The organism is uncultured Brevundimonas sp. (assembly GCF_963974615.1).
Lineage (GTDB): Bacteria > Pseudomonadota > Alphaproteobacteria > Caulobacterales > Caulobacteraceae > Brevundimonas.
On the sequence record NZ_CAXBDH010000002.1, the window covers coordinates 1 to 211,542 of the forward strand.

204 protein-coding genes and 1 tRNA gene are annotated in these 211,542 nt (G+C 66.6%); 113 read left to right on the forward strand and 92 right to left on the reverse strand.

Annotated features, from left to right (window positions below; translation table 11 throughout):
* Positions 1 to 55: 55 nt before the first annotated feature.
* The 6 genes from glyS to AAC050_RS01345 all read right to left on the reverse strand — a co-directional run bounded on the left by glyS (position 56) and on the right by AAC050_RS01345 (position 8,348).
* Positions 56 to 2,347: a glycine--tRNA ligase subunit beta gene (glyS, locus tag AAC050_RS01320; protein WP_339913240.1), complete on the reverse strand. Its 2,292-nt coding sequence runs from the start codon at positions 2,345 to 2,347 to the stop codon at positions 56 to 58.
* Positions 2,347 to 2,841 carry an endonuclease domain-containing protein gene (locus tag AAC050_RS01325; protein ID WP_339913241.1) on the reverse strand — a complete coding sequence of 165 codons (495 nt, stop codon included), beginning with the start codon at positions 2,839 to 2,841 and terminating at the stop codon, positions 2,347 to 2,349. Before AAC050_RS01325 ends, glyS begins: the two co-directional genes overlap by 1 nt.
* Positions 2,838 to 3,731, reverse strand: a complete 894-nt coding sequence (locus AAC050_RS01330) for a glycine--tRNA ligase subunit alpha (RefSeq protein WP_339913242.1) — start codon at positions 3,729 to 3,731, stop codon at positions 2,838 to 2,840. Before AAC050_RS01330 ends, AAC050_RS01325 begins: the two co-directional genes overlap by 4 nt.
* A 111-nt stretch (positions 3,732 to 3,842) precedes the next feature.
* Complete coding sequence (locus AAC050_RS01335) at positions 3,843 to 4,730, reverse strand: 4-(cytidine 5'-diphospho)-2-C-methyl-D-erythritol kinase (RefSeq protein ID WP_339913243.1); 888 nt, start codon at positions 4,728 to 4,730, stop codon at positions 3,843 to 3,845.
* Positions 4,731 to 4,734: 4 nt separating this feature from the next.
* On the reverse strand, positions 4,735 to 6,642 hold the full coding sequence (locus AAC050_RS01340; RefSeq protein WP_339913244.1) for a tetratricopeptide repeat protein: 1,908 nt from the start codon (positions 6,640 to 6,642) through the stop codon (positions 4,735 to 4,737).
* A gap of 53 nt (positions 6,643 to 6,695) precedes the next feature.
* Complete coding sequence (locus AAC050_RS01345; protein WP_339913436.1) at positions 6,696 to 8,348, reverse strand: electron transfer flavoprotein-ubiquinone oxidoreductase; 1,653 nt, start codon at positions 8,346 to 8,348, stop codon at positions 6,696 to 6,698.
* Between the two features lie 191 nt (positions 8,349 to 8,539).
* On the opposite strand from AAC050_RS01345, the gene AAC050_RS01350 reads away from it, so the two are divergent.
* Together AAC050_RS01350 and AAC050_RS01355 are read left to right on the forward strand one after the other, a co-directional pair.
* Positions 8,540 to 9,349, forward strand: a complete 810-nt coding sequence (locus AAC050_RS01350) for a uracil-DNA glycosylase (RefSeq protein WP_339913245.1) — start codon at positions 8,540 to 8,542, stop codon at positions 9,347 to 9,349.
* A gap of 139 nt (positions 9,350 to 9,488) precedes the next feature.
* Entirely contained in the window at positions 9,489 to 11,150 is a 1,662-nt protein-coding gene (locus AAC050_RS01355) for a lytic transglycosylase domain-containing protein (RefSeq protein WP_339913246.1), read from the forward strand.
* A gap of 223 nt (positions 11,151 to 11,373) precedes the next feature.
* Here AAC050_RS01355 and AAC050_RS01360 read toward each other — a convergent pair whose 3' ends face one another.
* Positions 11,374 to 12,024, reverse strand: a complete 651-nt coding sequence (locus AAC050_RS01360) for a glutathione S-transferase (protein ID WP_339913247.1) — start codon at positions 12,022 to 12,024, stop codon at positions 11,374 to 11,376.
* A 113-nt stretch (positions 12,025 to 12,137) separates the two neighbouring features.
* On the opposite strand from AAC050_RS01360, the gene purB reads away from it, so the two are divergent.
* From purB to AAC050_RS01375, 3 genes are read left to right on the forward strand one after another with little or no spacing between them, the layout of a single operon-like run.
* Positions 12,138 to 13,439 carry an adenylosuccinate lyase gene (purB, locus tag AAC050_RS01365; protein WP_339913248.1) on the forward strand — a complete coding sequence of 434 codons (1,302 nt, stop codon included), beginning with the start codon at positions 12,138 to 12,140 and terminating at the stop codon, positions 13,437 to 13,439.
* The gene (locus AAC050_RS01370; RefSeq protein ID WP_339913249.1) at positions 13,439 to 14,179 is read left to right on the forward strand and encodes a 2OG-Fe(II) oxygenase family protein; all 741 of its coding nucleotides are present in this window, start codon (positions 13,439 to 13,441) and stop codon (positions 14,177 to 14,179) included. The genes purB and AAC050_RS01370 overlap by 1 nt, the downstream gene beginning before the upstream one ends.
* 7 nt (positions 14,180 to 14,186) lie before the next feature.
* Positions 14,187 to 14,684: a DNA-deoxyinosine glycosylase gene (locus AAC050_RS01375; protein ID WP_339913250.1), complete on the forward strand. Its 498-nt coding sequence runs from the start codon at positions 14,187 to 14,189 to the stop codon at positions 14,682 to 14,684.
* Between the two features lie 64 nt (positions 14,685 to 14,748).
* Here the strand turns inward: AAC050_RS01375 and AAC050_RS01380 are convergent, their stop codons facing one another.
* On the reverse strand, positions 14,749 to 15,072 hold the full coding sequence (locus AAC050_RS01380) for a DUF1476 domain-containing protein (RefSeq protein ID WP_339913251.1): 324 nt from the start codon (positions 15,070 to 15,072) through the stop codon (positions 14,749 to 14,751).
* Between the two features lie 273 nt (positions 15,073 to 15,345).
* Here AAC050_RS01380 and purC point away from each other — a divergent pair, with 273 nt between their 5' ends.
* Both purC and purS read left to right on the forward strand, forming a co-directional pair.
* A complete protein-coding gene (gene purC, locus AAC050_RS01385) occupies positions 15,346 to 16,104 on the forward strand; it encodes a phosphoribosylaminoimidazolesuccinocarboxamide synthase (protein ID WP_339913252.1) in 759 nt (252 codons plus the stop codon).
* Positions 16,104 to 16,340 carry a phosphoribosylformylglycinamidine synthase subunit PurS gene (gene purS, locus AAC050_RS01390; RefSeq protein ID WP_339913253.1) on the forward strand — a complete coding sequence of 79 codons (237 nt, stop codon included), beginning with the start codon at positions 16,104 to 16,106 and terminating at the stop codon, positions 16,338 to 16,340. Before purC ends, purS begins: the two co-directional genes overlap by 1 nt.
* A 4-nt stretch (positions 16,341 to 16,344) precedes the next feature.
* On the opposite strand, the gene AAC050_RS01395 is transcribed toward purS, so the two are convergent.
* Positions 16,345 to 17,505, reverse strand: a complete 1,161-nt coding sequence (locus AAC050_RS01395; RefSeq protein WP_339913254.1) for a cyclopropane-fatty-acyl-phospholipid synthase family protein — start codon at positions 17,503 to 17,505, stop codon at positions 16,345 to 16,347.
* 116 nt (positions 17,506 to 17,621) lie between these two features.
* A complete protein-coding gene (locus tag AAC050_RS01400) occupies positions 17,622 to 18,374 on the reverse strand; it encodes an aspartyl/asparaginyl beta-hydroxylase domain-containing protein (protein WP_339913255.1) in 753 nt (250 codons plus the stop codon).
* A gap of 306 nt (positions 18,375 to 18,680) precedes the next feature.
* On the opposite strand from AAC050_RS01400, the gene AAC050_RS01405 reads away from it, so the two are divergent.
* Positions 18,681 to 19,160 (forward strand): YbhB/YbcL family Raf kinase inhibitor-like protein, encoded by a 480-nt coding sequence (locus AAC050_RS01405; protein ID WP_339913256.1) that lies wholly within the window; start codon positions 18,681 to 18,683, stop codon positions 19,158 to 19,160.
* A gap of 46 nt (positions 19,161 to 19,206) precedes the next feature.
* Positions 19,207 to 19,869, forward strand: coding sequence for a phosphoribosylformylglycinamidine synthase subunit PurQ (purQ, locus tag AAC050_RS01410; RefSeq protein ID WP_339913257.1), 663 nt, complete (start codon positions 19,207 to 19,209; stop codon positions 19,867 to 19,869).
* A gap of 4 nt (positions 19,870 to 19,873) precedes the next feature.
* Here the strand turns inward: purQ and AAC050_RS01415 are convergent, their stop codons facing one another.
* Positions 19,874 to 20,062, reverse strand: a complete 189-nt coding sequence (locus AAC050_RS01415; RefSeq protein ID WP_339913258.1) for a hypothetical protein — start codon at positions 20,060 to 20,062, stop codon at positions 19,874 to 19,876.
* A gap of 142 nt (positions 20,063 to 20,204) precedes the next feature.
* On the opposite strand from AAC050_RS01415, the gene AAC050_RS01420 reads away from it, so the two are divergent.
* Genes AAC050_RS01420 through AAC050_RS01430 form a run of 3 tightly spaced genes read left to right on the forward strand, consistent with a single transcriptional unit; the run spans position 20,205 to position 23,608 of the window.
* Positions 20,205 to 21,035: a hypothetical protein gene (locus AAC050_RS01420; RefSeq protein ID WP_339913259.1), complete on the forward strand. Its 831-nt coding sequence runs from the start codon at positions 20,205 to 20,207 to the stop codon at positions 21,033 to 21,035.
* A gap of 11 nt (positions 21,036 to 21,046) precedes the next feature.
* Positions 21,047 to 23,245, forward strand: a complete 2,199-nt coding sequence (gene purL, locus AAC050_RS01425) for a phosphoribosylformylglycinamidine synthase subunit PurL (RefSeq protein ID WP_339913260.1) — start codon at positions 21,047 to 21,049, stop codon at positions 23,243 to 23,245.
* Between the two features lie 9 nt (positions 23,246 to 23,254).
* On the forward strand, positions 23,255 to 23,608 hold the full coding sequence (locus AAC050_RS01430) for a DUF305 domain-containing protein (protein ID WP_339913261.1): 354 nt from the start codon (positions 23,255 to 23,257) through the stop codon (positions 23,606 to 23,608).
* A gap of 11 nt (positions 23,609 to 23,619) precedes the next feature.
* On the opposite strand, the gene AAC050_RS01435 is transcribed toward AAC050_RS01430, so the two are convergent.
* The 4 genes from AAC050_RS01435 to AAC050_RS01450 all read right to left on the reverse strand — a co-directional run bounded on the left by AAC050_RS01435 (position 23,620) and on the right by AAC050_RS01450 (position 25,882).
* Complete coding sequence (locus AAC050_RS01435) at positions 23,620 to 24,444, reverse strand: TIGR00282 family metallophosphoesterase (protein ID WP_339913262.1); 825 nt, start codon at positions 24,442 to 24,444, stop codon at positions 23,620 to 23,622.
* A 2-nt stretch (positions 24,445 to 24,446) separates the two neighbouring features.
* Positions 24,447 to 25,013, reverse strand: a complete 567-nt coding sequence (locus AAC050_RS01440) for a 5-formyltetrahydrofolate cyclo-ligase (RefSeq protein WP_339913263.1) — start codon at positions 25,011 to 25,013, stop codon at positions 24,447 to 24,449.
* A 276-nt stretch (positions 25,014 to 25,289) separates the two neighbouring features.
* A complete protein-coding gene (locus AAC050_RS01445) occupies positions 25,290 to 25,613 on the reverse strand; it encodes a cell division protein ZapA (protein WP_339913264.1) in 324 nt (107 codons plus the stop codon).
* On the reverse strand, positions 25,613 to 25,882 hold the full coding sequence (locus tag AAC050_RS01450) for a hypothetical protein (protein ID WP_339913265.1): 270 nt from the start codon (positions 25,880 to 25,882) through the stop codon (positions 25,613 to 25,615). Before AAC050_RS01450 ends, AAC050_RS01445 begins: the two co-directional genes overlap by 1 nt.
* 95 nt (positions 25,883 to 25,977) lie before the next feature.
* Between AAC050_RS01450 and tkt the strand changes: the two genes are divergently transcribed.
* The 3 genes from tkt to purT are packed head-to-tail and all read left to right on the forward strand — an operon-like array spanning position 25,978 to position 29,575.
* Positions 25,978 to 27,972: a transketolase gene (gene tkt / locus AAC050_RS01455; protein WP_339913266.1), complete on the forward strand. Its 1,995-nt coding sequence runs from the start codon at positions 25,978 to 25,980 to the stop codon at positions 27,970 to 27,972.
* A 3-nt stretch (positions 27,973 to 27,975) separates the two neighbouring features.
* Positions 27,976 to 28,371, forward strand: a complete 396-nt coding sequence (locus AAC050_RS01460; RefSeq protein WP_339913267.1) for a VOC family protein — start codon at positions 27,976 to 27,978, stop codon at positions 28,369 to 28,371.
* Positions 28,372 to 28,375: 4 nt separating this feature from the next.
* A complete protein-coding gene (purT, locus tag AAC050_RS01465) occupies positions 28,376 to 29,575 on the forward strand; it encodes a formate-dependent phosphoribosylglycinamide formyltransferase (protein WP_339913268.1) in 1,200 nt (399 codons plus the stop codon).
* 100 nt (positions 29,576 to 29,675) lie between these two features.
* Here the strand turns inward: purT and AAC050_RS01470 are convergent, their stop codons facing one another.
* Positions 29,676 to 30,392: an EF-hand domain-containing protein gene (locus AAC050_RS01470; RefSeq protein WP_339913269.1), complete on the reverse strand. Its 717-nt coding sequence runs from the start codon at positions 30,390 to 30,392 to the stop codon at positions 29,676 to 29,678.
* A 94-nt stretch (positions 30,393 to 30,486) separates the two neighbouring features.
* Between AAC050_RS01470 and AAC050_RS01475 the strand changes: the two genes are divergently transcribed.
* From AAC050_RS01475 to fba, 5 genes are all read left to right on the forward strand, one after another.
* On the forward strand, positions 30,487 to 31,230 hold the full coding sequence (locus AAC050_RS01475) for a response regulator (protein WP_339913270.1): 744 nt from the start codon (positions 30,487 to 30,489) through the stop codon (positions 31,228 to 31,230).
* On the forward strand, positions 31,227 to 32,762 hold the full coding sequence (locus tag AAC050_RS01480; protein WP_339913271.1) for an ATP-binding protein: 1,536 nt from the start codon (positions 31,227 to 31,229) through the stop codon (positions 32,760 to 32,762). The genes AAC050_RS01475 and AAC050_RS01480 overlap by 4 nt, the downstream gene beginning before the upstream one ends.
* 105 nt (positions 32,763 to 32,867) lie before the next feature.
* Entirely contained in the window at positions 32,868 to 33,875 is a 1,008-nt protein-coding gene (gap, locus tag AAC050_RS01485; protein WP_339913272.1) for a type I glyceraldehyde-3-phosphate dehydrogenase, read from the forward strand.
* A gap of 171 nt (positions 33,876 to 34,046) precedes the next feature.
* Positions 34,047 to 35,243, forward strand: coding sequence for a phosphoglycerate kinase (locus tag AAC050_RS01490; protein ID WP_339913273.1), 1,197 nt, complete (start codon positions 34,047 to 34,049; stop codon positions 35,241 to 35,243).
* A 99-nt stretch (positions 35,244 to 35,342) separates the two neighbouring features.
* Positions 35,343 to 36,428 carry a class II fructose-bisphosphate aldolase gene (gene fba / locus AAC050_RS01495; protein WP_339913274.1) on the forward strand — a complete coding sequence of 362 codons (1,086 nt, stop codon included), beginning with the start codon at positions 35,343 to 35,345 and terminating at the stop codon, positions 36,426 to 36,428.
* Between the two features lie 33 nt (positions 36,429 to 36,461).
* Here fba and AAC050_RS01500 read toward each other — a convergent pair whose 3' ends face one another.
* On the reverse strand, positions 36,462 to 37,100 hold the full coding sequence (locus AAC050_RS01500) for a DUF2799 domain-containing protein (RefSeq protein ID WP_339913275.1): 639 nt from the start codon (positions 37,098 to 37,100) through the stop codon (positions 36,462 to 36,464).
* 895 nt (positions 37,101 to 37,995) lie between these two features.
* On the opposite strand from AAC050_RS01500, the gene AAC050_RS01505 reads away from it, so the two are divergent.
* From AAC050_RS01505 to rpoH, 3 genes are all read left to right on the forward strand, one after another.
* Positions 37,996 to 39,168, forward strand: coding sequence for a cupin domain-containing protein (locus tag AAC050_RS01505; protein WP_339913276.1), 1,173 nt, complete (start codon positions 37,996 to 37,998; stop codon positions 39,166 to 39,168).
* Between the two features lie 126 nt (positions 39,169 to 39,294).
* Positions 39,295 to 40,260 (forward strand): RluA family pseudouridine synthase, encoded by a 966-nt coding sequence (locus AAC050_RS01510; protein ID WP_339913437.1) that lies wholly within the window; start codon positions 39,295 to 39,297, stop codon positions 40,258 to 40,260.
* A 248-nt stretch (positions 40,261 to 40,508) separates the two neighbouring features.
* Positions 40,509 to 41,396, forward strand: a complete 888-nt coding sequence (gene rpoH, locus AAC050_RS01515; RefSeq protein WP_339913277.1) for an RNA polymerase sigma factor RpoH — start codon at positions 40,509 to 40,511, stop codon at positions 41,394 to 41,396.
* 75 nt (positions 41,397 to 41,471) lie between these two features.
* Here rpoH and AAC050_RS01520 read toward each other — a convergent pair whose 3' ends face one another.
* From AAC050_RS01520 to AAC050_RS01555, 8 genes are all read right to left on the reverse strand, one after another.
* On the reverse strand, positions 41,472 to 42,257 hold the full coding sequence (locus AAC050_RS01520; protein ID WP_339913278.1) for a response regulator: 786 nt from the start codon (positions 42,255 to 42,257) through the stop codon (positions 41,472 to 41,474).
* A 96-nt stretch (positions 42,258 to 42,353) separates the two neighbouring features.
* Positions 42,354 to 43,646 carry an adenylosuccinate synthase gene (locus AAC050_RS01525; protein ID WP_339913279.1) on the reverse strand — a complete coding sequence of 431 codons (1,293 nt, stop codon included), beginning with the start codon at positions 43,644 to 43,646 and terminating at the stop codon, positions 42,354 to 42,356.
* Positions 43,647 to 43,732: 86 nt separating this feature from the next.
* On the reverse strand, positions 43,733 to 44,875 hold the full coding sequence (locus AAC050_RS01530) for a phosphoserine transaminase (protein WP_339913438.1): 1,143 nt from the start codon (positions 44,873 to 44,875) through the stop codon (positions 43,733 to 43,735).
* 19 nt (positions 44,876 to 44,894) lie between these two features.
* Positions 44,895 to 45,791 (reverse strand): DnaJ C-terminal domain-containing protein, encoded by an 897-nt coding sequence (locus tag AAC050_RS01535; protein WP_339913280.1) that lies wholly within the window; start codon positions 45,789 to 45,791, stop codon positions 44,895 to 44,897.
* Between the two features lie 79 nt (positions 45,792 to 45,870).
* Positions 45,871 to 49,602, reverse strand: a complete 3,732-nt coding sequence (locus AAC050_RS01540; RefSeq protein ID WP_339913281.1) for a glycoside hydrolase/phage tail family protein — start codon at positions 49,600 to 49,602, stop codon at positions 45,871 to 45,873.
* Complete coding sequence (locus AAC050_RS01545; protein ID WP_339913282.1) at positions 49,603 to 50,052, reverse strand: NlpC/P60 family protein; 450 nt, start codon at positions 50,050 to 50,052, stop codon at positions 49,603 to 49,605.
* Positions 50,049 to 50,702, reverse strand: coding sequence for a DUF2163 domain-containing protein (locus tag AAC050_RS01550; RefSeq protein ID WP_339913283.1), 654 nt, complete (start codon positions 50,700 to 50,702; stop codon positions 50,049 to 50,051). Before AAC050_RS01550 ends, AAC050_RS01545 begins: the two co-directional genes overlap by 4 nt.
* Before the next feature lie 4 nt (positions 50,703 to 50,706).
* Positions 50,707 to 51,324: a DUF2460 domain-containing protein gene (locus AAC050_RS01555; protein ID WP_339913284.1), complete on the reverse strand. Its 618-nt coding sequence runs from the start codon at positions 51,322 to 51,324 to the stop codon at positions 50,707 to 50,709.
* 77 nt (positions 51,325 to 51,401) lie between these two features.
* Between AAC050_RS01555 and AAC050_RS01560 the strand changes: the two genes are divergently transcribed.
* Complete coding sequence (locus tag AAC050_RS01560; protein WP_339913285.1) at positions 51,402 to 51,887, forward strand: DUF805 domain-containing protein; 486 nt, start codon at positions 51,402 to 51,404, stop codon at positions 51,885 to 51,887.
* A 2-nt stretch (positions 51,888 to 51,889) separates the two neighbouring features.
* Here the strand turns inward: AAC050_RS01560 and AAC050_RS01565 are convergent, their stop codons facing one another.
* The 8 genes from AAC050_RS01565 to AAC050_RS01600 form a co-directional block, all read right to left on the reverse strand.
* Positions 51,890 to 52,420, reverse strand: a complete 531-nt coding sequence (locus AAC050_RS01565; protein WP_339913286.1) for a phage tail tape measure protein — start codon at positions 52,418 to 52,420, stop codon at positions 51,890 to 51,892.
* Positions 52,417 to 52,674 (reverse strand): phage tail assembly chaperone, encoded by a 258-nt coding sequence (locus AAC050_RS01570; protein WP_339913287.1) that lies wholly within the window; start codon positions 52,672 to 52,674, stop codon positions 52,417 to 52,419. Before AAC050_RS01570 ends, AAC050_RS01565 begins: the two co-directional genes overlap by 4 nt.
* Complete coding sequence (locus tag AAC050_RS01575) at positions 52,671 to 52,982, reverse strand: GTA-gp10 family protein (RefSeq protein ID WP_339913288.1); 312 nt, start codon at positions 52,980 to 52,982, stop codon at positions 52,671 to 52,673. The genes AAC050_RS01570 and AAC050_RS01575 overlap by 4 nt, the downstream gene beginning before the upstream one ends.
* Complete coding sequence (locus AAC050_RS01580; RefSeq protein WP_339913289.1) at positions 52,979 to 53,389, reverse strand: phage major tail protein, TP901-1 family; 411 nt, start codon at positions 53,387 to 53,389, stop codon at positions 52,979 to 52,981. The genes AAC050_RS01575 and AAC050_RS01580 overlap by 4 nt, the downstream gene beginning before the upstream one ends.
* A 24-nt stretch (positions 53,390 to 53,413) precedes the next feature.
* On the reverse strand, positions 53,414 to 53,821 hold the full coding sequence (locus AAC050_RS01585; RefSeq protein WP_339913290.1) for a DUF3168 domain-containing protein: 408 nt from the start codon (positions 53,819 to 53,821) through the stop codon (positions 53,414 to 53,416).
* Positions 53,818 to 54,126 (reverse strand): head-tail adaptor protein, encoded by a 309-nt coding sequence (locus AAC050_RS01590; RefSeq protein WP_339913291.1) that lies wholly within the window; start codon positions 54,124 to 54,126, stop codon positions 53,818 to 53,820. Before AAC050_RS01590 ends, AAC050_RS01585 begins: the two co-directional genes overlap by 4 nt.
* The gene (locus AAC050_RS01595) at positions 54,123 to 54,389 is read right to left on the reverse strand and encodes a head-tail connector protein (protein WP_339913292.1); all 267 of its coding nucleotides are present in this window, start codon (positions 54,387 to 54,389) and stop codon (positions 54,123 to 54,125) included. The genes AAC050_RS01590 and AAC050_RS01595 overlap by 4 nt, the downstream gene beginning before the upstream one ends.
* Positions 54,390 to 54,578: 189 nt before the next feature.
* Entirely contained in the window at positions 54,579 to 55,823 is a 1,245-nt protein-coding gene (locus AAC050_RS01600; RefSeq protein WP_339913293.1) for a phage major capsid protein, read from the reverse strand.
* A 197-nt stretch (positions 55,824 to 56,020) separates the two neighbouring features.
* On the opposite strand from AAC050_RS01600, the gene AAC050_RS01605 reads away from it, so the two are divergent.
* Positions 56,021 to 57,409 (forward strand): M20/M25/M40 family metallo-hydrolase, encoded by a 1,389-nt coding sequence (locus AAC050_RS01605; RefSeq protein ID WP_339913294.1) that lies wholly within the window; start codon positions 56,021 to 56,023, stop codon positions 57,407 to 57,409.
* A gap of 3 nt (positions 57,410 to 57,412) precedes the next feature.
* Here the strand turns inward: AAC050_RS01605 and AAC050_RS01610 are convergent, their stop codons facing one another.
* The 7 genes from AAC050_RS01610 to AAC050_RS01640 form a co-directional block, all read right to left on the reverse strand.
* Positions 57,413 to 57,811, reverse strand: coding sequence for an HK97 family phage prohead protease (locus AAC050_RS01610; RefSeq protein ID WP_339913295.1), 399 nt, complete (start codon positions 57,809 to 57,811; stop codon positions 57,413 to 57,415).
* A 95-nt stretch (positions 57,812 to 57,906) separates the two neighbouring features.
* Positions 57,907 to 58,137 (reverse strand): hypothetical protein, encoded by a 231-nt coding sequence (locus AAC050_RS01615; protein WP_339913296.1) that lies wholly within the window; start codon positions 58,135 to 58,137, stop codon positions 57,907 to 57,909.
* A complete protein-coding gene (locus tag AAC050_RS01620; RefSeq protein WP_339913297.1) occupies positions 58,134 to 59,306 on the reverse strand; it encodes a phage portal protein in 1,173 nt (390 codons plus the stop codon). Before AAC050_RS01620 ends, AAC050_RS01615 begins: the two co-directional genes overlap by 4 nt.
* Before the next feature lie 22 nt (positions 59,307 to 59,328).
* Complete coding sequence (locus AAC050_RS01625; protein ID WP_339913298.1) at positions 59,329 to 60,576, reverse strand: terminase family protein; 1,248 nt, start codon at positions 60,574 to 60,576, stop codon at positions 59,329 to 59,331.
* Complete coding sequence (locus AAC050_RS01630) at positions 60,527 to 60,841, reverse strand: hypothetical protein (protein WP_339913299.1); 315 nt, start codon at positions 60,839 to 60,841, stop codon at positions 60,527 to 60,529. Before AAC050_RS01630 ends, AAC050_RS01625 begins: the two co-directional genes overlap by 50 nt.
* Before the next feature lie 122 nt (positions 60,842 to 60,963).
* A complete protein-coding gene (locus tag AAC050_RS01635; protein WP_339913300.1) occupies positions 60,964 to 63,381 on the reverse strand; it encodes a PAS domain-containing protein in 2,418 nt (805 codons plus the stop codon).
* Between the two features lie 81 nt (positions 63,382 to 63,462).
* Entirely contained in the window at positions 63,463 to 63,921 is a 459-nt protein-coding gene (locus tag AAC050_RS01640; RefSeq protein WP_339913301.1) for a YcgN family cysteine cluster protein, read from the reverse strand.
* 73 nt (positions 63,922 to 63,994) lie between these two features.
* Between AAC050_RS01640 and AAC050_RS01645 the strand changes: the two genes are divergently transcribed.
* The 4 genes from AAC050_RS01645 to AAC050_RS01660 all read left to right on the forward strand — a co-directional run bounded on the left by AAC050_RS01645 (position 63,995) and on the right by AAC050_RS01660 (position 69,429).
* Entirely contained in the window at positions 63,995 to 65,830 is a 1,836-nt protein-coding gene (locus tag AAC050_RS01645; RefSeq protein ID WP_339913302.1) for an ABC-F family ATP-binding cassette domain-containing protein, read from the forward strand.
* 615 nt (positions 65,831 to 66,445) lie between these two features.
* Positions 66,446 to 67,477 (forward strand): ABC transporter substrate-binding protein, encoded by a 1,032-nt coding sequence (locus AAC050_RS01650; RefSeq protein WP_339913303.1) that lies wholly within the window; start codon positions 66,446 to 66,448, stop codon positions 67,475 to 67,477.
* Positions 67,478 to 67,948: 471 nt separating this feature from the next.
* Positions 67,949 to 68,338 carry a hypothetical protein gene (locus AAC050_RS01655; RefSeq protein WP_339913304.1) on the forward strand — a complete coding sequence of 130 codons (390 nt, stop codon included), beginning with the start codon at positions 67,949 to 67,951 and terminating at the stop codon, positions 68,336 to 68,338.
* On the forward strand, positions 68,335 to 69,429 hold the full coding sequence (locus AAC050_RS01660) for a DUF2336 domain-containing protein (RefSeq protein WP_339913305.1): 1,095 nt from the start codon (positions 68,335 to 68,337) through the stop codon (positions 69,427 to 69,429). The genes AAC050_RS01655 and AAC050_RS01660 overlap by 4 nt, the downstream gene beginning before the upstream one ends.
* A gap of 75 nt (positions 69,430 to 69,504) precedes the next feature.
* Here the strand turns inward: AAC050_RS01660 and AAC050_RS01665 are convergent, their stop codons facing one another.
* The 3 genes from AAC050_RS01665 to cysK all read right to left on the reverse strand — a co-directional run bounded on the left by AAC050_RS01665 (position 69,505) and on the right by cysK (position 72,332).
* Positions 69,505 to 69,933 (reverse strand): MucR family transcriptional regulator, encoded by a 429-nt coding sequence (locus AAC050_RS01665; protein WP_339913439.1) that lies wholly within the window; start codon positions 69,931 to 69,933, stop codon positions 69,505 to 69,507.
* 156 nt (positions 69,934 to 70,089) lie between these two features.
* Positions 70,090 to 71,307: a DUF2336 domain-containing protein gene (locus tag AAC050_RS01670; RefSeq protein ID WP_339913306.1), complete on the reverse strand. Its 1,218-nt coding sequence runs from the start codon at positions 71,305 to 71,307 to the stop codon at positions 70,090 to 70,092.
* A 44-nt stretch (positions 71,308 to 71,351) separates the two neighbouring features.
* Positions 71,352 to 72,332: a cysteine synthase A gene (gene cysK, locus AAC050_RS01675; RefSeq protein WP_339913307.1), complete on the reverse strand. Its 981-nt coding sequence runs from the start codon at positions 72,330 to 72,332 to the stop codon at positions 71,352 to 71,354.
* A 186-nt stretch (positions 72,333 to 72,518) separates the two neighbouring features.
* Here cysK and fliI point away from each other — a divergent pair, with 186 nt between their 5' ends.
* The 3 genes from fliI to AAC050_RS01690 all read left to right on the forward strand — a co-directional run bounded on the left by fliI (position 72,519) and on the right by AAC050_RS01690 (position 75,364).
* The gene (gene fliI / locus AAC050_RS01680; RefSeq protein WP_339913308.1) at positions 72,519 to 73,859 is read left to right on the forward strand and encodes a flagellar protein export ATPase FliI; all 1,341 of its coding nucleotides are present in this window, start codon (positions 72,519 to 72,521) and stop codon (positions 73,857 to 73,859) included.
* A 13-nt stretch (positions 73,860 to 73,872) separates the two neighbouring features.
* The gene (locus AAC050_RS01685; protein WP_339913309.1) at positions 73,873 to 74,283 is read left to right on the forward strand and encodes a flagellar FliJ family protein; all 411 of its coding nucleotides are present in this window, start codon (positions 73,873 to 73,875) and stop codon (positions 74,281 to 74,283) included.
* 160 nt (positions 74,284 to 74,443) lie between these two features.
* Positions 74,444 to 75,364 (forward strand): endo-1,4-beta-xylanase, encoded by a 921-nt coding sequence (locus AAC050_RS01690; RefSeq protein ID WP_339913310.1) that lies wholly within the window; start codon positions 74,444 to 74,446, stop codon positions 75,362 to 75,364.
* A gap of 62 nt (positions 75,365 to 75,426) precedes the next feature.
* On the opposite strand, the gene AAC050_RS01695 is transcribed toward AAC050_RS01690, so the two are convergent.
* Positions 75,427 to 75,708 carry a hypothetical protein gene (locus AAC050_RS01695; protein ID WP_339913311.1) on the reverse strand — a complete coding sequence of 94 codons (282 nt, stop codon included), beginning with the start codon at positions 75,706 to 75,708 and terminating at the stop codon, positions 75,427 to 75,429.
* Positions 75,709 to 75,925: 217 nt separating this feature from the next.
* Here AAC050_RS01695 and AAC050_RS01700 point away from each other — a divergent pair, with 217 nt between their 5' ends.
* Both AAC050_RS01700 and AAC050_RS01705 read left to right on the forward strand, forming a co-directional pair.
* Complete coding sequence (locus tag AAC050_RS01700; protein ID WP_339913312.1) at positions 75,926 to 76,654, forward strand: response regulator; 729 nt, start codon at positions 75,926 to 75,928, stop codon at positions 76,652 to 76,654.
* A 7-nt stretch (positions 76,655 to 76,661) separates the two neighbouring features.
* Positions 76,662 to 77,999: an ATP-binding protein gene (locus tag AAC050_RS01705; protein ID WP_339913313.1), complete on the forward strand. Its 1,338-nt coding sequence runs from the start codon at positions 76,662 to 76,664 to the stop codon at positions 77,997 to 77,999.
* A 58-nt stretch (positions 78,000 to 78,057) separates the two neighbouring features.
* On the opposite strand, the gene AAC050_RS01710 is transcribed toward AAC050_RS01705, so the two are convergent.
* Positions 78,058 to 78,771 (reverse strand): response regulator transcription factor, encoded by a 714-nt coding sequence (locus AAC050_RS01710; protein WP_339913314.1) that lies wholly within the window; start codon positions 78,769 to 78,771, stop codon positions 78,058 to 78,060.
* A 370-nt stretch (positions 78,772 to 79,141) separates the two neighbouring features.
* On the opposite strand from AAC050_RS01710, the gene AAC050_RS01715 reads away from it, so the two are divergent.
* A complete protein-coding gene (locus AAC050_RS01715; protein WP_339913315.1) occupies positions 79,142 to 79,495 on the forward strand; it encodes a chromosomal replication initiator DnaA in 354 nt (117 codons plus the stop codon).
* Positions 79,492 to 80,202, forward strand: a complete 711-nt coding sequence (locus AAC050_RS01720) for a DUF6456 domain-containing protein (protein WP_339913316.1) — start codon at positions 79,492 to 79,494, stop codon at positions 80,200 to 80,202. The genes AAC050_RS01715 and AAC050_RS01720 overlap by 4 nt, the downstream gene beginning before the upstream one ends.
* Before the next feature lie 31 nt (positions 80,203 to 80,233).
* On the opposite strand, the gene AAC050_RS01725 is transcribed toward AAC050_RS01720, so the two are convergent.
* Complete coding sequence (locus AAC050_RS01725) at positions 80,234 to 80,662, reverse strand: SufE family protein (protein WP_339913317.1); 429 nt, start codon at positions 80,660 to 80,662, stop codon at positions 80,234 to 80,236.
* Positions 80,663 to 80,850: 188 nt separating this feature from the next.
* Here AAC050_RS01725 and AAC050_RS01730 point away from each other — a divergent pair, with 188 nt between their 5' ends.
* Positions 80,851 to 82,566 (forward strand): HAMP domain-containing sensor histidine kinase, encoded by a 1,716-nt coding sequence (locus AAC050_RS01730; protein WP_339913318.1) that lies wholly within the window; start codon positions 80,851 to 80,853, stop codon positions 82,564 to 82,566.
* Positions 82,567 to 82,584: 18 nt separating this feature from the next.
* On the opposite strand, the gene AAC050_RS01735 is transcribed toward AAC050_RS01730, so the two are convergent.
* Positions 82,585 to 83,463: a hypothetical protein gene (locus AAC050_RS01735; RefSeq protein WP_339913319.1), complete on the reverse strand. Its 879-nt coding sequence runs from the start codon at positions 83,461 to 83,463 to the stop codon at positions 82,585 to 82,587.
* Between the two features lie 56 nt (positions 83,464 to 83,519).
* Here AAC050_RS01735 and AAC050_RS01740 point away from each other — a divergent pair, with 56 nt between their 5' ends.
* The 5 genes from AAC050_RS01740 to AAC050_RS01760 all read left to right on the forward strand — a co-directional run bounded on the left by AAC050_RS01740 (position 83,520) and on the right by AAC050_RS01760 (position 89,134).
* A complete protein-coding gene (locus AAC050_RS01740) occupies positions 83,520 to 83,855 on the forward strand; it encodes a DUF1491 family protein (RefSeq protein WP_339913320.1) in 336 nt (111 codons plus the stop codon).
* Positions 83,856 to 83,973: 118 nt separating this feature from the next.
* Complete coding sequence (locus AAC050_RS01745; protein ID WP_339913321.1) at positions 83,974 to 84,354, forward strand: hypothetical protein; 381 nt, start codon at positions 83,974 to 83,976, stop codon at positions 84,352 to 84,354.
* Between the two features lie 85 nt (positions 84,355 to 84,439).
* Positions 84,440 to 86,017, forward strand: coding sequence for a hypothetical protein (locus AAC050_RS01750; protein WP_339913322.1), 1,578 nt, complete (start codon positions 84,440 to 84,442; stop codon positions 86,015 to 86,017).
* Positions 86,018 to 86,050: 33 nt separating this feature from the next.
* Positions 86,051 to 87,700, forward strand: a complete 1,650-nt coding sequence (locus AAC050_RS01755; protein WP_339913323.1) for a peptide chain release factor 3 — start codon at positions 86,051 to 86,053, stop codon at positions 87,698 to 87,700.
* 183 nt (positions 87,701 to 87,883) lie between these two features.
* A complete protein-coding gene (locus AAC050_RS01760) occupies positions 87,884 to 89,134 on the forward strand; it encodes a hypothetical protein (RefSeq protein WP_339913324.1) in 1,251 nt (416 codons plus the stop codon).
* 6 nt (positions 89,135 to 89,140) lie between these two features.
* On the opposite strand, the gene cysQ is transcribed toward AAC050_RS01760, so the two are convergent.
* Positions 89,141 to 89,929 carry a 3'(2'),5'-bisphosphate nucleotidase CysQ gene (gene cysQ, locus AAC050_RS01765; RefSeq protein ID WP_339913325.1) on the reverse strand — a complete coding sequence of 263 codons (789 nt, stop codon included), beginning with the start codon at positions 89,927 to 89,929 and terminating at the stop codon, positions 89,141 to 89,143.
* A 92-nt stretch (positions 89,930 to 90,021) separates the two neighbouring features.
* On the opposite strand from cysQ, the gene AAC050_RS01770 reads away from it, so the two are divergent.
* From AAC050_RS01770 to AAC050_RS01785, 4 genes are all read left to right on the forward strand, one after another.
* Positions 90,022 to 90,681: a histidine phosphotransferase family protein gene (locus AAC050_RS01770; protein WP_339913326.1), complete on the forward strand. Its 660-nt coding sequence runs from the start codon at positions 90,022 to 90,024 to the stop codon at positions 90,679 to 90,681.
* A gap of 118 nt (positions 90,682 to 90,799) precedes the next feature.
* On the forward strand, positions 90,800 to 91,171 hold the full coding sequence (locus tag AAC050_RS01775) for a response regulator (RefSeq protein WP_339913327.1): 372 nt from the start codon (positions 90,800 to 90,802) through the stop codon (positions 91,169 to 91,171).
* Between the two features lie 4 nt (positions 91,172 to 91,175).
* Entirely contained in the window at positions 91,176 to 91,991 is an 816-nt protein-coding gene (locus tag AAC050_RS01780; protein WP_339913328.1) for a protein-glutamate O-methyltransferase CheR, read from the forward strand.
* An 82-nt stretch (positions 91,992 to 92,073) separates the two neighbouring features.
* Positions 92,074 to 93,966: a M20/M25/M40 family metallo-hydrolase gene (locus AAC050_RS01785; RefSeq protein ID WP_339913329.1), complete on the forward strand. Its 1,893-nt coding sequence runs from the start codon at positions 92,074 to 92,076 to the stop codon at positions 93,964 to 93,966.
* 6 nt (positions 93,967 to 93,972) lie between these two features.
* Here the strand turns inward: AAC050_RS01785 and AAC050_RS01790 are convergent, their stop codons facing one another.
* Entirely contained in the window at positions 93,973 to 95,520 is a 1,548-nt protein-coding gene (locus AAC050_RS01790; RefSeq protein WP_339913330.1) for a GNAT family N-acetyltransferase, read from the reverse strand.
* A gap of 284 nt (positions 95,521 to 95,804) precedes the next feature.
* Here AAC050_RS01790 and pip point away from each other — a divergent pair, with 284 nt between their 5' ends.
* The 4 genes from pip to AAC050_RS01810 all read left to right on the forward strand — a co-directional run bounded on the left by pip (position 95,805) and on the right by AAC050_RS01810 (position 100,835).
* A complete protein-coding gene (gene pip / locus AAC050_RS01795) occupies positions 95,805 to 96,896 on the forward strand; it encodes a prolyl aminopeptidase (RefSeq protein WP_339913331.1) in 1,092 nt (363 codons plus the stop codon).
* A gap of 376 nt (positions 96,897 to 97,272) precedes the next feature.
* Positions 97,273 to 98,733, forward strand: a complete 1,461-nt coding sequence (locus AAC050_RS01800) for an amidohydrolase family protein (RefSeq protein ID WP_339913332.1) — start codon at positions 97,273 to 97,275, stop codon at positions 98,731 to 98,733.
* Between the two features lie 602 nt (positions 98,734 to 99,335).
* Positions 99,336 to 100,418: a recombinase RecA gene (recA, locus tag AAC050_RS01805; RefSeq protein ID WP_339913440.1), complete on the forward strand. Its 1,083-nt coding sequence runs from the start codon at positions 99,336 to 99,338 to the stop codon at positions 100,416 to 100,418.
* 207 nt (positions 100,419 to 100,625) lie between these two features.
* Positions 100,626 to 100,835, forward strand: coding sequence for a hypothetical protein (locus AAC050_RS01810; RefSeq protein WP_339913333.1), 210 nt, complete (start codon positions 100,626 to 100,628; stop codon positions 100,833 to 100,835).
* Between the two features lie 191 nt (positions 100,836 to 101,026).
* Here the strand turns inward: AAC050_RS01810 and AAC050_RS01815 are convergent, their stop codons facing one another.
* The 3 genes from AAC050_RS01815 to AAC050_RS01825 all read right to left on the reverse strand — a co-directional run bounded on the left by AAC050_RS01815 (position 101,027) and on the right by AAC050_RS01825 (position 104,753).
* Positions 101,027 to 102,049: an alpha/beta hydrolase gene (locus tag AAC050_RS01815; RefSeq protein WP_339913334.1), complete on the reverse strand. Its 1,023-nt coding sequence runs from the start codon at positions 102,047 to 102,049 to the stop codon at positions 101,027 to 101,029.
* A gap of 1 nt (position 102,050) precedes the next feature.
* Positions 102,051 to 104,240, reverse strand: a complete 2,190-nt coding sequence (locus tag AAC050_RS01820; protein WP_339913335.1) for a TonB-dependent receptor — start codon at positions 104,238 to 104,240, stop codon at positions 102,051 to 102,053.
* A 129-nt stretch (positions 104,241 to 104,369) separates the two neighbouring features.
* Positions 104,370 to 104,753 (reverse strand): hypothetical protein, encoded by a 384-nt coding sequence (locus AAC050_RS01825; RefSeq protein WP_339913336.1) that lies wholly within the window; start codon positions 104,751 to 104,753, stop codon positions 104,370 to 104,372.
* Between the two features lie 135 nt (positions 104,754 to 104,888).
* Here AAC050_RS01825 and alaS point away from each other — a divergent pair, with 135 nt between their 5' ends.
* Entirely contained in the window at positions 104,889 to 107,549 is a 2,661-nt protein-coding gene (gene alaS / locus AAC050_RS01830) for an alanine--tRNA ligase (protein WP_339913337.1), read from the forward strand.
* Here alaS and AAC050_RS01835 read toward each other — a convergent pair.
* The 3 genes from AAC050_RS01835 to AAC050_RS01845 form a co-directional block, all read right to left on the reverse strand.
* Positions 107,546 to 108,121 carry a DUF2939 domain-containing protein gene (locus AAC050_RS01835; RefSeq protein WP_339913338.1) on the reverse strand — a complete coding sequence of 192 codons (576 nt, stop codon included), beginning with the start codon at positions 108,119 to 108,121 and terminating at the stop codon, positions 107,546 to 107,548. The two genes, alaS and AAC050_RS01835, sit on opposite strands and share 4 nt — an antisense overlap.
* Before the next feature lie 73 nt (positions 108,122 to 108,194).
* On the reverse strand, positions 108,195 to 108,761 hold the full coding sequence (locus AAC050_RS01840) for a DUF2939 domain-containing protein (protein ID WP_339913339.1): 567 nt from the start codon (positions 108,759 to 108,761) through the stop codon (positions 108,195 to 108,197).
* 191 nt (positions 108,762 to 108,952) lie between these two features.
* Positions 108,953 to 110,164 carry an NADP-dependent isocitrate dehydrogenase gene (locus tag AAC050_RS01845; RefSeq protein WP_339913340.1) on the reverse strand — a complete coding sequence of 404 codons (1,212 nt, stop codon included), beginning with the start codon at positions 110,162 to 110,164 and terminating at the stop codon, positions 108,953 to 108,955.
* Positions 110,165 to 110,359: 195 nt separating this feature from the next.
* On the opposite strand from AAC050_RS01845, the gene AAC050_RS01850 reads away from it, so the two are divergent.
* The 3 genes from AAC050_RS01850 to AAC050_RS01860 all read left to right on the forward strand — a co-directional run bounded on the left by AAC050_RS01850 (position 110,360) and on the right by AAC050_RS01860 (position 112,656).
* Positions 110,360 to 110,551 carry a hypothetical protein gene (locus AAC050_RS01850; RefSeq protein WP_339913341.1) on the forward strand — a complete coding sequence of 64 codons (192 nt, stop codon included), beginning with the start codon at positions 110,360 to 110,362 and terminating at the stop codon, positions 110,549 to 110,551.
* A complete protein-coding gene (locus AAC050_RS01855) occupies positions 110,548 to 111,456 on the forward strand; it encodes an NAD(P)/FAD-dependent oxidoreductase (protein ID WP_339913342.1) in 909 nt (302 codons plus the stop codon). The genes AAC050_RS01850 and AAC050_RS01855 overlap by 4 nt, the downstream gene beginning before the upstream one ends.
* Before the next feature lie 138 nt (positions 111,457 to 111,594).
* The gene (locus tag AAC050_RS01860) at positions 111,595 to 112,656 is read left to right on the forward strand and encodes a DUF1176 domain-containing protein (RefSeq protein ID WP_339913343.1); all 1,062 of its coding nucleotides are present in this window, start codon (positions 111,595 to 111,597) and stop codon (positions 112,654 to 112,656) included.
* Between the two features lie 10 nt (positions 112,657 to 112,666).
* Here AAC050_RS01860 and AAC050_RS01865 read toward each other — a convergent pair whose 3' ends face one another.
* From AAC050_RS01865 to fliQ, 6 genes are all read right to left on the reverse strand, one after another.
* Positions 112,667 to 114,511 (reverse strand): DUF885 family protein, encoded by a 1,845-nt coding sequence (locus AAC050_RS01865; protein ID WP_339913344.1) that lies wholly within the window; start codon positions 114,509 to 114,511, stop codon positions 112,667 to 112,669.
* A 74-nt stretch (positions 114,512 to 114,585) separates the two neighbouring features.
* Positions 114,586 to 116,427 carry a DUF885 family protein gene (locus AAC050_RS01870; RefSeq protein ID WP_339913345.1) on the reverse strand — a complete coding sequence of 614 codons (1,842 nt, stop codon included), beginning with the start codon at positions 116,425 to 116,427 and terminating at the stop codon, positions 114,586 to 114,588.
* A gap of 100 nt (positions 116,428 to 116,527) precedes the next feature.
* Positions 116,528 to 118,582: an ATP-binding protein gene (locus AAC050_RS01875; protein WP_339913346.1), complete on the reverse strand. Its 2,055-nt coding sequence runs from the start codon at positions 118,580 to 118,582 to the stop codon at positions 116,528 to 116,530.
* Between the two features lie 49 nt (positions 118,583 to 118,631).
* The gene (gene flhB, locus AAC050_RS01880) at positions 118,632 to 119,708 is read right to left on the reverse strand and encodes a flagellar biosynthesis protein FlhB (RefSeq protein ID WP_339913347.1); all 1,077 of its coding nucleotides are present in this window, start codon (positions 119,706 to 119,708) and stop codon (positions 118,632 to 118,634) included.
* Positions 119,701 to 120,471, reverse strand: a complete 771-nt coding sequence (gene fliR / locus AAC050_RS01885; protein WP_339913348.1) for a flagellar biosynthetic protein FliR — start codon at positions 120,469 to 120,471, stop codon at positions 119,701 to 119,703. Before fliR ends, flhB begins: the two co-directional genes overlap by 8 nt.
* A 7-nt stretch (positions 120,472 to 120,478) precedes the next feature.
* The gene (gene fliQ / locus AAC050_RS01890; protein WP_339913349.1) at positions 120,479 to 120,742 is read right to left on the reverse strand and encodes a flagellar biosynthesis protein FliQ; all 264 of its coding nucleotides are present in this window, start codon (positions 120,740 to 120,742) and stop codon (positions 120,479 to 120,481) included.
* A 153-nt stretch (positions 120,743 to 120,895) separates the two neighbouring features.
* Here fliQ and AAC050_RS01895 point away from each other — a divergent pair, with 153 nt between their 5' ends.
* The 3 genes from AAC050_RS01895 (at position 120,896) to AAC050_RS01905 (ending at position 123,864) form a co-directional block, all read left to right on the forward strand.
* On the forward strand, positions 120,896 to 122,005 hold the full coding sequence (locus AAC050_RS01895; protein ID WP_339913350.1) for a 2OG-Fe(II) oxygenase: 1,110 nt from the start codon (positions 120,896 to 120,898) through the stop codon (positions 122,003 to 122,005).
* 46 nt (positions 122,006 to 122,051) lie between these two features.
* Positions 122,052 to 122,639, forward strand: a complete 588-nt coding sequence (folE, locus tag AAC050_RS01900; protein ID WP_339913351.1) for a GTP cyclohydrolase I FolE — start codon at positions 122,052 to 122,054, stop codon at positions 122,637 to 122,639.
* 70 nt (positions 122,640 to 122,709) lie between these two features.
* The gene (locus AAC050_RS01905) at positions 122,710 to 123,864 is read left to right on the forward strand and encodes an acyltransferase (RefSeq protein ID WP_339913352.1); all 1,155 of its coding nucleotides are present in this window, start codon (positions 122,710 to 122,712) and stop codon (positions 123,862 to 123,864) included.
* 24 nt (positions 123,865 to 123,888) lie between these two features.
* Here AAC050_RS01905 and fliE read toward each other — a convergent pair whose 3' ends face one another.
* Genes fliE through flgB form a run of 3 tightly spaced genes read right to left on the reverse strand, consistent with a single transcriptional unit; the run spans position 123,889 to position 125,067 of the window.
* Positions 123,889 to 124,209 carry a flagellar hook-basal body complex protein FliE gene (gene fliE, locus AAC050_RS01910; protein ID WP_339913353.1) on the reverse strand — a complete coding sequence of 107 codons (321 nt, stop codon included), beginning with the start codon at positions 124,207 to 124,209 and terminating at the stop codon, positions 123,889 to 123,891.
* An 8-nt stretch (positions 124,210 to 124,217) separates the two neighbouring features.
* Positions 124,218 to 124,637, reverse strand: a complete 420-nt coding sequence (flgC, locus tag AAC050_RS01915) for a flagellar basal body rod protein FlgC (RefSeq protein WP_339913354.1) — start codon at positions 124,635 to 124,637, stop codon at positions 124,218 to 124,220.
* A gap of 25 nt (positions 124,638 to 124,662) precedes the next feature.
* Complete coding sequence (gene flgB, locus AAC050_RS01920) at positions 124,663 to 125,067, reverse strand: flagellar basal body rod protein FlgB (protein ID WP_339913355.1); 405 nt, start codon at positions 125,065 to 125,067, stop codon at positions 124,663 to 124,665.
* 160 nt (positions 125,068 to 125,227) lie between these two features.
* Here flgB and AAC050_RS01925 point away from each other — a divergent pair, with 160 nt between their 5' ends.
* The 3 genes from AAC050_RS01925 to AAC050_RS01935 all read left to right on the forward strand — a co-directional run bounded on the left by AAC050_RS01925 (position 125,228) and on the right by AAC050_RS01935 (position 126,732).
* On the forward strand, positions 125,228 to 125,518 hold the full coding sequence (locus tag AAC050_RS01925; protein ID WP_339913356.1) for a flagellar biosynthetic protein FliO: 291 nt from the start codon (positions 125,228 to 125,230) through the stop codon (positions 125,516 to 125,518).
* Positions 125,519 to 125,541: 23 nt separating this feature from the next.
* On the forward strand, positions 125,542 to 126,339 hold the full coding sequence (gene fliP / locus AAC050_RS01930) for a flagellar type III secretion system pore protein FliP (protein WP_339913441.1): 798 nt from the start codon (positions 125,542 to 125,544) through the stop codon (positions 126,337 to 126,339).
* 114 nt (positions 126,340 to 126,453) lie between these two features.
* Positions 126,454 to 126,732 carry an HU family DNA-binding protein gene (locus tag AAC050_RS01935; protein ID WP_339913357.1) on the forward strand — a complete coding sequence of 93 codons (279 nt, stop codon included), beginning with the start codon at positions 126,454 to 126,456 and terminating at the stop codon, positions 126,730 to 126,732.
* A 12-nt stretch (positions 126,733 to 126,744) separates the two neighbouring features.
* Here the strand turns inward: AAC050_RS01935 and AAC050_RS01940 are convergent, their stop codons facing one another.
* A complete protein-coding gene (locus tag AAC050_RS01940) occupies positions 126,745 to 129,651 on the reverse strand; it encodes a hypothetical protein (RefSeq protein WP_339913358.1) in 2,907 nt (968 codons plus the stop codon).
* A 129-nt stretch (positions 129,652 to 129,780) separates the two neighbouring features.
* Here AAC050_RS01940 and AAC050_RS01945 point away from each other — a divergent pair, with 129 nt between their 5' ends.
* On the forward strand, positions 129,781 to 130,203 hold the full coding sequence (locus AAC050_RS01945) for a DUF983 domain-containing protein (RefSeq protein WP_339913359.1): 423 nt from the start codon (positions 129,781 to 129,783) through the stop codon (positions 130,201 to 130,203).
* Between the two features lie 18 nt (positions 130,204 to 130,221).
* Here AAC050_RS01945 and AAC050_RS01950 read toward each other — a convergent pair.
* Together AAC050_RS01950 and AAC050_RS01955 are read right to left on the reverse strand one after the other, a co-directional pair.
* Positions 130,222 to 130,298 (reverse strand) — tRNA-Arg (locus AAC050_RS01950).
* Positions 130,299 to 130,351: 53 nt separating this feature from the next.
* Positions 130,352 to 130,720: a helix-turn-helix domain-containing protein gene (locus tag AAC050_RS01955; RefSeq protein ID WP_339913360.1), complete on the reverse strand. Its 369-nt coding sequence runs from the start codon at positions 130,718 to 130,720 to the stop codon at positions 130,352 to 130,354.
* A 139-nt stretch (positions 130,721 to 130,859) separates the two neighbouring features.
* Here AAC050_RS01955 and AAC050_RS01960 point away from each other — a divergent pair, with 139 nt between their 5' ends.
* On the forward strand, positions 130,860 to 131,204 hold the full coding sequence (locus AAC050_RS01960) for a GFA family protein (protein WP_339913361.1): 345 nt from the start codon (positions 130,860 to 130,862) through the stop codon (positions 131,202 to 131,204).
* Between the two features lie 144 nt (positions 131,205 to 131,348).
* Here AAC050_RS01960 and AAC050_RS01965 read toward each other — a convergent pair whose 3' ends face one another.
* Positions 131,349 to 131,837, reverse strand: a complete 489-nt coding sequence (locus AAC050_RS01965) for a hypothetical protein (RefSeq protein WP_339913362.1) — start codon at positions 131,835 to 131,837, stop codon at positions 131,349 to 131,351.
* A 143-nt stretch (positions 131,838 to 131,980) separates the two neighbouring features.
* Between AAC050_RS01965 and AAC050_RS01970 the strand changes: the two genes are divergently transcribed.
* The 4 genes from AAC050_RS01970 (at position 131,981) to AAC050_RS01985 (ending at position 136,043) form a co-directional block, all read left to right on the forward strand.
* Entirely contained in the window at positions 131,981 to 134,467 is a 2,487-nt protein-coding gene (locus AAC050_RS01970) for a helicase-related protein (protein WP_339913363.1), read from the forward strand.
* On the forward strand, positions 134,464 to 134,757 hold the full coding sequence (locus AAC050_RS01975) for a S4 domain-containing protein (RefSeq protein ID WP_339913364.1): 294 nt from the start codon (positions 134,464 to 134,466) through the stop codon (positions 134,755 to 134,757). Before AAC050_RS01970 ends, AAC050_RS01975 begins: the two co-directional genes overlap by 4 nt.
* Positions 134,758 to 134,828: 71 nt before the next feature.
* Positions 134,829 to 135,170 carry a ferredoxin FdxA gene (fdxA, locus tag AAC050_RS01980; protein ID WP_339913365.1) on the forward strand — a complete coding sequence of 114 codons (342 nt, stop codon included), beginning with the start codon at positions 134,829 to 134,831 and terminating at the stop codon, positions 135,168 to 135,170.
* A 300-nt stretch (positions 135,171 to 135,470) separates the two neighbouring features.
* Positions 135,471 to 136,043, forward strand: a complete 573-nt coding sequence (locus AAC050_RS01985) for a CarD family transcriptional regulator (RefSeq protein ID WP_339913366.1) — start codon at positions 135,471 to 135,473, stop codon at positions 136,041 to 136,043.
* 81 nt (positions 136,044 to 136,124) lie between these two features.
* Here AAC050_RS01985 and AAC050_RS01990 read toward each other — a convergent pair whose 3' ends face one another.
* Entirely contained in the window at positions 136,125 to 136,595 is a 471-nt protein-coding gene (locus AAC050_RS01990) for a DUF3617 family protein (protein ID WP_339913367.1), read from the reverse strand.
* 225 nt (positions 136,596 to 136,820) lie between these two features.
* Here AAC050_RS01990 and rpmB point away from each other — a divergent pair, with 225 nt between their 5' ends.
* From rpmB to copD, 4 genes are all read left to right on the forward strand, one after another.
* Positions 136,821 to 137,117, forward strand: coding sequence for a 50S ribosomal protein L28 (gene rpmB / locus AAC050_RS01995; protein ID WP_339913368.1), 297 nt, complete (start codon positions 136,821 to 136,823; stop codon positions 137,115 to 137,117).
* Positions 137,118 to 137,228: 111 nt separating this feature from the next.
* Positions 137,229 to 138,953 carry a M1 family metallopeptidase gene (locus AAC050_RS02000; protein ID WP_339913369.1) on the forward strand — a complete coding sequence of 575 codons (1,725 nt, stop codon included), beginning with the start codon at positions 137,229 to 137,231 and terminating at the stop codon, positions 138,951 to 138,953.
* Between the two features lie 83 nt (positions 138,954 to 139,036).
* Positions 139,037 to 139,399 carry a copper homeostasis periplasmic binding protein CopC gene (gene copC / locus AAC050_RS02005; RefSeq protein WP_339913370.1) on the forward strand — a complete coding sequence of 121 codons (363 nt, stop codon included), beginning with the start codon at positions 139,037 to 139,039 and terminating at the stop codon, positions 139,397 to 139,399.
* Positions 139,400 to 139,402: 3 nt separating this feature from the next.
* Entirely contained in the window at positions 139,403 to 140,317 is a 915-nt protein-coding gene (gene copD / locus AAC050_RS02010; RefSeq protein WP_339913371.1) for a copper homeostasis membrane protein CopD, read from the forward strand.
* Between the two features lie 12 nt (positions 140,318 to 140,329).
* Here the strand turns inward: copD and AAC050_RS02015 are convergent, their stop codons facing one another.
* Positions 140,330 to 140,818: a nuclear transport factor 2 family protein gene (locus AAC050_RS02015; protein WP_339913372.1), complete on the reverse strand. Its 489-nt coding sequence runs from the start codon at positions 140,816 to 140,818 to the stop codon at positions 140,330 to 140,332.
* A 131-nt stretch (positions 140,819 to 140,949) separates the two neighbouring features.
* On the opposite strand from AAC050_RS02015, the gene AAC050_RS02020 reads away from it, so the two are divergent.
* From AAC050_RS02020 to AAC050_RS02045, 6 genes are all read left to right on the forward strand, one after another.
* Positions 140,950 to 141,228, forward strand: coding sequence for a hypothetical protein (locus AAC050_RS02020; RefSeq protein WP_339913373.1), 279 nt, complete (start codon positions 140,950 to 140,952; stop codon positions 141,226 to 141,228).
* Positions 141,225 to 141,665: a periplasmic heavy metal sensor gene (locus AAC050_RS02025; protein WP_339913374.1), complete on the forward strand. Its 441-nt coding sequence runs from the start codon at positions 141,225 to 141,227 to the stop codon at positions 141,663 to 141,665. Before AAC050_RS02020 ends, AAC050_RS02025 begins: the two co-directional genes overlap by 4 nt.
* A gap of 27 nt (positions 141,666 to 141,692) precedes the next feature.
* The gene (locus tag AAC050_RS02030; protein ID WP_339913375.1) at positions 141,693 to 142,244 is read left to right on the forward strand and encodes an RNA polymerase sigma factor; all 552 of its coding nucleotides are present in this window, start codon (positions 141,693 to 141,695) and stop codon (positions 142,242 to 142,244) included.
* A 144-nt stretch (positions 142,245 to 142,388) separates the two neighbouring features.
* Complete coding sequence (locus AAC050_RS02035) at positions 142,389 to 144,182, forward strand: copper resistance system multicopper oxidase (RefSeq protein ID WP_339913376.1); 1,794 nt, start codon at positions 142,389 to 142,391, stop codon at positions 144,180 to 144,182.
* Complete coding sequence (locus AAC050_RS02040) at positions 144,179 to 145,408, forward strand: copper resistance protein B (RefSeq protein WP_339913377.1); 1,230 nt, start codon at positions 144,179 to 144,181, stop codon at positions 145,406 to 145,408. The genes AAC050_RS02035 and AAC050_RS02040 overlap by 4 nt, the downstream gene beginning before the upstream one ends.
* Positions 145,409 to 145,517: 109 nt before the next feature.
* On the forward strand, positions 145,518 to 146,189 hold the full coding sequence (locus AAC050_RS02045) for a CPBP family intramembrane glutamic endopeptidase (RefSeq protein ID WP_339913378.1): 672 nt from the start codon (positions 145,518 to 145,520) through the stop codon (positions 146,187 to 146,189).
* Positions 146,190 to 146,209: 20 nt separating this feature from the next.
* On the opposite strand, the gene AAC050_RS02050 is transcribed toward AAC050_RS02045, so the two are convergent.
* From AAC050_RS02050 to AAC050_RS02060, 3 genes are all read right to left on the reverse strand, one after another.
* On the reverse strand, positions 146,210 to 146,986 hold the full coding sequence (locus AAC050_RS02050; protein ID WP_339913379.1) for a transglutaminase family protein: 777 nt from the start codon (positions 146,984 to 146,986) through the stop codon (positions 146,210 to 146,212).
* A 481-nt stretch (positions 146,987 to 147,467) separates the two neighbouring features.
* The gene (locus tag AAC050_RS02055) at positions 147,468 to 148,622 is read right to left on the reverse strand and encodes an ImmA/IrrE family metallo-endopeptidase (RefSeq protein ID WP_339913380.1); all 1,155 of its coding nucleotides are present in this window, start codon (positions 148,620 to 148,622) and stop codon (positions 147,468 to 147,470) included.
* Positions 148,619 to 148,918 carry a hypothetical protein gene (locus tag AAC050_RS02060; RefSeq protein WP_339913381.1) on the reverse strand — a complete coding sequence of 100 codons (300 nt, stop codon included), beginning with the start codon at positions 148,916 to 148,918 and terminating at the stop codon, positions 148,619 to 148,621. Before AAC050_RS02060 ends, AAC050_RS02055 begins: the two co-directional genes overlap by 4 nt.
* Positions 148,919 to 149,052: 134 nt before the next feature.
* On the opposite strand from AAC050_RS02060, the gene AAC050_RS02065 reads away from it, so the two are divergent.
* From AAC050_RS02065 to AAC050_RS02085, 5 genes are all read left to right on the forward strand, one after another.
* Entirely contained in the window at positions 149,053 to 149,760 is a 708-nt protein-coding gene (locus AAC050_RS02065) for a multiubiquitin domain-containing protein (protein WP_339913382.1), read from the forward strand.
* Positions 149,735 to 150,913 carry a ThiF family adenylyltransferase gene (locus AAC050_RS02070; protein ID WP_339913383.1) on the forward strand — a complete coding sequence of 393 codons (1,179 nt, stop codon included), beginning with the start codon at positions 149,735 to 149,737 and terminating at the stop codon, positions 150,911 to 150,913. Before AAC050_RS02065 ends, AAC050_RS02070 begins: the two co-directional genes overlap by 26 nt.
* Complete coding sequence (locus AAC050_RS02075; protein ID WP_339913384.1) at positions 150,910 to 151,353, forward strand: DUF6527 family protein; 444 nt, start codon at positions 150,910 to 150,912, stop codon at positions 151,351 to 151,353. The genes AAC050_RS02070 and AAC050_RS02075 overlap by 4 nt, the downstream gene beginning before the upstream one ends.
* Positions 151,354 to 151,714: 361 nt before the next feature.
* On the forward strand, positions 151,715 to 154,327 hold the full coding sequence (locus AAC050_RS02080; RefSeq protein WP_339913385.1) for a PD-(D/E)XK nuclease family protein: 2,613 nt from the start codon (positions 151,715 to 151,717) through the stop codon (positions 154,325 to 154,327).
* Complete coding sequence (locus AAC050_RS02085; protein WP_339913386.1) at positions 154,327 to 157,734, forward strand: UvrD-helicase domain-containing protein; 3,408 nt, start codon at positions 154,327 to 154,329, stop codon at positions 157,732 to 157,734. Before AAC050_RS02080 ends, AAC050_RS02085 begins: the two co-directional genes overlap by 1 nt.
* 208 nt (positions 157,735 to 157,942) lie before the next feature.
* On the opposite strand, the gene AAC050_RS02090 is transcribed toward AAC050_RS02085, so the two are convergent.
* A complete protein-coding gene (locus AAC050_RS02090) occupies positions 157,943 to 158,173 on the reverse strand; it encodes a helix-turn-helix transcriptional regulator (protein WP_339913387.1) in 231 nt (76 codons plus the stop codon).
* 135 nt (positions 158,174 to 158,308) lie between these two features.
* Here AAC050_RS02090 and AAC050_RS02095 point away from each other — a divergent pair, with 135 nt between their 5' ends.
* From AAC050_RS02095 to AAC050_RS02105, 3 genes are all read left to right on the forward strand, one after another.
* Positions 158,309 to 158,689, forward strand: coding sequence for a hypothetical protein (locus AAC050_RS02095; RefSeq protein WP_339913388.1), 381 nt, complete (start codon positions 158,309 to 158,311; stop codon positions 158,687 to 158,689).
* A gap of 432 nt (positions 158,690 to 159,121) precedes the next feature.
* Complete coding sequence (locus AAC050_RS02100) at positions 159,122 to 159,457, forward strand: sigma-70 region 4 domain-containing protein (RefSeq protein WP_339913389.1); 336 nt, start codon at positions 159,122 to 159,124, stop codon at positions 159,455 to 159,457.
* A gap of 273 nt (positions 159,458 to 159,730) precedes the next feature.
* Complete coding sequence (locus tag AAC050_RS02105) at positions 159,731 to 160,027, forward strand: hypothetical protein (protein WP_339913390.1); 297 nt, start codon at positions 159,731 to 159,733, stop codon at positions 160,025 to 160,027.
* Positions 160,028 to 160,031: 4 nt separating this feature from the next.
* Here AAC050_RS02105 and AAC050_RS02110 read toward each other — a convergent pair whose 3' ends face one another.
* Complete coding sequence (locus tag AAC050_RS02110; RefSeq protein ID WP_339913442.1) at positions 160,032 to 161,768, reverse strand: DUF3363 domain-containing protein; 1,737 nt, start codon at positions 161,766 to 161,768, stop codon at positions 160,032 to 160,034.
* 442 nt (positions 161,769 to 162,210) lie between these two features.
* On the opposite strand from AAC050_RS02110, the gene AAC050_RS02115 reads away from it, so the two are divergent.
* From AAC050_RS02115 to AAC050_RS02125, 3 genes are all read left to right on the forward strand, one after another.
* Positions 162,211 to 163,401, forward strand: a complete 1,191-nt coding sequence (locus AAC050_RS02115) for a hypothetical protein (RefSeq protein WP_339913391.1) — start codon at positions 162,211 to 162,213, stop codon at positions 163,399 to 163,401.
* Between the two features lie 756 nt (positions 163,402 to 164,157).
* Positions 164,158 to 164,418 carry a helix-turn-helix domain-containing protein gene (locus tag AAC050_RS02120; protein ID WP_339913392.1) on the forward strand — a complete coding sequence of 87 codons (261 nt, stop codon included), beginning with the start codon at positions 164,158 to 164,160 and terminating at the stop codon, positions 164,416 to 164,418.
* The gene (locus AAC050_RS02125) at positions 164,418 to 165,719 is read left to right on the forward strand and encodes a type II toxin-antitoxin system HipA family toxin (protein ID WP_339913393.1); all 1,302 of its coding nucleotides are present in this window, start codon (positions 164,418 to 164,420) and stop codon (positions 165,717 to 165,719) included. The genes AAC050_RS02120 and AAC050_RS02125 overlap by 1 nt, the downstream gene beginning before the upstream one ends.
* Positions 165,720 to 165,956: 237 nt before the next feature.
* On the opposite strand, the gene AAC050_RS02130 is transcribed toward AAC050_RS02125, so the two are convergent.
* From AAC050_RS02130 to AAC050_RS02165, 8 genes are all read right to left on the reverse strand, one after another.
* Positions 165,957 to 168,881: a DNA methyltransferase gene (locus AAC050_RS02130; RefSeq protein ID WP_339913394.1), complete on the reverse strand. Its 2,925-nt coding sequence runs from the start codon at positions 168,879 to 168,881 to the stop codon at positions 165,957 to 165,959.
* 314 nt (positions 168,882 to 169,195) lie between these two features.
* On the reverse strand, positions 169,196 to 169,861 hold the full coding sequence (locus tag AAC050_RS02135; protein ID WP_339913395.1) for a hypothetical protein: 666 nt from the start codon (positions 169,859 to 169,861) through the stop codon (positions 169,196 to 169,198).
* Complete coding sequence (locus tag AAC050_RS02140; protein WP_339913396.1) at positions 169,858 to 172,989, reverse strand: N-6 DNA methylase; 3,132 nt, start codon at positions 172,987 to 172,989, stop codon at positions 169,858 to 169,860. Before AAC050_RS02140 ends, AAC050_RS02135 begins: the two co-directional genes overlap by 4 nt.
* On the reverse strand, positions 172,986 to 173,276 hold the full coding sequence (locus AAC050_RS02145) for an XRE family transcriptional regulator (protein ID WP_339913397.1): 291 nt from the start codon (positions 173,274 to 173,276) through the stop codon (positions 172,986 to 172,988). Before AAC050_RS02145 ends, AAC050_RS02140 begins: the two co-directional genes overlap by 4 nt.
* Before the next feature lie 411 nt (positions 173,277 to 173,687).
* Complete coding sequence (locus AAC050_RS02150; protein ID WP_339913398.1) at positions 173,688 to 174,917, reverse strand: tyrosine-type recombinase/integrase; 1,230 nt, start codon at positions 174,915 to 174,917, stop codon at positions 173,688 to 173,690.
* 174 nt (positions 174,918 to 175,091) lie between these two features.
* Complete coding sequence (locus tag AAC050_RS02155) at positions 175,092 to 175,652, reverse strand: HNH endonuclease (protein WP_339913399.1); 561 nt, start codon at positions 175,650 to 175,652, stop codon at positions 175,092 to 175,094.
* Positions 175,653 to 175,787: 135 nt separating this feature from the next.
* A complete protein-coding gene (locus tag AAC050_RS02160) occupies positions 175,788 to 176,444 on the reverse strand; it encodes a trimeric intracellular cation channel family protein (RefSeq protein WP_339913400.1) in 657 nt (218 codons plus the stop codon).
* Positions 176,441 to 177,094 (reverse strand): DNA-3-methyladenine glycosylase 2 family protein, encoded by a 654-nt coding sequence (locus tag AAC050_RS02165; RefSeq protein WP_339913401.1) that lies wholly within the window; start codon positions 177,092 to 177,094, stop codon positions 176,441 to 176,443. The genes AAC050_RS02160 and AAC050_RS02165 overlap by 4 nt, the downstream gene beginning before the upstream one ends.
* A gap of 45 nt (positions 177,095 to 177,139) precedes the next feature.
* Here AAC050_RS02165 and AAC050_RS02170 point away from each other — a divergent pair, with 45 nt between their 5' ends.
* On the forward strand, positions 177,140 to 178,273 hold the full coding sequence (locus AAC050_RS02170; RefSeq protein WP_339913402.1) for a cupin domain-containing protein: 1,134 nt from the start codon (positions 177,140 to 177,142) through the stop codon (positions 178,271 to 178,273).
* Positions 178,270 to 179,118 carry a tRNA glutamyl-Q(34) synthetase GluQRS gene (gluQRS, locus tag AAC050_RS02175; RefSeq protein WP_339913403.1) on the forward strand — a complete coding sequence of 283 codons (849 nt, stop codon included), beginning with the start codon at positions 178,270 to 178,272 and terminating at the stop codon, positions 179,116 to 179,118. Before AAC050_RS02170 ends, gluQRS begins: the two co-directional genes overlap by 4 nt.
* On the opposite strand, the gene ppk2 is transcribed toward gluQRS, so the two are convergent.
* Entirely contained in the window at positions 179,119 to 179,868 is a 750-nt protein-coding gene (gene ppk2, locus AAC050_RS02180; protein ID WP_339913404.1) for a polyphosphate kinase 2, read from the reverse strand.
* Between the two features lie 148 nt (positions 179,869 to 180,016).
* Here ppk2 and AAC050_RS02185 point away from each other — a divergent pair, with 148 nt between their 5' ends.
* The 3 genes from AAC050_RS02185 (at position 180,017) to AAC050_RS02195 (ending at position 183,661) form a co-directional block, all read left to right on the forward strand.
* Positions 180,017 to 182,278, forward strand: a complete 2,262-nt coding sequence (locus AAC050_RS02185; RefSeq protein WP_339913405.1) for a TonB-dependent receptor — start codon at positions 180,017 to 180,019, stop codon at positions 182,276 to 182,278.
* 209 nt (positions 182,279 to 182,487) lie between these two features.
* Positions 182,488 to 183,237 (forward strand): extensin family protein, encoded by a 750-nt coding sequence (locus AAC050_RS02190; protein ID WP_339913406.1) that lies wholly within the window; start codon positions 182,488 to 182,490, stop codon positions 183,235 to 183,237.
* A gap of 220 nt (positions 183,238 to 183,457) precedes the next feature.
* Positions 183,458 to 183,661 (forward strand): cold-shock protein, encoded by a 204-nt coding sequence (locus tag AAC050_RS02195; protein WP_339913407.1) that lies wholly within the window; start codon positions 183,458 to 183,460, stop codon positions 183,659 to 183,661.
* Positions 183,662 to 183,687: 26 nt separating this feature from the next.
* Here AAC050_RS02195 and AAC050_RS02200 read toward each other — a convergent pair whose 3' ends face one another.
* The gene (locus AAC050_RS02200; protein ID WP_339913408.1) at positions 183,688 to 184,614 is read right to left on the reverse strand and encodes a DMT family transporter; all 927 of its coding nucleotides are present in this window, start codon (positions 184,612 to 184,614) and stop codon (positions 183,688 to 183,690) included.
* Between the two features lie 78 nt (positions 184,615 to 184,692).
* Between AAC050_RS02200 and ubiA the strand changes: the two genes are divergently transcribed.
* Both ubiA and AAC050_RS02210 read left to right on the forward strand, forming a co-directional pair.
* Complete coding sequence (ubiA, locus tag AAC050_RS02205; RefSeq protein WP_339913409.1) at positions 184,693 to 185,625, forward strand: 4-hydroxybenzoate octaprenyltransferase; 933 nt, start codon at positions 184,693 to 184,695, stop codon at positions 185,623 to 185,625.
* Between the two features lie 11 nt (positions 185,626 to 185,636).
* Positions 185,637 to 186,455 carry a DUF3298 domain-containing protein gene (locus AAC050_RS02210; protein WP_339913410.1) on the forward strand — a complete coding sequence of 273 codons (819 nt, stop codon included), beginning with the start codon at positions 185,637 to 185,639 and terminating at the stop codon, positions 186,453 to 186,455.
* 6 nt (positions 186,456 to 186,461) lie between these two features.
* On the opposite strand, the gene AAC050_RS02215 is transcribed toward AAC050_RS02210, so the two are convergent.
* From AAC050_RS02215 to AAC050_RS02225, 3 genes are read right to left on the reverse strand one after another with little or no spacing between them, the layout of a single operon-like run.
* Positions 186,462 to 187,388 (reverse strand): alpha/beta hydrolase, encoded by a 927-nt coding sequence (locus AAC050_RS02215; protein ID WP_339913411.1) that lies wholly within the window; start codon positions 187,386 to 187,388, stop codon positions 186,462 to 186,464.
* A 37-nt stretch (positions 187,389 to 187,425) separates the two neighbouring features.
* Complete coding sequence (locus AAC050_RS02220; RefSeq protein ID WP_339913412.1) at positions 187,426 to 187,623, reverse strand: helix-turn-helix transcriptional regulator; 198 nt, start codon at positions 187,621 to 187,623, stop codon at positions 187,426 to 187,428.
* On the reverse strand, positions 187,623 to 188,027 hold the full coding sequence (locus AAC050_RS02225) for a hypothetical protein (protein ID WP_339913413.1): 405 nt from the start codon (positions 188,025 to 188,027) through the stop codon (positions 187,623 to 187,625). The genes AAC050_RS02220 and AAC050_RS02225 overlap by 1 nt, the downstream gene beginning before the upstream one ends.
* Positions 188,028 to 188,160: 133 nt before the next feature.
* On the opposite strand from AAC050_RS02225, the gene AAC050_RS02230 reads away from it, so the two are divergent.
* The 4 genes from AAC050_RS02230 (at position 188,161) to AAC050_RS02245 (ending at position 191,659) form a co-directional block, all read left to right on the forward strand.
* Complete coding sequence (locus AAC050_RS02230) at positions 188,161 to 189,099, forward strand: fatty acid desaturase family protein (RefSeq protein WP_339913414.1); 939 nt, start codon at positions 188,161 to 188,163, stop codon at positions 189,097 to 189,099.
* Positions 189,100 to 189,169: 70 nt separating this feature from the next.
* Positions 189,170 to 189,838 carry a hypothetical protein gene (locus AAC050_RS02235; RefSeq protein ID WP_339913415.1) on the forward strand — a complete coding sequence of 223 codons (669 nt, stop codon included), beginning with the start codon at positions 189,170 to 189,172 and terminating at the stop codon, positions 189,836 to 189,838.
* 187 nt (positions 189,839 to 190,025) lie between these two features.
* On the forward strand, positions 190,026 to 190,679 hold the full coding sequence (locus AAC050_RS02240) for a 50S ribosomal protein L11 methyltransferase (protein WP_339913416.1): 654 nt from the start codon (positions 190,026 to 190,028) through the stop codon (positions 190,677 to 190,679).
* Between the two features lie 131 nt (positions 190,680 to 190,810).
* Positions 190,811 to 191,659 (forward strand): neutral zinc metallopeptidase, encoded by an 849-nt coding sequence (locus tag AAC050_RS02245; RefSeq protein WP_339913417.1) that lies wholly within the window; start codon positions 190,811 to 190,813, stop codon positions 191,657 to 191,659.
* A 7-nt stretch (positions 191,660 to 191,666) separates the two neighbouring features.
* On the opposite strand, the gene AAC050_RS02250 is transcribed toward AAC050_RS02245, so the two are convergent.
* On the reverse strand, positions 191,667 to 192,488 hold the full coding sequence (locus AAC050_RS02250) for an LD-carboxypeptidase (protein ID WP_339913418.1): 822 nt from the start codon (positions 192,486 to 192,488) through the stop codon (positions 191,667 to 191,669).
* A gap of 81 nt (positions 192,489 to 192,569) precedes the next feature.
* Between AAC050_RS02250 and AAC050_RS02255 the strand changes: the two genes are divergently transcribed.
* Both AAC050_RS02255 and AAC050_RS02260 read left to right on the forward strand, forming a co-directional pair.
* The gene (locus AAC050_RS02255) at positions 192,570 to 193,973 is read left to right on the forward strand and encodes a Mur ligase family protein (protein ID WP_339913419.1); all 1,404 of its coding nucleotides are present in this window, start codon (positions 192,570 to 192,572) and stop codon (positions 193,971 to 193,973) included.
* Between the two features lie 115 nt (positions 193,974 to 194,088).
* Positions 194,089 to 195,690: a response regulator gene (locus AAC050_RS02260; protein ID WP_339913420.1), complete on the forward strand. Its 1,602-nt coding sequence runs from the start codon at positions 194,089 to 194,091 to the stop codon at positions 195,688 to 195,690.
* Between the two features lie 152 nt (positions 195,691 to 195,842).
* Here the strand turns inward: AAC050_RS02260 and AAC050_RS02265 are convergent, their stop codons facing one another.
* Positions 195,843 to 197,057, reverse strand: coding sequence for an FAD-dependent oxidoreductase (locus AAC050_RS02265; protein ID WP_339913421.1), 1,215 nt, complete (start codon positions 197,055 to 197,057; stop codon positions 195,843 to 195,845).
* A gap of 92 nt (positions 197,058 to 197,149) precedes the next feature.
* Here AAC050_RS02265 and AAC050_RS02270 point away from each other — a divergent pair, with 92 nt between their 5' ends.
* The 13 genes from AAC050_RS02270 to AAC050_RS02330 all read left to right on the forward strand — a co-directional run bounded on the left by AAC050_RS02270 (position 197,150) and on the right by AAC050_RS02330 (position 209,238).
* Positions 197,150 to 197,470 carry a YerC/YecD family TrpR-related protein gene (locus AAC050_RS02270; protein ID WP_339913422.1) on the forward strand — a complete coding sequence of 107 codons (321 nt, stop codon included), beginning with the start codon at positions 197,150 to 197,152 and terminating at the stop codon, positions 197,468 to 197,470.
* Between the two features lie 10 nt (positions 197,471 to 197,480).
* Positions 197,481 to 198,362: an ATP phosphoribosyltransferase gene (gene hisG / locus AAC050_RS02275; protein ID WP_339913423.1), complete on the forward strand. Its 882-nt coding sequence runs from the start codon at positions 197,481 to 197,483 to the stop codon at positions 198,360 to 198,362.
* Complete coding sequence (gene hisD / locus AAC050_RS02280; protein WP_339913424.1) at positions 198,362 to 199,669, forward strand: histidinol dehydrogenase; 1,308 nt, start codon at positions 198,362 to 198,364, stop codon at positions 199,667 to 199,669. Before hisG ends, hisD begins: the two co-directional genes overlap by 1 nt.
* On the forward strand, positions 199,666 to 201,102 hold the full coding sequence (hisB, locus tag AAC050_RS02285; protein WP_339913425.1) for an imidazoleglycerol-phosphate dehydratase HisB: 1,437 nt from the start codon (positions 199,666 to 199,668) through the stop codon (positions 201,100 to 201,102). The genes hisD and hisB overlap by 4 nt, the downstream gene beginning before the upstream one ends.
* Positions 201,099 to 201,701, forward strand: coding sequence for an imidazole glycerol phosphate synthase subunit HisH (hisH, locus tag AAC050_RS02290; protein ID WP_339913426.1), 603 nt, complete (start codon positions 201,099 to 201,101; stop codon positions 201,699 to 201,701). The genes hisB and hisH overlap by 4 nt, the downstream gene beginning before the upstream one ends.
* Positions 201,698 to 202,429: a 1-(5-phosphoribosyl)-5-[(5-phosphoribosylamino)methylideneamino]imidazole-4-carboxamide isomerase gene (hisA, locus tag AAC050_RS02295; protein WP_339913427.1), complete on the forward strand. Its 732-nt coding sequence runs from the start codon at positions 201,698 to 201,700 to the stop codon at positions 202,427 to 202,429. The genes hisH and hisA overlap by 4 nt, the downstream gene beginning before the upstream one ends.
* Positions 202,426 to 203,193, forward strand: a complete 768-nt coding sequence (gene hisF, locus AAC050_RS02300; RefSeq protein WP_339913428.1) for an imidazole glycerol phosphate synthase subunit HisF — start codon at positions 202,426 to 202,428, stop codon at positions 203,191 to 203,193. Before hisA ends, hisF begins: the two co-directional genes overlap by 4 nt.
* Positions 203,190 to 203,813, forward strand: coding sequence for a bifunctional phosphoribosyl-AMP cyclohydrolase/phosphoribosyl-ATP diphosphatase HisIE (hisIE, locus tag AAC050_RS02305; protein ID WP_339913429.1), 624 nt, complete (start codon positions 203,190 to 203,192; stop codon positions 203,811 to 203,813). Before hisF ends, hisIE begins: the two co-directional genes overlap by 4 nt.
* A 35-nt stretch (positions 203,814 to 203,848) precedes the next feature.
* Positions 203,849 to 205,315, forward strand: a complete 1,467-nt coding sequence (zwf, locus tag AAC050_RS02310; protein WP_339913430.1) for a glucose-6-phosphate dehydrogenase — start codon at positions 203,849 to 203,851, stop codon at positions 205,313 to 205,315.
* A gap of 13 nt (positions 205,316 to 205,328) precedes the next feature.
* On the forward strand, positions 205,329 to 206,036 hold the full coding sequence (pgl, locus tag AAC050_RS02315) for a 6-phosphogluconolactonase (RefSeq protein ID WP_339913431.1): 708 nt from the start codon (positions 205,329 to 205,331) through the stop codon (positions 206,034 to 206,036).
* A gap of 14 nt (positions 206,037 to 206,050) precedes the next feature.
* Positions 206,051 to 207,925: a phosphogluconate dehydratase gene (edd, locus tag AAC050_RS02320; protein ID WP_339913443.1), complete on the forward strand. Its 1,875-nt coding sequence runs from the start codon at positions 206,051 to 206,053 to the stop codon at positions 207,923 to 207,925.
* The gene (gene glk, locus AAC050_RS02325) at positions 207,922 to 208,890 is read left to right on the forward strand and encodes a glucokinase (RefSeq protein WP_339913432.1); all 969 of its coding nucleotides are present in this window, start codon (positions 207,922 to 207,924) and stop codon (positions 208,888 to 208,890) included. The genes edd and glk overlap by 4 nt, the downstream gene beginning before the upstream one ends.
* An 84-nt stretch (positions 208,891 to 208,974) precedes the next feature.
* Positions 208,975 to 209,238, forward strand: a complete 264-nt coding sequence (locus AAC050_RS02330; RefSeq protein WP_339913433.1) for a hypothetical protein — start codon at positions 208,975 to 208,977, stop codon at positions 209,236 to 209,238.
* A gap of 92 nt (positions 209,239 to 209,330) precedes the next feature.
* Here AAC050_RS02330 and AAC050_RS02335 read toward each other — a convergent pair whose 3' ends face one another.
* Complete coding sequence (locus AAC050_RS02335; RefSeq protein WP_339913434.1) at positions 209,331 to 209,702, reverse strand: hypothetical protein; 372 nt, start codon at positions 209,700 to 209,702, stop codon at positions 209,331 to 209,333.
* Positions 209,699 to 210,997: a homogentisate 1,2-dioxygenase gene (hmgA, locus tag AAC050_RS02340; protein WP_339913435.1), complete on the reverse strand. Its 1,299-nt coding sequence runs from the start codon at positions 210,995 to 210,997 to the stop codon at positions 209,699 to 209,701. Before hmgA ends, AAC050_RS02335 begins: the two co-directional genes overlap by 4 nt.
* Positions 210,998 to 211,542: the final 545 nt, after the last annotated feature.

The following is a 211,542-nucleotide window of genomic DNA, read 5'->3' on the forward strand; positions in this document are numbered from 1 at the left end:
GGGGGGGGGGGGGCGCGGCGCGCCCCCGGGATGACGACAGCAGAGGGGCTTTGCCCTACCCTGCGATCTGGGCGAAGTCGGCGACGCGGCCCATGACGTCGCGGACCTGGCCGAGCAGTTTCAGGCGGTTGTCGCGTTCGACCGGGACTTCGGAATTGACCATCACGTCGGTAAAGAAGGTGTCGACCGGGCCGCGCAGGCGCGACAGGGCGGTCATGGCGGCGGCGAAATCCTCGGCCGCGAGGGCGGTGTCGACATCGGCGGCGGCCGTGGTGACGGCGGCGGCCAGGGCGGTCTCGGCGGCGGGCTCACCGGCCAGATCGGGCTGACGTTCGCCGGTCGGCAGCGGGCCCTTCTTCTCTTCGGCGCGCAGGATGTTGGCGGCGCGCTTGTTGCCCGCCAGCAGATTGGCCCCGTCGTCGGTGGCGAGGAAGGTGTCCAGCGCCTCAACCCGGCGCACGATGCGGACGAGGTCGTCGTCACCGAGGGCGAAGACCGCGTCGACGAGGTCGTGGCGCTTGCCCTGATCGCGGAGCAGGACCTTGAGGCGGTCGGCGAAGAAGGCGAGGAGGTCGGCGGCCGATTGTTCAACCTTGATCAGCGTCTGAGGTGAGCTGGTCACACCGGTCTTCGGGTCGCTGTACTTGCTGTCCGGGTCGTAGCCCCACAGCCAGATTTCCCCTCCGTCTTCTCTACCGAGGCCTCGAAGGCCTGCGGGCAGGATGCCGCCAAGCGGCACGCGAACTTCATTCTCCAAGAGAAGCCGTATCACCCCCAGCGCCGCGCGACGCAGGGCGAAGGGGTCCTTCGACCCCGTCGGCTTTTCGTCGATGGCGAAGAAGCCGACCAGGGTGTCCAGCTTGTCGGCGAGGGCGACGGCCACGGTCAGGGGGGCGGTCGGCACGGAGTCGGCGGGGCCCTGGGGCTTGTAGTGGTCGCGCACGGCGTCGGCGACGGCGGCGGGATAGCCCCCCTCCCCCGCTTCGCGGGTACTCCCCCCGGTGGGGGGAGATTGGGTGCGAGACTGTCCCCCCGCCGGGGGGACCGAAGCCGGCGTCGCCGGGTTCGAGGGGGGCAGGGCTCTTGCATAATACCCGCCCATCACGCCCTGCAGTTCGGGGAACTCGCCGACCATGGCGCTGGCGAGGTCGGCTTTCGACAGGCGGGCGGCCTGTTCGGCCTGATCGGGGTCGGCCCCGACCAGGGGGGCGATCTCGCGGGCGAGGGCGGCGATGCGGTCGACGCGCTCGGCCAGGGTGCCGAGCTTGGCGTGGAAAGTGACGCCTTCCAGTTTTTTGGCCCAGACGTCGAAGCCGGTCTTCAGGTCCTCGTCCCAGAAGAAGCGGGCGTCGTCGAGGCGGGCGGAGAGGACGCGGCTGTTGCCGGCGGCGAGGGCGGTGCCACCGTCGCTGGCCTCGACATTGGCGACGACGACGAAGTGGGGCGCCAGCTGCGGCGTGGAGAAGCCCCCCTCCCCCGCTTCGCGGGTACTCCCCCCTGCGGGGGAAGAACTGCGCACGGCGAAATATTTCTGGTGCACCTTCATCGACAGCCGGACCACCTCGGGCGGCAGGCTGAGGAAGGCGGGGTCCATGTCGCCGAGGATCGGGGTTGGCCATTCGGCCAGGCCGGCGACCTCGTCCAGCAGGCCGTCGTCATCGACCAGGTCCAGCCCGCGGGCGTGGCAGGTGGCCCGGGCGGCCTCGAGGATGTGCAGGCGGCGTTCGGCGGCGTCGAGAATGACGAAATGGTCGCGCAGCTTTTTGCGGTAGTCGGCGAAGTCGCGCACCGCGAACGGCTTGCCGCCGCCCATGAAACGGTGGCCCTCGGTGAGGTTGTCGCTCTTGATGCCGTCGATCTCGAACGGCACGACATGGCCGTCGAACAGGGCGACGATCCGCTTCAGCGGCCGGACCCAGCGCAGGGTGCCGGAGCCCCAACGCATCGATTTCGGCCACGGGAAGCCGCGCACGATCTGGTCGACCATGCCGGCGACGACATCGGGGGTGCGCACGCCCTTTGAGGCGATGACGGCGAACCAGACACCGTCGCGCTCGGTCAGGTCAGCCTTGGTCAGGCCGGTCTTGCGCAGGAAGCCGTCCAGCGCCTGGTCCGGGGCCGAGGTGCGGGGCCCCTTGACCTCTTCCTCGCGGTCCGGCGTCGCCGTCGGCAGGCCCTCGACCACCAGAGTCAGGCGGCGCGGGCCGGCGAAGGTGGTCAGGGCGTCGTACGTCAGGCCGGCGGCCTTGAGGCGTTCGGTCGCCATGCGTTCGAGGTCGCGCGCGGCCCCGGCCTGCATGCGGGCGGGGATTTCTTCGGAGAAGAGTTCGATGAGGAGTTGGGGCATTACCGGACGTCGTACCGTGGTGCTCCCTTCCCCCTGGAGGGGGGAAGGGCTGGGGATGGGGGTGGTGTCGTCGCCGCGACGATCTGTTCGACGACGGCCATCAGCTCGTCACGGACCTGCTTCTCCGGGAAGCGGATGACCCGGTAGCCGTTGTCGTTGAGCCAGCGGGTGCGGGCGGCGTCGGAGATCTGACGATCCGGCAGATCGTGGAACGGGCCGTCGACCTCAATCACCAGCCGCGAGGCAAGGTGGACAAAGTCGGCGATGAAACGGCCAATCGGAGCCTGCCGGCGGAAATTCATCTTCCGCTTCCGCAATGCTTCCCACAGCAGGCGTTCGGCGAGGGTCTGTTCGCGACGCAGGCGGCGGGCGCGATCTATGCCGCCCGGCGCGATACGGGTCGGCCGGGCGGCGGCGGAACCGCCTCCACCCCCATCCCCGGCCCTTCCCCCCTCCAGGGGGAAGGGGGCGCTATGGCGACCGTCGATGTTCACGCGCTCGCTCGCTCTTGCTCGACGTAAGCGGTTGCACAGGCCTTACACAGGTCGCGGATACGGCCGATGTAGCTCTGGCGTTCGGCGACGGCGATGGCGCCGCGGGCGTCCATCAGGTTGAACAGGTGGCTGGCCTTCAGCACCTGGTCGTAGGCGGGCAGGACCAGGGCCTGGCCTTGCGGGCCGGTCATGGCGAGGAAGCGTTCGACCTCGGCGACCATGTCCTCGAAGCGGCGCTTGAGGCCGTCGACGTCATAGCCGTGGAAGTTTGCTTCGGACTGCTGGCGTTCGTTCTCGAGGAAGACCTCACCGTAGGTCAGGCCTTCCTTGGTGAATTTCAGATCATAGACGTTGTCGACGCCCTGGACGTACATGGCCAGACGCTCGAGCCCGTAGGTCAGTTCGCCGGAGACGACGTCGACCTCGATGCCGCCGACGCCCTGGAAATAGGTGAACTGGGTCACCTCCATGCCGTCGCACCAGACCTCCCAGCCCAGACCCCAGGCCCCGACGGTGGGGTTCTCCCAGTCGTCCTCGACGAAGCGGATGTCGTGCAGCTTCGGATCGATGCCGATCGCCGCCAGCGAGCCGAGATAGAGTTCCTGAAGGTTGTCGGGGTTCGGCTTCAGGATGACCTGGAATTGGTAATAGTGCTGGAGGCGGTTGGGGTTTTCGCCATAGCGGCCGTCGCCGGGGCGGCGTGACGGCTGGACATAGGCGGCCTTCCACGGGCGCGGGCCCAGCGCGCGCAGCACGGTGGCCGGATGCAGGGTGCCGGCCCCGACCTCGATGTCATAGGGCTGAAGCAGGGCACAGCCCTGGTCGCCCCAGTATTTCTGGAGCGTCAGGATCAGGTCCTGGAAGGCGAGAGGTTCGGTCGAATGGGGCAAGGGGCGGGCCGCTTCGCAGACGCAAAAAATGACGGCGGACCCTAGGGCTCGCGGCGTTCGACTTCAACCGGACGGGGGCGGATTAGAAGGCGGGCGGGGTGGAAGGGCGGATCAGTGATCGTCAGGCTGGAGGCCGTGCCCGAGAACGGTCGCCTGTACCCACCAGTGCGGATGGGCGGCGGACAGGGCGGCGGCGGCGGCGCGGGCGGCGGCGGCGTCCTCGCACAGGCCGAAGACGGTGCCCCCCGAACCGGACATCCGCGCCAGCCGCACCCCCGGCGCGGCGGTGACGGCGGCGAGGGTCGTGCCGATCGCCGGGCACAGGGCCACGGCCGGGGCCTGCAGGTCATTGCGCTGCCCGGCCAGCCAGTCGATCACGGCCGCCGGGGTCCAGCTCGACGGCGGGGCCGGGCGGTCGGCGGTGGCCAGGGGGCCGGCATCATAGCCGCGATAGACGGCCCCGGTCGGCGACGGCAGGCCGGGATTGACCAGCACGGTGGTCAGCGACGGCAGGTCGGGCGCGGGCTCCAGCACATCACCGCGGCCCTCGGCCCAGACCGGGCGGGCGAACAGACACATGGGACCGTCGGCCCCGATGCCGGCGGCGATCTGCGTCAGGGCGGCGTCATCGAGATCGAGGTCCAGCGCCCGGCGGGCCAGCCGCAGGGCCGCCCCGGCGTCGGCCGAACCGCCGCCCAGACCGGCGGCGAGCGGCAAATGCTTGTCGAGGGTGACCCGGAGCGGCGGCGGACCGGTGCCGGTCACATCGCCCAGTGCGCGCAGGGCCCGCAGCACCAGATTGTCGGCCTCGTCCGCCAGCCCGGCGGCGAAGGGACCGGTGACCCGCAGCGCCAGGGCCTCGCCCGGCTCGACGCTCAGCCGGTCGCCGAGATCGGCGAAGGCCACCAGACTGGCCAGTGGATGATAGCCGTCGCCGTCCACCGGCCCGACATGCAGGAACAGATTGACCTTGGCCGGGGCCAGGGTTGCGCCGTCCATGTGATCAGACCCCGGTGCCCGAGACCGGGACGGGCGGGGCCAGACCCTCGGCCAGCTTGCGCTCGACCTCGGCCTGACGCGCCGCATCCGGGGCCAGGGTCAGGACCCGGTTCCACTGGAATCCGGCTTCGCGGCGGCGGCCGACCTGCCAGTAGGCATCACCGAGATGATCGTTGATCTCGGCATTGGCCGGCTCCTTGTCCACCGCCCCCTCCAGCGTCTCCACGGCCGTCTCGTACTGGCCCTGACGGTACTGGGCCCAGCCGAGGGAGTCCTGGATGTTACCGTTGTCGGGCTCGGCGGCGAGGGCGCGGGCGATCATTGCGGCCCCCTCGGTGACGCGGCGACCGCTGTCGACCCAGAGGTAGCCGAGATAGTTCAGCACGGTAGGGTCGTCGGGTTTGGCCTGGAGCGCGGCCCAGAGCTCGGCCTCGGCCTCGGCGGTGCGGTCGAGGGATTCATAGGCGACGCCGCGGATGAAGCGGATCTCGAACGGTTGGTTGTCGGTGTTCAGCAAGGGGCCGTTCAGGATCGCCAATGCGTCCTGATGGCGATCGAGCTGGATCAGCTGGGTCGCCAGCAGATAGGCCGCTTCCGGTTCATCCGGCACGGCGGCGGCGGCGCGTTGAAGCTCGACCAGGGCGGCCCCGGACTGACCGTCGCGTTGCAGGCTGCGGCCGATCTCGATCCGGGCCCGGGCGTAGAGGCCGGGATCGGAGGGACTGATGCGGCCGAGGGCGTCCCGGGCGTCGGCTTCACGCTGGGCCTCGGCCAACACCTGCCCGAGGCGGAACAGGGTCAGGTCGCTGGGGGCCAGCCCCTGGGCCAGACGCAGATAGACGGCGGCGACCTCGGGGCCACCCTCGGCCGAGGCCTGAAGGGCGGCGATGGTCAGGGAATCGGCCGCGCCGGTGCGCAGATCGGGAGCCCGGGGCGGACGTCCGGTCCGCGACAGCAGCCGCTGACGGCCCTGATGCACCGCCGGATCGGTGCTGCCGCCGGCGATGGCCGCGTCATAGACGGCGAGGGCGTCGTCGCGCCGGTGGCGGCGTTCGAGAAACTCGGCATAGGACAGACGGAACAGCCGGGCCCCGCTGGGCAGGGCGGTCAGGGCCTGGAAGGCCGCGTCGGCCTCGTCGTAGCGGCGGCGGTGCTCCAGCAGCAGGGCGCGATTGTGCCGGATGAACAGTGAGCCCGGATCGACCGCACTCGCCGAGGGCTGGATCAGGGCCAGGTCCCAGTCCCCGGCCGCGGCGGCGATCCAGGGCTGGACATAATAGCCGGCCCGGGCGTGCGGCTGACGGATCGGATTGCCCTTGAGCACCGCCAGGGCGGCACGGGCATCACCGGCACCGAAGGTCCGCACTGCCTCGACCAGACGCCCGGCCTCGCTGACGATCGGCGGCACATCGTCGCCCGAGGGCTGGAGGCGCGCCGCCAGATCGAGATCACCGGCCAGCAGGGCCGAGGTAAAGGCCTGGGAGCGCACGCGGGGCTGCTCGGGCGTCAGACGCTCGACCCCGGCCAGCAGCCCGGCACCGGTCTCGCCCTCACCACGGGACAGGGCCAGCCGGCCGGCCAGATAGAGACCATAGGCCGAGCGTCCCGCCGCGTCTTCGGGGACCGGGGCCCAGACCGCGGGGATGGGGATGATCGGCGGCGGAGCGGCTTCGGCCTCATCCGCATCCATATCCACATCCAAATCCAAATCCAAATCCGGCTCGATCGTCCCTGTCGGCTCAACCTCGTGTTCCCCGGCTTCGGGCAAAATCTCCGGCGTGCGCCGGTGCTCGATCTGAACCCCGGGCACGACGATGACGGGTGGCCCATCCTGAGCCAGGGCCGATGTGGCAAACGCCACCGACAGCAGGCTGGCGACGGAAACGGAGGTGATCAGACGAATGAGGCGCATGATTCAACCCTCACCGCTTTGTACGGCGCTCGCAAGGCCTCTCGACGCAGCGATCACATATTCGGATAATTGGGGCCGCCGCCGCCCTCGGGCGTGGTCCAGACGATATTCTGCGACGGATCCTTGATGTCGCAGGTTTTGCAGTGGACGCAGTTCTGGGCGTTGATCTGGAAGCGCGGATTGGATTTGCCGTCCTCGTCGTACAGCACCTCATAGACCCCCGCCGGGCAGTAGAGCCGGGCCGGTTCGCCGTATTCGGGCAGGTTGACGCGGATCGGGATCGACGGGTCCAGCAGCTTCAGATGGGCCGGCTGTTCCTCGGCGTGGTTGGTGTTGGAGATGAACACCGACGACAACTTGTCGAAGCTGAGCTTGCCGTCCGGTTTCGGATAGGCGATCGGCTTGTGCTTCGCAGCACGCTCGGTCGAGGCCGAGTCGGTCTTGCCGTGCTTCCGGGTGCCGAACAGCGAGAAGCCGCCGAACAGGGCCCCGCACCACAGGTCGAACACGCCCAGCGCCCCGCCGAGGGTGGTGCCGTATTTCGACAGCAGCGGCTTGGCATTGCGGACCGCTTTCAGTTCCTTGCGGACCCAGCTGTTGTCATAGGCGGTCTGGTATTCGACCAGGGTATCGCCCGCCCGCCCGGCGATGACGGCGTCATAGGCGGCGTCGGCGGCCAGCATGCCGGTCTTCATGGCGTTGTGGCTGCCCTTGATGCGGGGCACGTTCACAAAGCCGGCCGAGCAGCCGATCAGCGCCCCGCCCGGGAAGGCCAGTTTCGGTACCGACTGGAAGCCGCCCTCGGTGATGGCCCGCGCGCCGTAGGAGATGCGGGTACCGCCCTCGAGGTGTTCGCTGATGGCCGGGTGGTGCTTGAAGCGCTGGAATTCGTCGAACGGCGACAGGAAGGGGTTCTTGTAGTTCAGGTGCACCACATAGCCGATGGCCACATAGCGATCGCCGAAATGGTACATGAAGCTGCCGCCGCCGGTGTGTTCGTCCAGCGGCCAGCCGGTGGTGTGCTGGGCCAGGCCGGGCTGGTGCTTGTCGGCGGGGACCTGCCACAGCTCCTTGAGGCCGATGCCGTATTTCTGCGGCTGGCAGTCAGCGGCCAGCTGGTGACGGGCCATGATGGTCTTGGCCAACGAGCCGCGCACGCCCTCGGCGATAAAGACGTATTTGCCGTGCAGTTCGATGCCGGGCTGGAAATCGCCGGTGGGCTTGCCGTCCTTGTCGATGCCGAAGACGCCGGCGACGACGCCCTTCACCCGGCCGGAGGGTTCGTCCCAGACCACATGGCTGGCGGCCATGCCGGGATAGACCTCGACCCCCAGCGCCTCGGCCTGTTCGCCCAGCCAACGGGAGACATTGCCGAGCGAGGCGATGTAGCAGCCGTTGTTGTGCATCATCGGCGGCAGCAGGGGCATGGGCAGGCTGATCTGGCCCTGCGGTCCCAGCACCATGAAGCGGTCCTTCGTCACCGGGGTCTCCAGCGGCGCGCCGCGGGCCTTCCAGTCGGGGAACAGCTCGTTCAGGGCCTTGGGATCGATGACGGCACCGGACAGGATGTGGCCGCCGATCTCGGCGCTCTTTTCCAGAACGGCGACGGAGATCTCCTTGCCGTCCTTTTCCGCGCGCTGTTTCAGGCGGATGGCGGCGGACAGGCCGGCGGGGCCGCCGCCGACGATGACGACGTCATACTCCATCACCTCGCGCTCAACGCCGGTCAGGGCCTCCAGCGGGGGCAGGTTGTCGATGATGGCTTCCTGCGCCGTATTGACGGCACCGCCTTCGATCGCTTGCTCGGCCATGCCGCTTATCCTCGACGGTTTATGTGATTACCATCTTATCGGAAGGTGACGCGGGGGCGGTCAAGGCTTATCCCTGTCACGACCCCATGAACGCTTCCGCCCCCGACACCGCCGCGACCGAGAGTCTGCTCGCCTTCTGGAGCGATGCAGGGGTCGACGCCTGCTTCGGCGAGGCCCCGGTCGATCGTACCCATGTCGCGCCGCCGCCGCCCCTGAAGGCCGTAGCGCGGGCGACCGCCGCCGTGGTGGCCCGCCCGCATACGGACGAGGCTGTCGCCGAGGCCCGGCATCTGGCCGCCGCTGCGCAAACGATGGAAGAGCTGGCCGCGGCCATTGCATCATTCACCGGCTGCCCGCTGAGCGGCATGGGGGCGACCCGGTCGGTCTTCTCGCGCGGCGATGCGTCGGCTCCGGTGCTGGTCGTCGGCGAGGCCCCGGGTATCGATGAGGATACCCAGGGGGCCCCGTTCGTGGGCCGGGCCGGGCGACTGCTGGACCGGATGCTGGAGGCCGCCGGCCTGACGGACCGGGTCTTCATTACCAACACCGTCTTCTGGCATCCGCCGGGCAACCGCTCGCCGACCCCGCCGGAACAGGCGACCTGTGCCCCGTTCCTGGACCGGGCCTTCGCCCTGATGCGGCCAAAGGCCGTACTGCTGGTGGGGGCGACGGCCTCGCGATCGGTGCTGGGCACCGACGAGGGGATTATGCGGCTGCGGGGCCAATGGCAGGAATGGCGGCTGGCCGAAGGCGGCTTTTCGGCCCCGGCCATGCCGACGCTGCACCCGGCCTTTCTGCTGCGGCAGCCCCAGGCCAAGCGACAGGTCTGGAGCGATCTGCTGGCCCTGACCACGCGGCTTGATCAACTGACAGACCCCTCGACGGCGAAGCTCTGACTCAAAATCGCCCCAAAAGGCGAACAGGCTTGAGTCAGGCAGGGGGTGTGGCACCCTTGTTGCCTGACGACCGAATGCAGGGGCGCGCCGGGTCCGATTTGATACGGACGACGACGTCGCTTCCAGGGGGCCGCCAAAGATGCGTTTTTACTGCCGCGCGATCATCATCCCGGCCCTCGCCACGGCGATGGCCGTGTTTGCCACCGTCGCCAGTGCGGCTGACGAGGATCCGCGTCGGCCGCCCAGCGCCCTGAGTTCGGCCGACCGCCTCAGCTACACCACCGCCTTTGACGCCCTGCGCCGCGGTGACCTCGACCTGGCCCGCGCCTCGGCCCGCGAGGCCCAGGACCATGTGCTGCTGGGACAGGTCGAGTTCGAACGCCTGTTCCACCGCGACTATACCGCCACCTATGAGGACCTGAGCGCCTGGCTGGAGGAATACGCTGACCTGCCGGACGCCCGTCGCGCCTATGATCTGGCGCTGCGACGCCGCCCGGACGGCGCGCCCGAGCCGCGGCGACCGGCCGGTGTCGGCGGCCGTAGCTGGAACAGTGTACTCGCGGCTGACGGCGGAGGCAGCGCCGACGACCCGATGAAGGCCGCCCGGATCGCCTACAATGCCGATGACCTGGCCGGGGCGGAGACGATCGGGGAACAGATCGGTGACTGGTGGACCGTGGGACTGGCGACCTATCGTCAGGGCGAATTCGCCAAGGCCCTGACCGCGTTTGACCGTGTCGCCAGAGACCCGACCGAGGACGCCTGGGTTCGCGCCGGAGCCGCCGTCTGGTGTGCCAAATCCGCTGCCCAGTCGGGTCGTCATGACCGGATCCAGGACTATCTGCGCATGGCCGCGCGCTGGCCGGCGACCTTCTATGGCCAGATCGCCCTGCGTCAGCTGGGTGAGGAGCCGGTGATCGAGAATCTGGGCCCGCGCGCCTATGAGGCGGTGGCGCGGCACTCATCCGGTCAGGCACCGGAACCGGTCGGGGTCGATGCCAATGAGCTGAACGATTTCATCCTGGCCGACCCCCGGGCCCGACGCACGGTGGCCTATTTCGAAATCGGTCGACGCGATGACGCCCGCAGCGAGCTGAAGACCGGCCTGCGCACCGCCGTCGGCGACGCTGCGCGGGAGATGTGGGCCGGACTGGCCCGGGCCCTGGGACCGCGCGTCACCGGTTCGAACGACGCCGCCGAGCGCATCGATGCCGATCGCTATCCGATGCCGGTACTCGAACCCGAGGGCGGCTTCACCATCGAGCGGGCGCTGGTCTATGCGATCGCCCGCAAGGAGACGGGCTTCAACGCAGATGCCCGCTCCGGGGCCGGGGCCTATGGCATGATGCAGGTGATGCCGACCACGGCCGCCGAAATGACTGGTGATCGCGGCTTCGTCACCAATCCGGACCGGTTGCTGCAACCGGCCGTGAACCTGCGGCTGGGTCAGGCCTATATCAACAAGATGCTGCAGATGTCGGCCCTGCAGGGCGACCTGTTGCGGGCGGCGGCCTCGTACAATGCCGGGCCGGGCCCGATGCTGGGAGCGATCCGCAAGCTCGGACAGGACGCCGATCCGTTGCTGCTGATCGAGACCATCGATGTGCCGCAGGCGCGGGACTACGTCGAGAAGGTCGTGGCAGCCTACTGGATCTATCAGCGGATGCTGGGCGCGCCGCTGAACACCCTGGATGCCGTGGCCTCGGGCGCGCGGGCCGTGCCGATCAATCTGGACTATGTCGCGCCGCTGCCGGCACCGGTCGAGGTCGCTGCCACGCCGTCCGCAGACGGCGGACGCTAGAGCCGGAGGGGCGCAGGCCGGTCCGCGTCAGATCAGGCTGACCAGCAACAGGGCGGGCAGACAGGTGGCGATCAGGATCAGCAGACCGTAAACGATCAGACGGGGCTGATGCGGGGCCGGTGGGTGCGAGTCAAACTGGATAGCCATGGGCGACTCCGGTGCGGACAGATCACCCGCACCGTTTTATAACGCCGTTCGGTTAAGGGCGGATGAGCGGGCGCGGTTAACCGGCACCCAGGGCGTCGGCCGTCCACTGCAGGAAATCGGGCTGGGCCAGCAGGGCGTCGCGATAGGCGGCGGCGGTGCCGTCATCGCCATAGGCGGTCAGATCGATCTGATAATGACGCAGACGGGCCGCGACCGGGGTGAAGAAGGCGTCGGGTACCGACCACTGACCGAACAGATAAGGCCCGGCTGCGCCGAACCGGGTTCGCATCTGGCTCCACAGGGCGACGATGCGGCGGAGATCACGGGCCACGGCCTCGCCGGTCGGCGGGGGCGCGCGATCGGGTCCGACCATCGTATGGTCCGGCCCCATGCCGCATTCGCTGCGCAGGGCCATGAAGCCACCGTGCATCTCGCAGGCCGCCGAGCGGGCCAGCCAGCGGGCGTGGGCGTCGGCGGGCCACAGCTTCGCCTCAGGGTAGCGTTCGGCGCACCAGACCGAGATGGCCATGGAATCCCAGATCAGTTCGCCCTCGACCTCGAGCACGGGGACCAGTTTCGACGGCGAAACCTGCTCCAGCTCGGCCCGGCCCGCCGGCGAATAGATGTCGATCTCGCGCACAGTGAAGTCCGCGCCACAGTGCTTCAGCACCAGCCACGGACGCAGGGACCAGGTCGAATACAGCCGGGGGCCGATGATCAGTTCCATGGGGTCGCTCCTGCCGGATGAACGCCTGTCCTGACCCGCCGCCGGTCACGATGCAAGCCGGCAAACCGTCTACGCCTTGACTCACGGGGGCCTTGGACCGACACCCCGCGCCCATGATCATTCGTTATTCCCGCCCCGAAGCCGTCGCCATCTGGTCGCAGGAGACCAAATACCGGATCTGGTTCGAGATCGAGGCCCACGCCGCCACGCGGATGGCCGAGCTGGGCACCATCCCGGCCAGCGCCGCCGAGGCCATCTGGGCCAAGGGCAAGGATGTGGTGTTCGATGCCGACCGCATCGACGAGATCGAACGCACCACCAAACATGACGTCATCGCCTTCCTGACCCATGTGTCGGAGATCGTCGGCGAGGAGGCGCGCTTCCTGCACCAGGGCATGACGTCATCGGACGTGCTGGACACCTGTTTCTCGGTGCAGCTGGCGCGGGCCTCGGACCTGCTGGTCGAGGGGGTCGACCGGGTGCTGGCGGCGCTGGAGAAGCGCGCCAGAGAGCACAAGCTGACCGCCTGCGTCGGTCGCAGCCACGGCATCCACGCCGAGCCGGTGACCTTCGGGCTGAAGCTGGCCGGCTATCACGCCGAATTCCAGCGGGCCAGACGCCGGCTGCTGACGGCGAAGGAAGAGATCGCCACCTGCGCCATCTCGGGGGCCGTGGGCACCTTTGCCAATGTCGATCCGGCGGTTGAGGTCTATGTCGCCGAGAAGATGGGCCTGGCCGTCGAACCGGTGTCGACCCAGGTGATCCCGCGTGACCGCCACGCGGCCTTCTTTGCGGCGCTGGGCGTGGTCGCCAGTTCGGTCGAGCGGCTGGCGGTCGAAATCCGCCACCTGCAGCGCACCGAGGTGCTGGAGGCCGAGGAATTCTTCGACAAGGGCCAGAAGGGCTCGTCGGCCATGCCGCACAAGCGCAACCCGATCCTGACCGAGAACCTGACCGGCCTGGCGCGTCTGGTGCGCTCGGCCGTGGTGCCGGCGATGGAAAACGTCGCCCTGTGGCACGAGCGGGACATCAGCCATTCCTCGGTCGAGCGCGGCATCGGCCCCGACGCCACCATCCATCTGGACTTCGCCCTGCACCGGTTGGCGGGCGTGGTCGAGCGGCTGAACGTCTATCCGGCCAATATGGAGAAGAACCTCAACCTGCTGGGCGGGCTGGTGCATTCGCAGCGGGTCATGCTGGCCCTGACCCAGGCCGGCGTGTCGCGTGAGGACGCCTATGCCGCGGTGCAGGAGAATGCGATGAAGGTGTGGCGCGGCGAAGGCCGTTTCCTCGACTTCCTCAAGGCCGATGCGCGGGTCACCCTGCCCGAGGCCCAGCTCGAGGCCCTGTTCGACATCGGCTATCACACCAAACACGTCGATACGGTGTTCCAGCGGGTGTTCGGAGCCAGCTGATGACCGGCCCGGCGCTGCGACTCAATCCGGCGATCGATGTCGAGGCCGCCGCGCGCGCCTATGCCCGGGACGGCTTCGTCCAGATCCCCGATGTGTTCGAGCCCGAGGTCGCCGAATCGCTGGCCACCCTGCTGGAGACGGCCCTCGACTGGGACCTGGCCTTCGAGGGTGAGGACGGGCGTCCCGCGGTCCTGACCCGGGCCCAGATCGCCGCCGTCGGCGAACCGGTGCTGCGCGAGCGGCTGAAGGCCATGCTGGTACGGGCCGGCGGGCAGTACGGCTTCATGTATCTGAGCTATCCGCTGATCAGCGCCTATCTGGCCGGTCGCGACCCCGGCCATGCGATCCACGGCCTGACCGAATGGCTGAATGATGAGTTCGTCCGCTTCGGGGCCACGGTCACCGGCCAGCCCCGGGTGGTGAAGGCCGACGGTCAGGCGACCCGCTACCGGCCCGGCGACTTCATCGGCCTGCACAATGACGTGGGGACCGAAGCCAGCGACCGGCTGACCGCCTATACGCTGGGCTTCACCCGCGAGTGGCGGCCCGACTGGGGCGGCCAGCTGCTGTTCCATGACGCGACCGGCGACGTGACCCGGGGCCATGCGCCCCGCTGGAACACCCTGACCCTGTTCCGGGTGCCGCAGCTGCATTCGGTTTCACCCGTCGCCGCCTATGCCCGCGGAACGCGGCTGTCGGTCGTCGGCTGGCTGAGGGATGCCGGTGTCGCCGCCCGCTGATCCCCCGTTGACGCGGCGGATCGGCTTCGCCCCCGTCGTCGACGGCCGCACGCGCCTGCTGATTCTGGGCAGTTTGCCCGGCGACGCCTCGCTGGCGGCGGTGCAATACTATGCCCACCCCCGCAACGCCTTCTGGCGACTGACCGGCGGGGTGATCGGGCGCGACCTGACGGCCCTGCCCTATGCGGCGCGGCTGGAGGCCCTGAAGACCGCCGGGATCGGCCTGTGGGACGTGATCACCACGGCGCACAGGGCGGGCAGTCTGGACACGGCCATCCGGGACCCCGAGTTCGCCGACCTGCCCGGCCTGATCGCCACCCTGCCGCAGCTGCGGGCCGTGGCGTTCAACGGCAAGACGGCGGCGCGTTCGGGGCGACGAATTCTGTCGGGCCTGGACGGTCGGCTGACCCTGATCGACCTGCCGTCCTCAAGCCCGGCCCATGCCCGGCCTTTGCAGGAGAAGGCACAAGGGTGGGCGATCCTGAAGGCGGCGCTCGGAGACTGAAGACCCGGCGCGCACGAAAAAGGCCGCCCCGGAAACGGAGCGGCCTGAACCTTTGGATACGGGACTATTTTCCGGCGCGGACCTGGTCGCGGGCGATCGAGGCCAGCTCGTCCATCTTGGAGCGAATCTCGCCCTCGGAGACGGCCATGCCGGAGCCCTTGAAGTCTCCGGCGATCTTGCGGAACACATCCTCTTCGCCGGGCTGTTCGAAGTCCGCGCGCACAACAGCATTGGCGTATTGTTCGCCGCTCTCCTCGGACAGGCCCATCTTGCCGGCAGCCCACAGGCCCAGCAGCTTGTTACGGCGGGCCATAGCCTTGAATTCCTGATCCTGATCGAGCGCGAACTTGGACTCGAAAGCGGCTTCCCGATCGTCAAAGGTCGTCATACGCGTTCAGAAGCTCCAATCGCGGGCACTCGTCCACCCGCAGTCGCGGAGGTCTATAGACCGCTCCCCGCTGAACGCAACCGCGCGACTTGCGGTTCCGGAAAGCCTGTGACCGATCGTGTCGTTTGTGTCGTCGAGCGCCTTCCGCTAGAGTCCGCCCCGCCTTATCTTCCCGTCCGCTCGATTCCGCTGTCGCGCCGCCCAGACCGAGGTTCTGGCCGCGCGATTTTTGTTTCTGGACAGGCACCTAACTCTCCCCGCCGGGACCGGACCATGAATTCCAAACGCAAGAAGATCTACGAGGGCAAGGCCAAGATCCTTTACGAGGGTCCCGAGCCGGGCACGCTGATCCAGTATTTCAAGGACGATGCGACCGCCTTCAACGGCGAGAAGAAGGCCCAGCTGGAAGGCAAGGGTGTGATCAACAACCGGATCAGCGAGTTCGTGATGAGCCGGCTGAACGGAATCGGCGTCACCAACCATTTCATCAAGCGGCTGAACCTGCGCGAGCAGCTGATTCGCGAGGTCGAGATCATTCCGCTGGAGGTCGTGTGCCGCAATATCGTGGCCGGCTCGATGAGCCAGCGCCTCGGCATCGAGGAGGGCACGCCCCTGCCCCGTTCGATCATCGAATTCTACTACAAGAAGGATGAGCTCAACGACCCGATGGTCACCGAGGAGCACATCACCGCCTTCAACTGGGCCACGACCCAGGAGCTGGACGACATCCTGGCCATGACCGTGCGGGTCAATGACTATCTGTCGGGCATGTTCGGCGCGGTCGGCATCACCCTGATCGACTTCAAGATCGAATTCGGCCGGGTGTGGGAAAACGATTTCGCCCGGATCATCCTGGCCGACGAGATCAGCCCGGACTCGTGCCGGCTGTGGGACACGGCCACCGGCGAGAAGATGGACAAGGACCGTTTCCGTCGCGACCTGGGCAATGTCATCGAGAGCTATACCGAGGTGGCCAGGCGACTGGGCATCATGAAGGAGATGCCGACAGTGATTCAGGGGGGACTGCACTGATGGCGAAGATCAAGGTTCATGTGTTCCTGAAGCCCGGCGTGCTGGACGTGCAGGGCAAGGCCGTCGAGGGCGCGTTGCAGGGCCTGGGCTGGCCCGGTGTGGCCAATGCCCGGGTCGGCAAGCTGATCGAATTCGACTTCACCGGCGCGGGCGACCCGGCCGAAGAGGTCAAGAAGATGTGCGACACCCTGCTGGCCAACACCGTGATCGAAAGCTACCGCGTCGAAGTCGACTGACGCCTCAGTCGCACAGATAGGCCCGTGTCAGGGGCACGGCATCCTGACGGCGGGTCAGTTGAATCTGGAACACCATGTGGCCGAGGGTGCGGAAGCCAACCTCGCTGGACGCCAGGTAGAATTCCCACATCCGGCAGAAGCGCTCATCATACAGGGCCACGGCCTCTGCGCGTCGGGCCAGAAAGCGTTCGCGCCAGATCTTCAGCGTTTCCGCATAGTGCAGACGCAGAACCTCCATGTCCGTGACCCACAGGCCTGAGCGTTCGATCGCAGGCAGGACCTCGGACAGCGAGGGGATATAGCCGCCCGGGAACACGTGTTTGGCGATCCACGGCTGGGTGCGGCTGGGCGGGCCCCTGCGGCCGATCGCATGGATCACCGCCACCCCGTCCGGGGTCAGCAGGCGGGCGACCGTGTCGAAATACTCCTGATAGTTGGGCAGGCCGACATGTTCGAACATGCCGACCGAGATGATGCGGTCGAAGGTTCCGTCCAGATCGCGATAGTCTTGCAGCCGAAAGTCGACCCGGTCAGCGACTCCGGCGGCGACGGCACGGGCGCGGGCCGTGGTGTGCTGTTCGGTGGACAGGGTCACGCCGGTGACCCGCCCCCCCGCCCCGGCCAGCGACAGGCCCAGCCCGCCCCAGCCGCAGCCGATGTCGAGCACCCTCTGGTCCGGACGCAGGATCAGCTTGTCGATCAGCCGCCGCTTCTTGGCGACCTGGGCCTGTTCCAGGGTGGCGTCGGGGGTTTCGAACAGGGCGCAGGAATACTGCAGGTCCCCGTCGAGGAAGAGGCGGTAGAAGTCCAGCGTCAGATCATAGTGATGATGCACGTTGCGGCGGGCGCGCAGACGGTCATTGGCCTGATCGAGACGCCGCTTCCAGCGCCACAGCAGGCCGGGGTTCATCGGATGAATCGACATCTGGGAGGCCGCCAGCAGGAGGAAGTCGTAGATGTCGCCGCCCTCGATCGTCAGTTGACCGTCCATGAAGGCGTCACCGACGGCCAGTTCGGGATTGAGGGCAATGGACAGGGCGGTCGACGGATCAGCAATGACCACCGTCATTTCGGGCGTGCCCGGTCCGGCGGTAAACTCTGTCGTACCGATGCGAATATTCACGGCGCGTGTGCTGAATGTCCGGTTCGCAAGGGCCCTGAGCATTGCATGGTCTCCAGTTCAGACTTTAAAACGTAGACCGGCACGGGTTAGCCGCAAGCCCCGGACGGTCAGTCCGGTGACCCTGTGACGGGGACCCGGGAGTCTCGACGCACGTCCTGTCACCGGGATGCTTTTCGGCGCGCCACCAGGGCCTGCCAGTCCTCGGAGTTCCGCTTCCCCTCCTGCACATACGGCGACCGGCTTATCAGATTGATGATCAGCGCGTTGAGCCAGGATACCGGTGCCGGCAACGGCCTGATGAAGTCCACAAACAACACAACCCTGACCTCATCGGTGTCATTGCCGGCACTGTGGGCAAAGCTGTCGTCGAATATGAGACTTCCTCCGTTCCGCCAGTGACGCCGTTCGCCCCCGACCTCGATCCACGCCCCTTCGGGCGGTTGCGGCACCACGAGACCAAGGTGATAGCGCAGGACCCCCTTGTAAGGACCACGGTGCGGCGGGATCTGCTTGCCCGGCTCAAGGATGGAGAAGAAGGCGGTGGTCATCCCCGGTATCCGGCCCAGGGCTTCCCAGGTCATGGGGCAGGCGCAGCAGTTGGGCAGAAAATCGACGCCATAGCCGCGGAAAAAATAGGTCTTCCAGCGACCGTCGTTGGTTATCGCCTTCTGATCCGTTGATATGACCTCAAACGCCGGCACGTCGGCCAGATCGTTCATGATGACCGACAGTTCGCGGGCGATGTCGGGGTAGGACGCCTCCATCGCGGCCACCCACGAAAACTGTTCCGTTTCGAAGAAATGCCTGTCCCCGACAGGCGATGTCCGGCCGATCAGAGTCTCGATGGACCGAAGAATGCCGCGCGCGATCCGCACCGCCAGGGGGATGGTCACCTTGTCTTCGGCCGTCATGTTCGACTCCCCTGGTCGCCTGCGAACCGGTTCATGGCCAGATCAACCCGCAGCCGATCAGACCTGTTCAGAAGACACCGTCGATCATTCCGACAGCTCAGGACTTCATTACTGGATTGAAAATGGCAGGGTTGTGCAGACACGATCTTGCTCGGAACGAGGCTGTGCATGCACCCCGGCTCCACGATAGCGTGACACCGCGCAGAGGACAGTGGAAAATAGACCGCTACCCGCCAGGGACTGAAACGTGACGATCCTGACCCGAGGCATCACGCGCCCGATGAGCGTAAATCCGGAGTTTCGCCGATGACCTTCACCCTGACCTCCAACGACATCACCGACGGCGGCACCCTGCCCGATGCCCAGGTTCAGGCGAAGGGTAATGTCTCGCCCCATCTGCGCTGGACCGGCGCACCCGAGGGCACAAAGAGCTATGCCGTCACCTGCTATGATCCCGACGCCCCGACCGGCTCGGGCTTCTGGCACTGGACCGTGGCCAACATCCCCGCCGACGTCAGGGAGCTGCTCGAGGCCGCGTCGTCCGCCGGTCTGCCCCGGGGCGCGGTCGAGGGTCGCACCGACTTCGGTTCGCCCGGCTTCGGCGGGGCCGCCCCGCCGCCGGGTCACGGTCCGCACCGCTATGTCTTCACGGTCTTCGCGGTGGACGTGCCGCAACTGGACGTGACGCCGGACAATTCGGGGGCGGTGTTCGGCTTCAACCTGCATTTCCATACGCTGGCCAAGGCGTCGATCACCGCGACCTACGAGAACACCGGCGAAGGCTGAGACCCGCCGCTGACAAGGCCGCCGAACCCTGCTAAATGGCCGCGCCATGAGCGCAGCTGTCATCGTCTTCCCGGGTTCCAATTGTGATCGCGACTGCAAGGTCGCCATCGAACGCTCGACCGGCGAGCGGGTCGAGATGGTCTGGCATCAGGAGACCACCCTGCCCGAGGGGCTGGACCTGATCGTCCTGCCCGGCGGCTTTTCCTATGGCGACTATCTGCGCTGCGGGGCCATGGCAGCCCAGTCGCCGGTGATGCAGGCCGTGAAGCAGGCCGCCGACGACGGTGTGGCCGTGGTCGGCATCTGCAACGGCTTCCAGATCCTGTGCGAGGCCGGGATGCTGCCCGGAGCCCTGCTGCGCAACGCCGGGCTGAAATATGTGTGCAAGCCGATCGCCATGACCGTGACCAACGGCCAGACCCGCTTCACCGCCGGCTATCAGGGCCAGCGCGAGGTGGTGATGACCCAGGGCAATGGCGACGGAAATTTCTTCGCCGACGCCGAGACCCTGGCCCGGATCGAGGGCGAGGGGCAGGTGGTGTTCCGCTATGTCGACAATCCCAACGGCTCGGTCGCCGACATCGCCGGCATCCAGAACGCGCGCGGCAATGTGCTGGGCATGATGCCGCACCCCGACCGGGCCTTCGAGGCCGAGCTGGGATCCGCCGACGGCGCGGTGCTGTTCCGTAGCGTGATGGACGCGGCTTGAGCCGTCAGGTGGCGTCGGAGGATTTCAGCGCCTCGTCGTCGGGTTCGACGTGCACATCCTCGTCGTCGCGCGACTGAACGTCGCCGGGGTCGCGCTGGGCGGCCAGTTCGCGGGCACCGATGCCCAGTCCCTGCTCGCGCACGCGGCTGGCGGCGACGTCGTCGGTTTCGAATACGGGTTTTTGATCGGCCATGGTTGGGTCTCCTGACTACAGGACTCTAACCGTGTGACCGGCCCGGAGTTCCCGGCCGGCGTTCGGTGACAACGCGCCGCTGAACCTTTGCCGTTTCCATGCGTAGTTCCCTCGTTGCCCCGCACCGTCTCCGGAGATGACCGTGACCCCCACTGTCCCCACATCGGCCGAGGCGACGCGGCGGCTGCTGGTCCTCGCCAGCGCCCTGTTCGCCGTGGTCATCGGTCAGGCCCAGATCTTCATGGGCTGGGGCCAGAGCCCGGCCGAGTTTGCCGCCGACAGCGACGCAACCCTGAGGGTGACCGGCTACGCCTTCGCCATCTGGGGCATCATCTATGGGTGGCTGCTGGTCTATGCGGTGCGGCAGGCCATGCCCGCGACGCCCGCGACCCCGCTGCTGAAGGCGCTGGGCTGGCCCTCGGTCGGTGCCCTGCTGGCCATCGGTGTATGGATCGTGGCCGCGGCGTTTGATTGGGAAACCAGCACCATCGTGCTGATCTTCGGGGCGCTGCTGGTGCTGCTGATCCCGCTGTGGGCCAATGCCGGTGCGATCCGGGCCCTGCCGCGACGTGACGGCGACCGCTGGATGACCGTCTGGCCCCTGGCCCTGCTGGCCGGGTGGTTGACCGTGGCGGCCCCGGTCAATCTGCTGACGGTGGTGACCGGCAACGGCGACCTGCCGTCCGTCCTGCCGCCGACCGACTGGGCGATTCTGGCCGTCGTCACCGTGGGCGTGGTGGCGCTGACGGTCACGGCCCGGCTGCGGATGCTGGCCTATGCCCTGCCGGTCAGCTGGGGTCTGATGGGCGTGTACACGGCGGAACAGTCGCGCAATCCGCCCCTGGCCCTCACCGCAATGGTCGTGGCGATCGCCGTGCTGGCGGGGGCGATCCTGCTGGTGCTGCGCCACCGCCCCGCAGGGTCTGTCGCCGACGGCGACGTGAAGGCTGACACATCGGCTGCGAGTCGCTAGAAGCGCGCTCCATGAGCGCTCCGCAAAAGACCACCGCCGAACTGGCCGCCGAATACGGCCTGTCCCCCGCCGAATATCAGGTCGTCCTCGACCGGCTGGGACGCGAACCCAATGACGTCGAACTGGGCGTGTTCTCGGTGATGTGGAGCGAGCACTGCTCGTACAAGTCGTCGAAGATCCATCTGGGTAAATTCCCGACCACGGGGCCGCGGGTGATCTGCGGACCGGGCGAGAACGCCGGGGTCATCGACATCGACGACGGTGACGCCTGCATCTTCAAGATGGAGAGCCATAACCACCCGTCCTATATCGAGCCTTATCAGGGGGCGGCGACCGGCGTGGGCGGCATCATGCGCGACGTCTTCACCATGGGGGCGCGGCCGGTGGCCCTGCTCAACGCCCTGCGCTTCGGTGATCCGTCACACGAGAAGACGAAGCGGCTGGTCAAGGGCGTGGTCTCGGGCATCGGCGGTTACGGCAATTGCGTCGGCGTGCCGACCGTCGGCGGAGAGACCAATTTCCACCGTGGCTACAACGGCAACATCCTCGTCAACGCCATGTGCGTGGGCGTGGCCAAGGCTGACAGCATCTTCTATTCGGCCGCGCCGGGCGCGGGCATGTCGGTGGTCTATTTCGGCTCCAAGACCGGCCGCGACGGCATCCATGGCGCGACCATGGCCAGCGCCGAGTTCGACGCGGATTCCGATGACAAACGCCCGACCGTGCAGGTCGGCGATCCGTTCGCCGAGAAGCTGCTGATCGAGGCGACGCTGGAGCTGATGGCCTCGGGCGCGGTGGCGGCGATCCAGGACATGGGGGCCGCGGGCCTGACCAGTTCCTCGGTCGAGATGGCCGGCAAGGGCGGGGTCGGCGTCGAGCTGAACATGGACATGGTGCCCCAGCGCGAAACCGGCATGACCGCCTATGAGATGATGCTGTCGGAAAGCCAGGAGCGGATGCTGGCCGTGCTGAAGCCGGGCCGCGAGGCCGACGGCCACCGCATCTTCGAGAAATGGGGTCTGGACGCCGCCGTGATCGGCAGGACCACCGACACGGGCCGACTGATCCTGAACCACCACGGCAAGATCGTCTGCGACGTGCCGCTGGCCCCGCTGTTCGACGACGCGCCTCTGTACGACCGGCCCTGGGTCCAGCCCGCGCTGCATCCCCGCCTCGCCCCGGCCGACGTGCCCGCCCCCGCCAGCTGGGAGGACGCGGTCCTCAAGGTCATCGCCTGCCCGGACATGGCGTCCAAGCGCTGGATCTGGGAGCAGTATGATCGCCACGTGATGGCCGACACCCTGCAGGATTCCGCGACCGGGGCCGATGCGGGCGTGGTCCGCGTACACGGCACCGACAAGGGGTTGGCCGTGACCAGCGACTGCACCCCGCGCTATGTCCAGAATGATCCCTATGAGGGTGGCAAACAGGCGGTAGCCGAGGCTTGGCGCAACCTGACCGCCGTCGGTTCACGCCCGATCGCCATCACCGACAATCTCAATTTCGGCAATCCGCAGCGGCCCGAGATCATGGGCCAGATCGTCCGCGCCATCGACGGCATGGCCGAGGCCTGCCGGGTGCTGGACTTCCCGGTCGTGAGCGGCAACGTCAGCCTCTACAACGAGACCAATGGCGCGGCGATTCCGCCGACCCCGACGGTCGGGGCGGTCGGCCTGCTGAGCAATTATGACGTGGTCACCGGCTTCGGCGGCATGACCGAGGGCGAGACCCTGGTGCTGATCGGCGAAACGGTCGGCGAGCTGGGGGCCTCGATCTATCTGCGTGAGGTGCTGGGCCGCGAGGACGGCGCGCCGCCGCCGGTTGATCTGGCGCTGGAACGCAAGACCGGCGACTTTGTACGCGGCCTGATCGAGGCCGGCGGCCTGACCTGTGTGCACGACCTGTCCGACGGCGGGCTGATCGGTGCGGCGGCCGATCTGGCCCTGGCCTCGGACATCGGGGTGACCCTGGACGCCAGCAGCGCCACCCACGCCCATATCTTCCTGTTCGGCGAGGACCAGGCCCGCTATCTGGTCGCCGTGCCCAATCCGGACGACATCATCGCCGCCGCACGCGAGGCCGGGCTGCACGCCTCGGTCGTCGGCAAGGCCGGGGGCGACGCCTTCGCCTCGACCGACCTGTTCAGCATCCCGCTGGCCCATCTGCGCGAGATTCACGAAGGCTGGATGCCGCAGTGGATCGAGGGTTGAGCCGTGCCAATGCGCAGTCGCTGTCTGCTTCTCGTCTGCGCCGTGGCGCTGGGGGCCTGCGATGGCGGAGGCGATCCCGTTCAACAGGCCGTGCGTGAGGCCACCGCTGCCAACCAGGCCGCGGCGATCAAGGACGGCGCGATCATGACGGCCGGACCGGCCACGGGTCATCCCGGCTCATCGCAGAACGATCAGGCCTTTATGGCCCGGATGATCGAACAGCACCGGAACAGTGTGGCCATGGCCGACACCGCCCTGGCGCAGTCGTCTGATCCGGAGGTTCGCCGCATGGCCCGGGCCATCAAGGACCGGCAAACGCGCGAGATCGCTGACATGCAGGCGTGGAAACCGGCGACGGACTGACACCGACCGGTTCAGGCGACGACCGGCACGCTCTGACTCAGACGGCCGCCGACGCGGATCGGCTCGACCCGGGTGGCGAGGCCGGTCTTGTCGTCGGTCTCGACATAGACGCCGCAGATCGTGGCCGGGCCGGACGCGGGGCTGTAGCGGCCGCCCGACAGGCGGGTGGTGAAGCGCCGCAGCGGCTCTTCCTTCTCGTTGCCGATGACACTGTCATAGTCGCAGCAACCGCCGGCGTCGGTCTGATAGGCGGTGCCGCCGGGCAGGATCTGGCAGTCGGCGGTCGGCACATGAGTGTGGGTGCCGACGACCAGGCTGGCGCGGCCGTCGCAGAAATGGCCCATGGCCATCTTTTCACTGGTCGCCTCGGCGTGCATGTCGACGATCACGGCGTCGGCGGCCAGCCCCATGGGACAGGCGGCCAGCTCACGCTCGACGGCACTGAACGGACAGTCCATCGGGTCCATGTGGATGCGGCCCAGCACATTCATGACCAGGACGGTCTTGCCGGTTTGCGTTTCAAACAGGTTTGCACCAGCGCCCGGAGCGTCCATCAGCCGGGGATAGTTGGCCGGGCGGATCAGGCGCGGCTCGCGCACGATATAGGTCAGGGCTTCGCGCTGGTCCCAGCTGTGATTGCCCAGGGTCAGGCAGTCGGCCCCGGCCATGAACAGCTCCTTGGCCGTATTCTCGGTGATGCCGAAGCCGCCGGCGGCGTTCTCGGCATTGACCACGACGAAGTCGAGCTTCAGCTCGCGCTTGAGCGCGGGCAGATGGTCAGAAAGGCCGTCACGGCCGGACTTGCCCACCACATCGCCAAAAAACGCCAAACGCATATTCAGTCCTCGTAGCCGTGTGGCCCAAGGATGCGGGTATAGCCGACCTCGGTCAGAACGCCTTGCAGGACCTGGTCATGGGTTTCAACAGGGACGCGATCGACCCGCTGGCCTTCATAGGCAAGGCCGATACGCAGGGCGTCAGGCAGAGTGGCGAAGGTGCGGTCATAATGACCTCCACCCTGGCCCAGTCGGCCGCCCATGGCATCGAAAGCCAGCAAGGGGGTCAGGATCAGTTCCGGCTCCACCGTTTCGGCCAGGGGAAGCGGCGCAGGCACCCCCGCCGCGTCCGGCTCCAGCGGATCGCCCGGTGCCCAGCGGCGGAAAATCATCGGTTCATCCAGCGCGATGACGACCGGCAGGCACAGATCATAGCCTTCGCTTACAAGTCTCGTCGCCAATGGTGTGGGATCGAGTTCCGAGCCGATCGGCCAGTAAACGGCGTGGATCACCACGCCCGGAATGTCATCCGCGTGCCCGGCGACGCAGTGAGCCGCCTTGGGATCCAGCTCGGCCAGGCGTTTGCGCTCGGCCCGCATGCTCGCCCGGAGTTCGTGCTTGTCGGTCATGAAGACGAACTCCAGCAGTGAGCCGCCGCGCGGCGAACGGTAGCGCACTCGGAAGGATGGGTTGGCGGCGCCGCAAGAACCGTGAAGAGCGTTGAAATCCTCTCAGACCTGGGTAGCCAGGTGGGCTCCATATGCCCAGGCCCTCGAGCCCGGACAGGGACAGATCCCTTTGAGTGAATTAAGGTCGCGAGGAATGTTGCCTTCGACGAGGGCCGCAGCAAGACCCGCCGGGGCGGAACATAGGCGTTCACCTGTGTCCGGACAATGGCGTTTGATTCACAGGCCCTGGGCGATTTTCTCGATACGGGCGGCGACGGCGTTGAGGGCCTCGGCCACGCCGTCACTGCCGGGCGTCGCCGGACCGGGAATCGCCGCCTGCGACCCGTTTTGCGTGATCAGCCGGGCCTCGTGCAGTTCGTCGGCCAGAACCAGCGCCGCCATCAGGAACAGGCGGATATCGCCGACATGGCCGACGTCACCGGCGACCTGACGCACGCTGGTGTCGAAATGTTTGGCCAGAATCCGCACGCGCTCCTCCTGACCGTCGGCGCATCCGACGGCGTAGGGGCGTCCGTTGATCTCGACAGTGACGGTTGCCATCAGTCCCGTCCGTCCTGTGTCTGTCTGCCCAGCATGTCGCGAACCGCGTCGGCGGCGCGCGACAGGGCTCCAGCGGCCTCCCGGCCTGCGGATTCGAGTTCGGTGATGCGGGCCGTGTCCTCGGGCAGGCCGGAGCGGGCGGCAAACAGATCGTCGTCACCGACTGCCGGAGCCGTGGCCGGACGGGCTTTCAGCTCCAGAACCTTGCGCTCAAGCAGGGCCAGCGCACGGTCAATCCGTTCCTTCGCAGCAAAGGTGGCGTCAGACATTGGGTCGCGTCCTCCAGATTTCTTATAGAACCCGCCAGCGCGCCGGGGTAAAGCGGCGCGCCACCATTTCCCTCGACTTCTCGAAAGGTCAGTTCATGACCCAATCTGCCTCCGTCCCCGAAAAAGCGACCCAGCACCAGATGGCCGACGCCATCCGCGTCCTGGCCATGGACGGAGTAGAGAGGGCGAAAAGCGGCCATCCCGGCATGCCCATGGGCATGGCCGACGTGGCCACGGTGCTGTTTTCCAAATTTCTGAAGTTCGATGCAAGCCAGCCCGACTGGGCCGATCGCGACCGCTTCATCCTGTCGGCCGGACACGGTTCGATGCTGATCTACAGCCTGCTGCACCTGACCGGCTACAAGGCCGCGACCCGCACCGAGCTGGAGAATTTCCGCCAGTGGGGGTCGAAGACGGCGGGGCACCCTGAATACGGCCACATGCCCGGGGTCGAGACCACAACGGGGCCGCTGGGTCAGGGCTTGGCCAATTCGGTCGGTTTCGCCATGGCCGAGCGTCATATGGCGGCGCGCTTCGGCGATGAGCTGGTCGACCACCGGACCTGGGTCATCGCCGGTGACGGCTGTCTGATGGAGGGGGTGTCGCAGGAAGCCATCGCCCTGGCCGGTCGCTACAAGCTCAACAAGCTGACGGTGCTGTGGGACGACAATTCGATCACCATCGACGGGGCCGTGGCCCTGTCGGACGCCACCGATCAGCAGGCCCGGTTCAAGGCCAGCGGCTGGGCCGTAAAGACCATCGACGGTCACGACACGGGCGAGATCAAGAAGGCCCTGGCCTGGGCGACGAAACAGTCGAAGCCGACCCTGATCGCCTGCAAGACCAAGATCGGACGCGGCGCGGCGACGATGGAAGGCAGCCACAAGACCCACGGGGCCGCCCTGGGGGCCACCGAGATCGAGGCCACCCGCAAGGCCCTGCACTGGAGCGCCGCCCCGTTCGAGGTGCCCGAGGCCATCAGCAAGGCCTGGCTCAAGGTCGGCAAACATGGTGCCAAACACCGCAAGGCCTGGGAGGCCCGCCTCGCCGGATCGGCCCATGCCGCCGAATTCACCCGGGCGATGAAGGGCGACCTGCCGGCCGGGGCCTTTGACGCGCTTGAGACCGCCATCGCCGGGCTGGTTGAGACCAAGCCGGCCCAGGCCACCCGCCAGTCGTCCGGCGCGGCGCTGGACCAGCTGTTCGGAGCCATTCCCGAACTGATCGGCGGCTCGGCCGACCTGACCGGCTCGAACAACACCTTCGTCAAGGGCACGGCCATCCTCGACGCGCCGACCTATGACGGCCGTTACGTCAACTGGGGCATCCGCGAGCACGGCATGGCCTCGGCCATGAACGGCATGGCCGCGCACGGCGGGATCATCCCCTACGGCGGCACCTTCATGGTGTTTTCGGACTACAGCCGTCCGGCCATCCGTCTGGCCGCCCTGATGGGCCTCAGGGTCGTGCATGTGTTGACCCATGACTCCATCGGTCTGGGCGAGGACGGCCCGACCCACCAGCCTGTCGAGCATCTGGCCGCCCTGCGCGCCATTCCCAACCTGCTGGTGTTCCGCCCGGCCGACACGATCGAGGCCATGGAGTGCTGGCGTCTGGCGCTGGAGCACAGGACCGCTCCGTCGGCGATGGCCCTGTCGCGTCAGAAGACCCCGGCGGTTCGCGTCGCCGCCGCGTCGGAAAACCTGTCGGGCCGCGGGGCCTATGAGATCAGGGCCGCCTCGGGCGAGGCCAGGGTGACCCTGTTCGGCACGGGCACCGAACTGGCGCTGGCCCTGGCCGCCGCCGACACCCTTGAGGCCGAAGGCACCCCGACCCGGGTCGTCTCGGTGCCCTGTTTCGAACTGTTCGAACAGCAGGACGCCAAATACCAGGCCTCGGTCATCGGCCGCGGCACGGTGCGCGTCGCCGTCGAGGCCGGCATCAAACAGGGCTGGGAACGGTTCATCGGCGAGGACGGGGCCTTCATCGGCATGTCGTCGTTCGGGGCTTCGGCCCCGGCCGAGGTTCTATACCGCGAGTTCGGCATCACCGCCGAAGCGATCGTGGCAGCCGCGAAGGCGCGGCTCTAGGCCATGGCGCACCTGGGGGCCGTCAGCCTGCTGGTCCGCGACTATGATGCCGCCATCGCCTTCTATGTCGGCATGCTGGGGTTCGACCTGAGCGAGGACACCGACATGGGGGGTGGCAAGCGCTGGGTGCGGGTCACGCCGAAGGGCGGGCAGACCTCCCTGCTGCTGGCCCGGGCCACAACGCCGGAACAGATCGCCCGCGTCGGCGATCAGGCCGGGGGCCGGGTCTGGCTGTTCCTGGAGACCGACGACCTTGAGCGCGACCACGCCGCCTGGTCGGCGGCGGGAGTCCACTTCCGCGAGACGCCGCGTCACGAAGCCTATGGCAAGGTGGTGGTGTTCGAGGATCTGTACGGCAATGCCTGGGACCTGATCGAACCGGCCCGCAACGAGGACTGACCCCATGACCCGTATCGGCACGCCCCTGTCCGACTCCGCCACCCGCGTGATGCTGCTGGGGGCCGGGGAACTGGGCAAGGAACTGGCCATCGAGCTGCAGCGGCTGGGGATCGAGGTCATCGCCGTCGACCGCTATGCCAATGCCCCGGCCATGTCGGTGGCCCACCGCAGCCATGTGATCCCGATGACCGACCCGCATGTGCTGGCCGGGGTCATCGCCGCCGAGATGCCGCACATCATCGTGCCCGAGATCGAGGCCATCGCCACCGATGTGCTGGCCGAGATCGAGGCGGCGGGTCATGCGGTGGTCATCCCCACGGCGCGGGCGACGCAGCTGACCATGAACCGCGAGGGCATCCGCTGTCTGGCGGCCGAGGAGCTGGGCCTGCCGACCAGCCCCTATGCCTTCGCCGGGTCCACCGCCGAACTGGCCGAGGCCGCGCACCGCATCGGCCTGCCGGTGTACGTCAAGCCGGTGATGTCGTCGTCGGGCAAGGGTCAGTCGTTCATCGAGTCGCTGGAAGACGCGGGCAACGCCTGGGCCTGGGCCCAGTCGGGCGGGCGGGTCGAGACGGCGCGGGTCATCGTCGAGGGCCGGATCGATTTCGACTATGAGATCACCCTGCTGACCGTGCGTTCCATCGGCACCGACGGTCAGGTCAGAACGGATTTCTGCGCCCCGATCGGCCACCGCCAGGTCAAGGGCGACTATGTCGAGAGCTGGCAGCCGCAGGCCATGTCGGCGGCGGCGCTGGCCAGCGCGCAGGACATCGCCGGCAAGGTGACGGAGGCGCTGGGCGGCCTGGGGGTGTTCGGGGTCGAACTGTTCGTCAAGGGCGACGAGGTCTGGTTCTCGGAGGTGTCGCCGCGGCCGCATGACACCGGACTGGTGACCCTGGCGACCCAGACGATGAGCGAATTCGCCCTGCACGCGCGGGCCATCCTCGGCCTGCCGGTCGATGTGACCCTGCGCGACATCGGGGCCAGCGCCGTCATCTACGGCGGCATGGACGCCGTCGGCATCGCCTTCGAGGGCGTGGCCGAGGCCCTGTCGGTGCCGACCGCCGACCTGCGCCTGTTCGGCAAACCCGAAAGCTATGAACGCCGCCGCATGGGTGTGGCCACCGCCCGCGGCGACAGCGTCGATCAGGCCCGGGAACGGGCGCGCGAAGCAGCGGGCAAGGTTCGGGTGGTCAGGGGTTAGACCAAAAAAAGGGGGCCGCACCGTCCGGTGCAGCCCCCTCAACGCTCATATTGTCCAGACGGGTACGGCGGGTTTCACCCCAATCGCGCCCGGGCATGCCTCATTCGCCAGCCGGGCCTTCACGGTGGCGGGTGATGACGCGGACCTGGCGGTCACCGCCGCGTTCGCCGGCCTCAATGGCTCCGGAGTGGTCGGCGTCCATCCGGGCGAAGGCCGCGCGCATCGGGGCCAGGAATTCGGCTTCGGAAATCTTGCCGTCGCCGTCGCTGTCGAGATCATCCCCGCCGGTGCGTTCGATCTCGATCCGGGTACCGCCTTCGGCTTCGTTCCACATCATCGGACCGCCATCCGGGCCGGAACGATGAACAAAGACGTTGCGCTCATCGTCGTCCTCGCCGGGCGCACCGTCGGTGATCACCATGATGCGTTCCTCGACACGCTCGCCCGGCCCGCCGTCAGGACCGGTGCGGTGCCTTTCCATCCGGTGCCGCATGGGTCCGTCGCCGCCGCCGGGGCCCTCGCGGAAGATCATCATCTCATGCTCGCCCCCCGGGCCGCCGGGGCCATGTCCGGCGCGGAGTTCCTCGTGTGACAGGCGACCGTTGCCGTCGGTATCCATCCGGGCGAAGGCGTCGTTCATCGGTCCGGTGAATTCCTCGCGGGTCAGCTGGCCGTCGCCGTCCTTGTCGAGACCGCCGGGGCCGTCATGATCGCCCATGACCATGACCCGGGTCTCGGTGCGCATATGCGGCGGCGGCGGCGGAGCCGGCGGCGTCTGCATGGTCAGGACAGCGGCGAGGTTCAAAAGGGTCAGCATGGCGCATCTCTCTGCAGTGAAGCTATGACGACCTTGGACCACGCTGCCCTTGCCGTCATGTTTCAGCGACGGAGAGAATTGTTTCAGTCCTGAAATGACGCCGACGCCGGACCCGGTCACTATGGCCGGGATGAACCCGCCCTCCGTCCCCCGCATTCTGGTCGTCGACGACGACCCCGGCATCCGTGAGGTGCTGTGCGACTATCTGGTCCAGCACGGCTATCAGGCCAGCGGCGCAGCCTCGGCGGCCGAGATGGACCGGGCCGTGGCCGCGCGGGCCCCGGACCTGATCGTGCTGGACCTGATGATGCCCGGTGAAGACGGCCTGTCCGTCTGCCGCCGCCTGACGGGCAAGGGGCCGCCGATCGTCATGCTCAGCGCCATGGGCGAGGATACAGACCGCATCATCGGGCTGGAGCTGGGGGCCGATGACTATCTGGCCAAGCCCTGCAATCCCCGCGAACTGCTGGCCCGTATCCGCGCCGTGCTGCGCCGCCCGCGCGACGACAGCCCGGCCGACGGGGCCGTGCTGGCCTTTGCCGGCTGGCGTCTGGACCTGATGAGGCGCGAGCTGACCCGGCCGGACGACGGGGTTGTCCCCCTGTCGGCGGGCGAGTTCGCGCTGCTGCGCGCCTTCGTCGACAGCCCGGGGCGGGTGCTGACCCGCGACCAGCTGCTGGAACGGGCGCGGGGTGCGGACTCCGATGTATTCGACCGGGCCATGGACGTGCAGATCAGCCGGCTGCGGCGCAAGCTGGACGACGGCTCGGGTCTGGAGCTGATCCAGACCCTGCGCGGCGAGGGCTATATGTTCGACGTGAAGGTCGAACGGCGATGAAGTCGCCCGCCTCGTTCCCGGTGTTGATTCAGGTCGCGGCTCTGGCGACCCTGGCCGTGATCATGTCCCAAGCCGTGGCCTTCGGCGTGGTGCTGCTGGCCCCCGAGCCGCGCCCGGCCGGCTTCAGTATCGAGGCCGCCGCCGAAGCCCTGCAGGGGCGTCCGGCCCAAACCTCGGACGGGCGTACGCTGAAACGCCACCTGTCAGACAAGGCCCCGGACCTGGCGGGCAACCCGCGCGAATCGCTGGCCCTGGCCATCGGTGCCGGTCTGGCCCAGCGCCTTCAGGTCGAGCCCGAGGCCCTGCGGGTCGCGGTCAGCCACGGCCCGGGCCCCGAGCGCCAGCCGCCGCCACCCGGACAGCGGGACCGGCGCACCGAGTTCGTCTTCGTCCGGCCCGGGGGGCAGCCCCCGCCCCCCGGCGACGGGGAGCCGCGGCACTGGAATCCGCGAGCCGGTCCCGGGGACACAGCCGACAATTCCGGCCCCACCCGTGAGGTCCGGGCCGAGGTGCATATGCGCCGCGTGGCCCCGGCCGGGGCCGAGGCCATCACCATCGACACCACCACCCATCAGTTCACCGTGGTCACCGATAAATTGACCTTCGCCCCGTTCAGCGCGGCCCTGCGGCTGCCGGACGGCCGCTGGGCCTCGGTGACCCCGCCGCACGGCCTGCTGTCGCCGTGGCAGATGCGGATCCTGATCGCCCTGGGCATCTCCCTGTTGCTGCTGGCCCCGCTGGTCTGGATCATGGCCCGGCGGCTGACCCGCCCGATCCGGGTCTTCGCCGAGGCGGCCGAGCGGCTGGGGGCCGACCCGGACGCCGCGCCGATGGTCGCCTCCGGCCCGACCGAGGTGCGCACCGCCATCCACGCCTTCAACGACATGCAGGCCGCCCTGCGCGACCACATGCGTCGCCGCAGCCAGACCGTCGCCGCCATCGCCCATGACCTGCGCACGCCCCTGACCCGGCTGCGCTTCCGCGCCGAACAGGCCCCGGACAGCGTGCGCGACCGCATGGCCGCCGATATCGAGGAGATGGATGCCCTGATCGCCACGGCCATGGCCTATGTGCGCGGCGAGGTGGCCCCGGACCGCAGTGAGCCCTTCGACCTGGCTGAACTGGCGGCGGACTGTGCCACGGGCTTCAGCGAGACCGGGGCCAACGTGACCTTCAGAGGTGATGCGCTCCTGCCGGTCGTGGCCGATCCCGCCGCCCTGCGCCGGGCCCTGGCCAATCTGATCGCCAATGCCGTCAAATTCGGCGGCGGGGCCCGCGTCGGCGCCGCGGCCCTGGACGGCACCGCCGTGATCACGATCGAGGACGACGGCCCCGGTCTGGCCGAATCCGAGCTGGAGGCCGTGTTCGAGCCCTTCTATCGCGGCGAACGGTCACGCAACCGCGAGACCGGCGGGGCGGGCCTCGGCCTCAGCGTAGCGCGTCAGGCGGCCCGGGCGCACGGCGGCGATGTGGTGCTGCAGACCCGGCCGGGTGGCGGTCTGACGGCCCGGCTGACCCTGACGCTGGCCTGAGGCGTTACACTCCATCACCCCTTGTTATGCGGCCCGGGGTTGATCCGCGCGCGCGTCGGTTCCATTGAAGCGCCAATCACACACACCGCTTCAGGAGCCCCGCCCATGACCGTCCGCGTCGCCATCAATGGTTTCGGCCGTATCGGCCGTCTTGTTCTGCGTTCGATCGTCGAGCACGGCCGTCGCGACATCGAGGTGGTGGCGATCAACGATCTGGGCCCGGTGTCCACCAATGCCCATCTGCTGAAGTATGACTCGGTGCACGGCCGCTTCCCCGGCACGATCGAGAGCGGCGAGGACTGGATCGACGTCGGCCTCGGCAAGATCAAGGTCACCGCCGAGCGCGACCCGGCCAACCTTCCGCACAAGGCACTCAACGTCGACATCGCCTTTGAATGCACCGGCATCTTCACGGCGCGCGACAAGGCGGCGGCCCACCTGAAGGCCGGGGCCAAGCGGGTCCTGATCTCGGCGCCCGGCGACGGAGCGGACAAGACCATCGTCTACAAGGTCAATCACGAGACCCTGACCGCCGACGACATCATCGTCTCCAACGGCAGCTGCACCACCAACGCCCTGGCCCCGGTGGCCAAGGTGCTGAACGACCTGTTCGGCATCGAGCGCGGCTATATGACCACCATCCACTCCTACACCGGCGACCAGCCGACGCTGGATACGATGCACAAGGACCTGTACCGCGGTCGCGCTGCGGCGCTGTCGATGATCCCGACCTCGACCGGGGCCGCCAAGGCCCTGGGTCTGGTGCTGCCGGCCCTGAAGGGCAGGCTGGACGGCTCGTCGATCCGCGTCCCGACCCCCAACGTCTCGGTCGTCGACCTGAAGGTCGTCGCCGGTCGCGAGACCACCGTGGCCGAGATCAACGCCGCCCTGCAGGCCGCCGCTGATGGTCCGATGAAGGGGGTGCTGTTCACCACCGATGAGGCGCTGGTGTCCTGCGACCTGAACCACATCGCTGCCTCGTCCACCGCCGCCCTGCCCCAGACCCAGGTCGTCGACGGCACCCTGGCCCGCGTCCTGACCTGGTACGACAACGAATGGGGCTTCGCCACGCGGATGGCCGACACGGCGCTGGTGATGAGCAAACTGATCTAGGTTGGAGTCTCCTCCCTGTCGCGGAGCGATGGGGAGGGGGACCGCGAAGCGGTGGAGGGGTTCTGACCACCGCACTTGTTTCGGGGTGAACAGCCCCTCCGTCACGACGCGAAGCCGCGTCGCGCCACCTCCCCATTCGCTGCGCGAACAGGGAGGAGACAGGAATATCTTATGACCTTCCGCACCCTCGACGACGCCAAAGATCTTGCCCGCAAGACCGCCCTCGTCCGCGTGGACTTCAACGTGCCGATGGAGGGCGGCAAGGTCACCGACGACACCCGGCTGCGCGTTGCCCTGCCGACCATCCAGCGACTGCGCAAGGCCGGGGCCCGGGTCGTGTTGCTGGCGCATTTCGACCGGCCGAAAGGCCAGCACGTGCCGTCGATGAGCCTGAAGCCGGTGGTCGCGCCCCTGTCCGACCTGCTGGGGGTTCCAGTGCATTTCGCCGACGACTGCGTCGGGCCGCACGCCCGCTCGGCGCTGGATCATCTGGAATCCGACGGCGTGTTGCTGCTGGAGAATGTGCGCTTCCATGCGTCGGAAGAGGCCAATGACCCCGGCTTCGCCCAGGCCATGGCCGGGCTGGGTGATCTGTATGTGAACGACGCCTTCTCGGCCGCCCACCGCGCCCACGCCTCGACCGAGGGGATCGCGCACCTGCTGCCGGCCTATGCCGGGGAATCGATGCGGCGCGAGCTCGACGCGCTGGATGCCGCCCTCGGCAATCCGCAGAAGCCGGTGCTGGGCATCGTCGGCGGGTCCAAGGTCTCGTCCAAGCTGGACCTGCTGAAAAATCTGGTCGGCAAGCTGGACCGGCTGGCCATCGGCGGCGGCATGGCCAACACCTTCCTGCACGCCCAGGGCGTCGATGTCGGAGGGTCGCTGTGCGAGAAGGACCTGGCCGACACGGCCATCGCCATCCTCGCCGAGGCGGCGGCCAGGGGCTGTGAAATCCTGCTGCCGATCGATGTCGTCATCGCCACCGAGGTGAAGCCCGGCGCCGAAACCCGCACCGTCCTGGCCCGCGAACCCATCGCCGACGACGAGAAGATCCTCGATGCCGGGCCGCTGACGGTCGAGAAGCTGATCAAGGCCATGGCCCTGTCGCGCACCCTGATCTGGAACGGCCCGCTGGGTGTGTTCGAGGTGCCGCCGTTCGACGCCGCCACGGTCAAGGCTGCCCAGGCCGCGGCGAAGCTGGCCAAGACGGGGGCCCTGGTAGCCGTCGCCGGCGGCGGCGACACCGTCGCGGCCCTGAACCATGCGGGCGTTGTCGACGACATGACCTTCGTCTCCACCGCGGGCGGGGCCTTCCTCGAATGGATGGAGGGCAAGCCCTTGCCGGGGGTCGAGGCGCTGAAGGTCTGACCGACCGCGACGGGCACATTCGGGCCGTTACAATGCGTGACTTCGGCCGCCTCTGACGCTAAACCACCGGCAAATACTACGCCGCCCAGGAGTATCCCGATGGCCCGCATCACCTTGCGACAGCTGCTCGACCACGCCGCCGAGAACGACTACGGCCTCCCAGCCTACAACATCAACAATATGGAACAGGGTCTGGCCATCATGGAGGCGGCCGAGGCGGTCAACGCGCCGGTCATCATCCAGGCCAGCCGCGGAGCCCGCAACTATGCCAACGACATCGTCCTGGCCAAGCTGATCGACGCTCTCGCTGAGCTGTATCCGCACATTCCGGTCTGTATGCACCAGGACCACGGCAACGGTCCGGCCACCTGTGCCACGGCCATTCAGTACGGGTTCACCTCGGTGATGATGGACGGGTCGCTGGAAGAGGACGCCAAAACGCCGGCCAGCTACGAATACAATGTCGAGGTCACCCGCCGCGTTGTGCAGATGGCCCACAGCTGCGGCGTCTCGGTCGAGGGCGAGCTGGGTGTGCTGGGGTCGCTGGAAACCGGCATGGGCGAGGCCGAGGACGGCCACGGCTTCGAGGGCAAGCTGGATCATTCCGCCCTGCTGACCGACCCCGATCAGGCCGTCGACTTCGTGCAGCAGACCCGGGTTGACGCCTTGGCGATCGCCATGGGCACCAGCCACGGGGCCTATAAATTCAGCCGCAAGCCGGACGGCGAGGTGCTGGCCATGAATGTGATCGAGGAGATCCACCGCCGTCTGCCTGACACCCATCTGGTCATGCACGGCTCATCGTCAGTGCCGCAGGACCTGCAGGACATCATCAATCAGTACGGCGGCGAGATGCCCCAGACCTGGGGCGTGCCGGTCGAGGAAATCCAGCGCGGCATCAAGCACGGCGTGCGCAAGATCAATATCGACACCGACAACCGCATGGCCATGACCGGGGCGGTGCGGAAGCTGCTGGCGGAAAAGCCCGGTGAGTTCGATCCGCGCGCCTGGATGAAGCCGGCCAAGGAGGCGATGCGCAAACTCTGTCAGGAGCGGTTCGTGCAGTTCGGCTGCGAAGGTCAGGCCTCGCAGATCCGGCCCAAATCGACCGCCGAAATGGCCCGCCGCTATGCCAAGGGCGACCTCGATCCGCAGTTCGGTCGACTGCTCAAGGCCGCGTCCTGAGGTAACAGGCGGCGTCGCTTTACGCCGCCGCCGCTACCAGCGTCCGTACAGGTCCGCGAAATGGTAGCGCACGTCACGCGCACGGTGTTCGGCGTCATCGACCTCGTCCTGGGCCCGACGCCATTCGCGGATCACGTCCCCCCGCTCGTGACGGATTTCGCCGATCCGCTCCCGGATCTGGTCGCGCTCGGCGTCGGTCAGACCCTCGGCCCGCAGTTCGGCCTGTTTGGCGATGATCTTCTCATCCAGATGCTCGGCCCGGGCCCCGAAGCTCTCGACGCGGGACCGGGCTGACGACACGGCCTGTTCCGCCGCATAGACCATCTGTCCGTCCTGATAGGCCGGCAGAAACCCGACCTCCAGTTGCGACGGGCAGACGCCGGCATAGGTCGAGCCCTCCCGGCCGACCTGGAAGCCGCGCACTGGTGTACAATATTCGCGCAAGCCGTCCTCGCGGGCCGAGAAATAGGCCCGACTGTTCGGGACCACATCGAATTTCGCACAGGCGCTGGCATGGTCCTCGAGACGGCTGGCCAGCAGACCGCTCCGGCCGTCGGCATAGCCCTGCTCGCCCCAGGCCCCGGCCAGGCACTGGTCCTCGCTCATGGTGGCGCAACTGCCCAATGCCAGCATCGAAACAGCCCCCGCCGCCGCCAAAATCAGATGTTTCATGGTTCGTTCTCCCCCACCCCTTTGCCATCCTGACCTGGATCGGGCTCGAACATCAAATTCGCCCTCATTGATACACCTGCTGCCCCGACATGCTGAGGCGCATGCCGCCGTCTGCAACGGAGTATCCGGACCCGCCTGCTGACCGACGGGTTCCGATCCGAATCTTCACCATCCCCGTTCTCCCATTCAGGTACCCGTGATACATTGATCGCATGAGATGAGCCGGTCTTGTGAGCGTTCACCGGTTCGGGAAGGGAAGAATCAATGTCCGGCAGCGGACGATTGGACCGTCGTTCCTTCATGGCGCGGATCGTGGGCGGTGCCGTGGTTGCTGGCGGCGCGATGGCGACGGTCACGGGTTGCGCCGCGATCCCGGGTTACGGTCATACCGGCCACACCGACACCGACAGCCATGACGCGGTGAATGCGGGCCGGGGGGGCATCTCGGATTCCGATTCCCGGGACGCCCTCGGCCACGGGCGGGGGGCCGCAACAACCGATAGCGACCCTTCGGATCGAGTCGGTAGTGGCCGCAACACGGGCCTCACCGATTCCGACACCCATGACGAGGTCAGCCAGGGTCGAGGCGGGCGGGGGAGGCGCAACAGTGTCACGGATTCCGACACCACGGACACTGCCGGTCAGGGACGTCGCGGCCGACGGACCGGTGTGACCGACTCCGACAGCACCGACAGGTCTGGCCACGGGCGTGGCGGCAGGACTGACGGGACGGACTCCGACAGCAGCGACGAATCCGGTCGCGGCCGGGGCCGTCAAAGCGGCGTAACGGATTCCGACCCCACCGACAGCCCCGGCTCAGGCCACAGCGGGACGGATTCTGATCCCAACGACCGGTCCAGCTCCGGCCGGCGCGGCTAGCGATCGCCGGCTGCGCGTGACACACCCGACGGAGAGCCACCTCACCGAACCCCTGCCCTGGCTGCTTGGCGAAGCTGCGGACGGCTTTTTGGCCGACCTCTACGAACGCGAACCGGTCGTCGTCCATCATGGCGACCCGGACCACTTCCGGACGCTGTTGTCGATCGCCGCGGTAGATCGCAAGATCGCCGAGCTGGACTTGCGCGAAGGCATGCTCAGCATGGTCGACGCGAACCGTTCAGTGGAAGCGTCCGATTTTGTGTCCGACAACGGCGCGATCGACCGGGTGGCGGTAGCTCGTCTCTATCGCCGCGGCGCTACCGTGATCCTGAACCAGCTGCACCAGTCCGACATCGTCCTGGCCGCCTTCTGCCGGGCGGTAGAACGCGTGTTTTCGTGCCACGTCCAGACCAACATCTACCTGACTCCGCCCGGCTCCCAGGGTTTTCAGACCCACTATGACAACCACGACGTCTTCATCCTCCAGGTCGAGGGCGAGAAGACCTGGCGACTCTATGACCGCCCGGTCGAAGCGCCCTATCGAGGCGAACGCTTCAAGGCCGGACGCCACGTCGTCGGCGAGCCCCGGCACAGCTTCGTGCTCAAGGCGGGCGACTGCGCCTATGTCCCGCGCGGCCTGATGCATGATGCTTCGACATCAGGTGACGCCGCATCGCTGCACATCACCTGCGGCCTGCTGGTGCGGACCTGGGCCGAGCTGGTTCTGGAAGCTGTATCGGAGGTTTGTGTTGGCGACCCGACGTTCCGCGAGAGCCTGCCGCCAGGCTTCGCCAACCGCGACTTCGACCGTGCCGAGGCCCGCACCCGGTTCGCCGCCTTGATGACCCGGCTGCCCGAGCGCGCGCGCCTGGACGGTGCGCTGGACCTGCTGACCGACCAGTTCATCCGCGCGCGCGAACCTGATGTCCGCGGAACCATCGTGGAGGGTTCGCAACCGCTGGGCGGCACCTACCAGGCCCGGCCGTCGCTGTGGCGTCTGATTGACGAGGACGGGGGGCTGCGCCTGATCGCGCCCAGTGGCGACCTGACCTTCGCCCGAGCGCCGAGGGTCGTGGTCGAACGTGCGCTGTCCGGTCTGGCCTTCGGCCCCGACGATCTCGGCTATAACGAGGTCGAGGACCTGATCCGCCGGCTCACCGTCAGCGGTCTGATCGAACGCCTTGATTAGGTCGCTTGGCGTCCTGCGTCGCCATGGCCTAAGCATCAGCGGCGTCGCCCCCGACGCCGGATGGACGCCACAGTGACTGAATCGCCCGCAGACTCGCCCGGACCTGACGGCAACGCCGACGGCGATGTGCTGGAGGTCGTCATTACGACAGCCCAGGTCGGTGCCCGTCTTGACAAGGCCCTGGCCGAATCTGCCCCCGAACTGTCACGGGCGCGCATCCAGGCCCTGATTGAGGCCGGGTGCGTCCATCATGGCGACCGCCGCGTAACCAGCGGCTCGGCCAAGGCCATGGCCGGCCTCTACGCCATCGTGGCACCGCCCATCAGCACCGCCGACCCACTACCCGAGGCCATCCCCCTGACCGTCCTGTACGAGGACGCCGATCTGATCGTCATCGACAAACCCGCCGGCATGGCCGCCCATCCGGCACCCGGCAGCGAGACCGGCACCCTCGTAAACGCCTTACTTCACCATTGCGCCACATCCCTGTCCGGCATCGGCGGGGTGGCCCGTCCGGGCATCGTCCACCGGCTCGACAAGCACACATCCGGCGTCATGGTCGCAGCCAAGACCGACCGGGCCCACGCCGGCCTGTCGGCCCTGTTCGCCGCCCATGACATCGAGCGCACCTATATCGCCCTGACGCGTGGGGCCCCCTCGCCCGAATGGGGGCGGATCGAGACCCGCATCGGCCGCTCCTCGGCCGACCGCAAGAAGATGGCCGTGCTCAAGAGTGGCGGGCGCGAGGCCATCACCGACTACCGGGTCCAGGCCCGCTTCGGCGTGCCGGCCAAGGCCGGGGCCGCGCCGATGGCCGCCCGCGTTGCCTGCACCCTGCACACCGGGCGCACCCACCAGATCCGGGTCCATCTGGCGTCCAAGGGCTCGCCCCTGCTGGGTGACCCCGTCTATGGCTCGGGCAGCCCGGCGGCGGTCGTGCGCACCCTGATCGCCGAGGCAGGCCTGACCCGTCAGGCCCTGCACGCCGCCGTGCTGGGCTTCGTCCACCCGGTTACCGGCGAGGCCCTGCGATTCGAAACCGAACCGCCTGCGGACATGCAGCAGCTGGAAGCTGCCCTCGCCGGTCTGTGACGGGATTTTCGCCCGACAGTCAGCCAGTCTGACATGTAAGTATTGAAAAAGGACCCACTCTTCGATATACGTCGCGTCAGACGAACCCGTGGCGCCACGGCCACGCTCGCGAGAGCCTGTGACGATCTGCCCCTAACAATGGCGGAAACCCGTCGCTACTTGTTTCGTTGAGGGGTGAGGAACCGGTGCACGCAAGGTGGCTGGAACCGAAGGACCCGCTCGTATCTGGGTCGGAGGGACCACGAACCATGGCTGCTGTTAAATCTCTCGCGGTGATGTCGCCTGAACAGGGACTGTCGCGATACCTGACTGAAATCCGCAAATTCCCCATGCTGACCAAGGATGAGGAATTCATGCTCGCCAAGCGCTGGAGCGAGCACCAGGACTCCGAGAGCGCCCACCGCCTCGTCACCTCGCACCTGCGTCTCGTGGCCAAGATTGCCATGGGCTATCGCGGCTATGGCCTGCCGATCGGCGAGGTGATCTCCGAGGGCAATGTCGGCCTGATGCAGGCGGTCAAGAAATTCGATCCGGACAAGGGCTTCCGCCTGGCGACCTACGCCATGTGGTGGATTCGCGCCTCGATCCAGGAATATATCCTGCGCAGCTGGTCGCTCGTGAAGATGGGCACCACCGCCGCGCAGAAGAAGCTGTTCTTCAACCTGCGCAAGGCCAAGAGCCAGATCTCGGCCTTCGAGGAAGGCGACCTGCACCCCGAACACCTGTCGGCCATCGCCACCAAGCTGGGCGTGTCCGAGCAAGAGGTCACCAATATGAACCGTCGCCTCAACGGCGACGCCTCGCTGAACGCCCCGCTGCGCTCGGACGGGGAAAGCGAATGGCAGGACTGGCTGGCCGACGACACCGCCGTCTCCCAGGAAACCGCCCTGGCCGAGAGCGAGGAAAAGTCGCTGCGGATGGGTCTGCTGCAGGAAGCCATGGAAGAGCTGACCGACCGCGAAAAGCACATCCTGACCGAGCGCCGCCTCAAGGACGACCCGGTCACCCTCGAGGAACTGGCCGGCCAGTACGGCGTCAGCCGCGAACGGGTGCGCCAGATCGAGGTACGCGCTTTCGAGAAGCTGCAGAAGGCGATGCGGGCCGCGGCGGAAGAACGCAACCTCGTCGATGCCTGATCGCTGACCGGTCTCTGAACATTTCCGGCGTCTGACAACCTGGGTCAGACGCCGGAAAAGATGTCCGGTTTTGTCCTAGCCGGTCTTTTGGAGTGGCTTGGGGTCGGCCAGGGCGAGCAAACCCCTGATCGGCGCGCTCAGACTGGCCCGGGTCGGCGTGGTCCCGGAAAGACAAACCTCAAGCGCTGACGCCGCCACCACCAGGCGCGTGTTGGATATCTTGAGTCCCAGCGCCTTCAGCGTGATCGCCTGTTGTGTCACCGCGCGCACGGCCTGAACCGGATCATTATCGAACTGTGTCAGGGCCGCCGCCAAAATGCGCAGCGCCTGGTCCTTGACCGCGGCGATCTCGGCCGCGGCCCCGACCGGAGCGTCATTCTTGCGCTTCTGGGGGCCGGAATATTCACCGGAGTTGAATCGCCTGCGGTCCGGACCGACGTAGGCAACCCCCTCGACCCAGTCGCGGGGTTTCAACGCGACATTCTCGACCCGTTTGAGCAGATCGGCACTGGTGAACGGCTTGCGCAGGAATTCGTGCACACCGACGTCGCGCGCGCCCTTGATGGAGCTCGCGGTCGCCACAGCGGTCACCATGATCACAGGCGCGCTACGGCAGCCGAGGTGTGATCGTCTGAGCTGGCGAACAAAGGCCTCGCCGTCCAGCCCGGGGCCTACATGTTCGGTAAAGACGATCCCGGGTTCCAGGTCGGCCGCCCGGATCATGGCCTTGGCAGCGGTTTGCTCGACATAGATGTTTCGCGCACCCAGACCTTTCATCAGATCGCTCAAAAGCCGTGCCGCCTGCATATTGGGCTCGACGATCAGGGTGCGTCCGACGGTCGGGGCCAGCCGGGCGAGCATGCGATTATCAACTGCGAACACAAGGCACCCCCCAAAACTATGCCTGTCATACAGCCCGCCGGTTAAGAGCTCTTGAACGACACCCCAGGGACAATCTCACCCCTGAAAGGGATCGTGCATCAATATGGTGTCGTCCCGCTCGGGACTGGTCGACAGCAGCGCCACCGGAGCCGCGATCAATTCCTCGATCCGGCGTACATATTTGATCGCATTGGCCGGCAGGTCCTTCCACGAACGCGCGCCCTGGGTGCTCTCGGACCAGCCCTCGATGGTTTCATAGATCGGCTCGGCCGCCGCCTGGTCCTTCATGCCCGCCGGCAGATAGTCCAGCACCCGCTCGCCGATGCGATAGCCGGTGCAGATCTTCAGCTCGTCGAACCCGTCCAGCACATCCAGCTTGGTCAGGGCGATCCCGTGAATGCCGTTGATGGCGATCGACTGCCGCACCAGCACCGCATCGAACCAGCCGCAGCGCCGTGCCCGGCCGGTGACCGTGCCGAATTCGCGTCCGCGTTCGGCGATACGCTTGCCGTTATCGTCGAACAGTTCCGTCGGAAACGGCCCTTCTCCGACCCGGGTCGTGTAGGCTTTTACGATACCCAGTACATAGCCGACCGACCGCGGCCCCAGCCCGGATCCCGCCGCCGCCTGACCCGCCACCGTGTTGGACGAGGTCACATAGGGATAGGTCCCGTGATCGACGTCGAGCAGCGAACCCTGGGCCCCCTCGAACAGGATGCGTTTGCCGTCACGATAGGCTTGGTCGAGCATCCGCCACACCGGCTGGCTGGCGAAGGGCAGCACCTTGGGCGCGATTTCCAGCAGGGCGGTCTTCAGCCCGGCGACATCGACCTCGGCCAGACCCAGCCCCTTCCTCAGGGCGTTATGATGCGCCAGCAACCGCTCGATCTTGGCGTCCAGCGCCTCGGGATCGGCCAGATCCCCGACGCGGATCGCCCGCCGCCCCGCCTTGTCCTCATAGGCCGGACCGATACCGCGTCCGGTGGTGCCGATCTTGGTCTTGCCGGCCTGGGCCTCGCGCGCCTGGTCCAGGTCGCGATGCAGCGGCAGGATCAGACAGGCATTATCGGCCAGGGTCAGAAGATCCGGCGTGATCGTAATGCCTTGCGCCTCGATGCGACCGATCTCGTCCATCAGGGCCCAGGGGTCGACCACAACGCCATTGCCGATCACCGATGGCTTGCCCTGCACCACCCCGGACGGCAGCAGGCTCAGCTTGTAGGTGGTGTTTCCGACGACCAGCGTGTGGCCGGCGTTGTGCCCGCCCTGGAACCGGACCACGACGTCAGCCCGGTTTGATAACCAGTCGACAATCTTGCCCTTGCCCTCGTCGCCCCACTGGGCACCGACTACTGCGACATTTGCCAAGATTGTTCTCCGCGGCCCGGGGTTGGGGAATGCGGGCGCAGCCTATAGCCGGGGAATCGCCGGATGTCGTCCCATTGGACGAATTCTCATGCACCCAGTTCAGCGATTGCGCTCTCGAAAGCCCAATCCAGCCACGGCGTCATCGCCACAATATCCGCCGTCTCGACAGTACAGCCACACCAGACTCGCAGCCCCGCAGGCGCATTGCGATGGGATTCCACGTCAAACGCTGCCCCCTCGCCTTCCAGCAAGGCCTTCATCCGCTTGACGAAGGCCTGCCGACCCGCCTCGTCCAAAGCCACGACCCGGTCATCGACGATTTTCAGACAGACCGAGGTCGTCGACCGGCTCGCCGGGTCCCCGGCCAGAAAATCGATCCACTGCGTGCGCTCGACCCAGGAGCCCAGCGCCGCCGCATTGGTCCCGGTCCGGGCAATCAGGGCGTCCAGCCCGCCAATTGCCTGTGCCCATTCCAGGCCGTCGATCCAGTCCTCGAGTGTCCAGACCGAATAGGTGTTGATCATCGATCCCGAGGCCAGCGCCCGGTCGAAACCCTTGCCGTCACGCAGTCGCAAGACCTTGGGCACCGCCCGCGGCGGCTCATAGGCATCCAGTCTTGCCACGGCCCGGGGCGACAGGGCCACCACGCCGATTCCGGCCTCACCGCCCAGCGCCTTCTGGAACGAGAAGGTCACCACATCCAGCCGCGCCCACGGCAAGGGCATGGCGAATGCCGCCGAGGTGGCGTCACAGATGGCCAGCCCCTCCCGGTCCGCAGCGATGAAGTCCGCATTCGGCATGCACACGCCCGAGGTCGTGCCGTTCCACGGAAACACCAGATCCTTGTCCGGATCGACGCGCGACAGGTCGGGCAATTCGCCCCATGGAGCCGTCAGCACCTCCGGCTCCAGCTTCAGGTGATCGCGCACGTCGATCGCCCACTGCTGGCCGAAATTCTCGAAGGCCAGCACCTGCACCGGCCGCTGCCCTAACATCGACCACAGGGCCGCCTCGACCGCGCCCGTGTCCGAACCGGGTGTATAGACCAGCACCCAGTCCTCCGGGACCTCCAGCACCTGCCGCGTGAGTCTCAGCCCGTGGGCAAAGCGTTCGACCACCTCGGGCGCGCGAATCCCCCGCCCCAGCAGGGCGTGGGACAGCCCCTGTGACGACCAGCCGGGCCTCTTGGCAGTGGGTCCGGCCGAGAACCACGGCCGTTCAGGCTTCATCGTCGGCCAGGTCACCACCCTATTTCCCCGGCCGGTACGGACGCTTGTTGCGCCAGTCGGTGGCGAATTTGACGAGGGCGTCGTCCGGCTGGTCCGGCAGCGTCACGACCAGCCGGGCCAGAAGGTCGCCACGCTTGCCGGCGGCATAGGCACCCCGCCCCTTCAGGCGCAGCACCTGTCCCGAGTTCGAGCCCTTGGGAATGGTCATGCTGACCGTACCCTCCGGGGTCCGGACCGGGATCTTTCCACCCAGCACCGCATCGGGGACCGACACCGGCAAGTCCATGGTCAGGTCACCGCCGTCGCGACTGTACAGCGCATGAGGCGCGATCTTCAGCTCGATCAGGGCGTCGCCCGCAGGGCCACCCCGTCCCGGAGCCCCCTGTCCGCGTAGGCGGATCATCTGGGCGTCGGCCGCCCCCTTGGGAATGGCCACATCCAGTGTGCGTCCGTCCGAAAACTGGATGCGGCGCGTCGTACCGGCGATCGAATCCTCCAGGCTGATTTCCAGCGTGGCGCGGATGTCCTGCCCGCGTGTCGGTCCCGGACGTTCGCCCTGACGGCCCGCGCTGCCGCCGAACATGCCAAACAACTCATCCAGATCGATATTCTCGAAACCGGGCCGTCCGCCCCCGGGAGCGCCAGCTCCGCCACGCGCACCGGCGAAACCGCCACCGCCGCGAAATTGTTCGCGTCCGTCGGCGTCGATTTCGCCACGATCGTATTTGGCCCGCTTCTCGGCGTCACCCAGCAGGTCAAAGGCCGCGGTAATCCGCTTGAACCGTTCGTCCGCAGTCGTGTTGCCCGGATTCTTGTCGGGATGGAGTTCCTTGGCGAGCTTGCGGAAAGCTTTCTTGATCTCGTCCGCGCTCGCGCCCCTGGATACGCCAAGTTCCTTGTAGGGATCGCCAGCCACGTTCGCTCTTCGCTCCATCCGGTTGCAGTGCGTCAGTTAAGCCATGCACCCGGTCGCGCAAAGGGGGGATGCGAATCCGTCACGCTACACCGATCGAAACGACGGCTTCGGTTCCCCAGCCGAATCCCGGGTTCCACTGGCACACGGCTACCTCGGCCCCGGCTCCGGGACCTTCGGGAAAATCCTCCGCCAACGCCGCCGCCGGATAGACTGTCTCCGTTCCCGCCGTCTCGATCACCCGCCGCTCAATCCCGACCTCCAGTACCCGCAGCCGGTACAAGGCCGCATCGACCGACACCGGTTCCCCGTCCCAGCGGTCGCCGTACAGCCGCACCCGCGGGACCCAGTCGATTTTCAGCCCGCCCGCGCCGTCCGGCTCCACTCGCAGATGAGCCGGGCTCCAGGGGCGGTCGATCAGACCATCAAAGGTGAAATCCACCGCGCTGAACCCCACCCTGCCCGGCGGCATGCTCGCCGGTCCGGCCCGACAGCGTAGCGCCAGTCCCCGCTCCGCCGGTCCGACCTCGGCCCGCCCCGGCGCGTCGTCGAGAAACACCACCACAGACCCGATCCCGGCTCCGGCGGACATTTCCCGTTCCGTGCCCTGCTGCCCCCGCAACAACCCGTCCAGCCGCCAGACATCGCCCTCGACAAGGGTGGCGCTGCGAAATTGGACCAGTTCCCACCCGCCCCCCGCCTCGACTGCCACCAGATTGCCGCCGGCCAGCACCGCCGCCGCCGTCCGGCTCATCGGGGCCCGTCCCTCGACCCGGAGCGTCAAGGCATGAACCGTATCCCAGCGATGGCGAACCCCCGGCTCCAGGGACTCGACCAACGCCCCGACCGTGGCCGGTCTGTCGATCATCGCTCTTTGGGTCAGGGCTTCAATCGACGCTCCGGCATGCACGGCCATCGTTCGCCAGGGATCGGCCGCCACCACCGCCACTGGCCGCCCGTCGGACTCCTGTCCCGGCAGGGCCGGCAGATCCAGCATCCGCAACAGCGGCGCACCGGCCACCACCGCGGCGTCCCCCGTCCGCACGGCCCCGTCGCCGGCACCATCGTCAGGGCTACGGTAGCGCCGCACCTCCACCACCGGGCTTTCGTCCAGGGTCGCCCGGACGACCCGCCACAGACCCGGCACTCCCGCCAGGCTGACCCCGTCGCCCGGTTCCAGCTGTAGCGCCGCCAACGGCCCCGGGTTGAGCGTCAGGGCCTCGATCTCGTCCCCACCGATCAGCCGTCCGGCCGTGGCCCGCGCCAGCCCCGTGCCGCAGACGGCGGGCAGGTCCAGGTCTACCGCCCCGTCGTCACCGTCCGAACGCACAGTCACCGATCCGGTCTGATAATCGCTGTCGGCGTCGATGAACCGCACCCGCGCCGTACCCGGTCGCGGCTCCAGATCCCGACTGGCGGCCCAGCTCGCCCCTTCCTCGCCCAGCGCCAGCGCCGACGGGTCCAGCGGCAGGATGCTCTCAGGAGCCCCCAGGATCGCGATCCGCCCGCCGCGCTCGGCGGCGATTACGTCCAGACCCGCCAGCAGGGGTTCCAGCGCGTCCCGCGTCCGCATCGGTCGGTCGATGACATAGCCCGCCACCGTTCCCGGCACCGGCCCGACCGTGAAGTCATCCCCGGCCACCCCGGTCCGCTTCAGAATGGCGGCCAGCAGATCAGTCGTATCTCCGCCCATCCGGCCGTTCAGCCAGTGCCCGGCCCGCCAGGCGGTGGCGTCGGCCCAGCGCTCCAGCCGGGCCGGAAAGTCAGGCCAGGGCCGCGCGTCCCAGCACCAGACGTCAGCCCCCTCCAGCATCGGCCCGCCATAGACCGCCGAGACCGGATTGTGCGCGGGTTCATCGAAATGCTGCAGCACCGCCTCCAGCGCCCGCCGCTGCATCCGGTCATCACGGCCCCCGGTCGAAGACGGTGGCAGACTGTTCTCCGCGCTCTTGGGGTCCTGAAACAGGTTCGGCGCATTACCGCCCCGATCCACCGCCGCACAGCCGAACTCGGTCAGACGGATCGGCTTCATCCCCGGCACCCAGGCCGTCGGGGTTTGTGCCCGCACCCCGCCCGGCCGGTCGTGGTGGACATTCGACCACCAGCCGGTCAGGTCCTTGGGCCGGAACACCCAGTCCTCGCCATGGGCGGTATCGACAATCGCAGTACGCAGCTGCGCCACCCGGTCCGCTGCATCCGCATAGAACCAGTCGAAGCCCTCGCCCCCGGCGACCTGACCGGCCAGATAGGTCGGGTCGTCCGGCCCCGGATGGTTCGCCGCATCGACCCCGCCATCCCCGTCACGCCAGTCCCCCAGCGGCGGGTACCAGTCGATGCCGACGTAATCGACATCGACGTCGGCCCACAGCGGATCGAGGTGAAAGATCACGTCATCGCCGTCGTGATGGCCGAAATACTCCGACCAGTCGGCGGCATAGGACAGGCTCACTCCCGGCCCGGTCACAGCCCGGCACTCGGCCGCCAGGGTCCGCAGCTGCGCCACCGCCGGATACCCACCGTCCACGTCCCGCGTCCAGGTCAGCCCCCGCATCTCCGAGCCGATCAACAGGCCGTCCGCCCCGGTCCCGGCCGCCAGTCCGGCATAGTGCAGCGCCAGCCGCCGCAGGCCCCAGCCACCGGTTGTCCCGAACAGGCTCGCCACCTCGGCTGTCGCCCCGGCCCCGTCCTCGCCGCGGATCCGCCCGCGCCACGGATAGGCCGCCTGCCGCGCCCCGTCATAGGGGTCCGGCAGGGCATTGTCGGCCGGTATGTCCATAAAGACGAAGGGGTACAGGGTCACCGCCAGCCCGCGCGCCTTCAGCGCCGCCACCGCCTGCCGCACCGTCTCGTCCGATGGTGTCCCGCCATAGGCCGGCCCCCCACCCACCTGCGAGATCAGATGCGCCCCGCCCCGATCCAGACCCGCCACCGACCAGTCGAACGGTTCAGTCGGCTTGTCGCGTCGCTCGACCCCCGGCCGGATGACACACGACCCGGCGCGCAGGTCGTCGCCGAACCAGCCGATCACCAGACTGACCCGCTTCAGGTTCGGGCACTGCACCAGCAACTGGTCCAGCGATACCTCCAGGTCCGGCCGCCCCTGACCATTGCTGACGTTCTCGGCCACCGTCCGGGTCAGGCCCTCACGCCGCAGCACCGCCTCGGTGGCCAGCACGAACTCCCCGGCCCCGGGGATCAGGCACACACCCTCCAGCCGGTCCTCCAGTCGCGGTTCGCCGCCCCGCGCCCGGCGGAACACCTCGAAGGCCAGCTGCGGCGGCCGGTCGCCATAGGGCGTCAGCGGCAGGTCCTCGAACAACACATAGGCCGTACCGCGACAGGCCGGGGCCGTCCCCTCCACCGCCTCGATCAGCGGGTCCGGCATCTGGTCTTCGGTGCCGCGATAAACCCGCATCGTCACCCCGGCCAGGTCCATCGGCCGGCCGTCAGCCCAGACCCGGCCGACCCCGTCGATCGGCCCCTCACACAGGGCCACGGCGAAGCTCAGCGCATAGTCGTAATCGACCGTCCGCGGCCCGCCCTTGCCGCCCGAATGCGTGGTGCGGCTTTCCAGAAACCGCGCCGCCCAGATCACCTGACCCGTCACCCGTGCCCGCCCGAACACACAGGCCATCGGCGCACCGTCGGCCGACGACTGGATCTTCAGCGACTCCAGCCGCGGTCCCCGCTGCCGCGCCGGCGACAGCGAGGCGACCAGACCGCGATCGGCCATCCCGCCCAGGGCCGCCCCGATCGTCTGGCCGACGCCACCGCCGACCGCCGCGCCGATCCCGCCCAGCACCACCTGCGCCATTCAGCTGCCTCCGTCCGTCACGCCTGGCCAGGTGAAGGCCGCAACCAGCCGCCGTCGCCACCAGCTTCCCATCCAGCTCTCGACCACCGACCGGCCCCAATAGGCGTGAATCATCCGCCACTCGGCCCCCGCGTCCTCGCTCAGCACCGCACAGTGTTTGGCCGGGGCCCCGGCGCTCATCCGGAACAGCAGCACATCCCCCGGCTCCGCCTGCCCCGCCGGAATCTCGATCAGCCGGCGCCGCGCCGCCGCCAGCAGGGTCTCCTCCCCCCCGACCTCGGCCCAGTCGGCGCTGTAGGGCGGGGCCGCTTCCGGCTCCGTCCCGTACAGTTCGCGCCAGACGCCGCGCACCAGCCCCAGACAGTCCGCCCCCTCGCCCTTCACACTGGCCTGATGCCGGTAGGGCGTGCCCAGCCAGCTGCGCGCCGCCTCCAGCGCCGCCGCCCTCATCGCCGACTCCCGCCGTCATGGCGTCCACCCCCGACCGGATGGGCCGTCAGGAAGTCGTCGCCGGGAATGTCGGGAAAGCCCTGGAAATTGAGCCCATTGCCGAACACCCCGGTACAGGTCGCCCAGCGTTTGTCGCAGCCCTGCCCGGGAAAGGCCGTCGTATCGACCCGACACCGCCCGTCGCCCAGAACCGCATCACAGTCGCGGCCATAGGTCCGCCCGACCACCCGTTCCAGCGCCGCCAGCGGCCCCTCCATCTCGGCGACGAGCCCCTCACCCTCCCGCCGCAGCCGGGTCAGGGTCGCGGTCCACAGCCGCACCGCCAGCGTCGGCTCGCGCCAGTCGACCCGCCACAGCGCCACCCGGGCCCCGTCATAGCGGCCGGCGCGGATATCGGCCTCGGTCAGGGCGTCATCGTCCAGTCCGCCGCTGGCGACGAAGCTTCCCGCCGTCGACCCGACGGCACTCTCGCCCGCACCCGCCATCCAGCCGCTTGCCGCCCGGCACACCACCCCGTCCACGGTCAGATCGCGGTCGTGATCGGTGAACCCCGTCACCACCCCGTCGCGCCGCGTCAGTCGCCAGACATGGCACAGGGTCGCCGTCCCGCTCTCGATACGGGCCGCCATCTCCTCCGGTATGTCGCGCATGGGTTCAGACCCTGATCTCGACCAGCGGCATGGCCACCATCCGGCCCGCGCCGAAGGTCTCCAGCGTCACCTCGATCCGGTCGGCGTCGAACCGCACCGGCGTGTCGAAGACGAAGCCCGCCGTCACTTCGGCTCCGGTGACCGGCGGCACCGCCAGGGTCACATCCCCAGTCGTCGCCTCGACACTGAATGCTGTCCCGTCCAGCTCGGCACCATCCACTGCCACCCGAACCGATCCCGCCACCGGCTTGGTGATGTCCCGCATCTGGTCGCCATAGGCCTTGCCCAGCGCAAACACCGTCGCCACGCCGTCGCCGGTCCCCAGAATCTGGTCTGTCGCCGTCACCACCGCCCCGGGCGAGCTGGATTTGAAATCGGCGAAATCGCGAAACCGGAACCCGTACAGCCGCCCCCGCCGCGCCTCGAAGAAGGCGGTCAGGGTCGCCATGTCGTCCAGCGACCGCAGGTTCGCCCCGATCAGATAGCGCCGCCGCCCCTGGGCCCAGGGCGTCGACCGCCGCTCGAAGCCCGAGCCCAGCGTCACCACCTCGGTGCGCCGCTCCACACCCCCGGTCGAACCGAAGGCCAGCCGCGCCGGCAGGCTCACCTCATGAAAGGCCATATGTGAGCTCCTTTTAACTTGTTCGGGGAGCAATGTTCGATCAACGTCAGCCCCCTGATCGCGCAGGAGGGCGAGCAATGACCACCGACATGTCCACCCAGGTTCCGGGCTTCGACTGGAAGACCCTGCTGTTTTCGTTTGAGGGCCGCATCCGGCGCTCGCATTTCTGGATCGGCTGGCTGATCCTGCTCGGCGTCAGCGTCGTCGCCGGCTGGATTCCGATTCTCGGCGGCCTGATCGCCCTCGTCCTGATCTGGCCCAATCTCGCCATCGCCGTGAAGCGGCTGCACGACATGGGTCAGACCGGCTGGCTGGTGGCCATCCCGTGGGTCGTGACTATCGTCGCCCTGGTCGTCGGTATCGGTACAATCGGCTTTTCGGCCATCACCAATGCCACGGCCCTCGACAATGAAGACCCCGCCGCCATCTTTGCCCTGCTCGCTCCGGCGATGGGCATGATGGCCGTGATCTGCCTGGTCAATCTCGGTTTCCTGCTGTGGATCGGCCTCAGTTCCGGCACCACCGGTGACAACCGCTTCGGTCCCGATCCCAAGGCCCTGTAATTCTAGAGCCGGCGCGCGCCCAGCGATACGGCGCGCGCCAGCATCCGGGCGATCTGGGCCTCGGACCGCAGCAGGGCCGGGGCGCCGCCGTCGACGCTGACGTTGATCGTCACCCCCGGTCCGGTCACGGGCTCGATGGTCCCGCCGCCGTCCGGACGGAACACCTCCGGCCCGCGCTCTCCGACCAGATAGGCCGCCCCCGCCGATACCGGCCCGCCCTCAGCCCGCGTACCGCCGAACAGCCCGCCCAGCGCCGCCGCCAGGGCCGCGCCCAGCCCGCCGCCTTTCGCGTTTCCGGCCCCGGAATTGACCGCCGCCAGCACCGCCCGTGCCAGTTCAGCCAGGCTGATCTCCCCGTCCGCCGCCGCCCGCGCCAGCGACCGGGCCAGACTCTCGCCGGCCCGGTCGAACGCCTCGCCGATCGCCCCCGCCGCCCGCTCCGCCGGTTCCCGCAACGACTCCAGCGCCGCCGCCGCCTCCGCCGCCCGCTCCGGCACAGTGCCGAGTCCGTCGGTTTCAAACCCTTCGGTCATGTCTCCTCCCCGTCGCGCAGCGAGGGGGAGGGGGACCACGAAGCGGTGGAGGGGTACGCCCCCTCACAGACCTCATCCGGCCACGCCGCCATCATCCGCTCGAACCCATCCCGCCCCATCGGCACCGGCCCTGCCGGTCGCTCCGTCAGCATCCGCCACTCCTTCAGCGACAGCCGCCAGAAGGCCGCGGGCGTCACCCCGGCCCGCGCCGCCACCCGCAGCATCTCGCCCCACGGCGTCATGCCACTCGTCATCCTCCGGCTTGACCGGAGGAGGCCGCAAAGGCCCGGGCCACCGCCTCGGCCGCCTCGCGCGGATCCACCGTCGCCCGCGCCAGTTCGTCAGCCAGCGCACCCTCACCGCCCCCGCGCAACAGGGCCGCCAGCACGATCATCAGATCCCCCGCCGACAGTGCGCGCATCCGCGCGCTCAGCGCCGCGATCCCGGCCACTTCCAGTCCAGTCTCGATCTCGGCCAGCGCCCCCAGCGTCAGACACAACCGCCGCTCCGCTCCGGCCAGGGTCGCCGTCACCTCGCCGCGCGCACCGTTGGCCCCGGTCACAGCGCCGTAAACCCGATCTCGCCCGCACTCGCCAGGCTGATGGCGAAGCTCGCTTCGCCCTCATGCTCCCCGGCATATTCCAGCGCCGCCACCAGGAACGGCCCTTCCAGCACCCCGAAATCGGGCACGATCAGCTGCCAGCCCGGTGCCGTCTGGGCGAAGAAGGCCTCGCGGATCAGGGCGTCCGAGGCGGCGTCACGAAACACCCCCTGGCCGCTCACCGCCGCCGACCTCACGCCCGCCCCGGCCAGCAGTTCGCGCCAGCGCCCGGCGCTGTCACCGTCGGTCGCATCGACCGTCCGCGCGTTCAGCGAGATCGTCCGCGCCCGCAGTCCGGCGACGGTGACGAACACCCCCGGCCCGTCCTCGATCTTCAGCAAGATGTCCTTCCCGCGTTGTGCGGCCATGTCCGTGCTCCCTTCCCTGTCGCCTCAGCCGGCAATGTCTTCGGTCACCGCCCGCACCCGGATCACCGCCCAGGTCCGGGCCCCGTCGCCGCCACGGAACACATCGGCCAGGGTCACCCCCAGCGACACCGTGCGGATCCCGCCGCTCTCCAGCGCCGCGCCCTCCAGCCGCGCCCGCACCGCCGCCACGATGGCCCGCACCTCCTCGGTGCCTTGAAAGCGCGAGATGACAGTCAGCGACAACCGGTGCTCGATGCCACAGCCCTCGGCCGCCACCGGACGACTGGCACTGCGACCGATCAGCAGGTGCGGAAACCCGGCGTCGCGCGGCGGTGCGTCCCACACCCGTCCGTTCAGCAGGGCTGACAGGGTGGCGTCGGCCGTCAGATGAGCGATCAACGCCGCCTGCAGCGCGCTCTCATGATCGCTCATGGCCGCCGCTCCAGATCCGCTCGCACCCGCCCCGGCCGCTCGGCATCAACCTCGACCGCGACCACGGTCCAGTCGTCACCGTCGAAGCGCAGCACCCGGCCCGCGACCAGACGCGGATCGGCCCGGGTCTCGACCCGCATGGTCTCGATCATCCGCGTCACCCCGGCCTCGGTCCGCTCGCGTCGCCGTCGCGATCCGGCCTTCAGCCAGACCCAGCCCAGTGGCTCGAAACTGACCGCCTGCCCGCCCTGGGGCGTCTGCGTCTCCGTCGCCGCCAGCAACTCGGCCAGCCGCCGCCCGCTCACAGCCGCACCGCGCGATAGGGGGCGATCCAGGCCACCACCGGGCCGATCGGCATCTCCCGCTCACCCCGCTCATAGGCCCGCAGCACCAGCATCAGCACCGCCAGCCGCAGCGGAGCCGCTGACGTCGCGTCCAGCGCCGCCCCGACCTCCCCCTCAACCCGCGCCTGCGCCGCATCGATCAGGGTCTGGATCAGCCCGTCCTCGGCGTCATGCTCGACGCGCAGGAACAGTTTCGCCTCGGTGAGGCTCACCGGTGCAGTCATGGGAATTCTCCGTATCTCCTTGTCCTTCTCCCCTTGCGGGAGAAGGTGGCCCGCGAAGCGGGTCGGATGAGGGGTCAAACCGACCGATCGTCAGGCGTCTGTTCGACCCCTCACCCGCCCGCGCCAGGACGACCGCTGTCGCGGTCGTGCGCGGTCTCCCTCTCCCGCAAGGGGAGAGGGGTCCTCGCCTCAGCTCACCGCGAACTTCATCACCTTGATGGCGTCGAAATTCTGCACGCCGCCGCCGACGCGCTTGGTCGTGTAAAACAGCACATAGGGTTTGGCCGAATAGGGGTCGCGCAGCACCCGCACCCCGGCCCGGTCGACGATCAGATAGCCGCGCTGGAAATCACCAAACGCGATGGCGGCACTGTCGGCGGCGATGTCCGGCATCGTCTCGATCTCGGTCACCGGATAGCCCAGCAGCGAGGCCGTCTCCCCCGCTCGCGTCGCCGGCTGCCAGATATAGTTGCCGTCGGCGTCCTTGAATTTGCGCACGGTCGAGACCGTCCGCCGGTTCATCACGAACCGCCCGTTGGGCCGATAGCGGGCCTTGGGCGCATAGACCAGATCGATCAGCCGGTCGGACGGGTTCGCCGCCGCGAAAGCCCCCGCCGCGCCCGAGGCCACATAGCCGATCTCGCCCCAGGCGTGGATCGACTCATCGACGACGGGATAGCTGAGAAAGCCCTTCGGCTTGTTGATCCCGTCACCGCTGACAAAGGCCGTGGTCTCCTGGGCCGCGAAGGCATCCTCGACCTCGCCCGCCAGCCATTCATCGAGGTTGATCATGGCGTCGTCCAGCAGGCTCTGGGTCGCCGCCGGCGAAGCGTAGAGATCGGCCGCCGGGAACTCCAGCAGGGCCAGGGTCGCCGGGTCCGTCTCGGGCCGCGGCGCGGTCTCGGCCACCCAGCCCGCCGTCACCCCGGCCGTCGACACCGGCTTGCGAAACACGCCCGCCCCGATGGTGCGCACTGTGGCGATCTCGCGCATCGGACTGCCCGCCATCAACCGCCGGTCGATGGCCCGCTCGGTCTCCGGCGGCACCACATAACCGCCCGAATCCGCCGCCAACGACAGCCCCGCCTTCAGCTCCAGCCCGTTCGAATTCCCGGTCTTCAGATAACCGTCAAACGCCGCCTTCGTCTCCTCCCCCTCATAGGGGGAGGTGGCCCGGCCAACGGCCGGGACGGAGGGGGCCAGTTCCGGTCGCCGCCCCTCGCTGACCACCCGGTCCAGTCGCGCCTGCGCCGCCCCCACCGCCTGGTCGATCCGCGCCACCTTGGCCTCCAGCAAGGGATCGGCCGCAGCCTTCTTCTCGATCTCGTCCAGCCGGGCGTCATTGGCCCCTTTGAACGCTTCAAAGGCCGCCATCATCTCATGCATGGCAGCGCGCGCCCCCGGCGTGGCCGGGGCCTGTTTGGTCTCTTTCATAGTGTCTCCGCTTGAAGGAAAGGCGGGCCCAGGCCACGCCCGTTTCACCCGACGGTCATCCGTCGCGGTTGTTCAGGAGGCACGAAGCCCCCTTCGCTCTGAGGTCCGCCCATTGCCCGGGCCGGATGGACAAGCGGCCGTCGACCGCTACTGTCCCGATCTGAAAGTAATGCTGACCGTCCGCGCCGGAGTCCCCCATGATCCGTACCCTCGCCGGCGGCACCGCCGCCCTCGCCCTGCTGCTGGCCCCGCTCGCGGCGACCGCCCAGGCGGCGGACCCGGCCGCCGACAATGCGCTCCACATCCTGACCCGCTCGATCGGCTTCCGCACCGTCGAGGGGGCCGGCCAGGTCCCGGCCTATGCCGCCTGGCTCAAGGGCCTGCTGGTCGATGGCGGCTATGCCGACAGCGACGTGCAAATCGAGTCCATCGGCGAAACCGCCGCCCTGATCGCCCGCTGGCCCGGCAGCGACCCCGACCTCAAGCCCCTCGTCCTGCTGGCCCATATGGACGTGGTCCAGGCCGACCCCGCCGACTGGACCCGCGACCCCTTCACCGCCGTGGTCGAGAACGGCTACGTCTACGGACGCGGGGCACTCGACAACAAGGCCGACCTGTCGGTGCTGGTCGCCACCCTGATCCAGCTGCGCCAGTCCGGCTGGACGCCGCGCCGCTCCATCGTCCTGGCCCTTTCGGGTGACGAAGAGACCGCCATGACCACCGGTCGCTGGCTGGCCCAGCAGCTTCGTGATGCCGAAATGGTGCTCAACGCCGACGCCGGCGGCGGCCTGCTGGCCGAGGACGGCACCCCCTCGGTCTACAAGCTGCAGGCGGCGGAAAAGACCTATGCCGACTATACGCTCACCGTCACCGACGCCGGCGGCCACTCCAGCCGTCCCGGGCCGACCAATGCCATCTATCGGCTCAACGCCGCCCTGACCCGGCTGGCCGCCTACAAATTCCCGGTCAGCTACAGCCCCATCACCACCGCCTATATCGCCGCTACCGGCCCGCGCGTGACCGGCCCGTCCGGGGAAGCCCTGCGCCGTCTGGCCGTCGATCCCGCCGACGCCGAAGCCATCGCCGTGCTCAACGCCGATCCCGAATATGTCGGCCTGATCCGCACCACCTGTATCGCCACCATGATCAACGGCGGCCACGCCCCCAACGCCCTGCCGCAGCGGGCCACGGCCAACGTCAACTGCCGCATCTTCCCCGGCACGACCATGGCCCGGATCCAGACCACCCTGACCGGCATCATGGCCGACCCCGGCGTCACGGTTGCGTATCAGGACTCCGGCACCGTCGACGCCCCGTCCTCGCCCCTGCGCCCCGACCTGACCGCCGCCATCACCGCCGCCGTCCACGCCCGCGCCCCCGGCCTGCCGATCGTCCCGACCATGGAGGCCGGCGCCACCGACACCATGCATTTCCGCGCCCTCGGCGTGCCCGGCTACGGCGTCTCCTCGGTGTTCATGAAGCCCTCGGACGACTTCGCCCACGGCCTCAACGAGCGCCTCCCCGTCGCCACCCTCGCCCCCGGAGTCCGCCAGTGGGACTCCCTGCTGCGCACCCTGGCGCAATAGGGGTCACACCACCGCGAACCGCGCCCCCGGCAACATCGGAAACGTTACCAGCGACACCTCCCACAGGTCGACCGCCACCAGCACCCGCAGCCGCCCCTCGCGCCGCGCCTTCGCAGCCCGGAAGCCGATCGACAGCCCGTCCAGCGCCCCGGCCCGGGAAAGCGCCGCGGCGAAGCGCGCCTCAGCCGACCAGTCCATGATCCGTCCCCGGACGAACAGGCCCCGGTCGTCCTCGACCAGCCTGTCCCAGACCCCGACCACCGCCCGCGCCTCATGCTGGTGCAGCATCCGCACCCCGTCGGCCCCGGTCCGGGCCAGACTGTCGGCGAAGGCCCCGCGCGCCACCACATCCCCGTCCAGATCGGCCACGCCCCACAGCGAGGCATAGCCGCTGATTTCCACACTCCCTCTCCCCCTGCGGGAGAGGGAGACCGCGCACGGCGGCGCAGCCGTCGTGCTGGCGCGGTCGGGTGAGGGGTCACGCTCGCTCGTCCCCCTCACCGCCCCGCCTCCAGCCGCCGCTCGATCCGTTCCACCGTCTGGCGCGTGGCGATGCCCTGTTCCTCCAGCCGCGCCAGCCGCTCGGCCACCAGTCGCTGCTCGCCGACCCTTTCCTCCAACGCCGCGATCCGCGCCGCCGCGCCCCCGGCCCAGACCAGCCCCCCGACCGTCTGCACCGCCAGGGCCACGACCAGGGCAGCCGGAATCCGCCACCCCGGCCCGTTCATTCGCCCACCCCCGCCATGCGCCGTCGCTCGGCATCGGTCAGGAAGCCTGCCGCCCCCAGCCGTGCCCACAGGGCATCGCGCTCGGGCTGCAGGGCCGGCACCCCGTCCAGATCCGGCGCGATCCGCGTGCCGGCAAAGCGCGGCCCCAGCCAGCCGGTCAGGGCCCCCGCCGTCTTGCGCACCAGCGGCGCGATCGTCCCCCGCCAGAAGGCGGTATTGGCCTCGCGATAGTTGGCATAGGTGGCGTCCCCCGGAATCCCCAGCAGCTGCGGCGGCACCCCGAAGGCCAGGGCGATCTCGCGCGCCGCCGCGTGTTTGCCGGCGATGAAATCCATCTCGGCCGGGGTCAGGCTGATCGGCTTCCAGTCCAGCCCGCCCTCCAGCAGCAGCGGCCGCCCGGCATTGGCCGCCCCCGTATAGGCGTCGCCCAGCTGGGCCTTCAGCGCCTCGAACTGTTCGGCGCTCAACCGTTCGCCGTCACGCCCGCTGCTGACCAGGGCCCCGCTCGGCCGGGCCGCATTGTCCAGCAGTGCCTTGTTCCAGGCCCCCGAGGCATTGTGCACATCGACAGCGCAGGCCGCCGCCTCCAGCGGCGAAAAGCCGTAATGGTCGTCGGTCGGGTGAAACAGCTTCAGATGCATGACCGGCATCCAGCCGTCGGCCCCGCGCCCAATCCGCAGCCGCCGCCCGTCGACCTCATAGACATAGGCCTCGGGCCAGCCGTGCCGCCCCGGCACCACCGCCATCCGGTCCGGCCTCAGACTCCACAATTCATCGGGAGCCCCGTCGCCGTCACCGTCGCCGGCCGCCTCAACATAGGCATTGCCCGCCGTCTGCAGCGCGCCATAGACGCCCTCCAGCCACTCCGGCCCCGACTGTTCCGGATTGGGCCGCGTCAGCAGTCGCGCCAGCGGATGGCCGTCATCGCGCACCCCGTCGCTGAACACGGCCAGCGGGGTCGAGGCCGCGGCCTCGGCGATCATCCGCACACAGCGATAGGCCACCGGATTGCGCCCGAACCCCTCGCGCGCCAGATGCGCATAGTCGCGCGGGGTCCAGCGTGGCCGCCCCGGCCCGGTCATGGCAATCAGGGCCCCGACCCGGCTGTCCTTGGTTTCGGGCGCGGCGATGCGCCCGCGACGGCCCCTCAGCCAGCGCAGTCCATTCATGTCTCGTCGTCCTTATTGATAGTCAGAGCGTTCGGATACTCGGCGTGCCGACCCGGTTCAGCAGCAGATGGCTGACGGCCCAGATCAGGGCGTCGGCCCGGTCCGGACTGTGCTCGCCCGTGCCCAGGCCCAGCCCCATCAGCTCGTCCTCCAGCTTTTCGAAATAGCCGCAGTGGATGACCTTGCCCTGATCGTAGAGCAGGGCCACCGGCTCGGCCCTGGCCCGTTTCGAGCGGGTGGCGAACACCGGCTTGATCCGCGCGCCGCATTTGGCGACCCGCAGCAGGTCCTCGACCATCTGGCCGCCCTGGTTGGTCTCGGCGATGACCCAGTCGGCCTCGTGCCGGGCCACGGTCCGCGCCACCGCATGGGCCCAGTCGCGCGGCCGCTTGCCACTGACGCTCTCGTCGGCCAGCACCCAGGCCTTCCCCTCGGCCAGCCCCACGACGACAATGCCGCAACTGTCCCCCTCGGCCGTCGTCGTCGGGTCCAGCCCGACCACCACCTTGCGAAAGTCCCGCGGCGTGCCCCCCCGGCAGCGATCCAGCAACTCCTGCGTCCACAGCGCCTCTCCCGACCCCAGGATCAGCCCGTCCACCTCCTGCGCCGCCAGCCTTGTGCCCCCGTACAGGGCCTCCAGCCCGGCCAGAAAGCCGCGCGACAGATTGCGCGCATTGACCCCGGTCGGCGCATGGGTCGAGACCGTGGTCGGCTCGGCCAGCAGTCGCGTCAGGGTCGCCATCGGCTTCGGCGTGGTGGTGATCACCAGCCGCGGATCGGCCCCCAGCCGCATGCCCAGCCGCAACATGGCCAAAGCATCGCCCGGTCGTTTCCAGGCGCAGAATTCATCCGCCCAGCCCGCGTGAAACTGCGGTCCTCTCAGACTTTCCGGATCCTCGGCCGAAAAGGCATGGGCCACGGCCCCGTTGGGCCAGACCAGCCGCCGCCGGCTGATCTCATAAACCGGTCGCCGGTGCGCAGGCGCGATGGCCCTCAACCCCGACGGTCCCTCGATCATCACCTCGCGCACATCGTGCAGGGTCGGACCGACCAGGGCCAGTCGCGCGCCGCGCGCCGCTTGCAGGGTCAGCCATTCGGCCCCGGCCCGGGTCTTGCCCGCGCCGCGCCCACCCAGAAACAACCACGTCGCCCAGTCACCATCGGGCGGCCGTTGCGCCAGATGAGACCAGCCCGCCCAGTCATGCTCGATCAGTCTCAGTTCATCCTGATCCAGACTGGCCAGAGCCCGTCGGATCCTCGGTGCGTCCATCGAGCGCAAGAATTCGATGCAGGAGGTCGTCCCTGAGCCGCTGTTCTCCGGCGGCGTCCAGTTGATCGTCATCGGCGTCCATCATGTCCTCTGGCGGGGACAATTGATCCACGACCCTGGCCGCCCGGGCCACGGTGCCGACCACCCGGGCGCGGCGCTCCAGCTCATTCAGCGACACCCCTTCCGTCGCGGCCATCAGCTCGCGTACCCGGGCCGCCAGCCCCTGTCCGGGGTGCCCCCCGCCCCAATCCCTTTTTCCCGCCATGCCCAAATCATAGGTCAGCAGCGTCCCAGGGCGGATTATTCGTCTGGAAAATCGATCAATCCCTTGCCGGACAACACATTGCGCGGCTGGATTCGGAGGAAGACCGTCGTGCGTGGCCGGACTCAGACCACCACAGCGAACGGGTCTTCCGGCACGGCGGGCGTCAGCCAGCTGGCCAGCGTCCTGGCCAGCTCGGCCACCTGGATCGGCTTGCCCAGATGTCCGTCCATGCCGGCCTCCAGACACAGCTCGACCTGTTCACGCTGAACATTGGCGGTCAGGGCCAGGATCGGAATTCGGGCGATCGGCCCGTCCATGGCCCGAATGACCCGGGTCGCCGCCAGACCATCCATCACCGGCATCTGCACGTCCATCAGCACCAGATCGTAATGCCCGGCCCGGATCGCCTCGACCGCCTCCTGCCCGTCACACACCGCATCGACCTCCAGGCCCAGCCCCCCCAGGATCGTACAGATCAGGTCGCGGTTCGCCGGGGCGTCATCGGCCAGCAACACCCGTCCGGCACAGGCCGACGGGACCTCACCCATCATTTCGTGGTGTGTGACGGTCTCAATTTCAGCCTCGGGCAACGGAACCTCAAACCAGAAGCTGGAGCCCACGCCCAACCGGCTTTTGACTCCGACTTCACCGCCCATTGTCTCGATCAGACGTTGCGAGATCGCCAGTCCCAGCCCGGTTCCCCCATAAATTCGGGTGGTGGACGTATCTGCCTGGGTGAAGCGATCGAAAACATCCGCCATCTGATCATCTGAAATCCCGATCCCGGAATCAATAACCTCCGCCCGCAAATTCCAGCGCCCTTCGGCACCTGGCCGGCCGCCGATCATCAGCTGGATCTCACCCTGGGCCGTAAATTTCACTGCGTTCGACAGGAAGTTCAGCAACACCTGTCGCAGGCGTCCCTCGTCCCCCGTCAGGGCCACAGGCAGAGCCGGATCAACCTCAACCGTCAGGGTCAGTCCCTTTGCCACGCACTGGGTTTCGATGATGGCAGCCGCGCCCCCGGTCAGAACCCGCGGATCAAAGGCGCGCAACTCCATCTCGGCAGCTCCGGCCTCCAGCTTGGAATAGTCCAGAATGTCATTAATCACGCTCAGCAGGGCTCCGCTGGCGGTATGAATGTGCTCGGCATGACCCTGCTCGACCGCCGGTAGACGATTGCTGGCCTGCAACAGACCCGAAAAGCCGATCACACTGGTCAGGGGCGTTCGCAGTTCGTGGCTCATATTGGCCAGAAATTCCGACTTGGCCTGAGCCGCGGCCTCGGCGCGATCACGCGCTTCCAACAGTTCAGCCTCAAGTCGTTTGGTCTTAGTGACGTCTCGCAACAGGTCCTGGATCTCCAGCGGACGGCCGTTCGCGTCCCAGGTCAGCTTGGGATGTCCTTCGAACCAGATCAGCTCCCCGCTCTTCTTGAACGTTCGCCACGCGACCCGGGGAGACGGCGCACCGGGTCCGGCCGCGACGTAGTCGGCGAACGCTGCCTTCATCGCCGGCAGGTCCTCGGGATGAACGAATTTGGAGTAGGGTTGCCCGACCAGCTCTTCAGGCCGGTATCCCAGAGCCACTTCGATGACAGGCGAGACATAGGTGAATATCCCGTCCACCCGGGTCATGGTGATGATGTCCGAAGAGTGCTCCGCCAGCAGCCGGTAGCGCGCCTCGCTCTGGATCAGCCGTTCATGCGCCCGGTCAGCGTCGGTCAGGTCCTGAAACACGCCGAACAGGGCACCGATGCTCCCGTCCTCCAGCCGTTCCGCGCCACCACGCGAGATCACGTGCCGCATCTCGCCATCGTCGCGGATCAGGCGAAGTCGGACCTCGAATCCTTCGCCGGTCTCACCCGCCCGCTGCAGCAGGCCTTCAAGCATCACCCGGTCATCCGGATGGTAATATTTCAGCGCGTCATCCAGTGACGGATTGAAGGTCTCCCGGTTGACCCCGTATATCCGATACACCTCGTCCGACCAGACGACCCGGTTCGTGGTCCGATCCAGGCGCCAGTGACCGATGCCGGTCACCGTCTCCGCCATCGCCAGCAATTGCAGCTGTTCGGCCTGGATCCTCGCCTCCGCCGCCCGGTCCACCATGTCCCCGGCGATCCGCGCGATCAATTTCAGATTCTCGAGCTGCGCGGGCTCCAGAGGGGGGTGGGTTTTCATATCCGCAACGCCCACGGCCCCGACCGCGACCCCGTCTGCATTGGAGATCGTCGCCCCGGCAAAAAAGCGCAGATAGGGCGGACCGACCACCATCGGATGGTGCTGGAATACGGGATGTTTGGTCGCATCCTCGATCAGCAGGATCGCGTCCGGCCCCATGCTCACCAGGACGTTGCTGACGGTAGAGCTACGCGGCAGGGAGTCTTCGCCCAGACCGACCTGGGAGCGAAACACCGCCTCATCGCCGACGACCACGGACACCAGCCCGACCGGCATGTTGAAGCTGCTGCACAGCAACGCCGTCAGTCGGCCGAACGGACAATCCAGATTCATGGCGGGTTCGCCATTGCTGCGCATTCACCGGCCCTCTGTGACGGATCGCGAATATCTTAATGCAGCACAGGAAAAGTTTTGGTTACCGTCACCGACGAATGCGGATCAGTCGCCGCGCTCGAGTTTCCACTCGGGAGCCTCGAAATCCAGCGCGTCTTCCGCCTTCTTCAGTGACAGTTCAGAAACCGTCTGCCCACGGATCGAAACGCCGGCGGAATGAACACTTTCGGGATCGCCCGACACCAGCGGGTGCCAGTCGGCCAGACCGCGCCCCTCGTGTACCCGGCGATAGCCACACGACAGCGGCATCCATTTCAGCGCCTCGATATTCCACGGCGTCAGCTTGATGCAGTCGGGCACCTGCTCGCGCCGGTTGGCATAGTCGATACAGCTACAGGCCTGGGTGTCGAACAGCTTGCAGTGCACCCGTGTCGGGGTGACTTCGCCGGTGTCCTCATCCTCGAACCGGATCAGACAGCACAGGCCACAGCCGTCGCACAGGCTCTCCCACTCCTCGCGGGACATCTCGGACAGGGTCTTGGTTTCCCAGAACGGCTTGGTCATCGGGCGGCTCATTACGCTGATCGGTCCGCTGTGTCTCGCGTCGGGCACATTCGCAGTCTATATGCCGCCTCCCATGGCAGCACGTCCCCCCCTCATCGCCCTCAAGGGCGTCCGTCTCCAGGACGGTCAACGTCCCCTGTTCGACGGCGTCGACCTCGCCATCGAGCCGCGCACCCGCGCCTGTCTCGTCGGCCGCAACGGTGCCGGCAAGTCCACGCTGATGAAGATCATCATGGGTCAGGTCGAACCCGACTCCGGCGAGCGCGCCGTCCAGTCGGGGGTCCGCTTCGCCTATGTGCCGCAGGAACCGGTCATCACCGGCGAGACCCTGCTGGACTATGCCGTCTCCGGCAAAGCCGAATCCTGGACCGCCGAAGCCTGGCTCCACACCTTCGGCCTCGATCCGGAAAAGCCCGCGCTCAACCTGTCCGGCGGCGAGATCCGTCGCGCTGCCCTGGCCAAGGCCTTCGCCGAAGAGCCGGACCTGATGCTGCTCGACGAGCCGACCAACCACCTCGACATCCTCGCCATCGAACTCCTCGAGGAAGAACTCATCTCGGCCCGCTGCGCCGTGCTGGTCGTCAGCCACGACCGCGCCTTCCTCAATCGGGTGACCCAGACCTGTCACTGGCTGGAAGGCCGTCGCGTCCGCAGTCTGAACAAGAGTTTCGACGCCTTCGACGAATGGTCGACCAAGGTCACCGAGGAAGAGGCTCAGTCCCTGCAACGGCTGACCAAAACCATCGAGCGTGAAACAGAGACCTTCTACCGCTCCATTACCGCCCGCCGTACCCGCAACGAGGGGCGGGCCCGCGCGCTCGACGCCCTGCGGGCCGACCGCAGCGAACGCATCAAGGACGTGCCGCGCGACCTGTATCTCGGTGTCGATTCCGGAGCCCTGTCGGGCAAGCTGGTCGCCGACCTCAAGAACGTCTCCAAGACCTTCGGCGAACGCACCGTCATCAAGCCCTTCACCACCCGCATCGTCCGCGGCGACCGGCTCGCCATCGTCGGCCCCAACGGGGCGGGCAAGACCACCCTGGTCAAGATCCTGCTCGGCGAACTCGCCCCCGACGAGGGCACCGTCAAGCTGGGTGCCAACCTCGAGCCGGTCTACCTCGACCAGTCGCGTGAGGGCCTGCGCAGCGACATGACCCTTTGGGACGCCCTGACCCCGGGTGGCGGCGACTCCATCCTCGTGCGCGGCGTGTCCAAGCACGTGGCCGCCTACGCCAAGGACTTCCTGTTCCAGGAAGGCCAGCTGCGCCAGCCGATCTCGACCCTGTCCGGCGGCGAGCGCAACCGCCTGCTGCTGGCCCGGGCCCTGGCCAAGCCGGCCAATATGCTGGTCCTCGACGAACCGACCAACGACCTCGACATGGACACGCTCGACAAGCTGGAAGAGCTGCTCGAGACCTATGACGGCACCCTGATCCTGGTCAGCCACGACCGCGATTTCGTCGACCGTCTCGCCACCTCGACCATCGCCATGAACGGCCGCGGCGACATCGTCGAAACCCCCGGCGGCTGGACCGATTTCATTCGCCAGAACCCCGGCTTCCTCAAGCCCGGCACCCACCAGCGCCCCCAGGACGCCGAGGCCCAGCGCCGCGCCGCCGCCAGCCCCGCCCCGGCCACGGTCACCGCTCCCGTCGCGGCGAAGAAGCCCGCCAAGATGTCGTTCAAGGACACCCACCGGCTCAAGGAGCTCGAGGGTCTCCTCGCCTCCCTGCCCGCCGACATCTCCCGCCATGAGGCCACCCTCGGCGACCCCGGCCTCTACGCCCGCGACCGCAAGGCCTTCGACCGCGCCACCGCCAACGCCGACCGCGCCCGCACCCAGCTCGCCGCCGCCGAAGAGGAATGGCTCGCCCTCGAGGCCCGGCGCGAGGCCCTGCAAAGCGCCTGACCGGACGAATTTTGACCGCTAGGTATTTGGTTGTGCACGCTCTCACAAACCTTTGGTATTTTGCGAAATTTTTGCGATCGTCCACCGATCTCCCTGCGAGATTGGTAAATTCATCCACCAAAGTGTCCACAATTGGCCGCCTCGCGGTGCTTGCGGGATCGACGGTTTGGAGCGAGCTTGATCAGGCCGAGGGACACGGCGGCGCGGAAAACCGGGGAGACCCGGAGTTCAAGCGGACCGGTCCGGCTCTCTGACCAAGGGTTCCTGACCTCTTCGGAGGATATGGAAAGACCGGGCAGGGTCCAGGCTCCCCGTCTTTAGCGCTTCGGTGCGGGACGACGGAGAACCAGACCGGGATCGATGGACGACGTCGGGGTCAAACCCGACGAAACGCCAAAGACTAGGAGCCGCCAGGAAACAGCTGACCATCACCGGGTTTACCCGCTGATGCTGACGCCAAGGCCCTGAACCTCAATGGCCAAGTCCCAACCCGGACTTGGCGAGGGGACGTAAGCAACGGTTCGACCGGGCGTGCGTCCCCTCGCTCAATTCCGGCACCGGAATTGCCGGTCGATCGCCTTTTCAATAGCGCAGCACCGCCCTAGGGTCTGACCCATGTCGCGGGATCAGAATCGCCCCTTTTTCATCAGCCGTCGCACCGTCCTCGCGGGCGCGCTGGCGACTGCGCCCCTGACGGCCTGCGGACGCTCCGAGGTGCCGGTCGATGAGGCGGGCCGGGTGCGCCTGCGCTTCGCCACCGACTGGTCTGCCCGGGCCGAGCACGGCGGCTTCTACCAGGCGCTCGCGGGGGGAGGCTATGAGCGGCGGGGCCTCAACGTCCAGATCGTCCAGGGCGCACCGGACGTGGACGTACCCGGCCTGCTGGCGTCCGGTGCCGTCGAGCTGGGCATCGGTTCCAACAGCTTCATCCCGATGAATCTCGCGGCTGAAGGGGCCCCGGTAAAGGCCGTCGCTGCCTTTTTCCAGAAAGACCCTCAGGCACTGGTGGCCCATGCCGAGCCGGCCCTGAAATCGATCGGCGACCTCAAGGGCCGGCCGATAATGCTGACCGGGACCGCCAGGACCACCTTCTGGCCGTGGCTCAAGGCCCGCTACGGCTTCACCGACGATCAACTCCGCGACTATTCCGCTGACCCCGCCATCTTCATCGACGATCGTCAGGCCGTACTGCAGGGCTATCTGACCTCCACCCCCTATTTGATCGAACAGGCCGGCGGGAAAGAGCCGAAGGTCTTTCTGCTCTCCGACGAGGACTATCCGTCCTATGGGTCGATCGTTCTGGCTCCGAACGCCTTCGCCCGCGACAATGCGACGGCCTTGCGCAGCTTTATCGCCGCCTCTGCAGAGGGTTGGCGCGACTATATTCACGGCGACTCTCGCGCCGCCGACGCCTTGATTCGTCAGGACAACCCCGGGGTGAACCAGGCCCTGCTGGATCAGTCGCGAGATCGGCTCCGCGATAGCGGCATCGTCGATGGGGGGGATGCCGCCCTCTACGGTCTGGGCACGATGACCGATGATCGCTGGCGAGCCTTTTTCGAGGTCGCGGCCGAACCTGAAGTCTATTCTTCGACCCTTAACTGGCGCGACGCCTTCACCATCCAGTATCTCCCCGGCCGGAGCTGATCCCGGTCTTCGGTAAATCGGTGAATTTCACTGCCCTCGTTAGCGACGGGTTAAGCTCGACCCGCCTACCATCCAGCTTCAGTCCCTGTAGCGGGAGCCGTTACTGTGCGTCGCGCCCTGACACTCGTTTGCATCTCCGCCGCCGCTGTCCTTTTGACGGCTGCGCCGGCCGCTGCCCAACAGTCACCGGGACGCACGGCCGGCACCGGTCAAAGCCTGGGCCTGCGGTATCTGTCATGGTCCGGGAAAACCGGCACTACAGATGAGAACACAACCCGAAGTCCGGTCGTTCCTACCCGGGAATCCGCGACCGGTCTGCGTCGACCGGCTCCGATTATTCCGCACGGGGGGACCCTCACGGTCGCTCGACCTATATCGTCTGATCGTGACCCGACCCCGGTCCGTGCCTGGACAGCACCGTCACCCCCAGCAGCGGTACCCGTCGCCGCGCCGCCGATCCCGACACGCTCCATGGATCAGGCCCCTGTCGCGGCCGTGACCACGTCGCCGGCCGCAGAAGCGGTCGCCGACCCGATGGCCCCGCGTAGCGATGCATTGATCTTCCGTATGCAGGCGTCTGCGCCTCAGACCCCGGCCACACCGGCGCTGACCGCGCCGGCTCGGTCCACGGGGCCGTCCCAGCAGGGTGCGCGCTACTATTCGGTACATCGCCAGAACGGTCGCCAACCTGACCCGACCCCCCTGCCTGCACCGGTCTATATCGACGCCCTGGCCATTGACCTGCCCGAGTCCCCGGCATCCCAGGACCTGGCGGCACCGCCCGAACCGCCGACCCTGATGCGAAACGCTGCGGGCCGCCTGCAAGCCCTACCCGACAACTCCACGCCAGACAGACCATGACCGGCACACTTTCTGACTCCCGTTTGCCCGAACTGATCGCTCTTGCCGAAGAAGGGTCCAGCGAGAAGCGCCGCACCCTCCTGCGCGAACTGACCGACCATTTCTTCGGTACCCCGCAACATACGGCGGCGGAAACGGCCCTTTATGACGCGGTGCTTGCCAAATTAGCGGGAGAAATGGAAACAGCTGTTCGGGCGGAACTGGCCGGTCGCTTTGCCACGACACCTGACGCCCCCGCTGGTCTGGTTCGCAGTCTTGCCAATGACGAAGCCCTGGTCGCCGTTCCGATCCTGCGCGCGTCTCCGGTTCTGAGCGACGAAGACCTTCTGGGCGTGGTCCGCACCAGCAGTCAGGAACATCTGCGCGCGATCTCAACCCGCCCGTCTGTATCGGAGGCGGTTGCCGACGGGATCGTCGAACACGGCGACGATGAAACCCTCGGGACCCTGCTGCGAAACGACGGGGCTCAACTGTCGCGCTCGGCGTCCGAGGCTGCCGTAGACCGGGCCAGGACCAACCCGACTCTTCATGAAGCCACCGTGGCCCGCCGCGCCCTTCCGGCAGATCTGCTGAACGATATGTATTTCGTGGTCGAGGCTCGTCTGCGGCAACAGATCCTCGAACAGAACGCGCGCATGGACCCCGTCCTGCTGGAAACCGCCCTCGCCGCCGGCCGCACCCGGGTGGCGACCGACGACGGGGCCCTGCCCGCCGACTACGCCGAGTGCCTGGCGACGGTCGAGGATCTCCGGGCCGCAAACCAGCTGACGGCACAGACACTGGCGCGCTTTCTTCGAACGGATGGACAGACGTCCTTCCTCATCGCCCTGTCACAGCTTTCGGACATCGACTTCCACACCACCAAACAGATCGTCGATCGCCGGGATCTGGATGCTCTGGCTGTGATCTGCCGCTCGGCCGATCTCGATCGCGCGCTGTTTCTGACCTATGCGGTCGTCTTGCTCAACAATGACGGCGGGGCCATGAGCAAGGCGCAGGAATATGCCCGGATGTACACCGACCTCACTCGTGATGCGGCCCAGAGAACACTTCGTTTCTGGCGCATGCGACGCGGTGCCCGGGCGGCCTGACCGACAAGCACGTCCCAAATAAAAACGCCCGTCTCCTCACGGAGCCGGGCGTTGATTGCAGTCCGGGTCGAACCCCTATTTCTTGGCGCGAACACCGCGGGCGGGTTTGCGACCGCCCTGACCCAGCCCCATCTGTTTCGCCAGATCGGACCGTGCCTTGGCATAGTTCGGTGCGACCATGGGGTAATCCTTGGCCAGTCCCCATTTGGCCCGATAGTCTTCAGGGCTCATGTCGTACTTGGTACGAAGGTGCCGCTTCAAAGACTTGAACTTCCGGCCATCCTCGAGACAGATCAGGAAGTCCGGCGTAATCGATTTACGCAGCGGAACAGCAGGCTCCTTGAGCTCGGGCTCAGGCTCGATAGCCCCACCCGAAACCTGCGTGAGAGCTGCGTGAATGTTTGCAATCAGCGACGGCAATTCCGTTGCTTGGACATTATTGTTCCCGACGTAGGCCGATACAATGTCAGCCGTCATTTCCAGCAGTTGGGAATTCTCTTCCATTAACCAGTCCTCATCTGTGCGATTCTTATCTTGACTGATCAACATCGACCGGCCGACAGCGGTTTCAATAGGCAGTTTCCACAATAATGGCAATCCAACCTGATCAATACGATCGAGGAACCAGACTCAACCCTAGATACAGGAGGTGGAAATCAACTAGCGACCGAAATTTTCAGCCAGTGCCATCATCGCAGCGCGTTCCGGGGTCGAATATTCATCAAGAGAATCATCCTCACCTTCCCGAATGGCGCGCAATAAAGCAGGTGTGAGGGCTGAGGAAAGTGACCAATTCCAATATCTAAGTACCGTCTGAGCACGATCGACAGCCAGCATTTCGAAGGTGACCTGAACACGGTCCCACACAGGATCTGTCTCCCCGTCCGTCCCGATTTCGGGCCGCCGCATCGAACGCCAGAGACCGGTCAGGTCCGCCTTTGTCAGGCCCGTGGCCTTACACAGTATGGCCAGGGGCTCGCCACCGATGTCACCCAAAATCTTGGCCCCCGTCAGCGGCTTGATACCGGACAGATAGGCAATCTCCGAAGCGACCTCGCGACTCAACCCCTCGCTCGCGGCAGCGGCCACAGCGGCTTCCAGGCTGGCATGGGGGCTTTTCTCGATCGCCTCCCGGTTCCGTTGGCGACGCTCGATGAATTGCAGGGCCTTGCGCGCAACCGGGTCTGACCAATTAGCCTCCGCCGCCATGACGAAGATGTCTTCCGAGACCTCCTGCATGACCTCACGGGAGACCGCGAACCGCTGCAGGATGGTGCGCCGGTCGTCGGCCCCGCACCACCAAAACATCACATAGGCCCCCGAAGGCCTCAGTTCAGGACGCTTCAGCAATAGCCCGCACAGGTCCAGCCATTGCCGACTCTGACTGACCACCCCCTCGATGGCCGTCTGACACAGTTTCGCAGTGGTGTTCTTCAGGACGGCGTCAAAGACCGGGGCCTCGCCAAAGCTCAGCAAGGTTTCTGTCACGACTTCGGAGAGACCCCGCCGGTTCGCAATCAGTATCCGGTGCTCGAGATGCGTATCGCGGGCACAGGACACAAGGTCCGAATCTGACAGGGAAGCACACAGTTCGATCAACGGACCGGCGACATCCGGCTCGTCCCGAAGCAACATACGCACAAGACTGTTCGGCAACTCCGACAGTGTGGCCAGACGTTCAGCGACCCGTTTTCGTTCCGCCGGGGATGCCAGTCTCAGCATTTCCACCAGCAAGTCCCCGGTCACCGCCCGCTCAAAGGCGTTGATGCGACTCGCAGGCAGGGAGACGACATCCGCCAGCCGCTTCAGCAGCGCGTGGCGGGCACGAAAATCCGCCGGCGGGGCGGTCTCCAGGGGGCTGGACGCGGACTCGGACATGGTGCGCCCAGACTAGAGCCACGCAGTTAACCACAGGTGTCGCTCTACAGGCCCTCAAACAGGGCCGTCGACAGATAGCGTTCGGCAAAACTGGGAATGATGACGACGATGGTCTTGCCGCTGTTTTCATCCCGTGCCGCCAGACGGAAGGCGGCGATCAAGGCCGCTCCTGAACTGATACCGACCGGAATCCCTTCGGTCCGGGCCACCCTGCGCGCCATGTCGAACGCGTCCTCGTTCGAGACCTGTTCGACCGCATCGATCACCGAGCGATCGACGATCGCCGGGATGAAACCCGCGCCGATACCCTGGATCTTGTGCGGTCCCGGCGCACCACCTGACAGCACCGGCGAGGCGCTCGGCTCGACCGCGACCATATGCACCGACGGCTTTTTCGCTTTCAGGGCCTGGCCGACCCCGGTGATCGTGCCACCCGTGCCGACACCCGCGACGACGATGTCGACCTCGCCGGCCGTGTCGTTCCAGATTTCTTCGGCGGTCGAGACCCGATGGATTGCGGGATTGGCGGGGTTGTCGAACTGGGCCGGGCTCACCGCATCCGGCGTGCTCGCCAGCAGTTCCTCGGCCTTGGCAATGGCCCCCTTCATCCCCTTCTCGGCCGGGGTGAGGACCAGTTCCGCCCCGAGCAGAGCCAGCATCTTGCGACGCTCAATCGACATGCTTTCCGGCATGGTCAGGATCAACCGATACCCCTTGGAGGCCGCCACAAAGGCCAGGGCGATCCCGGTGTTTCCGCTGGTCGGCTCGATCAGCACCGTGTCGGGCCCGATCCGCCCCGACTGTTCCAGTGCCTCTATCATGGCCACACCGATGCGATCCTTCACCGAGGCGAGCGGATTGAAGAACTCCAGCTTGGCCAACACTCGGGCCTTCGACTTCATTTCCTTCGAAAGCTGCGGCAACCCCACCAGCGGCGTGTCACCGATGGTATCGACAATCGAGTCATAGACCTTGCCCCGTCCGGCTTTCCGGTGACGGGAGGGGTCATAGGCAACGTCGGACATGGAAATCTCCGTGATCGCAGTGCGAACAGCGAACATAGGCATTGTTCTCCGATCACAATGGCAGGACCGATCAATTGATCTTTCCCGAAGTCGAACTTGACGGCGGTACAGGCACAACTGCCCGACCTTCACGCCTGGTTAACCACAATGGCGCAATCGTTAACGGACTGATCCGGGGCCTTTTTCTTGCGTACACTCGTCGCTGCCATCGATGCGATCGACCCGCTGGTCGTGACCGGCAAGGTCGCCGGCGTCAGCGGTCTGCTGATCGAGTCAAAGGGCGGCCTGTCGCGTCTGGCCGTCGGAGCCCGGGCCGAAATCGCACGGCGCGGCCAGTCCCCCCTGCCGGTCGAGGTCGTCGGCTTCCGCGATTCCAAGGCCCTGCTGATGCCGTTCGGTCCGGTCGAGGGCGTGGCCCCTGGGGCCGACATCCACATTACCGGCCGGGTCGCCACCGTCCGCCCGACCACGGCCTGGCTGGGGCGGGTCATCGACTCCTTCGGCGACCCCATCGACGGCAAGGGACCATTGCCCCAGGGCCCGGCGGGCTACCCCCTGCGCGCGCCGCCACCACCGGCGCATTCGCGCGGTCGGGTGGGCGAGCGGCTGGACCTCGGTGTCCGCGCGATGGATGTCTTCACCACCACCTGCCGCGGTCAGAGACTGGGCATCTTTGCCGGTTCGGGGGTCGGCAAGTCGGTTCTGTTGTCGATGCTGGCGCGTCAGGCCAGCTGTGACGTGGTCGTTGTCGGGATGATCGGCGAACGGGGCCGGGAGGTTCGGGAGTTCATCGAGGAGACCCTCGGCGAGGCGGGCCTGAAACGGGCCATTGTTGTCGTCGCCACCTCGGACGAACCGGCGCTGAAACGGCGTCAGGCTGCCTATATGACCATGGCTATCGCCGAATTCCTGCGCGATCAGGATCTGGAGGTCCTGTGCCTTATGGACTCTGTCACCCGCTTCGCCATGGCCCAACGCGAGATCGGCCTCGCCGCCGGCGAACCCCCGACCACCAAGGGCTACACGCCGACCGTCTTTTCGGAACTGCCCAAGCTGCTCGAACGCGCCGGTCCCGGCCCGATCCGCCCCGACGGCACCACAGCGGCCCCGATCACGGCCATGTTCACCGTATTGGTCGACGGCGGCGACCATGACGAGCCGATCGCCGACGCCGTACGCGGGATTCTCGATGGCCACATCGTCATGGACCGCAAGATCGCCGAGCGTGGGCGTTTCCCGGCCATCGACGTGCTGAAATCCGTCAGCCGGACCCTGCCCGCCTGCCAAACGCCGCCCGAGCGTGAACTCAACAGTCGCGCCCGCCAGTGCCTCAGTGCCTATGCCAATATGGAAGAACTGATCCGCATCGGAGCTTACCGTGCCGGGGCCGATCCGATCGTCGACCGCGCCATCGCTCTCAACCCGGATCTGGAAGCCTTCCTCGGCCAGGACAAGGACGAAACGACACGATTGGCCGATTCCTTTGACCGTCTGGAAACTATTCTGAACCAAGGAATGGTGCAGTGACCGGAGAATACGCATGACCGCCTGGGCCCATTCACTGATCCGCATCTCGAACTATGAGGTCGAGACCCTCCAGAAGCGCCTGGCCGAAATCACCGCGCGCCGGGTTTCCGCCGAAATGCGCATCGCCGTGCTGGACGCCGAAGCCCAGCTTGAGCGTGAACAGTCGCGGACCGACGCCGACGCTGCCATCCTGCTCCAGGCCTATCTGAACGGCTGGAAGATGCGCCGGGAAGCCGCCGAGGCCGATGTGCACACACTCGACATCGAGGAAGAAGGGGCCCGCGACGCCCTCACCGGAGCCTTCGAAGAACTCAAGAAGTTCGAACACGTGGCCGAAACTACCCGCCTGAACGCCATCGCCGCAGTCAACAAGCGCGAAACCGCCGTCCTCGACGAAATGGGCCTGAGGCGGCGTGTCGGCTAGGCCACTGGCCACAACGACCCGATGCGCGCCGACCAGACGCGCCCTGTTCGCCGCGCCTCTGGCACTGGCGGCCTGCCGCAGGGATGCGGTCGCCCAATCTTCACTTGCTGATCCCGCCCCCCTGAAGTCCCGCGTACCCTTCCCGGTCGGCACCTGTGCCATGACCGGACAGCTCGACGACCCGCGCTGGGTTCGGCTGGCCACCACCCATTTCTCCCAGCTCACGCCCGAGTGGGAGATGAAGATGGAATATATCCTCAGCGATGACGGCAGTTACCGTTTCCAGGCCCCGGACCGGCTCGCCACCTTCTGCGCCACCAACGGAATGCGTCTGCACGGCCATGCGTTGATCTGGTTCTCACAAGGGGTCAAAGCCTTCGCCGGCCTCGACCAGGCCCGGTTCGCGGCCGCATATGACCATTATATCGCCACCGTCGCGGGCCGGTACCGCGGCAGGGTCGCCAGCTGGGACGTCGTCAACGAAGCCATCGCTGAGGACGGGAACGGCCTGCGCGACTGCCACTGGAGCCGGGCGCTGGGTCAGGACGGCTATATGATCCGCGCCTTCGAACAGGCGAAATTGGCCGATCCGGGTGCCGTGCTGTTCCTCAACGACTACAATCTCGAAAACAATCCGCGGAAGGGCGCGACCTTCCTGCGCACGGTGGAGCGCCTGCTGCGGGCCGGCGCTCCGATCGGCGGCATCGGCACCCAGTCCCATCTCGACATCGACATTCCCGCCGGCCAGACAGCCGCCTTCATGCGCGACGCTGCGGCCTTCGGCCTGCCGATTCATGTTTCAGAACTCGACGCCTCGCTCAACAGCGAGCGCCGTCTCGACACCCGCTCCCCGGGCCAGAAACTGGCGCGCCAACAGGCCCGTGTCACCGAACTGGCCCAGGCCTTTTCAGATCTTCCGGCGGCGCAGCGCTTCGCCTTCACGGTCTGGGGCATCCGCGACACCGACAGCTGGCTGCGGCGCGGAGAACGTGACGACGGTCGGGACAGCCCGCTGCTGTTCAATGCCGCGGGGCGACCCAATCCGATGTTCGGGGCCCTGGCCGACGGCTTCCAGTCCTGACTCCAATACTGCCGATCACCCGCCGGATGTTCCGGCGGGTGACCTTGCGGCGGAGGGTTCGACTATTTTTTCGTCGGTGCAGTGGCGGTCGAGGTCGAGGCGTGGTTGCGCCGTGCGGCATTGCCGCGGTGATGACGGCGGTGGTCGACGCCGCTCGTCGCTTGCGAGCCGTTGCCGGAGGCGGCCGAAGCAGCGACGGCGGGGCGGGCCGAAGCAGCGACGGCGGGGCGGGCCGGAGTAGATGCCGCTTGGGGTGACGCGGAGGCTGTGCCCGCGACCAGAAGTGCAACAGCGATTGCGCTGGCACCGAACACCGACACGGTGTTGGAACGAAGTGACGTCATGGAAGGTATCCTTTTCTTGAAAGGTGGTTTTCCGTCCGATCGATCACCGGACACCTGTCTTTTCGGCCCGCACGCTGGCTTCAAGTGGGCGAAATGGTATCGGCATGTGTCGACAGCCGCCTATTTCGTGACCCAATGTATCCAGTTGGCTTGATGACAGGTGCCGACATAAAATTTTGCGCGACAAGGCTCGCCCCGTGGGGCCATCGTTGTAGCGATGACATCATCCGCAGACCCCGACGCGACTCTTCTGATCGTCGATGACGACAGGGATATCCTCGCCCTTCTGGCCGAGCACCTTTCCGCCCATGGGTTCCGGGTGCTGAAGGCCGGGGACGGTCGGGCTATGCGATCCGTCTTGGCGGAAAGGTCTGTAGATTTAATCGTGCTGGACCTCAGCCTTCCGGGCGAAGACGGCCTCAGCCTATGTCGGCAATTACGCGCAACCTCCTCCATTCCGGTGATCATGCTGACGGCACGAGGCGATCCGATCGACCGGATCGTTGGTCTGGAGATGGGCGCTGATGACTACCTGGCGAAACCATTCGAGCCGCGTGAACTGATCGCCCGGATCCGTAGCGTCTTGCGTCGCGCCGCCGCCCTCCCGCCCCGTCTTCGTCACGACTCCGCCCAACATGTGCGCTTCGCCGACTGGTTGCTGGATCGGGACGCCCGGGCGGTGACCGCTGCAGATGGCCGATTGGTGATGCTGTCAACGGCCGATTTCGACCTACTGGATGCCTTGATCGAGCACGCCGGTCGGCCCCTGACACGCCAGCAGTTGCGCGAGCGGACCTTCCCGTCCGACGCTGATGACCGCGCTATTGACCTGCGGGTCAGCCGTCTGCGCCAAAAACTCGGCGATGATGCCCGTTCCCCCAGCCTGATCAAGACTGTGCGCAGTCTCGGCTATATGCTGGCCGCCACCGTCTCATGGAGTTCCTGAGCCCTAGATGACGAGCGCCTTTGACACATTCGCAAGCCGGATTTTCCTGGTGCTGCTCGGCGGCGTAATGATCGCCGCCGCCGCGGCCCTGATCGTGTCTGACGCCACCCATCGGAGCAACCTGGCCCACCTGCATGTCTTCAATGCCGCCGAACGGGCTGGGGATCTGGCAGCCAATGCCATCAACTCGGGTCAGACACCTTCGGCGGTGACAACAACCGGGGTTGGCGTCGGTCACAATGACCTGGAACTGGCCCGAGCGGTCGCCGCCGCCCTTGACCGCCGCGGACTGGATGGCATTCGGGTCGCCGCTTACGAAGTTTCGTCCGGTGCCTGCGACGCGAATTGGCCTCATCGGAACAGTACCGACAGGTCAGCCCCACGGTGCCGCCTCCTCACGTTGACGGTCGCCGGCGGGTCGCGTGAGGAATCCCGGATCATTCCCCTGACGGTCAGCCTTCCGGCAGGGCCCACGCCGCTAGCCGCTGACAGTGTCGGGCTGTCTTTCATGATCGCGATGCTTTTGATAACGGTCCTGACCGCCTGGCTGGCCTCGCGGCTGGCGTCCGGCCCGTTGAACCGGCTTTCCGCCGCCGCCGTCGCTCTGGGCGAAGACATCGACAACCCGCCCCTGAAGGAAGAAGGCACGCGCGAGGTGCGTGAGGCCGCGATGGCCTTCAATGCCATGCAGCGGCGGCTTAAAGTCATGTTGCACGAACGGACCCGGATGCTCGCCGCCATCGCCCACGACCTGCAGACCCCCCTGACTCGACTCAGGCTTCGTATCGAAAAGGTGGCGGATAGTGAGTTGCGGGCGCGGTTGATCGGCGATCTCACGGCGACCCAAATCTTGGTACGGGAAGGACTGGACCTCGCTCGCGCCGGAGAGTCGGTGGAGCCGTGGGCAAGACTGGATCTGGACACGATGATCATGGCCCTGTGCGAGGACGCTGCCGACGCCGGTCAGCCGGTACGTTTCGGAGGCGGTGACGGACGGGTGGTGCGGGCGAGACCCAACGCGCTGAAACGTTGCCTGGCGAACCTGGTCGACAACGCCGTAATCCATGGCGGCGCGGCCCTGGTGCGGTGCGGTGTCAATGAAGCGGGAGTACCGTGTATCACCGTCACGGATTCCGGGCCGGGTGTGCCCGAGGGCCAGCTCGAAGCAGTGTTCGAACCCTTCCTACGGCTCGAGACGTCACGCTCACGGGAAAGCGGTGGCACCGGGCTTGGACTCACCATTGCGCGACGGATGGCCAATGCCACCGGAGCCACCCTGGTGCTGCGAAATGGTCCGGAGGGTGGGCTCCAAGCCATACTGACCCTGGCTCCTGGTCCAGCCTGAACAGCAAAACGCCCGCCGGGTTGTCGGCGGGCGTTTCGAAAATCGGTTCAGAAATGGATCAGGCGGCGGCGCTGCTCGGAGCCGGGGCCGAACTTTCCGACGGATCGCGCAGGACATAGCCGCGGCCCCAGACGGTCTCGATATAATGTTTGCCGCCGGCCGCTGTCGCCAGCTTCTTGCGCAGCTTGCAGATGAACACGTCGATGATCTTCAGCTCGGGCTCGTCCATGCCGCCGTAGAGGTGGTTCAGGAACATTTCCTTGGTCAGGGTCGTACCCTTGCGGAGCGAAAGCAGCTCCAGCATCTGGTATTCCTTGCCCGTCAGATGAACGCGGTGGCCGTGCACCTCGACCGTCTTGCCATCCAGGTTCACGGCGATCTCGCCGGTGTGGATGATCGCCTGGGCGTGCCCCTTGGAACGACGGACCACGGCATGGGTGCGCGCGATCAGCTCATCCTTGTGGAAGGGCTTGGTCATATAGTCGTCGGCACCGCCGCCGAAGGTCTTGACCTTGGTCTCAATCTCGCTCGAGCCCGACAGGATCATCACCGGCGTATTGACCTTGCCGACGCGCAGCTGGCGCAGAACCTCGAGGCCGTTCATGTCCGGCAGGTTCAAGTCAAGCAGGATCAGGTCGTAGTCATAGATCTTACCCAGATCGATGCCTTCTTCGCCAAGATCCGTCGTGTAGACGTTGAACCCTTCCGACTTAAGCATCAATTCGATGCTTTGGGCCGTTGCGTGATCGTCTTCGATAAGCAGAACGCGCATTCGTGCCCCTCCAGGCAAAGCTTGATATCTGTACAGGTTAATCGAGCATCGGTAACCTTGTTCGGAGGTTAATCGCTCAAAACCTTAAGAAGGGTTAACATCACCCCATTGAGGCGAATCGTAGGCTGATTTGCGAATCGGCGTCGAGGGGCTCGAGTCAAGCGGCAGACATTTTTCTGCTGATGCTGTTTGAAGCCACCCCCGAAGACCGGCCGCGTTCCCGGAAATCCGCGCATCCATCCCCACCCGAACCGTTGGTCGCACTGGAACTGCGACCGGTTGTGACGTTAGATAGGATAATATTCCCATCATATCCCGGGCGACGCGTAGGCTGACCGGATCGGAAACCCGCGATGGAGAAACCAGGGTGGTGGATGGGTACAGAGTGCCGGTGACCGAGGGCGACCGGATCCGGGCCGCCCTGGTGACCCAGATGGTCGCGGCGGCGACCGGCGTATCAGCGGAACGCATGGGCGCACGTCACAATCGAGGCTCCCTGGCGTGCCGGGCGCGCTGGCTGGCAATTTACCTGACCCATATCGCCTTCGGCTGGCCGCTGGAGCGGGTCAGCCATGCCTTCGGCCTCAATCGGGCAACGGCGTCGGCCGCCTGCCGTTGGGTCGAGGATGAACGCGACCGGCCGGCACTGGACCTCTGGCTTGACCGGCTGGAGACCTGCGCCCGCGAGATCTGCGACGCACCGCCGTGCGAGCTGACGTCATGAAGGGGCGTGTCGGGCGCGCCCGCGACCTGATGGCACGGGCCGGGGCCTGGCTGGAAGCATCCGGAGACGGCTATGCCCTGCGACTGGGTGGCGACCGTCGCGCCCGGGTCACCCTGCGTCTGGATGAAGCCGGATTTCGCGCTCTGATCGCTGATCCGGGCCTTCGCGAGCGCCGCGGTGGCGGCTGGATCGCCCGGACGCTGCAGACCGACGTGGCCGCGCCGCCGCCCGGACGCCCGGGCTGGATCGACGGTGAACGGACTCGGGTTCAACCCGACGGCCGACTGATCCGGCACCGCGCCAACCTCGGCGAGTCACCCCTGGCCTGGCTGGCCCGCCGCAAGGACCCTGCCGGTCGACCATGGCTGACCGGCATCGAGCTGGCAGCCGGCGAGCGGCTGCGCATGGATGCTGAACTGGCCCTGCGTGGGCCCTCATTGACGATGCGCTGGGACGCCCTGCCCCGCTCGGGCGGTGGCAGCTCGGCCCGGGTCGAACCCTCGGACCAGGCCCTGTCGGCCGCCCGCCGCGTCGAGGCGGCCCTGGTCGCCTGCGGGCCCCGTCTGCGGCAGATTGTCGACCGTGTGTGTATCCGGGAATCGTCAATCCAGCTGGCCGAGTCCGGGCTCGGCCTGCGTCGACGCCAGGGCAAGACCCTGCTGAAACTCGGCCTCCAGGCTCTGGCGGAGCATTACGGCCTTGGGTGACCCTAAGCAGTCACAGTCCTGAACTCCCGTTTCAGGCGATCGCCAGAGCCGCCGCCCGGATGCGGCCGACCATACTGTTCAGCCCGTTGGCCCGCTGCCGGGTCAGGGCCTGGGGCAGGCCCAGCCGGTCCAGGGCGGCGCGGGCATCAAAGGCCAGTATTTCTGCCGGGGCGCGTTCGGAATAGAGTCGGAGCAGCAAGGCGATATTGCCCTTGGAAATGGCGCTGTCTGAATCCGCCAGAAAACGCAGCCGACCGTTCTCATACCGGTCGACCAGCCAGACCTGTGCGGCACAGCCGGACACCTTGTTGACCTCTACCCGGTCGACGTCGGGCAAGGGCTCCAGCTCCTTGCCGAGATCGATGACATAACTGATCCGGGCCTCCCAATCGCCGAGCAGGTCGAATTCCTCCACCAATTCGGCCAGGGTATCCTCGATCGTGGATGGTGTGACGGTCATCCGGGGCAGATAGTCCCCCGGCGCATTAACGACAACCGGGGCCGTGATCCCCAGGCAATATCGACCATCCCGGATCATCAGTCGCCTGAAACGGGTGCGGCCTTTAGCCGACTCGCGGGGAGGGCTAGACTTTACGGCTCGCCTGAACTTCACCCGGCGCTACGCCGTCATTCATTTCCGGACCCCGTTTGACGCCTCCCGACAAACATGACGGATCGCCCGCCACGTCTCCGCCTGCCGGAGACCTGCCGGCCCTTGCCGCCTGGCATGCCGCCTGGGCCGTAACCGCGGCATTGCTGGCCCTTGGGGGACGGTGGCTCGGCGGTCTGGACGGACCGATATTCTACGGCGTTGTGGCCATGGTTGTCCCCGGTATCGCCGGACTCGGCCTGCTGGTCCGGGACGGCCCCGACCAACGTGCCGGCGGCCTGGCCCTGTGGAGCCTGGCCTCGATCCTCGCCGCAGCCCTGTCGGGAGGGCTGAACGGACCTCTGGTCGGCTTCATCTTCATGCCCATGGCCGTCGGCATCGCCATGGGCAGTCAGAAACTGGCCCTGAGCGGGGTCTTCGGGGTCGTGCTGGCCACGACCACAGGCCTGGCCTCGGCCTATTTTATTGCCCCCTGGCCTGACGCGCCCCTGATCGCTGCCGTGTCAGCAATCATGGTCGCCGCCGCTGCCGCCCTCGGGCTGCGCCTGTCCTGGCGGGCTCGTGAGGCACAATTTACAGCGAATGAAGCGAAGGTGACCCGGGTCGAATCCCTGCTTGCCGGTCAACCGGGCATCACCCTGGTTCTGGAGCCGTCCGGCCAGGTCGTGGCCGCCTATGGCACACCGCCGCCGGCCCTGCCGATCGACCCCCTGTTCTCCCAGGGCCTGATCGCCGCCGTCCACGCGCCTGATCGACCCATCGTTCTCTCTGCGATGGAACGGGCGCTGGAGGGCGGGGAGGCGACCGTCCGTTTCGCTCCGCGTCTGGCGCTGGACCGGCGGGTGATCCTGAACCTGCGCCGCCTCGACGAGCGGACGACAACCACGGTTCCGGGTCCGGCCCGGCTGATCGCCCAGGCCTTTGATGCCACCAACCAGTATGCCCGCGAACTGGGCCTCGAGACCGCCCGCATCGAAGCGGACACCCAGAACGCGGGCAAGAGCCGGTTCCTGGCCAATATGAGTCATGAGCTGCGTACGCCGTTGAACGCGGTGCTCGGCTTCTCGGACATCATGCGTCAGCGCCTGTTCGGTCCCCTGCCGGACAAATACGGTGAATACGCCGATGCCATCCATGAGGCGGGCGGGCACCTGCTGGACCTGATCAACGACGTGCTGGACGTGTCCAAGATCGCCGCCCACCGCTACCCGCTGTCGATCGAACGGTTCGACGCCCGCGATGCGGTCTCGGCCGGCATCACCCTGGTGCGGCTGTCGGCCGACGAAAAGAATGTCGAGCTGGCTGGCGTCCTGCCGGCCGAACAGCTGGAGGTCGCCGCCGACCGGCGGGCGCTGAAGCAGATCCTGCTGAACCTGCTGTCGAATGCCATCAAATTCACTCCGGCCCACGGGTCGGTCACCGTGACGGTTGAGGCCATCGGCCCCTATCTCGAGATCATCGTCGCCGACACGGGTGTCGGCGTGGCGGCCGAAGACCTGAAGCGTCTGGGACGGCCGTTTGAACAAGCCGGCGGCATCGAGCAGCGGGCCCAGGGAACCGGTCTCGGTCTGTCACTGGTGCGCGCCCTGACCGAGCTGCACGGCGGCAGCATGTCCATCGAAAGCACCCTTGGTGAGGGCACGGCCGTCACGGTTCGATTGCCGGTGGTCGTCCCGGCCCGGACACCGGTCCCGCCCGGCGGTGCCGAGGTCATCCCCCTGCCGACGGCCGGCAGCTCTACAACGCGGCACTGAGACCGCCGTCCGGCCGACTCAGGACTGACGCCCGCCCAATGGCCCCATCGCCATAAACGCCCGGCCGGCGGCGAAATCACCCGCCTCGAAGGTTACGCTGGCGACGCTGTTGTCACGGAAATGGAATTCCACGGCAAAGGACTCGCGCGGGTCCAGCTGCTCGAGGGCCGCGGCAACCTCGGCCGGAAAGCGCCAGGCTTCGCCAGTGCGTTTGCCATCGGTCAGCAGTTCAGCCTCGGCCGCACCATAGGTCACCGCCCAGTAGCCCCGCCGCACCGATTCCGGCGGCAGGTCCGAAGCCCCTCCCAGCCAGGCCCGCGGCGAACGGGCCGGATCGCGCATGACGATGCGGGCGGCATAGGGTCGTGGGCGGCCATGAAACGAAACCACGGCGGTCAGAAGGTCACTGATCTCACCGGCCGTATAACCGATGGTCACCGGCGAGGCCCCGGTCATCGATCCCTGCATCAACCGCCAACTGGGTCGGACCGAGACAATCCTGTTGGCCGTCCAGTCGGCGCGTACCCCTGGAAAGGTCATGCTCGGCATCCGGACCCAGCCCGAAAAGGCCTGCTCCACCCTTTGTTTGACGGTCACCAGCTCGGAGTCGGTGCAGGACACTGTGGCGGCGCGAGCACGGGCCCGGGCGGCCACGGTCCGCAGCTCAGCCTCCGCCGTTCCCGCGCGCAAGGCAGCGCTGTAGGCCTGCCGCGTGGCCGCCGCGAGGGCCGCCCCCACGTCCTGATGGAACAGGCCGCACCGTTCATCGGCCGCCAGGACGAAACTGCGCTCGTAATAAGGGCCGGACGCTTCCGCCAGCGCTGTGCCCGGGGCAGCCGTCAGCAGCAGTGCGATCACGGCGGCTTTGGCGGTTCGGGTGTGACGACCTATTGTCATGCGGTCCACCCTAGACCCAACGCGTTCCGGTCCCGTTGCCGAGTAAGGTTATCAAATTGCTTCTTTCGAGCGACCTGTGGGTGTCCGCCCTGATCCGCCGCGCCGAGCTGGGCGGAGCCTTCGCCACGGTGGTGCGACGCGGCGACGACCGTGCCGGCACCGTCATCGTCAAGGCCTTCGACACCTCGGCCCGTCGCGCGCGCCTCTATACAGAAGCCTTCGGGGCCGACGGCGACCGGTTGTGGATCCAGCCGGTGACCAGCGAAGTCGAGTCCGAACTGGACGCCTATATCCAGCGCCAGATCGGTTTTGACAGCGACCTGTGGGTGGTCGAGATCGAGGACCGCGACGGTCGCCACTTCATCACCGAAAAAGTCGCTGACCAGACATGAACGACCCATCCCTCTGGTCGTAAAGACTTAACCGCGTTCGTGAACCGGACCGCAAGTGAACCGCGCCTAGGGTCAGATCAACGGATGGAAACACGTCCGGTGATGGTGGGTTTGCTATATGCTGTTTCTTCTCAACGACGTTGTGTTCGATCTTGACGAGACCTGCCCGGTCACGCCTGCGGATGCACGCCGGTTCGAGAAGCTGGGTCTGGACTATGTGCTGGAGCTCGGCTGCGAACTGTTCTCCGAAGACCCGCTGCTGCATCGCAATGACCCGGTCCGGGCCCGGCGACTGGCCTGGCTGATCGCCGACCGTAGCCCCGAGGTCAACGCGGCCCTGTTCGCCGCCCCGGCACAGAATTGCGCGCCGGAACTGGTCGAACCGCGCTTTTGCGCCCTGCCCCCGGCAGTCCTGAAACAGCTCCAGCGTCGCGACGCCAAGGGCCAGCTCGACGCCGTCACGGCCGACCGCGCCGTCTGGAACCGTATGGCGGCCTGACCTCCGATAGCTCCTCTTGAAAAAGAGCTTGAACGGCCACCTTTTCCGGCGATAGCTGGCAACTCATAGTTGCCGGAGATGCCCGTTGCCCGGATTGCTGTCCGTCCTCGTCCGCGCCGGCCGCGGCACCCTGCTGACGCTGACCTTGGGCATTGCCGTCCTCACTATGGGAACATCCCCGGCCCACGCCGAGTGGCGGCGTGCCGAAAGTCCCCATTTTATCGTCTATGGCGACATGAGCGAACAATCGCTGCGGGACTATACTCGCAAGATCGAACGGTTCGACGCCATGCTGCGTCACTATTACCCGAACGCCGCCGGAACCGTGTCGAGCAAGCTCGAAATCTACATTGCCGACGGCCTGTCCGAACTGCGTCAGATCAACCCGACGCTGCGCTCCGGCATCGGGGGCTTCTACAGCGCCGGAGATAGCCGGGTGTTCGCGGTCGTCGACCAGCGGCGCAGTGAAGGGGACCGCACCCTTTTTCATGAATACGGCCACCATTTCATGCTGGCCAACATGCCCGGTGCCTATCCGGGATGGTTCGTCGAAGGCTTCGCCGAATATCATGCGACCGCGGAAGTGACATCAGACCGGGCGCGGATTGGCATGCACAGTCGTGGCCGCATGAATTCGCTGGTTCAGTCAAACTCCTGGGTGCCCATGGAGGCCGTCCTGGGGTCGCGCTCTGCCCAACTAACCTCGGGTCAGGGCCCCGGCTACTATGCCCAGGCCTGGGCCCTGACCAGCTACCTGATGAGTACGCCGGAACGAAAGCGTCGGCTGGGTCTCTATCTTGCCGCTGTCGCAAGCGGGGCCGATCCGATCGCGGCCCTGGACGGCACGATCGACCGAACACCATCAGAGCTGCAAGGCGATCTGCAGTCCTACCTGCGGCGCATCACCTATTTTACCGTGCCCATGGCCCTGCCGACGGCCGAAGTAACCGTCTCGGTCATGCCTACCAGCGCCCGTGACCTGATCTGGCTTGATCTGAGGGTCGATCGCTTTGTAGCACCGGCGGACAAGGCCGAACTCCTCGACCGCATCAGATCCATCGCCGCGCGCTATCCAGGCGACCGGCTGGCGGGGATTGTCCTCGCCAAGATTCAACTTTCAAATGACGACCCCCGGGCCGCCGAGGCAACACTCGCCCCGATCCTTGTCGCTGCCCCCGCCGATGCAGACGCTCTGCGACTGACGGCCCGGGCCCGCATGACTCAGGCGGCGGCAGACGAAATTGACCCGGCCGAAAGGGACCACCTCTACGCTCAGGCCAGGACCCTGCTCGGTCGCGCCTATCGTTCTGATCCCGAAGACTATCGTATCCTTATGGCCTTGGCCGACAGTCGCATGAGGGCCTTCGACTATCCGACCGACAATGATCTCGACACCCTCGACGTCGCTGTCCAACTCGCACCCCAGGTGTCGACCGTCCGGTACCGCGCAGCCCAGGCCCTGATGGCTCGTGATTTTTATCCCGAGGTCATCGCCCTGCTGGAGCCTGTCGCCAATAACCCCCATGGCGGTGACAGTCTGGCACCCGTCCGGGCCCTGCTCGGCGAAGCGCGGCAGAGAGCCGGACTCGCGGCGCGCCCGGATGAACCGCTGCCGATCGCCCCCGACGCCGGAGAAGAAGACCCGGACGCTTCCGGCGAGTGACTTCCGTCGCCTGACGCGCTACCTCCCGCCGCCATGTCGAAACTCACGCTCGCCGAGGAGGCCGGCCGTCGCCGGACCTTCGCCATCATCGCCCACCCCGACGCGGGCAAGACCACCCTGACCGAGCATATCCTGCTCGCAGGCGGGGCCATCCGTGCCGCCGGAGCCGTGCGCGCGCGCGGCGAGAACCGCCGCACCCAGTCCGACTGGATGAAGATCGAGAAAGAACGCGGCATCTCGGTCAGCGCCTCGGTGATGACGTTCGAGCACACCACAAAGGACGGTGGGGCCAAGATGTTCAACCTGCTCGACACGCCCGGGCACGAGGACTTCTCGGAAGACACCTATCGCACCCTGACCGCCGCCGACTGCGCCATCATGGTGCTGGACGCCGCCAAGGGCATTGAGCCCCAGACCCTGAAGCTGTTCGAGGTCTGCCGCCTGCGCGACATCCCCATCATCACCTTCATCAACAAGCTGGACCGCGAGGCCCAGGACCCGATGGCGCTGCTGGACGAGATCGCCTCACGCCTGGCCCTCGACCCCGCCCCGATCTGGTGGCCGGCCCAGAGCGGCAACCGCCTGCGCGGCATGGTCGAGATGGGCACGGGTCGCTTCCAGCCCTACGCCCGCAAGGTGCCCGGTGCTGTGGTCGACGAGCCCCATCCCGAGGCCCTGCCCCTGACCGAGGCCGCACGGTATTTCGAGGACGGCGAGCATCAGGACATGCTGGACGCCGCCGAACTGGTCACCGGCGGCTATCCGGCTTTCAACCGCCAGTCCTTCCTTGAGGGCCATATGACCCCCGTGCTGTGGGGTTCGGCCCTGCGCCATTTCGGTATCGACGAACTGCTGGCCGCCATCGGGGAATGGGCCCCGCCGCCCAAGACGATGAAGGCCCGCAAATACGGGGCGCTGGCCGGGGCCCGCAATGCGCCCGAACCGGTCGAGACCATCGTCGAGCCCGGCGCGGCCGAGGTCACCGGCTTCGTCTTCAAGGTCCAGGCCAATATGGACCCCAACCACCGCGACCGCATCGCCATGTTCCGCATGGCCTCGGGCAAGTTCCAGCGCGGCATGAAGCTCAAGGTCCAGAACACCGCCAAACAGCTGTCGGTGAATGCTCCGATCATGTTCTTCGCCTCGGACCGCGAACTGGCCGACGACGCCTATGCCGGCGACGTCATCGGCATTCCCAACCACGGCGTGCTGCGCGTCGGTGACAGCCTGTCGGAAAGCGGCCTGATCCGCTTCGCCGGCCTGCCCAATTTCGCCCCCGAAATCCTGCAGCGCGTGCGGGTCAAGGATCCGCTCAAGGCCAAACATCTGCGCAAGGCGCTGGACGGCCTGGCCGAGGAAGGCGTGACCCAGCTGTTCCGCCCCGAAATGGGCGCGGACTTCATCGTCGGGGCTGTCGGCCAGCTGCAGTTCGAGGTCATGGCCGACCGTCTGGGCGAGGAATACGGCCTCGACGTCATCTTCGAGCCCTCCCCCTGGGCCGAGGCCCGCTGGCTGGGCGGCGACAAGGCCGATCTCGAGGACTTCATGGGCAAATACCGCCCGCAGATGGCCCGCGACATCGACGACGACCCGGTCTTCCTGGCCAAGTCGAGCTGGGAAACCGGCTATGTCGGCGAACGCTTCCCCAAACTGGCCTTCACCAAGACGAAGGAACGGGGCTGATCCCGGGGTCGGCGCGCCCGGCGAGGCCCGTCGCTCGAACACGCCGGCGAGATAGCGCCGGCTCGTGTCTCGACCGACGGAACACCCGGCCCGCTCGACGGTTTCACCGTCGCGGCGCTGTGCTTGCTGTGTGAAGCCCGGGACCGCGTTCAGGGTCCCGATGCGGGACGGAAGCGCCAGCCCATGTTCGAATTCGGCAGGGATTTGAGAAAACTGTTCGCCCAGGCGCGCGATAGCGACGACCTGAGCTGGCTCGAACTGATCAGTGCCGATCTGGTGCGGGTCGAGGCCCGCCAGCAGTCGATCGACGCCGGGCGCGTCTCCTGTGCCCATCCCTTCGAGGCCTATCTGCGGGCCGGTGCCCTGTGGCGCGAACACACACGCCGCACGGGTCTCGGATCAAGCCTGGAAAGGGCGCACCAGTCTGCCGCCGATGCGGCCCGGGCCGCCGGCAGCGACGATCAGACCGCACGTGCAGCGATCGAGGCTGCCGCGACCGGAATGCTGCAATTCGATCTGTGCGGCGGAGCCCGGCACCTGACCCGGGCGCTTGGCGAAATCGCGGCCCTCGGTGCGCTTCGTCGGGCTGAAACCACCTGTGCCGCTACGGTCGTCCACGCGCGCCTGCGCGCCCGGGAGGCCCGGTTGTCAGGGGATCCCGGAGATCTGCTCGATGCCGCAGCCCTGCTGGACGTGGCCCTTCACGGGCTGACCCCGGACAATTCCCCGATCGCCGATGATGTTCGACTGGACCGCGCCGGACTGGCACTCGAGGCCGGTGTCGCCCGCCGGGATGCCCGGCTGCTTGACCAGGCCGGCCGCGACCTGCGCAGCATCGTCGAAGGCTCGACTCCCGAATATCGCCCCCTGACCCGCGCCAAAGCCCTGACCCTGTGCGGCGCGGGGATGAAGGCGCTGGCCGAACTGGCCGGTGATGCCGAAGCGATGCAACAGGGTCAGGCCATGTTCGAGGCGGCGGCTGATGAGTTCACACCGGATCACAGTCCGCTGGACTGGGTCGCCATCCAGATCGTGCGCTCTGATCCGGCATCATCCCTGTCCAGTCTGGCCCTGGCCCAGGCCCTCAGCGAAGGCAGCGGTCTGATCCTGGGGGCTCTGGCGCGGGAGCGGCGCTTTGCCCGGGAGGCGGCACTGGCCGAGGCGGACGGCGACCGCAAGACCCTGTCCACGCTCGCGGCCCGTTTGCGCGGCCGCCTGACCGATCAATCCGGCCATGAGACGCCGCTGGACTGGGCCGCTGACCAGATCGCCATGGCCCACGTCCATCTGGCGCTCGGCCGCTTGAGTGGACATCAGGCCACCGGGATCGGCATGTCACTGGTCGAGGCCGCAACGACCGCCCGCGAACTGGGCGCGCCCGCGCTTGCGGCGCGCGCCGAGGCGTTGATGGACACCCGTGCCGCGCGGGCCTGACGGGTCTCAGCCCCCAAGCGCGACGAACGGTCCATTGAGGAAGTGTGGCTTGCCATAGGCCAACGGCTGGCCGTCATCATCGAGCACACGACCACCAGCCGCTTCCAGCACCGCCTGCCCCGCCGCCGTATCCCATTCGGATGTCGGGCCGGTGCGCGGATAGGCATCAAAACGTCCCTCGGCGATCAGGCAGAATTTCAGCGAGGAATCCATACCCTGCCATTGCGCGCAGCCATGCCGTGCTGCCAGGCGTTCGGCCTCGTCGTCGCTCATACTGTGGCTCAGCAGGGCCAGAGGGGTGGCCGGTCGGTCGCGTACGCGCACCGTCTGCCACGGCTCGCCGAAGCGTCGGCGCAGAATCCCGCCCCCCTTCTCGGGCCCGCCACACCAGGTCGTGGCCGTAGCCGGTGCGACCACGACACCCGCCACCGGGGCTCCATTGTGGATCAGGGCGATGTTGACGGTGAAGGTCTCGCGTCCGGCGACAAAGCCACGTGTCCCGTCCAGTGGATCGATCAGCCAGAACCACTCCTCGGCCAGGGCCGGCGCGCCGTTGGCCGCCACGGCCTCTTCGGCCACAGCCTGAATCCCGGGATAGAGGGCGGCCAGACGCGAAAGAATCAAGGTCTCGGCCTCACGGTCGGCCTGGGTCACCGGACTGTCGTCCGCCTTGACCTCTACCACCGCGGAGGCCCGCCAGTAGGGCAGTATTACCCGCGCCGCGTCCTCGGCGATGTCGGAGATCGCCTCGGCCAGGGTGCCCGAGGCGAGGTCAGCTTGCAGGGTTTCGGTCATTTGTGGCCTCGATACCCGATCCCCCCGGTTTCACGAACCGGCAAATCACGTCAGCTTCAGCATCCAGACCCCGATTCTGGTCCAGGACACCCATGACCGTGAACGCCGACGCCGCCGAACTTCCCGTCGACCCCCAGGAACTCGCCGCCTGGGTCTCCGCGAAATTGTGCCACGATTTCATCAGCCCGGCCGGAGCTATCGTCTCCGGCCTGGACCTTCTGGACGACCCCACAGCCCAGGACATGCGCGAGGACGCGATGGCGCTGATCGGCCAGAGCGCAAAAAAACTCGTCAGTCTGGTGCATTTTGCCCGCGTCGCCTTCGGGGCGGCGACCACGAGCGAGAAATTCTCGGGGGTCGAGCTGCAACGACTGGTCGCCGGCATGATCGAGGGCGGTCGGGCGACAATGGACTGGCGGGTGGACGCCGATGATTTCACCAAGCCGCAGGCCAGGGCCCTGATCAATCTGGCCTATCTGACAACGGCGGCCCTGCCGTCGGGCGGCGTCGCCACCATCACCACCCGTCGCGACGGCAATCTTCTCCTCATGGAAGGTACGGCCGTCGGGGCCCGGGCCCGCCTCAAACCCGAGGTCATCACCGGACTGGCGGGCGAGCGCCTGGTCGAAGGCCTGGCCGGTCAATGGATCCAGCCCTACTGGCTCTGGCTGACCGTATCCGGCCACAAGGGCAGCCTGACCGTCACCACCGTGGAAGGCCGGGTCGATATCGTCGCCGGAATGCCCGTTTGACCCCAAATCCTAAGAGACCTTAACAGGCTTTCCAAACACCTCGTTAACCGCCGATCGGCGATCATGACGTCCAGCACCGCCGATACGGTGCCCCGCCCGCGCCAGATGGAATCCAGCCTTGAACCCCAAAACCTGTCTCATCGTCGATGACAGCCGGATCATCCGCAAGGTGGCCCGTCGCATCGTCGAGGGTCTGGGCTTCGAGGTTGATGAGGCCGCCGACGGCTCGGAGGCCCTCGCCTTCTGCGGTGGCGTCATGCCGGATGTCGTGTTGCTGGACTGGGGTATGCCGGTCATGGACGGGCTGACCTTCCTGCAGCGACTGCGCGCCATGTCCGGAGGTGACCGGCCCAAGGTGCTCTTCTGCACCATCGAAACCCGCGCCGACTTTATTGCCGAGGCCCTGTCGGCCGGAGCCGACGAATATGTGATGAAGCCGTTTGACGGCGAAATCCTGCAGTCCAAACTTTCAGAAGTGGGAGCTGTTTGACGCCATGATGCCGGACGATTTCGATCGCCTGCAGTCCCTGATGGCCTCCCGGGCCGGCTTCCGGCTGGCCCGGGACCGGATTCACCTGGCCGAACACCGGCTGGGCCCGGTCGCGCGGCGCGAGGGTTTCGACAGCGTCGACATCATGCTCGAGGCCCTGTGGGCCAAGCCGGTCGCCTCCCTGGGCTGGTCCGTGATCGAGGCTCTGCTCAATCCCGAAACCTGGTTCCGGCGCGACCGGGCGACCTTCGACGTCTTCGCCAATGAATTGCTGCCCGCCCTGTCGAAGGCTCGTCCCAACGGCCATGTACGTCTGTGGTCGGCAGGCTGCTCGACCGGTCAGGAACCCTATTCCCTCGCCATGGCCGCCCTTGAGGCCGGAGCCTCGGTCGACATTGTCGCCACCGACCTGTCTCAGAAGGTCCTGGATAAGGCCCGCACCGGGACCTACACCAGCTTCGAGATCCAGCGCGGTCTCAAGGCCCACACCATGCTGCGCTGGTTCGAACTGGTCGACGAGCACTGGGTCACCCGCCCGGAACTGAACGCCGCCGTCCAGTTCACCCGCGCCAATCTGCTGGACGAACCCGTCGACGAGGGAAAGTTCGACATCATCATGTGCCGCAACGTGCTGACCGACGTCGATCCCGAGCGGCGCGCCAGAATCATCGACGGCCTGGAGCGTCGACTCGTCGATGACGGCTGCCTGTTCCTCGGGCCGGATGAACAGCTGGGGGGCGACACCCTGGCCTTCCGTCCGGTCAACGGCCGCAAGGGCCTGTTCGTCAAATCCCCGTCCAGCTTACGCCACGCGGCCTGACGGGGCTCGCTCACGGGCGGCTCGCCCTTGATCAAAGGCGACGCTTGCCCCCTAGTGGGGCCATCTGATCGGGGGAATCACCATGCGTCTGGCCTGGCTGTTCGGCTCACTGACGATCGCACTTCTGCTGGCGGTGGTAACCCTGCAGACGCCCCGCCCGGTCGGGTCCGAAGCTGAACCCACGGCCTTTTCCGCGGCCCGGGCCATGGTCGACGTGCGTGAGATCGCCCGGAACCCGCACCCGATTGGATCGCTCGATCACGCCCGGGTCCGCGATTATCTGGTCAGTCGCATGACCGCGCTCGGCCTCACCCCCACCGTCCAGGACGGGCCGTTGTCACCCACCGCGATCAAGCGTCTGAACCGCCAGGGCCAGAATCCCGCGGCCGCCGGCTACAGCGTGGCCAATCTGGTCGGCGTCCTGCCCGGTCGTGACCCTTCGGCCCCGGCGGTGATGCTGATGGCCCACTACGACACCGTGCCGGACTCGCCCGGAGCGGCTGACGACACGACCGGCGTCGCCGCCATTCTCGAAGCGGTGCGGGCGATCCGGGCGCGGGGTCCCGCGGATCGCAATCTGGTCGTCGTATTCACCGATGCCGAGGAACTGGATCTGGACGGGGCCCGCGTCTTCTTCGGCGGTCACCCCCTGCGCGACCGGATCGGCGCGGTTGTGAACCTGGATTCCCGCGGCGGCGGTGGCAGGGCCATCATGTTTGAAACCGGCCGTGGCAATGCCGAGACCATCGCCGTCTACGGGCGCGCGGCCCGACGCGCGACCGGCGGCCCCTCCAGCAGCTCGCTCGCCGTCTTCATTTACGAGCACATGCCCAACGGCTCCGATTTCACCATCGCCAAGGCGCGCGGCATCCAGGGCATCAATCTCGCCTTCATCGGTCGGCCCGAGCAATATCACACGACGGCCGCGACCCCGGACCGGCTCGATCAGGGCACGGTCCAGCATATCGGAGCCCAGGCGCTGGAAACTGCCGACGCCCTGTTGCGTGCGCCCGCCCTGCCGGCCGCCGGTTCCAATCGAGTCTATTCCGATATCCTGGGCTGGTTTGTCCTGAGCCATTCCCCGGGCCTTGGCTGGTTACTACTGGGCCTGACAGCGGCCCTTACCGGCCTGGCCACCTGGCGCGCCCGCCGCGAGACCGACCTGACCTTCACCGATATCGCACGCGGTAGTCTGGATGGCCTGTGGCTTCTCACGGTCGGGATCGTGCTGACCCAGGCGGTCCGCACCCTGGCCGGGCCTGTGGCCGGCGGTGCCGGAAAGGCGGACGCCTATTATATCCTGATGGCCCGCCTGCCGTGGATGGAAGCAGCGACGGCCCTGACGGTGCTCGCCGTTGCCCTGCTGCTGCTGAGCGGGCGCCGACAGGTCGACCGTCGACTGATCACTGCGATCACGGTCGTGGCCGCCGGGGTGGCGATCACACTGGGGGGCTTCAGCCCGGTCTTTTTGGTGGTGAGCCTGATCGCCATTGGTCTGGGCTGGCTGTCGAATTGGGCACCGAAACGGACGTGGGGCAGTTGGCTGGGCGTGATCACGCTTGTTCTGGTCCTGGCCTTCGCCGTCCAGATATTCGCCCCGGAGGCGGCCCTGCTGTTTATCTGGACCGCCCTTCCTGCCGCCCTTGTCGCTGCGGTAACGGCCTTCATTGATCCGCTCATAATCAAACGCGCAGCGTTGGTTCCGGCCGCCGTCGTCACTGTGGTGGTCGGGGCCTGGCTGTTCGGCCTTGCCCATTTCGGCTTCCTCAGCGTCGGCATGGACCTGCCGGGCATCCTCGCAATGTGCGGCCTGCTGGTCTTCATGTTGATACGACCGCTGGCACCTGCCCCGGACGCCACACGTCCGATCCTGATCGCGGCCGCGGTCTGTCTGGTCGTCGCCTGCGGAGTCTCGGGGGCTGCTCGTTTCGCCGAGCCGGCCGCAGCGGTCGAGAGTCCAACCACCGCGGCCTGACGGGCCTCAGCCCCCGTCGGCCCACACGGTCTTGTAGAGGTCGAAACGACGGTCGCGCAGATTGCGCACCGTGCCCTGCGACTTGGCCCAGGCCAGGTCCGACAGATCCAGGTCGGCCACCGTCACCGTCTCAACGTTCTCGCTGGCCTCGGCCGCGACTCCGTCACGCGCGAACGGGAAGTCGCACGGCGTCAGGATGCACGACTGGGCATACTGGATGTCCATGTTCTCAACGTTCGGCAGATTGCCGACATTGCCCGACAGGACGACGTAGCACTGGTTCTCGATCGCCCGCGCCTGACTGCAATAGCGCACCCGCAGATAGCCCTGCCGGTTGTCGGTGCAGAAGGGCACGAACAGCATCCGCGCGCCCTCGTCGACCAGCCGCCGCGCCAGTTCCGGGAATTCGGAATCGTAGCAGATCAGTACCCCGATCGGGCCGCAGTCGGTCGGGATGGCATGGACGGCGTCGCCACCCTTGATGTTCCACCAGTGGCGCTCGTTCGGCGTCGGATGGATCTTCTCCTGGGCGTGGACCGAACCGTCGCGCAGGAAGACATACGCAACGTTCTGGATGTCGCCGTCGTCGGCCTGGGTCGGGTGCGAGCCGCCGATGATGTTGATGTTGTACTCGACCGCCATCTTCTGCATCGCCTCGACGAAGCGCGGCGTGTAGCGGGTCAGGTGTTCGATCGACTCCGCCGGGGTCAGTTTCTTCGGTTCCAGCGACAGCAGCTGCAGGGTGAACAGCTCAGGGAACACCACGAAGTCCGACCGGTAGTCCGAGGTCACGTCGACGAAATATTCGACGTTGGAGATGAACTCCTCGAAACTCGACACCTTGCGGGCCTGCAACTGGACCGTGGCCACGCGCACCGTCTCCTTGGTGGCGAAGGCCGCCCCCTTGCCGTGGCTCTCGACATAATAGGGGTTGCGCCAGACCATGTGGGCAGCGGTGCCCATCGAGGCGGCGTCGGACTTCAGATAACCCTCCAGAATCCCGATCGGCTCGAAGCCCGAGCGCAGGTGGAAACCGATCACCGGGTCGTTCAGCTTGCGCGCCGTCACCGCGTCCAGATATTCGACCGCCGTCGGATAGGTGGCCTTGCGCCGCAACCGGCCCGGCATCCGTCCGCCGAACACGATTCCCTTCAGATTCTGGGCTTCACACAGATCGCGCCGCGCGTCGTACAGCCGCTGACCGATGCGCAGGCGGCGGCGGTCCGGATCGACACAGACCTCCATGCCGTAGAACCACTCTCCGACCGGGTCGTGGCGCGCCGCATAGCCGCCGCCGGTGATCTCGTTCCAGGTGTGCGGCGACATCGCCGTCTTCTCGTCGATGCGGAAGCCGGCGGCATAGCCGACGATCTCGCCCTCGTACTCGACCACGAACTGGCCGTCGTGGAAGGCGGCGATCTGACCGCGCAACATGCCCGGGGTATAGGGCGGGATGTCCTTGTAGACCTTGATGACGAGGTCGTTGATGGCCGTCACGTCCGACAGGCGGGCGTTGCGGATGGTGAGAACGGCGGGTTTGGCTGCTTTGGTCATATGCTCTGAACGCACAGCGACGCTTCCGGATCAATACCGAAGGCTGCGTACGGGCGGGTCATTCTTGTCAGACGCCCCTCTATGGCGGCTCGGGAGTCCGGGCCGCGGGGGGAGTGACCGCTTTCGTGCCGGATACTCAGCCGCTGCGCGGACGTTCGGGCCGTGGAAGGCGGCGATGCCACAACCCTCCATAACAGGCAGCAAAGTCGGCGCGGCGTCGGAGACTAAAGTGATAGCGTGAAAGTGCGGACCGCCCGCCGACCGCCCATTCAGAGGACGACGCCATGGATTTCTCCAGACTTCAGACGACCAGCAAGGTCTCTGACGAATGGTCCTACCCTCAGGAGGACGCGCGCGCATCGGGGCTGCTGCCTGTCGATCGCGAGCCGGATCACACGCTCTACTGGGAGGAATACGGCAATCCGGACGGCGAACCGGTGCTGTTTCTGCACGGAGGGCCGGGCGGTACCTGCTCACCGGTTCTCTCGCGGTTCTTCGATCCGGCGCGATACCGTGTGATCCTGTTCGACCAGCGCGGATGCGGCAAGAGCCGTCCGACCGTCGCTGTCGCAGGCCCTGAAGTCGCCTTAGTGAAGAACACGACGGACGACCTCGTCGCCGACATCAATCGCCTGCGGCAGGCCCTGAACATCACCGAAAAGATGCATCTCTTTGGCGGCAGCTGGGGCAGCACCCTGGCGCTCGTCTACGCCATCCGGCACCCCGACGCCGTGGCGTCCCTGATCCTCAGGGGCATCTTCCTCGGCGAGCGTGACGACCTGCTCTACATGTATCAGGGCAATGCCGAGACCTGGGCGGACCATCCGTACGCCCTCACGCGGCCGGGGAGCTATGTCGCCTATCCGGATGAGTGGAAGGCCTTCGTGGAGACCATCCCGCCCGGGGATCGGGCGGACATGATGGCGGCCTACAAGGCGATCTTCGACCGGAGTGCCCCTGACGAGGCCGGTCGCGCGGCGCAACGGGCCGCAGCGGTGGCCTGGTCGGTCTGGGAAGGCGTCATCTCCTACACGGTGCCGCCGGCCGCCGATCCCGGACAGAACGCCGAGGCGGACTTCGCCCTGAGCTTCGCCCAGATCGAGGCCCACTATTTCGCCAACGACCTCTTCATCGAACCGGGGTACGTGCTGGATCATGTCAAACGGCTGGCCGGCATCGCCATCCACATCGTCCACGGCCGCTTTGATCAGGTCACACCGCTCGCCCAGGCGTCCGCGCTGGTCGCGGCGCTCGAGGCGGCCGGGTCGCCGGCCCGGACCTTCATCAAGACCAATGCCGGCCATAGCGCCCTCGAAGCCCAGACAGTCATCGCCCTGACCGCGGTGATGGACGGCCTCGACCCTCTGGACGCCTAAAGGGTTCGGACACGGCCGACGCGCCTCGCCACCCGAAGGGATAGAGCCACCGGCCCGACGAGCCGCTCTCTGGGCACTACCCGGGTTGGCCGTGTTCGGCTCGACAGCTCTGCACCTCCGATGCCACCGTTTAATCCCGTATTTCACCTTGGCCTCGTCGGTTCGCGAATGTTCCCGGTCAGAAGCCAACCTCGCGTCATTTGGTGCATGCTAGTTCGAAATCGTACGCGTATGTCCGTCGGGACTCCTGCCGGGACGAAGGTGTGTGCGGTCCTGGAAGCGACGCCGCTGGCGGCTTGCCCATCACAGCGAAACAATTTACTCACTCCGCGACAGATCGTGGCGGTAAATTTGGAGCGTTGGGGCAAATTTATCCATGAAAATTCGAGCTCTAAGGCGTGTCGGCATCGGGCTCGCTGTACTGGCCGCCATCATCACGGCATGGCTGTGGTTGATCATCAGCGACCTACCTGACGCGCTAAGAGTTGATCAGGCGCGGCCCGTCGGCGTGCTGCTAGACAATGTACGTCTCATTTCAATGGTCCCCGGCTCACCCGAGGTTGAGGACGCGCGCGCGGTCCTTATCATGGGCGATCGCATCATAGAGGTCGGGGCCGCCGGCGCGTTGCGCGCGCCGCAAGGCGTCCGCGTTGTGGATGGCAACGGGCGCACTCTAATCCCGGGCCTGATCGATGCACACATCCATCTCAATGACGAAGCGGAACTGGCGGGATATCTCGCCCACGGCGTGACAGGCGTGCGCAATATGTCCGGCTATCCGTTCCATCTCCGGCTTGCGGAGCGCATCGCCAACGGCGCGCTGCTCGGGCCGGACTTCATCACCACCGGCCCGATTCTCAATAGCCCGGGCGCCAACGACACCATTGTGCAGCAGACCGTCACGTCGGGCGACGAAGCCCGGGCATCAGTGCGCGCACAGCATGCCGCCGGGTACCGAACACTCAAAATCTACTCGAACCTCACCCGCGAGGCCTTCGAGGCCATAATCGATGAAGCGGACCGATTGGGTATGAGTGTCACCGGTCATTCTCCTGAGGGAGTACGGACAAAGGGCGTTCCACGTGAGCGGCCTTTCGATGTCTCGTGGGAGCAGTCCCTTGGGCGTGGTTTCACGACCCTCGAACACGTCGAAACCATCGTTTGGCACGGGCTGCGAGACGACCTGGACGAGGACAAGATGCGGCTGCTGGCCTCTAGGCTTTCCGCTTCCGGTGAAGTCGTGACGCCGACCCTGATTGCTCACAAGCGCCTGGTGCTTATTGCTGAAACGCAAGGGCGCTACCTGGATGGGCCCGGCTCGGACACCATCAACCCGCTGGTACGCTTCTTCGAGCGAGGCTCGGAACAATACTGGAGTGGGGTCGAAGCGTCGAACTATGAGCGGCCCCACGCGGACTTCTTTCTCACCGCGACGCGCCTTCTTCATGAGGCGGGCGTGCCTCTGATTGCCGGGACGGATAGCGGTAGCTTCGGACTGGTTCCGGGTGCCTCGCTAGCGCGAGAGCTCGAACTGTTGGTGGCGGCAGGTCTGTCGCCGCACGATGCGCTCGCCTCCGCAACACGCTCAAGCGCCGAGGCTCTCGGTTTTGAGCGGAGCGGTATCGTTGCGCCAGGCTATCGGGCCAATCTAGTCTTGCTGATTGGAGACCCATTGACGCAGATTGGCGCTGTGGAATTGCCGTCAGGCGTCATGGTCGGGGGGCACTGGATCGACGAGGCCGGACTTGAGGCAATGCGAAACTCTGCAAGAGACACCTCGTTCGTTCGCTCGCTCTGGCGGGTGCTGGAACTGAAGCTCTCCAACCATGGCCGGTGAGCGGTTTCCGGCCCTGCCCAAATGTCTGGGCTTCGCGCAGGGCCAACTGTTAGCGTGAGGGGCTTTGGTGTCTGCAAGTTACCTTCCAAGTTTTTTGTAGGACTCGCTTTCCGGCGACAACCTAGTGGCCGGCGACCACCTGACAATCGGGCCGCGCCAACTGCGTTGAAAGAGGACAGACCCCGTCCGCTTCGATCAGGTCACACCGCTGGCGCAGGCGTCCGCACTGGTCACGGCTCTCGAGGCGGCCGGGTCGCCGGTCCGGACCTTCATCAAGACCAATGCCGGACACAGCGCCCTCGAAGCCCAGACGGTCATCGCCCTGACCGCGGTCATGGACGGCCTGGACCCTCTGGACGCCTAGAGCTCAGAGACCGCCGGTGAGTCCCCTCTGAACGCTGCATCCCGCGTCCGTCACGCACGATCACCGTTCCAGGGCCGGCGGACCGACACGTCAAGATCGGACGCATGACCTTGATGCCAAAAAAGAACATATTGGCAACCGGAACAAACCGTGCACATAGTCCGTCTCACACAGGGAGCGGGTCCAGGCGGGTCTCTCCCGGAACCAGATGGGAATCATGGCAAAGGAGAGTGGCAAGGTGGCAGCTCAGGCGAATTTGAAATTGGTTGGCAAGGACGACGGCGACAAGCAGCGGGCGCTGGAAGCGGCGATCGCCCAGATCGACCGGGCCTTCGGCAAGGGCTCGGTGATGAAGCTCGGCAAGGGCGGCGTGGTGGCGGAAATCCCGTCCGTCTCGACCGGCTCGCTGGGGCTCGACATCGCCCTGGGCATCGGTGGTCTGCCGCGTGGCCGGGTGATCGAGGTCTATGGTCCGGAAAGCTCGGGCAAGACGACCCTGGCCCTGCATACGGTGGCCGAGATCCAGAAGGCCGGCGGCACCGCCGCCTTCGTCGACGCCGAACACGCGCTGGACCCGGGCTATGCCCAGAAGCTGGGCGTCAATCTCGATGACCTGCTGGTGTCCCAGCCGGACACGGGCGAGCAGGCACTCGAGATCGTCGACACCCTGGTCCGGTCCGGGGCCGTGGACATCGTGGTGGTCGACTCCGTCGCCGCCCTGACGCCGCGGGCCGAGATCGAGGGCGAGATGGGCGACAGCCTGCCCGGCCTCCAGGCCCGGTTGATGAGCCAGGCCCTGCGCAAGCTGACCGCCTCGATCAACAAGTCGCAGTGCATCGTGCTGTTCATCAACCAGATCCGTCACAAGATCGGCGTCATGTACGGCTCGCCCGAGACCACCACGGGCGGCAATGCGCTGAAATTCTACGCCTCGGTCCGGCTCGACATCCGCCGCATCGGCGCGATCAAGAACCGCGACGAGGTCGTCGGCAACACCACCCGGGTCAAGGTGGTCAAGAACAAGGTCGCCCCGCCGTTCCGCGAGGTCATCTTCGACATCATGTACGGCGAGGGCATCTCCAAACTGGGCGAGATCATCGACCTGGGGGTCAAGGCCGGGGTTATCGAGAAATCGGGCAGCTGGTTCTCCTATGACTCGACCCGCATCGGTCAGGGCCGCGAGAACGTCCGCGAATTCCTCAAACAGAACCCGGACATGGCTGCCTCGATCGAGGACAAGGTGCGCAAATCGACCAGCAAGATCGCCGACGAACTGCTGGGCACGCCCGAACCGGACGAAGGTCAGGACCTCGACGGCTGATCGTCTGCCCTCTTCGGGGGGACCTCAGAACACCCCGTCCGGCCGGTCCCTGCGACCCGCCGCCGACCCCCGCGGGGTTCGGTCCGGACGAGGCTGGCCGTCCGGCCCGGGGCTGCAAAGCCCCGACGCCGGACGGCCCTTTTTCTGTTACAGCATCCGGATCAGCCGCCGGCTGACCCTGCTTTTCCTTCCTCCAGGATTCCCGTGATGGCCGACATCCCCGCCCTGACCCAGTTCAGCCTGTCCGACTCCGAGGACGGCTATCTGCTGCAACTCGAAGCCGCCGATGGCCAGGCGATGACCGTCTCGGCCAGTCCGGAGCAGTTGGACGCCATCATCGACGCCCTCGTGGCCCTGCTCGAGGACGACGATGAGGACGAGGCGGACAAGCCGAAGACGACCCAGCCCGCTGTCTAGGAACAGGTCGGCACACGGGCCAGGCACGGCAACCCTGGTCGGCCCCGCAGGAGGGCGGGGTAGACTGCTTCCAGTCCCCGCAGCACGGCCCGGTACCGCGCCAGCAGATCGCCATTTCGAAGGAATATCGCCGCCCCCGGTTCGCCGGGCGGCCCTTTTTCATATTCCGGGTCCGAAACGACAGCCGCCGCCTACCCACCCAACCAGAACTGACGGAGCGGATGACGGGTCACCGGCTCGAGTGAACGAATCTGCCGGCCGATTTCAGTGATCAACGCACGGCCGGCGGCGATCTGTCCGGCGAACAGTACAAACCCGTGGATCGTCCCCTCGACCTGCATCAACTCACAGTCCACGCCGGCGGCGATCAGGGCGGCAGCGTAGGCGTTCCCTTCGTCCTTCAACGGATCGAGTGTGGCGGTCACCACCAGTGTCCGGGGCTGGCCACGCAGCACCCGCGCCGATGCCAGAAGCGGCGACGCGGGTGCCCGCTCGCGATTCTGACCCGTCCGGAAATATTCCCGCTCGGCCCGCAGGATGTCGAACTCCCGCAAGAAGTAACGACCGTCTCCCAATTCTCGCCGTGAGACGAAATTCGTCTTCCTGCTGGCACTTGTCACCGGATAGACCAGCACCTGCAAGGCGACCGGAACCGGCGTCTGTTGGCACACCCCGGCCGCCAGATAACCACCCGCGCTGTCGCCCGTTACGACGATCCGGGAAGCGTCGGCCCCGAGTTTACGGGCATTGCGGCGCGCCCAGGCCAGCGCTGCCAGACAGTCCCGCAACGCTGCCGGATGCTTGTGTTCCGGCGCGCGCCGGTAGTCGACGTCGACCACGACGCAACCACCCGCCACACAATAGTTCCGCACGACCGGCGCATAACCGTCCGGGTCGCCCAATGCCCAGCCGCCGCCATGGATATGCAGCAGCAACGGAACCCGGGCCTTGCTGCCTTCCGGGCGCGGCGGCTGGTAGATCCGGATCGCCACCGGCCCGTCGGGGCCCTTGATATGGCGATCCTCGATTCCCGCGACCGAAACCGGGTCAGGGCCATAGGCCGCAACCGCAGCCTTCAGCCCCTCGCGACGTTGCGCCAGCGTCGGGTCCGCCGGTGCTCCGGCGGCGTCCCGGACCATGCGCTCCAGAAAGGCGGCGGTATCAGGATCGATGTCACGGCCCGCCACGCCGTCGGACCCGTCCCCGGTCGTCACCCTAGAAACGCGCGCCGACGGTGAAGCGGACGGTGCGGGGGGCCCCGTAATAGGCCAGCTGATATCCCGGCGAGGCCGACAGATCGAAGGCGTGCTCGATATAACGCTCGTCGGTCAGGTTCTTGCCACCCAGTTCCGCGAAATAGCGGCCGGACGACGCCTCCCAGCGCGCAAAGGCGTCGACCAGGGTAAACGCTCCTTGCGCCACGACTTCGCTGGACGAGACGGTCGGATAGGTCTTGGAGCGGTAGGAGGCGTCGGCACCGAATTTGAACATCCCGCCCGGCCCCATGTCGACGGTATAGACTCCCCCCAGACGCCCCGACCATTCCGGCGCGTTGACCAGGGTGCGCTGGTTGCTGATGTCCAGCCCCCCGGGTCCGATATATTCGTCATACTCGCCATCCAGATAGCTGACGACCGCGGTGAGATTCAGCGCCGCGGTCGGTCGGGCCATCAGCTCGAGTTCGACGCCGCGAATGGTCGCCGCACCGGCATTGGTGAACAGCGCCCGAAAGCCGCCGCCTGAATCCGCCGTGAAGCTGGACAGCTGCAGGTCGGTATAGTCATTCCAGAACATCGCCAGATTGGCGATCAGGCGGTGATCGAACAGGGTTGATTTCAACCCGGCCTCATAGGCCCACAGCGTTTCGGGCTCATAAGGGGTGGCACCGGTGGCATCGCCCGCCCGACCGTCGAAACCACCCGACTTGAAGCCCTGACTGATGCTGACATAGGCCAGAACATCGTCGGACACCCGGTAATCCAGCCCGATCTTCGGCGTCAGCGACGACCAGTCGCTCGACGTGTCGATACTGGCCAGACGGAAACCCGTGTCCCCGCGTCGGGGTGTGGTCGTCCCACCCAGGATCAGATCCTGGGTACGAACGAAATCCTTTTGTTCATAGGTATATCGCAGGCCCGCCGTCAGGTTCAGCCGCTCGCCCAGCTCGTACGATCCCTGTCCGTAGGCCGCCCAGCTACGGTTATGATAGTCGTTCAGTTCGGCGGTGATCACGCTGATCGCCGGACCGAACAAGCCCGCGAAGGTGCTGTCGGTTTCATCGAAATAAAACAGCCCGCCGACCACGTTCCAGCGCTCACCAGCATAGGTCAACTGCAGTTCCTGACTGAACTGGCTCTGCTGCTCGTCATCATAAATGCCGAAGAACGGCATCGGGGTCGCGTCCAGATCCAGATGGGTGATGTAGTCCATCGTCCGATAGGCCGTGATCGATTTGGCCGTCAGAGTGTCCGACAGGACCCACTCTCCGGTCAGGGACACACCGAAGGTGTCCAGATTGGCCAGGTCGTTATAATCCGCATCAACCTGGAACGGATCAGTCGTCGTGGCCGGGTACAGACCGAACACCGACGTGGCCCGGGCAGGTGTGCGCGAGGTGTCAGGACGGTCACGCGAAGCGTCGATGTTCAGGCGCAGGCTGACATCGTCGGACGGCCGGTATTCAAAGGCCAGACGCCCGGCGATCTGGTCCTGATCTCCGTCGCTGCGACCGTCGAAGGCATTGTGAGCATAGCCGTCCCGCTGCGTCAGCGACACTGCCGCCTTGGCCAGCAGATTGTCCCCGGCCAGAGCACCGCCCAGCGCACCCCGGAATGCCCGCAGACCATAGTCACCGACCGAAAGCTCGACCCGGCCGCCGGGTTCGGCGCTGAGCGGTGTCGACACGAATTTGACCGCCCCGCCAATGGTATTGCGCCCGTAGAGCGTCCCTTGCGGGCCGCGCAGGACCTCGATCCGGTCGACGTCATAGACCGACAGGAAGGCTCCCTGTGCGCGCCCCAGATAGACGTCGTCGATATAGATGCCGACGCCCGGGTCGGCGAAGGCCAGACTGTCCACCTGGCCGACGCCGCGGATATAGACCACCGCGTTCGACGCATCACCGACGTGAAGCGACAGATTGGGCACGGCTCCCTGCAGATCGCCGATGTCGGTCGCCTGCAAGGTTTCCAGCGTGGCCGAGCTCAGGGCGGTAACCGCCACCGGAACGTCCTGCAGCCGCTCGTCGCGGCGGCGGGCGGTAACCACGATCTCGTCGACCGTAGTTGTCTGCCCGTTGGCTTCAGGGGCCTGCTGGGCGGCTGCCGGCGCGGCAGCGGCCATCAGCGCAATTCCACTGACCCACAACAGGGCGCGCGCGCCGGAACGCTTCAATTGATAGCTCATCTCGATCCTCCCCCCGCCGTCCTTCACGGACAGTCTCGGTTGAGCGGAGGGGACCACGGCGACGCGCGCCGGACTAGCGAAGATATTGTTCCGGATTTACACGCAAATTCTGCGGGTTTCCCGCGCGCCTCAGTCCTTGAGGATCATCTGTTTGACGGCGGTGAGGGTCCGCTCGAGATGACCGAGAATAAGCTCCTCGAGCTTGGGCGTCGGCAAGACCAGGGCGGCGCGGCCGTCTTCCTCACCGCGGTTCTTGACCAGATAACCGTCATCCACCGCACGCTTGATCCGTTCCTCACGCGTGCGGTTCGATCCGCTCTTCATGGCGTGGCAGGCCTGGCTCATGCTCATGGGCCGGTCGCGCCAGTGGGCGATCGTCGCCAGGATCAGCAGGTACCAGAACTCCTGGGTGAAATAGCCGGGCCGGTTATCGAACGTCGCGTCCCAGTCCCGGCCATAGGCCTCCATCACCAGGGCCCAGGCGATGATCTCGTCTCTCGGCGCATTGTTCATGTCGGGACAACACCCGAAATCACCGATAAAATCCAGCGCCGAAGGGCTGCAATGTCGCGCGGGTGATGCGTTGAGGGGCGAAGCCATATATGACGCCCGTTCGCCCTCCCTCCCGACGACCGAACGTGCGCCCTCATGTCCAGCCTGAAACAGATCCGCTCCAGCTTCCTCGACTATTTCGCGGCCGACGGTCACGCGAAGGTCCAGTCCGCGCCGCTGGTGCCGCAGAACGATCCGACCCTGCTGTTCGTCAACGCCGGCATGGTCCCGTTCAAGAACGTCTTCACCGGTCAGGAGAAGCGCCCCTACACCCGCGCCACCTCCGCCCAGAAATGCGTGCGCGCCGGTGGCAAGCACAACGACCTGGACAACGTCGGCTACACGGCCCGCCACCACACCTTCTTTGAAATGATGGGGAATTTTTCCTTCGGTGACTATTTCAAGGAACACGCCATCGAGATGGCCTGGAACCTGATCACCAAAGACTTCGGCATCCCCAAAGACCGGCTGATGGCCACCGTCTACATCGACGACGACGAGGCGGTTGAGCTCTGGAAGAAGATCGCCGGCCTGCCCGAGAGCCGCATCACCCGCATCGCCGGCTCCGACAATTTCTGGTCGATGGGCGACACTGGCCCCTGCGGTCCGTGCACCGAGATATTCTACGACCACGGCGACCATATCTGGGGCGGCCCTCCGGGAACCCCCGAAGAGGACGGTGACCGCTGGGTCGAGATCTGGAACCTGGTCTTCATGCAGTTCGACCAGGCCGCCGACGGCAGTCGCTCGATGCTGCCCAAACCCTCGATCGACACCGGCATGGGCCTGGAACGCGTCGCCGCCGTGCTGCAGGGCGTTCATTCCAACTATGAGACCGATCTGTTCCGCACCCTGATCGCCGCCTCGGAACACGCGACCCACACCAGTGCCGAGGGCGACCGCGCGCCCAGCCACCGGGTCATCGCCGACCACCTGCGCAGCTCGTCCTTTCTGATCGCTGACGGCGTCACGCCCTCGAACGAGGGTCGCGGCTACGTCCTGCGTCGCATCATGCGCCGGGCCATGCGCCACGCTCATCTGCTCGGCGCGGCCGATCCGCTGATGCACCGTCTGGTCCCGACCCTGGTCGCCGAAATGGGCGAGGCCTATCCCGAGCTCAAGCGGGCCGAGGCCTTCATCACCGACACCCTGAAGCAGGAAGAGATCCGCTTCCGCACCACCCTGGGCCGCGGCATGGGCCTGCTGGAAGATGCATCGAAAGACCTCGGCGAAGGCGGCGTCCTGTCAGGTCAGACCGCCTTCACCCTGTATGACACCTATGGCTTTCCGCTGGACCTGACCCAGGACGAGGCCCGCCGCCGTGGCTTCTCGGTCGATACCAACGCCTTCGACGCCGCGATGGAAGAACAGCGCAGCCGTTCGCGCGAGCACTGGACCGGCTCGGGCCAGACCGCCTCGACGGCCGAATGGCTGGCCCTGCGCGATCGTCTCGGGGCCACGGAGTTCACCGGCTACGACACCACCGACGGCACCGGCGCAGTGCTGGCCATCGTTCAGGACGGGGCCTCGGTCGACACCCTCGAGAGCGGCCAGACTGCCGAGGTCCTGTTCGACAAGACGCCCTTCTACGGCGAAGGCGGCGGCCAGGCCGGCGATCGTGGCGAGATCGAATGGACCGACGGCTCAGGCCAGCAGGGCGCAGGCACCGTTCTCGACGTCCAAAAGCACGCCCAGGACCTGTTCGCCCACAAGATCGCCATCACATCCGGCACCCTGGCCATTGGAGCCTCGGTTCAACTGCGCGTCGACGCCGCGGCCCGGCTGACGACCCGCGCCAACCACTCGGCCGCCCACCTGCTGCACGCGGCCCTGAAAAATGTGCTGGGTCCGCACGTGGCCCAGAAAGGCCAGATGGTCGATGCCGAGCGTCTGCGCTTCGACTTCAGCCACAACGCCCCGGTCACCGAAGACGAACTGGCCCGGATGGAGGATGAGGTGAACGCCGTCATCCGCCAGAACCTGCCCGCCGCCACCGAGCTCATGGCCCCGGAAAAGGCCATCGAGGCCGGAGCCGTGGCTCTGTTCGGCGAGAAATACGGCGACGAGGTCCGCGTCCTGACGCTGGGTCGCTCGCTGACCGAAGATGGGGCCTATTCAGTGGAATTGTGCGGCGGCACCCACGTCGCCCGCACCGGCGATATCGCCCTGTTCAAGATCGTCTCCGAAACCGGCATCGCCGCCGGCGTGCGCCGGATCGAGGCCGTCGCCGGCGAGGCCGCGCGCCAGTATCTGCTGGCCCAGGCCAATGTCGCCCGCCAGCTGGCCCAGACCTTCAAGGTTCAGCCGCTGGACGTTCCGGCCCGGGTCGAGGCCCTGAGCACCGACCGCAAGGCCCTGGAAAAACAGGTCGCCGAGCTGAAGAAGCAGCTGGCCCTCGGCGGCGGCTCAGGTGCGAGTGCCGCGCCGGAAGAGATCAACGGCATCAAACTGATCGCCCGCATCCTCGACGGGGTCGACGGCAAGGGGCTGCGCGGCGTGGCCGAGGACTTCCGCAAACAGGTCGGATCGGGCGTGGTGGCCCTGATCGGTGTCACCGACGGCAAGGCCGCCGTCACCGTGGCCGTGACCTCGGACATGGCCGGCAAGGTCAATGCCACCGATCTGGCGCGCGCGGCGGTGATCGCGATGGGCGGACAGGGCGCGGGCGGCAAGCCGGACTTCGCCCAGGGCGGGGCTCCCGACGGCGCAAAGGCCGAAGAGGGTCTGACGGCGATCCGAACTGTCCTGAAGGGCTAGATCGGGTCGTCTTCGGACGGCGCGGTCAGGTCGATCCCGGCCAGCTGCCAGCCGAACAGGCCGCGGCGCTGCATCAGCAACACCAGATGCTGATCCGGATGACGTTTGTTGCTCAAGCCGACCGCGAAGGTGTTCAGGTCGCGATAGCGCCACGTCTGGTGAATGTCCCGGTCGTCCTCGCCGTTGCTTTCAGCCGGAGCCGGTCGGGGCTGCCGGTCCACCGGATCCGGAGCCTCGGCGGTGCGGACCATGGTGGCGACCGCTGCGGGGGTGACGAAGGCGTCCACCACGCCCGACACCAGGGCCGGGGCCAGCCAGCGCCCCAGACCCGACAGGACCGGATCTTCACTGCGCGGATCGGCCCGCATCCGGTCGACCAGCTTGCTGTTCAACTCGCCTTTCAGGCTGTCGCGGAATTCGGGAAAGTCGACCAGCCGCGTCAGCGCCGCCTCGTCCCCGGCTTTTGCCGCCCGGGTCAGCGCCCGCACCGCCAGAATCGGCGAGGCGAAATAGGCCACCAGAAACAGGGTGACCACAGCGACGATAATGCCGGTCAGCGGCTTGCGGTTCATACGATTACTCCAGGCCTTGAACGTGCAGCAAAGCCTAGGGTTGCCCTGACTCGGAACGCTTCGCCAGCCCGGTCTATCCGGCGGTCGCCGACCCTGCAGCCGGTGAGGTCACCCGGTCGGGCAGCCCGACATGGACCAGCTTCCATTCGAACGGCCCCTTGCGCTCGAAGGTGAAGACCGTGGCCGTACCCCCTTCATCGGTCACCGACAGCCGCGCCCGGTTGATGCCCCAGAACACCGGACGGGGCATCGGGTCGGCCGCCTCAGCCTGCACCACCGGACCCGTGTGCTGCGACGCATCGCGACCCTCGCCCCGGCTCAGGGCGGCCAGGGCCGCGGGCGTCAGATAGACGTCGGGATCCGGCGCACCGACCACGGCCGGTTCCAGCTGCCGCCGCACCGCACCGATCGGATCCTCGAGGAAGGACGGAGCCGGGGCCGTGGCCGCCGGATTTCCGGACAACTGCGGCCGCAACGACCGGCGCACCGCCGCATAGTCGATCAACCGTTCCAGCCCGGCCGCGTCATTGGCGTCGGCCGCTGACCGGATGGCGAAAAAGGCCACGGCCGGGGCGGCGAAGAAGGACACGACCGCCGCCACCAGGGCGATGACGAACAGATTGCCGAAAAGGCGTTTCACAGGCGGACTCCCGTCACGTTCGCGGCAACCTTGCACCATGCGGGCCCGGTCACAAACAAAAGGCCCGCCGGACACGAAATCCGGCGGGCCTTCTTTCTTGGCTCGCGGTCAGAAGGCTCCGCCTTCTCGACCCGACGCGAGCTCGCGCTCAAGCAGTGAGCCGCCGCGCGGCGAATGCTAGCGCCCTGCGGCTACTTCATCGCCTTGGTCAGGTTTTCGGCGACCTTGTCGATGAAGCCTTCAGTGGTCAGCCAGCTCTGCTGATCGCCGACCAGCAGGGCCAGGTCCTTGGTCATGTAACCGGCCTCGACGGTCTCGACCACGACCCGCTCCAGGGTCTGGGCGAAGTCGATCAGGGGCTGGTTGCCGTCCAGCTTGCCGCGGTGGTTGAAGCCGCGCGTCCAGGCGTAGATCGAGGCGATCGAGTTGGTCGAGGTGGCCTCGCCCTTCTGGTGCTGGCGATAGTGGCGGGTGACAGTGCCATGCGCGGCTTCCGACTCGAGGATCTTGCCGTCCGGCGTCATCAGCACCGAGGTCATCAGACCCAGCGAGCCGAAGCCCTGGGCCACGACGTCGGACTGGACGTCACCGTCGTAGTTCTTGCAGGCCCAGACGAACCCGCCCGACCATTTGATCGCCGCGGCCACCATGTCGTCGATCAGCCGGTGCTCATAGGTCAGGCCCGCGGTCTTGAACTTGTCGGCGAATTCCTCGTCGAACACCTTCTGGAAGATGTCCTTGAAGCGGCCGTCATAGGCTTTCAGGATGGTGTTCTTGGTCGACAGATAGACCGGGAAATTGCGCTGCAGGCCGAAAGCCAGGCTGGCGCGGGCGAATTCGGTGATCGAGTCATCGAGGTTGTACATGCCCATGGCCACGCCGGACGACGGGAACTGAAACACCTCGTGTTCGATGACCTTGCCGTCGGTGCCTTCGAACTTCATCGTCAGCTTGCCGGGGCCGGGCACCAGGAAGTCAGTGGCCTTGTACTGGTCGCCGAAGGCGTGACGGCCGACCACGATCGGCTGGGTCCAGCCCGGCACCAGCCGCGGCACGTTCTTGCAGATGATCGGCTCGCGGAAGACGACGCCGCCGAGGATGTTGCGGATCGTGCCGTTGGGCGACTTCCACATCTTCTTCAGGCCGAACTCGGTCACCCGGGCCTCGTCCGGGGTGATGGTGGCACATTTGACGCCGACGCCGTGCTTCTGGATCGCGTGAGCCGCGTCGATCGTCACCTGGTCGTCGGTGGCGTCGCGATGTTCCATGCCCAGGTCGTAATAGTCGAGCTTGAGGTCCAGAAACGGGAAGACCAGCTTGTCCTTGATCATCTGCCAGATGATCCGGGTCATTTCGTCGCCGTCGATGTCCACGATGGGATTGGCGACCTTGATCTTGGCCATGCGGTTTGCGCCTCTGAGCTTTGGGGAAGGAATGGGTGACGGGCGGTATAGCGGGCCGGACGCAGGTCGCAAACCCCGGCCCCCTTAAACCGCCCCCCGGTTAACCGTGCCTCGAAAAAGTCATCCATGGTGACGCTGAACCCGGCGGACGATCAGGATTTCTCTTTTCAAGCCCCCACGCCTCAGGAAAACCGCATGTCGCCGCAAACCCAGTCCCTGATCCAGCGCTGGATCGACCGCTTCGGCGAACCGCCCGTATTGATCGATGAGGCCCTCATGCGGGGCCTGCTGGATGAGGCGAAGAGCCGGGGTGAGACCCGGCCAGGGTCAATGGCGTTGAGTCCGATTGATACGGATGGCTCAGCGAGGCTCCGGCGCACCCGATGACGGACACCGACCCCGAAATCCTGGTCATCGGTGCCGGTCCCGCCGGCCTGACCGCCGCCACCTATCTGGCCCGGTTCCGACGCCGGGTCCTGGTCGCCGACGGAGATGAGCCACGAGCCAGCTGGATTCCGGTCAGCCACAATATGCCCGGCTTTCCCGAGGGCATCACGGGCGATCACATCCTGAGCCGGATGCGCGAACAGGCACGGGAATACGGTGCGGTGATCGAGGGGGGGCGTGTCGAGCACCTGACCCGCGACGGCGAAACCTTCCGGGCCGAACTCAACGGCCGGACTTTCGCGGTCCGTGCCGTCCTGCTCGCCACCGGCGTGGTCGATCACCATCCGGATCTGCCCGGCGTCGAGCGCGCCATTCAGCGATCCCTGGTCCGTATCTGCCCGATCTGTGACGGTTATGAAGCCGTCGACAAGGCCGTAGCGGTCATCGGCGACAATGACAAAGGTGTCCGCGAGGCCGCCTTCCTGCGCACCTATTCTGACCGGGTCACCCTGATCCATACCGGCCGACCCGAGGCCCTGACCGATCGCGAAGCCCTGACCCGGCTCGGCATCGCCCTCGTGGAAACGCCGATCGAGAACGTCGAGATCGAGAGCGATCGCGTCACCGCCCTGGGCTGGGGCGGGCAGTTCCAGACTTTCGATCTGGTCTATTCAGCCCTCGGCACCTCGGCCAACGCGTCCCTGGCCCACGGTCTCAATGCTGATGTAGACGAGGATGGCCGCCTGCTGGTCAACCTGCATCAGGCCACCAGTGTGCCCGGTCTCTATGCCGCCGGTGACGTCGTGCGGGGTCTCAACCAGATCGCCGTCGCCACCGCCGAGGCCGCCGTCGCGGCGACGGATATTCATAACCGCCTGCGTCAGGCCGACGGTCTCTTGGTTTGAGTGCGGGGGCGATCCTTCGGCCTGGGGCTGGAATCGTCACATCGCCGGATGTGCGGTAGCTTGGTCGGGGTCGGTCGCAGAAGCGGTACCGGCGTGATCCGCCCGGGGACGGAACGGGCGAAGAACCGGGGAGAGACCATGCGGATTCTGATCATGACTGCGGCGGCCCTGATGCTGGTCACCGGCGTCGGCATTGAGCCGTCTTCGGCGCAGAACACAGCGGCAATGTCCGTTCCGGTCACCCGATCGTTTCAGGACTGGCGGGTGGCCTGTGACAACGGCGGGCGTTGCACGGCCTACACTGGCTACGAAGGGCATTTGACCGGCTTTGTCCTGATCATCATGCCCGCGGGTCCGGACGCAGCTCCCGACATCACAGTCGGCATTGACCCCCGCGAAGACGGTACGGGTCCAGCCCTCCGCATAAACAGTCAGGTGTTTCCGATCGTCTGGTCGAGCCTGACTCCGAAAGACGGACTCGGCCGGCTCGACGGTGACGCCGCGCGCCACCTGATCGTCGCCTTGGCGACCGGACGGTCCATGACCCTGACCGGCGGCGAAGAGGATACCTCATTATCCCTGTCCGGCATGCGGCAGGCCCTGGCATGGGTCGATCGCCGTCAGGGGCGCCGCCAGACCACCACTGCCATGCTGCTGCGCGGTGACCGTCCCGCCTCGGCCGTGCCGCCTGCGCCGGTCCTGCCGCTGGTCACGGCGGCCCCGCCCGTTGACCAGACCGGTTTCGGCCTGGGAGCACCGGTGCCGCAGTCCGTTGATGCCATGCCGCAAATCCGGGCCTGCCGCCGGGAGTGGCCGGACAGCGCCCGGCCCGACCTGGCCGTGTCCGCGCGACTGGATGCCGCGACCGAGCTTTGGGGCCCCAACTGTTTCGTGGCTGCCTCCCACATCGGCCATCTGATGTACCTGACCGGCCCGGGCGGACGCGATCCGCGACCCCTGACGCCGGCGGGAGCGCTGGAACCGACCGTGGACTTCGTCACCGCCGAATATGATCCGGCCACGCGGACCCTCAGCCACTTTGTCTGGTTGTCCGGCACCGGCAGCGCCGGCCAGATTCAGCATTGGGTCTGGACCGGCGAAACCTTTGCCCTTCAGTCGGAACAGGCCACAAAAGACCTCTGGAATATTCCCGTTGCACTATGGCCGACGCTGTGGCGGACACGCTCGCCGGAAGATTGAGGCTCCGGCGTCAGCCTCGCCGGGACGCCACCCACTCCCCGACCACCGTCTGCAGCACGTCCAGCGGCATGGCCCCGGCCGCCAGCGCGGTGTCGTGGAAGCCGCGGATATCAAAGCGCGGACCCAGCGTCGCCCGGGCGTCCTCGCGCAGCCGTACCCATTCGGTATGGCCGATCTTGTAGCTGCAGGCCTGACCTGGCCAGACGCAATAGCGTTCGATCTCGGAGGTGATCGAGGTTTCCTCGTCGCCACCCGTGTCGACCATGTAGCGGATCGCCTGTTCCCGGCTCCAGCGCTTGTGATGCAGCCCGGTGTCCGCCACCAGTCGCGAGGCACGGAACAACAGGCTCTGCAGATAGCCCAGCTCCCCGAACGGATCGTTGGCGTAAACACCCATCTCGTCGGCCAGCTGTTCCGAATACAGGGCCCAGCCCTCGCCATAGGCGCTGAAGAACAGCGCCTTCGAGATCAACGGCAGCGCCTCGTTCTCGATCGCCAGCGTCCCTTGCAGGTGATGGCCCGGCAGCGCCTCGTGATAGGTCAGGGTCGGCAGCGACCATTTCGGCCATTCCGCCGTGTCCCGCAGGTTGATGTAATAGGCCCCGGGCCGCGAGCCATCCAGGCTGGGCGACACGGCATAGCCACCGGGCGCGCCGACCTCGATCGCCGGCGGCACCCGGCGGACCTCGACCGCCGCCTTGGGCAGCCGACCGAAATAGGCCGGCAGCCGGGCCTGCATGTCGACGACCTGGGCATTCAGATCGACCAGCACCTGCGCTTTGCCCGCATCCGTGTTCGGATAGAGGAAACGCGGATCCTTGCCGAGCGCGGCCATCCGGGCCCCGACCGTGCCCTGGGTCATCCCTTGGGCTTTCAGGATCCCGTCCATGCGCGACAGGATCGCCTTGGACTGGTCCAGCCCCAGCTCATGAATGTCGTCGGGTCTCATCCCGGTGGTGGTCATCAACTTCAGATCGGCGGCGTAATAGGCCGCACCTTCCGGCAGATCCCAGATGCCGGCGTTCGACGTCGCCCGCGGCAGCAGTGCGTCCATCAGGGCAATCTGCCGGTCCAACGCCGGATAGACCTCGCGTTCGACAATCCGGGCCGCGCGACCGGCCCAGTCTCCGGCCAGCCCCTTGGCTGCCGTGCGCCGGGCGACACTGGTCGTCAGACCCGCCGCAGCTGCGGCCGGAGCCCGCAGCGAACGCATCTGCATCAAGGCTTTGCGGATGATGAAATCAGGCGGGACCACACCCTTGCCCGCATCCGCCTGAACCGACCCGGTTTCCTGATCCATCACCCGGGCCATGGCCGACAGGCGCGAAAGATAGGCCTCGGCATCCTGCGGTGTTTCGATCGTGTGCTGGGTGTCGAGGAAGTCCGGCAGGAACTGATAGGTCCCGGTCAGCTGGGTGATCGTATAGGGCTGGATCGGATAGGCGCTGGCGTCGACAAAACCGAAATCGCCGTATCCGAAGCCCTTGGCCTCATCCAGCGCTTCAGCCTGAAATTTGACCACGTCGAAACTGACGGCGCTCTGACCGCTCAGCCCGGACCGATCGATCGTGCGTATCCGCGACAGCCACGCGCTGTTGTTGGCGATCGCAGCGTTGCGGGCCTGAACGCCACGGGGAGCCAGTTGCGCCTTCAGGCCGGCGCGCACGCCCTTGTCGAGCCCCAGATTGGTCGCCAACTGGGGATTGGCGTCCACCGCCGCTTCCCCGATCGCGGCCACCAGGGCATCAGCCCGGGCTGTGGCGGACCCGGCACCGGAGATCGTGGCGCAGGACGCGAGGGGCACCAGGACCCCGGCAGCGGTGGCGGTTTGCAGCAGACGGCGGCGATCGATCATGGCTCAACTCCTGAAGGAACGCGCCGATAGCGCACCCCCACGGGGTCAATAGCAAGACCGACCGCCGTCCGGTGTCAGGCCTTGCGGCTCTCCACCCACTCTCCAACCACCGTCTTCAGCACCTCAAGCGGCATGCTGCCCGAGGCCAGGGCCGTGTCGTGGAAACTCTTGATGTCGAACCGGTCACCCAGCTGCGTCCTGGCCTCCTCACGCAGCCGCACCCATTCGGTGTGGCCGACCTTGTAGCTCGAGGCCTGCCCCGGCCACACGCAATAGCGCTCGACCTCGGTGGTGACGCTCGATTCCTGGTCACCCAGGGTGGCAACCATATACTGGATCGCCTGTTCCCGGCTCCAGCGGTTGTGATGCAGGCCCGAGTCCACGACCAGGCGGGTGGCCCGGAACAACAGGCTTTGCAGATAGCCCAACCGCCCCCAAGGGTCGTCGGCGTAGACCCCCATTTCATCGGCCAACTGTTCCGAATACAGGGCCCAGCCTTCCGAATAGGCCGAGAAGCCGATCAGTTTGCGGATGGTCGGAATGCCCTGGGCCTCTGTGGCCAAGGTGACCTGCAGATGGTGCCCCGGAATCGCCTCGTGATAGGTCAGGGTCGGCAGGGTCCATTTCGGCCATTCCGCCGTGTCGCGCAGGTTGATGTAATAGGCCCCGGGTCGCGAGCCATCCAGGCTTGGACCCTGATAGTAGCCACCCGGCGCACCGGCCTCGATCGCCGGCGGTACACGGCGGATATCGACCGAGGCCTTGGGCAGGATGCCGAAATAGTCGGGCAGCCGAGCCTGCATGGCCGCCATCTGCACGTTCAGTTCGTCCAGCAGCTGCTGCTTGCCGGCGTCGGTGTTCGGATAGATGAAGCGCGGATCCTTGGCCATGACCGCCAAACGCGCACCTACCGTGCCTTCGGTCATCCCTTCGGCCTTCAGGATAGCATCGGCTGCGGCGGTGATCTCGGCCACCTGGGTCAGGCCCAGTTGATGCACCTCGGCCCCGGTCAGCCGGGTCGTGGTGTAATTGCGGAGGCCGTATTCATAATAGCCGTCCGCATGCGGCAGGGCCCAGACGCCCGCGTCGTGACGGGCACCGGGACGGGCCGCTTCAAACAGATCCACCTGACGCTGAAGGGCCGGATAGACCTTGTCCGCGACGATGGCCGTGGCCCGCGTGGTCCAGTCGCCCTGGACCCCAGCCTCTGCGGCACGACGACTCAACGACGTCACCAGTCCCGAATCGGCGGGCGCGGGCTCAAGCCCGTTTTTCATCTGGGTCAGGGTCCGGTCGATGACGAAGTCTGGCGACACGATGCCCTTGCCCATGTCCTCGCGGACCAGGACGGTCTCCTGGTCCAGCAGGTCGCCGAAGGCATCGAGGCGCGACAGATAGGCTTCGGCGTCGGCCGTGGTCTCGATCCCATGGATCGTGTCGAGGAAGTCGGGGATTTCTCGATAGGCCCCACCCAGCTGGCTGATCCGGTAGGGGTTGGGCGAACCGGTATTGCCGAACCGGTAGCGGTCGAGGCCGATATTGGTGGTCTCACCGTCATAAAGGACGGTCGCCAGATTGACCGCATCCATCCCGGCCAGCTTCGACGCGTCGATGGCCTTGAGCTTGTCGGTATATTCGCGGCTGAAGGCCTCGCGCTCGGCCAGATCCGTCGGCGTCAGCATGTCCAGCCGCGTCTTGGCGGCGGCATTGTCACCCTTGTCGAGGCCCATATAGCTGGCGGCCATGGCCGACTTGGCCAGAATAATCGCGAACATCGCATCGAGAATGCCGTTCAGCTTGGCGGCTTCGGCGGGATCGGAGCCCGGCGCGGCAACCCGGGCCAGAGCGGTCCCGGCCGGTCCGGCTAGGGCGACTCCGGCGACGGCGGAAAGAAGCAGGCGGCGACGATCGATCATGGCAACGCTCTCCGAATTGGAAGGGCAACAGAGGCGCAGCAATCCGCATCCGCAAGTGAAACATAGGCAATGTGCGGCGGCGGCAGCGAACTCCGGCGGTCTATTCGCCGCGCAGTTCCAGCTTCACTCGTTCGGCCAGAATCTTGATGTCCAGCGGTTTGGGCAGGAAGGACACCCCAACCTCGTCCTGTAACAGGTCCGAAAAGTCGCTCTCGGCATAGCCCGAAATGAACATCACGGGCGCGTCACCCAGATACTGGCGGGCCTTTTTCAGCAGGCTGGGCCCGTCCAGGCCCGGCATGATGACATCGGAAATCATCATATCGATCTTGCCGGCCCATTCCTCGGCCAGCACCAGGGCCTCCTCGCCGTCGGCAGCCTCGATCACCTCATAACCGCGCTGGCGCAGCAGTTTGGCGGCGATACCGCGCACGGCGGCCTCGTCCTCGACGAACAATATGCGTCCGGCCCCCGACAGGTCGCGCGGGGTCTTGATCTTGATCTCGACCGGGGCGACCTCGGCCAGTTCAGCCTCGGCGGCGGCGGGCAGGAAGATACGGAAGGCCGCCCCCGCCCCCTCCAGATTGACGACATTGATATGGCCGCCGGCCTGTTCGACGATGCCATAGACCGTGGCCAGCCCCATGCCGGTCCCCTCATTGACCGCCTTGGTGGTGAAAAAGGGTTCGAAAATCTTGCCGAGAATTTCGGGAGGGACGCCGACCCCGGTGTCCGACACCTCGATCAGGGCGACCTCCTCGACTGCAACATCGTGCCAACCCATGGCCCGCGCCTCGTCGCCGGTCAGGCGACGGGTGCGGATGGTGACCACCCCCGCGCCCGGCTCGACCACCCCGCGCATGGCGTCGCGGGCATTGACGGCCAGGTTCATCACCGCCGTCTCCAGCTGACTCTTGTCAGCCAGAACGATCGGCAGGTCGCGGCCGTAGTCAGTTTCCAGCCTGACGTCCTCGCGCAGCAGGCGGCGCAGCAACACCGCGAATTCACCGACCAGTTCACCCAGGTCCAGCCGCTCGCGCCGAACCGTCGACTTGCGCGAGAAGGCCAGCAGCTTGCGCACCAGATCGGCGGCGCGGATCGCCGTCTGGCGGATTTCGTTCAGTCCCTCATAGGAGGGATCCCCGACCGGATGCCGCTCCAGCAGGCCCGACAGCTGCAGCTGGATGGCGGTCAGCAGATTGTTGAAGTCATGGGCCACGCCGCCGGCCAGCTGGCCGACGGCCTGCATCTTCTGGGCCTGGCTGAGCTGCAGCTCCATCGACTTCTGGGCCGAAACATCGAACAGCCAGATGCGGCGTTTGTCACCTTCCGGAGCCACATACAGGTGCAGCATCCGCTCGGGGTGGGCCCGCGCCACCAGTTCGATCGGACCGCTGGATCCGTCCGTCAGCTTGGTCCGGGCCTCAATCACGCCGTTCGGCTCGAACAGATGACCGAAGGCCGCGTTGCGCGCCGAGGCCGGCCCGGTCAGCAGGGCCAGGGCCGCGTTCGGCTCCTCGATCCGGCCTGAAAAAATATCGTCATGAGCGATGACCGCCGAGCCGAACGGCGCCCCCGCCGCCATGGCTCGCCCCTCGGCGGAGCTGGCCCCGCCGCCGGCCGCCGCGACCGGCGCGTGAGCCAGACCCAGCACGGCGTCCGGTGCGGCCCGGACCAGAAACCGGCCCTCGCCCGCGCGACCGATCAGCACCTCGATCTCGCGCGCGCCGATGGTGACGATGGCCCGGGCCTGCTCGCCTTCCCGGGCCTGGGCGAAGGCCATGTACAGGGCCGCGCTCGACTGTCCCCGGGGCAGGGTCACCATGGCTCCGTTCTCTTCGGCCCAGGCGGCATTGAAGGCCAGCACCTGTCCGCTGGTCCAGACCAGGGCCGCCGGCTCGGCCAGGGCGTCCAGCATCTCGACCGAGACATCTCCCGTGGGACGCTGGGCCTCACTGCGGCCGAAGGCGAACCACAAGATCACAGCGACCGCTGCGGCGGTAAAGATCAGCATCAGTCCCGGGGCACTGAACGGATTGCTCCGGAACGCCGGATAGGCCAGGGCACCGACGGCCACAATAAAGCCCACCGCCATGAGAATCAGCAGGGGGTCTAGGGCCGGACGGGTCTGGGCTTGCCAACTCTGGGACTGCATGGGGCCTCGCGGAGCCGATTCGCTGACCACAGCATACGCTTTTTGCATCCTAGCGCTTCTTTCGCCCTTGCATGACGAAGCCGATGACCCGGGCCGCCGCCTCGAAATGCGCGCGCGGGATGACTTCATCGACCTCGACAGACGCATACAGGGCCCGGGCCAGCGGGATATTCTCGATGATCGGCACCTTGTGCTCCTTCGCCACCTCACGGATGCGCAGGGCCAGGGAGTCGACGCCCTTGGCCACGCATATCGGCGCGCCGTCGCCCTTGTCCGGCTCATAGCGCAGCGCTACCGAATAGTGGGTCGGGTTGGTCACGATCACTGTCGCCGTCGGCACCGCCTGCATCATCCGCTGACGACTCTTCTGGGCCCGGATCTGCTTCAGCTTGGCCTTCACATGGGGGTCACCTTCGGCCTGTTTGTAGTCTTCCTTCAGCTCTTCCTTCGACATCCGCATCCGCTTGGCGAAGCGGAATTTCTGCCACAGGAAATCCGCGCCCGCGGTGAAGGCGAGAAAGATCAGGGTGGCGGACATCACGGCGATGACCAGGTCCCGCGCCGCCGGCAACACGGCCACAGGGTTGATCGCCGCCATGGTTTCGAAATCCCGCAAATGGGATTTGATCACGATCCAGCAGATCACACCGATCGCCACCAGCTTGGCGAAGGTCTTCACGAACTGCATCAGTCCGTCGGGACCGAAGATGCGCTTGAAGCCCGCGATCGGGCTGATCTTGTCCCATTTGGGTTTCAGCTTCTCGGCGCTGAAGGTCAGGCCTGACTGGGCCAGGTTGCCGCCGGCACCGCCCAGAATGGTGGCCAGCATCACCGCGCCCAGAAAGGGCCCCGCGACCGACAGGGCACGGAGTCCGATCTCGACCCCGGCCCCGGAGTCCAGCGCGCCCATCATGGCCTGGGGCGCGGCGATAAAGGGCAGCAGATCTTCGGCCATACGGGGCAAAAACCAGCCGCCGCCCAGGATGATTACGGCGGCCGCCCCCATCAGGCTCATCGCCGAGGCGACATCCGGTGATTTGGCGACATCGCCCTTTTTTCGGGCGTCCTCAAGTTTTCGCGGGGTCGCCTCTTCTGTTTTCGACTCGGGATCAGGTGCGTCAGCCACCGGCACCCCCCGCGAAAATCCGCGCCAGGGCGCGATACCGGTCGATGAAGACGGTGCCCACCACGCCCAGTGACAGGGCGAAAACCGACAGCCCCAGAATTACGCTCAGGGGGGCCGCGGCGAAGAATATCTGGAAGGCCGGCATGACCCGCGCCACCAGACCGGACGCGAGATTGAAGACCAGGGCGAAGACGATCACCGGGGCCGCCAGCTGCACCCCCAGGGCAAAGCTGTCGGCGACGGTCCGGATAGCGAGGGTGACAAAATCCTCAGTCATCAGCGGCCGCGCCGGAGCGATCAATTCATACGATCCGACCAGCCCGGCAATGAACAGGTGATGGGTATTGGTGGCGAAGATCAGCGTCGTACCCAGCAACATCAGAAAGGCCGAAAGGGTCGTGCCGGGCTGGGCCTGCATCGGGTTGGCCGTCTGGGAAAAGCTCAGGGTCGTCTGCAGCGACACCACCTCGCCCGCGGTGGACAGGGCGATCATGAAGGCCCGCAACAGGGCCCCGATCATCAACCCGGTGATCACCTCACGGATGATCCAGCCGGCCATACCCCCCACGCTCGCCGGCAGACCGGGAAGCGCCCCGGCGACCACCGGCCACAGGACCAGCGACACTGACAGCGCCAGGGCCAGCCGGATGCGGGGCGGCACATAGCTCTCGCCCACGCCCGGCAGCATCATCAGGACCGCGCCGATCCGCGCGAATATCAGACCGCCGGCCCAGACCTGATCGGCAGTGGCGTAAGGTTCCACCTTGCAATCACATCCCGGCGATACGCGCGGCGATCGTCTGCATGAAACCGCCCAAGAGGGATCCCATCACCGGCAGGAACAGCAGCAGGGACACGAAGATAGCCATGATCTTGGGGGCATAGATCAGGGTCTGCTCCTGGATCTGGGTCAGGGCCTGAAACAGGCCGATGGACACACCAACGACCAGCGCGACCAGCAGCATGGGGCCGCATAGCTGAATCGTCAGCCACAGGGCGTCGCGCCCGACATCCAGAACTTCCGCGCCGTTCATTTCTTACGCTCCAAGGGTACCGGGCAGAAAATGCCGGGAGCATGGTTAACGTCGAGTTAGGATACCGGCATCGACGTGTATGCAGTTGCGTTGACAGGCCTCGACGGGAAAATCCGCTGCGCGCCCGTGTCGCCGATGATATGGCTCCGTCCCATGAGTTCGCTTGCCACCGAGGAAATCCACCGCCGGGCCGTCGCCGGTGACGGGGATGCCCAATTCGCCCTGGCGCGCGTCTTTGACCGCGAAGGCCGGCACGAGATCGCCGTCTCCTGGCTCGATCGTGCGGCCCGACAGGGTCATGTCGCTTCCATGACCTGGCTGGGCACGCGACTGCTGGTCGGGCGCGCGGCCCCGCACCAGCCGGACGACGGAGCCGTGCTTCTGACCCAGGCGGCCCGGGAAGGCAGCGCCGAAGCCGCCGCCCGCGTCGCTGTTCTCGCCGCCATCGGTCTGGGTCAGACCCAGGACTGGGAGGTCGCCCTCGACTGGTTGCAGACTGCGGCAGAGTACGGCGACGTCGCCGCGCGCGGCCAGCTGTTGCTGCTGGCTGACGATGCCGGGATTGCTGCCGCTGCCGGACGGCCCCATCCGCCAGTCGGCGTCTGGGCGCGGGCACGCAAGGCCGTAAGGATTTCGAAGTGGCTGACCCCGCCTGCCGCGAAAACGATATCGGACTCGCCGCGCATCAAGGTCATCGAAGGCTTCGCCAGCCCCGCCGTCTGCGCCTGGGTCGTCCGCCGTGCCGGCGAACGCCTGGTACCGGCCCGGGTCTATGACGCTGATCTGGGCGGACGCCGTCAGGACGGGATCAGGACCAGCAGCGGGGCCGGCTTCAGTCTGATCGACACCGATCTGGTGCTGGCACTGATGCGGGCCCGGATGGCCGCCGCAGCACCCGGCCTTCACACCGGAAATTTCGAGCCGTGCAACATCCTGCGCTACGACATCGGCCAGCGTTACGAGCCGCATTTCGACTTTCTCAACCCCGAGGCCCCGGCCCTGGCCGAGACCCTGGCCCAGCAGGGTCAGCGCACCGCGACCTTCCTGACCTATCTCAACGAAGACTACGAGGGCGGTGAAACCGCCTTTCCCGAGCTCGACTGGCGCTTCGCCGGCAAGACCGGGGACGCCCTGCTGTTTTTCAATGTCGACCCCGAAGGTCGCGTCGACCCACGCACCCTCCACGCGGGCCTGCCGCCGGTCTCCGGCGAGAAATGGCTGCTGTCACAGTGGATCCGCGACCAGCCACAGCCGATCATCTGAGCGTCGCCGCTCCCCTTTCGCCGCAGTCCTCACTATGTCTGACACCATGACCGACTCCCCGAGCGAACCCGCCATCCCACAGTCCGAGGCCGAGGCCGCCGTCCGTACCCTGATCCGCTGGGCCGGAGACGACCCCGACCGGGAAGGTCTGCTCGACACCCCCGCCCGCGTGGCCCGCGCCTATCGCGAGCTGTTCGCCGGCTATGAGGTCGAGCCGCGCGCCTATCTGGAACGCACCTTCGAGGAGGTCGGCGGCTACGATCAGCTGGTCGTGCTCAAGGACATCCGCTTCGTCAGCTTCTGCGAACACCACATGCTGCCGGTCGTCGGGGTCGCCCACGTCGGCTATCTGCCGACCGACCGGGTCGTCGGCATCTCCAAACTGGCCCGGGTCGTGCGCGGCTATGCCAAACGACTGCAGATCCAGGAGAAGATGACGGCCCAGATCGCCGACGCCATCCACGAGGTTCTGCGTCCCGCCGGCGTCGGCGTCGTCATCGAGGCCGAACACAGTTGCATGACCCTGCGTGGCGTCGATGTGCCCGGGGCCACCCTGACCACCAGCACCCTGCTCGGGGTCGTCCGCGACGACCCGCGCACGCGTGAGGAATTCCTGCAGCTGGTGCGGGGTTAACTCAAAACCTGGCCCGCTGGCCCGACCCTTGCTGCGATCGGTCTGAACACCGGTCAGGAGGGCTGGGATCATGGTCTGGACCGCAATTTCGACCCGAAAAGAGACAACGGCCATCGCCCGTGGCGGTTGGCTGGACGCTCTGCGTTTCATTGTGGCCAGTCTGATCATCCTGCATCATTTCCAGGGTTCCGCGCCGGTACCCCTGGCCGAAGGCGTCCATCCCGTGTTCGAGCGGGGCGGATTCCTGCTCACCAATTTCTTCCTGATCGATTCCGGCTATGTGCTGATGCGCGTCTACGGGGCAGCCCTGGCGCGCGGGGCCATGACTCCGGGCGACTTCTTCCTCAAACGGATCCTGCGCGTCTATCCGGCCCATCTGATCATGGGGCTCAGCCTCATTGCCATGGTTGTGCTGGGTACGGCCGCGGGGATCCCGCCACGCAATCCGGAATGGTTCCTTTGGGACCAGTTGCCGGCCCAGCTGGGTCTGGTCCAGGCCTTCGGCATCCACGGTGGTCTCGGCTGGAATGCGCCCAGTTGGTCGATCTCGGCCCTGGTCGGTTGCTATCTTGCCTTTCCGTGGATCGTTCGCGGCCTGATGCGTCTGGGTCCGTGGGCGACACTGGTCGCCGGCATCCTTGGCTATCTGCTGGCCAACCAGCTGTGCTGGGCCCTGCTCGACTTCCCGGTCTATCAGATGCCCCTGCGCTACGGCTTCTTCCGCGCCCTGCCCCTGTTTGTCCTCGGTATGGCCCTGGCCTGGTTCGCCCAGAGGGTCTGGATCGATCCCCGCCTCGCTCGCTGGGCCGGCATTCTGGCGGCGCTCGGCCTGGCCGGGGTGCAGTATTTCGACAAACAGGCCCTGGTGTCCCTGACCTTCATCTCGATCATCATCCTGGCCGCCGGAGCCATTCCGGTGATCCGTCCGTCGAAATGGGTCGAGAAGGCCGCCGTCGTGTCCTTCTCGATGTTCATCACCAATGAGGTGGTTCGCATCGCCTGGTTCGGCGTGGTCAATGTCGCCGAGGTCAGACTGGGTCTTTCTGCACCGGTCCAGTGGCTCCTGTGGGGGCTCGGCGTCGGCGTCGCCGTCGCCTTCGCCTTCCTGTTCCACTTTCTGATCGACGCCCCGATCCAGTCCCGCATCCGGGCGTGGTTCAAGCGACGCAACAGCGGTCGCGCACCGGCCCCGGTCCTTGGGCCCGTGGTGTCACTGGAGGGCTGATACGGTCGACGGCAGACCCCGCCGTCAGATCGGCATCCGCATGATTTCCTGATAGGCCGAGATCACCTGATCACGTACCGCCATGACTGTTTCCAGCGAGGCTTCAGCCGAGGATACGGCCGTGACCACATCGACCAGACTCCCCTGACCCTGGATCGAGGCGCTCATCTGGGTTTCGGCCACCTTGGTGGCCTGGGTCATATCGCCCATGACGTTCTGCAGCAGGTCCGAAAACCCCGCACCCTGGGCCGCGCCGGCTCCGCTGGCGGCTCCGGTCAGCTCGGTGGGCATGGCTCCGCCCTGCACCGCTGAATAGGCCCGGGCCGCCATCATCGGATTAATCATTCAGGGCCTCATTTCTTCAGCAGTTCGAGGATGCGGCTGTCCATCGCCCGCGCCGTCTCGATGACATTGAGGTTGGCCTCATAGGCCCGCTGCGCCTCGCGCATATCCATGGCCTCGACCAGGGAGTTCACATTGGGTCGCAACACATAGCCCTCGGCGTTGGCGGCCGGGTGCGAGGGATCGTACTCGCTGCGAAAATCGCTCATGTCCGGTCGTACCTGGGCCAGGGTCACCCCGGTGGCCCCGTCGACGTTGCGGGCCTCAAACACGGGGATCTGGCGACGATAGGGCTGCCCCCCCGCGACGGTTGCGGTGGATTCGGCATTAGCGATGTTTTCGGCGATCACGCGCATACGCGACTGCTGCGCCTTCAGCGCCGACGCCGCCACGGCCATGGCATTGTTGCGGGGGACGATTGGGTCAGACATCGGCTATCGATCCTCGGTCATGGCGTCAGCGGCCCGGCGGGCGGGCAGCGGCCCGCAGCATGTTCATGGATTTCTGGTAGAAGCCGATGGCAGCTTCATAGGCCATCCGGCTCTCGGCCATCTTCAGCATCTGCTCCTCGACCACCACCGTATTGCCGTCCAGCGTGGTTTCGGAATCCCGGGCCTCGCTGGTCTGGAAACGGGTCTGGGTCGCGGGCGGTGCGATGTGATTCGGATTGGTGCGGGTCATCTGCAGCGCCCCGCCCCGGGCCAGAGCGTCGGCGAAATTCGTCGGAGCCTTCAGGTCCCGCCCGACGTAGCCCGGCGTATCGGAATTGGCCACGTTCTGCGCGATCACGCGCTGGCGCTCATCCAGCCAGGTCAGTCGGCCCTTGATCTGGCTCAGCAGGGGCAGGTCGGAAAAGCCCATGGCTTCCTCCCGTCAGACGCGGCGCGCCCGTTCAGATGGGCAGAAAATGCCGCCTGCATGGTTAACGGGGGGTTATCTCAACGACCCGTTAACCATGATCGACAAGTCTGGCCCCGCCGGCACCCGATCGCGGACCGTTCGCCAGCAGGGCCATTTCTGAATGAATTTCCTCGACCTCGCCCGCGCCGTCTTCGGCCTGGCCTTCACCCTAGGGATCATCGGGCTCACGGCCTGGGCAGCTCGCCGCTATGCGCCGCAGCTGATGGCCCGGCTCAATGCCGACCGCGGTGAACGTCGGCTGCAGGTGGTCGAGACCCTGGTGCTGGACCCCGCCCGTCGCCTGGTGCTGGTGCGGGTCGACGACGAGGAACGGCTGATTCTTCTGGGTGAGGGCCGCGAACTGATCGAGCCGCGCGGGAATACCGGCACAACGCCGGATACGGTCGCGTGAGTCTCCCGGCCTCGAAATCCGGCATCTTCGTCGTGCCGACCCGTGCGGAATTGAAGCGCGCCGCCCTGCTGTCGCTGCTGACCACCATCCTGTGCCTGCTGTGGCCACTGGCCGCCCTGGCCCAGGAAGCCGCCAGCGGCGCGGCCATCAATGTCGACCTCGGCACCGGAGCCGGACTGACCACGCGGGTCGTGCAGCTGGTCGGACTGATGACTGTGCTGTCGCTGGCCCCGTCGATCGTCATCATGACCACCAGCTTCGTGCGAATCATTGTGGTCCTGTCCCTGCTGCGCACCGCCCTGGGCATGCAACAGTCGCCACCGAACGCCGTTCTGATTTCCCTGGCCCTGTTTTTGAGCGCCATCGTCATGGCTCCGACGTGGCAGGACGCCTATGATTCGGGCATCCGTCCCCTGTTGGATGAGCAGATGGAGCTGCCCCAGGCCTTCGATGCGGCGTCGGAACCTGTGAAGACTTTCATGCTCGCCCAGGTCGATCGCAACGACCTCGCCCTGTTCACCCGACTGAGCCATGTCGAGGCCGGAACCATAGCCGCCGACCTGCCCCTGAGAGTGGTCACCCCGGCCTTCATGATCAGCGAGCTGAAGAAGGCCTTCGAGATCGGATTTCTTCTTTTTGTTCCGTTTCTTGTGATCGATCTGGTGGTCGCCAGTGTGCTCATGAGCATGGGGATGATGATGCTGCCGCCGGTGGTCGTATCCCTGCCCTTCAAGCTGATCTTCTTCGTCCTTGTCGACGGCTGGCGACTGGTCGCCGGAAGCCTCGTCGAGAGCTTCCAGAGGGCCTCTGGAACGGGCTGAATCCCCGCTACCGATGACCAAAGCGGCAACAGTCGCTTGCAAAGGCCTTCAAAACCGGCGTTGATCCTCTGGTCTAGCCCGGAGGACGGGCAGCCTTTTTTGGAAGCGACCCCTATGACCACTCAAGCTGAACTGATCGCCGCCGTCGCCAAAGACGCCAATGTTTCGCAGGCCGATGCCGGCCGCGTGCTCGAGGCCATCGTCAAGAACATCCACAAGAGCCTGATCGGCGGCGGAGACGTCCGCATCTCGAACCTGGGTGTGTTCGACACCGCCGCCCGCGCCGCCCGTGAAGGCCGTAACCCGGCCACCGGCGCAACCATCAAGATCGCCGCCTCCAAGGCCGTGCGCTTCCGCGTATCCAAGCCGCTCAAGGATGCGGTCAACAGCTAGAACGGCTTCCGGTCAGGCCGCCGCGGGCGTTCCCGCCGGTGTGCCTGACGCCGGAGCTGCGGCTTGAGGACGGGCGGGTGTCGCGGCAGCGCGATTCCCGTCCGTTCTTTCCTTGAACTGGGCCTTCATGGTCGCCACCCAGCCGCTGAAGGTATCCGTCCTGCTGCCGAGCGCGGCGACGTCCATTACGCCGACATCATCCAGATTCGATCCGGCGAGAGCGATTTTCAGAGCCCCCGCCGCCCGGGCCGCCGGTACCAGGGCGGCATAGTTACGCGACAGCCGGCTCAGCGCGCCGCTGTCATGAGCCAGCGAATAGCCGACCCCGGCCCGGATCAGTTGGCTTTCCTCGTCCGGCGTCAGGGGCGTCGCCGCATCCTTCCAACGCTCGCCCAGCCGCTGTTCATAGGCCGCTGCGGCCCCGGCCCAGTTCTCCTGTTTCCAGAATACTTCGGCCCGGACCTCGCGCGAGGCCGCCGAGTTGTCGCTGGCCAGAACCTCGAGCGCGTGATCGTAGCGTCCCAGCCCCATCAGCGCCCGGGCCTCCAGGCCTCGACGTTCGATGTTCAGGGCCGTCGGCAACAGCGTCGTGCGCGAATCCCAGATCGCCTTCAACGCCGCCTCGGGCTGACGATCCATCAGATAGACGGTGGCCAGGTCGGTGGCCACCTGGGCCTTGGCCACGCCGTCCAGCCGGTGATCGACCTGATGCTTCAACAGCTCTGCCGCCTGATCCAGAAGATCGACATTGACCAGTCGCCGCGCCAGTCGCCGCACCATCTCGTCACCGTCTGCCCCGACCGGCGTCAGTTCGCGAAAATCATAGAACAGCCCCAGCGCCTGCACCGGTTGCAGTCCATCCGCGCCCCCTTCGAGGAACAGGGCCCGGAAGGCATTGGACAGATCGGTCTGCAGATCGATGACTCCAGGCAGTTGAGCCATGCGGGAACCGGCCCCGCGCAAGGCCGTCAGGGCCTCGCGATACTGACCCTGTGACAGGTACAGACTGCCCAGTTGACGGATCACGGCCAGTTCCGTCGCGTCACCGCGCCAGCGCCAGCGCAGGGATTCCAGTTCCTTGGCGGCGGCGTCCGGCTTGATCGTCCCGCTGCCCAGCCCCATCCGCACGACCGCCAGCTTGGCGGGCGTAGCGATGCCGTCGAGCGGAGCCCGCGCCACCGCCGTATAGACGGCCAGCGCCCGCTCATCCTGGCCTTCCAGTTCAAACAACCGGGCCTGGATCAGACGGGCGGCCAATTCGTCCGCGGCGACACGCGGCTGGCTGAAACTGTAGGCCAGCAGCGACCGGGCCGCGTCCAGGTCCCCGGTCTCCAGCGCCGCCAGGGCATGGGCGGCACCGAAGCGGGCCCGCCACGCCTCGGGGAATTGATCGATCACGGCCGCACCGGCGGTAAAGCCGCGCCTGGCTTCGACCCAGTCGCCCTGTTGTGCGGCGATATAACCCTGCCAGACCCGGGCCGTAGGATCCCCGGCCAGGGCCCCGGCGGCGAAATCGGCCTGGGCCTCGGCGATGCGACCGATCGAGACCCGGGCTGCCCCGCGTAACCCTCGAAGCTCGGCCTCACCGGCCATGTTCGGAGCGGCGGCGACGATGGCGTTCAGCACGCCGATCGCTTCAAACCCCAGTCCGGAGCCGACCAGGAACCTGGCCAGCCCCAGTCGCGCCTCGACCGGTGCGCGCGGGTCGTCACCTGCGGCCATGGCCTCCTCGGCGGCGGCCTCCTGAAGCTGTCGATAGCGGGCCGGAAAGCCGGCGGATCCGACGCCGGCCCATTCGCCCAGGATCAGGCTCGGGTACCGCGCCTTGCGCGGCGTGCCCGTCGTATCCTCGGGCGCATTCTGCAACGCCGAAGGCGACGACAGGATCAGGCCGCGCGGCCGCGACAGGGACACCAGGTCCTGATCCGGCAGGATCCGGAGATCATCGGTTGTCGTCTCGATCGCCAGTCCGTGCGCCGTCGGCAACAGGGTCAGATCGACCGTCTGGCGGCGCTTTGACACGCCCTTGCCGGGGGCCAGGGCCGTAACCGCCGCGAACCGGTCACCGACCAGCGGATCAGTCAGCCAGATCGCCCGCGTCGCCCCGGCCATATGGGCCACCAGGGTCAGGTCGCCGCCACCCTCGCGCAAGATGTCGATCTCGGGGGTTTCGACGGCCTGACCGCCGATCAGGACGGTCCAGGTCAACCCCGTAGCCACGGCCGAAACGGCCAGACCCGGCGGTGCGGCGATGCGCACGGCGGTATAGTCAGCCCCGGCGGCCCAGCGGGCGTCACTCGCCGGACCCAGAGCCTTGGCCCCGGTCATGTCCAGCCGGGCGGCGGTATCGAACACGACCCAGACCGCTTCACCGCGACGGAACACGGCGGCACCGACCGGGCTCTGCCACTGGAAATTCAAGGAAACCGTGGTCGCCGTCGCTGTCGCCGTCACCGGGATCAGGGGGGCGGGCGCGACGGTCCCGGGCTCAACCGGAGCCGGCGTACCCGGCGCATAGAGGTTCAGCCACACCGCCCCGTCGGCAACCCCGGTACGGGCGTCAGCGCCCTGGGCCAGGGTCAGGACCAGCTCCGTGCCGCCGCTGACCGAACGGGTTTCCACCGATTCCACGCCCTTGGGCGGATCGGTTCGCAGGCGGGAAATATCGGGGGCCGCCGTCGCCCCGATACGGACGATGACTGCCCGGCCCTCGCGCCGGACCTGCGACCGCGCGCCGATCACGCCGCCGAACTCGACCCGGGTAAAACGGGCGTTGACCCCGACACGGATCTCGATGGGGTCGCTTGAAACCCTGACCTCCCGGGCCAGGGGAGCCAGCGGCGACAGGGCGACGGCCCCGGCCGCGGCTGCGGCCACGGTCGTTCTGAGGATGCGCTTGCTGGATGAGACCCCGGACATACGCGCGCACACTCGCGCGAAGCCCTTTAATCGCGGTTAACGGATGATGACCGATCGCCGATGGCCGCGGTCCGACCCGCGACACTGACGCCGCTTGCGTCCCGGCCCTCCGGGGCCGACATCCCGACCATGACCGACGTTCCCCATCCGCGCCTCAGCACCCTGTCGACCGGCCTGCGCTGCCGCTGTCCCCGCTGTGGCGAGGGACCACTGTTGACCGGCTATCTGACCATCCGTGACTCCTGCCCGGCCTGCGGTCTCGACTACAGCTTCGCTGACCCGGCCGACGGCCCGGCCTTTTTCGTCATGTCGCTGGTCGGCGTGGTCGGGATGATGGCGTTCATGGCCTTCGAATTCACCGTGCATCCGCCCATCTGGGTGCATCTGGTCGTGACCCTGCCGCTGCTGACCCTGATGTGCCTGGCCAGCCTGCGGCCGTTCAAGGGCTGGATGGTCTCGGAACAGTACGTCCACAAGGCCGCCCCGCCCGAATGGGCCAGCCTCGGCGGCCACGGCACCGGCACCGGCCCGCGCGGCCGCCGCCCGGACTGAATTCCGTCGCGAATGAGATGGCGACCCCGGAGGGACTCGAACCCCCGACCTCTGCTTTAGGAAAGCCTTGCTCTATCCGGCTGAGCTACGGGGTCACGGACGCTGACCTAGCGGCTCGGAGCTTCGGCGGAAAGCCCCGGCGTTCAGATCATGCGCCGGGCCTCATGAAGTCGTCCGGCGCAGGCCAGGTACCGGGGATGAAGATGTTGGCCCAGGCGCACATGGCCTGCAGCACCGGTCGCAACGCCGCGCCTTTCGCTGTCAGGATGTAGTCGTACCGGACAGGGCGGCTCCGATAGGGCCGTCGCTCGACCAGACCCGCCGCCTCCAGCCGCACCAGCCGTTGCGCCAGCACACTGGTGGTGATTCCTTCCGGCGACGTCAGGAAGTCTCCGTAGTGCCGCTTGCCGTTCAGCAGGTCCCGGACAATCACCAGACTCCAGCGGTCCCCGACCACCTCCAGCGTATTTGCGATCGGACAACCCGATCGGGGAAAGTCTAACGAATCAAGAGACATGGGTCATAATTGGCTAGTGACTTGCAATTTACAAGTCACTATTTATGCTGAGAACCGTTGAACCTTCTGGAGATGGGCGATGATCGAGGGTGGATGCCTTTGCGGGGCCGTGCGCTACCGAACCGAAGCTGACCCGGTAATGACCGGTCGATGCTGCTGCCAGAGCTGCCAGAAGCTGAGCGGAGGCGGCCACGCCGACAACATGGCCTTCCCCGAGGCCGCGGTGACCGTAACCGGCCCGGTGCAGGATTTCAGCTGGACCGCCGACAGTGGCGGCACCGTAACAACGAGCTTCTGCCCGCGTTGCGGCTCACCCCTGTTCGGGCGCAGCACCAATATGCCCGGCCTGCTGGTGCTGCGCGCCGGCAGCCTCGACGACCCCTCCCTCTACAGTCCGCAGATGGTCGTCTATCTCAGCAGCCGACAGCCCTGGGTCACACTGGATCCGAACTTGCCGACCTTCGACACCATGCCGCCGCTCTAAAGGATTGTGGTTAATCGTCCTTAAGATACAATATCTTGTAGGGAACAAACCCCGAATACGGCGGTGTCAGCGATTCGGTCCTGATTCGTTTCACCCCTGTTCCGCCGGTTAACCACGCTGCGTTAAGGCCGGCGGATCCGGTCTCTAGACCATCAGCATCAGCACCGGCAGGACGACCCCCGCCAGCAGCAGCCAGCGCGCGGTGACGCGTGAGCGGCTGACCATGGCCCCCATCCACATGCCCAGCAGGGTCGACAGCACCAGGCCGACGGCCACCAGGGTGAAGAACCACTGCAGCAGAACCTTCGACAGCGGCGGGGCGGGCTTCGGTTCCTGCCGTTCCGCCTCGACCGGCGCGACCGCCGCCGGTGCGGCCGCCTCGACCGGAGCCGCGTCCGGTTCGGCCCGCTTCTTCTTCAGCGCATAGACCTGGTCCATGTGCATCCGGCCCAGCTTCTCGACGATCGGCAGCGGGGTGTAACCCTCATGGCTTTCCTGCAGCCGGAAGATCTGCAGCCCGCCGGTGATCGCGAACAGCAATACACTGGGGGCGATGAGCATGCCCAGGAACAGATGGGCCTGCCGGATCAGCATCGGCCAGGCGATCGGCTTGCGAGCGGGGGTATCAGTCAAGATCAGGCTCCGAATGAGGGGTGGCCCCCACTGTGCGGTCCGGACGGCGATCGGCAAGCGAAATTCATGATCCGGCCTGCGACCCTGACGTCGGGTGTTTGAGACTTGAGCAACCGGTCGCGAGTTGCCACCTTGAACCCATCATGAGTGACCGTCCCACGGGTCTGGCCCCCTCGCGCGTCGTCGCGGTCCTGGGTCCCACCAATACCGGCAAGACCCATCTGGCGGTCGAGCGTATGCTGGGTCACGCCTCGGGCATGATCGGCCTGCCGCTGCGTCTGCTCGCGCGCGAGATCTATGAGCGGATCGTCAAACGACGCGGGGCCTCGGCCGTGGCCCTGATCACCGGCGAGGAAAAGATCGTCCCGCCCCGCGCCCACTATTTCGTCTGCACCGTCGAGGCCATGCCGCTGGAACGTCAGGTCGAATTCCTGGCGGTCGACGAGATCCAGCTGGTCGCCGACCCCGAGCGCGGCCACATGTTCACCCAGCGCCTGCTGCATGCCCGCGGCCGGTTCGAGACCATGTTCCTGGGGGCCGGCACCATGGCCCCGCTGATGCGGGCCCTGATCCCTGACCTCGAGATCATTGCCCGCGAGCGGCTCTCGACCCTCAGCTACGACGGCTCGAAAAAGCTCACCCGCCTGCCGCGACGCAGCGCCATCGTCGCCTTCTCGACTGACCGCGTCTATGCCATCGCCGAGCTGATCCGGCGCCAGCGCGGCGGCGCGGCCGTGGTCATGGGCAGTCTGTCGCCGCGTACCCGCAACGCCCAGGTCGAGCTGTTCCAGTCCGGCGAGGTCGACTTTCTGGTCGCCACCGACGCCATCGGCATGGGGCTGAACATGGACGTCGACCATGTCGCCTTCGCCGGCCTGCGTAAATTCGACGGCACCCGCACCCGCTGGCTGCATGCTCACGAGATCGGCCAGATCGCCGGCCGCGCAGGTCGCCACCTGCGCGACGGCACCTTCGGCGTCACCGGTGAATGCGACGAACTGGACACGGATCTGGTCGAACAGGTGGTCGACCACCGCTTTGACCCGGTCGTGGCCGCCGAATGGCGCAACGCCCGGCTCGATTTCGACACCCTGCCCGACCTGCTGCGCTCCCTCGTCGAAACGCCCGGCACCCGGGGGCTGAAGCTGGCGGCCCCGGCCCTGGACGAGATCCTGCTACGCCGGGCCATGGCCGATGATGACGTCAAACGCATCAGCCGCTCGCGCGGGGCGGTCATGCGGTTGTGGGAAGCCTGCCAGTTGCCCGACTTCCAGAAGACCACCCTCGATGAACACGCCCGCCTGTCGAAGGAGATTTTCCAGGCCCTGACCGGACGGCGCGGGCGGCTGGACAACGACTGGATCGCGCCCCGCTTCGCCCAGCTGGACCGCGACGACGGCCAGATCGACCAGCTGTCGGCGCGACTGGCCGGGGTCCGCACCCTGTCCTACATCGCCAACCGCGCCGACTGGCTGGATCAAGCCCGCGACTGGCGCGACCAGACCCGCGTTCTGGAAGAGCGGCTGTCCGACGTTTTGCACGAGCGGCTGACGGCCCGTTTCGTCGACCGCCGCACCACCGCCCTGATGCGTTCGCTCAACGATCGCGCCGAGGTCGCGGCCGAAGTCGCCGAGGATGGCCGGGTCACGGTCGAGGGCGAGGTGGTCGGGCATCTCGACGGGGTGCGTTTCGCTCCGGACAAGGGCGGTTCGATCCTGGCCGATCGCACCCTCAAGGCCGCCGCCGGGCGGGCCGTGGGACCCGAGATCGCCCGGCGATTGGGCAGCCTGACCGCCGACAGCGACGATGCCTTTTCCGTCACCCCTGACGGCGCGGTCCTGTGGCGGGGAACCCAGGCGGCGCAAATCACCGGCGGCGACCCCTTCGCCCCCCGGGTGCGGCTGCTCGGCGACCTCGGCCCCGTCGCCACCCGCGACCGGGCCCGCCAGCGCATCGAGGCCTGGCTGACGGCCGAGGCCGGGCGGGCCCTGAAATCCCTGCGTCGCCTGCGCCGGGCCCTCGACAGCGGCAAGCTGACGGGTCTGCCGCGCGGCCTGGCCTTCCGCCTGATCGAAGCGGGTGGCCTGATCGACCGGGCCGAGGTCGAGCGCGATCTCCATGCGCTCAGCCCGGCCGAGCGCCGCACCCTGCGCACCTTCGCCGTGCGCATGGGCAACCACTCCGTCTGGCTGCCCGATATATTGAAGCCACGCGCCCGCGCCCTGGCCCTCGCCTTCGTCGCTTATCAACCGTTCCGTCCACAGGCCGAGGGCCTGACCCTGCTGCCCGACCCGCCGCCGACAGCCCGGACCCTGTCGGCCTTCGGCCTTCGCGCCGTCGGCCGCTGGGCCGTGCCGGTCGAGGCGCTGGAACGGGCTGCCGACCGGCACGGCAAGGACGGCACCCTGCCCACCCCGCTACTGGCCGAACTGGGCTGGACCGCCGATGAGGCCAGGGCCCTTTTGACGGCCCTGCGGCCGGTGCGGGCGCGGATGCCCGACAAGCCCGGACGGCCGGCGGTACCGCCGAAGGACTCGCCCTTCGCCGCCCTCGCCGCCCTGACTCCGGTGCTGGCGCGCGCCCCGCGACGCAAGGCCGCAGTCCGGCGGCGCGGTGCGCCCAAGGCATGAGCGATGCCGGCTGTCGCATCGATGTCTGGTTGTGGCGAGCCCGGTTCCTGCGCACCCGGTCCCTGGCCACCGCCTTCGTCGAACGCGGGGCCGTGCGCCTGACCCGCGACGGGCGGCAGATCCGCCTCGACCGGGCCGCCCGACCGGTCCGGGTCGACGACATCCTGGTTTTCGCCATGGGTGGCCGTCTGATCGAACTGAGGATCGAGGCCCTGGGGACGCGGCGCGGCGGCGCGGCCGAGGCCCGCGCCCTCTACATCCTGGCGGCCCCGTCCGCGCCCGGCGGTTGACAGGGAAGCGGTCGAAGGCCATTTCCGCAGCCCGCCCTTCCGCCACCTTCGCCCGGTCTCCCAATCCTGCCATGACCTACATTGTCACTGACGCCTGCGTGAAATGTAAGTTCATGGACTGCATCGAGGTCTGCCCGGTCGACTGTTTCTATGAGGGCGAGAACTTCCTTGTCATCGCGCCGGACGAATGTATCGACTGCGGCGTGTGTGAGCCGGAATGTCCGGTCGACGCCATCGTGCCCGACACCGAGGACGAGCCCGACGGCAAGTGGCTCCAGGTCAATGCGGAATATGCCAAGGTCTGGCCCAATATAACCGTCAAGGGCACCCCCCCGGCCGATGCCGCACAATTCGAGCGCGAAACCGACAAGTTCGAGAAATATTTTTCCACAAAGCCGGGCAAGGGTTCCTGACCACCTGACCGTGAGGGGTCATCTATTCCCCTGCTCCGGGAACGGAGCTGTGGATGTTTTGAAATTCCGGCATTTTGTGATAAGTTCCTCTGCATTGGGTCGGGCGGTCAGCGATTTATTCGCCCCGCCCGCGTTTGCGACAGAATCCCGCCCAAGAAGGCGGGGTCGGCCAGAGGTTCGGTGATCCGCTTCCGCATTGACGTTTAGGCTTGTTCCCTCCGGCGGCCGTTGCCGTACGGAGTGGATTTGTCGTCCCTGCGCCAGCGTATCTTCCTCCCCTGTTGCCGGGAAAGGAATGACATGACGAGCAAGACCGGTCTGGAATTCAAGGTTGGCGACGCGGTCGTCTATCCGGCCCACGGTGTCGGCAAGGTCGCCGCCGTCGAGGTCCAGGAAGTGGCGGGCATGGAACTGGAAGTCTATGTCGTGACCTTCGACCACGAGAAGATGACCCTGCGCGTCCCGACCAAGAAGGCCAAAACAGCCGGCCTGCGCACCCTGGCCGCCGACGATGTGGTGACCAAGGCCCTGACCACGCTCAAGGGCCGCGCCCGCATCAAGCGCACCATGTGGAGCCGCCGCGCCCAGGAATATGAAGCCAAGATCAACTCGGGCGACCTGATCTCGATCGCCGAGGTGGTCCGCGACCTGCACCGCGCCGACAGCCAGCCGGAACAGTCCTATTCCGAGCGTCAGCTCTATGAATCGGCCCTGGACCGCATGGCCCGTGAAGTCGCCGCTGCCAACCGCATCGACAAGGAAGCGGCCGTCGAACTGCTGGGCAAGTCGCTCAGTGCCAAGAAGGCCGTGCTGTCGCCGGCCGCCATCGCCGCTGCTGCCGCCGAGGCCGAGGCCGAGGCCGAAGCCGCCTGATCCACACGGCTCTCCGAACAAACAAAAGGCCCGGTCTTGCGACCGGGCCTTTTTCTTGGCCTGTGCCCGCGCCGACCGGGTTCAGAAATATTCGGCGTTGGCCGGGCACTGGGCACTGATACGCCGGGCTGTAATGCTGGCCGGGATATAGGGCGTGCCGCGCGCCAGCTGGGCCCCGCCGCGGAAGCGGAAATTCTCGGCGTCAAAAGGACCGTTCAGCCGGACATTGACGCGGCGTCCCTTGGGGTCCTGGCAGGTGCCCTCGAACCGGGCGTTGCCGTTGCCGACCTCTCGCACCGGATAGGTGCACTGCCAGCGGCGCGTCGACAGACCGCCGAAGAAGCGGTTGATCTCGCTGGGCCGCACGCATTTGGTCTCGGTGTCACGCATGCCCAAAGCGCTGGTGGTATATTCCCAGTAGCCGGGCAGGACCGTCTGGGCGGCGGGGGTCTGGGCCTGAGGGGCCGGTGCCGATCCGCCCAGCATCAGGGCCCCGGCAAGAATCGGCACGGCAGTGGCCAGGCTGCGGCTCAACAGAGTAGATGGTGTCATGGTCGCCCCTCGGTTTGAAAACAATGTCATCTATACAGTCTCTATATGGTGGCATTTGAACGGCGGCTGAACAGGTTCGTTCGACTCCGGACAGGACCGTTCGGTCTTGACGCGCGGACCGCCAGTCCTCTATACGGCCCCCTCTCGCGCGGGACATTTGCCCGCGCGTTCCTGTTTCATGCGTCCGGCTCTCCCTTTCCGGATGTGACCTTTAAGGATCTGACGATGTCTCGTCGTTGCGAACTCACCGGTATCGGCCCGATGGTCGGCCACAGCGTGAGCCACTCGAATGTGAAGACCAAGCGCCGCTTTCTGCCGTCGCTGAAGACGGTCAAGCTGGCTTCCGAGTCGCTGGGCCAGTCGTTCAGCCTGCGCATCTCGAACGCCGCGCTGCGCACCCTCGACTACAAGGGCGGTCTCGACCCCTTCATCGTCAAGGCCCGCGACGAGAAGCTGTCAACGGCGGCCCAGCGCATCAAGCGCCAGGTCAAGGCCAAGCTGGCGGAACAAACCGCCGCCTGACTGGCGTCTGAATCCCGAACTTGAAAAAGGCCGGTGGCAACACCGGCCTTTTTCTTTGCCCGCCACCACGCTTGCGCCCTACCCTCACTTCGGTCGTCTCCGGAGTTCGCTGTGCTCGCCATCCTGTTCCGCGTCGCCACTGCGGCCACCCTCTCCCTCATCCTGACCGCCTGTGTCTCGATCGCGCCGCCCGCGCCGCGCGTCTCGACGGCCTTCACCCTCGAAACCGACCAGCCGCGCACTGCCGAACAGCTGGCCGTGCGCTTCGACCGCGCCGAACTGTCTTTCCGGATCAGCCCCGAGGCCCGCGCTCTCAGCGCCGTGGCCGGCCTCGACTTCACCGCCACCGCCCCGCTACAGCGACTGGCGGTCGAGCTGGACACGGTGTTCGACATCTCCGAAATCGCCGTCGACGGAGCACCGATCTCCCCCGAACACTGGTCCAATCCCGAGGGGCGGCTGACCGTCGACCTGCCCCGCCCCCTCGCCGCCGGACAATCGGTCAGCCTGCGCATCGCCTATGCCGGCTATCCCCGGGTCGCCCCGCGCGCGCCCTGGAACGGCGGCTTCGTCTGGTCGACGACTCCCGACGGCCGGCCGTGGATCGCCTCGGCGGTACAGGGCGAGGGCTGCGACTTGTTCTGGCCCTGTATCGACCACCCGCTGGCCGAGCCGGGCCGTGTCGATCTGCACATCACCGTCCCGACCGGCCTGTCGGCCCCGGCCAACGGTCGCTTCACCGGTGCCGTCGACCAGGGCGACGGCTGGACCACCTGGAGCTGGAGCGCGGCCCGACCCAACACCTATGCCGTGGCCCTGAACATCGCCCCCTATGTCGAGCTCAGCGCCGACTATGCCAGCCGCTACGGCAATACCGTGCCGATGACCTACTGGTACCTGCCCACCGACGACCCCAACCGGGCCCGGGCCCTGTTCGACGAATTCCCGCGCATGCTCGACTTCTACGAGGCCACGGTCGGCCCCTTCCCCTTCGGCGACGAGAAGATGGGCGTGGTCGAGACCCCGCACCTGGGCATGGAGCACCAGACCATCAACGCCTATGGCAACGGCTACAAGCTGGACGGGCGCGGCTTCGACTGGCTGCTGCATCACGAGCTGTCGCACGAATGGTTCGGCAACCAGCTGACCAACACCAATGCCGATGACATGTGGCTGCACGAGGGACTGGGCTCCTATATGCAGCCCCTCTATGATCGCTGGCTGCACGGCGACCGGGCCATGCAGGCCTCCCTGCTGAAACAGCGTCAGGCCCTGCTCAACGTCCATCCGGTGGTTTCCGGCGAGCTGCGGACGGAGGACCAAGTCTATGACGGCGACAAGGGGCCGGGCCTCGATATCTATAACAAGGGCTCGCTGATCGCCCATTCACTGCGGTTGCTGATCGGCGACGAAGCCTTTTTCACGTCGGTGCGCCGACTGGTCTATGGCCGCCCCGATCCGCGCCCCGGCAATTTCAGCCCGCGCTTTGCCTCGACCAGCGACTTCCTCGCCCTCGTCAATGAAGAGAGCGGCCAAGATCTGACCTGGTTCTTCCGTGCCTATCTGTACCAGGCGGCCCTGCCCGACCTGCGCCAGACCCGCGCTGGCGACCGGCTGGAGCTGGAGTGGGTCACTGGCGACGGAGGCCCGTTCCCCATGCCGGTCGAGGTCGAGGTCGACGGCACGGTGACCACCCTGCCCATGACCGCCAACCACGGCACCCTGACCGTCCCGGCGGGGGCCCATGTCCTGATCGATCCTCACGACCAGGTCCTGCGCCGCCTCGACTATATCGAGGCCTGGAAGGCGCGGCAGACCAGCGACGCCGGGCACTGATCGCGCCGCCGGGCCAAGGGGTATGCCCGCGCGGCGCGTAGTCAGATAGAAGGCCGGAAACGGCCACAGCTCAGGAGATACCCATGCGTTCCTTCCATCTTGCGCCTTTCGTCGCCGTCGCGGCCGTTGCGGCCCTCGCCGCCGGCCCTGCTGCGGCTCATGCCCGACTGGTCAGCGCCACCCCCGCTCCCGATTCAACGGTGACCGCTCCCCACACACTCAGCCTGACCTTCAGCGAGCGCATGGTTCCGGCCTTTTCCGGCTTCGATCTCGTCAATGCCGCCGGAACCGGGATCGACACCCATCCGTCCATGGCCGAAGACGGCGTCACCCTGACCGCGACCCTCGCGCACCCGCTGGCCACCGGCGTCTATCGCGTCAACTGGCACATCGCCTCGACGGACGGCCATCGGATGACCGGCACCTACAGCTTCACAGTCCAATAAGTCATGCTCGAGATCGCGGTCATCGGGCTCCGCTGGCTGGAATACAGCGGGGCCGTTGTCCTGTTCGGCGTGCCCTTTTTTCTGCTGCACAGCTTCCGTGACTGGGACGCTCCGAATCTCACCTGGGCGCGCCCGACCCTGATCGTGGCGTCGATCGTTGTCGCGGTCGGGTCACTGGTCGCCCTGGTGGCCCAGACTGCCGTCATGGCCGGGTCACTGACCGAGGCTCTGAAGCCGGCCTCCCTGTCCTTCATGGTCACGGGCACGACCCTCGGCCTGGCCATGGTCATCCGGGTTGCGGTCGCCCTCACTGCCCTGTTCGCCCTCGCGGTTTTTGGACAGGGGCGGAGTTTGTGGCGGGTGACGGCCGTGACTGGACTGGTAATCGTCGCCAGCTTCGCCTGGACCGGTCATGGGGCGGCCACAGCGGGCCCCGGCGGTCTCATTCATCTGGGGGCCGACGTCATACATGCCGTCGCCGCAGCCTTGTGGCTGGGAGCCTTGGCCGCCCTGCTCGCCCTGCTACTACGCCGGGTGGGGCCGGAGGACCCCGCGATCCATCGCGCCCTGCACGGCTTTGCCGGACTGGGGACCGTAGCGGTAGTGCTTCTGACCGCGAGCGGCCTGGTCAACAGCTGGTTCCTGGTCGGTCCGACCCGGATCGTCGAGCTCGGCACCAGCCTCTATGGCCAGTTGCTGATCGCCAAGCTCGCCCTGTTCGTCCTGATGCTGGCCCTGGCCAGCGCCAACCGCTTCCATCTGACCCCCGCCCTGGGCACGGTCATCGCCGGTGGCGACGATTCCCGGTCGGAGCTCCAGCGGCTAAAGAACAGCGTTCTGGTCGAGACGACGGTCGGACTCATCCTGCTCGGTCTGGTCGCCGTAATGGGCACGCTGGCACCACCGGCGGCGATGTAGGGTGAATGCGCCCTAGGCAGGCGCGCGCGACGACCAGTGAATGTGGTGGATGCGCCAGCCGTCGGCCTGCCGCCGCAACACCATGGTCTCGGTGGTGAGTCGGTCTACAGCCCGGCCGTTGAACTCACCCGTGGTGCGTCCCTCGCTGGCGATCCAGGCCACATCACCCTCGGCCCAACCCGACCGCCGGACCAGGGTTTCTTCGGTGCCCGCGGCGTAGGCGGTATCACCGGCCAGATGATGCGCCGCATATTCGTCGCGCGAGCGCTCTGCTCCGCCTTGTTCGAAGATCATCACATCGGGAGCCATCAAGGCCAGGGCCGCAACCGTATCACCGGCCTTAAGGGCGGCATGGAAGGCCTCGACGACGGCCGCGGCGGGCACCGCTTCCGGCGCGACGGCGGTTTCAGCCATGACGTGATGGACCGGATCGTGGGCGGCGGCCGGTGTGGTCGCCATCATCAGGATCGACGCGGCCAGGGCCAGGGAGAGACGGGACATGAAAAACTCCGGACGTGTTGGTGAATCGGTATCGTGCGTTCTCTGGTATCTACGTGGACCGACCCCGGTGCCCTCATGAGGGCACCAGACCGTCGGCGCGTATGACAGGAGGGGTGTGACACAGGTGTGCTATGACTGAAGACCTGAAAATATTGATCGCGGCGACGCCGGTCGTCGACCATGCGCGCCTCGACGCGATGGAGGCGGCCGTCTGGTCACGAGTCGCCGAAATTCGTGACCGGCGAATGACGGATCAGGTTCGGGCCGCGACGGTCGCGGTGGCGATCATGGTCGGCGTGGCCAACGGGGGCTTTCTGATCATGGCACAACGTCCGCAGCCCTCCGAAATGCGAATTTTCACCATCGCGTCGGACCTGTCGCCGCTGACCAGTCTGGATGACCTCGGATGAAGGCGGGCTGGAAGTCGATCGTCGCCACCGCCCTGCTGGCCGCCCTCGCCAGTGTCGCGGCGACCTGGGTGAGCGCGACCTGGATCATGCGCGAGCGGGAGCCCCCCAGCCTGCACAGCATCATCCATACCGAACTGGATCTGAATGACGATCAGATGCGTCGGCTGGATGCTATCGAGGATCGCTTCGCCGGACACCGGCAGGCCCTTCAGGCCGAGGTTCGCGCCGCCAATCAGGAACTGGCCGCGGCCATCGCCGTCAGCGACGGTGACACGCCGCAGGTCCAGGCAGCGGTCGATCATTTCCATTCCGCCATGGGCGATCTGCAGAAAGCGACCATCAGCCACGTCTTCGAGATGCGATCAGTGATGACGCCAGCCCAGGCCGAGGTCTTCGATCGCCGCGTCGTCGAGGCCCTGCGCCAGGCCGCGGGTTAAGCCGCGCGCGTGGAGTCGGACTCAGGCATGGAAGTCCGGGCATCACGTGGGGACCGGGCTGCGTTCACCGCGCTGATGACGAGGACCAAGGCGGATCTGTACCGCTTCGTGCGCCGCTATGTCGGCGACGAGTCCGAGGCCCACGACGTGCTTCAGGAAGCCTATGCCGCGGCCTGGCTGGCGATACGCCGGTATGACCCCGCCCGGCCGTTCGATGTCTGGCTGCGGTCCATTGCCGTCAACAAATGCCGGGACTGGGGTCGCAAACGCACCGTCAGACGCGTGGTGCGCGGCGTGATGGGACTCGACACGCCCGAAGCGGCCGCGGTCGGCGAGGATGTGCCGGCCCCCGAGGCCCGCATCGATGATCGTCGCAGGGTCGCCGCCGTCCAGCGCGCCCTGGTCGATCTTCCCGATACGCTCAAGGTCCCCCTGCTGCTGGCCACCCTGGAAGGGCGCTCCCATGCCGAGGTGGCCGCCATCCTCGGGATCACGCCCAAGGCCGTGGAAACCCGCATCGCCCGCGCCCGGGATAAACTTGCGGCCGCCTTACGCGTTCAGGGTGATGACGGCCATTAGATTCCGGCCCGAATGAAACGATGCTGTACCCCTCGACCGGTCGGATGACGACACCCTGATCCAAGGGGACCGTCACCGACACGCGTATCTGTACAAGACACACACGCACCCGCATGACCACGCCCCGAAGGACACAACCAACCGATGTTGAAACCGCACCTGGACCGTCGATCCCTGTTGCGCGGCACCGTCGCCGGTGGCGGGCTGCTGGGCCTGCAGGGACTTCTGCCCGCCTGGGCCATGACCGGTTCGCCCGGCCTGAGGTCCGACCTGCCGACCCTGACCGGGCCGGACATCGGCCTGACCGTGGGTCATTCACCGTTCACGGTGGGCGGCCGTACGGCCCAGGCCCTGACCATCAACGGGACCCTGCCCGCACCTCTGCTACGCTTGCGCGAAGGCCAGAATGTGCGGCTTGCGGTGACCAATACCCTGGACGAGGACACCTCGATTCACTGGCACGGCCTGCTGCTGCCGTTCCAGATGGATGGCGTGCCCGGCATCAGCTTCCCGGGCATCAAGCCGCGTGAGACCTTCGTCTACGAGTTCCCGATCAAGCAGTCCGGCACCTTCTGGTACCACAGCCATTCCGGCCTGCAGGAGGCGCTCGGCCACTATGGCCCGATCGTCATCGATCCCGCCGGCACCGACCCGGTTGGCTACGATCGCGAGCATGTGCTGGTCCTGTCGGACTGGAGCTTCATGCATCCGCACGAGATCCTGGAAAAGCTGAAGAAGAGCCCCGGCTATTTCAACCGCCAGCGCACCACCCTGGTCGGGCTGCTGGACGGCAGCGACCGGATGAGCGTGGAAGAGCGCCGGATGTGGGGCGGAATGCGAATGGACCCGCGCGACGTCCTCGACGTCAACGGCACAACCTATACCTATCTGATCAACGGCCACGGTCCGCAGGAGAACTGGACCGGCCTGTTCCGCCCGGGCGAGCGTGTGCGGCTGCGCGTCATCAACGCCTCGGCCATGTCGATCTTCAACGTCCGCATCCCCGGCCTGGCCATGACCGTAGTGCAGGCCGACGGCGAGAATGTGCGCCCGGTCGAGACCGACGAGTTCCAGATCTCGGTGGCCGAGACCTATGACGTCATCGTCCGCCCGACCGAGGACCGCGCCTACACGATAGTCTCCGAAGCCATCGACCGCTCCGGCATGGGCCGCGCCACCCTGGCCCCGCGGATGGGGATGACCGCCGAAATCCCGCCGCTGCGCGAGGTCCCCAACCTGTCGATGGCCGACATGGGCATGGGCGGGATGGATCACGGATCGGCGACGTCGGGATCGATGGCCGGCATGGACCACGGCGGCATGAGCGGCATGGAGGCCGGTGGCGACGCCATGGCCGGCATGTCGATGAGCGGCATGAACATGCGCGATCCCGACAACGCCCCGCCGGACATGGCTGTCGGGGTCGGCGTCGACATGGTCAATATGTCACCGGTCAACCGGCTCGGTGAGCGACCGACGGGCCTGGCTGACGTTGACCACCGGGTGTTGGTCTACACCGACCTGGTGTCCCTGCAGCCGAACAAGGACCGGCGCGCGCCCTCCCGAACCATGGAAATCCACCTGACCGGCAATATGGAACGGTTCATGTGGGGCTTCGACGGACGCAAATTCTCGGAGCTGGTCGAGCCGATCCGCTTCGAACGGAACGAGCGCGTACGGGTGACGCTGGTCAATGACACGATGATGGCCCACCCGATCCACCTGCACGGCCATTTCTTCGAACTGGTCACCGGCGGCCCCGCAGGGCATCAGCCGCTGAAGCACACGGTCAATGTCGCGCCGGGCGGCAAGGTCACCTTCGACCTGACCGCCGACAACCCCGGGGACTGGGCCTTCCACTGCCATCTGCTGATGCATATGCACGCGGGGATGTTCAACGTCGTCACCGTGCGACCCATGGACGGAGCGGCGTCATGAACCGCCTCGTCATCGCCCTGGTCCCGCTGATGGTCGCCGTCGCCCCCGTCGCCACCCAGGCCCAGACGGCTCACGGCGGGCACACGACACCGCCGCCCCCGGCACGCACGCAGACGCCATCGGCACCCCACGCCGGGCACCGGACACCCGCGCCTGCGCCTGCAAGACCGACCCGACCGGCCACAGGTCCCCACGCCGGGCAGCGCGCGCCTGCCCGGCCGGTGGTCGCGGACCTCCACGCGGGCCACGTCGCCCCGACACCGCCCGTCGCCACCGATCCTCACGCCGGGCACGACATGTCGACGATGACAATGGGGCAATCCGAAACGCCGGCCCAGCCGGAGACCGACCCGCACGCCGGGCATGACATGTCGACTCCGCCTGCGGCCACCAACCCTCATGCCGGACACGACATGTCGACGATGGCGATGGGACCGCCCGATGTGCCGACCAGCGCCGACAATCCCGGCCGCCCGCCGGAAGCGCCGGTTCCGGTCACGGCCCTGAGCGGCCCGACCCACGCCGCCGACCTGATCTACGGAGCGGCAGCCATGGCTGCGTCACGCCGGGGCCTCGTGGTCGAAAATGGCGACATACGCACCACGGCCGTCATCGTCGACCGGTTCGAGGTCAGCTCCGGCAACGGGGCTGACAGCTGGCTGTGGGACGTCCAGGGCTGGTCGGGCGGCGACATCAACCGCTTCTGGTGGAAGTCCGAAGGTGAAGGTGAAGTCGGCGGCAATCTCGAGTCGGTCGAAATCCAGGCGCTCTACAGCCGTGCCGTTTCACCCTTCTGGAACCTTCAGACCGGCGTGCGTCAGGACGTTCGGCGCGACGGTGGGGATACCACCCATCTGGTGCTCGGTATTCAGGGACTGGCTCCGCACTGGTGGGAGGTCGACGCAGCGGCCTTCCTGTCGACAGACGGCAATCTGACCGCCCGGGCCGAAGCCGAATACGATCAGCGCATCACCCAGAAATGGATTCTCCAGCCGCGCTTTGAAATCAAGGCCTCGGCCAACGACATCCCGGAACTGGAGACAGGAACGGGCCTGACCTCCGTCTCGGCTGGATTGAGACTGCGCTACGAGTTCCGCAAGGAGTTCGCCCCCTACCTCGGGGTCGAATGGAGCCGCGCGCTCGGCAATACGGCGGACTATGTCGAGGCCCGCGGCGGGCAGGTGGACGACACCCGCGTCGTCATTGGTCTCAAAGCCTGGTTCTAGAACTGACTCCGGAAAAGGCTCCGGCCTGACGGGCCAGGACCCGATGCCGAATAGCGCTTGCCCGGGTCGACCACATCGGCGAATCTCCTGAGCCGGAGATCGTAGCGACATGTCGACAGAAGTAGTGGCCCTGGTGATCGCTCTCTCCGGCGCGACCCTGACGCTGATCCTGGCGCGGAGCCTCGGCCTCGACTCCCTCTCCTGGGGTACCCGTCTGGCCCTCTGGGCCGTCGCCGGCGCGGCCCTGCTGGTTCTCGCCGTCGACAGGGGGTCTCTCGTTGCGACGATGGGCAGTATTGGGCTGGCTGAACCGGGGCGACGCTCCCTGCTATGGGGTCTCGCCGGTGCCATAGGGCTGATGGCGACGGGTGGAGCCGTCCTCGCGATCCAGCGCCTTCTGGGGGTGTCCGCCGGCGATCAGGACACCTTTGCGCGGGTCGCTGCCCTGCCCCTGGCGCACCGGTTGTTCATTATCCTGACCGCAGCGGTGGTCGAGGAAATTCTGTTCCGCGGCGTCCCCCTGACAGTCGGTCCGCCGATACTGGGAGGTCTCGCTCCAGCGGCGATCATGGCCGTCGCGGCCTTTGTCCTCGCCCATTTCCGCTGGAAGCCGATCCACCTCATCCAGGTCGCTGTCGCCGGAGCGGGTCTGTGCGTCCTGTTCGTCCTGAGCGGTGGCGATCTGTGGGCCTGTATCGTCGCACACCTGATCATCGATGCCGTCGGTTTTCTGATGGTGCCGATGATCCTGCGCCTCAAAGGGAAAACCGCCATCGGTTGACCGTGCGCCCGGCCGATGGCTCAGACCGCCTCGACCGTAACCGACTGACGGACCATTTCGCACGCGTCCCGGGTGCTCAGAAAGGCGATGTCGGCCGCGTCACGGCCACTGGCGATCCGCACCAGACCCGCGATCGGGGCCAGGCCGGTCGGGTCGATCAACCACCAGCCGTCCGACAGCCAGACCTCAAACACGGCGTGAAAATCCGGGGGGGCCAGTTGAAAGGCATAAGCACTGACCGCCCGCGCCGGAATGCCCGCGGCGCGACACAGGGTGATGCCCAGATGGGTGAAGTCGCGGCATACGCCCGCGCGGTCGATGAAGGTTCGGGCGGCCGTGGTTTCGCCGTCAGACACGCCGAAGCGATAATCGACGTTCTCGGCGATCCAGGCGACGATGGCCCGCACCCGCGTCCCGCCGGTCAGGGTGCCAAACTCGCGCTCGACAAACCGGCCGAACTGGTCGGACGGGCAATACCGACTCGGCCACAGATAGGTCAGCACCTCCACCGGCAGTTCAGCCCAATCGTGTTGAACCGCAGCGGACGACAGCTCCGTCAACCGCCCGTTGTCGACCAAGGCCTCATAGAGCACCGTCACCTCACCCGACAGGCGAGCCCGCAATGGCCGCGTACCGAAATCGACTGTCTCGTCCACGCGGAACGGGACCGCCGGGGTGAGGGCCAGCGTCTCCTCCAGAATCTGTTGTCCTGGCCAATGGGCGACGTGGATCTGGAAAATCGCGTCCATCGGCGGATCGAAGCGATAGACCAGCTCGGAACGGACACGGAGTTTCATGGCAGCCTTTGCGCGAGAGGGGGACAGGGCCTCAACGCCGCCGTGGCCGTATCGGTCCCGAGGGTCGGCGGCAACCCGTGCATAAAGCCATCCGGGCACAATGGCGGCTCCGCAGGACCGCTTACGGCTCCAGTTCGATGTCCCAGTAGAGGAAATTTTAGTCGCCAGACTTCTCGATTTATCTTCCTGATATTGCTGAAAAATCGCGGATCACTGCAAAATCTCAGCGGCGATTGGTCACCACATGGTCACCAGAGGACGAGATTTCGCGGTCATTACCGGTCATTCTCGTCCACGTAGATCGACTAGCAGAAATCGTCACATAAGTCTCGACTGTGACCGAGTGCGCCACGAGCGGACACCAAGACTGTCTCGAAAACCGGGACGCGATCGGCTTAGAGATCGACCTTTTCAGACCTCATGGTTGGCGCGTGACAGCGCCGTCTTCACTTCAATCTCGACAGCCGATGAAGTCTCCCAATCATGTGTCACCAAAAAGCTGGGAACGTACCTCGCCGCGCCCGAGGAGTTTCGCGAACCGCCTGTAGTCTTGGTTCTCTCGCTGCCAGCGTCCCGCAACGACAGCCGGATGCACTTTAGCTTTCAGGGCGACCGCCAAGACGCCATCGGTGTCGAGGTCGTCGGCGACGTACTTCTTCCACACATTCGGGGGAATGAGGGCGTCTTGGGCGAACCTGTCAGCTTCGTCCTCGATCTCGTCGGCACCCTTGAGGTCGAGATCGTCAAGGATCAGGCGTCTGTCTGCATTCAGGTGGCGAGCGACGTGGCAGAACTCGTGCAGCAGCGTGAACCAGAAATTGTCGAGCCTGTCGTGGCGCAGCGTCATGGCGATCACCGGCGCGCTATCGGAACGGCACAGGGCGGCGCCATCCAGATAGGTTCCGGGAAGGTGTTCGAGGGCGACGAAGACGATCCCGTATGCTCGCAGCTTCGCCTCCACCAAGGATAGGCCGTCGGCCTGCTGGCTCAACCTCGCCAACTCGATCCCCCACTCGGACTTTATGACGGGTCGCTTGGCCGGCATCTTCACCGCATCCGCCTTGACCACGACCGCTGCACACCACGCGTGAAGCGCCGCGAGATCAGTCTTGGCGTTGGTGCGGTCGGTCCTAGTCTTGCGCAGGAACGCTGGAGCCGCTGAAGGCGGAAAGATCCTGTCGATGAACTGCTCGTAAGTCTCGCGAGCCTTGAGGACACCGAATGTCCTGAGCTTGTCGAGCGCCGCCTTCGACGGCTTGCTCACCTTGGCGGAGGCCTCGCGCGCAGGCGCGGCGATCAGAGCGGCCGCAGGGATGCCGAGATGCTGGTTCAACGACCGGATCATATCGATCGAGAGATCCCGCCGGCCTGACAACACCTCAGACACCCGCGCCCGGGACCCGATGTACGGTTCGAGGTCCCGCGGCTGAAGACCTCGCTGCGACATCCTGAAACGTATCGCCTCGACCGCGGTCGGCGCCGGCAGATCGTACTGACTTTTCTCCCAGCGCTCGACGAGTGCCTGGATTATTTCAAGTTCATCCACTGAGGAAGCGTCGGATCTGGAAATGAGGACCGCTGCTCTGGCAAGAGACGCCTGGTACGTCTCTTCGGTCCGGATGGGGGCAATTTTCATGCGGACCTCCGCCGCCTTGCAGCAGCAGGAGTCGAAGCTTTGGCGGGCTGAACGGTGTCGATCAAGGCGATACCCCTTTCAAAATTGAACGCGACCACGGCGTCGAGCGCATCATCGACGGCGATGACAGCCCGGTTCTTCGACCAGCCAGCGCGCGGAAACGACGAGGTCACGTCGTCCACGCACGCCCAGTCTCCCGCCTCGAGTTCGGCGCAGAGCGCCGCGCATGCGCCACGCGCGGCAAGCGAGGCGCCAGCCGCCGCTGCGAAAAGCTTTGGCGCACCCATGAGCTTCATTGGTTCCAGAAGTAACGGAAGTCGATGATTCGATCATAGTCGATCCCATTTTGGGATCAAACCTCTTGCGAATCCGTTCCGACTGTGAGATTTCAATCTCGCTCCCATTTTGGGATCACAAAGGAACGCCAGACATGACGACGCCCGACTCCGACCCTCCCGACCTGATCGCCGCCGCCCGGGGCCGCAACTTCCCCTTCACCGTGAACGGGCGCCCGTTCTCCATCGATGACGACGATCCGAGCGGCCGCGATCTCCGGGCGGCGGCCCGCCTGGATCCCGCGAGCGCCTGGATCCTGATCCAGATCCGCGACCGGGGTGCGACCTCGCTCGGCCTGGACGACAAGATCACGCTGCGGAAAGGTGAAACTGCGGTGTTCCGCGCCTTCGAGAGCGACCGTCTGTTCTCCTTCACGCTGGTCGAGCGCGGCTGGGAGTGGGGGGCGGAGACGATCCTGGAAAGCGAGCTGCGCCAGTACGGCGAAGTGCCGGACGATTACGACATCGTGCAGGACAAGGCCCACGACGAGGTCATCGAACGCGGCTCCGCGATCTCGCTGACGGACAAGGGGGCCGAGCAGTTCATCACGCGTCCGACGCCGCCGCGCGAGGTCACGATCCGGGTCAACGGTCGCAAGCGCACCGTACCGGCCGGCCTGATCACCTACGAGACCGTGGTCGGCCTGGCCTTCCCGGACGCCGTTCCCAACCCGGATGTCATCTACACCGTCGGGTTCCGCCACGGCGGCGCCGCCCACCCCGAAGGTTCGCTCGTCGCGGGTCAGTCCGTCGAAGTCCGTGAAGGGATGATCTTCGTTGCCACACCCACTAATCGCTCGTAGCCCCGACCTCGTCCGTCTTCAGAACGAGGGCTTCGACATCGAGATCCGCGCCGGCCACCTGGTCGTCCACGACATTCCGTACGTGAATGACCGCAAGGAGGTCGGCGTCGGGACCCTCGTGTCGGACCTGACCCTGAACGGCGACATCACCGCGACGCCGCAAAACCATGTCGCCATGTTCGCGGGGGACCAGCCCTGCGACATGGAGGGGCGGCCGATCACCGCCATCACCCACGCGACCCAGCGCCAGGATCTCGGCCAGGGCGTGGTAATCGACCGCTCGTTCTCGAACAAGCCGGCCGCCGGGTATGTGGACTACTTCCACAAGATCACGACCTACGTCGCGATCCTCTCGGGTCCGGCGCAAGCGCTCGACGCCGGCGTCACGGCCCGGACCTTCAAGGTCCGCGACGGTGACGACGACAGCCCGTTCCGTTACGTCGATACGGCGAGCAGCCGGGCCGGCATCAGCCAGATCACCCGGAAACTGGCGCTGAACCGGGCCGTCATCGTCGGTCTGGGCGGCACCGGCGCCTACACGCTCGACCTGCTGGCCAAGACGCCAGTGCGCAGGATCGACCTGTTCGACGGCGACCGGTTCCTCCAGCACAACGCGTTCCGGGGCCCCGGCGCGCCCTCGATCGAACTGCTGAGGACAAAGCCTTGGAAGGTCGACTACTGGCAGTCGGTCTACAGCCACATGCACGGCGGTATCGTCGCCAACCGCACCTATCTGCATGACGAAAACGTCGAGCAGCTGGCCGGGGCCGACATCGTGTTCCTGTGCATGGACGCCGGTCCGGCCAAGGCGGCGATCATTCGCGGGCTCGAACGGCTCGGTCTCAGCTTCATCGACGTCGGCATGGGACTCGATCTCGTGGATGACCAGATCCTCGGCCAGGTGCGCATCACCTCGAGCACTCCAGCGAAGCGCGATCACGTGTGGGCCGGTCGCGTCTCGATGGTCGGCGGCGACGAGGAGGACCTCTACGGCCGCAACATCCAGGTCGCCGACCTCAACATGCTCAACGCGTCCCTCGCGGTCGGACGCTGGAAGCGGATGCTCGGATTCTATCTTGACCTCGAGCACGAGCATCACTCGGTCTACGCCGTCGACGGCAATCACCTGCTGAACGAGGAGCGGGCGGCATGAGGATCGACAGGCTCAGGCCGTCTTTCGTGGCGGACATTCCGGAAACGCTAGAACCGGGCGTCCTCTACCTGGCGCTCGAATATGACGCGATGGCCCACCTCTGCGCCTGCGGCTGCGGCGCCGAGGTCGCCACCCCCATCGGCCCGACCGACTGGAGGATCGCTTGGAACGGCGTCGGCATGACGGTGCGTCCGTCGATCGGAAACGGCTCGCTGGCCTGTCGCTCGCACTATGTGATCGAGGCCGGACGGATCAATTGGTGCGCGCCCATGTCGGACCGCGACATCGCGGGCGAACGGGCGAGGACCGCCGCAGCCAAGGGGCTTACGCCCTACCCGAGCGCGCGTCAGGCCGAGCCTCCCGAGCCGCAGATTGCCCAGCCGCTCGCTGCGCAAGCCCCTTGGTACATCCGGGCTTGGCGTCAAATCGTCGGCTCATAGGCGACGTCATCTGCGGTTGGTCGAAACGCCGCCTTTTACGATGTTCCTTCCCGCGCCCCATCCTAATGTCGGGGACGGGCGCGGGAAGACGACGTCCGCCGCCACTAGCCGCCACTATCTGTCTTTGTAACGACATCAAAACCTAGCTTCGAGTTGCATCAGCCAGACGCGCCGGTCTACCTAATGCGAATGGTGAAGCTGGGCGCCGCAGCTGACGAAGAGCTTGGACGCCCCTAACACCCGCGCTTCCGTCACGGCGCCCCAGCCCGCTTAGATCCACTTCAAAGTGCGATCGAACCCGTAGGATCCGGCGATGCCCTTGTCTGTCCGCAGAACTGTCATAGCGCATGGCCGTCTAGCGATGCGGCAACTGCGCCTCGAAGCAGCGCGTCAGTCGCGTCACGGTCTTCAGATTCTGTCCTTCGAACAGTTGGCGGTCCGACTCGCCGGCGGCTTCTGCCGCTCCATCGATGATGAAAGCCTGCGGATCGCGATCCAAGCGACATTACCGGTCACGGCCGTCGGCGAACTCGAGGGCATCAAGACCCTGCCGGGCATGGTCGCGGCCTCGGCCGGCACGCTGAAGAAGGCTTGGCACGCCGGCGTCGATCTCGCCGGCCGCCCGGAGGAGCATCCCCGCCTCGACGCCATCGCCCGCCTTGAGGCTGGAGTTCTCGCGCGACTGCCGGCCGGTATGCTGCGGCCCTGCGACCTTGTCGCTGCGGCTTGTGACCGGCTCGATCATGCACCCGCCGTGCTGGGGCCGGTCGAGATCGTCGGAGTCACCGAACTTTCCCCGTGTTGGCGTCCCCTGCTGTCGGCGCTGGCCGGTCGGATTCAGGTCACCTGGACGGCAGGTCCCCGTCCTACCCCGTCTTGGCTGGAAGGGATGGAGGTCACTATCTCCCGCGAGGATGCCCAGGCGCCGGCCATCGAGGCCGTCAGCGCCGCCACCGCTTATCACGAGGCCATCGAGGCGCTGCGCTGGGCGAGGGCGCTGCTCGCCTCTGGCGAAGCGACCCCTTCCGAGATCGCCATCGCCGCAGCCTCGACAGGGGAATACGACGATCACCTCTTCACCCTGCGGGCCGACGCCAATCTGGACCTGCACTTCGTGCATGGGATCAAGGTGGTCACGACGCGCGACGGCCAGGCCGCCGCGGCGCTGGCGGACATCCTTGTCCGGGGCCTCTCCCAGCCACGCCTCCGGCGCCTGGCCGTCCTTTGCGGCTCCGAGGCCGGGCCATTCGAAAGTCTTCCCGACAACTGGATGCGCGTCCTGCCGCCGGATGCGCCGCTGGGGTCCATGCAAGCGTGGGATCGCCTTCTGAATCGCCTGACGCCGGGCGACTGGCCGGATGGACGCGATCACGTCGCTACGCTTCGGCCGCTTGTTGCCCTGCTCCTTCAGGGCCACGCCGCCGCCGAACTCGCGGGCCAGACCTTCCTCACCGGTCGCGCCCGCGCGATCTGGCGCAAGGTCCTTCTGGCCGGGCCCGCCGCCTCGCTCGACGCGACGCTGGACACCCTCAAACAGGACGACGGCCTGGAGGCCTGCGTCTCCGTCGCCTGGATGCCGGCCAGTGCCTTGGCCGCCTCGCCGCGCAAATTCGTGCGGCTGGTCGGAATGAATTCGTCCCGCTGGCCCCGCGCCATCTCGGAAGACCGACTGATCCCGGACCATGTGATCCCCAAGTTCGATCTGGACCCGCTTCCCGTCGACGCCGCAGATCGTCGGGATTTCGAGACCATCTTGGCGACCACGCACCGTCAGATCGTGCTGTCCCGCGCACGGCGCGATGGGGAAGGCCGTCTTCTTGGGAGAAGCGCCATGACCGTGGCCATGCCCGAGGAGGTCTATATCCGGCGCAATGCGACCCCGGCCCACGCCTTCAGCGAAACCGACCGGTTGATGGCCCGCCGCGACGAGTTCGCCGGAACCGCACAGGCGGAGAGCGCCCTGGCAGCCTGGCGCGACTGGCATCGGCCAGAGATCACCGCCCATGACGGGCGGATCCGCCCAGATCACCCGCTCCTACTAGCCATCCTGGAGCGGACCCAGTCCGCTAGCTCGCTGCGCCGGCTGTTGCGCAATCCCCTCGCCTTTGTCTGGCGCTACGCCCTGTCGCTGAAACGCCGGGACGTCAGCGACGAACCTCTGGTGCTCGACGCTCTTCAGATGGGCAACCTCGTTCACATGACCCTGGACATGGCGCTGTCGCTTCTGGAAGCCGGCGGCGGTCTCGCCGGGGCGAGCGACGACGAGATCGAGGCCGCCGTCCAGGCCGCCGCATCCGAGGTCGCCGTTCGCTGGGAGGCCGAACAGGCGGCTCCGCCCGAGGTCATTTGGCGTCGCACCCTGGAAGAGGCGCGGATGCTGACTACCCGATCCCTGACGTTCGGCGACGAGGTGCTGGCGGACGCCACATCCTACGGCGAGGCGGGCTTCGGCGGCTCCGAGCCCCGGACGGCCGGGGCGACGCCGTGGGATCCGTCGCGGGCCGTGGAAATCCCAGACACCGGCTTCAGGATCAGCGGCTACATCGACCGGCTGGACGTGTCCGGCGACGGTCAGCGGGCTTTGGTCAGGGACTACAAGACGGGCAAGCCGCCTAAGGACGACATCGTCATCAACGGCGGCAAGGAACTGCAGCGCTGTCTTTACGCCTTCGCCGTGAAGGCGATGCTGGGCAATGACGTCGCCATTACCGCCTCGCTTCTCTATCCTCGTGTCCCGGCCGAACTCGTCCTAGCGGATCCGGAGGCGACGCTCGCCGACATCACCGGCCACCTCCAGGCCGCCCGAGCCAGTCTGATCTCGGGCGAGGCCTTGCCCGGCCCGGATGCGGGCGGGAGCTATGATGACCTGTCCTTCGCCCTGCCGGCGAACGCCGCCGCCACCTACTGCAAACGCAAGACGCCCGCCGTCGTCGCCGCCCTGGGCGACGCGGCCCTTGTCTGGGATGCGCTCTGATGACCGACACCGTTCAAGGGCTTCGCGACGACGAGGCGCGCCGCACCGCCATAACTATTCATGATCGGTCCATCCTCGTCGAGGCGGGCGCGGGCTCGGGCAAGACCGCTGTCATGGCGGGCCGGATCGCCGCGATGTTGGCGGAAGGCACGCCGCCGGCCTCGATCGCAGCGGTCACCTTCACCGAACTTGCGGCGAGCGAACTTCTGGTCCGGGTCCGCGACGTCGTCAGCGAACTGGCCGCAGGCCACGTTCCCGCCGAACTGCGGATCGCCTATCCGGGCGGCCTGAGCGAGACCCAGCGCGGCCATCTGGCCCTGGCCTATATGGCGATCGGCGACCTGACCTGTTCCACGATCCACGGCTTTTGCCAGCGCCTCATCAAACCCTATCCGGTCGAGGCGGATATCGACCCGGGTGCCGCCATCCTGGACCGCAACCAGGGCGACCTCGCCTTTGTCGAAATCGTCGACTCTTGGCTCCGGCACCAATTGTCGGGGGGCGAAGGCGGCCTGCTGGCCGACCTGGTGCTGCATAGCCCGGGGGAAACGGTGGCCCTGGTCCACAAGATCGCCGACAACTTGCGCCGACGCCGTACGGTGTCGGCCCCGGCGGTCAGTCCTCTTGCTCCGCTGGTCTTGGCCTTCCGGCAGGCCGTCGATGATCTCGCGACCTTTCTGGCCGGCGCCCCCGCCGTGGAGGCCGAGACGGCCGACCAGTCGGTGCGTTTTGGAGAACTGGCCGACGCGATCGACGATGCGACCGTGGAGACCCCGGCGGGCTTGGTGCGTTTGCTGGTCCTCAAGCCCCACCGCGACCTCACCACCGCCACGGGCGCCTTCAGCGCCTATCGCAAGAAGGGCAAATGGGCGGACGCCGCCAAGCGGCAGGGGCTGTCGAAGGCCGAAGGCGACCGGTTGAACCTGGAGGCCGGCGGCCATTACGACGCCTGCTGCAAAGCCTGGTCAGAGATGACGGAAGTGGTCGCGAGCCGGGTGCTTGCCGACTTGATCCGCCAGGTGCAGCCCGTTCTGCGGCGGTTTCGCGAGTACAAGCGATCGACGGCCCTGCTGGATTTCGACGACCTGATCTTCGCCGCGCGCGATCTGCTGCGTGACCATGACGATGTCCGCCGGGCCCTCGCCCTGCGGTTCTCACGGGTTCTGGTCGATGAGTTCCAGGATACGGATCCGATGCAGACCGAGATCTTCTGGCGGCTTTGCGGCGAACCACCGTCGGGCGTCACGGGGGACGCGGCTTCGGACTGGGCCGCCTTCCACATCCGGCCGGGCGCGCTCTTCCTGGTCGGGGATCCGAAACAGGCGATCTATCGCTTTCGGGGCGCCGACGTCGCCGCTTACGTCCGGGCGCGGCAGGCATTCGCCGCTCGGGACGGAGACAGCGTCCTGTCGATCTCGACGAATTTCCGGTCCTGCGCCCCGATCCTAGCCTATGTGAACAGCCGGTTCGAAGCCGTTCTGTCCAGCGACGGCCAGCCGGGATTCACCGCACTGGACGCCTTCCACCCCGACCGCGGCGAGGCCGTATGCGTCGCGGCCCTGGACGTCGCCGCCGCCGACGCCGACGGCAAGGCCTCGCCTGACGTCCAGCGTGACGCGGAGGCGGAGGCCGTGGCTGAGATGTGCGCCCGGCTGATCGGTAGCGAGATGATCTTGGATCGTCGCTCCGGAGACAGCCGCGTCTGCCGCCCGGGCGACGTCGCTTTGCTGGCTCCCACGGGCAGCGAGCTGTGGCGATACGAAGAAGCGCTTGAGCGTCGCGGCATCCCCGTCGCCACCCAGGCCGGCAAGGGCTTCTTCAAGCGTCAGGAAATTCAGGACCTCATCGCCATCACGCGGGTGCTGTCGGATCGCCGCGACACGCTCGCCCTGGTCGCGCTTTTGCGAGGACCGCTCGTCGGTCTGACGGAAGAGGCGTTGCTCGACATCGTCTGGGCCCTGGCCCGGCCGGAGGACCGTCCGGAGGATGTGGGCAAGCTGGACCTCGGCGTCGAAGCCGCCGGGATCGCCCATGCGCTCGCGCGGCGCGTGATCGAGACCCTTCAGGCCTTGCAGCGTCGCGTTCACAGCACGACGCCTCATGACCTCCTGTCCCAAGCCGTCGATGCTCTTCGGGTTCGGCCGCTCTTGCTGCAGCGGCACCAGGGCCAAGCGGAGCGGGCCCTCGCCAACGTCGATCTCTACCTGTCGATGACCGCCGGCTTCGCCGTGCGGGGGCTGCGCGCCTTTTCCGAGACGATGACGGCGGCCTGGACCGACGAGGCCCGAGCCGTCGAGGGCCGGCCCGACGCCCAGGAGGAGGCGGTCGCCCTCTACACCATGCATGCCGCCAAGGGGCTGGAGTGGCCGATCGTGGTTCCGATCAACACTATGACCAGGATCATGGCGGCCGAGAACGCGGTCACCGACCGCGGCACCGACGTCTTCTACTGCCCGGTCCTGGGGGTAAAGCCGGCAGGTTTCGACGCGGTGCGAGAGGCGGAGAAAGACGAGCTCGACCGCGAACGCATTCGGCTCTGGTACGTCGCCTCGACCCGGGCGCGCGAACTTCTCGTCCTGCCGCGCCTGGATGTGGCTCCCGTCAAGACCGCCTGGATCGGGCTGCTCGATCTGTCCCTAGCCGACCTGCCCGCGCTGGACTTGGCCCATCTGTCTCCCGAGCCGGGCGAGGGCCGCTCGGGCCAACCCAATACCCAGACGCGCGAGGTCTTCGCCAGCGAAGCCTCCAGAATCGTAGACGGTCAGGTCGCCCTTCGCTGGCTGGCGCCTAGTCGTGATGAGGGCGGGGACGGCCCGCTGTTGACACCAGAGATCGCTGAGATCTGGGCGGCATCCGACACATCCCAGCCCGATGAGGACATTCCATCACCGGCCGTCCAAGGTGGCCGGGAACGCGGACTCGTCCTGCACAAGCTGCTCGAGGAGGTTCTGACGGGCGAGACTGCGGACGACGCCGAAGCCTTGGTTTCGCGGGCTCGGGACCTCATCATCGCAATCGGCCAGAGTCCGGTCGAGGACGCCGCGACCGGACTGTCCGCCACCGAACTCGCCGGCTGCGTCAGCCGGACCCTAGCTCTGCCAGAGATCGTGGCGCTTCGGCCGACCCTCATTCCCGAGTTTCCGGTTTACGCGGCTATGCACGATGAAGACGGGGAAAAGGTCACCGTTGGGGTCACCGATGCAACCAGCTTCGGCGCCGACGGCCAAGCCGAGGTAGTCATTGACTGGAAGAGCGACGTGCGGCCGACGCCGGAAACGCTCGATCACTACAACCGCCAAGTCAGGAACTACCTTGATATGACCGGTACACCGCGCGGCCTCATAGTGCTGGTGACCAGCGGACAGATCATCACCGTCAGCTCATCTCCCCGTCCGTCTGCGTTCTGACAGAGTAAGGCAGACCTCGTCGATTCTCAGCAGCGGAGAGAGCTGGATAGGCTCAACGAAAGGTGTGAGTGAAATCGCTAGGCTGGAGCAGGCTGGCCTGGCGTTGCCCCACCAATGGCGGCTACGCCGTCGCTGGTACCCCTCCGTGCTCGCCCCACAGACTGCTGGCAGCCCGACTGAAGGCCTGCCCCTGCGCATTTCGGGACGCTCAGGGGTTGAGCCGGACTCCAGGACCACCGGACGCATCTGCGGAAATGAAGGTGATGCCAGCTTCCTCTAGCGCGCGCTGGATGCGAGCCATATTGGTCGCCAAAATAGCGCCCTTTCCCGTCTCGAACCGCAGGATCGTAGAGTCGGCGACACCGGAAAGTTCCGCCAACTTTCTGACGCTCAGGTTTGCCCCAGCTCTGGCCATTCGGACCTGCGCAGCGTCGATCATGATCGAAATTCCTCCACGCGTGACGGAATTTCGTTGACTTAGTCATCGAAATTCGGTCGAGTGTAGGGGAGATTCCATCAAACTCCACCGTTCAGCGCCGACTGAGCGACCGGGCGACTGCGCGGGAGATCAAACATGTCTGACGGGTCGAAGTTGTCTACGCACGAGAGATGGCTTGCGCTCGATGATCACCGGCTTCGCCTGCTGGACGCTTGGTGCGAACTCCACATGCATCTGGAGAGGCAAGTTGGATGGTTTGCTTCGTCAGACGCAGCGCGAGCCGAGGTAGAGCAGACCACCGGCCTGTCCGATCTCGACACCACCTTGAGCCTGATCCACCGGCGCCTTCGCCGCTGGCTGCGTGCACTGCCGACCGACCCCACAGATGACGTCGCAATCGTGACGGCCAGCTTGCGGATCGCCGAGCGGCTTCTCCCGGCGGAAGAGAACCGCGTCGTGCATGGAATGATCACACGGGCCGTGCGGGACCTGAAGCGGATGCAGGATCGGTCATGACCAGTCGGCGGCGCGGAACGGATCGCCACCTCGCGGCGGCGTTCTCTAAGAACGCCCGGTCATTTCATGCCATGGCCCGCAGTCAGCGGGACCGGCACGCTGGGACGTCGGCCTATTATTTAGCCATCGCCATCGAGGTCGGCCTGAAGGCTTACCTCATTCATCGCGGGATGACTGATCAATGGAACCGGGTCCACCTTCGCCATGGCCTGACCAAGGCGTTGAAGTGCGTCCGGCGTGCCGGGTTGAAGGACGTCCCGAAGGAATGCGCGAATTGGCCGACTTCCTCAGCCCGCTGTACGCGTCTGGGGCTCTGTCGAGAGGCTTGGCCAGACCGGTGATGCCACTGCCACCGACCGCCGCCGACCGAGCTATCGCCGAGTTGCTGACTACGGTCGAGACCATCATCGCGGACGGAGAGAGGGGTGGCGGATGATTCCCTCAAAGCCTCGACCAAAGACCCGCCGCAAAAGGCCGACTAAGGACGATGGACAAGTCCTTGTTCGGGCGATCCTGAAACTGCCCATAGACCTGCGCGACGTGTTCCTCCTGAATCGGATGGCGGGCATGACCTATACCGAAATCGGGCTGTACCTTGGGATGGCCCCGAAGGCCGTCGAGACTTCGCTCGCCGCCGCGCTGGGTAGGCTTACGCAGGCAGTCACCGCGAGCGACGCATCTTTGAAAAATCGGACGACGAAACTGACCTGCATCGCGGCCAGGCCAAGCCAGACGCAGAGCGTGCCACGCCTCCGCGAAGCGCCCTAGACGCGCAGGTCGCCTCCGAAACGGGAATTAAGAATCACGTCGGACCAAGTCCGATCAAACCCTATCAAAGGTCAGCAATCCTCACGCCGACGAGAGGTAAGTTCACGATCTCGGGAGGAGAGTTCGCGTTCCAAACATCTCTGAATAAGCCTGAAATGGCCTGAAACAACTCTGTTGCGCCGAGCGCCGATCTTGCCCGATTCGTCCAGATGTTGCCCCCTTGTTTCCCCAGCTTTCTGACGACAGCGTGGAAGGGAAAGTGAGGAGTAACCGATGACTGAGTTTCAATTTCGCGGCGCCGAAGATCCCCTGCTGACCCGCAAAGAGGCATCAACCGAGCTTCTGCGTATGGGCATTCGCCGTTCGCCCTCGACCTTGGCCAAGATCTTCTGCACCCGATCAGACGGCCCGCCCTGCACCCATCTCGGGCGCACGCCCTACTATCCGAAAAGCCTGCTGCACGACTGGGCGCGCAGTCAGCTCACCGGTCTGAGGTCCTCGTCCAGCCAGCCGCGTCGGGCGGCCGAATGGGATGAGCCCACAGGGGACCGCCATCGGCCTTCCCTGTGACCGATCACAGTTCCAGACCGGTGCGGCGACCGGCCTGTTGCCCGAAGCGGAAGTCGACGACGCCGGCCTGGACGCTGCCCGTCATCGCCTGACCCCGGCACGCCTCCAGCGCGGCGCGCCACGGCGCCAGGGTGATCGCATGCCGACCCTCGACCACCGCAAACGGCTGACGGCCAACCTGCACCTTCGACATGTAGACCCCGGAGAAGGCCTGTCCGCTGGCGGCCATGAACACGGGTTTGCCGTGAGCGCCGAGCTTTTCGAACACCGTCTGGATTTCTATCGTCGTCAGCGCATGGACATCCTTGGCGCCCAAGGCCAGCGGATCGCCTGACCCCAAGCCCAAACCGCGCAAGGTCGCCGCGCGTTGGGGCAGCGCCCGGCGCACGGCATCACCGAACGGTCCCTGCATCGACGTCTGTGCGTCCTTGGCCAGGAGGGTGTCGAGGTAGGTGTGCGCTTTCGCGTCGATCTGATCCTTGAGCGGCCTGGCATCGAGGACCCGCACCTCCATGGCGGCGTTTCCATCCCTGGCCCTATCCGCCATTGCGGCCCGAGCGCCATACTCTTGTGGGACGCGGAAACGCCCATCCCCGAGAGCCTCGCAGGCTCCCTCCCGGCTCATGGCCTCCAGACGACGAGTATGCCGCTCTATGAAGGTGTCACTATCCGCCGGACGCGCCGCCTTATGCTCCGCCGCCGAATAGATGCCGCCCCGCTCTGCTGCGACCTCCGCAATCGTCTGGTCTGCCGGCCGCGCTTTCAGTGCCGCCGCGCGCACCTCGACGATCGCGCCCTCCGCGACGCGATCCAGCGCCAAGGCAGCCTGTACGGTCGGAAGACGCAGATGCCCCAGCCGCCCGTCGGCCATGTCCAGGACAAGGACCTGCGCGCCGTTGTCATAGGCCCCCATGGGCGCCAATCCGCCGTAGGCGCCGACCACCCGGTCGCCCGGCTCCATAGCCACCGCTTCAAGTCGTGACAGCTGCCCCGACCACTCGCCACCCCAAAGGGCCTTCGTCGCCGCCCGCTCCCTTCCCTCGCGCTCACCGAAGGCCTGAAGTCGCTCGCGCAGATTGCCGGGTAGGCGCCAGGTCTCGCTGGTTTCCCGTGTGACCCAGCCTCCGGTCTCCAGATGGACCAGGCGACGCAGAGCGTCTCCGCGCACCACTTCCGGCACATCGGTGAGAGACAGGCGTCCGTCCGAAGCCGCACCGATGAGGGTCCGGTCCATCGCCGTGAACCGATCCGCCGTCGGGTTCCGCTCGGCATGGGCGGACATCTCCTGCCTCGGACCGAGGATCTCCGTGGCCAGTTCCTGGGCGCGCCCGCGCAACCCGTGGCTGACGTAGTCGCGCGGCAGAACCAGATCGCGACCGTCGTCCCGCTTGCCCCGCACCAGGATATGCAGATGCGGACGACCGGTGTCGAAATGCGCGCCGGCGACCCAGTCGATCGAGGTCCCCATGTCCCGCTCAACCCGCTCCATGAACTGGCGGGCATAGGCCTTGAGATCAGGCAGGTCCCGCCCATCCTCCGGGTTCACGATCAGGCGGAAATGATGCCGGTCCGGATCGCAACGCCGGGCGAAGGCGGGCGCATCGGCGGCGTCCGAACTCTTGTCGAAGAACTGGCCCTCGGCGCCCGCCTCGCCCGCGCCTTCGCGCTCGACATAGCGGACGTGGGTCATGAGGGCCTTGCTGGCGGCCGGTCCCATTTTCACGACGCGCGCCTTGACCATCACGCGGCGCTGGCCTCCCGTCGCCGCCTTCACCGGCCGTATGCGGGTCGTTTGAGTCTTGGCCGAAAAATGCTGCGCCCTCTGACGTGGCGACATGTCGAGTGTCGCCCGGCCGAGGCCGGAGACGCGCCCGACCTTTCCGAGAGGAGGCTTCTCCCGCCGGGCGGTCATCGGCGGACGGAAATCAAACAGGTCAGTCTCTCGCTTGTCGGTCATCGCAGCGCTCCCGCGCCCCGGCCGCCGCTCCACCGACTCCACTCCCCAGATGTACCCGGCGCGACGATCCTTCAGGGTCGCAAGCCGGATTTTATCTTGCCCTGCTCCCCTGTCGCTGAGCCTCTGTTACCTCCCGATTCCCCTCGATTGATTGTCATTCCGGCCGCCAAGAGTCAGGTGGCACGTACGACGCAGGCCCTCTCCACTTCTGTTCAGATTTTTGCCCATGACCGCCCATCACAGTATCGACCGAGCCGACCTCTATCGTCTGATCTGGAGTGAACCCCTGACCAAGCTGGCCGAGCGGTTTGGCCTTTCGGATGTGGGGCTCAGAAAGGTGTGTGTTCGGCACGACATCCCGTTGCCGCCTCAAGGATATCGACAACAGGCCGCCGCTGGCCGCGCCCCGAAGCCTATTCCGCTGCCGAGATCGAAAACCGGCAACATGGTCGAGTTTACAGCGGCCTCGCTACCTCCAGTCAGACAGCCCATGAACGACAACTTCGCGCCCCTGATCGAATCTGAAGCCCGAGCGGAAAATCGCATTCTCGTGCCGGCCGAGGGCGGTGATATGCATCCCGTCGCCAAGCGCGTGCTGAAGGCGCTGAAGGCGGCCGAACCCGATAAATACGGAGCGGTGGTCTATGAGGGTCAGGATCCGTTTCGAGTCCGCGTGCCGCCTGGATCGATAGATCGGGCGGTCGGTCTGATCGACGCCTTCACCAAGGGCCTGACCACACGTCGCATCGAAATCCGCACCGGAGGAGCCGGTCCCGTCGGTGCTGGGATCATGATCGCAGACGAACCCGAGCGGATCACCATTGAGGAAGCGTCCCAGCGTCAGGTGCACAAATCGACGGACGCTGAAAAAGCCTGGACGCGACGATACGGGTACTCGACCGCACCGATGTATGACTTTGTCCCGAGCGGGGTGATGACCATCCAGATTTCCTCGGCCAAATACCGGGACGGCGTGCGCAGCCTCTGGAAGGACGGCCGAACCCGGAAGGTTGAGAACTGTCTCAACGAGGTGATGGTCGGTCTCTACCTTGCGGCTAGATCCGCGACGGAAGCGAAGCGAAAAGCCGCGATCCGGGAGCAGCGCGCCGAAGAGGAAAACGCCAGACGCGCAGCCCTGCGTTGGGAAAGAGCCACGGCGCAACGGCAACTCGACGATCTGGAGGCGCAGTCACTGGCCTGGGAGAGGGCCCAAAGGATGCGGGCGTTCATCACGGCCTTCGAGATTTCCTGTCGCGAGCCCGCCGGCGTTCTGTCCGAGGAAGCATCGCTGTGGGTGACGGAAAACTCCCGGCATGCTGACCGCATCGATCCTCTCACGCCGACGCCTGTCTCGCCCCTGGATTATGAGGACCGGGATCTGATGCCGATATCGCCTTGGCATATCAAAGACGATTGACGGGGTGCCTCACCGAAGCTCCCATTTCTGGAGCGCCGTCTGTATCGATCCTATTTGAAATGCCAGTTCTATTTTGGCGCCGTAGACGCGAAAACTTCTGCAGCCACAGCGCCTTCCCATTTATTCGCAAACCGCGACAACTCTGGAATCCACGGAATGCGGACCGAGAACACCCTTGATGTTCTTAGTCGGCCGAGACCTCTTGGACGAGACGCAGCGTATGGAGACGCTCCAAGAAGAGCGTCGCCTTATCATCGGTTATGGGCATCTCGTCGAGCAGCGCAGGCCAGATTTCCAGAGCCCTTTCCACGAACGTCCTCACCTCCTTTTCGGCGCGATCGGCACCGATACGTGTGGATCGGCGTGGAAAAGGGGCTCTGACGCAGATTTGGTGATGGGATCAGGGTGTTGAGCCGATCAGCCTTGCCTGGAGCAGATCTAGGTTTCCCCGGCCGTACATTTGACGTTTGACGAGCTTGAGCTTGGTGATCTGGCCCTCGGTCTGACCGTTGACCAGTGCGGCCGACAATCTCGGGATCCGACCAAAGACGGTCGAGGCCCGCATGACCCAAGCCCTCGCCTACTGCGCCGCTCAGCTTCGCGGATAGGCGCATCCGCGACGCGCTGGGCGACCATGCGGTGAATAGGAGGTAGGGCAGACATCATAACCCACCCCCTTTAATCTTCCCGATCGGGATGTTTTCATTTTGCTTTGTAGGCCTAGAAGTCTTTTCTTCCCGATCGGGAAGGATGGGCTTGATCCGCGATCTCTCGTGCACTATCTTCCCGAACGGGAAGAAAGTCATGATTTCGACGGCTCAGGATCTTGGACAACAGATTGCCGCAGCGCGCCGTGCGCTGGGCCTGACTCAACGCGATCTCGCCCTGGCGATCGGCACGGGCGAACGGTTCATCGTCGACCTGGAAGGCGGCAAGGCGACTGCCCAACTCGGGAAGGCGCTGGCCGCCGCCAAGGCCGTGGGTCTCCGACTAGAGAATACGGCGGGGCGTCCCTGATGCCTGGCCTCTTTTTCGCCGACCGGCTCGTGGCGGAGATTGCGCCGTCCGCGTCCGGCCCCACCCTCACTTACGCCGACGGCTGGCGGCATTCGCCTGAGGCCTTCCCCGTCTCCCTGTCGATGCCTGTTCGAGAAGAGGCTTCGCCGCCCGAGGTCGTCCTGCCGTGGCTGATGAACCTGCTCCCCGAGGGCGAGCCGATGCGCGCCATGCAACGGGCGCTCGGCGTCGCCCAGGAGGACGTCCTGGGCCTGATCTCCGCCACCGGTGGAGACTTGGCGGGCGCGCTGCGCGTCGGCGGCCCGCGCGTGACGCACGGCGACTATCGCCCGGTGGCGACACCCGGCGCCCTGGAGCGGATCATCGAGGAGTTGCCGCGCAAGCCGTTCCTGGTCGGCGACGAAGGCGTCACCATGAGCCTCGCCGGGGCGCAGGATAAACTGCCTGTCGCCGTCACGGACGGTGAGATCGCCGTGCCGGTGAACGGCGCGCCGTCGACCCACATCCTCAAGCCCGACAATCCTCGCCTCACTGGCAGCGTCCAGAACGAAGCCCTGTGCATGGTGCTGGCGGATCGATGCCGCCTGCCGACGGCTCAGGTCACCACGGGTCAGGCCGGCGACCGGTCTTATCTCCTGGTCGAGCGCTATGACCGCCAAGGGGGTGTCGGCGACGTCGTTCGCCTGCATCAGGAGGACTTCTGCCAAGCCTTGGGCCTCCCACCGGGCGCCAAATACGAACGCAGCCAGATCGGCGTTCCGGGCGTGTCGCTTGCGGCCATGTTCGCCCTCGTCAGGGAACACATGACCGCCGTGGACATCACCCGACTACTGGACGCGGTGATCTTCAACGTCGCCATCGGCAACGTCGACTCCCACGCCAAGAACTACTCCCTGCTCCTCTCGTCGGCGGCGCCTCGACTGGCGCCACTCTATGACCTGATGTCCGGCCTGTCCTGGGACGGCATCACCCAGAACCACGCCCAGGCCGTCGGGGGTCAGGTGCGCGGCCGCCATATTCAGGCTCGCCACTGGCGACGCATGGCCGAGGCCTGCGGCCTGGCTCCGGCGGCGACCGTCCGGCGCGTCATCGCCCTGACCGACCGCATTCAGGCCGAGATCGCCGCCTCCGCCGAAGCCGTCGCGACCATGCCCGCCGGCGCGGGCATCCATCTCGATCTGTTCACCAAAGATATCCTAGCCCGAGCGACGATGGTCGGCCGAAACGCCCAGCGCGACGACGACGCTGAGGAGGACGCCGGGCCGGCGAACCGCGACGAGGCATTCCCATCGTCAACGTAAGGCGTCGGCTGGCTCAACGAGGTAGTGAATTTCCGGGCAGCGGTTAACGCGAAACTTCACCAGCTACGGATAAGAATGAATGTCCGAAGTTTGCCTACATTCTCGGACAAGCACGTCTTGTCCGGCCACTTGCCCCTCCGGCTGGCACCTGTCCGAAATGCGCGGTTGGCTCAACCGTCGCCCGTAAGTCGACGTCCGATCCGCAGCCGGCTGAACGGTCCATCTGACCCTTATTGATCAACGCCTCTGCTGGTTAAGCTGAAACAGGCGAGCGAGGATCTCGGTATCGGTCAGCGAGCCGATCCGCTCGTCTTCGCCCCAGCCGTAAGCGTCAGCAACGGCAGCGTCGAGCGCCTTATGAGCCTGGTCGAGCCAGTCGGGTCGCTGGTTATAGAGGTGGGTCAGGGTCCGCTTCGCTAGGGCGTGCGCGGCCGCTTCGTCAATGGGAAGATGGCGGTCGGGCAGGTAGGCGACGATCTCGGCGGTCGGTCCCGCGAGCTCCGGCGGGTTCAGCCAAGCCTCGCGCCGCTCGTCGAGACGCCTTGCTGCGGCGGCGATCGCGCCGGCGTGCGGTGCCGTCGCGTAAGCGTCGGCCGGCCGGTTCGGCGTCAGGCCTTCGGGGAAGGGAAAGGTCAAGAACGTCCGCGTGGCGTTGTATCGGCCCTGGTTTCCCACGCCCAGCTGGTTGCCGTGGGCGCGAACCCAGACGGCGTGGATTTTGGAGCTCAGCACCCCGAAGGCGACGTCGTCGTCCCGGCAGATGGCGAACAAGCTGCCGCTGAATACGGAGGCGCTCGGGAGGTATCGGAAGAGGAGATGCTCGCTCGTCTCGGGCACGGCGATCACCCGGCCGTAGGGGGCCGCTGCAAGCCGCAGCTTGGGCCGGGGGCGCTGCATCAACCAAAACTTCTCCAGGCGGTCGACCTCGGTAGCCTTGCCGACCTCGCGGGTCTGCCGGTGTTTGGAGACCTCGGTCTTCACGTGCTGGAACGGCTTTTCATAGAGGGCCGCGTCCTCGAGCGCGGGGACGTTGGTGAAATCGATGACCCATCCATCTTGGTCCCGCATGGTGACGTCGTCGTTGCCGACGAACCGTCGGACCACGTCGGCGTTCGGCCGGCCGTTCGGATTGCTGGGCTCCTTTAGGAAAGCGCGCGCGAGCCCACCGTCGATCTCGAACGGACCGTTCAGCTTCACCCCCTGGAAGGCAACGTTTCGGTTCTCGCGCAGCGGGCCCGCCTTACTGACGTCCAGACCCGTCGTGAGGTCCGGATTGATCGGTCCGGACGCCTTTCCGTCGAGCTCGAACCCGCTTGGCGACCGCATCGCACAGATGACGGCGACCCGCACCTCGGCTCCATCGACGATCCAAGGCTCGTTCCTCGACGCGCTGAAGATGTCGAGGTCCGTCCCGGCGACGAGTTCCGCCAAGGGCCGGTTGCTGGCGCCCTTGCCTATTGACTTCGTCGCGATCAACCCGAACGCTGACAGGCCTCGGTCGACGAGGAAGGCGATCTGGGCGAACCAGTAGCTTACCAGATCGGCCGAGGCCGGCACGGTGCCGCGGTAGGCCGCATAGAGGGTGTCGACATAGTCGTCGCCTAGGCCCTTAAGCGCGGGCTTAGTCCGGGTCGCCGGTCGGCCCTTTCGATGGAATTTGGACCCGAGGAAGGGCGGATTGCCCACCACGACGTTCGCGTCGGGCCAGTCGGCACGGGAGCAATCCGGCGCTAGCAGGGCGTCGCGATTGTCGATGTTGTTCAGCGTGCGAAGGATCGGATTGCGCGCCGCCGAAAAACCGTTTCGGCGCATCCACTGGATTTCGCCGATCCATACCGAGACCCGGGCCAGTTCGGCTGCATAGGGGTTCAGTTCGATCCCGAGCACATTCTCAGGGCCGACCCGGGGAAACTCGCGCGGAAGCCCGAGCACCTCAGCCTCCAGATTGGCGCGGTGTTCGATGTCCTTCAGGGCCAGAAGCGACAGGTAAAGGAAATTCCCCGATCCGCAGGCCGGGTCCAGCACCCGAAACCGTTCCAGGCGCTCTAGGAAGGCGCGATGGAGGGCCGAGGCCTCGTTGAGGGCCTTGGTGCGCGCCGCCAAATCCTTCCCCCGCAGGAGCTTGTCTGCCGTCTGGATCGGGGCCTTTTCGACCAGGGAGCCGATGCGCTCCTTGGCGGAGGCCCATTCGGCCCGCAGCGGTTCGATGACCACCGGGCGGACGATCTGCATGATCTTGTCGCGGTCGGTATAGTGGGCACCCAGTTGGCTGCGCTTGTCTGGGTCCAGCCCGCGCTCGAAGAGGGTGCCAAGGACGGACGGATCGATCTCTGACCAGTCGAGCCGCGCGGCGGCGAGCAGATTGCCGACGTCCGGGATTTCGAGCGGCAGCACACTCTCATCATCGAACAATCCGCCATTGAACCACTCGACCCGCTCGAACCCGACCATCCCGCCGGACTTCATCGCGCCGAACAGCGTCGTCGCATGGTCAGCGAATGCCTCGGGGGCCGAACGGCTCGCCTCCAGCATGCGGGTGAACATCTTATCCGGCAGCAGATTCACGTCCTCGGCGAACATGCAGAAGACCAGCCGGTTCACGAAATGGGCGATCGCATGGGCGTCGTGACCACGGTCCCGCAGGCGTTGGGCAAGTAGGGCGAACTCTCTCGCGGCCTCCTCGGTGACCATCTGCCGGGTCCGGGTCGGGCGCAGGGACTCTGGGTCCAGGAAGCAGGCCCTCAGGAGGTCGCGGACGCCGGCGTCGACCAGATCGTCCAGCGCGATCTCGCGCACCTGCTGGACGGTGTTGGTCCAGTTGGTGTGGATGCGGATGCGCTCCATGTCGGAGACGATCAGCAGGGGCGGGCTCTCCAACGCGATCGAATAGCGCAGAAGCTGGTCGAAAGCCTTATCGAGGTTCGCCGCGCGGCCCTTGTACTCCCAGGCGAAACAGCCTCTGCGCCAAACGTCCGCCCAGCCGTCGCCGCCGCCCGTCTTCGGCGCGCCCTTCTCGAAGGTGAACCACTCCCCTTTCCGATCGGCGGCGACCGGTTCGGCCACGCCGAGGAGGCGGCAGAGATCGTTGAAGTGGCTCTGAGAGGCGGTCCGCTCCTTTAGATCGACGTCGCGCCACTTCGACAGGAACTCGCTTGGGGTCATGCGGCGTCCACGACTGTCTGACCTGCCATTTCCAGCACCTCCCCGACGCTTACCCCGCGAACCCGGTCGAGCTTAGGCCTTGGCGAGAGCGCGAGCCAGACTTTCGCTGAGTCGGTCGGCAAAGATGCGGCGACATCGCGCCCGCGACTCGCCCTGAATGACAGGCTGGCGGATCCGATCTCGGCTTCAGGAAGTCTTCCTCATCGCGAGTTGACCTCCTTAACGTCGCCTATGAGGCAGGTAGGAATGCGTTGCGGTCGCCACCCCGAGCTCCGGTTGATGTCTAGGGATGCCCGGCCGCGGAGAGACTGCGGTCAAGCCTTGGTTCGCGTCAGTTCGGGATATTCAAGGATCAAGTGAAAACAATCGAACGCCGCCGGATAACGCTTGCCGTCGGGGACGCGTCGGGTGTGCTTCGAGTAGCGGTTCGGCCTTGCGCTATGCTCGACGATGTCGTGGAGATCGCACCCCAGTTTCGTAGAGATCGCGGCCAGGGCGTCCGCCGCTGACCCCGAAATCAGATAGGCCAGCATGGCGCCGGAATTCGAGAATGGCGCGTAGCGGCAAGTCAGGAACTGGGTTTCAACATCGTCGGCGTAGGCAGCCACAGCGCCCGGAGTCTCGAGCACTTTGGCCTCCAGCGGCCACATGATGCGCTCGTCGGCCCGCAGCACGAAGGCAAGATCGTACTCCGGCGGTTGGGCGGGGGCCGGGAGCTTGGTTTCGCGCTCGAACGGACCATGCTGGACATAGAAGGGTTCGAAGCCGGTCATCGCATCGTTGATCCGCGGCTCCAGAACCTGGGTGATGCTTCGCTCCAAATCGCCGCCGTCGATATACGGCATCGTCTGACGCATGGCGTCGTAGGCGAGCCAGACGAGAGATACGAACTGCCGCGCCGGCTCCTGCGCCCATGACGCCGCCAGAGCCAGGAAGGCCGGGTCCGCCGAGGTTCGGGCCGGGGTCGCGGCCCAAGTCAATTGCCGGTCTCCTCGCCGAGCCGCCCCCAGGCCAGCAGATCCACGGCGACCTCGTCGCCGTCGTGAAGACCGGCGCTGCGGGTCCAAAAGCGCTTCTGATCAGGCTTGACGATGAAGATGGTCGGGACGCCGTTGCTCGCATCGTAGACCCGGCTGATCCGGCGGTTGAACAGGCCGCCGCCCTCCTGATCGGCCATATCGACCAGCCGCTCTAACTGCTGGAGGAGCGCGGGAGATTCAATGTCCTGAATCCCAATCTCCGAGGCGTCGCCATTTCCCAAGCGGAAGGCGACGAGCCGCAAGGGCATGCGTTCCTGAGCCGCTCGGAAGATCGTCGCCGAGAGCGCCTTGTTCTGGCCGAATCCGGCCTTAATCACCTTGGCGAAGTGTTTGCAGTAGGCTTGCAGGTGCGCCTCGTCGCCCGTTTCACCTGAAGAGGTCGGCTCGTTGCCCAACGTGTCGTCCGCCTGGAGAAAGCCGTCGACGGTGTAGGCCAAGGCGTCCTCAACTAGGACCCGTTCGGCTTCGTTCAATCGAAAGAGGTCGAAGACCCGCGCATCCAGAGTCGGATAGTCGACGACCCCGTCCAACGAGGCTTCCCCTGGGACCGGGATGGGCAGCGAGAGGATCTCGTCCTTGGACAGCTTCGGCCGATAGGCCGACACCCGACCGCTGGTCAGGAAGTGAAAATAGACGGCCAGGTTCGAGTTGTGGGACAGGCAGGCGGCGTCCAGAATCGCCGCATCGGCGTGGATGGAGAAATAGCTCTGGTTTGGGAGGACGCCCTCCCGGGACTGTGATTTCGTGACGCGCGCATGGAAGCGCCGCGTCGGACTGCTCAGGCTATGTTTGATGATGATCTGGGGCCATGCGAAGGCGGCGACCCCGGTCGATGCCCGCGAGTGGATCTTCAGATCGCGTGCGATCGGCAGGGCGTCGCCGTCGAGAGTCAGGATGTCGCCGGCGGGGAACATTCGCTGATCGAAGATTCGACGGCCATCGAGGTTGGGGGCCGCCTTCTGCCCGTCGCCGAAATTCAGACCCTGCTGGTAGGGAAACCCGGTTTCCAGCGCCAGGGACCCGAGGCTTGGAAAGGTCTGCAGCTTGCGGATCAACTGTAGATCGCGAGGCGCGCCCCACATGAGCTGCGACCAGATAAGCGGATTCGAAACCGCATCGGAAACCTGCAACACGCGGGCGTCTTGGGGTTCGATCAGAATGCTGAAGTCGTCGACTAGCGGTCGGACGTGCTTGGGGCACACATAGCTGATGAGATCGTCAGCGGACGGCTTGGCCGGCCCCATGATCACGACACACGCTGGCGCGGCCGAGGTCTTGGTCGTGTGCGTCTTGCGCCGGAAGACCTTGAAGCGGAGCGCTGACAGATTGAAGATCGTCTCGATCCGGTGGCTCTCGAAGATCTCCTTGCGGAACCCGGCGGCCTTTCGACTGATGTTGAAGAGCAGCGAGTTGGCAGACTGGATCATCGCCACCCGACCCGAACGGGCGACCAGATCGGCGCCCTTGGCCAAGAACAGGCCGCCGATGTCATTATTGGGTATGGTCCAGGCGCGCCCGGCCTTCGACCAAGTCCTGGCGTCCTGGGTGATGACGCCGTCCCCCCAAGGGGCGTTTCCAATCACCAAATCATACGAACCGGCGTCCGCCGCCGTGTCGAAGCCAGCATGGCCTTCGGTGAAGAAATCGGAGCAGACGAGGCGCCGCCCGCGCATGGATGGGAAGGTCACCTGGGTCCAGTAGTGCCGCGGCTCGATCTCGTCGCACATGGCGAGGTACAGGCTGAAGCACGCGACGCGGACCGCATGTTCGTCCTTGTCGACCCCGAAGATGTTGCGCTCAAGCAGCCGTCGAAGCGTCTCCGCCCGGACCGTTTCGCCTGGATTGGCGAGCTTCCATCGGTGGACCAGCCGTTGGAACGCCTTGACCAGGAAGATGCCGGATCCACAGGCGGGGTCGATGATCTTGAGGTCCCATTCCGCCCCGTTCCAAGGCAGGACTTGATCGAGAATGAAGTCCACGAGATAGGGGGGCGTGTAGAAGATGCCGTCCCGGGCGGCGCGTTCGGTTACGAACGTCTCGTAGATGCTGCTGATGAATTCGAGTGGGATGACATCAAAGGCGTACTGCGGCCACAGCGACATCTGCCGTGAGTCCAAGTCCACATCGCCGCTGATAAATTCGGCCAACGACGCCAGATGTTCGGGTTGGACAGCGTCCTTTTCGATCGCCCAGCCCACCGCCCGGGCGGCCGCCGTATCGCCTTTGCCGGGGAACAAATCCCCGTTGAACTTTGCGTTCAGCCAGTCGAACAGCTGGTAGGTGTCATCGTAATTCGACAGGATGCTGGCGAAGGTGCTGTGGGTCCCGACGAGGACCCCCTCCTTCTGCAGCCGATGCAGCGTCGCGGGGGTGAGTGCGGCCTTGCCGTCCTGATCCTTCCGATCGAATAGGAACTGGACGAAGATGATCCGGGCCAACAGGTCATGACAGATGTCGTCATCGACCAGTCCTTGGCTCGCCAATACGCCACGGATGCGCCTCAGATTGCCCAGGAGCATTTGGTCAGCACGGCCGTCGCGGTGGAAGCGGGCCGCGTGCGCGATAAAGAACTGGCCCGACACAAGGTTGATCCAGTGTAACGCGCGGGCGGCCTGAGCTTCGAGCGCGTTGGGCCCGTCTGTCGCTAGGGCGTCGGATTGCACGTTTTGAACAAGATAGGCGTCGAGGTCTCGTTCAGGATCGGGTGCCTCGCAACAGGTCCACACCTTCAGGATCGTCGGCTCGATCGTGACCAATGTTGGCGCGTGTGAGAAATTCCACGCCAACCGATGCAGTTCGCGAAGCGTGGCGCTGCTCACTGGCGCACCGAACTCGGCGACGATCGCCAGCGGCGGCTCCGAGGTCACCGCCTCGGGATCCGCCATCAGCACGCCGAGTCTGACACCCTGGGCGTCCGTCAGATGTTCCAGCGATCGGCCGATCTTCCCACGGACAAGATCGGCGAATACGGCCGCCCCGGGGCCCTGGGGATCCAAGATCGCTTGTGCGTCCGGCCAGCCCAAATGATCGCTGGCGATGTCCAGCGTGAGAGGTCCGCTTTCGATCACGAGCGCAACTCCAGAAGCCCCTGCTTGTCCCCCGCGAAACGCCCCGCCGTCGCGCCTCCGCGCGGTCTCTTCTTGCTGAGGCCGAGGCGGGCGAAGACGCGCTCCGCGGGCACGCCGCTGAGGCGCAGTTCCGACAGCAGCGCCGCGATAATGGCCAGGTGGTCCGGGACCTCCCCGCGCTTTCGGTTGTTGGTGATGGAGTTCGGCCGCATGCCCAGAAGGCCGGCGAACTCCCGAATTGTTAGTCCCGCCTTCGCGAGTTCATTAACAAACTCATCGTAGGACATAGGTCAGGCGCCCGAACACATCATTTAATGTATCTCAGCACATAAAATGATGTGCGTCCACTTTCTGCTTGGGACTGCGAAGTGACCAACGCCCCCTGAACTCTTCCTTGAAAACCTGATTTTTCCTCCGCGATACTTCATGAGCTGAGGATGCGTCGCCGCCGCGTAAGGAAGTGCCGGGTAGTGATGAAGCAGAATGCGGACCTGCTCAACGTCGGCTTAAAGTCCAGGCTGGGTAAAAACTCCCGCCCTCCGACCTGTTCGGCGAAACCGGAGCGTTCAGACCCCCGATTTTTGGCTCTGTGGCGCGCGCAGGACCAACTGCAAGGGAATCCCACGGCCAACTGAAAGTCCGTACGGCGTTTTCACACAGCCTCGGTCAAAAGCGGTCACCGACATGTCTAAATCCGGTTACTCACTTTCCGAGGCCACCAGCGCCGGTAGCAGGTTCAGCGCCACCATCTCGCTGATGCGATCTGCCGCCGCCCGCAACGGGTCGTCGGCAAGGTGGGCATACCGGCTGGTCGTGCTGATGTGACTGTGGCCCAGCAGTTTGCCGATCAGCGGCAACCCCTCACCGCTCGCTAGGCCGGCGCTCGCGAAACTATGTCTTAGATCGTGAATGCGGAGATCTTCCATCCCCGCACGTTTCCGAATTCCGACCCATGCCCAATCCAGGTTCGCGACAGGCCGCTTCAGATGCCGACGATCCGGAAACACGTAGACGCTCCCGTTCGACAAAAGTCCTTCGATCAGCTTCAACGCCGCGCTTCCCAGCCGGATGATCTTGGCGCCGGTCTTGGAGTCTTCGAGGCGCAGCAAGCCCTGGTCCCGATCGACTTCCGACCACTTCAACCTGGCGATTTCGTTCTTCCGGGCGCCGGTCAGCGCCAGAAGGCGGATGATGTTGATGTGACGCGGATCGCCACCGTCCTTCTCCATGTCGGTGAGGACATCCCCAAGGCGTCCCAGTTCGGCGGGGGACAGGAACCGGTCCCGCCGATTGTCCTTGTAGCGTTTCACGCCTCGCGTCGGATTGGTCTGGATCAGTTCGCGCTCGACCGCGAAGGTGAAGATGCCGCCCAGGAGACCCACAGTGCGAGCGGCGGCGTGCTTGCCGCCTCGGGTGTGGGGCGTTGCCTCCCCCCGGATTCTACCCAAGCCGACATCAACCATCAGCCTCTCGATGTCGGCCCGTGTGATGTCACTGACCTTCATCCGCCCGAGACGCGGCGCGATATGCCGATCGATCCGGATGCGATCGATCCGGAGCGTGCTCGCCTTCTTCATTGCCGTGCCCTCGGTCATGTAGAGCTCGCAGAGGCCCGACATCGTCAGTTCCTCGCGCCTCTCGACCTTGGCGCTTTGTGGATCGCCGCCCGCCGCGACGTCCGCCAGAACCGCCGCTGCCCTCTCGCGGGCTTCTTCGGCCGTCACGACGCCGTGCCGAGCGATGTGAAGGAGGCGGTCCGCGCCGCCGGTCGTTCGATATCGGACGACGTAGGTCTTGATGTCGGTGGTCGCGACACGGACGCCGAAACCTTTCAGCTGTGTGTCCCACAGGGTGTAGCGGGCGTCTTCCGGCGCCAGGGAATCGACTACCCTCTTCGTGATTTTCCCGGACCTGGCGTTTTGAGCCACTCGAATCTCCTCGGGCCCAGTCGGGGCCGCGTTTCTGGCCCCGTTTCTGGTCACCATATGGTCACCAGACGGGGGGATTTCGGAGGATAGTCGAGAAATCAGCGGTAAAGGAACGAACCCTGAACCTGCCTACCACAAGGGCGTTTGAGCACCCTTTGGCAACCAGAAAGAACCCTAAGGTTCGAGCTCGATGTCCCAGTAGAGGTAGTCCAGCCAGCTCTGGTGCAGGAAATGCGGCGGGAATTTCCGGCCTCGTTCCTGCAATTCCCAGGAATTAGGTCGGTGCGGCGCGCGGCGCATCGGCATGCTGGCCTGCTGTGGCGTGCGCCCGCCCTTGCGCAGATTGCAGGGCGAACAGGCAGCGACAATGTTCTCCCATGTGGTGCGGCCACCACGGCTGCGCGGGATCACATGGTCGAAAGTCAGGTCGCGCGTGTCGCTGCAATATTGGCAGGTGAAGCCGTCGCGCAGAAAGACATTGAAGCGGGTGAAGGCGGGCTGGCGGTCCTGATCGACATAGGTCTTCAGCGCGATGACGCTGGGCAGAAGGATCTCCATCGACGGGCTGCGCACCACCTTGTCATAGGTGGAGACCACATCGACCCGCTCCTGGTAGACGGCCTTCACAACCTCCTCCCACGGCCAGATCGACAGCGGATAATAGGACAGCGGGCGGAAGTCGGCATTCAGCACCAGCGCGGGCCAGCCGGACGGGGGGCGGGACTGGACCTGCATCAGGCCCTGCCAGTGCACTGGAGGGGGGAAAAGGCGACAGGACTGAAGACACGTCTCCTTCCCTGATTGGGCGCAAATCAGCCTAACCTCGATTCGACGGCTCCGCCATGACTGCGGTGTACCAGCTCGACGATATCAGGCCCGCGCCGAACTCCCCGGAAAGCCGGGCAGGCTCCAGCCCTTGGCCAGTGCCCCGGCCCGCAGGCCAAAGCCCAGCGGCATGGCCACCAGGGCCGCACCCACATTAGACAGGCCCAGCGCCTTCAGCGCTACAAAGGAGCCCGCCGCCAGAATCGCCGCCGTGACGGTGATCTCGCGCCGCAGCAGGATCGACGGCTGCCCGGCCAGAAGATCGCGGACGATGCCCCCGAAACAGGCCGTCAGCGTGCCCATGACGATACAGACCAGCGGCGTGACCCCCATGGCTCCGGCCTTGGCGGCCCCCATCACCCCATAGGCGGCCAGGCCGATAGCATCGAGCCAGAGCAGGGCCCGGAAGCGCCACTCGCGCCGCCCCAGGAACCAGACTGCCAGCGCGCCCGAAAAACACACGGCCATATATTTCCAGTCCTGCACCCAGAACACCGGGGCCCCGATCAGAAGATCACGCAGGGTTCCGCCGCCGACACCGGTGATGGCGGCAAAAAAGCCCATGGTCACCAGGTCGTGCTTCTCACGCGCCGAGGCCAGCGCCCCGGTAGCGGCGAACACCAGCACCCCGACATAGTCCAGCAAGAACAGGGTCGGCAGGATCGGCTGGCTGATCACATCCAGGCTGGGCGTCGGTATCACGGCAAGGGTTCCTCCAGCGCGATCTCACCGCGCCTGACCCCGCCATACCATCCCCACAGCAGATGTGCCGCAATACCGCGATGTGGCCGCCAGATTTCGGCCCGGGCATAGGCCTGTTTCTCCTTCGGACGCGCCTCGGCCCGGTCGACCCAGCGCATGGCCTCCTGCAAGGCCACGTCGCCGCCGGGAAACAGATCCGGCCGCCCGTCGCAGAACATCAGCCAGGTCTCGGCCGTCCAGCGCCCGATCCCCCTGATCGCCGTCAGGGCGGCCACGGCCGCCGCATCATCCAGCCCGGCCATACGGTCGAAATCGATCCGCCCCTCGTCCTGAGCCCGGGCAATCTCATGGCCGTAGGTCGCCTTCGGTCGTGACAAGCCGAAACCGCGCAGGGTCTCGATGTCCAGCTCCAGCACCCGCGCGGCCGTGATCTCCCCCAGACCGTCGCACACCCGCCCCCAGATGGCTGCGGCCGAGGCCACCGAAACCTGCTGCTCGACGATCATCCGCAAAAGCCCCTCGAAACCGCCGGTCCGCGCCCGCCATTCGAACACCGGCGTCTGGGCATGGGCCCGGGCCAGGGCCGGATCGGCAGCGGCCAGGGCGGCGCGCGCGGCGGCGATTTCGGCAGGCAGGGGATGGGTGGCCATGGATCCTCGGTCGACAGCGACACGGGACGGTTTTAGCGTCGCTTCATGCTCACCCTGGACGATCTTCTGACTCCGATCACCCCCGCGAGGTTTCGCTCGGATTACGAGGGCCGAAAACCGCTGCATATTCCCGCCTCCGCTGCGGCGGCCAAACAGGCGATCCTGACCTGGCCATGCTTCAACCGGCTGCTGTCCCAGACATCGATCTGGACCGCCGCCAGTCTGAAACTGGTGCATGATGGCGTCCCGATTCCGACTGAACATTATTGTATCGAGGTCCAGACACAGTCCGGGTCCGTCCTGCGCCCGTCCCCCGCCCGGGTCGAAACCCTGATGGCCATGGGGGCCAGCCTCATCGCCGGCGATGCCCAGGACCTGACCCCCGAAATCCAGGCCCTGTCCCGAGCGCTGGGCCAGACTTTCGCTGCCTCGGTCGGGGCCAATATCTACTGTTCGTTTGGCGGGGTTCAGGCCTTCGGCACCCATTTCGACCTTCATGATGTCTTCGCCATCCAAGTCGAGGGCGAAAAGACCTGGAATCTTTATCAGAACCGCGCCGACAGCCCGGTCGGATTTCCGGTCGAGGACGCCGACGCCCCGCGCTGGATGGCCGAGACCCGCGGCCCCCTGATGCAAACGGTTCACATGCGGCCCGGCGACGTCCTCTACCTGCCACGCGGCTGCTATCACGACGCCCTGGCGACTGAAGGGGCCTCCCTGCACCTGACGTTCTCGGTCACTCCCCTGTACGGGCGGATCCTGTTCCGATTGCTGGAATCGGCTGCCCTGCAGGACCCTGCCTTTCGCGCCTGGCTAGTCCCGGCGATGCAGGAGGACGGGGCCCCGCTCGCGGCCCAGCTGGCCGACCTCGGCCAGCGACTGGCGACCCTGGCCGCCACCCGGGCCTTCCGCGACGAAATTGCGATGGCCCAGGAACGGCTGGTGCCGCGCCCGACCACCTATGACCTGCCCCGGCGCAAGACCCTGACCCTGTACCGTGCCACCGGCCTGCAGATACCGGCAATCAGCGGCCCGACAGCGGGCGCTCTCGAGTGGGCGCTGTCCCAGCCACAGTTCGCGCTGGAAGATCTGATCGCCCAGTTCGATTTCGTACCCGAGGCGGCGCTGCGTGACGCGGTCGACCGCCATGAACACGGCGGAGCCCTGAAGCGCCTGTGACCGAATTCGTCACCCGTTTCGCTCCTTCGCCGACCGGGCGGCTGCACAAGGGACACGCCTTTTCGGCCCTGACCGCCTGGCAGGCGGCACGCGACGCCGGCGGCCGCTTCCTGCTGCGCATAGAGGATACCGACTTCACCCGCTGCCGCCCGGCATTCGAGGCAGCGGTGCTTGAGGACCTGGCCTGGCTCGGCCTCGACTGGGAGACCCCGGTGCGCCGTCAGTCCGACCACCGGGCCGACTATGACGCGGCACTGGAGCGACTGCGCGCCATGGGCGTGCTGTACCGCTGTTTCCGCACCCACAAGGAGCGACTGGCCCTGGCCGGGGTCGCACCCCACGCCGACGATCCGGCCGACGCCCGCGCCTTCAACGGAGGTCTCCATGCGCCCGGTGACGAGGCCGAACGGCTGGAGGCGGGTCAGGCCTTCGCCTGGCGGCTGTCGCTGGATAGAGCCCGCGACCAGCTGGGCGGGTTCGATCAGTTGCACTGGTGCGAGGAAACCGCCGACCCCGGTTTGCACACCGCCCGGCCTGAACAGCTCGGCGACATGGTGATGGGCCGTAAAGATATCGGGGCCGGCTATGTCATCGCTACCGTGATCGACGACGCGGCCCAGAGGATGACCCATGTCATCCGCGGCGAGGACCTGATCGCGGTCACCTCGACCCAGCGGGTGTTGCAGGCCCTGCTGGACCTGCCGACGCCGGTCTATCGCCACCATCCGCTGCTGCTGGGACCCGACGGCAAGCGCTTCGCCAAGCGCGACAGGGCCGTGACCCTGGCCGAGATCCGCGCCGCCGGGGTCAGTCCCGCCGCCCTGCGCGCCGAGCTGGGCTTCTGATCAGGGGGCCAGACGGCCCTCGGCCCCGTCTGCAGGGAAGACCACATCGGTGTCCGGCCGTTCGGCCTTGGCTCCCGGCCCGCCGAGCGTGCGCAGGATGTGGCGGATGATGTTCAACCGTGCGGTTTTCTTGTCATCGGTCGCCACCACGGTCCAGCCCGCTCCGTGGGCATGGGTTTCGGACAGCATCCGGTCGCGCGCCAGCGAATAGGCTTCCCAGCGGGCCTGGGCCTCCTTGTCCAGCGGCGAGACCTTGAACCGCTTCAACGGGTCCTCGACCCGTTCCTCCAGCCGCTTCGCCTGTTCGCCCTTGCTGATGTCCAGCCACAGCTTGATCAGCACGATGCCATCATCGGTCAGCATCCGTTCGAAGTGCGGCGCGTCCTTGAGGAAACTCTCGTACTGCGCCGGGGTACAGAACCCCATGACCGGCTCAACCCCGGCCCGGTTGTACCAGGAGCGGTTGAAGATCACCGTCTCGCCGGCGGCCGGCAGGTGCGGCACATAGCGCTGGAAATACCACTGGGTGGTCTCGCGATCGGTCGGCTTGGGCAGTGCCACCACCCGGGTCTGGCGCGGGGCGGCGAATTCGGTGATCCGCTTGATCGCCCCGTCCTTGCCAGCGGAATCCCGTCCCTCGAACACGATCAGCGGCCGGATCCCCTGGGCGATGACCCAGGCCTGGGTTTCGACCAGCAGCACCTGCAGTCGTTCCAGCTCTTTTTCGTACGCGCGTTTTTTCTTGCCCATGACCGATCCTGGGCCGTCCCCGGCCAGCGGGCAAGACGATAGGGCATGGAATTCCAGATGCTCTTGCAAATCGATCTCAAGTCTGTAGACACCAAAACGAGAACGGTTCGCATTCGCGAATGCCGGCCCCTTTCGAGAGACCCTGACCATGTATCGCCTGCTCGCCTCCGTCGCCGTCGTCACCCTGACCCACGCTTCCACCGTCAGTGCCGCCCCTGTCGGCCCGGCCATGGATGCAGCCGATCCGACGGTACTGGCCCCGGTCATCGTCACCGGTTCGCGCGAACAGGCGCGCGAGGTCGGCGGTGCCGCGACCTTCCTCAGTGAAGAACTGCTGCAGACCTTCAGCTACAGCGACGTCAACCGTATCCTGCGTCAGGCTCCCGGCGTTGTGCTGCAGGAAGAGGATGGCTTCGGCCTGCGGCCCAATATCGGCATCCGCGGCTCGGGTACGGACCGCTCGGCACGGGTGGCTCTGCTCGAGGACGGTATCCCCATCGCCCCAGCCCCCTATGCGGCCCCCTCGGCCTATTATTTCCCGCGTCTCGCCCGCATGACCGGGGTCGAGATCATCAAGGGACCCGGGGCCATAAAATACGGCCCGATGACCACCGGCGGTTCGATCAACATGTTCTCAACTCCCATTCCGGGCGACCGGACCGGAGGCCTGTCCGGTACCGTCGACCTGATGGCCGGTGATTTCGGCGGGCTGCGCGGTCACGCGGTTCTCGGCGGCTGGGTTCCCAGCGAAGGGGCCTGGCAGTTCGGTGGTCTGGCCGAACATCTGCATGAGGAATCCGACGGCTTCAAACGTCTGGATTCGGGCGGTTCGACTGGTTTCGATATCGACGACACGGTGATCAAACTGGCCGCGCGCACCACGTCGGGGGCCGGCCGGGCCCAGCGTTTGGAACTGAAATACCAAACCTATGACGAACGCTCGGACGAAACCTATCTGGGCCTGACCCTGCAGGACTTCGCCGCCGACCCCTTCCGTCGCTACGCCGGCAGCCAGCAGGACGTGATGAACGTCACCCATGAGACCCTGCAACTGACCCACAGCATCGACCTCACCCCAAACCTCAACCTGACCACCGTCGCCTATCGCAACGAAACGGCGCGGGCCTGGTACAAGCTCAACGACGTCCGCAACGGCAGCGACACCGCCTGGGTGGGTATCAGCGCTGTCCTGGCTAATCCGGTGACCAACGCCGCCTCCATGGCCATCGTGCGCGGCCAGCCGGGCTTCGTCAGCGCCGACCGCGGCCTGAGGGTCCGCAACAACAACCGCCAGTATCTGGCCGAGGGCATCCAGACGGTCCTGACCTCACGGTTCAGCGGCGGCGGACTCGATCATCAGCTGGAACTGTCGGCGCGTTATCATGAGGACAGCGAGGGCCGGTTCCAGCGCGACGACATCTACCGCATGAACAATGGGCTGATGGAGTTGACCACCCGTGGTGTGGACGGGGCCCAGACCAACCGGGTCAGCTCGGCCGAGGCCTGGGCCTTCTTCGCCCGCGACACCGTCACCGCCGGGCGTCTGACGGTGACGCCGGGCCTGCGCTACGAGACCATCGACCTGACCCGGGCAAACTATCCGACCTCGCCACCCTCGCGCAGCGCACCCCTGTCTGTAGTTGAGTCCTCGGTCGACGTCTGGCTGCCTGGCGTCGGGATCACCTGGGATGTGAACCCGGACCTCAAGCTCGTGGCCGGAGCGCACCGCGGCTTTGCCAATGCCGCTCCCGGGTCGCTGGTCGATCCCGAGACCTCGTGGAACTATGAGGCCGGTCTGCGTTTCGATCGCGGAGCCCTGTCGCTCGAGGCGATCGGTTTCCTCAACGCCTATGACAACCTTCTGGGCACCTGCACCGCCTCGACCGGCGGCGGCTGCACTATCGGCGACCAGTTCTCGGGCGGCGGCGTCGAGGTCAAGGGTCTGGAGGTCACCGCCGGCTGGGACGCCGGACACGCTCTCGGCTGGAGCCTCAGCGCGCCCCTGTCACTGGTCTATACGCTCAGCGACGGAGCCTTCCAGAGCAGCTTCAACTCCGACTACGAGCCGTGGGGCAATGTCCTGAGCGGCGACGAACTCCCCTATCTGCCGCGCCACCAGCTGGCCCTGAACGCCGGGCTGGACGCGGGGACCTGGCGCGTCAACGCCACCGTCAACCACGTCAGCCAGGCCCGCGCCGTGGCCGGATCGGGCCCGGTTCCGGCCGGTCAGCGGGTCGACGCCCGCACCCTGCTCGACCTCGCCGCCGAGATCGAACTGACCCCGTCCACGGCCCTGTTCGCCACAGTCCAGAACGCCACCGACGAGGTCTACAACGTCGGTTTCGCCCCGGCCGGTGCCCGTCCCGGCGCACCGCGACTGGTCATGGCCGGACTGCGCGTCGCCTTCTAGGGACCTTGGTTGCGATGATCGCGCCGGCGGGGCGGTCTGACGGATTCCGGTCCGTGAAAGGCTGCCCCCGTCTCTATTGCGCATCAGACTGAAAGGAACCCTCCAATGATCGCAAGGAGTTGCGCCCATCATGGGCGATCTCGCCGAACTGGCTGACCGCCCATGACCTGCCTTTCCGCCGTCACAGGCGGCAGCTAGTCTGGGCGAACATGGATCGCGACTTCGCCGACTTCTGGAATCTGCTGTGGGAGCTGGCGCTCGGCCTGTGTGCCGGCTTTGCCCTGCTCAATGCCTTCGCGCCCGATCAGGACCTGCCGTGGAGGCCACTGGATCTGAGCCGACCGATCGGTCAGGCCACGGCCGCAAAGGTCGCCGATTTCAACATTCCCCGCACCGCCGCCCCTGAAGAAATCAAGGGTGTCACCGACGCCTGTATACAGGCGCTGCGCGAGGCCGGGGTCCAGGTCGAACGGGCTCCGGACCGCGACGACGGCGGCTTCTGCCAGGTGCGGGGGGCGGTACGCATCACCGGCGGGGCGGTGACGCCGCTGGCCCCGGGTGGCCTCGTCATGCAGTGCCCGATGGCGATGCGCTACGTCATCTGGGACCGTCAGGTGCTGCAGCCCGCGGCTCGCGAAATGTTCGGCTCGCCGGTGGTCAGTGTGCAGAATTACGGCAGTTATTCATGCCGTCGCATCTACGGGAGCACGGCCGTCACTGCCCGGCCCAGCGAACACGCCCGTGCCAATGCCCTCGATGTGGCCGGTTTCACCCTCGCGGACGGCCGCACTGTCTCGATCGCCGACGATTGGAAGGGAACCGGCCCAGCCGGGCGCTTTCTTAAACGCGTGCGCAACGGGGCCTGCCGGGTGTTTTCGACGGTCCTGACGCCGGATTACAACGACGAACATCGGGATCACCTGCACCTCGACGGTGCACCCCGCGCCCTGTGCGCCTGACCCCGCCGCCCCCCGCTTCAACAGTCCCCTCGCCTGCAGCGCGAATCGTTTCCGGTTGACCGTGGGGGACAGACGCGAGAAAACATCCTCGCAATCCGGATTTTGCGTGGGGTCCAAACCCATGTCTTGCTCCTTCGCCTGAACGAGCCGTCCAGATGGATTGCCGGGTTCCTCCTCGAGAGAATCCGCCTGGAGAAGCGCGTTTATGGAGAGCGCAGATATGGCGACCGGCACGGTCAAGTGGTTCAACCCCACCAAAGGCTTCGGCTTCATCCAGCCCGACAGCGGCGGCGCGGACGTATTCGTCCACATCACTGCCGTTCAGAAGGCTGGACTGCAGGGCCTCGATGAGAACGCCAAGGTTGAGTACGAGCTGGAAAACCAGCGCGGCAAGACCTCCGCGATCGACCTCAAGGTTCTTTGAGCCGAGCGTCCATTCGGACGTTGAGATCAGACGGGCGCGGGATCTTCGGGTACCGCGCCCGTTTTCATTGGGCCCCGGCCTGGCCCGGTGGTGCGGGCGGACCATTGCGCCAGCAGCACTGCCGCCAGGATCCCGGCTCCGCCCAGCATCTGCACCGGCGTCATGGTCTCGGTGAAGATCAGCCAGCCCAGCAGCGTGGCGACCAGCGGCTGGATCAATATGGTCACCGCCGTGATCGCGGCCGGTAACCGGCCCAAGGCCCAGGCAACCCCGCCCTGTCCCACGACATGCAGGACGCCAAGCCCTGCGCACGCTGCCCAGCCGGCCGGACTGGCAGGCAGAATCGACTCGCCAAGGACCAGCGCCAGCAGCAGCAGCGCCGGCAGGCCCAGACCCGTCGACCACAGCAGGATTCGGATCGGTCCGGCGCTGCGCCGCGCGGCCTTCACCGCCAGAAAATAACCCGCGTACCAGACCGCCACCGACAACGAGAAGAGGTCCCCCATCAGCGGGCTGCTGCCCTGGCCGGTCCGCGCCCCGATCGCCATGGCCAGTGCCCCGATCATGGCCAGACCCAGAGCCGCAAGGAATAGCCGCTGCGGCCGTTCGCGCAGCACCACCCATGCGAACAGGGTCACAACCACCGGCGTCAGATTGCACAGCACCGTGGCATTGGCGACCGAGGTCATGACGATGCCGTAGTGCCAGAAACTCAGGTCCAGCACGAAGAACAGGGCCGCCAGCGCCATCCATTTGCCGGGCAGCCCGATTCCTTCGCCGCCGGGTCGTTGGCTCAGCACCAGCAGCAGCGGCAAGGCGAAGGCGAAGCGCCAGAATCCCGCCGCCGCCGGCCCTGTGTCGCTCAGCCGCACCAGGATCGGGGCCAGCCCCAGCAGCATCGCCGCCAGCAACAGCACGATCAGGGCGGTGGTGCGGGCGGTCAGGACGGGCATCCACCTCCGTAACCGTTCCGGTGACGACGGCAAAGCACCCCCTTCACCCGCCCCGTCCCGACAGGCTAGACCGGTACCATGAGTTCAGCCCCTCTTCCCGACGCTGGTGCCAACTGGGTCGACCGCCATGCACCCGAGCGCCTGAAGCCGTGGTTGAAACTGGGCCGGTTCGATCGACCGATCGGCATCTGGCTGTTGCTGCTACCCGGCTGGTCGGGCATCGCCCTGGCGCTCAGTCAGTATCGCAAGACACCCGCCCTGTACGACGTCTGGCTGGTCGTCGCCTTCGCCCTCGGGGCCTGTCTGATGCGGGCGGCGGGCTGCGCCTTCAACGACATCGTCGACCGTGACATCGACGCCAGGGTCGCCCGCACCGCCCTGCGCCCGATCCCCGCGGGCCAGATTTCGGTCAAACAGGCGTGGGCCTTCGTCATCGGCTGTTCGATGATCAGCCTGCTGATCCTGCTGACCCTGAACCTGACGGCGGTCCTGCTCGGCGTCGGCTCCCTGGCCCTGGTCGCGGCCTATCCCTTTATGAAGCGCATCACCTGGTGGCCCCAGGCCTGGCTGGGCCTGACCTTCAACTGGGGCGCATTGATGGGGTTCGCGGCAGTGACTGGCACGATCACGTCTTCCGCCCTGCTGCTCTACCTCGGCGGCATGTTCTGGACCCTCGGCTATGACACCATCTACGCCCTGCAAGACATTGAGGACGACGCCATGGTCGGGGTGAAATCCTCGGCCCGGCGGCTGGGCGGCAATGTGCAACGTGGTGTCGGGATCTTCTATCTGATCACCGTGATCCTGACCGTCGCCGCGGGCCTGACCGCCGGCCTCGGACCGATCTTCTACGTCGCCCTGCTGCCATGGGCGGCGCATTTGTTCCGTCAGGCGCGCGACGTGCGCGCCGATAACCCGGTCCTGGCCCTGCGCCTGTTCCGCTCCAATCGTGAGGCAGGGCTGATCCTGCTTCTCGCCATCATCCTTGGTACTGTAGGGTGGCCGACATGAAGGACCGTTCCATGACCGCACTCCGCGCCCTGCTGCTGACCGTCGCCGTCACCGCCAGCCTGTCCGCCTGTAACCGCCGCGACCGCGAGCCCGCCGCCGACGCGCCCCTGCCCGCGGCCGAGGCCCCTGCCGAGATCACCCCGGCCGACGCCGCGGCACCGATGAATTTCGCTACCACCAGTCCCTATGCTGCGGTCAAATTGACCCTGCCCAATGCGCTCAAGGCCCAGACCGATCTGCACGCCCGCCTCTATGCCGACGAGGTCCGCCTGCTGCGCCAGTTCGTCGAGGGAGCCCAGGCCGACCGCAGCGAGGCCGGCGATGACCCGTCGATCCCTCCGTATGAGAAGACCATCACCCTGACCGCTGCCGCCGAGACCGGCAAATTGGTCAGCCTGCGCCGTGACATGTCCGAATATTCCGGTGGGGCCCATCCCAACACCACTGCCCGCGGCGTCCTGTGGGACAAGGCCCTTAAACAGGTCATTGGCTCCGGCCAGTTGTTCCGGCGCGGGGCCGATATGTCACTGCTGGACCAGGCCCTGTGCGCGGCCGTCAACACCGCCAGAGCCAGACGCGTGCCCGGCGCGCCGCCCCTGACCCTGGCCGGCGGCGGCGAATGGACCTGTCCGCGCGCCGCCGCCACACCTTTCGTCCTTGCCCCCGGCACCGTCGACGGCAAGGCCGGTGGGCTGACCTTCCTGATCGATCCCTACAAGGTCGGTCCCTATGCCGAGGGTAGCTATGCCGTCACCGTACCGCTCACGACCTTTCGCACCTTGCTGGCCGGGGCCTATGCTGATGAGTTCGCCGGACAGCCGGCAAACTGATCACTTTCAGTCGGTCAGAAAGCGGTCAACGGTCGCCGCGAACAGCCCCGGCTGATCGGCCATGATGAAATGGCGGCTGTCGTCGACCCGGATCAGGGTCACGCCCGGCAGGTCGGCATACTGGCTGGCCCACATCGCATCAGCCATGGTCGCCGGGGTCCCACCGTCGGCATCGGCCGCATAAACAGCCCAGACCGGCGTTGTCATTGCCGCCAGCTCCGGCCGCACATCGGTGGTCATCACGTCACGAATGGCCGCAGCCATCGCCTGTCGGTCCGAGGCCATGGACCAGTCCACCATCGCGGTCCGCGTTGCCGAATCCCGCACCAGACCCGCCGCCGTCTGCACCTGACCGGTGCGGAAGGCCGCCTCGTCGGCGTTTAATATGGTTGCCGCTGCTTGGTCGGCGAACGGTCGGGCGCTCGCGGCCGTAACCTGCGGCCCGAACATGGCGCTGAAGAACGGCAGGCTGTCGACACTCATCACCCGCCCGACCCGGTCCGGATGCTGCTGCGCCAGCATCAGGGCCGACAATCCACCCATCGAATGACCGATCACCGCCGAACGTTCCAGTCCGGCCGCCTCGACATAGGCCGCCAGCGCCTCGATCACCGGCTGGACGAAGGCTCCGTCGCCGTGGACCCAGGGCTCACCCGCAAAGCCGGCCAACTGCACCAGATGCACCCGGTGGGTCGGGGCCAACCGCTCGGCCTCGGCCCGCCACACCTCCCGCGACGAGCCGAAGCCCGGGATCAGGATCACATCGGGCCCACTGCCGATCACCTCGACCGACAGTCGGTCCGACGAAAAGGGGGCCGCGACCTCTTGGGCGAACGCCTGGCTGATTCCGACCACGAAAGCCGGAGAACAAACCGCCAGTCCGAACAGGGCAGCGCGCAGCCGGAGCCGCGCCTTGAAGAAGGCGTTGAACATTTCAGTCTCCAATTATGTAAGGTTAATCTGACTTTTTTCAGGCGTGAGGATTGTCGAAGATCGCTTCGACCGGCCGCGCAAACAGCACGGCGATACGATAGGCCAGGTCCAGAGACGGGTCGTGCTTCTCGGTCTCCAGCGCATTGACCGCCTGCCGCGAGACCCCCAGTTGCTGACCCAGCTGCTCCTGGGTCCAGCCGCGCTCTGTGCGCAGCAATTTCAGCTGATTGCGCATCAGTTCGACGTCCGGACGAGCGGGGAGATCACGCCATAGCAGCCCCAGAACAGCGGATAGATCATCCACGCCGGAATGTGGGCGGCGTCGGCGTAGCTTTCGCCGAAGCCCCAGACGGATGCGATCGCCATGGCCACGCCGGCGGCAAGGATGAACCGCTTGGCCGTCACCGCCCGCACGTACTCGTCGGAGTCGCGCATCAGCATCAGGGTGGCCCAGATCTGCCCGACCACCGGGGCCGAGACCGACAGCGCCAGCAGCCAGGCCGCCGGCGTCGAGGCGATGTCATCAAAGGCCCCGAAGATGGCCGCAACGTTGATGGCCACATAGCCACTCATGAAGGCCAGGGTGCGTGCCACATATTTACGGTGCGCCGTGGAAGTGGTTTTCGCGATGGAAAGCATGACGCGTTCTCCTGACATAATGTAAGGCTTACATTACACCGCGTGTATGTCATGTCAACCTGACTTTTTGTCAGATACGCCTGACGTAGAGCGTTGCCTTTCAAGACCCGCGCAACGGGGGTATAATGACCCCATGTCCGTCGCCCCCCGCGTTTCCGCCAGCGCCCTGTTCAGCCCTGCTGAATGGGCCCCGTTCCAGTCCCGCTCGGCCTGGCGCGGGCCGATGCTGGTGGCGCATTGCTGGGGAGTCATCGCCCTGGCCGTGGCCGTCGGCGTGGTCTGGCCCCTGTTGATCCCGCTCTGTGTCATGATCATCGGCACACGTCAGCTGGGGCTGGCCATCCTGATGCACGAGGCCGCCCACGGCGGTCTGGCGACGAAGCCGAAGCTCAACGAATTCCTCGGCCACTGGCTGTGCGCCGTGCCGATCGGGGCCGACCTGCGCGACTATCGCCCCTATCATCTGTCGCATCACAAATACGCCCAGAACCCCGAGGACCCGGATCTGGTCCTGTCGGCCCCCTTCCCGGTCACCCCCGCCTCGCTGCGACGCAAGATCATCCGCGACCTGACCGGCCAGACCTTCTTCAAACAGCGCATCCTGTTCGCCTTCCGCGCCTATGCGTCGAAGCGGGACGAGGACACAGCTGAGGGAGCCGTCGTCACGGGCAAATCCGTCGCCCCCTTCCTGATCGTCAATGCACTCATGTTACTCGCCCTGACCCTGGCCGGCGTCTGGTGGGCCTATTTCGCCCTGTGGCTGCTGCCGCTGGCGACCTGGTTCCCGCTGGTCACCCGGCTGCGCAACATCGCCGAACATGCCTGTGTCGAGGGCTCGGCCACCGACGCCTTCCGCGCCGCCCGCACCACCCGGGCCAGCTGGTGGGAGCGCGTCCTGATCGCCCCCTACCACGTCAATTTCCACGCCGAACATCACCTGTTCATGCACGTCCCCTGCTGGAAACTGCCCGCCCTGCACCGCGCCGTCCGCCGCAAGCCGCAGGGCGCGACCATGGAAGTGGCGGGTGGCTATCTTGAGGTACTCAGGGAAGCCAGCAGCAAGGCGGCCTGACAGGACGCCATCTGGGAACCTCCCGCGCGAGACTCCGTTTGAGAGCGGGGCTTGTTGAAGGATTTCGATTATGAATACCCGATTGCTCTTTGCCACAGTTGGTATGGCGACCCTGATCGCCAGTGCCGCTTCCGCTCAAGGCCGTCCCGGCGGGGCCCCTGCAAGACCCCCGCAAGCGACGCGTCCGGCCATGCCCAGCATGGCTCCTCCGATGCGTCCGCAAACGACGACACCGCCAGCCAACGCCTCCGGCCAGGCAAACGTCGAGACCGGGGTCAGCGGTGAAGCGGCCAGATCCGAGGCCCGGGCCCGACGCTCGCCAACCGCCGGAACCAACAGTAATGCCGCGGCCAATGCAGACACCAACGCCGGCTTCACCACCGGTTCGGACCATGACGCCGGCACCCACGGCGCGATGTCGGCCGGGGCACACGGCTCCGCCGACACCCGCACCCAGGCCCGTTCGAACCGACAGGGCCCCAGCCGGGCCAACGCGCGGGCGATTGAGCGGTCAAACGTCAACGCCGGCCTGCGGACCACCGGCTCGGCGACAACGCGAATGAGGGACCGCGAAGCCCGGGAGATCACGGCGCAATTGAACCGCCAAAGCCTGGAGGGTCACGTCCTGACTGGCCTGGAAACGAGAACCGAGGCCCGGTCCAACCGACAGGGGCCCAACCGGTCCAATCCTCAAGGGACTGAAAATTCAGACCCCAACGCCGGTCTGCGGAAAGACTAAACCCCGGTCACTCCGCTGACTTCAGGGCCCCCGTCGCTTCAGCGCGGGGGCTTTTTTTGTTCCACCGTTGCCGCCACGGGTCCTCGATCGGCGTTCTCAGTTTTCGGTGGCGGCGCGCGGACAATGGAGCCACCCGGATGTGAGCCCTCTTGACCCCCTCCTCCTCCTCGCCCACCAGCCGGGGCCCATGACCCGCATCCCCGATCCCGCTGCCTTCATCGCCGCCAACACCCGGGTCCAGCCGGTGCCGCATGCGCCGGAGATTTCGTTGTGGCTGGCCGATGAGGTGACCCCGATCTGGCGGCTGACCGAGGCGGAGCTGGGCGAACTGGGCCTGCCGCCGCCGTTCTGGGCCTTCGCCTGGGCTGGAGGGCAGGCCCTGGCGCGCTGGGTGCTGGACCATCCGCAGGAGGTCGCCGGGCGGCGGGTGCTGGATTTCGCCGCTGGGTCAGGGCTGGTCGGCATCGCCGCCGGCCGCGCCGGGGCGGCCCATGTGCTGTGCGCCGACATCGACCCCTTCTGCGCCGCCGCGGTGGCGGCCAATGCGGCCCTGAACGGGGTCACGGCCCACTTCACCGCGATCGATCTACTGGCCGCCCCGCCGCCGCAGTTCGACGTCATCCTGGCCGGCGACGTCTGTTACGAACAGCCGATGGCCGGCGACGTTCTGGCCTGGCTGGCGTTAGCGCGGGCGCACGGCACCCGGGTGCTGATCGGCGATCCGCAACGCACCTATTTCCCGCGCGAGGGGCTCGACCTGCTGGCCGAATACAGCGTCCCGACCACGCGGGAACTCGAGGATTTCGAGATCAAGCGCACCCGCGTCTGGGCTCTGCCCTGACCCCTCCGCGAACCGGAGGCTCGGGGACTGGCTGTCTGAGGCCCTCGCGCCTGACCGCGCGGCTGCATCCCTTCCCCTTTTCCGGCGTTACGGCCTGGCTTACACAATGACAGGGCAGGGAGAGCGGACAGATGCGTTGGCAGGGTGGACGTCGCGGCGGCGGCATTGAAGATCGGCGCGGCATGGGCGGCGGCACCATGGCCGGCGGTGGCATCGGCGTTCTTGTGCTGGCGGCGATCGTCTATTTCGTCTTCGGCATCGACCCTTCGGCCACGACCCAGCTAGCCAGCCAGTTTGGCGGAGCCGGCACCCAGGAGGCCGGCCAGACCGGCACGCCCGAGGATCAGGCAGGTCAGTTCGTCGATGTCGTCGGGGCCAATATCAATGACGTCTGGCGGGCCAACCTCCAAGGCTATCAGCCACCGCGCGTGGTGCTCTACGACCAGGGCACCGGCACCGGCTGCGGCTACGGCCAGTCCGCCATGGGTCCGTTCTACTGCCCCAACGACAGGACGGTCTATCTTGACCTGGACTTCTGGCGCGACATGGAGACCCAGCTGGGGGCCTCAGGGGCCGATTTCGCCCGGGCCTATGTCATCGCTCATGAGTTCGGTCACCACGTCCAGACCCTGACCGGGGCCTCGCAACAGGTGCGCTCGGCCCAGCAACGGGCCTCGGGCCAGGCCGAGGCCAACCGCTATTCGGTGGCGCTGGAGCTTCAGGCCGACTGCTACGCCGGCGTCTGGGCCGCCAATGCCGCCGCCGTCTCCAACGGCGCGGTGGCCCTCGAAGCCGGTGATCTCGAGGAGGGGATGAAAACAGCCAACGCCATCGGCGACGATACCCTGCAGCGTCGCGGCGGCGGTCGCGTCAGCCCCGAGGGCTTCACCCACGGCACCTCGGCCCAGCGCGTCGAATGGCTGCGTCGTGGCTACCAGTCCGGCGACCCGGCTGTGTGCGACACCTTCTCGGGCGTTTAGAGCGGGCTCAGCGTGGGCCGAAGGGCACGATCTTGTTGTTGCGATCGTGACCGATGTCGGCGGTGCCCAGCCAGGGGATGCCCGTGCGCGCACACCAGTAGCGGGCGATCTCCTCCGCCGTCATGCCGAACTCGGGATCATTCTCGACGATGGCCGAGACCCGCCCCATCCGGATGCCCGCCACGCGCCGGATTGACGGCTGGGCGGTCAGGTGGAACATCATCCGGTCGATCCGGTACAGCGGCTCCGATACATCCTCCAGCATCAGCACATGGCCGGTCAGGTCCGGCTCCAGATAGGTGCCCACCAGGGCGTCGAGGATGCTCAGGTTGAAGGCCACCGCCGGCCGGGGATCGCCCGCCAGCGACGGCTCCAGAGAGACCGGGTCGCCGTGGACCAGCCAGTTGACGGCCCGCCAGGCCGTCTCGTCGTGGCGCACGGAATCCGAGGCCATCGGCCCGTGCGCCACATGCGGAAAGCCGGCCCTGTACAGCCCGGCCAGCAGGCTGCCGGCGTCGGAATAGCCGAGATAGCGCTTCTTTCGCGCCACCGGCTCCAGCCGCGGCAGCACCGCCTCGGCGATCCGGCAGGCCCCATAGCCGCCGCGCGCGAACCAGATCGCGTCCAGCCGCGGATCATTGGCGAACTCGACGAAGGCGTTAGTCCGGCTGGCGTCGTCGCCGCCGAAATGGCCGTGCTTGCCGAAACTGGCCGGGTGAAACACCACCGAGATCGAGCCGTCCGGAAAATGGGTGGCGAACCAGCCCTGGACCGCCTCGGCCCGGGCCGGATCCAGCCGCGAACTGGCGTTGACGATGCCGATCTTCATACTGAGCCACTGGCCTCACGCTTGGCCCGTGCTAGTCAGGCCGTTCCAGCCTTCGCGGTTTCGCCGTCCAGATCAAGCCAGATGACCACAAACCCCTCCTATTTCTTCTGCGGCATCGGCGGCTCAGGCATGCTGCCCCTGGCCATGATCGTCCAGAGCCGCGGCGGACGCATCGAGGGCTCCGACCGCTCGCGCGATCAGGGCCGCAGCCCCGAGAAATTCGACTGGCTGGCCGCCCACGGCGTCACCCTCCACCCGCAGGACGGCTCGGGCCTGACCAGCCCCAACCAGATCGTCGTCGCCACCGGCGCGGTCGAGGACACCGTCCCCGACATCGCCGCCGCCCGCCGCGTCGGAGCCCGCATCGTCAGCCGGCCCGAACTGCTGTCTCAGCTGTTCAACGACGCGCCGCATTCGATCGGCATCGCCGGCACCAGCGGCAAGTCGACCATCACCGGCATGGTCGCCTGGATCCTCGATCAAGCCGGCCGCAGCCCTACGGTGATGAACGGGGCCGTGATGACCAATTTCGTCGACGACGATCATCCGTTCGCCAGCGCCCTGATCGGTGGCCCGCACCTGTTCGTTTCCGAGGTCGATGAATCCGACGGCTCCATCGCCCGCTACGCCCCGACGGTGGCGGTGGTGTCGAACATCTCCCTCGATCACAAGTCGATGGACGAGCTGCGGACCCTGTTCGGCGGCTTCGTCGGTCAGGCCCGTACGGCGGTGCTCAACCTCGACAACAGCGAGACCGCCGCCCTGGCCCGCTCGCTGCCGGTTGACCGGGTCACGACCTTCTCCATCGGTGACGAGACCGCCGACCTGTCCGCCCACGCCCTTCGCCCCCTGCCCGCGGGCATGGAATTCGATCTGGTCGACCGGGTCAGCGGTGCCCGGATGGCAGGTGTGCTGAACGTGCCCGGGGCCCACAATGTCGCCAACGCCCTCGCCGCCCTCGCCGCGGTTCGGGCCCTCGGCGTACCCTTGGCCTACGCCGTCGCGGCGCTGAAAACCTTCTCCGGTATCCGTCGTCGCATGGAGGTGGTCGGCACCGCCGCCGGCGTCACCATTCTCGACGATTTCGCCCATAACCCCGACAAGATCGCCGCCACCCTCGACGCCTTGCACGCCTTCCCCGGCCGTCTGCTGATCCTGTTCCAGCCGCACGGCTTCGGCCCGTTGAAGCTGATGAAGGCCGAGTTCATCGCCGGTTTCGCCGAGTTGATGCGGGCCGACGACGTCCTGCTGATGCCCGAACCGGTCTATTATGGCGGCACTACCGATCGCAGCGTCGGCAGCGAGGACGTCGCCAGCGGGATTCGCACCGCCGGACGGAACGCCGAGGCGCTGTCGACCCGCGAGGCCTGCGGTGACCGCCTGATCGACCTGGCCCGCCCCGGTGACCGAATCGTCGTCATGGGCGCGCGTGACGACACCCTGTCGACCTTCGCCGCCGGGTTGCTCTCGCGACTGCGCGGCTAACAACACCGTCCGGTTACGGATAATTCTACAAAAACGCGTTATAAAACATTCACTTCCGGAAAATCGATCGTTAAGACCCCCACGCTAAACCGGCCTCTGTCAGTAGAGGGCGCATATGGCCAAAATCGGTGATTTCGTGAATTTGGTCGCTGCGGCGGCACCGGATACGCCCGGCTCGGACCTGTTCGAGCGGTTCCAAGTCGAATCCAATACCATGGCCATCGCCGTGGTCGGCGACGACGATCAGCCACTGGGTCTGATCGAACGCAATGCCTTCTGCCTGAAAATGGCAGCGGAGTTCGGTCGCGCCCTGTTCGCCCGTCGCCCGGCATCAACCCTGATGGACCCCGCGCCCCTGATCGTCGATGCGGAAGCGGATGCGGAGATCTTGTTTCGCAGCGTCGATGTCGCCGAGCTCGGCACCCTGCTGAAAGGCTTCGTCGTGACCTCGGCGGGCCGCTATCTGGGAATCGGCACGGCCCTGGATGTGCTTCAGGCCGGGAGTGTGGTCTATCGCCGCCGCGCCGAGGAGATGAGCGCCCTGGCCCAGGATCTGTCGCGGGCCGAGGGCGAGGCCCGCGCCTCCAGCCGCGCCAAATCCGAATTCCTGGCCGTCATGAGCCATGAAATTCGCACGCCTCTGAATGGCGTCCTCGGGGTCGCCGCCCTAATGGAACGCGAACTGCAGCAGGAGACCCTGCGTCCGCACGTCCGCACCATCCTCGACTCCGGCCAGATCCTGCTGCGGCTACTGACGGACGCCCTCGATATGTCGCGCGCCGAAGCCGACATGTTGACCCTGGAATCCGCCCCTCTCCGGCTCACGGCCATCGGCGAGGACCTGACGGCCCTGTGGTCTCCCCGGGCCGAAGAGCAGGGGCTCAACCTGTCGGTCACCTGCGACACAGTCGAGCAGGACTGGGTGGTCGGTGACCATGTGCGGCTGAAACAGTTGCTGAACAATCTGATCGGCAACGCTATGAAATTCACGCCGGCCGGCGCTGTCGCCGTCCATCTCTCCAGCCACCTGAAAGACGGACGCGTCTGCGTCTACGGTTCCGTGGACGACAGCGGGCCCGGCGTCAGCGACGCCGCCACACGCAGCATCTTCGAGCCCTTCAACACCGGCACGACCGGAACCCTCGGAGCCGGTGCCGGACTGGGCCTGTCGATCTGCCGCCAGATCGTCAGCTATATGGACGGCGATCTTGAGCTGGAACCCTCCCTTCTCGGTGGGGCCCGGTTCCGGTTCTCACTACACCTTCCCTGTGCTCCCGCCGAAATGCTCGTCGCGGCCGAGGCCACCGCCGAGCCAACCCCGCACGAAACCCTGCATGTGCTGGTGGTTGACGACAATGCCACCAACCGTTTTGTCGTCGGCAAGGTGCTGGAGCTGTTCGGCTGCAGCCATGAGGCCGTCAACAGCGGCGCGGCGGCCGTGCGACGCGCGGCCGAGGGCGGGCTCGACCTGATCCTGATGGACATCAAGATGCCCGGCATGGACGGCATGGAAGCGACCCGGGCGATCCGCGCCCTTGAGGGCCCCGCCGCCCGCATTCCGATCCTGGCCCTGACCGCCAATGCCGATCCGCGCGATGAGGTCGATTACCTGGCGGCAGGCATGAACGGCGTGGCGCAGAAGCCGATCCAGCCCGATGTCCTGCTCAATGCCATCCGTCGTGTGATGACCGAACCGGTCGAGGTCGCCGCGGCCTGACCGCCCGGCAATTCGGCGACGGCTGGCCTGGAAGCCGCCCCCCGAGGTCATTATCACCGCCGCCGGGCGCCTGCCGCCTGCAGCCGATGAGGTTGCCTTCCCGGTGGCGCGTCTGGACGACCCGCCGTCCGGGACGCCGTGACCCGGATAGCCTAGAATGTCTGGAGCGCCACCGCCTTCATCGACACCGCCGGATCGGCCAGTTTGACCGCATCGACCGGCGTGGCCCGGCCAATCAGCTGCCGGCCGCCCATGAACTCGGCCGGGGCGTTGACCGCCTCGACGCAGACGATGTGGTCGCCGCTGAGATGGAAGACGGCGAACCGCTCCTCCGCCGGATCGCCGCGCACCAGCTGGCGGTCGGCGTCGTTCGGCAGGCCGGCGATCTGTAGCTTGACCTCATACTGGTCCGACCAGAACCACGGCACCTCGGGCGCGGGGGCCGGTCGGCCGGTCAGGGCTGCCGCCACCTGTTTGGCCTGCTCCAGCGCATTGGGTACGCTCTCCAGACGCTGCATCCGTCCGCCGTGCACCGGCAGGGGGCGGAAGGTCATGTCACCGACAGCATGGATCGCCGGATCCGAAGTCCGCGCCGTACCGTCAACCACTACGCCGTTGTCACAGACCAGCCCGGCCGCGCGCGCCAGGTCATCGCGGGCCAGGCCCCCGACACCGACCAGCACCACATCGGCAGCCACCCGCGATCCGTCGGCCAGTCGCACGCCGCCGTCCTCGAAAGCAGTGACCTCGACCCCGGTGCGGATCTCGACGCCATGGGCCCGGTGCAGGTCGGTGAAGAAGGTCGACAGGGTCTCCGATGCGACCCGGGCCAGCACCCGGTCCATCCGCTCCAGCACCACCACCTCGACACCCAGGGCCCGGGCAGAAGCCGCAGCCTCCAGCCCGACATAGCCGCCCCCGACGACGGCCAGACGCGATCCCGGCCGCAGCGCGGCCTTCAGCTTCCCGGCATCTTCCAGGGTCCGCAGCTCCAGCAGGTCCGGTCGATCCGCACCGGGAATGGCCAGCTTCCGCGCCGTAGACCCGGTCGCCAGCACCAGACTGTCGTAGGTCTCCTCGGTCCCGTCGGCGAAGCGCACCCGCTTTTCCTCCCGGTCGATCGCCGTCGCCGTCATCCCGGTTCGCAGGGTGATCCCCTGTTCGGCATAAAAACTTTCGGGCCGAAGCAGCAGGTCCTCCTGCGTTGCCTCACCCTTCAGCCAGGCCTTGGACAGAGGCGGGCGCTGATAGGGCGCAGACGCCTCGTCCCCGACCAGCACGATCGGTCCTTCATAGCCGTACTGGCGCAACAGGGCTGCGACCGAACCCCCGGCATGGCCGGCACCGATGATCAGAATCTTGGTCATGAGACCGGGATAGCGACTTCTTGCCTCCTGTCCCAGAGCTCTCGGCCAGAACCTCTTGACTGTACCATCGTTACAGCATAGTAGAACGCGTCATGACCGACACCCCGTCTCCCAAGGCCCTGCGCAAGGCCGCCGACGACCGCATCGCTCTTTATGACGCAGTGCTGTCCCTACGCTCGCGCGAGGAGATGGACGCCTTCCTGTCCGACCTGTGCACCCCGTCGGAACTGCGCGCATTCACCGAGCGTTGGGCGGTGGCACGTCTGCTGGACGAACGGGTCAAGACCTATCGCGAGATCGCCGTCGCCGCCGGGGCCAGCCCCACCACCGTCGTCCGCGTCGCCCGCTTCCTCAAGGACATGCAGCACCAAGGCTATCGCCTCGTGCTCGACCGCCTGAAAACGAAAGCCTGAGTATCCGATCATGAGTACCGTCCAGGGGCGACTTCGCATCGCCGTGCAGAAATCCGGTCGTCTGGCCGACCGCAGCCTCGACCTCGTCCGCGACGCGGGCCTGCGCGTGATCAAGGGCAACAACGACCTGCTGTACCGGGTCGAGAATTATCCGATCGACCTGCTGCGGGTGCGCGACGACGACATCCCGACCTTTGTCGCCGACGGCGTCTGCGACCTGGGCATCGTCGGCGAGAATGTGCTGGAGGAGGCCCGCAACGGCGGCCCCGTCGCCGAGGTGATCATGCCGCTGGGCTTTGGCCGCTGCACGTTGAAACTGGCGGTGCCGCCCACGCTCGACTATGCGGGGCCGCCCTCGCTGGAGGGGCTGCGCATCGCCACCTCCTATCCCAAGATCCTGCGCCGCTATCTCGATGCACAAAAGGTCAGCGCCGACATCGTCGTCATGCGCGGTGCGGTCGAGGTCGCCCCCCGACTCAAGCTGGCCGCAGCCATCTGCGATCTGGTCTCGACCGGGGCGACACTGGAGGCCAACGGCCTGATGGCGCGCGAAACCGTGCTGGAAAGCGAGGCGGTGCTGATCCGCGCGCCCCAGCCGCCCGAACCCGGCCTGCAACACCTGCTGGACAGTATCATCGAGCGGATGAGCGGGGTGGTCTCCTCCCAGGGGGCCAAATACGTGATGCTGAATGCACCGCGTTCGGCGCTGGACGCCATCACCGCCATCCTGCCGGGTGCCGGGTCGCCGACCGTCATGCCCCTGTCCGGACGCGACGACGCCGTCGCCGTCCACGCCGTCTGTCAGGAGGCCGTATTCTGGGAAACGCTGGAGAAGCTGAAGGCCGCCGGGGCCTCGGCCATCCTGGTCCTGCCGATCGAGAAGATGATGTGATGCGGCTGATCGACTGGTCTTCCCTTGACGCCGACGGCCGCCGCGTCGCCCTGGCCCGACCGCAGCGGCGCACTGAGTCGCGCGTCGCCGACGGCGTGCGCGCGATCTTCGACGACGTGCAGGCGCGCGGCGGCGCGGCCGTCACCGACTGGAGCCTGAAGCTGGACGGGGCCGCCCCGCGCCGGATTGCCATCACGCGGGACACGGTCGCCGCCGCCCGCGACCGGCTGTCGCCCGCCGACACACGCGCCATCACCATGGCCGCCGCCAATATCCGGGTCTTCCACCAGCTGACCGTGCCGGTCGACACGGCGATCATCGAGACCACGCCGGGCGTGCGCTCACAGCTGGTGTGGCGGCCGATCGCATCGGCCGGTCTGTATGTGCCCGGCGGCTCGGCCCCGCTGTTCTCATCCTTGCTGATGCTGGCCATTCCCGCCACCGCGGCCGGTGTCGAACGTCGCGTGGCCGTGACCCCACCGACCAAGGACGGGGAAGCGCACCCAGCCATGACCCTGGCCGCGGCCGAGGGCGGATTGGATGACCTGTGGCTGATCGGCGGGGCCCAGGCCATCGCCGCCCTGACCTTTGGCGTCACCCTCGACGACGGCGAGATCGCGCCCTGTGACAAGTTATTCGGGCCCGGCAATGCCTGGGTGGCCGAGGCCAAGCGCCAGGCGGCGGCCCTGCCCGGCGGCCCTGCCGTCGACATGCCCGCCGGACCGTCCGAGCTACTGGTCATCGCCGATCTGGCGGCCGATCCGGTCATCGTCGCCGCCGATCTGCTGAGCCAGGCCGAGCACGACGCCGATGCCCAGGTGATCCTCGTCTCGGACAGCAAGGCCGCCATCGCCGCCATCGTCGAGGAGGTCGAGGCCCAGCTGCCGTCCCTGCCCCGCGCCGACATCGCCCGCGCTGCCCTGTCTGAGGCCCGGGCCATCAAGGTGCGCGACCTGGCCGAGGCCTGTGCCGTCTCCAACCTGTACGGCCCCGAACACCTGTCGCTGCAGACCGAAAGCCCCGAGGCTCTGGTGGCGCAGATCGCCGCCGCCGGGGCCGTCTTTGTCGGCAACTGCGCGGCCGAGACCCTGGGCGACTATGCTGCCGGACCCAGCCACGTGCTGCCTACCGACGGCGGAGCGCGGACGCTGGGCGGCATCACCACCGCCAGCTTCATGACCACGATGTCGGTGCAGCGGGTCACCATCGCCGGGGCTGCGGCCCTTGCGCCCGTCGCCGCGCGTCTGGCCCGGCTGGAGGGTCTGGAAGCCCACGCCCGCGCCGCCGACCTGCGGTGCGCGTCATGATCAACCTGCCAGCCCCCTTCGCCCCGCTGGTCGCCGGAGCTGACGGTCTGGACCGCTATCCGGCCGACCCGACCTCCCTCGCCGCGCGGATGGCCCAGATCTATGGCGTGCCGAGTGAATGCGTGCTGCCTGTGCGCGGCCTGTCGCACGGGCTGGAGCTGGTCTGGCGTCTTGCGGCCCGGGACGGCCTGTCCGTCACCGCGCCGGAGGCCCAGCCCTATGTTGCGCTGGCCGCCATCTATGCGCGTCCCCGAGCGCAGGGCGAGGTCGGGGCCGTCGTCATCCGCGCCCTCGGCTCGCCCGAGGCCGTGGCGGAAATGGCCGAACGCGTGGCCCCGGCCCTGCTGGTGGTCGACGAGGGTTTGATCGAATTCTCGGACGCGTCGTCGGCGAGCGAAGTCATCGACGACCATGCCAATCTGATCGTTCTGCGCAGCCTGTCGCTGGCCTATGGCCTGGCCGGGGCCCGGATCGGTGCGGCCCTGGCCCAGCCGGCCACTCTGGCCCGACTGGCCGCGATGCTGGAGCCTTACGCCCTGCCCGAACCGTCGGTGCGACTGGCGCTGCAGGCGCTGGATCCGTCGCGCATGGTCGAGACCGTCCAGCGGATCGCCACCGTGCGCGCCGAGCGCGAACGGATCGCCACGGCCCTTGGCCGGGTCATGATCATCGAGGCCGGGGTCGGCCCGGTGCTGATGGCCCGCCCGGTCGACACCCCGGCAGCCCTCGCGGCTCTCGAAAAATTCGGCGTCGCTGTCGACGTGTCCGGTGACCGCCTGCGGCTGCCGCTGTCGATCCGGCCAGAAATCAATGATCGGCTGCTGACTGCGCTGGGCGTCGGCCCGGCCCCGCGCCGGGCGGGTCGCACCGGTGAGGCCGTGCGTGATACCAAGGAGACCCGCATCGTCTGCGTCGTCGACCTCGACGCGCCCGGCCCGGTCGCCATCCACACCGGGGTCGGCTTCTTCGATCACATGCTGGAACAGGTCGCGGCCCACGGTGGATTCTCCATCCGGCTGGCGTGCGAAGGCGACCTGCACACCGACCCGCACCACACGATCGAGGACAGTGCCATCGCCCTCGGCCAGGCGCTGAAACAGGCGCTGGGCGAACGCCGCGGCATCGCCCGCTATGGCTTCGTCCTGCCGATGGACGAGGCCAATGCGGCGGTGTCCATCGACCTGTCGGGACGCCCCTATCCGGTGTTCGAGGGTGAGTTCAGTACCCCGTTCATCGGTGACTATCGCACCGACCTGACCGCCCATGTGTTTCGCTCTCTGGCCGAACACCTCGGGGCCGCCATCCACGTCACGGTCACCGGCGACGACGACCACCACAAGACCGAGGCCGTCTACAAGGCCTTTGGCCGGGCCCTGCGTCAGGCGATCCGCGTCGAGGGCGATGCCATCCCCTCGACCAAGGGGGTGCTGTGAGCACGGTCACCGTCGTCGGCTACGGCGCGGGCAATACCGCCTCGGTGCAGTTCGCGCTGGAACGTCTGGGAGCCTCGGTCGTCATCACGGATGATCCCGGGCGGATCGCCGCCGCCGAGCGACTTATCCTGCCCGGGGTCGGGGCTGCCGGCTATGCAATGCAGCGACTGGACGCTCTCGGCCTCAGTGCGCCGATCCGTGCCTTCACCCGCCCCCTGCTCGGTGTCTGTCTCGGCCAACAGCTGCTGTTCGAGCGCAGCGACGAGGGTGGCGGTGTCGGCCTGCTGGGCCTGATCCCCGGTGTAGTGCGCAAGCTGGAAGGTCGCCCCGATCTGCCGGTGCCGCACATGGGCTGGACCCGACTGGAGGGTGTGAAACCCGATCCGCTGCTGAGCGGGGTCAACGACGGCGACTATGCCTATTTCGTCCATGGTTTTGTCTGCCCGGTCACCGACGCCACCCTGGCCACCGCCGACTACGGCACCGCCGTGCCCGCCGTGGTGCGCAGCGGTAACCGCTGGGGCTGCCAGTTCCACCCGGAGCGTTCGGCCGCGGCCGGGGCGCGCATCCTGCAGAACTTCCTGGGCTTGCCGCTATGATCGTTTATCCCGCCATCGACCTGCGTGACGGCGTCTGCGTGCGGCTGATGCATGGCCGGTTCGATCAGGTCACCCGCTATGACGACAACCCGGCCGAACGGCTGGCCGCCTTCGCCGGTGCCGGCGCGACCTGGGCCCATATCGTCGATCTGGACGGGGCCGAGGCCGGGTGCGCGGTGCAACATGAGCTGATCGGAAATCTGGCGAAAGCAGTCGACATCCGCATCCAGTCCGGCGGCGGCGTGCGCTCGGCCGAGGATGTCGCCGCCCTGATCGAGGCCGGAGTGGCGCGGGTCGTGGTCGGTTCCCTGGCCGTATCCCAGCCCGATACCGTGGCCGAATGGCTGCGTCACTTCGGGCCGGAGCGCATCACCCTGGCCATCGACGTCAAGGCCGACGGCGATCGCTATGTGCCGGCCCTGAAGGGCTGGACCGAGGCGGCCGAGGTCGATCTGTGGGCCGCGCTGGATCGCTATCCGCCCGACCTGGCCCGGCACCTGCTGGTCACCGACGTGGGGCGTGACGGGGCCCTGACCGGTCCCAACCTCGACCTACTGGGACAGATCGTGCGGCGGCGGCCCGACCTGCAGGTCCAGGCCTCGGGCGGGGTGGCCGCCCTGTCCGACCTGAGCGAGTCCGCCGCCATCGGCTGTGCCGGGGCCATCATCGGCCGGGCCCTGTACGAAGGCCACTTCACCGTCGCCCAGGCCGTCGAGACCGTCGCATGACCGCGCGTCGCATCATCCCCTGCCTCGACGTCAAGGAGGGCCGGGTGGTCAAAGGGGTTCGCTTCGAGAACCACATCGACATGGGTGACGCCGCCGATCTGGCCGCCCGCTATCGCGACCAGGGGGCCGACGAGCTGGTCTTCTACGACATCACCGCCTCGCCCGAGGGCCGAACCCTCGACTATGGCTGGGTGCGCGACATCGCCCGACTGCTGGACATCCCCTTCTGCGTCGCCGGCGGGATTCGCAGCGTCGACCAGGCCGCGCGCTGTCTCGACAACGGGGCCGACAAGGTCTCGATCAACTCCCCCGCCCTCGAACGGCCGGAGCTGATCGGCGAGATGGCCGCGCGTCTGGGCAGCCAGTGCGTCGTGCTCGGCGTCGACAGTCGGCTCGAGGACGGCGAGTGGGTCGTGCACAAATACACCGGCGACCCCGACGCGCGCCGCGGCACCGGACGTCGCACCATGGACTGGATCGTCGAGGCCCAGACCTTGGGGGCCGGCGAGATCGTGCTCAACTGTATCGATCAGGACGGTGTGCGTGCGGGCTATGACATTGCCCAGCTGGCCGAGGCCCGATCGCGGCTGACCATTCCGCTGGTCGCCTCGGGCGGAGCCGGCTCGGCCGCGGATTTCGTCGATGTGTTCCGCGGCGCTGGCGTGTCCGGTGCCCTGGCCGCCAGCGTGTTCCACACCGGAGCCCTGACCATCCCCGACCTGAAAACATCGCTGGCCGCTGCCGGCCTGGAGGTGCGCCCATGACCCTTGTTGATCCCGGCACCCTCGACTTCGCCAAGGGCGACGGCATGATCCCCGTCATCGTCCAGGACGCTGACACCCTGCAGGTGCTGACCCTGGCCTATATGGATCGCGCCGCGCTCGATGAGACCCAGGAGTCCGGCGAGGCGACCTTTTTCTCGCGTTCGCGTGGCGGGCGCTGGCGGAAGGGCGAAACCTCGGGCAACCGACTGACCGTCGTGACGATCACCCCCGACTGCGACCGCGACGCCCTGGTGTTGGCGGTGCGACCGATGGGGCCAGCCTGCCATCTGAATACCACCAGCTGTTTCGGGACGGATGACGCCCCGGGTCTGGGCCGCATCGCCCGGCTGGAGGCGACCATCGCCGAACGCGCCGCCGCCGACCCCACGGAAAGCTGGACCGCCCGCCTGCTGGCCGAAGGCCCCAAGCGTGTGGCCCAGAAGGTCGGCGAAGAAGGTGTCGAGACGGCTTTGGCCGGGGCCGCCGGCCCAGATGAAGAAGTCACCGCCGAGGCCGCAGATCTGATCTATCATCTGCTCGTTCTGCTGAGATCGCGTAACTTGGTGTTTCAGGACGTCCTCAACGTGTTGGCTCAACGGGCGGAAGCGGCCAAACACTGACCCTGAAACACGTTTGAACGGGAAGCGACATCTAAATGGCGGCACTGGTTCTCTTCGGCGGCGGCGGCGACCTGGCCATGAGGATGCTGCTGCCTTCGCTCTACTTTCTGGAGCGGGACGGCCTGTTGCCGGACGGGCTGAAGATCATCGCCGCCGCGCGCAGCGAAGAGACGGTGCCGGACTATGTCGCCCGCACGCGTGAGGCAGTCGAGACCCGGGCCCGGGCCGACGGCGGCTGGGATCCGGCCAGTTGGGACCGGCTGGCCGTGCGCCTCGACTATCTGGCGGTCGACGCCACCAAGGCCGAAAGCCTGAAGGCGCTGAAGGCAAAACTCGGTGACGATGAGGACCTGACTGCCTTCCTGGCCGTCTCCCCTTCCCTGTTCGGTCACATCGTCGACGCCATGGCCGCCGCCGGACTGGCTGGCCCCCGTTCGCGCATCGTCATCGAGAAACCCGTCGGTCGTGACCTCAAGTCCTTCCTCGATATCGACGAGGCCGTGCGTCGGGCCTTCACCGAGGACCGCGTGTTCCGCATCGACCACTATCTCGGCAAGGAGACGGTCCAGAACCTGATCGCCCTGCGCTTCGGCAACACCATTTTCGAACCGCTGTGGAACAATCTGACCATCGACCACGTCCAGATCACCATCGGCGAAACCGTCGGTGTCGGCGACCGCTGGCCCTATTACGACGAGTACGGCGCCCTGCGGGACATGATCCAGAATCACATGCTGCAGCTGCTGTGCCTCGTGGCCATGGAACCGCCGTCCGACCTCGATCCGGACTCGGTGCGCAACGAGAAGGTCAAGGTGCTGCGCTCGCTGCGTCCCGTCACCTCGCATGATGCCGAACGGACCACTGTGCGGGGTCAGTACATCAACGGCAGCGTCGAAGGCCGTCCGGCCCAGAGCTATGCCGAGGAACGGGGTCAGCCGTCCGACACCGAAACCTTCGTCGCCATCCGCGCCAATATCGATAACTGGCGCTGGGCCGGAGTGCCCTTCTTCATGCGCACCGGCAAGCGACTGAAAGAGAAGCGCACCGAGATCGTCATCCAGTTCAAGGGCGTTCCCCATTCGATCTTCGGCGGGGAGGACCTGCGCGGTCAGGTCAGCGACAACCGGCTGGTGATCGAACTGCAACCGGACGAAGACATCTCCCTGACGGTGATGAACAAACGGCCCGGCCTGGACCTGCACATGCAACTTCAGCCGATCCGCATGTCCCTGTCCTGGGGCGTCGATGGCAAGGGCACAGCCGCGCCACGCCGCCGCATCGCCTATGAGCGCCTGCTGCTGGATGCCATGGCCGGCGATTCCACCCTGTTCGTTCGCCGCGACGAGGCGGAAAAGGCCTGGGAATGGGTCGATGACCTGTCCAGCGCCTGGGAGCATGTCGGGTTGAAGCCGGAGACCTATGCCGCCGGCACATGGGGGCCACCGTCCGCTGATCTGCTGATGGCCCGTAGCGGTCGCGCCTGGAAGTCGCACGATGAATAACGACCGCCCCGTTATGCCTGAGATCGAGGTATTCGCCGACGGTGCCGCCTGGGTCAGCGCCTGCGCCACCCGCCTGACCGACGGCCTCGCCGCCGCCGTCACTGCCCGGGGACACGCGACATTCGCCGGGTCAGGCGGGTCAACGCCATCGCCGGTGTATCGCCACATGACCGACGCCGTTCTCGACTGGTCAAAGGTCACGGTCACCCTCGTCGACGAGCGCTATGTCCCCGAGGCATCGCCGGACTCCAACGCGCGTTTGCTGAAGCAGACCCTGCTGACGGGCCGTGCGGCAGCTGCGCGTTTCGTGCCCCTGTTTCACGCTTCAGTCACCGTCGACCGTTCGGCCCTGATCGCGGCCCGGACCCTGGCCACCGGGGTCGGCGGAATCGACGTGGTTCTGCTGGGCATGGGTGAGGACGGCCATATCTGTTCGATGTTTCCCGGCAGTCCGACCCTGAAGGCCCTGCTCAGCCCGAACCTTCCGCCGACCGTCCTGGGCGTCCCGGCCGGACGTGACGGGACCGCGCCGTCGATGGAACGTCTGTCGATCAACCTGCCTTATCTTATGCATGCGGAGCGGGTGATCCTGGCCCTGACCGGAAGTGCCAAACGCGCGGTGTTCGAACGCGAGGCCGCCGGTGACCCGGCAATCCAGCCGATCGCCGCCCTGATCCATGCCAGGGTCCCGCTCCAGGTCCTGTGGACGGAGACTGCCTGATGACTGCCGCCAAAATCAAGCTTCACCCCGTCGTCGCCGCGGTCACCGCCCGCATCGTCGCGCGCAGCCGCACCACCCGCGCCGACTATCTGCACCGCATGGACGCAGCCCGGAATTCCGGGGCCGGGCGGGCCAAATTGTCCTGCGCCAACTGGGCCCACGCCTTCGCCGGGGCACCGGTCAAGGACAAGCTCAACGCCATGTCGGGCACCCAGCCCAATGTCGGGATCGTCACGGCCTACAATGACATGCTGTCGGCGCATCAGCCGTTCGAACGCTTCCCGGCGATCGTCCGGAACGCGGTGCGCGCGGTCAATGCCACGGCCCAGGTGGCCGGCGGTACCCCCGCCATGTGCGACGGCGTCACCCAGGGCCGGCCCGGCATGGAGTTGTCGCTGTTCAGTCGTGACGTCATCGCCATGTCGACCGGCGTGGCCCTGACCCATGACGCGTTCGACGCGGTCCTGTGTCTGGGCGTCTGCGACAAGATCGTGCCCGGCCTGTTCATGGGGTCCCTGGCCTTCGGCCATCTGCCGGTGGTGTTCGCCCCGGCCGGTCCCATGCCCTCGGGCATCCCCAATGCCGAAAAGGCCCGGGTTCGCGCCGAATACGCGCAGGGCAAGGTCGATCGCGCCACCCTGCTGGAAAGCGAGATCGCCTCCTACCATTCGCCCGGCACCTGCACCTTCTACGGTACCGCCAATTCCAACCAGATGATGATGGAGCTAATGGGGCTGCACCTGCCCTCGACCGCCTTCGTCCATCCCGACACCGGTCTGCGCGACGCCCTGACCGCGGCGGCGGCACAGCGTGCCGTCGAACTGGCCCGTACCGGCGAGGGGCGGATGGCCGACGTTATCGACGAGAAATCGATCGTCAACGGCATCGTCGCCCTGCTGGCCACCGGCGGCTCGACCAACCACGCCATCCATCTGGTGGCCATGGCCCGGGCAGCCGGGGTTCTGATCGACTGGACCGACATGGACGAGCTGTCCTCGGTAACCCCGTTGCTGACCCGCATCTATCCGAACGGTTCGGCCGATGTGAACGCCTTCCAGGCTGCGGGCGGCGTGGCCTTCGTGACCCGCGAACTGGCCCTGTCCGGTCATATGCATTCGGACGTCACCACTGTCATGGGGCAGGGCATCGCCGCCTATTTCCAGGAGCCGTCGCTGGTCGACGGCGAACTGGTCTGGCGCGACGGGGTCACTGAAAGCCTCGACACCGATATCCTGCGCCCCGCCTCGGATCCGTTCGATCACGAAGGCGGACTGCGCCTGCTGACCGGCAATCTGGGTCGGGCCGTGATCAAGGTTTCGGCGGTCAAGCCCGAGCACCGCACGGTCGAGGCCCCGGCCCGGGTGTTCGACAGTCAGGAAGGCTTCCTCGCCGCCTTCAAGGCCGGGGAACTGGACTGCGACGGCATCGCCGTGGTCCGTTTCCAGGGACCACGCGCCAACGGCATGCCCGAATTGCACAGCCTGTCCCCGGGTCTGGGCGTGTTGCAGGATCGCGGCTTCAAGGTCGCCCTGGTCACCGACGGCCGTATGTCGGGCGCCTCGGGCAAGACCCCGGCGGCGATCCACGTCACGCCCGAAGCCCTCGACGGCGGGCCCCTGGCCTATGTGCGTGACGGTGACATCATCCGCGTCGACGCCGAGGCCGGCGAACTGTTGATCCGTGCCGTGCTGACGGACCGCGAACGGGCCCGGCCCTCCGAGGTTCAGGACTGGGGCTACGGGCGCGAACTGTTCGGCAGTTTCCGCGCGGCGGTCGGATCGGCCGAACGCGGGGCCTCGGTCTGTTTCAGCGACATTCACGGACATGCGACGCCCGAAGTGAAGGACGTGACCGATGCGAACATCAGTAATGCGGCGGTAGACGCATGAGCAACTCCACCCTGATGGTCGGTGACGTCGGCGGCACCAATGCGCGTTTCGCTACCGCACGGCTGGTCGACGGACGGCCGGTTCTGGACCGGATCGACAGCTTTCCGGCCGATCGCTATCCGACCTTCCTCGCCGGGGTGGCGGCCTTCATCGACGGGTGCGCGGTCAAGCCGACCGGCGGCGTCCTCGCCGTAGCCGGGCCGGTCCTGGACGGTGAGATCGACCTGACCAATTCGCCGTGGCGGGTGTCGGAGACCGAGCTGCAGACCCTGGGCCTGAAGCCGGTCCGGCTGATCAATGATTTCGAGGCCCTGGCCTGGGGGGCACCGATCGTGCCGCCGGACCAGCTGGCCTCGCTGGGAGGGCCGGACACCGGCGAGCCGCACACCGCCATCGCCGTGCTCGGCCCCGGGACCGGCTTCGGCGTCTCGGCCCTGGCCCGCGACGTTCACGGCCGGGAAATGGCCCTGCCCAGCGAGGGCGGTCACGCCTGTTTTGCCCCCGGCGACCCGGTCGAGGACGAGATCCTGCGCATCCTGCGACGACGCTATGGCCGCGTCTCGATCGAACGGCTGATCTGCGGCCCCGGCCTGCTGAACATGCACCGGGCCCTGGCCGAGATCGACGGGCGCGAGACCCATATCGACGATCCGGCCGAGATCACCCGCGACGCCCTGGCGGATCCCCGCAGCGCGTGCGGGGCCACCCTGGCCCGTTTCTGCGCCATCCTGGGGGCCGTGGCCGGGGATATCGCCCTGACCATGGGGGCGCGCGACGGGGTCTATATCGCCGGCGGTATCGCGCCGCGCATCCTGCCGTTCCTGCAGTCCAGTCCGTTCCGCGAACGCTTCGAGCGCAAGGGGCGGTTCGAGGACTATATGGCAGCGATTCCGACCCGGGTGATCCTGCACAAACACGCTGCCCTGCTGGGGGCCGCCCGGGTCGCCTTCGCCGACATCGGCTAGAAAATTCGAATTTTTATCACGTCGGCGTGAACCCAATTGAGGGCGCAGCGTTATCGGGTTTCCACTCAGGAAGGAAGCCATACCATGCGTAAACTGATCATTGCCACCGCCGCTACTTTTGCGTTTGCCGGCCTCGCCGCCTGTGAAAGCCAGGCCGACAAGGCCGCCGAAGTCCAGGCCGACGCCCTCGAGGCCCAGGCCGCCGCGACCTCGAATGAGGCGCAGGAAACCGCCCTCAACGCCGAGGCCGACCGCATCGAACAGCAGGCCGGCAACGCCGACGGTGGCATGACCACCGCCAACACCCCCAACACCTCGCCGTCGGATCCGGCAGCGCCGGGTCACTGAGACCCACCGTCGAACGACGGACTGAATGAGGCCTCCGTCGCGAAAGCGGCGGGGGCCTTTTTCATGGGCGATCCGGCCCGGGCAGTACCGCGTCAGTCGATGCAGAGCGTCGGTCCGGCGCGGCCGTTCTCGACCGTGGTGAAACAGCCGAAATTGTTGCTATTGGCCTGACACTGGCCGACGGCGGCCGTGCCCTCGCGCGGGGCGGGAGCGGCGTCCTGCAGACGGCAGTCGCCCAGACAGTCGTCGCCATCGCGGCAGCGTTTGCCGGCGTCAGCGTATTTGATCACGCACTGCAGGGTCTGCATGCGGCCGACCGGGCGCAGCTCGCCACCCCGCGCGGCGCAGGCCGAGGCCGTCGGGGTCTGGCCCGGGGTCACCGGGTCAGCGGGTACCGGCACCACCGGGACGCAGGCCGTCAGCAGCAGGGCCGCTCCGGCCACGATCATCGCGCGCAGAGTCATGTCACGGCTCCCTTTTCAAAACCGGTCCAGACGTCGTCATAGTCCAGCTGCATCAGCGGGGTTTCCCGGGCCCAGGCCGTGGTGCGGATCGGTAGCCGCGTCTCGAACATGAAGGCCAGGGTGTCGGTGATCTTCACCGGCTTCAGCGGGGCCGAGACGGCCTTGTCATAGCTGGCCTGATCCGGGCCGTGGCCGCTCATGCAATTGTGCAGACTGGCGCCGCCGGGCGCGAAGCCGCCTTCCTTGGCGTCGTATTCGCCGTGCACCAGACCCATGAATTCGCTCATCACATTGCGATGGAACCACGGCGGCCGGAAGGTGTGTTCGGCCACCATCCAGCGCGGCGGGAAGATGACGAAGTCGCAATTGGCCGTGCCCGGCGTATCGCTGGGCGAGGTCAGGACCGTGAAGATCGACGGGTCCGGGTGATCGTAGCTGACCGTGCCGATGGTGTTGAACCGGGCCGTATCGTATTTGCACGGGGCCAGATTGCCGTGCCAGGCGACCACGTCCAGCGGGCTGTGATCAAAGGTCGTGCTCCACAGCCGTCCCCCGTATTTCTGGACGCATTCCGTCGGACGGTCGACGTCTTCGAAGGCCGCGACCGGGGTCTGGAAGTCGCGCGGATTGGCGAGGCCGTTGGAGCCGATCGGCCCCAGATCCGGCAGGCGGAAGGCCGCGCCGTAGTTCTCGCAGACATAGCCGCGCACCGGGCCGGAGACCTCGACGCGGAAGCGCACGCCGCGCGGAATGACGACGATCTCGCCGGGCCGGGCGTCGATACGGCCCATCTCGGTGACGAAGACATGGTCGCCCTGTTGCGGCACGATCAGCAGCTCGCCGTCGGCACAATAGAAGACCCGGTCGACCATCGAGCGGTTGGCCGCATACAGGTGGATGCCGACGCCGTTCAGCGCCTCGGCGTCGCCGGTGCCGCCATAGGTGATCAGCCCCTCGACCCAGTCGGTCGGTTCGCCCGGCAGCGGCAGGGCGTCCCAGCGCATGCGGTTGGGGTCGGGCGGCACCTCGGTGAAGGGCCCGGACCGCACCCGGCCCCGGGCGAACGGCTGATAGGCCGGATGCTGGGCCGAGGGCCGCAACCGGTACAGCCAGCTGCGCCGGTTCTCGCTGCGCGGGGCGGTGAAGGCCGTGCCCGACAGCTGTTCGGCATAGAGGCCCATCGGCGTCTTCTGCGGCGAATTCTGGCCCTCGGGCAGGGCCCCGGCGGCCGCCTCGGTGGCGAAATGATTGCCGAAACCCGGCATATAGGTCGGGGCATTGGTTCGCGTCGTCATGGTGCATCGTCTCCCGTGCCCAAGGTGTAGCGGGGCGATGGCCGTCCGTCACCCGCCCCGTCTGTCGCAGGGCACAGGGGACCGGACACGGATCATCGTCCGCACGCGAGGCTGCGGCTATGGAAGGACAGGCGGAGCGCCGGGCCTTCGCCCGGAAAAGGAAAGAAATACCGTTTCGACGAAGACAGACGCTCCGCGTGGCGAGTTTTCAGCAGCTTGCGTCGGGTGGCGCTGTTGACGCCTTACCGCAGCGCCCCTGACGGGCGGGCCGGGCCTGTGACCCGGTCCCCGGACCGGATGCGTATCCCCCGCACCCCTGACCCCGCTTCTCCACTCCCGCCGCACGCCAGGTCGCAGGCCAGGCGGCCCTTCCTTGCGACGGGACGGGGGCATTATCGGTGCGGCTGGAAGGGGGGTGGGGGAATGGGCTGGAGAAATGCGGAAAGCGTTGTGGGGCAAGGGATTGGGGGGAGGAATTCGGAGAGTGCGCGTCCTTCTCCCCTCGAGGGAGAAGCAACCATGTCAGTTTGGCGTGGCGGTCCAGG

What these genes read in the sequence shown, in the direction of transcription:
- alaS (WP_339913337.1), top strand. Translation starts at nt 104,889, where the DNA reads ATGTCCAGCCTGAAACAGATCCGCTCCAGCTTCCTCGACTATTTCGCG.
- rpmB (WP_339913368.1), top strand. Translation starts at nt 136,821, where the DNA reads ATGTCTCGTCGTTGCGAACTCACCGGTATCGGCCCGATGGTCGGCCAC.
- AAC050_RS02195 (WP_339913407.1), top strand. Translation starts at nt 183,458, where the DNA reads ATGGCGACCGGCACGGTCAAGTGGTTCAACCCCACCAAAGGCTTCGGC.
- pip (WP_339913331.1), top strand. Translation starts at nt 95,805, where the DNA reads ATGGATTTCTCCAGACTTCAGACGACCAGCAAGGTCTCTGACGAATGG.
- AAC050_RS01720 (WP_339913316.1), top strand. Translation starts at nt 79,492, where the DNA reads ATGAAGGGGCGTGTCGGGCGCGCCCGCGACCTGATGGCACGGGCCGGG.
- AAC050_RS01825 (WP_339913336.1), bottom strand. Translation starts at nt 104,753, where the DNA reads ATGAACAATGCGCCGAGAGACGAGATCATCGCCTGGGCCCTGGTGATG.
- AAC050_RS02125 (WP_339913393.1), top strand. Translation starts at nt 164,418, where the DNA reads ATGCCTGGCCTCTTTTTCGCCGACCGGCTCGTGGCGGAGATTGCGCCG.
- AAC050_RS02250 (WP_339913418.1), bottom strand. Translation starts at nt 192,488, where the DNA reads ATGAAGATCGGCATCGTCAACGCCAGTTCGCGGCTGGATCCGGCCCGG.
- AAC050_RS01555 (WP_339913284.1), bottom strand. Translation starts at nt 51,324, where the DNA reads ATGGCCTTTCATGAGGTGAGCCTGCCGGCGCGGCTGGCCTTCGGTTCG.
- AAC050_RS02025 (WP_339913374.1), top strand. Translation starts at nt 141,225, where the DNA reads ATGAAGGCGGGCTGGAAGTCGATCGTCGCCACCGCCCTGCTGGCCGCC.
- AAC050_RS01560 (WP_339913285.1), top strand. Translation starts at nt 51,402, where the DNA reads ATGACCACCGACATGTCCACCCAGGTTCCGGGCTTCGACTGGAAGACC.
- purT (WP_339913268.1), top strand. Translation starts at nt 28,376, where the DNA reads ATGACCCGTATCGGCACGCCCCTGTCCGACTCCGCCACCCGCGTGATG.
- hisD (WP_339913424.1), top strand. Translation starts at nt 198,362, where the DNA reads ATGCGGCTGATCGACTGGTCTTCCCTTGACGCCGACGGCCGCCGCGTC.
- AAC050_RS01490 (WP_339913273.1), top strand. Translation starts at nt 34,047, where the DNA reads ATGACCTTCCGCACCCTCGACGACGCCAAAGATCTTGCCCGCAAGACC.
- AAC050_RS02100 (WP_339913389.1), top strand. Translation starts at nt 159,122, where the DNA reads ATGATTCCCTCAAAGCCTCGACCAAAGACCCGCCGCAAAAGGCCGACT.
- AAC050_RS01970 (WP_339913363.1), top strand. Translation starts at nt 131,981, where the DNA reads ATGAGTGACCGTCCCACGGGTCTGGCCCCCTCGCGCGTCGTCGCGGTC.
- hisIE (WP_339913429.1), top strand. Translation starts at nt 203,190, where the DNA reads ATGACCCTTGTTGATCCCGGCACCCTCGACTTCGCCAAGGGCGACGGC.
- AAC050_RS01725 (WP_339913317.1), bottom strand. Translation starts at nt 80,662, where the DNA reads ATGACCGTCACACCATCCACGATCGAGGATACCCTGGCCGAATTGGTG.
- AAC050_RS01360 (WP_339913247.1), bottom strand. Translation starts at nt 12,024, where the DNA reads ATGGAACTGATCATCGGCCCCCGGCTGTATTCGACCTGGTCCCTGCGT.
- AAC050_RS02065 (WP_339913382.1), top strand. Translation starts at nt 149,053, where the DNA reads ATGACGACGCCCGACTCCGACCCTCCCGACCTGATCGCCGCCGCCCGG.
- AAC050_RS01955 (WP_339913360.1), bottom strand. Translation starts at nt 130,720, where the DNA reads ATGTCTCTTGATTCGTTAGACTTTCCCCGATCGGGTTGTCCGATCGCA.
- AAC050_RS01895 (WP_339913350.1), top strand. Translation starts at nt 120,896, where the DNA reads ATGAGTTCGCTTGCCACCGAGGAAATCCACCGCCGGGCCGTCGCCGGT.
- AAC050_RS01620 (WP_339913297.1), bottom strand. Translation starts at nt 59,306, where the DNA reads ATGAATGGACTGCGCTGGCTGAGGGGCCGTCGCGGGCGCATCGCCGCG.
- cysK (WP_339913307.1), bottom strand. Translation starts at nt 72,332, where the DNA reads ATGTCCGACGTTGCCTATGACCCCTCCCGTCACCGGAAAGCCGGACGG.
- AAC050_RS01850 (WP_339913341.1), top strand. Translation starts at nt 110,360, where the DNA reads ATGTCGCCGCAAACCCAGTCCCTGATCCAGCGCTGGATCGACCGCTTC.
- AAC050_RS01755 (WP_339913323.1), top strand. Translation starts at nt 86,051, where the DNA reads ATGTCGAAACTCACGCTCGCCGAGGAGGCCGGCCGTCGCCGGACCTTC.
- AAC050_RS01855 (WP_339913342.1), top strand. Translation starts at nt 110,548, where the DNA reads ATGACGGACACCGACCCCGAAATCCTGGTCATCGGTGCCGGTCCCGCC.
- AAC050_RS01600 (WP_339913293.1), bottom strand. Translation starts at nt 55,823, where the DNA reads ATGAAAGAGACCAAACAGGCCCCGGCCACGCCGGGGGCGCGCGCTGCC.
- AAC050_RS02270 (WP_339913422.1), top strand. Translation starts at nt 197,150, where the DNA reads ATGACCGACACCCCGTCTCCCAAGGCCCTGCGCAAGGCCGCCGACGAC.
- AAC050_RS01585 (WP_339913290.1), bottom strand. Translation starts at nt 53,821, where the DNA reads ATGAGCGATCATGAGAGCGCGCTGCAGGCGGCGTTGATCGCTCATCTG.
- AAC050_RS02075 (WP_339913384.1), top strand. Translation starts at nt 150,910, where the DNA reads ATGAGGATCGACAGGCTCAGGCCGTCTTTCGTGGCGGACATTCCGGAA.
- AAC050_RS01700 (WP_339913312.1), top strand. Translation starts at nt 75,926, where the DNA reads ATGACATCATCCGCAGACCCCGACGCGACTCTTCTGATCGTCGATGAC.
- AAC050_RS01370 (WP_339913249.1), top strand. Translation starts at nt 13,439, where the DNA reads ATGACCGGCCCGGCGCTGCGACTCAATCCGGCGATCGATGTCGAGGCC.
- AAC050_RS01340 (WP_339913244.1), bottom strand. Translation starts at nt 6,642, where the DNA reads ATGCGCCTCATTCGTCTGATCACCTCCGTTTCCGTCGCCAGCCTGCTG.
- AAC050_RS01655 (WP_339913304.1), top strand. Translation starts at nt 67,949, where the DNA reads ATGGATCAGGCCCCTGTCGCGGCCGTGACCACGTCGCCGGCCGCAGAA.
- AAC050_RS02105 (WP_339913390.1), top strand. Translation starts at nt 159,731, where the DNA reads ATGACTGAGTTTCAATTTCGCGGCGCCGAAGATCCCCTGCTGACCCGC.
- AAC050_RS01630 (WP_339913299.1), bottom strand. Translation starts at nt 60,841, where the DNA reads ATGGCGGGAAAAAGGGATTGGGGCGGGGGGCACCCCGGACAGGGGCTG.
- AAC050_RS01905 (WP_339913352.1), top strand. Translation starts at nt 122,710, where the DNA reads ATGGTCTGGACCGCAATTTCGACCCGAAAAGAGACAACGGCCATCGCC.
- AAC050_RS01790 (WP_339913330.1), bottom strand. Translation starts at nt 95,520, where the DNA reads ATGACCAAAGCAGCCAAACCCGCCGTTCTCACCATCCGCAACGCCCGC.
- AAC050_RS01800 (WP_339913332.1), top strand. Translation starts at nt 97,273, where the DNA reads ATGAAAATTCGAGCTCTAAGGCGTGTCGGCATCGGGCTCGCTGTACTG.
- hisF (WP_339913428.1), top strand. Translation starts at nt 202,426, where the DNA reads ATGACCGCGCGTCGCATCATCCCCTGCCTCGACGTCAAGGAGGGCCGG.
- AAC050_RS01820 (WP_339913335.1), bottom strand. Translation starts at nt 104,240, where the DNA reads ATGAGCTATCAATTGAAGCGTTCCGGCGCGCGCGCCCTGTTGTGGGTC.
- AAC050_RS02220 (WP_339913412.1), bottom strand. Translation starts at nt 187,623, where the DNA reads ATGCGCAATCAGCTGAAATTGCTGCGCACAGAGCGCGGCTGGACCCAG.
- tkt (WP_339913266.1), top strand. Translation starts at nt 25,978, where the DNA reads ATGACCCAATCTGCCTCCGTCCCCGAAAAAGCGACCCAGCACCAGATG.
- AAC050_RS01440 (WP_339913263.1), bottom strand. Translation starts at nt 25,013, where the DNA reads ATGACCGACAAGCACGAACTCCGGGCGAGCATGCGGGCCGAGCGCAAA.
- AAC050_RS01975 (WP_339913364.1), top strand. Translation starts at nt 134,464, where the DNA reads ATGAGCGATGCCGGCTGTCGCATCGATGTCTGGTTGTGGCGAGCCCGG.
- AAC050_RS02200 (WP_339913408.1), bottom strand. Translation starts at nt 184,614, where the DNA reads ATGCCCGTCCTGACCGCCCGCACCACCGCCCTGATCGTGCTGTTGCTG.
- AAC050_RS01990 (WP_339913367.1), bottom strand. Translation starts at nt 136,595, where the DNA reads ATGACACCATCTACTCTGTTGAGCCGCAGCCTGGCCACTGCCGTGCCG.
- AAC050_RS02030 (WP_339913375.1), top strand. Translation starts at nt 141,693, where the DNA reads ATGGAAGTCCGGGCATCACGTGGGGACCGGGCTGCGTTCACCGCGCTG.
- AAC050_RS01835 (WP_339913338.1), bottom strand. Translation starts at nt 108,121, where the DNA reads ATGAACCGCAAGCCGCTGACCGGCATTATCGTCGCTGTGGTCACCCTG.
- AAC050_RS02055 (WP_339913380.1), bottom strand. Translation starts at nt 148,622, where the DNA reads ATGAAAATTGCCCCCATCCGGACCGAAGAGACGTACCAGGCGTCTCTT.
- purS (WP_339913253.1), top strand. Translation starts at nt 16,104, where the DNA reads ATGGCGAAGATCAAGGTTCATGTGTTCCTGAAGCCCGGCGTGCTGGAC.
- AAC050_RS01875 (WP_339913346.1), bottom strand. Translation starts at nt 118,582, where the DNA reads ATGCAGTCCCAGAGTTGGCAAGCCCAGACCCGTCCGGCCCTAGACCCC.
- AAC050_RS02050 (WP_339913379.1), bottom strand. Translation starts at nt 146,986, where the DNA reads ATGAAACTCCGTGTCCGTTCCGAGCTGGTCTATCGCTTCGATCCGCCG.
- hisB (WP_339913425.1), top strand. Translation starts at nt 199,666, where the DNA reads ATGATCAACCTGCCAGCCCCCTTCGCCCCGCTGGTCGCCGGAGCTGAC.
- AAC050_RS02045 (WP_339913378.1), top strand. Translation starts at nt 145,518, where the DNA reads ATGTCGACAGAAGTAGTGGCCCTGGTGATCGCTCTCTCCGGCGCGACC.
- AAC050_RS01545 (WP_339913282.1), bottom strand. Translation starts at nt 50,052, where the DNA reads ATGAGGGCGGCGGCGCTGGAGGCGGCGCGCAGCTGGCTGGGCACGCCC.
- AAC050_RS02080 (WP_339913385.1), top strand. Translation starts at nt 151,715, where the DNA reads ATGCGGCAACTGCGCCTCGAAGCAGCGCGTCAGTCGCGTCACGGTCTT.
- AAC050_RS01635 (WP_339913300.1), bottom strand. Translation starts at nt 63,381, where the DNA reads ATGCGCAGCAATGGCGAACCCGCCATGAATCTGGATTGTCCGTTCGGC.
- AAC050_RS01925 (WP_339913356.1), top strand. Translation starts at nt 125,228, where the DNA reads ATGAATTTCCTCGACCTCGCCCGCGCCGTCTTCGGCCTGGCCTTCACC.
- AAC050_RS01735 (WP_339913319.1), bottom strand. Translation starts at nt 83,463, where the DNA reads ATGACAATAGGTCGTCACACCCGAACCGCCAAAGCCGCCGTGATCGCA.
- AAC050_RS01445 (WP_339913264.1), bottom strand. Translation starts at nt 25,613, where the DNA reads ATGGCAACCGTCACTGTCGAGATCAACGGACGCCCCTACGCCGTCGGA.
- copD (WP_339913371.1), top strand. Translation starts at nt 139,403, where the DNA reads ATGCTCGAGATCGCGGTCATCGGGCTCCGCTGGCTGGAATACAGCGGG.
- AAC050_RS01960 (WP_339913361.1), top strand. Translation starts at nt 130,860, where the DNA reads ATGACCGGTCGATGCTGCTGCCAGAGCTGCCAGAAGCTGAGCGGAGGC.
- AAC050_RS02235 (WP_339913415.1), top strand. Translation starts at nt 189,170, where the DNA reads ATGAATACCCGATTGCTCTTTGCCACAGTTGGTATGGCGACCCTGATC.
- AAC050_RS01500 (WP_339913275.1), bottom strand. Translation starts at nt 37,100, where the DNA reads ATGAAACATCTGATTTTGGCGGCGGCGGGGGCTGTTTCGATGCTGGCA.
- AAC050_RS02265 (WP_339913421.1), bottom strand. Translation starts at nt 197,057, where the DNA reads ATGACCAAGATTCTGATCATCGGTGCCGGCCATGCCGGGGGTTCGGTC.
- gap (WP_339913272.1), top strand. Translation starts at nt 32,868, where the DNA reads ATGACCGTCCGCGTCGCCATCAATGGTTTCGGCCGTATCGGCCGTCTT.
- AAC050_RS02090 (WP_339913387.1), bottom strand. Translation starts at nt 158,173, where the DNA reads ATGATCGACGCTGCGCAGGTCCGAATGGCCAGAGCTGGGGCAAACCTG.
- AAC050_RS02130 (WP_339913394.1), bottom strand. Translation starts at nt 168,881, where the DNA reads ATGACCCCAAGCGAGTTCCTGTCGAAGTGGCGCGACGTCGATCTAAAG.
- AAC050_RS01520 (WP_339913278.1), bottom strand. Translation starts at nt 42,257, where the DNA reads ATGCTCGCCCGGCTGGCCCCGACCGTCGGACGCACCCTGATCGTCGAG.
- AAC050_RS01345 (WP_339913436.1), bottom strand. Translation starts at nt 8,348, where the DNA reads ATGGAGTATGACGTCGTCATCGTCGGCGGCGGCCCCGCCGGCCTGTCC.
- cysQ (WP_339913325.1), bottom strand. Translation starts at nt 89,929, where the DNA reads ATGACCGAAACCCTGCAAGCTGACCTCGCCTCGGGCACCCTGGCCGAG.
- fdxA (WP_339913365.1), top strand. Translation starts at nt 134,829, where the DNA reads ATGACCTACATTGTCACTGACGCCTGCGTGAAATGTAAGTTCATGGAC.
- AAC050_RS02230 (WP_339913414.1), top strand. Translation starts at nt 188,161, where the DNA reads ATGTCCGTCGCCCCCCGCGTTTCCGCCAGCGCCCTGTTCAGCCCTGCT.
- AAC050_RS01640 (WP_339913301.1), bottom strand. Translation starts at nt 63,921, where the DNA reads ATGACCAAGCCGTTCTGGGAAACCAAGACCCTGTCCGAGATGTCCCGC.
- AAC050_RS01605 (WP_339913294.1), top strand. Translation starts at nt 56,021, where the DNA reads ATGATCCGTACCCTCGCCGGCGGCACCGCCGCCCTCGCCCTGCTGCTG.
- AAC050_RS01865 (WP_339913344.1), bottom strand. Translation starts at nt 114,511, where the DNA reads ATGATCGATCGCCGCCGTCTGCTGCAAACCGCCACCGCTGCCGGGGTC.
- fliQ (WP_339913349.1), bottom strand. Translation starts at nt 120,742, where the DNA reads ATGAACGGCGCGGAAGTTCTGGATGTCGGGCGCGACGCCCTGTGGCTG.
- ppk2 (WP_339913404.1), bottom strand. Translation starts at nt 179,868, where the DNA reads ATGGGCAAGAAAAAACGCGCGTACGAAAAAGAGCTGGAACGACTGCAG.
- AAC050_RS01625 (WP_339913298.1), bottom strand. Translation starts at nt 60,576, where the DNA reads ATGGACGCACCGAGGATCCGACGGGCTCTGGCCAGTCTGGATCAGGAT.
- zwf (WP_339913430.1), top strand. Translation starts at nt 203,849, where the DNA reads ATGGCGGCACTGGTTCTCTTCGGCGGCGGCGGCGACCTGGCCATGAGG.
- ubiA (WP_339913409.1), top strand. Translation starts at nt 184,693, where the DNA reads ATGAGTTCAGCCCCTCTTCCCGACGCTGGTGCCAACTGGGTCGACCGC.
- AAC050_RS01940 (WP_339913358.1), bottom strand. Translation starts at nt 129,651, where the DNA reads ATGTCCGGGGTCTCATCCAGCAAGCGCATCCTCAGAACGACCGTGGCC.
- AAC050_RS01400 (WP_339913255.1), bottom strand. Translation starts at nt 18,374, where the DNA reads ATGACGGCCGAAGACAAGGTGACCATCCCCCTGGCGGTGCGGATCGCG.
- AAC050_RS02190 (WP_339913406.1), top strand. Translation starts at nt 182,488, where the DNA reads ATGGATCGCGACTTCGCCGACTTCTGGAATCTGCTGTGGGAGCTGGCG.
- AAC050_RS02245 (WP_339913417.1), top strand. Translation starts at nt 190,811, where the DNA reads ATGCGTTGGCAGGGTGGACGTCGCGGCGGCGGCATTGAAGATCGGCGC.
- hisA (WP_339913427.1), top strand. Translation starts at nt 201,698, where the DNA reads ATGATCGTTTATCCCGCCATCGACCTGCGTGACGGCGTCTGCGTGCGG.
- AAC050_RS01470 (WP_339913269.1), bottom strand. Translation starts at nt 30,392, where the DNA reads ATGCTGACCCTTTTGAACCTCGCCGCTGTCCTGACCATGCAGACGCCG.
- AAC050_RS01415 (WP_339913258.1), bottom strand. Translation starts at nt 20,062, where the DNA reads ATGGCCGATCAAAAACCCGTATTCGAAACCGACGACGTCGCCGCCAGC.
- AAC050_RS01565 (WP_339913286.1), bottom strand. Translation starts at nt 52,420, where the DNA reads ATGACCGAAGGGTTTGAAACCGACGGACTCGGCACTGTGCCGGAGCGG.
- folE (WP_339913351.1), top strand. Translation starts at nt 122,052, where the DNA reads ATGACCGACTCCCCGAGCGAACCCGCCATCCCACAGTCCGAGGCCGAG.
- AAC050_RS01860 (WP_339913343.1), top strand. Translation starts at nt 111,595, where the DNA reads ATGCGGATTCTGATCATGACTGCGGCGGCCCTGATGCTGGTCACCGGC.
- purC (WP_339913252.1), top strand. Translation starts at nt 15,346, where the DNA reads ATGAATTCCAAACGCAAGAAGATCTACGAGGGCAAGGCCAAGATCCTT.
- AAC050_RS01785 (WP_339913329.1), top strand. Translation starts at nt 92,074, where the DNA reads ATGCGTCTGGCCTGGCTGTTCGGCTCACTGACGATCGCACTTCTGCTG.
- AAC050_RS02015 (WP_339913372.1), bottom strand. Translation starts at nt 140,818, where the DNA reads ATGTCCCGTCTCTCCCTGGCCCTGGCCGCGTCGATCCTGATGATGGCG.
- AAC050_RS02185 (WP_339913405.1), top strand. Translation starts at nt 180,017, where the DNA reads ATGTATCGCCTGCTCGCCTCCGTCGCCGTCGTCACCCTGACCCACGCT.
- AAC050_RS01710 (WP_339913314.1), bottom strand. Translation starts at nt 78,771, where the DNA reads ATGCGCGTTCTGCTTATCGAAGACGATCACGCAACGGCCCAAAGCATC.
- AAC050_RS01380 (WP_339913251.1), bottom strand. Translation starts at nt 15,072, where the DNA reads ATGACGACCTTTGACGATCGGGAAGCCGCTTTCGAGTCCAAGTTCGCG.
- AAC050_RS02145 (WP_339913397.1), bottom strand. Translation starts at nt 173,276, where the DNA reads ATGTCCTACGATGAGTTTGTTAATGAACTCGCGAAGGCGGGACTAACA.
- AAC050_RS02210 (WP_339913410.1), top strand. Translation starts at nt 185,637, where the DNA reads ATGACCGCACTCCGCGCCCTGCTGCTGACCGTCGCCGTCACCGCCAGC.
- AAC050_RS01705 (WP_339913313.1), top strand. Translation starts at nt 76,662, where the DNA reads ATGACGAGCGCCTTTGACACATTCGCAAGCCGGATTTTCCTGGTGCTG.
- AAC050_RS02240 (WP_339913416.1), top strand. Translation starts at nt 190,026, where the DNA reads ATGACCCGCATCCCCGATCCCGCTGCCTTCATCGCCGCCAACACCCGG.
- AAC050_RS02095 (WP_339913388.1), top strand. Translation starts at nt 158,309, where the DNA reads ATGTCTGACGGGTCGAAGTTGTCTACGCACGAGAGATGGCTTGCGCTC.
- AAC050_RS01780 (WP_339913328.1), top strand. Translation starts at nt 91,176, where the DNA reads ATGATGCCGGACGATTTCGATCGCCTGCAGTCCCTGATGGCCTCCCGG.
- AAC050_RS02085 (WP_339913386.1), top strand. Translation starts at nt 154,327, where the DNA reads ATGACCGACACCGTTCAAGGGCTTCGCGACGACGAGGCGCGCCGCACC.
- AAC050_RS01645 (WP_339913302.1), top strand. Translation starts at nt 63,995, where the DNA reads ATGGCAGCACGTCCCCCCCTCATCGCCCTCAAGGGCGTCCGTCTCCAG.
- AAC050_RS01395 (WP_339913254.1), bottom strand. Translation starts at nt 17,505, where the DNA reads ATGCTCAGGGCCCTTGCGAACCGGACATTCAGCACACGCGCCGTGAAT.
- AAC050_RS01670 (WP_339913306.1), bottom strand. Translation starts at nt 71,307, where the DNA reads ATGTCCGAGTCCGCGTCCAGCCCCCTGGAGACCGCCCCGCCGGCGGAT.
- AAC050_RS01665 (WP_339913439.1), bottom strand. Translation starts at nt 69,933, where the DNA reads ATGGAAGAGAATTCCCAACTGCTGGAAATGACGGCTGACATTGTATCG.
- AAC050_RS02215 (WP_339913411.1), bottom strand. Translation starts at nt 187,388, where the DNA reads ATGTTCAACGCCTTCTTCAAGGCGCGGCTCCGGCTGCGCGCTGCCCTG.
- AAC050_RS02225 (WP_339913413.1), bottom strand. Translation starts at nt 188,027, where the DNA reads ATGCTTTCCATCGCGAAAACCACTTCCACGGCGCACCGTAAATATGTG.
- purQ (WP_339913257.1), top strand. Translation starts at nt 19,207, where the DNA reads ATGAGCGCAGCTGTCATCGTCTTCCCGGGTTCCAATTGTGATCGCGAC.
- AAC050_RS01550 (WP_339913283.1), bottom strand. Translation starts at nt 50,702, where the DNA reads ATGCGCGACATACCGGAGGAGATGGCGGCCCGTATCGAGAGCGGGACG.
- AAC050_RS01690 (WP_339913310.1), top strand. Translation starts at nt 74,444, where the DNA reads ATGACCGGACAGCTCGACGACCCGCGCTGGGTTCGGCTGGCCACCACC.
- AAC050_RS01945 (WP_339913359.1), top strand. Translation starts at nt 129,781, where the DNA reads ATGACCGACGTTCCCCATCCGCGCCTCAGCACCCTGTCGACCGGCCTG.
- glk (WP_339913432.1), top strand. Translation starts at nt 207,922, where the DNA reads ATGAGCAACTCCACCCTGATGGTCGGTGACGTCGGCGGCACCAATGCG.
- hmgA (WP_339913435.1), bottom strand. Translation starts at nt 210,997, where the DNA reads ATGACGACGCGAACCAATGCCCCGACCTATATGCCGGGTTTCGGCAAT.
- AAC050_RS01845 (WP_339913340.1), bottom strand. Translation starts at nt 110,164, where the DNA reads ATGGCCAAGATCAAGGTCGCCAATCCCATCGTGGACATCGACGGCGAC.
- AAC050_RS02020 (WP_339913373.1), top strand. Translation starts at nt 140,950, where the DNA reads ATGACTGAAGACCTGAAAATATTGATCGCGGCGACGCCGGTCGTCGAC.
- AAC050_RS01580 (WP_339913289.1), bottom strand. Translation starts at nt 53,389, where the DNA reads ATGGCCGCACAACGCGGGAAGGACATCTTGCTGAAGATCGAGGACGGG.
- AAC050_RS01595 (WP_339913292.1), bottom strand. Translation starts at nt 54,389, where the DNA reads ATGACTGCACCGGTGAGCCTCACCGAGGCGAAACTGTTCCTGCGCGTC.
- AAC050_RS01650 (WP_339913303.1), top strand. Translation starts at nt 66,446, where the DNA reads ATGTCGCGGGATCAGAATCGCCCCTTTTTCATCAGCCGTCGCACCGTC.
- AAC050_RS01760 (WP_339913324.1), top strand. Translation starts at nt 87,884, where the DNA reads ATGTTCGAATTCGGCAGGGATTTGAGAAAACTGTTCGCCCAGGCGCGC.
- AAC050_RS01405 (WP_339913256.1), top strand. Translation starts at nt 18,681, where the DNA reads ATGACCTTCACCCTGACCTCCAACGACATCACCGACGGCGGCACCCTG.
- AAC050_RS01810 (WP_339913333.1), top strand. Translation starts at nt 100,626, where the DNA reads ATGGCCGACATCCCCGCCCTGACCCAGTTCAGCCTGTCCGACTCCGAG.
- AAC050_RS02155 (WP_339913399.1), bottom strand. Translation starts at nt 175,652, where the DNA reads ATGCAGGTCCAGTCCCGCCCCCCGTCCGGCTGGCCCGCGCTGGTGCTG.
- AAC050_RS01660 (WP_339913305.1), top strand. Translation starts at nt 68,335, where the DNA reads ATGACCGGCACACTTTCTGACTCCCGTTTGCCCGAACTGATCGCTCTT.
- AAC050_RS01530 (WP_339913438.1), bottom strand. Translation starts at nt 44,875, where the DNA reads ATGAAGCCTGAACGGCCGTGGTTCTCGGCCGGACCCACTGCCAAGAGG.
- AAC050_RS01430 (WP_339913261.1), top strand. Translation starts at nt 23,255, where the DNA reads ATGCGCAGTCGCTGTCTGCTTCTCGTCTGCGCCGTGGCGCTGGGGGCC.
- AAC050_RS01355 (WP_339913246.1), top strand. Translation starts at nt 9,489, where the DNA reads ATGCGTTTTTACTGCCGCGCGATCATCATCCCGGCCCTCGCCACGGCG.
- fba (WP_339913274.1), top strand. Translation starts at nt 35,343, where the DNA reads ATGGCCCGCATCACCTTGCGACAGCTGCTCGACCACGCCGCCGAGAAC.
- fliE (WP_339913353.1), bottom strand. Translation starts at nt 124,209, where the DNA reads ATGATTAATCCGATGATGGCGGCCCGGGCCTATTCAGCGGTGCAGGGC.
- flgB (WP_339913355.1), bottom strand. Translation starts at nt 125,067, where the DNA reads ATGGGCTTTTCCGACCTGCCCCTGCTGAGCCAGATCAAGGGCCGACTG.
- AAC050_RS02260 (WP_339913420.1), top strand. Translation starts at nt 194,089, where the DNA reads ATGGCCAAAATCGGTGATTTCGTGAATTTGGTCGCTGCGGCGGCACCG.
- flgC (WP_339913354.1), bottom strand. Translation starts at nt 124,637, where the DNA reads ATGTCTGACCCAATCGTCCCCCGCAACAATGCCATGGCCGTGGCGGCG.
- purB (WP_339913248.1), top strand. Translation starts at nt 12,138, where the DNA reads ATGATCATTCGTTATTCCCGCCCCGAAGCCGTCGCCATCTGGTCGCAG.
- AAC050_RS01350 (WP_339913245.1), top strand. Translation starts at nt 8,540, where the DNA reads ATGAACGCTTCCGCCCCCGACACCGCCGCGACCGAGAGTCTGCTCGCC.
- AAC050_RS01685 (WP_339913309.1), top strand. Translation starts at nt 73,873, where the DNA reads ATGACCGCCTGGGCCCATTCACTGATCCGCATCTCGAACTATGAGGTC.
- AAC050_RS01475 (WP_339913270.1), top strand. Translation starts at nt 30,487, where the DNA reads ATGACGCCGACGCCGGACCCGGTCACTATGGCCGGGATGAACCCGCCC.
- hisG (WP_339913423.1), top strand. Translation starts at nt 197,481, where the DNA reads ATGAGTACCGTCCAGGGGCGACTTCGCATCGCCGTGCAGAAATCCGGT.
- AAC050_RS01695 (WP_339913311.1), bottom strand. Translation starts at nt 75,708, where the DNA reads ATGACGTCACTTCGTTCCAACACCGTGTCGGTGTTCGGTGCCAGCGCA.
- AAC050_RS02115 (WP_339913391.1), top strand. Translation starts at nt 162,211, where the DNA reads ATGACCGCCCATCACAGTATCGACCGAGCCGACCTCTATCGTCTGATC.
- AAC050_RS01435 (WP_339913262.1), bottom strand. Translation starts at nt 24,444, where the DNA reads ATGCGTTTGGCGTTTTTTGGCGATGTGGTGGGCAAGTCCGGCCGTGAC.
- purL (WP_339913260.1), top strand. Translation starts at nt 21,047, where the DNA reads ATGAGCGCTCCGCAAAAGACCACCGCCGAACTGGCCGCCGAATACGGC.
- AAC050_RS02035 (WP_339913376.1), top strand. Translation starts at nt 142,389, where the DNA reads ATGTTGAAACCGCACCTGGACCGTCGATCCCTGTTGCGCGGCACCGTC.
- AAC050_RS02060 (WP_339913381.1), bottom strand. Translation starts at nt 148,918, where the DNA reads ATGAAGCTCATGGGTGCGCCAAAGCTTTTCGCAGCGGCGGCTGGCGCC.
- AAC050_RS01570 (WP_339913287.1), bottom strand. Translation starts at nt 52,674, where the DNA reads ATGACGAGTGGCATGACGCCGTGGGGCGAGATGCTGCGGGTGGCGGCG.
- AAC050_RS01335 (WP_339913243.1), bottom strand. Translation starts at nt 4,730, where the DNA reads ATGGACGGCGCAACCCTGGCCCCGGCCAAGGTCAATCTGTTCCTGCAT.
- AAC050_RS01480 (WP_339913271.1), top strand. Translation starts at nt 31,227, where the DNA reads ATGAAGTCGCCCGCCTCGTTCCCGGTGTTGATTCAGGTCGCGGCTCTG.
- pgl (WP_339913431.1), top strand. Translation starts at nt 205,329, where the DNA reads ATGCCTGAGATCGAGGTATTCGCCGACGGTGCCGCCTGGGTCAGCGCC.
- AAC050_RS01540 (WP_339913281.1), bottom strand. Translation starts at nt 49,602, where the DNA reads ATGGCGCAGGTGGTGCTGGGCGGGATCGGCGCGGCGGTCGGCGGTGGC.
- AAC050_RS02330 (WP_339913433.1), top strand. Translation starts at nt 208,975, where the DNA reads ATGCGTAAACTGATCATTGCCACCGCCGCTACTTTTGCGTTTGCCGGC.
- AAC050_RS02335 (WP_339913434.1), bottom strand. Translation starts at nt 209,702, where the DNA reads ATGACTCTGCGCGCGATGATCGTGGCCGGAGCGGCCCTGCTGCTGACG.
- AAC050_RS02040 (WP_339913377.1), top strand. Translation starts at nt 144,179, where the DNA reads ATGAACCGCCTCGTCATCGCCCTGGTCCCGCTGATGGTCGCCGTCGCC.
- AAC050_RS01615 (WP_339913296.1), bottom strand. Translation starts at nt 58,137, where the DNA reads ATGAACGGGCCGGGGTGGCGGATTCCGGCTGCCCTGGTCGTGGCCCTG.
- AAC050_RS02255 (WP_339913419.1), top strand. Translation starts at nt 192,570, where the DNA reads ATGACCACAAACCCCTCCTATTTCTTCTGCGGCATCGGCGGCTCAGGC.
- rpoH (WP_339913277.1), top strand. Translation starts at nt 40,509, where the DNA reads ATGGCTGCTGTTAAATCTCTCGCGGTGATGTCGCCTGAACAGGGACTG.
- AAC050_RS01985 (WP_339913366.1), top strand. Translation starts at nt 135,471, where the DNA reads ATGACGAGCAAGACCGGTCTGGAATTCAAGGTTGGCGACGCGGTCGTC.
- AAC050_RS02165 (WP_339913401.1), bottom strand. Translation starts at nt 177,094, where the DNA reads ATGGCCACCCATCCCCTGCCTGCCGAAATCGCCGCCGCGCGCGCCGCC.
- AAC050_RS01450 (WP_339913265.1), bottom strand. Translation starts at nt 25,882, where the DNA reads ATGTCTGACGCCACCTTTGCTGCGAAGGAACGGATTGACCGTGCGCTG.
- AAC050_RS01460 (WP_339913267.1), top strand. Translation starts at nt 27,976, where the DNA reads ATGGCGCACCTGGGGGCCGTCAGCCTGCTGGTCCGCGACTATGATGCC.
- AAC050_RS01770 (WP_339913326.1), top strand. Translation starts at nt 90,022, where the DNA reads ATGACCGTGAACGCCGACGCCGCCGAACTTCCCGTCGACCCCCAGGAA.
- AAC050_RS01745 (WP_339913321.1), top strand. Translation starts at nt 83,974, where the DNA reads ATGCTGTTTCTTCTCAACGACGTTGTGTTCGATCTTGACGAGACCTGC.
- AAC050_RS01935 (WP_339913357.1), top strand. Translation starts at nt 126,454, where the DNA reads ATGACCACTCAAGCTGAACTGATCGCCGCCGTCGCCAAAGACGCCAAT.
- AAC050_RS01870 (WP_339913345.1), bottom strand. Translation starts at nt 116,427, where the DNA reads ATGATCGATCGTCGCCGCCTGCTTCTTTCCGCCGTCGCCGGAGTCGCC.
- copC (WP_339913370.1), top strand. Translation starts at nt 139,037, where the DNA reads ATGCGTTCCTTCCATCTTGCGCCTTTCGTCGCCGTCGCGGCCGTTGCG.
- AAC050_RS02170 (WP_339913402.1), top strand. Translation starts at nt 177,140, where the DNA reads ATGCTCACCCTGGACGATCTTCTGACTCCGATCACCCCCGCGAGGTTT.
- glyS (WP_339913240.1), bottom strand. Translation starts at nt 2,347, where the DNA reads ATGCCCCAACTCCTCATCGAACTCTTCTCCGAAGAAATCCCCGCCCGC.
- AAC050_RS02110 (WP_339913442.1), bottom strand. Translation starts at nt 161,768, where the DNA reads ATGGTCAAGGCGCGCGTCGTGAAAATGGGACCGGCCGCCAGCAAGGCC.